Source organism: Litoreibacter meonggei, from assembly GCF_003663885.1.
Classification (GTDB): Bacteria; Pseudomonadota; Alphaproteobacteria; order Rhodobacterales; family Rhodobacteraceae; genus Litoreibacter; species Litoreibacter meonggei.
Window position 1 is genome coordinate 1 of sequence record NZ_RCCE01000004.1, and the last position, 225,902, is coordinate 225,902.

222 protein-coding genes, 6 tRNA genes and 1 pseudogene (1 of these 229 running past the window's edge) are annotated in these 225,902 nt (G+C 58.0%); 115 read left to right on the forward strand and 114 right to left on the reverse strand.

Features of this window, described 5'->3' with window-relative positions:
* Positions 1-207: 207 nt before the first annotated feature.
* Positions 208-1,023, reverse strand: a complete 816-nt coding sequence (locus BCF46_RS11915; protein ID WP_121024563.1) for a bifunctional allantoicase/(S)-ureidoglycine aminohydrolase — start codon at positions 1,021-1,023, stop codon at positions 208-210.
* The gene (gene puuE, locus BCF46_RS11920) at positions 1,020-2,429 is read right to left on the reverse strand and encodes an allantoinase PuuE (RefSeq protein WP_121024564.1); all 1,410 of its coding nucleotides are present in this window, start codon (positions 2,427-2,429) and stop codon (positions 1,020-1,022) included. Before puuE ends, BCF46_RS11915 begins: the two co-directional genes overlap by 4 nt.
* Positions 2,430-2,555: 126 nt before the next feature.
* Between puuE and BCF46_RS11925 the strand changes: the two genes are divergently transcribed.
* Positions 2,556-3,335: a DUF2189 domain-containing protein gene (locus BCF46_RS11925; RefSeq protein WP_121025355.1), complete on the forward strand. Its 780-nt coding sequence runs from the start codon at positions 2,556-2,558 to the stop codon at positions 3,333-3,335.
* Here BCF46_RS11925 and BCF46_RS11930 read toward each other — a convergent pair.
* Positions 3,320-3,934: a TetR/AcrR family transcriptional regulator gene (locus BCF46_RS11930; RefSeq protein ID WP_281272096.1), complete on the reverse strand. Its 615-nt coding sequence runs from the start codon at positions 3,932-3,934 to the stop codon at positions 3,320-3,322. The genes BCF46_RS11925 and BCF46_RS11930 overlap by 16 nt on opposite strands.
* Positions 3,935-3,998: 64 nt before the next feature.
* Between BCF46_RS11930 and BCF46_RS11935 the strand changes: the two genes are divergently transcribed.
* Positions 3,999-4,526 (forward strand): anthrone oxygenase family protein, encoded by a 528-nt coding sequence (locus BCF46_RS11935; RefSeq protein WP_245990090.1) that lies wholly within the window; start codon positions 3,999-4,001, stop codon positions 4,524-4,526.
* Here the strand turns inward: BCF46_RS11935 and BCF46_RS11940 are convergent.
* From BCF46_RS11940 to BCF46_RS11960, 5 genes are all read right to left on the reverse strand, one after another.
* A complete protein-coding gene (locus BCF46_RS11940) occupies positions 4,523-5,344 on the reverse strand; it encodes a metal ABC transporter permease (protein ID WP_121024568.1) in 822 nt (273 codons plus the stop codon). The two genes, BCF46_RS11935 and BCF46_RS11940, sit on opposite strands and share 4 nt — an antisense overlap.
* The gene (locus tag BCF46_RS11945) at positions 5,344-6,189 is read right to left on the reverse strand and encodes a metal ABC transporter permease (protein WP_147435999.1); all 846 of its coding nucleotides are present in this window, start codon (positions 6,187-6,189) and stop codon (positions 5,344-5,346) included. Before BCF46_RS11945 ends, BCF46_RS11940 begins: the two co-directional genes overlap by 1 nt.
* Positions 6,189-7,076, reverse strand: a complete 888-nt coding sequence (locus BCF46_RS11950; RefSeq protein WP_121024572.1) for a manganese/iron ABC transporter ATP-binding protein — start codon at positions 7,074-7,076, stop codon at positions 6,189-6,191. The genes BCF46_RS11945 and BCF46_RS11950 overlap by 1 nt, the downstream gene beginning before the upstream one ends.
* A complete protein-coding gene (locus BCF46_RS11955) occupies positions 7,073-7,954 on the reverse strand; it encodes a metal ABC transporter substrate-binding protein (RefSeq protein WP_121024574.1) in 882 nt (293 codons plus the stop codon). The genes BCF46_RS11950 and BCF46_RS11955 overlap by 4 nt, the downstream gene beginning before the upstream one ends.
* A gap of 98 nt (positions 7,955-8,052) precedes the next feature.
* Positions 8,053-8,601, reverse strand: coding sequence for a DUF4329 domain-containing protein (locus tag BCF46_RS11960; protein WP_121024576.1), 549 nt, complete (start codon positions 8,599-8,601; stop codon positions 8,053-8,055).
* 90 nt (positions 8,602-8,691) lie between these two features.
* Between BCF46_RS11960 and BCF46_RS11965 the strand changes: the two genes are divergently transcribed.
* Positions 8,692-9,381, forward strand: a complete 690-nt coding sequence (locus tag BCF46_RS11965; protein ID WP_121024578.1) for a fumarylacetoacetate hydrolase family protein — start codon at positions 8,692-8,694, stop codon at positions 9,379-9,381.
* A 5-nt stretch (positions 9,382-9,386) separates the two neighbouring features.
* Here the strand turns inward: BCF46_RS11965 and BCF46_RS11970 are convergent, their stop codons facing one another.
* The 4 genes from BCF46_RS11970 to BCF46_RS11985 form a co-directional block, all read right to left on the reverse strand.
* On the reverse strand, positions 9,387-11,027 hold the full coding sequence (locus tag BCF46_RS11970; protein ID WP_121024580.1) for a sulfatase-like hydrolase/transferase: 1,641 nt from the start codon (positions 11,025-11,027) through the stop codon (positions 9,387-9,389).
* Between the two features lie 81 nt (positions 11,028-11,108).
* Positions 11,109-11,813 carry an ATP-binding cassette domain-containing protein gene (locus BCF46_RS11975; RefSeq protein ID WP_121024582.1) on the reverse strand — a complete coding sequence of 235 codons (705 nt, stop codon included), beginning with the start codon at positions 11,811-11,813 and terminating at the stop codon, positions 11,109-11,111.
* Entirely contained in the window at positions 11,813-12,988 is a 1,176-nt protein-coding gene (gene devC, locus BCF46_RS11980; RefSeq protein WP_121024585.1) for an ABC transporter permease DevC, read from the reverse strand. The genes BCF46_RS11975 and devC overlap by 1 nt, the downstream gene beginning before the upstream one ends.
* Positions 12,985-14,220, reverse strand: coding sequence for an HlyD family efflux transporter periplasmic adaptor subunit (locus tag BCF46_RS11985; RefSeq protein WP_211332810.1), 1,236 nt, complete (start codon positions 14,218-14,220; stop codon positions 12,985-12,987). The genes devC and BCF46_RS11985 overlap by 4 nt, the downstream gene beginning before the upstream one ends.
* Positions 14,221-14,439: 219 nt before the next feature.
* On the opposite strand from BCF46_RS11985, the gene dusA reads away from it, so the two are divergent.
* Positions 14,440-15,453, forward strand: a complete 1,014-nt coding sequence (dusA, locus tag BCF46_RS11995; protein ID WP_121024590.1) for a tRNA dihydrouridine(20/20a) synthase DusA — start codon at positions 14,440-14,442, stop codon at positions 15,451-15,453.
* The gene (locus BCF46_RS12000) at positions 15,450-16,217 is read left to right on the forward strand and encodes a hypothetical protein (RefSeq protein ID WP_121024592.1); all 768 of its coding nucleotides are present in this window, start codon (positions 15,450-15,452) and stop codon (positions 16,215-16,217) included. Before dusA ends, BCF46_RS12000 begins: the two co-directional genes overlap by 4 nt.
* A 45-nt stretch (positions 16,218-16,262) precedes the next feature.
* On the opposite strand, the gene BCF46_RS12005 is transcribed toward BCF46_RS12000, so the two are convergent.
* The 3 genes from BCF46_RS12005 to ruvX are packed head-to-tail and all read right to left on the reverse strand — an operon-like array spanning position 16,263 to position 18,106.
* Positions 16,263-17,366 carry a THUMP domain-containing class I SAM-dependent RNA methyltransferase gene (locus BCF46_RS12005; protein WP_121025361.1) on the reverse strand — a complete coding sequence of 368 codons (1,104 nt, stop codon included), beginning with the start codon at positions 17,364-17,366 and terminating at the stop codon, positions 16,263-16,265.
* A gap of 33 nt (positions 17,367-17,399) precedes the next feature.
* The gene (locus tag BCF46_RS12010; protein WP_121024594.1) at positions 17,400-17,627 is read right to left on the reverse strand and encodes a DUF1289 domain-containing protein; all 228 of its coding nucleotides are present in this window, start codon (positions 17,625-17,627) and stop codon (positions 17,400-17,402) included.
* Entirely contained in the window at positions 17,624-18,106 is a 483-nt protein-coding gene (gene ruvX / locus BCF46_RS12015; RefSeq protein ID WP_170157927.1) for a Holliday junction resolvase RuvX, read from the reverse strand. The genes BCF46_RS12010 and ruvX overlap by 4 nt, the downstream gene beginning before the upstream one ends.
* 191 nt (positions 18,107-18,297) lie before the next feature.
* On the opposite strand from ruvX, the gene BCF46_RS12020 reads away from it, so the two are divergent.
* From BCF46_RS12020 to BCF46_RS12070, 11 genes are all read left to right on the forward strand, one after another.
* The gene (locus tag BCF46_RS12020) at positions 18,298-19,542 is read left to right on the forward strand and encodes a sarcosine oxidase subunit beta family protein (protein ID WP_121024596.1); all 1,245 of its coding nucleotides are present in this window, start codon (positions 18,298-18,300) and stop codon (positions 19,540-19,542) included.
* Between the two features lie 93 nt (positions 19,543-19,635).
* On the forward strand, positions 19,636-19,884 hold the full coding sequence (locus BCF46_RS12025) for a hypothetical protein (protein ID WP_121024598.1): 249 nt from the start codon (positions 19,636-19,638) through the stop codon (positions 19,882-19,884).
* 213 nt (positions 19,885-20,097) lie between these two features.
* Positions 20,098-20,301 carry a hypothetical protein gene (locus BCF46_RS12030; RefSeq protein ID WP_121024600.1) on the forward strand — a complete coding sequence of 68 codons (204 nt, stop codon included), beginning with the start codon at positions 20,098-20,100 and terminating at the stop codon, positions 20,299-20,301.
* Positions 20,302-20,385: 84 nt separating this feature from the next.
* A complete protein-coding gene (locus BCF46_RS12035) occupies positions 20,386-20,724 on the forward strand; it encodes a sarcosine oxidase subunit delta (protein WP_073140954.1) in 339 nt (112 codons plus the stop codon).
* 70 nt (positions 20,725-20,794) lie between these two features.
* Entirely contained in the window at positions 20,795-23,806 is a 3,012-nt protein-coding gene (locus BCF46_RS12040; protein ID WP_121024602.1) for a sarcosine oxidase subunit alpha family protein, read from the forward strand.
* A complete protein-coding gene (locus tag BCF46_RS12045) occupies positions 23,799-24,365 on the forward strand; it encodes a sarcosine oxidase subunit gamma (RefSeq protein WP_121024604.1) in 567 nt (188 codons plus the stop codon). The genes BCF46_RS12040 and BCF46_RS12045 overlap by 8 nt, the downstream gene beginning before the upstream one ends.
* A 207-nt stretch (positions 24,366-24,572) precedes the next feature.
* Positions 24,573-24,962, forward strand: a complete 390-nt coding sequence (locus BCF46_RS12050; protein WP_170157928.1) for a hypothetical protein — start codon at positions 24,573-24,575, stop codon at positions 24,960-24,962.
* Positions 24,963-25,108: 146 nt separating this feature from the next.
* Positions 25,109-25,708, forward strand: coding sequence for a superoxide dismutase (locus BCF46_RS12055; RefSeq protein ID WP_121024608.1), 600 nt, complete (start codon positions 25,109-25,111; stop codon positions 25,706-25,708).
* Positions 25,709-25,878: 170 nt separating this feature from the next.
* Entirely contained in the window at positions 25,879-26,340 is a 462-nt protein-coding gene (locus BCF46_RS12060) for a DUF302 domain-containing protein (protein ID WP_211332812.1), read from the forward strand.
* A gap of 32 nt (positions 26,341-26,372) precedes the next feature.
* Positions 26,373-27,986, forward strand: coding sequence for a thiamine pyrophosphate-binding protein (locus BCF46_RS12065; protein WP_121024611.1), 1,614 nt, complete (start codon positions 26,373-26,375; stop codon positions 27,984-27,986).
* Between the two features lie 95 nt (positions 27,987-28,081).
* Positions 28,082-29,281, forward strand: a complete 1,200-nt coding sequence (locus tag BCF46_RS12070) for a CaiB/BaiF CoA transferase family protein (RefSeq protein WP_121025367.1) — start codon at positions 28,082-28,084, stop codon at positions 29,279-29,281.
* A gap of 80 nt (positions 29,282-29,361) precedes the next feature.
* On the opposite strand, the gene BCF46_RS12075 is transcribed toward BCF46_RS12070, so the two are convergent.
* Positions 29,362-30,645 carry a tetratricopeptide repeat protein gene (locus tag BCF46_RS12075; protein ID WP_121024613.1) on the reverse strand — a complete coding sequence of 428 codons (1,284 nt, stop codon included), beginning with the start codon at positions 30,643-30,645 and terminating at the stop codon, positions 29,362-29,364.
* Positions 30,646-30,950: 305 nt separating this feature from the next.
* Between BCF46_RS12075 and BCF46_RS12080 the strand changes: the two genes are divergently transcribed.
* From BCF46_RS12080 to mdoH, 4 genes are read left to right on the forward strand one after another with little or no spacing between them, the layout of a single operon-like run.
* Positions 30,951-32,324, forward strand: coding sequence for a tetratricopeptide repeat protein (locus tag BCF46_RS12080; protein ID WP_121024615.1), 1,374 nt, complete (start codon positions 30,951-30,953; stop codon positions 32,322-32,324).
* 33 nt (positions 32,325-32,357) lie between these two features.
* Positions 32,358-33,668, forward strand: coding sequence for an OpgC family protein (locus BCF46_RS12085; RefSeq protein ID WP_121024616.1), 1,311 nt, complete (start codon positions 32,358-32,360; stop codon positions 33,666-33,668).
* Positions 33,665-35,224, forward strand: coding sequence for an OpgD/OpgG family glucan biosynthesis protein (locus tag BCF46_RS12090; RefSeq protein WP_121024618.1), 1,560 nt, complete (start codon positions 33,665-33,667; stop codon positions 35,222-35,224). Before BCF46_RS12085 ends, BCF46_RS12090 begins: the two co-directional genes overlap by 4 nt.
* Positions 35,221-37,110 (forward strand): glucans biosynthesis glucosyltransferase MdoH, encoded by a 1,890-nt coding sequence (mdoH, locus tag BCF46_RS12095; protein ID WP_170157929.1) that lies wholly within the window; start codon positions 35,221-35,223, stop codon positions 37,108-37,110. Before BCF46_RS12090 ends, mdoH begins: the two co-directional genes overlap by 4 nt.
* Here the strand turns inward: mdoH and BCF46_RS12100 are convergent, their stop codons facing one another.
* The 6 genes from BCF46_RS12100 to BCF46_RS12125 all read right to left on the reverse strand — a co-directional run bounded on the left by BCF46_RS12100 (position 37,111) and on the right by BCF46_RS12125 (position 40,660).
* Positions 37,111-37,917: a CE1 family esterase gene (locus tag BCF46_RS12100; protein ID WP_121024620.1), complete on the reverse strand. Its 807-nt coding sequence runs from the start codon at positions 37,915-37,917 to the stop codon at positions 37,111-37,113. It abuts the gene before it with no gap.
* Complete coding sequence (locus BCF46_RS12105) at positions 37,914-38,378, reverse strand: rhodanese-like domain-containing protein (RefSeq protein ID WP_121024622.1); 465 nt, start codon at positions 38,376-38,378, stop codon at positions 37,914-37,916. Before BCF46_RS12105 ends, BCF46_RS12100 begins: the two co-directional genes overlap by 4 nt.
* Positions 38,378-38,938, reverse strand: a complete 561-nt coding sequence (locus BCF46_RS12110) for an SCO family protein (RefSeq protein ID WP_121024624.1) — start codon at positions 38,936-38,938, stop codon at positions 38,378-38,380. The genes BCF46_RS12105 and BCF46_RS12110 overlap by 1 nt, the downstream gene beginning before the upstream one ends.
* Positions 38,935-39,504 (reverse strand): hypothetical protein, encoded by a 570-nt coding sequence (locus BCF46_RS12115; protein ID WP_121024626.1) that lies wholly within the window; start codon positions 39,502-39,504, stop codon positions 38,935-38,937. The genes BCF46_RS12110 and BCF46_RS12115 overlap by 4 nt, the downstream gene beginning before the upstream one ends.
* 11 nt (positions 39,505-39,515) lie before the next feature.
* Complete coding sequence (locus tag BCF46_RS12120; protein ID WP_121024628.1) at positions 39,516-39,974, reverse strand: hypothetical protein; 459 nt, start codon at positions 39,972-39,974, stop codon at positions 39,516-39,518.
* Between the two features lie 131 nt (positions 39,975-40,105).
* Complete coding sequence (locus BCF46_RS12125; protein ID WP_121024630.1) at positions 40,106-40,660, reverse strand: LOG family protein; 555 nt, start codon at positions 40,658-40,660, stop codon at positions 40,106-40,108.
* A 103-nt stretch (positions 40,661-40,763) separates the two neighbouring features.
* Between BCF46_RS12125 and BCF46_RS12130 the strand changes: the two genes are divergently transcribed.
* The 3 genes from BCF46_RS12130 (at position 40,764) to BCF46_RS12135 (ending at position 44,444) form a co-directional block, all read left to right on the forward strand.
* On the forward strand, positions 40,764-42,122 hold the full coding sequence (locus BCF46_RS12130; protein WP_121024632.1) for a LysM peptidoglycan-binding domain-containing protein: 1,359 nt from the start codon (positions 40,764-40,766) through the stop codon (positions 42,120-42,122).
* 89 nt (positions 42,123-42,211) lie between these two features.
* Positions 42,212-42,388, forward strand: coding sequence for a hypothetical protein (locus BCF46_RS19795; RefSeq protein WP_170157930.1), 177 nt, complete (start codon positions 42,212-42,214; stop codon positions 42,386-42,388).
* Between the two features lie 256 nt (positions 42,389-42,644).
* Entirely contained in the window at positions 42,645-44,444 is a 1,800-nt protein-coding gene (locus BCF46_RS12135) for an ABCB family ABC transporter ATP-binding protein/permease (RefSeq protein ID WP_425454424.1), read from the forward strand.
* Between the two features lie 342 nt (positions 44,445-44,786).
* On the opposite strand, the gene BCF46_RS12140 is transcribed toward BCF46_RS12135, so the two are convergent.
* The 5 genes from BCF46_RS12140 to BCF46_RS12165 all read right to left on the reverse strand — a co-directional run bounded on the left by BCF46_RS12140 (position 44,787) and on the right by BCF46_RS12165 (position 48,590).
* The gene (locus tag BCF46_RS12140; protein WP_121024636.1) at positions 44,787-45,215 is read right to left on the reverse strand and encodes a GNAT family N-acetyltransferase; all 429 of its coding nucleotides are present in this window, start codon (positions 45,213-45,215) and stop codon (positions 44,787-44,789) included.
* 309 nt (positions 45,216-45,524) lie between these two features.
* Positions 45,525-46,847, reverse strand: coding sequence for an NAD(P)/FAD-dependent oxidoreductase (locus BCF46_RS12150; protein ID WP_121024639.1), 1,323 nt, complete (start codon positions 46,845-46,847; stop codon positions 45,525-45,527).
* Positions 46,844-47,350, reverse strand: a complete 507-nt coding sequence (locus BCF46_RS12155; RefSeq protein WP_121024641.1) for a DUF6653 family protein — start codon at positions 47,348-47,350, stop codon at positions 46,844-46,846. Before BCF46_RS12155 ends, BCF46_RS12150 begins: the two co-directional genes overlap by 4 nt.
* Positions 47,332-47,955, reverse strand: coding sequence for a hypothetical protein (locus BCF46_RS12160; RefSeq protein WP_121024643.1), 624 nt, complete (start codon positions 47,953-47,955; stop codon positions 47,332-47,334). Before BCF46_RS12160 ends, BCF46_RS12155 begins: the two co-directional genes overlap by 19 nt.
* The gene (locus tag BCF46_RS12165; protein ID WP_121024645.1) at positions 47,952-48,590 is read right to left on the reverse strand and encodes a hypothetical protein; all 639 of its coding nucleotides are present in this window, start codon (positions 48,588-48,590) and stop codon (positions 47,952-47,954) included. Before BCF46_RS12165 ends, BCF46_RS12160 begins: the two co-directional genes overlap by 4 nt.
* Positions 48,591-48,685: 95 nt before the next feature.
* Here BCF46_RS12165 and BCF46_RS12170 point away from each other — a divergent pair, with 95 nt between their 5' ends.
* Positions 48,686-49,123, forward strand: a complete 438-nt coding sequence (locus BCF46_RS12170; protein ID WP_170157931.1) for a MarR family winged helix-turn-helix transcriptional regulator — start codon at positions 48,686-48,688, stop codon at positions 49,121-49,123.
* 59 nt (positions 49,124-49,182) lie between these two features.
* Here the strand turns inward: BCF46_RS12170 and BCF46_RS12175 are convergent, their stop codons facing one another.
* The 5 genes from BCF46_RS12175 to BCF46_RS12195 form a co-directional block, all read right to left on the reverse strand.
* Positions 49,183-49,473 carry a PAAR domain-containing protein gene (locus BCF46_RS12175; protein ID WP_121024649.1) on the reverse strand — a complete coding sequence of 97 codons (291 nt, stop codon included), beginning with the start codon at positions 49,471-49,473 and terminating at the stop codon, positions 49,183-49,185.
* 12 nt (positions 49,474-49,485) lie between these two features.
* Complete coding sequence (locus BCF46_RS12180) at positions 49,486-49,926, reverse strand: hypothetical protein (RefSeq protein WP_121024651.1); 441 nt, start codon at positions 49,924-49,926, stop codon at positions 49,486-49,488.
* Positions 49,927-50,039: 113 nt separating this feature from the next.
* A complete protein-coding gene (locus BCF46_RS12185) occupies positions 50,040-51,074 on the reverse strand; it encodes a trans-3-hydroxy-L-proline dehydratase (protein WP_121024653.1) in 1,035 nt (344 codons plus the stop codon).
* Positions 51,075-51,171: 97 nt separating this feature from the next.
* Positions 51,172-51,990, reverse strand: coding sequence for a trypsin-like serine peptidase (locus BCF46_RS12190; RefSeq protein WP_121024655.1), 819 nt, complete (start codon positions 51,988-51,990; stop codon positions 51,172-51,174).
* Positions 51,991-52,031: 41 nt separating this feature from the next.
* Positions 52,032-52,694, reverse strand: a complete 663-nt coding sequence (locus tag BCF46_RS12195; RefSeq protein WP_121024657.1) for an SDR family NAD(P)-dependent oxidoreductase — start codon at positions 52,692-52,694, stop codon at positions 52,032-52,034.
* A gap of 106 nt (positions 52,695-52,800) precedes the next feature.
* Here BCF46_RS12195 and BCF46_RS12200 point away from each other — a divergent pair, with 106 nt between their 5' ends.
* The gene (locus tag BCF46_RS12200) at positions 52,801-53,373 is read left to right on the forward strand and encodes a biotin transporter BioY (protein WP_121024659.1); all 573 of its coding nucleotides are present in this window, start codon (positions 52,801-52,803) and stop codon (positions 53,371-53,373) included.
* 336 nt (positions 53,374-53,709) lie between these two features.
* On the opposite strand, the gene BCF46_RS12205 is transcribed toward BCF46_RS12200, so the two are convergent.
* Together BCF46_RS12205 and purF are read right to left on the reverse strand one after the other, a co-directional pair.
* Positions 53,710-54,003, reverse strand: coding sequence for a hypothetical protein (locus tag BCF46_RS12205; protein WP_121024661.1), 294 nt, complete (start codon positions 54,001-54,003; stop codon positions 53,710-53,712).
* A 122-nt stretch (positions 54,004-54,125) separates the two neighbouring features.
* Entirely contained in the window at positions 54,126-55,616 is a 1,491-nt protein-coding gene (gene purF, locus BCF46_RS12210) for an amidophosphoribosyltransferase (protein ID WP_121024662.1), read from the reverse strand.
* Between the two features lie 118 nt (positions 55,617-55,734).
* On the opposite strand from purF, the gene BCF46_RS12215 reads away from it, so the two are divergent.
* Positions 55,735-56,271 carry an rRNA large subunit pseudouridine synthase E gene (locus BCF46_RS12215; RefSeq protein ID WP_121024664.1) on the forward strand — a complete coding sequence of 179 codons (537 nt, stop codon included), beginning with the start codon at positions 55,735-55,737 and terminating at the stop codon, positions 56,269-56,271.
* Positions 56,264-56,965, forward strand: coding sequence for an SGNH/GDSL hydrolase family protein (locus BCF46_RS12220; RefSeq protein ID WP_121024665.1), 702 nt, complete (start codon positions 56,264-56,266; stop codon positions 56,963-56,965). Before BCF46_RS12215 ends, BCF46_RS12220 begins: the two co-directional genes overlap by 8 nt.
* Before the next feature lies 1 nt (position 56,966).
* Here BCF46_RS12220 and BCF46_RS12225 read toward each other — a convergent pair whose 3' ends face one another.
* From BCF46_RS12225 to BCF46_RS12270, 10 genes are all read right to left on the reverse strand, one after another.
* Positions 56,967-58,019 (reverse strand): fatty acid desaturase, encoded by a 1,053-nt coding sequence (locus tag BCF46_RS12225; protein WP_121024666.1) that lies wholly within the window; start codon positions 58,017-58,019, stop codon positions 56,967-56,969.
* Positions 58,020-58,106: 87 nt separating this feature from the next.
* Entirely contained in the window at positions 58,107-58,679 is a 573-nt protein-coding gene (locus BCF46_RS12230) for a CvpA family protein (protein ID WP_121024667.1), read from the reverse strand.
* 13 nt (positions 58,680-58,692) lie between these two features.
* Positions 58,693-60,066 (reverse strand): DNA repair protein RadA, encoded by a 1,374-nt coding sequence (gene radA / locus BCF46_RS12235; protein ID WP_121024669.1) that lies wholly within the window; start codon positions 60,064-60,066, stop codon positions 58,693-58,695.
* Positions 60,067-60,114: 48 nt separating this feature from the next.
* Positions 60,115-60,543, reverse strand: a complete 429-nt coding sequence (locus BCF46_RS12240; RefSeq protein WP_073141022.1) for a paraquat-inducible protein A — start codon at positions 60,541-60,543, stop codon at positions 60,115-60,117.
* A gap of 48 nt (positions 60,544-60,591) precedes the next feature.
* Entirely contained in the window at positions 60,592-61,371 is a 780-nt protein-coding gene (locus tag BCF46_RS12245) for a DNA repair protein (protein WP_121024671.1), read from the reverse strand.
* 165 nt (positions 61,372-61,536) lie between these two features.
* Positions 61,537-62,283, reverse strand: coding sequence for an ABC transporter ATP-binding protein (locus tag BCF46_RS12250; RefSeq protein ID WP_121024673.1), 747 nt, complete (start codon positions 62,281-62,283; stop codon positions 61,537-61,539).
* The gene (locus BCF46_RS12255) at positions 62,280-63,065 is read right to left on the reverse strand and encodes an MlaE family ABC transporter permease (protein WP_121024675.1); all 786 of its coding nucleotides are present in this window, start codon (positions 63,063-63,065) and stop codon (positions 62,280-62,282) included. Before BCF46_RS12255 ends, BCF46_RS12250 begins: the two co-directional genes overlap by 4 nt.
* On the reverse strand, positions 63,062-64,081 hold the full coding sequence (gene alr / locus BCF46_RS12260; protein ID WP_121024677.1) for an alanine racemase: 1,020 nt from the start codon (positions 64,079-64,081) through the stop codon (positions 63,062-63,064). The genes BCF46_RS12255 and alr overlap by 4 nt, the downstream gene beginning before the upstream one ends.
* Positions 64,082-64,147: 66 nt before the next feature.
* Positions 64,148-67,819 (reverse strand): efflux RND transporter permease subunit, encoded by a 3,672-nt coding sequence (locus BCF46_RS12265; RefSeq protein ID WP_121024679.1) that lies wholly within the window; start codon positions 67,817-67,819, stop codon positions 64,148-64,150.
* The gene (locus BCF46_RS12270; RefSeq protein ID WP_121024681.1) at positions 67,816-69,060 is read right to left on the reverse strand and encodes an efflux RND transporter periplasmic adaptor subunit; all 1,245 of its coding nucleotides are present in this window, start codon (positions 69,058-69,060) and stop codon (positions 67,816-67,818) included. The genes BCF46_RS12265 and BCF46_RS12270 overlap by 4 nt, the downstream gene beginning before the upstream one ends.
* A gap of 262 nt (positions 69,061-69,322) precedes the next feature.
* On the opposite strand from BCF46_RS12270, the gene BCF46_RS12275 reads away from it, so the two are divergent.
* The 3 genes from BCF46_RS12275 to der all read left to right on the forward strand — a co-directional run bounded on the left by BCF46_RS12275 (position 69,323) and on the right by der (position 72,924).
* Complete coding sequence (locus tag BCF46_RS12275; RefSeq protein ID WP_121024683.1) at positions 69,323-69,973, forward strand: hypothetical protein; 651 nt, start codon at positions 69,323-69,325, stop codon at positions 69,971-69,973.
* 84 nt (positions 69,974-70,057) lie between these two features.
* On the forward strand, positions 70,058-71,401 hold the full coding sequence (locus tag BCF46_RS12280; RefSeq protein ID WP_121024685.1) for a PQQ-like beta-propeller repeat protein: 1,344 nt from the start codon (positions 70,058-70,060) through the stop codon (positions 71,399-71,401).
* Between the two features lie 50 nt (positions 71,402-71,451).
* On the forward strand, positions 71,452-72,924 hold the full coding sequence (gene der / locus BCF46_RS12285; protein ID WP_121024687.1) for a ribosome biogenesis GTPase Der: 1,473 nt from the start codon (positions 71,452-71,454) through the stop codon (positions 72,922-72,924).
* Positions 72,925-73,078: 154 nt separating this feature from the next.
* On the opposite strand, the gene BCF46_RS12290 is transcribed toward der, so the two are convergent.
* The 3 genes from BCF46_RS12290 to pyrC all read right to left on the reverse strand — a co-directional run bounded on the left by BCF46_RS12290 (position 73,079) and on the right by pyrC (position 76,613).
* A complete protein-coding gene (locus tag BCF46_RS12290; protein WP_121024689.1) occupies positions 73,079-74,593 on the reverse strand; it encodes a replicative DNA helicase in 1,515 nt (504 codons plus the stop codon).
* 247 nt (positions 74,594-74,840) lie between these two features.
* Entirely contained in the window at positions 74,841-75,515 is a 675-nt protein-coding gene (locus BCF46_RS12295; protein WP_121024691.1) for an orotate phosphoribosyltransferase, read from the reverse strand.
* Positions 75,516-75,578: 63 nt separating this feature from the next.
* Positions 75,579-76,613 carry a dihydroorotase gene (gene pyrC, locus BCF46_RS12300; protein ID WP_121024693.1) on the reverse strand — a complete coding sequence of 345 codons (1,035 nt, stop codon included), beginning with the start codon at positions 76,611-76,613 and terminating at the stop codon, positions 75,579-75,581.
* A 171-nt stretch (positions 76,614-76,784) separates the two neighbouring features.
* On the opposite strand from pyrC, the gene BCF46_RS12305 reads away from it, so the two are divergent.
* From BCF46_RS12305 to BCF46_RS12325, 5 genes are all read left to right on the forward strand, one after another.
* Positions 76,785-77,105 (forward strand): DUF4156 domain-containing protein, encoded by a 321-nt coding sequence (locus BCF46_RS12305; RefSeq protein ID WP_211332813.1) that lies wholly within the window; start codon positions 76,785-76,787, stop codon positions 77,103-77,105.
* A 131-nt stretch (positions 77,106-77,236) separates the two neighbouring features.
* Positions 77,237-77,464 (forward strand): hypothetical protein, encoded by a 228-nt coding sequence (locus tag BCF46_RS12310; RefSeq protein WP_121024696.1) that lies wholly within the window; start codon positions 77,237-77,239, stop codon positions 77,462-77,464.
* Between the two features lie 299 nt (positions 77,465-77,763).
* Positions 77,764-78,795 (forward strand): glycosyltransferase family 2 protein, encoded by a 1,032-nt coding sequence (locus tag BCF46_RS12315; protein ID WP_245990099.1) that lies wholly within the window; start codon positions 77,764-77,766, stop codon positions 78,793-78,795.
* Positions 78,796-79,963: 1,168 nt separating this feature from the next.
* The gene (locus BCF46_RS20195) at positions 79,964-81,055 is read left to right on the forward strand and encodes a glycosyltransferase family 2 protein (RefSeq protein ID WP_425454425.1); all 1,092 of its coding nucleotides are present in this window, start codon (positions 79,964-79,966) and stop codon (positions 81,053-81,055) included.
* A gap of 65 nt (positions 81,056-81,120) precedes the next feature.
* Positions 81,121-82,770, forward strand: a complete 1,650-nt coding sequence (locus BCF46_RS12325) for an ABC transporter permease (protein ID WP_121024700.1) — start codon at positions 81,121-81,123, stop codon at positions 82,768-82,770.
* A 51-nt stretch (positions 82,771-82,821) separates the two neighbouring features.
* On the opposite strand, the gene BCF46_RS12330 is transcribed toward BCF46_RS12325, so the two are convergent.
* Both BCF46_RS12330 and BCF46_RS12335 read right to left on the reverse strand, forming a co-directional pair.
* Entirely contained in the window at positions 82,822-83,844 is a 1,023-nt protein-coding gene (locus tag BCF46_RS12330) for an extracellular solute-binding protein (protein WP_121024702.1), read from the reverse strand.
* A gap of 171 nt (positions 83,845-84,015) precedes the next feature.
* A complete protein-coding gene (locus tag BCF46_RS12335) occupies positions 84,016-85,236 on the reverse strand; it encodes an acyl-CoA dehydrogenase (protein ID WP_121024704.1) in 1,221 nt (406 codons plus the stop codon).
* A gap of 110 nt (positions 85,237-85,346) precedes the next feature.
* Between BCF46_RS12335 and BCF46_RS12340 the strand changes: the two genes are divergently transcribed.
* From BCF46_RS12340 to BCF46_RS12365, 6 genes are all read left to right on the forward strand, one after another.
* Entirely contained in the window at positions 85,347-86,258 is a 912-nt protein-coding gene (locus BCF46_RS12340) for an AAA family ATPase (RefSeq protein ID WP_121024706.1), read from the forward strand.
* A 59-nt stretch (positions 86,259-86,317) separates the two neighbouring features.
* Positions 86,318-87,001 carry a hypothetical protein gene (locus tag BCF46_RS12345; RefSeq protein ID WP_121024708.1) on the forward strand — a complete coding sequence of 228 codons (684 nt, stop codon included), beginning with the start codon at positions 86,318-86,320 and terminating at the stop codon, positions 86,999-87,001.
* A gap of 8 nt (positions 87,002-87,009) precedes the next feature.
* Positions 87,010-88,260, forward strand: a complete 1,251-nt coding sequence (locus tag BCF46_RS12350; protein ID WP_121024710.1) for a vWA domain-containing protein — start codon at positions 87,010-87,012, stop codon at positions 88,258-88,260.
* 66 nt (positions 88,261-88,326) lie between these two features.
* Positions 88,327-88,791: a DUF1203 domain-containing protein gene (locus BCF46_RS12355; RefSeq protein WP_121024712.1), complete on the forward strand. Its 465-nt coding sequence runs from the start codon at positions 88,327-88,329 to the stop codon at positions 88,789-88,791.
* On the forward strand, positions 88,781-89,746 hold the full coding sequence (locus BCF46_RS12360; RefSeq protein WP_245990103.1) for an XdhC family protein: 966 nt from the start codon (positions 88,781-88,783) through the stop codon (positions 89,744-89,746). Before BCF46_RS12355 ends, BCF46_RS12360 begins: the two co-directional genes overlap by 11 nt.
* Positions 89,746-90,744: a molybdopterin-binding protein gene (locus BCF46_RS12365; protein WP_121024714.1), complete on the forward strand. Its 999-nt coding sequence runs from the start codon at positions 89,746-89,748 to the stop codon at positions 90,742-90,744. Before BCF46_RS12360 ends, BCF46_RS12365 begins: the two co-directional genes overlap by 1 nt.
* A gap of 64 nt (positions 90,745-90,808) precedes the next feature.
* On the opposite strand, the gene infC is transcribed toward BCF46_RS12365, so the two are convergent.
* Complete coding sequence (gene infC / locus BCF46_RS12370; protein ID WP_245990104.1) at positions 90,809-91,324, reverse strand: translation initiation factor IF-3; 516 nt, start codon at positions 91,322-91,324, stop codon at positions 90,809-90,811.
* A gap of 233 nt (positions 91,325-91,557) precedes the next feature.
* On the opposite strand from infC, the gene BCF46_RS12375 reads away from it, so the two are divergent.
* On the forward strand, positions 91,558-92,472 hold the full coding sequence (locus tag BCF46_RS12375) for a hypothetical protein (protein WP_121024724.1): 915 nt from the start codon (positions 91,558-91,560) through the stop codon (positions 92,470-92,472).
* Positions 92,473-92,579: 107 nt separating this feature from the next.
* On the opposite strand, the gene BCF46_RS12380 is transcribed toward BCF46_RS12375, so the two are convergent.
* The 6 genes from BCF46_RS12380 to cysG all read right to left on the reverse strand — a co-directional run bounded on the left by BCF46_RS12380 (position 92,580) and on the right by cysG (position 97,958).
* Positions 92,580-93,425 (reverse strand): ferredoxin--NADP reductase, encoded by an 846-nt coding sequence (locus BCF46_RS12380; protein WP_121024726.1) that lies wholly within the window; start codon positions 93,423-93,425, stop codon positions 92,580-92,582.
* Positions 93,426-93,496: 71 nt separating this feature from the next.
* Positions 93,497-93,910, reverse strand: a complete 414-nt coding sequence (locus BCF46_RS12385; protein WP_121024728.1) for a DUF934 domain-containing protein — start codon at positions 93,908-93,910, stop codon at positions 93,497-93,499.
* The gene (locus BCF46_RS12390; protein ID WP_121024730.1) at positions 93,907-94,626 is read right to left on the reverse strand and encodes a phosphoadenylyl-sulfate reductase; all 720 of its coding nucleotides are present in this window, start codon (positions 94,624-94,626) and stop codon (positions 93,907-93,909) included. The genes BCF46_RS12385 and BCF46_RS12390 overlap by 4 nt, the downstream gene beginning before the upstream one ends.
* Positions 94,616-96,280 carry a nitrite/sulfite reductase gene (locus BCF46_RS12395; protein ID WP_121024732.1) on the reverse strand — a complete coding sequence of 555 codons (1,665 nt, stop codon included), beginning with the start codon at positions 96,278-96,280 and terminating at the stop codon, positions 94,616-94,618. The genes BCF46_RS12390 and BCF46_RS12395 overlap by 11 nt, the downstream gene beginning before the upstream one ends.
* Entirely contained in the window at positions 96,280-96,582 is a 303-nt protein-coding gene (locus tag BCF46_RS12400) for a DUF2849 domain-containing protein (protein ID WP_121024734.1), read from the reverse strand. Before BCF46_RS12400 ends, BCF46_RS12395 begins: the two co-directional genes overlap by 1 nt.
* Entirely contained in the window at positions 96,579-97,958 is a 1,380-nt protein-coding gene (gene cysG, locus BCF46_RS12405) for a siroheme synthase CysG (RefSeq protein WP_121024735.1), read from the reverse strand. The genes BCF46_RS12400 and cysG overlap by 4 nt, the downstream gene beginning before the upstream one ends.
* A 137-nt stretch (positions 97,959-98,095) precedes the next feature.
* Between cysG and BCF46_RS12410 the strand changes: the two genes are divergently transcribed.
* Positions 98,096-98,557 carry an Lrp/AsnC family transcriptional regulator gene (locus BCF46_RS12410; RefSeq protein WP_121024737.1) on the forward strand — a complete coding sequence of 154 codons (462 nt, stop codon included), beginning with the start codon at positions 98,096-98,098 and terminating at the stop codon, positions 98,555-98,557.
* Here the strand turns inward: BCF46_RS12410 and BCF46_RS12415 are convergent.
* Positions 98,554-99,306 carry a DsbA family protein gene (locus BCF46_RS12415; protein ID WP_121024739.1) on the reverse strand — a complete coding sequence of 251 codons (753 nt, stop codon included), beginning with the start codon at positions 99,304-99,306 and terminating at the stop codon, positions 98,554-98,556. The genes BCF46_RS12410 and BCF46_RS12415 overlap by 4 nt on opposite strands.
* A complete protein-coding gene (locus tag BCF46_RS12420) occupies positions 99,307-100,680 on the reverse strand; it encodes a M20/M25/M40 family metallo-hydrolase (RefSeq protein WP_121024742.1) in 1,374 nt (457 codons plus the stop codon).
* A 177-nt stretch (positions 100,681-100,857) separates the two neighbouring features.
* Here BCF46_RS12420 and BCF46_RS12425 point away from each other — a divergent pair, with 177 nt between their 5' ends.
* The 5 genes from BCF46_RS12425 (at position 100,858) to BCF46_RS12445 (ending at position 105,797) form a co-directional block, all read left to right on the forward strand.
* A complete protein-coding gene (locus tag BCF46_RS12425; RefSeq protein ID WP_121024743.1) occupies positions 100,858-101,445 on the forward strand; it encodes a 5-aminolevulic acid synthase in 588 nt (195 codons plus the stop codon).
* A 128-nt stretch (positions 101,446-101,573) separates the two neighbouring features.
* Positions 101,574-102,797 (forward strand): 5-aminolevulinate synthase, encoded by a 1,224-nt coding sequence (hemA, locus tag BCF46_RS12430; RefSeq protein ID WP_121024745.1) that lies wholly within the window; start codon positions 101,574-101,576, stop codon positions 102,795-102,797.
* A 118-nt stretch (positions 102,798-102,915) separates the two neighbouring features.
* Complete coding sequence (locus tag BCF46_RS12435; RefSeq protein WP_121024747.1) at positions 102,916-104,127, forward strand: helix-turn-helix domain-containing protein; 1,212 nt, start codon at positions 102,916-102,918, stop codon at positions 104,125-104,127.
* Positions 104,128-104,219: 92 nt separating this feature from the next.
* Positions 104,220-105,347, forward strand: a complete 1,128-nt coding sequence (ispG, locus tag BCF46_RS12440; RefSeq protein ID WP_121024748.1) for a flavodoxin-dependent (E)-4-hydroxy-3-methylbut-2-enyl-diphosphate synthase — start codon at positions 104,220-104,222, stop codon at positions 105,345-105,347.
* Positions 105,348-105,797: a DUF1499 domain-containing protein gene (locus BCF46_RS12445; protein WP_121024750.1), complete on the forward strand. Its 450-nt coding sequence runs from the start codon at positions 105,348-105,350 to the stop codon at positions 105,795-105,797.
* Here BCF46_RS12445 and BCF46_RS12450 read toward each other — a convergent pair.
* The gene (locus BCF46_RS12450) at positions 105,794-106,027 is read right to left on the reverse strand and encodes a hypothetical protein (protein WP_121024752.1); all 234 of its coding nucleotides are present in this window, start codon (positions 106,025-106,027) and stop codon (positions 105,794-105,796) included. The two genes, BCF46_RS12445 and BCF46_RS12450, sit on opposite strands and share 4 nt — an antisense overlap.
* A 54-nt stretch (positions 106,028-106,081) precedes the next feature.
* On the opposite strand from BCF46_RS12450, the gene prfA reads away from it, so the two are divergent.
* The 3 genes from prfA (at position 106,082) to BCF46_RS12465 (ending at position 108,774) form a co-directional block, all read left to right on the forward strand.
* Positions 106,082-107,134: a peptide chain release factor 1 gene (gene prfA, locus BCF46_RS12455; protein WP_121024754.1), complete on the forward strand. Its 1,053-nt coding sequence runs from the start codon at positions 106,082-106,084 to the stop codon at positions 107,132-107,134.
* Positions 107,131-107,907, forward strand: a complete 777-nt coding sequence (gene prmC, locus BCF46_RS12460; RefSeq protein ID WP_121024756.1) for a peptide chain release factor N(5)-glutamine methyltransferase — start codon at positions 107,131-107,133, stop codon at positions 107,905-107,907. Before prfA ends, prmC begins: the two co-directional genes overlap by 4 nt.
* A gap of 222 nt (positions 107,908-108,129) precedes the next feature.
* Positions 108,130-108,774 carry a DUF4167 domain-containing protein gene (locus tag BCF46_RS12465; RefSeq protein ID WP_121024757.1) on the forward strand — a complete coding sequence of 215 codons (645 nt, stop codon included), beginning with the start codon at positions 108,130-108,132 and terminating at the stop codon, positions 108,772-108,774.
* On the opposite strand, the gene rsmA is transcribed toward BCF46_RS12465, so the two are convergent.
* From rsmA to lptF, 6 genes are read right to left on the reverse strand one after another with little or no spacing between them, the layout of a single operon-like run.
* Positions 108,775-109,617, reverse strand: coding sequence for a 16S rRNA (adenine(1518)-N(6)/adenine(1519)-N(6))-dimethyltransferase RsmA (gene rsmA / locus BCF46_RS12470; RefSeq protein WP_121024759.1), 843 nt, complete (start codon positions 109,615-109,617; stop codon positions 108,775-108,777).
* Between the two features lies 1 nt (position 109,618).
* Positions 109,619-110,581 carry a 4-hydroxythreonine-4-phosphate dehydrogenase PdxA gene (pdxA, locus tag BCF46_RS12475; protein ID WP_121024761.1) on the reverse strand — a complete coding sequence of 321 codons (963 nt, stop codon included), beginning with the start codon at positions 110,579-110,581 and terminating at the stop codon, positions 109,619-109,621.
* Positions 110,578-111,834, reverse strand: a complete 1,257-nt coding sequence (locus BCF46_RS12480) for a peptidylprolyl isomerase (protein ID WP_121024763.1) — start codon at positions 111,832-111,834, stop codon at positions 110,578-110,580. The genes pdxA and BCF46_RS12480 overlap by 4 nt, the downstream gene beginning before the upstream one ends.
* A 16-nt stretch (positions 111,835-111,850) precedes the next feature.
* A complete protein-coding gene (locus BCF46_RS12485) occupies positions 111,851-114,007 on the reverse strand; it encodes an LPS-assembly protein LptD (protein WP_121024765.1) in 2,157 nt (718 codons plus the stop codon).
* Position 114,008: 1 nt separating this feature from the next.
* Positions 114,009-115,106 (reverse strand): LPS export ABC transporter permease LptG, encoded by a 1,098-nt coding sequence (gene lptG / locus BCF46_RS12490; RefSeq protein WP_121024766.1) that lies wholly within the window; start codon positions 115,104-115,106, stop codon positions 114,009-114,011.
* The gene (lptF, locus tag BCF46_RS12495) at positions 115,103-116,230 is read right to left on the reverse strand and encodes an LPS export ABC transporter permease LptF (protein ID WP_121024768.1); all 1,128 of its coding nucleotides are present in this window, start codon (positions 116,228-116,230) and stop codon (positions 115,103-115,105) included. The genes lptG and lptF overlap by 4 nt, the downstream gene beginning before the upstream one ends.
* Before the next feature lie 124 nt (positions 116,231-116,354).
* Here lptF and BCF46_RS12500 point away from each other — a divergent pair, with 124 nt between their 5' ends.
* The gene (locus tag BCF46_RS12500) at positions 116,355-117,827 is read left to right on the forward strand and encodes a leucyl aminopeptidase (protein ID WP_121024770.1); all 1,473 of its coding nucleotides are present in this window, start codon (positions 116,355-116,357) and stop codon (positions 117,825-117,827) included.
* 2 nt (positions 117,828-117,829) lie between these two features.
* Entirely contained in the window at positions 117,830-118,291 is a 462-nt protein-coding gene (locus tag BCF46_RS12505) for a DNA polymerase III subunit chi (RefSeq protein ID WP_121024772.1), read from the forward strand.
* Between the two features lies 1 nt (position 118,292).
* On the opposite strand, the gene BCF46_RS12510 is transcribed toward BCF46_RS12505, so the two are convergent.
* Positions 118,293-118,871 carry a retropepsin-like aspartic protease family protein gene (locus tag BCF46_RS12510; RefSeq protein ID WP_121024774.1) on the reverse strand — a complete coding sequence of 193 codons (579 nt, stop codon included), beginning with the start codon at positions 118,869-118,871 and terminating at the stop codon, positions 118,293-118,295.
* Positions 118,872-118,892: 21 nt separating this feature from the next.
* Entirely contained in the window at positions 118,893-119,519 is a 627-nt protein-coding gene (locus BCF46_RS12515; protein ID WP_121024776.1) for a MarC family protein, read from the reverse strand.
* Positions 119,520-119,584: 65 nt separating this feature from the next.
* Here BCF46_RS12515 and BCF46_RS12520 point away from each other — a divergent pair, with 65 nt between their 5' ends.
* Positions 119,585-120,631 carry a zinc-binding dehydrogenase gene (locus BCF46_RS12520; RefSeq protein ID WP_245990107.1) on the forward strand — a complete coding sequence of 349 codons (1,047 nt, stop codon included), beginning with the start codon at positions 119,585-119,587 and terminating at the stop codon, positions 120,629-120,631.
* Here BCF46_RS12520 and BCF46_RS12525 read toward each other — a convergent pair.
* Complete coding sequence (locus BCF46_RS12525) at positions 120,628-122,469, reverse strand: ABC-F family ATP-binding cassette domain-containing protein (RefSeq protein WP_121025382.1); 1,842 nt, start codon at positions 122,467-122,469, stop codon at positions 120,628-120,630. The two genes, BCF46_RS12520 and BCF46_RS12525, sit on opposite strands and share 4 nt — an antisense overlap.
* 106 nt (positions 122,470-122,575) lie before the next feature.
* On the opposite strand from BCF46_RS12525, the gene ndk reads away from it, so the two are divergent.
* Complete coding sequence (gene ndk / locus BCF46_RS12530) at positions 122,576-122,998, forward strand: nucleoside-diphosphate kinase (protein WP_073141126.1); 423 nt, start codon at positions 122,576-122,578, stop codon at positions 122,996-122,998.
* Positions 122,999-123,064: 66 nt separating this feature from the next.
* Here ndk and BCF46_RS12535 read toward each other — a convergent pair whose 3' ends face one another.
* The 3 genes from BCF46_RS12535 to BCF46_RS12545 all read right to left on the reverse strand — a co-directional run bounded on the left by BCF46_RS12535 (position 123,065) and on the right by BCF46_RS12545 (position 124,736).
* Complete coding sequence (locus BCF46_RS12535; protein ID WP_121024777.1) at positions 123,065-123,394, reverse strand: TfoX/Sxy family DNA transformation protein; 330 nt, start codon at positions 123,392-123,394, stop codon at positions 123,065-123,067.
* 295 nt (positions 123,395-123,689) lie between these two features.
* Positions 123,690-123,764, reverse strand: a tRNA-Asn gene (locus BCF46_RS12540).
* A 60-nt stretch (positions 123,765-123,824) separates the two neighbouring features.
* Positions 123,825-124,736, reverse strand: coding sequence for an MBL fold metallo-hydrolase (locus tag BCF46_RS12545; RefSeq protein WP_121024779.1), 912 nt, complete (start codon positions 124,734-124,736; stop codon positions 123,825-123,827).
* 41 nt (positions 124,737-124,777) lie between these two features.
* Between BCF46_RS12545 and BCF46_RS12550 the strand changes: the two genes are divergently transcribed.
* A complete protein-coding gene (locus tag BCF46_RS12550; protein ID WP_121024781.1) occupies positions 124,778-126,097 on the forward strand; it encodes an ATP-binding protein in 1,320 nt (439 codons plus the stop codon).
* A 7-nt stretch (positions 126,098-126,104) separates the two neighbouring features.
* On the opposite strand, the gene BCF46_RS12555 is transcribed toward BCF46_RS12550, so the two are convergent.
* Positions 126,105-126,181 (reverse strand) — tRNA-Ile (locus tag BCF46_RS12555).
* A gap of 113 nt (positions 126,182-126,294) precedes the next feature.
* Here BCF46_RS12555 and BCF46_RS12560 point away from each other — a divergent pair.
* The 4 genes from BCF46_RS12560 (at position 126,295) to rnd (ending at position 129,727) form a co-directional block, all read left to right on the forward strand.
* Positions 126,295-126,753, forward strand: coding sequence for an ABZJ_00895 family protein (locus tag BCF46_RS12560; protein ID WP_121024783.1), 459 nt, complete (start codon positions 126,295-126,297; stop codon positions 126,751-126,753).
* A gap of 60 nt (positions 126,754-126,813) precedes the next feature.
* On the forward strand, positions 126,814-127,866 hold the full coding sequence (gene purM / locus BCF46_RS12565; protein ID WP_121024785.1) for a phosphoribosylformylglycinamidine cyclo-ligase: 1,053 nt from the start codon (positions 126,814-126,816) through the stop codon (positions 127,864-127,866).
* Entirely contained in the window at positions 127,863-128,453 is a 591-nt protein-coding gene (gene purN, locus BCF46_RS12570) for a phosphoribosylglycinamide formyltransferase (RefSeq protein WP_121024787.1), read from the forward strand. The genes purM and purN overlap by 4 nt, the downstream gene beginning before the upstream one ends.
* A 113-nt stretch (positions 128,454-128,566) precedes the next feature.
* A complete protein-coding gene (gene rnd, locus BCF46_RS12575) occupies positions 128,567-129,727 on the forward strand; it encodes a ribonuclease D (protein WP_121025385.1) in 1,161 nt (386 codons plus the stop codon).
* Between the two features lie 9 nt (positions 129,728-129,736).
* On the opposite strand, the gene BCF46_RS12580 is transcribed toward rnd, so the two are convergent.
* The gene (locus BCF46_RS12580) at positions 129,737-130,195 is read right to left on the reverse strand and encodes a hypothetical protein (protein WP_121024789.1); all 459 of its coding nucleotides are present in this window, start codon (positions 130,193-130,195) and stop codon (positions 129,737-129,739) included.
* A 137-nt stretch (positions 130,196-130,332) separates the two neighbouring features.
* Between BCF46_RS12580 and BCF46_RS12585 the strand changes: the two genes are divergently transcribed.
* Entirely contained in the window at positions 130,333-130,740 is a 408-nt protein-coding gene (locus BCF46_RS12585) for a SufE family protein (protein ID WP_121024791.1), read from the forward strand.
* Here the strand turns inward: BCF46_RS12585 and BCF46_RS12590 are convergent, their stop codons facing one another.
* The 3 genes from BCF46_RS12590 to BCF46_RS12600 form a co-directional block, all read right to left on the reverse strand.
* Positions 130,741-131,376, reverse strand: coding sequence for a DUF1638 domain-containing protein (locus BCF46_RS12590; RefSeq protein WP_425454426.1), 636 nt, complete (start codon positions 131,374-131,376; stop codon positions 130,741-130,743). It abuts the gene before it with no gap.
* Positions 131,360-131,551: a hypothetical protein gene (locus BCF46_RS12595; protein ID WP_121024793.1), complete on the reverse strand. Its 192-nt coding sequence runs from the start codon at positions 131,549-131,551 to the stop codon at positions 131,360-131,362. The genes BCF46_RS12590 and BCF46_RS12595 overlap by 17 nt, the downstream gene beginning before the upstream one ends.
* A gap of 118 nt (positions 131,552-131,669) precedes the next feature.
* Positions 131,670-132,374, reverse strand: a complete 705-nt coding sequence (locus BCF46_RS12600) for a corrinoid protein (protein WP_121024795.1) — start codon at positions 132,372-132,374, stop codon at positions 131,670-131,672.
* Positions 132,375-132,531: 157 nt separating this feature from the next.
* On the opposite strand from BCF46_RS12600, the gene BCF46_RS12605 reads away from it, so the two are divergent.
* A complete protein-coding gene (locus BCF46_RS12605) occupies positions 132,532-133,635 on the forward strand; it encodes a PA0069 family radical SAM protein (RefSeq protein WP_121025390.1) in 1,104 nt (367 codons plus the stop codon).
* A gap of 12 nt (positions 133,636-133,647) precedes the next feature.
* On the opposite strand, the gene bmt is transcribed toward BCF46_RS12605, so the two are convergent.
* The gene (gene bmt / locus BCF46_RS12610) at positions 133,648-134,655 is read right to left on the reverse strand and encodes a betaine--homocysteine S-methyltransferase (protein ID WP_121024796.1); all 1,008 of its coding nucleotides are present in this window, start codon (positions 134,653-134,655) and stop codon (positions 133,648-133,650) included.
* 400 nt (positions 134,656-135,055) lie between these two features.
* Positions 135,056-135,370, reverse strand: coding sequence for a DUF1476 domain-containing protein (locus BCF46_RS12620; protein ID WP_121024800.1), 315 nt, complete (start codon positions 135,368-135,370; stop codon positions 135,056-135,058).
* 194 nt (positions 135,371-135,564) lie between these two features.
* On the opposite strand from BCF46_RS12620, the gene purC reads away from it, so the two are divergent.
* The 8 genes from purC to BCF46_RS12660 all read left to right on the forward strand — a co-directional run bounded on the left by purC (position 135,565) and on the right by BCF46_RS12660 (position 145,222).
* Positions 135,565-136,326: a phosphoribosylaminoimidazolesuccinocarboxamide synthase gene (gene purC / locus BCF46_RS12625; protein ID WP_121024802.1), complete on the forward strand. Its 762-nt coding sequence runs from the start codon at positions 135,565-135,567 to the stop codon at positions 136,324-136,326.
* A gap of 12 nt (positions 136,327-136,338) precedes the next feature.
* The gene (locus tag BCF46_RS12630; protein WP_121024804.1) at positions 136,339-136,713 is read left to right on the forward strand and encodes a ribonuclease E inhibitor RraB; all 375 of its coding nucleotides are present in this window, start codon (positions 136,339-136,341) and stop codon (positions 136,711-136,713) included.
* A gap of 13 nt (positions 136,714-136,726) precedes the next feature.
* Positions 136,727-136,957, forward strand: a complete 231-nt coding sequence (gene purS, locus BCF46_RS12635) for a phosphoribosylformylglycinamidine synthase subunit PurS (RefSeq protein ID WP_121024806.1) — start codon at positions 136,727-136,729, stop codon at positions 136,955-136,957.
* Positions 136,957-137,994: a zinc-dependent alcohol dehydrogenase family protein gene (locus tag BCF46_RS12640; RefSeq protein ID WP_121024808.1), complete on the forward strand. Its 1,038-nt coding sequence runs from the start codon at positions 136,957-136,959 to the stop codon at positions 137,992-137,994. Before purS ends, BCF46_RS12640 begins: the two co-directional genes overlap by 1 nt.
* A gap of 14 nt (positions 137,995-138,008) precedes the next feature.
* The gene (gene purQ / locus BCF46_RS12645) at positions 138,009-138,677 is read left to right on the forward strand and encodes a phosphoribosylformylglycinamidine synthase subunit PurQ (protein ID WP_121024810.1); all 669 of its coding nucleotides are present in this window, start codon (positions 138,009-138,011) and stop codon (positions 138,675-138,677) included.
* 53 nt (positions 138,678-138,730) lie between these two features.
* Entirely contained in the window at positions 138,731-140,575 is a 1,845-nt protein-coding gene (locus BCF46_RS12650; RefSeq protein WP_121024812.1) for a sensor histidine kinase, read from the forward strand.
* 33 nt (positions 140,576-140,608) lie between these two features.
* Positions 140,609-141,937 (forward strand): sigma-54-dependent transcriptional regulator, encoded by a 1,329-nt coding sequence (locus BCF46_RS12655; RefSeq protein WP_121025393.1) that lies wholly within the window; start codon positions 140,609-140,611, stop codon positions 141,935-141,937.
* 516 nt (positions 141,938-142,453) lie between these two features.
* The gene (locus BCF46_RS12660; protein ID WP_121025398.1) at positions 142,454-145,222 is read left to right on the forward strand and encodes an Rne/Rng family ribonuclease; all 2,769 of its coding nucleotides are present in this window, start codon (positions 142,454-142,456) and stop codon (positions 145,220-145,222) included.
* 47 nt (positions 145,223-145,269) lie between these two features.
* Here BCF46_RS12660 and BCF46_RS12665 read toward each other — a convergent pair whose 3' ends face one another.
* The gene (locus tag BCF46_RS12665) at positions 145,270-146,613 is read right to left on the reverse strand and encodes a M48 family metalloprotease (RefSeq protein WP_121024814.1); all 1,344 of its coding nucleotides are present in this window, start codon (positions 146,611-146,613) and stop codon (positions 145,270-145,272) included.
* Positions 146,614-146,693: 80 nt separating this feature from the next.
* Here BCF46_RS12665 and BCF46_RS12670 point away from each other — a divergent pair, with 80 nt between their 5' ends.
* The 4 genes from BCF46_RS12670 to prfB all read left to right on the forward strand — a co-directional run bounded on the left by BCF46_RS12670 (position 146,694) and on the right by prfB (position 152,977).
* Positions 146,694-147,830: a pyridoxal phosphate-dependent aminotransferase gene (locus BCF46_RS12670; protein ID WP_121024816.1), complete on the forward strand. Its 1,137-nt coding sequence runs from the start codon at positions 146,694-146,696 to the stop codon at positions 147,828-147,830.
* 60 nt (positions 147,831-147,890) lie between these two features.
* Positions 147,891-149,096, forward strand: a complete 1,206-nt coding sequence (locus BCF46_RS12675) for an N-acetylmuramoyl-L-alanine amidase (RefSeq protein ID WP_121024818.1) — start codon at positions 147,891-147,893, stop codon at positions 149,094-149,096.
* 121 nt (positions 149,097-149,217) lie between these two features.
* A complete protein-coding gene (locus BCF46_RS12680) occupies positions 149,218-151,740 on the forward strand; it encodes a penicillin-binding protein 1A (protein ID WP_121024820.1) in 2,523 nt (840 codons plus the stop codon).
* Between the two features lie 109 nt (positions 151,741-151,849).
* A complete protein-coding gene (prfB, locus tag BCF46_RS12685; protein ID WP_121024822.1) occupies positions 151,850-152,977 on the forward strand; it encodes a peptide chain release factor 2 in 1,128 nt (375 codons plus the stop codon).
* A gap of 10 nt (positions 152,978-152,987) precedes the next feature.
* Here prfB and BCF46_RS12690 read toward each other — a convergent pair whose 3' ends face one another.
* From BCF46_RS12690 to bcp, 5 genes are all read right to left on the reverse strand, one after another.
* Positions 152,988-154,385: an MFS transporter gene (locus tag BCF46_RS12690; RefSeq protein ID WP_245990110.1), complete on the reverse strand. Its 1,398-nt coding sequence runs from the start codon at positions 154,383-154,385 to the stop codon at positions 152,988-152,990.
* 84 nt (positions 154,386-154,469) lie between these two features.
* Complete coding sequence (locus BCF46_RS12695) at positions 154,470-155,012, reverse strand: bactofilin family protein (RefSeq protein WP_121024826.1); 543 nt, start codon at positions 155,010-155,012, stop codon at positions 154,470-154,472.
* Positions 155,002-156,348, reverse strand: a complete 1,347-nt coding sequence (locus BCF46_RS12700; RefSeq protein WP_121024828.1) for a M23 family metallopeptidase — start codon at positions 156,346-156,348, stop codon at positions 155,002-155,004. Before BCF46_RS12700 ends, BCF46_RS12695 begins: the two co-directional genes overlap by 11 nt.
* Positions 156,349-156,522: 174 nt before the next feature.
* Positions 156,523-157,335, reverse strand: a complete 813-nt coding sequence (locus BCF46_RS12705; protein WP_211332814.1) for a ferritin-like domain-containing protein — start codon at positions 157,333-157,335, stop codon at positions 156,523-156,525.
* Between the two features lie 8 nt (positions 157,336-157,343).
* The gene (bcp, locus tag BCF46_RS12710; protein ID WP_121024832.1) at positions 157,344-157,805 is read right to left on the reverse strand and encodes a thioredoxin-dependent thiol peroxidase; all 462 of its coding nucleotides are present in this window, start codon (positions 157,803-157,805) and stop codon (positions 157,344-157,346) included.
* Positions 157,806-157,918: 113 nt separating this feature from the next.
* Here bcp and BCF46_RS12715 point away from each other — a divergent pair, with 113 nt between their 5' ends.
* From BCF46_RS12715 to BCF46_RS12750, 8 genes are all read left to right on the forward strand, one after another.
* Entirely contained in the window at positions 157,919-161,281 is a 3,363-nt protein-coding gene (locus BCF46_RS12715; RefSeq protein ID WP_170157933.1) for a YhdP family protein, read from the forward strand.
* A 10-nt stretch (positions 161,282-161,291) separates the two neighbouring features.
* Entirely contained in the window at positions 161,292-162,329 is a 1,038-nt protein-coding gene (gene queA / locus BCF46_RS12720) for a tRNA preQ1(34) S-adenosylmethionine ribosyltransferase-isomerase QueA (protein WP_121024835.1), read from the forward strand.
* A gap of 109 nt (positions 162,330-162,438) precedes the next feature.
* Positions 162,439-163,734: an MFS transporter gene (locus tag BCF46_RS12725; protein WP_121024837.1), complete on the forward strand. Its 1,296-nt coding sequence runs from the start codon at positions 162,439-162,441 to the stop codon at positions 163,732-163,734.
* 87 nt (positions 163,735-163,821) lie between these two features.
* Entirely contained in the window at positions 163,822-164,400 is a 579-nt protein-coding gene (locus tag BCF46_RS12730) for a DUF924 family protein (protein WP_121024839.1), read from the forward strand.
* A 250-nt stretch (positions 164,401-164,650) separates the two neighbouring features.
* Complete coding sequence (gene lpdA, locus BCF46_RS12735) at positions 164,651-166,048, forward strand: dihydrolipoyl dehydrogenase (RefSeq protein WP_121024841.1); 1,398 nt, start codon at positions 164,651-164,653, stop codon at positions 166,046-166,048.
* Positions 166,049-166,150: 102 nt separating this feature from the next.
* Positions 166,151-167,314 (forward strand): MFS transporter, encoded by a 1,164-nt coding sequence (locus BCF46_RS12740; protein WP_147435994.1) that lies wholly within the window; start codon positions 166,151-166,153, stop codon positions 167,312-167,314.
* Between the two features lie 89 nt (positions 167,315-167,403).
* Complete coding sequence (gene uvrA, locus BCF46_RS12745) at positions 167,404-170,289, forward strand: excinuclease ABC subunit UvrA (RefSeq protein ID WP_121024843.1); 2,886 nt, start codon at positions 167,404-167,406, stop codon at positions 170,287-170,289.
* Between the two features lie 235 nt (positions 170,290-170,524).
* Positions 170,525-171,163, forward strand: coding sequence for a hypothetical protein (locus tag BCF46_RS12750; RefSeq protein WP_121024845.1), 639 nt, complete (start codon positions 170,525-170,527; stop codon positions 171,161-171,163).
* Between the two features lie 219 nt (positions 171,164-171,382).
* On the opposite strand, the gene BCF46_RS12755 is transcribed toward BCF46_RS12750, so the two are convergent.
* Both BCF46_RS12755 and dddP read right to left on the reverse strand, forming a co-directional pair.
* Positions 171,383-172,591: a bifunctional alpha/beta hydrolase/OsmC family protein gene (locus BCF46_RS12755; protein WP_121024847.1), complete on the reverse strand. Its 1,209-nt coding sequence runs from the start codon at positions 172,589-172,591 to the stop codon at positions 171,383-171,385.
* 100 nt (positions 172,592-172,691) lie between these two features.
* The gene (dddP, locus tag BCF46_RS12760) at positions 172,692-174,032 is read right to left on the reverse strand and encodes a dimethylsulfonioproprionate lyase DddP (protein WP_121024849.1); all 1,341 of its coding nucleotides are present in this window, start codon (positions 174,030-174,032) and stop codon (positions 172,692-172,694) included.
* A gap of 111 nt (positions 174,033-174,143) precedes the next feature.
* On the opposite strand from dddP, the gene BCF46_RS12765 reads away from it, so the two are divergent.
* The 9 genes from BCF46_RS12765 to BCF46_RS12805 all read left to right on the forward strand — a co-directional run bounded on the left by BCF46_RS12765 (position 174,144) and on the right by BCF46_RS12805 (position 178,374).
* A complete protein-coding gene (locus BCF46_RS12765) occupies positions 174,144-174,923 on the forward strand; it encodes a heme-dependent oxidative N-demethylase family protein (protein WP_342768429.1) in 780 nt (259 codons plus the stop codon).
* A complete protein-coding gene (locus tag BCF46_RS12770) occupies positions 174,920-176,110 on the forward strand; it encodes a class I SAM-dependent methyltransferase (RefSeq protein WP_121024853.1) in 1,191 nt (396 codons plus the stop codon). The genes BCF46_RS12765 and BCF46_RS12770 overlap by 4 nt, the downstream gene beginning before the upstream one ends.
* 313 nt (positions 176,111-176,423) lie before the next feature.
* Positions 176,424-176,642, forward strand: a complete 219-nt coding sequence (locus BCF46_RS20200; protein WP_425454427.1) for a hypothetical protein — start codon at positions 176,424-176,426, stop codon at positions 176,640-176,642.
* Positions 176,643-176,661: 19 nt separating this feature from the next.
* Positions 176,662-176,736, forward strand: a tRNA-Val gene (locus BCF46_RS12780).
* Positions 176,737-176,795: 59 nt separating this feature from the next.
* On the forward strand, positions 176,796-177,377 hold the full coding sequence (locus BCF46_RS12785; protein ID WP_121024857.1) for a histidine phosphatase family protein: 582 nt from the start codon (positions 176,796-176,798) through the stop codon (positions 177,375-177,377).
* Between the two features lie 76 nt (positions 177,378-177,453).
* Positions 177,454-177,529, forward strand: a tRNA-Val gene (locus BCF46_RS12790).
* A gap of 45 nt (positions 177,530-177,574) precedes the next feature.
* Positions 177,575-178,150, forward strand: a complete 576-nt coding sequence (locus tag BCF46_RS12795; RefSeq protein ID WP_170157934.1) for a GNAT family N-acetyltransferase — start codon at positions 177,575-177,577, stop codon at positions 178,148-178,150.
* Positions 178,151-178,187: 37 nt separating this feature from the next.
* Positions 178,188-178,264: transfer RNA gene (locus tag BCF46_RS12800), tRNA-Asp, on the forward strand.
* Between the two features lie 33 nt (positions 178,265-178,297).
* A tRNA-Asp gene (locus tag BCF46_RS12805) sits at positions 178,298-178,374 on the forward strand.
* Between the two features lie 118 nt (positions 178,375-178,492).
* Here BCF46_RS12805 and mmsB read toward each other — a convergent pair.
* The 4 genes from mmsB to BCF46_RS12825 form a co-directional block, all read right to left on the reverse strand.
* Complete coding sequence (mmsB, locus tag BCF46_RS12810; protein WP_121024861.1) at positions 178,493-179,365, reverse strand: 3-hydroxyisobutyrate dehydrogenase; 873 nt, start codon at positions 179,363-179,365, stop codon at positions 178,493-178,495.
* Positions 179,362-180,393: a 3-hydroxyisobutyryl-CoA hydrolase gene (locus BCF46_RS12815; RefSeq protein ID WP_121024863.1), complete on the reverse strand. Its 1,032-nt coding sequence runs from the start codon at positions 180,391-180,393 to the stop codon at positions 179,362-179,364. The genes mmsB and BCF46_RS12815 overlap by 4 nt, the downstream gene beginning before the upstream one ends.
* Positions 180,390-181,529: an acyl-CoA dehydrogenase family protein gene (locus BCF46_RS12820; RefSeq protein WP_121024865.1), complete on the reverse strand. Its 1,140-nt coding sequence runs from the start codon at positions 181,527-181,529 to the stop codon at positions 180,390-180,392. The genes BCF46_RS12815 and BCF46_RS12820 overlap by 4 nt, the downstream gene beginning before the upstream one ends.
* A gap of 77 nt (positions 181,530-181,606) precedes the next feature.
* A complete protein-coding gene (locus BCF46_RS12825; protein ID WP_121024867.1) occupies positions 181,607-183,106 on the reverse strand; it encodes a CoA-acylating methylmalonate-semialdehyde dehydrogenase in 1,500 nt (499 codons plus the stop codon).
* A gap of 98 nt (positions 183,107-183,204) precedes the next feature.
* On the opposite strand from BCF46_RS12825, the gene BCF46_RS12830 reads away from it, so the two are divergent.
* The 7 genes and pseudogenes from BCF46_RS12830 (at position 183,205) to BCF46_RS12860 (ending at position 187,870) form a co-directional block, all read left to right on the forward strand.
* Entirely contained in the window at positions 183,205-184,104 is a 900-nt protein-coding gene (locus BCF46_RS12830; protein WP_245990117.1) for a LysR family transcriptional regulator, read from the forward strand.
* 69 nt (positions 184,105-184,173) lie between these two features.
* Positions 184,174-184,608 (forward strand): CBS domain-containing protein, encoded by a 435-nt coding sequence (locus BCF46_RS12835; protein WP_121024870.1) that lies wholly within the window; start codon positions 184,174-184,176, stop codon positions 184,606-184,608.
* 4 nt (positions 184,609-184,612) lie between these two features.
* Entirely contained in the window at positions 184,613-185,053 is a 441-nt protein-coding gene (locus BCF46_RS20090; protein ID WP_121024872.1) for a GFA family protein, read from the forward strand.
* A 73-nt stretch (positions 185,054-185,126) separates the two neighbouring features.
* Entirely contained in the window at positions 185,127-185,618 is a 492-nt protein-coding gene (coaD, locus tag BCF46_RS12845; protein ID WP_121024874.1) for a pantetheine-phosphate adenylyltransferase, read from the forward strand.
* A gap of 97 nt (positions 185,619-185,715) precedes the next feature.
* A pseudogene (locus BCF46_RS12850) lies at positions 185,716-186,216 on the forward strand (peptidylprolyl isomerase); the annotation flags it as partial.
* Between the two features lie 70 nt (positions 186,217-186,286).
* A complete protein-coding gene (locus tag BCF46_RS12855; protein WP_425454423.1) occupies positions 186,287-186,835 on the forward strand; it encodes a peptidylprolyl isomerase in 549 nt (182 codons plus the stop codon).
* Between the two features lie 75 nt (positions 186,836-186,910).
* The gene (locus BCF46_RS12860; protein ID WP_121024880.1) at positions 186,911-187,870 is read left to right on the forward strand and encodes a DUF3179 domain-containing protein; all 960 of its coding nucleotides are present in this window, start codon (positions 186,911-186,913) and stop codon (positions 187,868-187,870) included.
* Here BCF46_RS12860 and BCF46_RS12865 read toward each other — a convergent pair.
* Complete coding sequence (locus BCF46_RS12865) at positions 187,867-188,652, reverse strand: enoyl-CoA hydratase (protein WP_121024882.1); 786 nt, start codon at positions 188,650-188,652, stop codon at positions 187,867-187,869. The genes BCF46_RS12860 and BCF46_RS12865 overlap by 4 nt on opposite strands.
* Before the next feature lie 69 nt (positions 188,653-188,721).
* Here BCF46_RS12865 and BCF46_RS12870 point away from each other — a divergent pair, with 69 nt between their 5' ends.
* The 5 genes from BCF46_RS12870 (at position 188,722) to BCF46_RS12890 (ending at position 191,127) form a co-directional block, all read left to right on the forward strand.
* Positions 188,722-189,147 carry a PaaI family thioesterase gene (locus BCF46_RS12870; protein ID WP_121024884.1) on the forward strand — a complete coding sequence of 142 codons (426 nt, stop codon included), beginning with the start codon at positions 188,722-188,724 and terminating at the stop codon, positions 189,145-189,147.
* Positions 189,144-189,449 carry a hypothetical protein gene (locus BCF46_RS12875; protein WP_170157935.1) on the forward strand — a complete coding sequence of 102 codons (306 nt, stop codon included), beginning with the start codon at positions 189,144-189,146 and terminating at the stop codon, positions 189,447-189,449. Before BCF46_RS12870 ends, BCF46_RS12875 begins: the two co-directional genes overlap by 4 nt.
* Positions 189,450-189,602: 153 nt before the next feature.
* The gene (rplM, locus tag BCF46_RS12880) at positions 189,603-190,064 is read left to right on the forward strand and encodes a 50S ribosomal protein L13 (RefSeq protein WP_121024888.1); all 462 of its coding nucleotides are present in this window, start codon (positions 189,603-189,605) and stop codon (positions 190,062-190,064) included.
* Positions 190,065-190,066: 2 nt separating this feature from the next.
* Positions 190,067-190,561, forward strand: coding sequence for a 30S ribosomal protein S9 (gene rpsI / locus BCF46_RS12885; RefSeq protein ID WP_121024890.1), 495 nt, complete (start codon positions 190,067-190,069; stop codon positions 190,559-190,561).
* Positions 190,562-190,668: 107 nt separating this feature from the next.
* On the forward strand, positions 190,669-191,127 hold the full coding sequence (locus BCF46_RS12890; protein ID WP_121024891.1) for a DnaJ-like cysteine-rich domain-containing protein: 459 nt from the start codon (positions 190,669-190,671) through the stop codon (positions 191,125-191,127).
* Between the two features lie 13 nt (positions 191,128-191,140).
* Here BCF46_RS12890 and BCF46_RS12895 read toward each other — a convergent pair whose 3' ends face one another.
* From BCF46_RS12895 to BCF46_RS12945, 11 genes are all read right to left on the reverse strand, one after another.
* Entirely contained in the window at positions 191,141-191,758 is a 618-nt protein-coding gene (locus tag BCF46_RS12895) for a TetR/AcrR family transcriptional regulator (RefSeq protein WP_121024893.1), read from the reverse strand.
* The gene (gene ppk2, locus BCF46_RS12900) at positions 191,751-192,626 is read right to left on the reverse strand and encodes a polyphosphate kinase 2 (RefSeq protein ID WP_121024896.1); all 876 of its coding nucleotides are present in this window, start codon (positions 192,624-192,626) and stop codon (positions 191,751-191,753) included. Before ppk2 ends, BCF46_RS12895 begins: the two co-directional genes overlap by 8 nt.
* A 43-nt stretch (positions 192,627-192,669) precedes the next feature.
* Positions 192,670-193,635 (reverse strand): alpha/beta fold hydrolase, encoded by a 966-nt coding sequence (locus BCF46_RS12905; protein ID WP_121024898.1) that lies wholly within the window; start codon positions 193,633-193,635, stop codon positions 192,670-192,672.
* Positions 193,628-194,548: a homoserine O-acetyltransferase MetA gene (gene metA / locus BCF46_RS12910; protein ID WP_121024900.1), complete on the reverse strand. Its 921-nt coding sequence runs from the start codon at positions 194,546-194,548 to the stop codon at positions 193,628-193,630. Before metA ends, BCF46_RS12905 begins: the two co-directional genes overlap by 8 nt.
* 42 nt (positions 194,549-194,590) lie before the next feature.
* A complete protein-coding gene (locus tag BCF46_RS12915) occupies positions 194,591-195,454 on the reverse strand; it encodes an ATPase (RefSeq protein WP_121024902.1) in 864 nt (287 codons plus the stop codon).
* 54 nt (positions 195,455-195,508) lie between these two features.
* Positions 195,509-196,420: a DMT family transporter gene (locus BCF46_RS12920; RefSeq protein WP_121024904.1), complete on the reverse strand. Its 912-nt coding sequence runs from the start codon at positions 196,418-196,420 to the stop codon at positions 195,509-195,511.
* Positions 196,421-196,529: 109 nt separating this feature from the next.
* Complete coding sequence (locus tag BCF46_RS12925; RefSeq protein WP_170157936.1) at positions 196,530-197,576, reverse strand: OmpP1/FadL family transporter; 1,047 nt, start codon at positions 197,574-197,576, stop codon at positions 196,530-196,532.
* Between the two features lie 177 nt (positions 197,577-197,753).
* Entirely contained in the window at positions 197,754-198,641 is an 888-nt protein-coding gene (locus BCF46_RS12930; protein WP_211332815.1) for a DMT family transporter, read from the reverse strand.
* A gap of 86 nt (positions 198,642-198,727) precedes the next feature.
* Positions 198,728-199,771, reverse strand: coding sequence for a twin-arginine translocation signal domain-containing protein (locus BCF46_RS12935; RefSeq protein ID WP_121024908.1), 1,044 nt, complete (start codon positions 199,769-199,771; stop codon positions 198,728-198,730).
* Between the two features lie 69 nt (positions 199,772-199,840).
* Complete coding sequence (locus BCF46_RS12940; RefSeq protein WP_121024910.1) at positions 199,841-201,166, reverse strand: TRAP transporter large permease; 1,326 nt, start codon at positions 201,164-201,166, stop codon at positions 199,841-199,843.
* Positions 201,166-201,675, reverse strand: coding sequence for a TRAP transporter small permease subunit (locus BCF46_RS12945; RefSeq protein WP_121024912.1), 510 nt, complete (start codon positions 201,673-201,675; stop codon positions 201,166-201,168). Before BCF46_RS12945 ends, BCF46_RS12940 begins: the two co-directional genes overlap by 1 nt.
* Positions 201,676-202,010: 335 nt before the next feature.
* Between BCF46_RS12945 and BCF46_RS12950 the strand changes: the two genes are divergently transcribed.
* Complete coding sequence (locus tag BCF46_RS12950; protein ID WP_121024914.1) at positions 202,011-203,426, forward strand: FGGY family carbohydrate kinase; 1,416 nt, start codon at positions 202,011-202,013, stop codon at positions 203,424-203,426.
* Between the two features lies 1 nt (position 203,427).
* Here BCF46_RS12950 and guaA read toward each other — a convergent pair whose 3' ends face one another.
* On the reverse strand, positions 203,428-205,005 hold the full coding sequence (gene guaA, locus BCF46_RS12955) for a glutamine-hydrolyzing GMP synthase (protein WP_121024916.1): 1,578 nt from the start codon (positions 205,003-205,005) through the stop codon (positions 203,428-203,430).
* A 176-nt stretch (positions 205,006-205,181) separates the two neighbouring features.
* On the opposite strand from guaA, the gene BCF46_RS12960 reads away from it, so the two are divergent.
* A complete protein-coding gene (locus BCF46_RS12960) occupies positions 205,182-206,723 on the forward strand; it encodes a trimethylamine methyltransferase family protein (protein ID WP_121024917.1) in 1,542 nt (513 codons plus the stop codon).
* Between the two features lie 3 nt (positions 206,724-206,726).
* Here BCF46_RS12960 and BCF46_RS12965 read toward each other — a convergent pair whose 3' ends face one another.
* Positions 206,727-207,050, reverse strand: a complete 324-nt coding sequence (locus BCF46_RS12965; RefSeq protein ID WP_121024919.1) for a DUF6477 family protein — start codon at positions 207,048-207,050, stop codon at positions 206,727-206,729.
* Positions 207,051-207,544: 494 nt separating this feature from the next.
* On the opposite strand from BCF46_RS12965, the gene BCF46_RS12970 reads away from it, so the two are divergent.
* Positions 207,545-208,456: a DUF6456 domain-containing protein gene (locus BCF46_RS12970; protein ID WP_342768431.1), complete on the forward strand. Its 912-nt coding sequence runs from the start codon at positions 207,545-207,547 to the stop codon at positions 208,454-208,456.
* A 179-nt stretch (positions 208,457-208,635) separates the two neighbouring features.
* Entirely contained in the window at positions 208,636-209,595 is a 960-nt protein-coding gene (lipA, locus tag BCF46_RS12975; RefSeq protein WP_121024923.1) for a lipoyl synthase, read from the forward strand.
* 3 nt (positions 209,596-209,598) lie between these two features.
* Here lipA and BCF46_RS12980 read toward each other — a convergent pair whose 3' ends face one another.
* Positions 209,599-210,495 (reverse strand): cytochrome c, encoded by an 897-nt coding sequence (locus tag BCF46_RS12980; protein WP_121024925.1) that lies wholly within the window; start codon positions 210,493-210,495, stop codon positions 209,599-209,601.
* Positions 210,496-210,498: 3 nt separating this feature from the next.
* Positions 210,499-210,969, reverse strand: a complete 471-nt coding sequence (locus BCF46_RS12985) for a cytochrome c (protein ID WP_121024927.1) — start codon at positions 210,967-210,969, stop codon at positions 210,499-210,501.
* A gap of 94 nt (positions 210,970-211,063) precedes the next feature.
* Between BCF46_RS12985 and BCF46_RS12990 the strand changes: the two genes are divergently transcribed.
* Entirely contained in the window at positions 211,064-211,933 is an 870-nt protein-coding gene (locus tag BCF46_RS12990) for a LysR family transcriptional regulator (RefSeq protein WP_121024929.1), read from the forward strand.
* On the opposite strand, the gene BCF46_RS12995 is transcribed toward BCF46_RS12990, so the two are convergent.
* Together BCF46_RS12995 and hpt are read right to left on the reverse strand one after the other, a co-directional pair.
* Positions 211,930-212,109 carry a hypothetical protein gene (locus BCF46_RS12995; protein ID WP_121024931.1) on the reverse strand — a complete coding sequence of 60 codons (180 nt, stop codon included), beginning with the start codon at positions 212,107-212,109 and terminating at the stop codon, positions 211,930-211,932. The two genes, BCF46_RS12990 and BCF46_RS12995, sit on opposite strands and share 4 nt — an antisense overlap.
* Positions 212,106-212,642, reverse strand: coding sequence for a hypoxanthine phosphoribosyltransferase (gene hpt / locus BCF46_RS13000; RefSeq protein ID WP_121024933.1), 537 nt, complete (start codon positions 212,640-212,642; stop codon positions 212,106-212,108). The genes BCF46_RS12995 and hpt overlap by 4 nt, the downstream gene beginning before the upstream one ends.
* 77 nt (positions 212,643-212,719) lie before the next feature.
* Here hpt and BCF46_RS13005 point away from each other — a divergent pair, with 77 nt between their 5' ends.
* Positions 212,720-213,175, forward strand: coding sequence for a type II toxin-antitoxin system RatA family toxin (locus BCF46_RS13005; RefSeq protein ID WP_121024935.1), 456 nt, complete (start codon positions 212,720-212,722; stop codon positions 213,173-213,175).
* Between the two features lie 3 nt (positions 213,176-213,178).
* Here the strand turns inward: BCF46_RS13005 and mnmA are convergent, their stop codons facing one another.
* Complete coding sequence (gene mnmA, locus BCF46_RS13010; RefSeq protein ID WP_121024937.1) at positions 213,179-214,327, reverse strand: tRNA 2-thiouridine(34) synthase MnmA; 1,149 nt, start codon at positions 214,325-214,327, stop codon at positions 213,179-213,181.
* Between the two features lie 132 nt (positions 214,328-214,459).
* On the opposite strand from mnmA, the gene sciP reads away from it, so the two are divergent.
* The 5 genes from sciP (at position 214,460) to BCF46_RS20095 (ending at position 220,192) form a co-directional block, all read left to right on the forward strand.
* Entirely contained in the window at positions 214,460-214,753 is a 294-nt protein-coding gene (sciP, locus tag BCF46_RS13015; protein ID WP_121024939.1) for a CtrA inhibitor SciP, read from the forward strand.
* 82 nt (positions 214,754-214,835) lie between these two features.
* Entirely contained in the window at positions 214,836-215,558 is a 723-nt protein-coding gene (gene ctrA / locus BCF46_RS13020) for a response regulator transcription factor CtrA (RefSeq protein ID WP_121024941.1), read from the forward strand.
* A gap of 151 nt (positions 215,559-215,709) precedes the next feature.
* Positions 215,710-217,851 carry an NAD-dependent DNA ligase LigA gene (ligA, locus tag BCF46_RS13025; RefSeq protein ID WP_245990123.1) on the forward strand — a complete coding sequence of 714 codons (2,142 nt, stop codon included), beginning with the start codon at positions 215,710-215,712 and terminating at the stop codon, positions 217,849-217,851.
* A gap of 6 nt (positions 217,852-217,857) precedes the next feature.
* Positions 217,858-219,948, forward strand: coding sequence for an ATP-dependent DNA helicase RecG (gene recG / locus BCF46_RS13030; protein WP_121024943.1), 2,091 nt, complete (start codon positions 217,858-217,860; stop codon positions 219,946-219,948).
* A 121-nt stretch (positions 219,949-220,069) separates the two neighbouring features.
* Entirely contained in the window at positions 220,070-220,192 is a 123-nt protein-coding gene (locus BCF46_RS20095) for a hypothetical protein (protein ID WP_281272098.1), read from the forward strand.
* Positions 220,193-220,361: 169 nt separating this feature from the next.
* Here BCF46_RS20095 and BCF46_RS13035 read toward each other — a convergent pair whose 3' ends face one another.
* The gene (locus tag BCF46_RS13035; RefSeq protein ID WP_121024944.1) at positions 220,362-220,814 is read right to left on the reverse strand and encodes an iron-sulfur cluster assembly scaffold protein; all 453 of its coding nucleotides are present in this window, start codon (positions 220,812-220,814) and stop codon (positions 220,362-220,364) included.
* Between the two features lie 81 nt (positions 220,815-220,895).
* On the opposite strand from BCF46_RS13035, the gene hisI reads away from it, so the two are divergent.
* Positions 220,896-221,258 (forward strand): phosphoribosyl-AMP cyclohydrolase, encoded by a 363-nt coding sequence (hisI, locus tag BCF46_RS13040; RefSeq protein WP_211332816.1) that lies wholly within the window; start codon positions 220,896-220,898, stop codon positions 221,256-221,258.
* Positions 221,259-221,304: 46 nt separating this feature from the next.
* Here the strand turns inward: hisI and gluQRS are convergent, their stop codons facing one another.
* The 4 genes from gluQRS to gyrA all read right to left on the reverse strand — a co-directional run.
* Positions 221,305-222,198, reverse strand: a complete 894-nt coding sequence (gene gluQRS, locus BCF46_RS13045; protein ID WP_121024946.1) for a tRNA glutamyl-Q(34) synthetase GluQRS — start codon at positions 222,196-222,198, stop codon at positions 221,305-221,307.
* The gene (locus tag BCF46_RS13050; RefSeq protein ID WP_121024948.1) at positions 222,195-222,806 is read right to left on the reverse strand and encodes a class I SAM-dependent DNA methyltransferase; all 612 of its coding nucleotides are present in this window, start codon (positions 222,804-222,806) and stop codon (positions 222,195-222,197) included. The genes gluQRS and BCF46_RS13050 overlap by 4 nt, the downstream gene beginning before the upstream one ends.
* Positions 222,807-222,827: 21 nt before the next feature.
* The gene (trmFO, locus tag BCF46_RS13055) at positions 222,828-224,186 is read right to left on the reverse strand and encodes a methylenetetrahydrofolate--tRNA-(uracil(54)-C(5))-methyltransferase (FADH(2)-oxidizing) TrmFO (protein ID WP_121024950.1); all 1,359 of its coding nucleotides are present in this window, start codon (positions 224,184-224,186) and stop codon (positions 222,828-222,830) included.
* 75 nt (positions 224,187-224,261) lie between these two features.
* On the reverse strand, positions 224,262-225,902 hold the 3' portion of the coding sequence (gene gyrA / locus BCF46_RS13060; protein ID WP_211332820.1) for a DNA gyrase subunit A. 1,113 nt of this gene lie beyond the right edge of the window; 1,641 of the gene's 2,754 nt are visible here — the last part of the coding sequence; its start codon lies off the right edge, out of view; its stop codon occupies positions 224,262-224,264.

Sequence of the window (225,902 nt, forward strand, 5' to 3'; positions counted from 1 at the left end):
CAAGTGGAATCGCTTTCGCGAGAGCCGGTGTATAGTTCGGATCGCGCAGCTGCTCTGCGGTCCCCAATGATGTATCAGCCATGACGTTTCTCCCCGTTCGACTGTTGCGATGGCCACACTGCATAGTGTGGCCCTAGTTTGGCGCGTTACTCGCGCTCTATCATGACTGGAACGTCCAGCCTGAATTTCTCAAAAGCGGCACTTGGATCACCATGGCAGCTTTGCGTGACGGTTCACGTCCTTATACAGCAAGTAACGGAACGGCCCGTCGCCCGTGGCGCGGCAGGCTTGCGGGCAAAAGGCGCGCAGCCACATGAAGTCACCCGGGCCAACAGAGACCCAGTCACGGTTCAGCAGGTATTCTGCCGTTCCTTCAATGACATAGAGTCCGTGTTCCATCACATGCGTTTCCTCGAACGGGATCAGCCCGCCCGGTTGGAACGTGACGATGTTGAAATGCATGTCGTGGCGCAGGTCTGTTGGCTCCACAAAACGGGTGGTCGCCCATGCGCCGTTGGTGTCGGGCATGGCAATCGGGGTGTTTTCGGCGTCGGAGGTCACAAAAGCCTCTGGTGCGGGGATGCCTTTCGCCGCCTCGTAGCGCTTGCGCACCCAATGGAAAGTCGCCTTCTTGTCGCTGCGATTGTGGAGCGTCCAGCCTTCGCCCGCGGGAAGGTAGGCGTAGCCGCCCTCGTTCAGAACATGCGTGCCCATGCTGTTACGCAGCTCAAGCTGGCCTTCGACGACAAACAACACGGCTTCCGCGTCGGGATTGTCCTCGGGGCAGTCAGATCCACCGCCCGCGCCGACTTCCATGATGTATTGCGAAAAGGTTTCGGCAAAGCCCGACAGCGGGCGGGCAATGATCCATGCCCGGCTGTTGGTCCAGTTCGGGATAAAACTCGTCACGATGTCGCGCATCACACCAGCGGGCATGAACGCATAGGATTCGGTGAAGATCGACGTGCCTGTCAGCTCGTCCGACTGCGAGGGCAGGCCCGCGGGTGGAAGGGCGTAACTCACGGCAGTATTTCCTGTAGGCGAAGTTGCGCGATCCGTTCAACCTGTTTGCAGGCTTCGGCGAACTCGCTCTTGCTGTCATTGCGAATGCGATGATGGAAAGCAGCAAGGATGCTTGCTTTGGTGTTGTCACGAACTGCAATAATGAAAGGAAATCCGTGCTTTGCGACGTATTCCTCATTCAAGTCAGTGAACGCTTGGCGCTCTTCATCGGTCAACGAGTCCAAACCCGCGCTCGCCTGCTCTGTCGTGCTTTCCGCCGTTAACCGCTTCGCTGCGGCAAGCTTTCCAGCCAAGTCAGGGTGAGCATCCAGCACCTCGAGCCGTTCCGTTTCGCCCGCCGCACGGAAGACGCGGGCCATGGCGTTCCAAAGACCTTCGGCGCTGTCATGGGCGGGGCCAAGCTCCAGCCCCCACGCCCGTTCTGCCACCCAAGGAGAATGCTCGAAGATGCTGCCGTAAGTCGTTATAAACGTGTCTTTATTCATCGATGTGGGGCGTGTCATCGGGGCGACGGGGTGCTCTGCCATCCAGTGCTGTGCGATCTGCTCGCGTGTGGCAAACCAGACGTCGTCATGGCTTTTTGCATAGGCCAAAAAGCGCTTCAGCGCCTGAACTCGACCCGGGCGACCAATCAGACGGCAATGCAACCCGATCGACAGCATTTTCGGAGCGCCGTCGGCACCTTCTTCGTACAAAGCATCAAAGCTGTCACGCAGATACGCCTCGAATTGGTCGCCGGAGTTGAACCCCTGCGGCGTGGCAAAGCGCATGTCGTTACAATCCAAAGTGTACGGAACAACAAGCTGATCGCGATCACCAAAGCGGGCGTAATAGGGAAGGTCATCCGCGTAGCTGTCGGCCACGTAGTCAAAACCGCCATGTTCTGCCACCAGGCGGACAGTGTTTTCGGAGCAGCGACCTGTGTACCAGCCGCGAGGCGCCACGCCGACGACCTCGGTGTGTAGTTTTACCGCCGCTTCCATGTCGGCGCGCTCGTCTTCCGGTGTGGCGTCTTTGTATTCAATCCATTTCAACCCGTGGGAGGCAATCTCCCAGCCCGCGTCTTTCATCGCTGCGACCTGCTCGGGGGAGCGTGCTAGCGATGTTGCAACGCCGTAAACGGTGACGGGGATGTCTTTCAGCAGACGGTGCAACCGCCAAAATCCGGCGCGTGCACCGTATTCATAGATTGTTTCCATGTTCCAATGGCGTTGAGCGGGCCAAGCGGAAGCACCCACGATCTCGGAAAGGAAGGCCTCGGAGGCGGCGTCGCCATGCAGCACGCAATTCTCGCCACCTTCTTCATAATTAACGACAATTTGCACAGCAATCTTTGCGCCGCCGGGCCAGTTGGCGCTTGGCGGGTTGGCTCCGTGGCCGCGCATGTCGCGTGTGTACCTGTTCATCGCAACTCCCCCTTCATTCGTCGCTACATCATTTAAATCGTGATGTATTTCAAAATTTATTTGAAAGAGCTATCCGCAAGGCAGCAAGTGCTTGCCCGAACGAGGGCTCTTGTGCTGTCATATGTCATGGCTGAAACAACCACACCCGCCGCGTCACCGCGCCCTGAGATCGGGACCGTCACTTTTTGGGAGTTGATCCGCGCGTTGCGCGAAGGATGGCGCGATTTTACCCGTGCGCCAATGTACGGGCTGTTTTTCTCGGCTTTCTACGTGCTGTGTGGGGCAGGGCTCATTTTCTGGGGGGCAGGCACGTTCACGTGGACGTTGGTGCTGGCCTTAGGCTTCCCGATTTTCGCGCCCTTTGCTGCAGTGGGCCTCTATGAAGTCAGCCGCCGTATCGAGGCAGACGAACCACTGGGCTGGTCTTCTGTCCTGTCAGTGGTTTGGGCCGAACGGGGTCGCCAACTGCCATGGATTGGCGCTCTGTTGGTTATCATCTTCCTGTTCTGGAGCTTTTTTGCCCATATGTCCTTTGCGATGTTTCTGGGCAATATGCAGCTTATCAACATCACCACCTCGTGGAATATGTTCCTGACCCCGCACGGAATGCTTCTGATCGCGTTTCAACTGTTGGTCGGCGGTGTGGTTGCGTTGTTCACGTTTACCATCACCGTGGTTTCCATGCCGTTATTGCTAGACCGCGAAATCGACTTCATGACCGCAATGGGCTTTTCGATCCGCGCGGTGCTGCGCAACCGGGTCGTTATGCTTCTGTGGGCCGCGATCATTGCGGTGACGCTGCTGGTCGCCATGGTCCCGATGTTCTTGGGGCTGTTTCTTGCGTTGCCGGTACTAGGGCACGCAACTTGGCACATTTACCGGCGCGCGCTCTATACGCCGGTCTGATCGGGTCCGCACAGCCGGTAAAAGGCCGTCAGTGTGAGGTCGACATGATCAGCAATCTGGGTGCGCGTCGGTTGTGGTAGGGTGCCAATGATGCGGCGCAATTGCAGGTCGCCAATGAGCAATTGCAAAAACCACTGTGCGGCTTGTTCGTCACTGGGAGGGTTGATCTTTCCAGCCTCGCGCAACGCCCCCATAAGCTGAACTATCTTCGGAAACACGCGATCGCGCCCGCCTTTGGCGATGGCCCCGCCAAGTTGCCCACTTGCGTCGGACGCGGCCGCGCGGTTCAGCGCGACGGCACGTTCGCCCAAAAGCAGATGCAGCATCTGTTTGCACATGTGCTCCAGAATATCCTCGGGCGGTAACTCGGCCGCCAAAGCTTTGTCCAAGGCGGCTTCGGCCTCGGCGGCATTCGACTTCACAATCTCCAGAAAAAGCCGCTGCTTGTCACCATACCAGCGATATAGCGTCTCGTTTGATGCCTTGGCTGCTTTGGCGATGTTGAGCATCGACGCGCCTTCGTATCCACGCTGGCGCATTACTTCGAGCGCGGCGCTCTCGATCTCGGATCGCCGCTTATCTTTCCGGTCTGTTCGCACGGTAGCCTCTCAAAAGCCTTGTATATTACCGAACACATGTGTACGAAAATGTAAAGGCGTATAGATGTGTACGATTTTGAAAGGATATGAAATGCTCTCGCTTGCCAAGTCACTTGCCATCAGCTCCCTCGTTTTTGCGGGGGCAATATTCGGGTTTTTCTATGCATGGGTCTGTTCGACCATGTGGGGGTTGGACACGCTAGACCCGCGCACGGCAATTGCCGCAATGAACGCTATGAATGGGTCGGTTAGAAACGCAGTCTTCGCCCCGGCCTTCTTCGGAACCCCCGTGGTGTTGGCGATAGCTGCAATTGCGCTAAAACTGGCCAATGAGCGCGGGGCGTCTATTTGGTTCGCCACCGCCGCAGCGGTGTCATTGCTTTTCGGCACGCTGCTGACCATGGCGGTCAACGTCCCGATGAACGAGGCGCTGGCCTTGGTCGACATCCCCGATGATCGCGTTGCGGCGCAGGTTATCTGGGAGGGTTATTCCCCCAAGTGGCAATTCTGGAACCAAGCCCGCACGGTCGCCAGCGGGGTTGCGTTGCTGTTGGCCTGCATTGGCCTCACCAAAATCAGCAAAACCGCCTAAACCGTCGCGCGCCGCGATTGCACCGTGGCGCGGATGAAGGCGGCGATGAAGGCCGCCGTCATCAGCAACACAATCGTCGGGGCAGGGGCGCTATCAAGAAAGAAGCTCGCATAGACCCCGAGGAACGAGCAGACCGCCGCGATCCCCATAGAAAGCCACAGCATGACGCCAAAGCGCTTGGTCAACAGGAAGGCGATGGCTCCGGGGGCCACAAGGAACGCAATCGCAAGGATGATCCCCACCGCCTGTAGGGCTGCAACAACTGTCAGCGAGATTGCCGCGAGCATCCCGAAATGCAACGCACGGACCTGCAGCCCCTGCGCACGGGCCTGTTGTTCGTCAAATGCTTGCAGCAGCAGGTCGCGCCAGAAAAACCCGATAAGCCCTGTGACGACCACCGCGATCACGCCCGTGGTCCACATGTCTTCCGGTCCCACACCCAGCATGTTGCCGAACAGGATGTGGTCCAGATGCACCTCGCTCTCGATCTTGGTATACATGACGATGCCAAGCCCAAACATGCCCGAGAACACGACGCCCATCACCGTGTCGCGCTTCACGCGGGAGTTCTCGTCGATCCACCCCGTCAGCCCCGCGCAGACCATACCGGCGGTAAAGGCTCCCAAACCTAACGGCAGGCCCAAAACATAGGCCAAGACCACCCCCGGCAGAACCGCGTGAGAAATGGCGTCGCCCATCAGCGACCAGCCCTTGAGGACCAGAAAGCACGACAACAGCCCCGCAGGGATCGCCAGCATGACCGAGATGATCAGCGCGTTCACCATGAACGGGAACTGGAAGGGAAGGGACCACTCCATCAAACCGCCTCCCGCGCACGGGCGCGCGCGGCCAAGATGCCGTGTTTTGGGGCAAAGACGAAGGCGGTGAGGAACAGCAAGGTTTGCAGGCAAACGATGACACCACCCGTCGCCCCGTCCAAAAAATAGCTGGCATAGGCCCCGAAAAACGAAGTCAGCGTGCCTATTGCCACGGAGATCATCAACAGGCTCGGGAAGCGGTCGGTCAGCAGATAGGCCGTCGCGCCCGGCGTCACCACCATGGCGATCACCAGAAACGCACCCACGGTTTGCATTGCCGCCACGGTGCAGGCGGAAAGCAGTGTGAAGAACACCACCTTCAACAGCTCAGGCCGCAACCCGATGGAGCGCGCGTGGCTCTCGTCAAAGAACGTCACCATCAAGTCGCGCCATTTGGCCAGCAGCACAATCAGCGACACGCCCCCGATCAGGGCCAGTTGCAACGTATCCGCGGGGGAAATGGCCAATATATTGCCCATGATGATCGTCTGGATGTTTACCGAGGCGGGCGACAATGAGATCATGAACAACCCCAGCCCGAAGAACGATGTGAAGATCAGCCCGATAATGGCATCTTCCTTCAATCCGGTGCGCTGGTTCAGGAACAACATCGACGCCCCCGCCAAGCCGCCCGCGAAGAACGCGCCTAGTGCAAAGGGCAGGCCCAGCATATAGGCCGCCGCCACGCCCGGCACGATAGAGTGGCTCAGCGCATCACCGATCAGCGACCAGCCTTTCAGCATCAGGTAGGCCGACAGGAAGGCGCAGACCGCCCCCACCAAGGCCGACACCCACATGGCGTTGAGCATGTAGTTATAGGTGAACGGTTCCCACAAGGCGTCCATCATGGCGCATCCGCCTCTTCTTCTTCGTCCTCGTCATGGTGGTCGTAGATCACGAATGGGCGCTCGTCGTCCGAGATAACCGTCAGACGGCGTTTGTCTTCCTCGTCGTCATGCAGGTCAGCGCCTTGCATCACGAAGTGACGCAGCACCCCGCCAAAGGCCAGTTCCAGATTCTGACGGGTAAAGATATCCTCGGTCGGGCCATATGCCAGCACGGTTTCCTTGATCAGGATGGTGCGGTCGCAAAACTCCGGCACGGAGCCAAGGTTATGGGTCGAGACCAGCATAACCCGCCCCTCGTCGCGCATTTCGCGCAGCAGGGCTATGATCGCGTCCTCGGTTTGCACGTCCACGCCGGTGAACGGCTCGTCCAGCAACACCACGCGGCTGTCTTGCGCCAAGGCACGCGCCAAGAACACACGCTTTTTCTGACCGCCGGACAACTCACCGATCTGGCGGTGGCGGAACTCCAGCATGTTGACCCGCTCCAACGCATTCTCGACCATCTTGTGATCCTCGGCGCGCGGGATGCGGAAGAACCCCATATGGCCGTAACGGCCCATCATCACCACATCCTCGACCAGTACGGGGAAGGTCCAGTCAACCTCCTCGGCCTGCGGGACATAGGCCACGGTATTGGCCCGCAGCGCGTCGCGCACGGTGCCGCCAAGGATGGAGATTTTGCCCGCAGACGTGGGCACGAACCCCATGATCGCCTTGAACAGCGTGGACTTGCCGGAGCCGTTCACGCCCACCAAGGCCGCAATGGTGCCTTTGGGTAGGGAAAAGGACGCATCGCGTAAGGCTGTATGCCCGTTTCGGTAGGTGACGGTGATCCCTTCGGCGCAGATGCCGGCGGCGTCGTCAGGCAGACTGCCAAAACTCATTGCTCCAGACCTTCCACGATGGTTTCAACAGTAACTCTGAGCAGGTCCAGATAGGTCGGCACGGGGCCGTCCTCGGTGCTCAGGCTGTCCACATAGAGCACCCCGCCGTAGGCCGCACCGGTTTCGCGTGAAATCTGCTCGGCGGGCGCGGCGGAGACGGTGCTTTCCGAGAACACCACGCCGATATTGTTGTCGCGCACGGCATCAATCAACTGACGCACCTGCTTTGGTGTGCCTTGGGCGTCGGCGTTGATCGGCCACAAATACAACTCTTTGAGCCCCAGATCGCGGGCAAGGTAGGAGAACGCCCCCTCCGACGTCACCAACCAGCGCTTGTTTTTCGGCAAAGCGGCAATGCGGTCTTTCAAGGGCCCAAGGGCGGCGACAATCTCGGCTTTGTAAGCGTCAGCGTTGGTGCGGTAGATGTCAGCGTTTTCCGCGTCATACTCCGCGAAAGCGTCCGCGATGTTGTCGACATAGATCAGTGCCGCATCAACCGACATCCACGCATGGGGGTTGGGTTTGCCGGAATAGGGGCCTTTGGAGATCCCCATAGGCTCCACCCCGTCCGAAACTACCGCAGACGGCACGTCGCGCAGGTTGCGGAAGAACTGCTCGAACCACAGTTCCAGATTCAACCCGTTCCACAACACCAGATCGGCGTTTTGGGCGCGCACGATATCGCGCGGTGTCGGCTCGTAATTGTGAATTTCAGCTCCCGGCTTGGTAATGCTTTCCACAACAGCGGCATCCCCTGCCACACGGGACGCCATATCGGCGATCACAGTGAAGGTGGTGACGGCCTTGAACTTGTCGGCGGCAGCAACAGGCAGGGCGCTGAGACAAATCGCAAGTAGGGCGGGCAGGGCAATACGCATAGGTGGGGAACCACTCTGAATAGGGGGATGGTGTTCCCTTCCTATATGCGAGTCGTTTGCAATAAGTCAAGCCAGTTGCGAATTAATCGCAAGATTGATCAGTAGAGTTGTTGGCGCTGCTTGAGCTGGCGCAAGGTGTATTTGTCGCGGATCAATCCCCAGTCACCTGCATGGAAATGGCGGTCTTGAGGAAGACAACGCAAACCGCACAGCTGGAAGCTCATGCTCCGGTCGGGCAGGTTGACCCAGAACCTGCCACCGGGGGTCGCAATGAACCCGATAAGCCCTTCGCCAATATCAGCCGACAAATCCTCGAACGACGGCACTTCGCTATCGGCCTCGTGATCATAGGCCCCATGCGTGTGGTAGGAGGCGAGGGCGGTTATCCCGCGCGCCCGAAACTCGTTTGGCAGGCAATCGTCGGCATTCCCCTTGCGCGGGCGCGTAGAGACGATGGCACCATCCTCGTTGCGCCCCAGCAATCCGCAAAACTCGCGCCCCGTCTTGAAACTGCGGCTTTGGAGACCTGTCAAAATTTGACGCGCTGCGGCGCGAAGCTGTTCGCCCTCCGCGGAGCGACGCGTGTCTGCACCAGTAAGATTGGTGAAAAACAGCAGCGCGGACAGGCTCATGACTATATATTTCATGCCCGAAAGCTAACCTGACGCATCGGGCGCTGTCCAACTAATCCGCGTGAAGCTAGGTTGCGTCCAAAGATTCTCACTGGAAGGTCCATCATGAGCTACGTCATCCCGCCCGCACGTCAGGCCTCCGTCGCCGTCAAAGGCTCCTCTGACCGGTTTCCCGTACGCCGCATATTCTGTGTTGGCCGGAACTATGCGGAACATATCCGCGAGATGGGCAATGACGAGCGTGACCCGCCGTTCTACTTCACCAAACCCGCCGATGCGGTGGTCGAAAGCGGGGCCGAGATCGCCTATCCCCGCGCCACCGCCGACCTGCATCACGAGGTGGAGCTGGTTCTGGCCATTGGCACGGGTGGCTCCGATATCGCGCTCGCGGATGCGATGGATCACGTATGGGGCGCAGGGGTCGGTATCGACCTGACCCGCCGCGACTTGCAGGCCGTCGCCAAGAAGGCGGGCCGCCCGTGGGATATGGCCAAAGGCTTCGACCGCTCCGCTCCGATGGGCGCGCTGGTGCCTGTGGCGCAGGCAGGGGGGCTGACCTCTGGCCAAATCTGGCTGACCGTTAATGGAGAGACCCGTCAAACCGGCGATCTGGCCGAGATGATCTGGTCCGCCGCAGATTGCGTGGCGCATCTGTCGACACTGGTCGAGCTCGCACCGGGTGACCTGATCATGACCGGCACTCCCGCAGGGGTGTCCGCAGTGGAGCGCGGTGATGTGATGGAGGCCGGTATCGACGGGCTACCAAATGTCAGCGTGAAACTCGCGGCGTCATAGGCACGTCACTCGTCCAGATAGGATCTCGGCGCGGGTCCGGTATATTTTGACGTCAGCTCGTCCGGCACTTCCGAGCCGTCGACCAAGAACGGCAATATCCCCCGCCGCATAGACTTGCCGCGCGACGCTTTGATGTCGTCCTCCGACCGCGTCACGCGCTGGGCAAGGCGGCGGCCCCATTGTGCAAGGTAGTCGTAGAGCCTGTCGATCTCGCCTTGATGCGCGTCGCGCTTGGCCAAGTCGTGGAACTCCTCTGGGTCGGTGTCCAGATCGAACAGCATCGGGCGAAAGCCGCCCTCCGCATGGATCAGCTTGAACCGCCCGTCAAAGACCATGAACAGGCGGGCATCGCGCGGCTCCAGCCCCAGTTTCTCGCAATGGGCTGTGGCGGAGTAGTCGTATTCGCTGATCGCAAACTCCCGCCACTCCGGCTGCTCGCCGTTGAGCCACGGAACAAGCGAGCGCCCTTCGATGATGTGGTCCGGAACGTTGCCACCAGCGGCCTCCACAAAGGTCGCGGCCAGATCAATGCTTTCCACCAACGCGTCACAGGTCGTGCCACGCGTCGCATCCGCCGTTGAGCGCGGGTCGTAGATAATCATCGGCACCTTGACCGATGGCTCGTGAAACAAATCCTTCTCACCCAGCCAGTGGTCACCCAGATAGTCGCCATGGTCCGAGGTCAGAACGATCATCGTGTCCTCCATCGCGCCGCTCTCGTCCAGATAGTCCAGCAACACGCCCAACTGGTCGTCGCATTGCTTGATCAGCCCCATATAGGCGGGGATCACCTTCTGGCGGACCTCGTCCTGTTGGAATGCCTGCGCGATCTTGTTGCCCATATAAGCCCCGAACACGGGGTGCGGGTCCTCACGCTCGACGTCATCGCGCACGGGGGCGGGAACGTGCGCGCTGCCATACATGTCATGGTAGGGCACAGGCACGATATAGGGCCAGTGCGGCTTGATATAGCTGACATGGGCGCACCATGGTGCTCTGGCCTGCTTGATGAACGCAATCGCCTCGCGGGTCAGCCACGGGGTCTCGCTGTCCGTCTCGCGGATGTTGGCGGGCTTGTCGGCGTTGCGGAACATCCAGCCGCTGGCGATGTTGCCATCCTCGACACCCGCATTGGCGAAGTCTGCCCACGGGTTCTGGGACGGGTAGCCTTTGGACTTGAGGTATTCGTTATAGGGGGAGCGGCGCTCGTCATAGAACCCGTCCGGCCCTTCGCCCCACAGCCCGTCATCGCGGACCCAGGCGTCAAAGCCACATTCCGCCTGACGCGCGCCGATGGTGGTGTCAGGGCTTAACCCCAGTCGCGCCATGCCTTCGGCGTCGGCGCGCATATGGGTCTTGCCGATCAGCCAGCAGTCCATGCCTTCGCGGCGTAAATGGTCGCCCAGTGTCTGCTCGCCCACGCGCAACGGAAACCCGTTCCACTGCGCCCCATGCGACGAGGCATAGCGCCCCGTGTAATAGCACATGCGCGACGCCCCACAGATTGGCGACTGGACATAGGCGTTGGTGAACCGCACGCCCATCGCCGCCACGCGGTCAAAGTTCGGGGTATGCAGATGCGGGTGGCCCGCACAGCTGAGGTAGTCGAACCGCAACTGGTCATACATGATGAACAGGATATTCATGGGCAGCTGCGCTGGGATGGGTTGGACACGCGAAATCTCCTTGGTGTTGTGCAGGAGTATTAGGCAGTTACGCCCGAAATCCTAGAGCGTTGTCTTAGGCACCCTGTCCGATACGACCCGCCCGTCCTCCAAGGTGATGATCCTGTCGGCCATCTCCAGAATGCGGTTGTCATGGGTGACCATCACCGTCGTGGTTTGTCGCGTTTGCCCAAGCGTTTTCAGCATTTGCACCACCGTATGCCCCGACTCCTTGTCCAGCGCGGCGGTGGGTTCATCCGCGAACACGATGTCAGGGTTCGACACCAGCGCCCGCGCTACCGCGACCCGTTGTTTCTGTCCGCCCGACAGGTTGCCGGGCAGATAGGTTCGGCGATCTGCCAAACCCACGAGGTCAAGAACATGGTCGGCAGCGGCGCGTTGCTTGGCGGGATTGGCGTTGCCGTGGACCTGTAATCCCATCAGCACATTCTGCGCCGCGGTCAGGCTTTCATGCAGGTTATGCGCCTGAAAAATGAACCCCAGCCTGCGGCGCAAGCTGACAAGTTGCGCCTCGCTGGCACCGTTCAACTCTTGGCCAAGTAGCTTGACGCTGCCGTCTTGGACTTCGCGCAGGCATCCCATCAACGTAAGGACGGTGGTTTTACCAGAGCCGGACGGCCCCATCAGAATGGTCAGACTGCCGCGCTCGATGTTCAGGTTCAGGTCGAAAATGGCCTGCTTGCGCGCTTCGCCTTCGCCAAAGAAGTGGTTCAAACCGCTGGCTTCTATAGGGAAACTCTCAGCCATCAGAACAAATCCGCAGGGTCAGCCGCCGCCAGACGGCGGGTGGCGATGGCGCCCGATATGGTGCAGGCCGTCAATGTCCCCAAAAACACAAGGATCGCACGGCTCGCGTCCATCTCGACCGGCAATCCGGTCACGGCCCTCAGCCCCGCATATAGCCCGATCGACACGATCAGCCCCGGAATGAAGCCGAAGACCGCCAGCACGATAGCCTCCTCGAACACGATGCCCAGAAAGAACGGCTGCCCGTAGCCCATGGCCTTAAAGGTGGCATATTCGCCTAAGTGGTCGGCCACGTCGGTGGATAGCACCTGATAGACGATCACCAAGCCCACAAGGATGCCCATGAACACGCCAAAGCCGAAGATGATGCCCGTGGGCCGCTCCGAAGACATGAAGTCCAGATCGGCCTGCGCCGAGGCGTCCGCCGCCAGAACTTTGACATTGGCGCTGGGCAGGGCGCCGCGCAAGCGCTCGACCACGGTATCCACCGACACGCCGTCATCGACATTCAGCAGGATATGGTTGGGTGCACTGCTGGTGCGGGCAGGGAAAGACCGCAGAAACGTCTGGTCCGACATCGCCAGCATCCCGTCCGCCAGAAAGCCGCCGCCAATATTCATGGTACCAACGGCGACCAGCGTGTTGCCATTTGCCTCGAACTCATAGCGGCCACCGGCGGTCAGCGCGTCAATGACAGAGGCTGGCATTCCACGGGTGTCACGGTCCAAAATTACGGTGTTCTCAATCGTCAGACTGCCAAAACTGGCCGCAATGCTCGGGGACACAAACTCAGGCTGCGAGACGTCAAACCCGAAACTCAACAACGACACAGTGCTGCCATCGTCCAGCGTGAAGGGCAGGTTGCCGATATATAGCGGCGTGGCGTCGGCAACGCCTGGAACCCCAAGCGCCTGAAACATCCGCGCCCGCGCAATCTCGCCCGCGTCGGTCAGCGTGTTGCCTTCCTCCGACGAGATCACAATATCGGCGCTTAGCAACCCATAGGGGGCAACGGTCGACGAGTTCAACGCGCCCATGATGCCCAACTGCATGAACACCAGCAACGTGGCGAAGGACACACCGGACACAGCAGCCACCAGCCGCGCCTTGTTATGCGACAGCTGAAGCCAGCCAATCGGCAAACGCCCGAACAGGTTGGTCAGAAGGCGGCTCATTCAGGGCGACCTGCGTCGATCCGAACCAAGGCTTCCAGATTGGTGAAGTTGCGCGCCAATTCGGAAGAGGGCGCATCAAGTGTCACGATCACGTCCACAACCCGCGCATCGGTATTGGCCGCAGGATTGTCCGAGGTGATGGATTGCCGCCCGATTTCCAGCCCGATGGCCGTCACGGTCCCGCTAAGCTCTTGTGACAAGGCGCGGGCAGAAACCGTGACCGGATCACCAATGGTCACACGCCCGATCAGCGTTTGGTAAACCTCCACCTCCACCGTCATCTGCGAGGTGTCGCCCAGATCAACAACACCGCTCGATGGCGGACGCTCACCCGCGCGCGCATTGATGTCCAACACGGTGCCTTGCACCGGTGCCCGCACATAGGCGCGCTCCAGATCTTGCGTGGCGCGGGCAAGGTCGGCACGGGCGGCTTCCAGATTGGCCTCCGCCACGGCAATGTCGGCCTGCACGGTGTCGGAGTTGGTGGCATAGCGCGACAAGGTCGCGATGGCGCGCTCCACGTCGCGGCCAGCCTCGTTGGCACGGGCAACGGTTTCGTCGAACTCGGCCCGTGTGGTCACGCCCCGCTCCAGCAGAGAGGTCATCCGCGTCAGATCGGCACTGGCGGCGTTCGCAGTGGTCTCGGCCCGCTCAAGCGTCGCTTTGGCTTCGGCTTGGCTGGCAAGGATTGAGGTGCGGGTTTGTGCCAGATTGGCCTCGCGCACACCCAGATTTGCCTTCGCCGACGTGGCGATGCTTTGCAATTGCGGCAGGTTGTCCAGCACTGCCAGAACATCGCCTGCTGCGACCACGTCACCACGGCTCACACGAATTTCGGCAATGCGGGCATCGCCCGCACCGGACGGGGTTGCCACGCTGATCACATCGCCCAAGGGAATGATCCGGCCCAAGGCCACCACGTCACCTTCACTGACGACCGCCACCTGTTCTTGCTTTTCGACCTGTTGGATGGCCACCGCAATCGGCGTCTCGGTGCCGGCACCTGGCTGCAAACCTGTGGCGTTGAAAAACACACGCAAGCCCGGCGGTTGGAAATACATGCCGATCACAGCACCCGTGAACAGTGTCAGCATGAACAGCGGAACCAGAAACAGCCGTGACCGTCCGGCGGATTTTGGGGCTGGTGTGTCGATCGCTTTGGAAATTCCACTGTCTTCCAAAGGCAGGTTCGGGTCGGTCGTCATTGTCAGGCAGTCCTCTGTTCTCAACATCGTGCTGCCCGTCGTCGTCAAGCGCAGAAGGCATGTCTAGGGAGGTGGTATCAGCCGAGTTGGACGCAGGAGTTGCGATAGGTCAAGTCGGACCCGAAAAACGGGGCCGCGATACGGTCTGTAGCCCCGCGATTTGGGCAATGGAAATCGGTGTGGAAAAAGTGCTAGACCGAAGTCCTGCCGACGCAATCCTGACGCGAAACGAGAAGTACACGCCCGATGCCTGAGAAAAACAGCCCTGACGCTGACGTGACAGCCGCCGCCCGCCTGTCCGTAGCCCCGATGATGGATTGGACCGACCGACACTGCCGGTATTTCCATCGGCTGATCTCGGGCCGTGCCTTGCTCTACACGGAAATGGTGACAGCACCCGCGCTGGTGCGCGGTGGGGCCGTGCATTTGTTGGAATTCTCGCAGCCCGAGCATCCGGTCGCGGTTCAACTTGGCGGCTCCGACCCGGCCGAGCTGGCAGAGGCCGCACGTCTTTGCGCCGACCGCGGGTATGATGAAATCAATCTTAACGTCGGCTGCCCCTCCGACCGCGTGCAATCGGGCTGCTTCGGGGCCGTTCTGATGGAACGCCCTGCGCTGGTGGCCGACTGCGTCGCCGAGATGATCAAGGCGCAACCGGTTGAAGTCACAGTGAAATGCCGGATTGGCGTGGATGATCAGGACCCGGAGACCGTCTTGCCGGATTTCCTGAGCCGTATTCGGGATGCAGGCGTCACTCGCGTTGCGGTGCACGCGCGTAAAGCGTGGTTGCAGGGCCTTAGCCCCAAAGAAAACCGCGACGTGCCGCCGCTGGATTATGACTTGGTGCACCGGATGAAAGCCGCATTTCCCGATCTTCATATCTCGCTCAACGGCGGATTGGAGACGTTGGAGGCAGGGCTGCCGCATCTGCAAACGCTCGACGGGCTGATGTATGGCCGCGCGGCCTACCACCAGCCTTGGGACGTGCTTTCGGATGCCGACGAGAAGGTGTTCGGCGAGGTTCCGCAAACAAAGACCCGCGCCGATGTGGTTCACGCCATGCTGCCCTATATCGAGGCGCATGTGGACGCAGGCGGCAAGCTGGCCCAAGTCACCCGCCATATGCTCGGCCTGTTTGCAGGCCAGCCCGGCGCACGCGGTTGGCGGCGCACCCTGTCGGAAGGGGCGCATAAACCCGAGGCAGGGACAGCGCTGGTGCTGCAAGCGCTTGATGCGGTCCACATCGCCCAGGCCGCATGAGCTTCGCGGCCAAAGGTTGGGTGAAATTTGCCCATGACGCGGCCACTGCCAAATGGGCGGACCATGCGCGCCAGCGGGCCATACCTCTCGCTCAAGACCCGCAATACACCAAGGAGTGGCTGCGCTGTGGCGGGACGTGGTTCGTCGGGGTAAACCTGTTGCCCAATGACGGGCAGGGGCGTTTGCCGGATGGCCCTGCGTTGGCGGGACCAGCAATCGCGTTCTTGCAGCGCGAGGGGCTGTGGGCCCCCCTCGACCGTGCGCAGGTTTCGGTGATCTATGAAGGCTATCCAAAACCCTCGGACGCGGAAAGCCCTGCCGCGTTCCGCTTTCGCCGCGACCGCGACGCGGCGCATGTGGACGGGTTGAAGCTGGCGCTTCCCGACAAGCGACGCCATGTCGACGAGCCGCACGGCTTCGTGCTGGGCCTGCCACTGAACGAGGCCAGCGTCAGCCCGATGGTGGTTTGGGAAGGCAGTCACCACATCATGCGAGACGCCTTCGCAAAACGTCTGGAGGCGGTGTCGCCGGAACGATGGGCAACCGAGGATATCACCGACACTTACCAAGTCGCGCGAAAGAAGTGCTTCGAAACATGTAAGAGAATAGAAATCAACGCACTACCTGGCGAAGCTTACGTGATGAATCGCCTTGCCTTGCACGGGGTCGCCCCGTGGAAAGACGGTGTCGTTGCGCCGCCCGAAGGCCGGATGATCGCCTATTTCCGCCCCGAACTTGAGGACATCGCCACGTGGTTGGCCTGACCTAAAGGAGCGCCTAGCGGCGCACGCGATATTTTATTTGGCGCGCTATTTCAACGGCGGGGTCTGGAACAGCCAGACCTTCAAGCCGCCATGGGGCACGGCTGGCCCTTGCGTCAGCGGCAATCCGGTGGCCTTGGCCAATCCCGGCTCGGACGTGACCAACGCCACGCGCCAGCCGGAGAAGCGATCTTTGAGGGTTGTCCCCAAACTCGCATAAAGCGCGAAGAGCTGTTTTTTATCCCCGATACGCCCACCATAGGGCGGGTTCACGATCACCAGACCAGCAGGGCCGTCAGGCCGTTCCACGTCGGAGACGGGTTTGCACTGAAAGTCGCACAGCGCCGAAATCCCCGCACGGTCCGCATTGGCAATCGCGCCCTTGATGGCGCCCGCATCACGGTCGGAGCCAAAGCAGCGCGCAGGCCCGTTGATCACACTGACCGAGCGCCGCAGCGCCTTGAACGCGGCCTCGTCGAAACTCGCCAAAGCCTCAAACGCAAAGCTGCGGGAGCGACCGGCTTGCAGCCCTTCGGCAATCTCCGCGGCCTCGATGAGAAACGTGCCAGAGCCGCACATCGGGTCAAGAACCGGCTCGGTCCCGTCATAGCCCGCCTGGCGCAAGAACAGCGCTGCCATGTTTTCGCGCATGGGGGCCTTGCCGATGGCTTCCTTATGGCCGCGCTTGTGCAGGCTCTCGCCCGACGTATCGACGCTGAGGGTCACGATGTTCTGCTCGATGCGGATTTTCAACGTCACCTCGCCATCGGCGGAAGGTTTCATGCCAGCTTTGAGCAACGCACGCTCCACCCGCTCGATCGCCGCCCCCGCGTGGTAGATTTTGGAGCGCTTGCAGGTCGCCTCCACCCGCACGGCGGTGCCGGAATAGAACGTCTCGTCCCATGGAAACTCGTCGGCGCGATGGTCCAGCCCCGCAAGGCTCATGGCACGGAACGTCCCGATCCGCGCTAACACCTTGGTGGCCCCGCGTAGCTCCAGATTGAGCCGCCAGACGTCCGGCCAGCTGCCCATCATGGTCACGCCACCTGCGCCATAGCGCGCGTCTTTATAGCCCAAAGCGCGAAATTCCGGCAGCAAAGCGGCTTCCAGCCCGGGCGGGGTGACGGCAAAAATCTCAAGTGTATCAGTCATGGCACTGTCCATAGGGCCACATGGCCCCAGACGCTACCCCACGCGGGCCTTGCGTCCACCACGACGCACCTTCAGGCGCGCCGCGCGGGACGGCAGTTCCTCCAACAGCGCCGTGCGGGCCTCGTTGGACATACGCGACCACGCGCCAATTTCGTCTATGGTGCGCAAGCAGCCGGTGCAAATACGCTCTGCGGGATGCACGATGCACACCTTGATGCAGGGGCTCTCTACCTCGTCGCGTTGCCAAATGTCGTCGCTCATGTGTTCGCCTTAATATGCCGGATGCGGTCCAGCGCTCCTTGCAGGATAAACCCGGCGGCGACATGATCTATGACCTCCGCGCGACGTTTTCGCGACGTATCCGCCTCTAAAAGCGCACGTTCGGCGGCGACGGTGGACAGGCGCTCGTCCCAAAAGGTGATCGGCACATCCGTCAGGCGCGACAGGTTGCGGGCAAAGGCGCGGGTCGATTGCACCCTTGGCCCCTCACTGCCGTCCATGTTCAAAGGCAGCCCCAGCACGATCCCCGCGACCGAGCGCTTCTCCATGATCGCCATCAAGGCGGCGGCATCCAGTCCGAATTTCTTGCGTTTGATTGTCTCCAGCGGGGTGGCGACCGACAGGAAGCTGTCGGACACCGCTACACCCAAGGTCACCGTCCCCAAATCAAGCCCGACGACAGGCCGCATCGGGGGCAGGGCGGCGGCAAACGCCGTCATCTCGTCAAATATCTCGCCCATATGGTCTGCGCCTTTTTGCTCCGTTCCAGATAGGGGGAGCACCGCCCGAAAGTCCACACCTGCGTCACTTTTTGCCGCGCTTGGTGCTGGCGTGTCGCAAGCGGCGCGTGATATGCCGAAACCGATGGGACGCGCCCGCCTGTCCTGTCGCAAAACGGGCGCGACGCTGCCTCCCGAAGGGACCATTCGCAATGAAACGCTATTCAGCTTTTGCCATCGCCCGCGAGGCGGCCCGCTTCCACTCCGGTTGGGAGCGCGCATGGCGCTCGCCCACGCCAAAGAAGAAATACAAGGTCATCATCATCGGTGCAGGCGGCCACGGCCTTGCCACGGCTTACTACCTTGGCAAAAACCACGGCATCACAGATGTCGCCGTGATCGAAAAGGGCTGGCTTGGCGGCGGCAACACCGGGCGCAACACCACGATTATCCGGTCGAACTACCTGCAAGACCCGTCGGCCGCGATCTATGAGAAGGCGCGGTCCCTCTACGAGACCATGTCCCAGGATTTGAACTACAACGTCATGTTCTCGCCGCGCGGCGTGCTGATGCTGGCGCAAACCCACCACGAGGTGCGCGGCTACCAGCGCACGGCCTACGCCAACGCGCTTCAAGGCGTGAAAACCGAATTCATCGGCCCGCAAAAGGTCAAGGAAATCTGCCCGATCATGAATATCGACGGCCCGCGCTATCCGGTGCTGGGTGGTCTGTTTCAGGCCCGCGGCGGCACCGCACGTCACGACGCGGTGGCGTGGGGCTATGCACGCGCCTGCTCCGACATGGGCATGGACATCATCCAGCAATGCGAAGTCACCGACGTGCGGCGCGAGGGCGGCGAAGTCAAAGGCGTCTCCACAACCAAGGGCGAGATTGACTGCGACAAGCTGTGCATCGTCGTCGCGGGCAATTCCGGCCATGTGGCGGAGCTTGCAGGCTTCCGGCTGCCAATCGAATCCGTCGCCCTGCAAGCGCTGGTCTCCGAGCCGATAAAACCCTGCATGGATATCGTCGTCATGGCCAACACGGTGCACGGCTACATGTCGCAAAGCGACAAGGGCGAGATGGTCATCGGCGGCGGCACGGACGGCTACAACAACTACACCCAACGCGGCAGCTTCCAGCATATCGAGGAAACCGTGCGCGCGCTGATCGAGACCTTCCCGATGCTGTCGCGCCTGAAGATGCTGCGCCAGTGGGGCGGCATCGTGGACGTCACCGGCGACCGCTCCCCGATCCTGTCGAAAACCCCGCTGGGCAATTGTTTCATCAATTGCGGCTGGGGCACGGGCGGCTTCAAGGCTATTCCGGGGTCGGGCTGGGCGATGGCAGAGCTGGTGGCCAAAGGCCACTCGCCACTCACCGCCGAGTTCGGACTGGACCGCTTCAAAGAGGGCCGGTTCATTGACGAGTCCGTGGCGGCTGGGGTGGCACACTAAGATGTGTTGCGATCTTGGTCATAAGTTTAACGGGAACCAATTCTGGTTCCGACGGGTTGTGGTGGCGAAAGCAAACACCACAGGAGACCCGAGATGTCACACTCTGACAACACAGAGCGCACGCACACCACCACCACAACAACGACTGGCGGCGGGGCCGGCATGGGCATTGTCGTCGGCGCGCTGGTCGTGGTTGTGGCGTTCCTCGCCTATGTTATTTTCTCCGGATCAGCTCCGTCTGGCCAGGATGACGTCAACATTACCATCGAAGGCGCAGGATCTGCCGTTGAAGGCGCTGCCGAGGCCGTCGAGGGGGCAGTCTCTGGCGACGCCAGTAACTGATCCCCAACCAAGATCAACTCTCTTTGACGGGCCGGTCGCGCAGACGCGCGGACGGTCCCAAATCGCCCTGAGCCGTGCGCAACCGGCAAAGCCCTGCGCATGTGTAGCACCCATTCCGGCTGCCCCCCGCCGAAACCGGCACCAAACCCCACACACCGTTGAGCCATGCGCCCAACCCGCCATGATGGACACCTCACCACAGGAGGTATTTCCATGTCTGACTACACCACCCACAACGAAGGCGTCGGCACGACCGGCCTCGTCGTTGCCGCCGTTCTTATCGGCCTCTTCATCATCGTGCTCGCCATGCTGGGTTCCGGCTCGGTCACCGAAGGTGAAACCATGGTCGCGCCAGAATCGCTCGATGCTCCCGCTGTCACAGCGCCTGCAACTACGGTCCCTGCCGACGGCGGCTGATACTCAACACACTGTTTTCCTCCCCCATAAGGGCGGGTGCCACGCGGCACCCGCCTTTTTCGCGTTTGTCCAAAGGAGCGCCCCATGCTGATCCTTGAATGCCCCTATTGCGGTGTCAAAGCCGAGGAAACCGAGCTGCATGGCGGTGGTCAGGCCCATATCAAACGCGAAACCGTCGGCTCCGATGATGACGCGTTCGAGCACTACCTGTTCACCCGCGCCAACCCGCGCGGCGTGCATCTGGAGCGCTGGCGTCACGCCAATGGCTGCGGCAAGTGGTTCCACGCCGCCCGCGACACCACCACGCTGGAGGTCTTCGGCACATATCCCGCCCAAACCTTTGAGCCGCCCAAAGACATCATCGACGCCATTACCGCCAAACGCCCCGACTGGAGCTTCAAAAACTGGCAGGGCGCGACATGACCCCATCATTGCTTCACAAATACCTCCCCCGGAGGGTCCGACCCTTCCACACAGACGAAGGCCCGAACTCATGAGCACCAGACTGTCCACCGGCGGCCGACTGCTGAACAAAGCCAAGCAGGTTAGCTTCCAGTTCAACGGCAAAACCATGCGCGGTTTCGAAGGCGATACCCTCGCCTCGGCGCTGCTGGCCAATGACCAGATGCTCATGGGCCGCTCGTTCAAATACCACCGCCCGCGCGGCGTGGTGGCGTCCGGCGCGGAAGAACCCAACGGCCTCGTCAATCTCGGCAAAGGCGGGGAGTTCGAACCCAACGCCCGCGTCACCACGACGGAGCTGTTCGACGGGCTGACGGCGGAAAGCCAGAACCACTGGCCCTCGCTTGAATTCGACGTGGGTGTGGTCAACAACTACGCCTCGCGCTTCATGCCTGCGGGCTTCTACTACAAGACCTTCATGGCTCCGGCGCCCGCGTGGAAACACGTGTTCGAGCCGTTCATCCGCCGCGCGGCGGGTCTCGGCAAAGCCCCCAAAGACCGCGACGCGGACCGCTACGAACATTTCTACGCCTTCGTCGATGTCCTCATCGTCGGCGGCGGTATCGCGGGACTGCAAGCGGCCAAGGCTGCAGGTGAGGCAGGTGCCAAGGTGCTTCTTATCGAGCAGACCGCCCATTGGGGAGGCCGCGCGCCTGTCGATGGCGTTGAAATCGACGGTCAACCTGCTGACGCATGGATCAACGACGCCATCCAAACCCTTGAAAAGATGGACAACGTCTCCCTACGCATCCGCACCATGGGGGCGGGTGTCTATGACCACGGCTACGCGCTGGCCTATGAACGCCTGACCGACCACGCCCCTGCGCAAGATGCTCCGCGTCATCGTTTGTGGCGCATTCGTGCGGGCCAGATCATCACCGCGACAGGCGCGATCGAGCGCCCGCTGGCCTTCGCAGGAAACGATATCCCCGGCGTCATGCTGGCGTCTGCCGTGCGCGACTACGCGACAAACTGGGCCGTCAGCCCTGGCGACCGCACGGTGGTCGTGACCAACAATGACGACGCCTACCGCACGGCGATCAACCTGAAACAGGCAGGACTTGAAATCCCCGCGATCATCGACGCCCGCCCGCAGGGTGGCGGCGCGCTGGCGGACGAGGCCCGTGCCTTGGGCATCCGCGTCGAAAACGGGAAGGCCATTGCCAAGGTCAAAGGCTCCAAGCGGGTCACCGGCGTCGAGATTTGCGCCCATGCAGGGGAAGGCAACGCGCTGGAGCCGATTGACTGCGAAGCGGTCGCCATGTCCGGCGGCTGGTCTCCGGTGGTGCATCTGTGGTCCCATTGCGGTGGCAAGTTGGTCTGGGACGACGCGCAAGCCCATTTCCGCCCCAACCCCAACGCCGCCCCAAAAGACGCGCAGGGCGAGCCGTTCGTGATCACCGCCGGCATCGCCAATGGCGCGATGGACAGCACGTCCGCGCTGGCCGACGCCGATCAGGCGGGCAAAACCGCCGCCAAACGCACTGGTCACAAGCCCGCCAAGGCAGCGGCCCCGAAAGCCAACGCCCAAGACGAGGCTCCGATGCTGCCCGTCTGGAAAATGCCGCAAGGTGCTGGCTACAAACTGCGCTCCAAAATGTGGCTGGACTACCAGAACGACGTGAAGGTGTCCGATGTCCAGCTTGCCGCGCAAGAGGGCTACGAGAGCGTCGAGCACACCAAGCGTTATACCACCATCGGCATGGCAACCGATCAAGGCAAGCTCAGCAACATCAACGGCTTGGCGATCCTTGCGGACAGCCTGAACGCGCCAATCCCGTCCGTTGGCACCACGACCTTCCGCCCGCCTTATACCCCTATCTCCATGGGCTCTATCGGCGGCGAGGCGCGCGGTGACATCTTCCAGCCGCTCAACCGCACGCCGCTCCACGCTTGGGGCGAAGAGAACGGGGCGTACTGGGAACCGGTCGGCCACTGGCGTCGCGCCTATTGCTACCAACGCAGCGGCGAGACGGTAAAACAAGCGGTGCATCGCGAGGTCAAGGCCACCCGTGAAAGCCTTGGCCTGCTGGACGCCTCCACCCTTGGCAAGATCATCGTCAAAGGACCGGACGCGGGCAAATTCCTCGACATGATGTATACCAACATGATGTCCAACCTGAAGCCGGGCAAATGCCGCTACGGCCTCATGTGCACCGAAAACGGCTTCCTCACCGATGACGGCGTGGTCGCGCGGATCGACGACGATACATGGCTCTGCCACACCACCACCGGCGGGGCCTCGCGTATCCACGGGCACATGGAGGAATGGCTGCAAACCGAATGGTGGGACTGGAAGGTCTACACCGTCAACGCGACCGAGCAATACGGCCAGATCGCCGTTGTGGGCCCGAACGCGCGCAAGGTGCTGGAGAAGCTGGGCGGCATGGATCTGTCCAAAGAGGCATTGGGCTTCATGGAGTGGAAAGAGGGAAAAATCGGCGATTTCGACGCCCGCGTCTTCCGTATCTCCTTCTCCGGCGAACTGAGCTACGAGATTGCCGTCCCCGCCAGCCAGACACGCGCGTTCTGGGACGCGCTGCACGAGGCGGGCGCAGAGTTTAACGCCACTGCATACGGCACCGAAGCGTTGCACATCCTGCGCGCTGAGAAAGGCTTCATCATGATCGGGGACGAGACGGATGGCACCATCATCCCGCAAGACCTTGGCCTGAACTGGGCGCTGTCCAAAAAGAAGGAAGACTACCTCGGCAAGCGTGCGCAGGAGCGGGTGCACATGACCGATCCCGACCGCTGGCAGTTGGTCGGCTTGGAAACCGTCGATGGCTCGACCCTTCCCGACGGCGCTTATGCGGTTGCGGACGGCACCAATGCTAACGGTCAGCGCAACACTGAAGGTCGCGTGACCTCGACCTACCACTCGCCGACCTTGGGCAAAGGGATCGCCATGGGGTTGATCCATAACGGGCCGGACCGGATGGGAGAGGTGGTTGATTTCCCCAATCTCGACGGCTCTATCGTGCAGGCGAAAATCGTCAGTGCCGTGTTCTATGACCCCGAAGGGGAGAAGCAAAATGTCTAATGCTGTCAGCGCCTTGCAAGGCGCGACTTCCGAAGGCTTCGCGACCATCACCGAAGCCGGATTGCGCGGAATGATCACCCTGCGCGGCGATCTGTCGTCGGCGAAACTGAAAAAGGCGGTCAAATCCACCGCTGGCGTCGACGTCCCTGCGCAACGCGCATGCAACAGCGCGGGCGACAAGGCCGTCGCGTGGATGTCTCCCGACGAGTTACTGGTGATGGTGCCCTATGCGGACGTGGTCGATGCCACCACGCGGATCGCCAAGGCGCTGGAAGGCGAGCATGCACTGGCCGTCAACGTCTCCGACGCGCGCGCCGTGTTCACCATCGAGGGCGCGGGCGCGCGCGAGGTGCTGGCCAAGCTGTCGCCGGTCGATTTGTCCCGCGAGGCCTTCACCACAGGCATGTTCCGCCGCACAAGACTTGCGCAAGCTGCGGTGGCCTTCTGGATGCGCGACGAGACCACGTTCGAGCTGGTCTGCTTCCGCTCCGAGGCACAATATGTGTTCGACGTGCTGAGCATGTCGGCGAGGACGGGTTCTGAGGTTGGTTTTTTGTAAACAGTCGTTACAAGTTTCAAATTATGTTGAAGGCGCCCAATGAATTCGCAAGACTACACGAGGCACTGGTTCGCAGTCCGCGGGATATTGTCCTTTTGTAGTCCACACCTGCTGCGCCAAGTCGCTTACAGCTATGAAACTGGAGGGCAGGAACCAGACGCCATTGCTCAAGCAATCTCTTGCAATGAGAACGGCCAGCGCAACGGCATGAAGAAAGCTGATAGATTTAGAAGACCTCCGCTCAAGGGTTTGTTTAAGCTTCATTTTCAACCGACGGGTGGCAGATCGATTGGAGCGTTGGTAACCAACGTTTTGAACGAAACAGGACATCCCATGCGAGAGAAAAGGATGGCTGCGTTGCTAGAGAAATACGAAGAGCAAGTTGTTGATCATCGGATACTTCACGAGGTGATTTCTGAGATGCTGGACGGAGGGTTAGATGATCGGTCAAAGCGAGGTCGGCTGACCGGTGATTGGGTAATTTTTGAAAAGGCGGGGAAAACGCGCAGATACTTGACCATTGCCACTCATGAGGAGCGGAATGACGATCAGGTTTACCATAGGGTAATTGCTGCACGTCAAGAAATGGATGCTTAGTATTATCCTCGTTTGGCCACGCCGCTGATATCTCATGGAACTACTTTGATTATTCGCGTGTTATCCAAACGAGCCTTGACCGCGCGGCCTTGGGCGCTCAGTTATAGCTCGTAGAATTTCTCACGTCCAAAAAGGGGGCCCAGATAATGGCTTTTACACTTCCTGACCTTCCATACGCCCATGATGCGCTGGCGGATGCCGGCATGTCCAAGGAGACGCTGGAATATCACCACGACAAGCACCACAACGCTTACGTGGAGAACGGCAACAAGGCGATCAAGGGCACTGAATGGGAAGGCAAATCCCTCGAAGAGATCATCAAGGGCACCTATGATAAGGGCGCCGTTGCGCAAAGCGGGATTTTCAACAACATCTCGCAGCTGTGGAACCACAACCAGTTCTGGGAAATGATGAGCCCGGGAAAATCTGCAATGCCATCCGAGCTGGAAACGGCGTTGAAAGACAGCTTCGGCTCTGTCGACAAGTTCAAAGAAGAATTCTCAGCTGCGGGCGCGGGCCAGTTCGGCTCCGGCTGGTGCTGGCTGGTGAAAGACACCGATGGCGGGCTGAAAGTTACCAAGACCGAGAACGGCGTGAACCCGCTGTGTTTCGGGCAAACCGCGCTTTTGGGCTGTGACGTGTGGGAACATTCCTACTACATTGACTTCCGCAACGCGCGTCCGAAATACCTGTCCAACTTCATGGACAATCTGGTGAACTGGGAAAACGTCGCGTCCCGCATGTAATTTGATTGGGCGCAGGCGCTGCCTGCGCACGACTTTGTTTGAAAAGGCCCCCAAGCGGATGCTTGGGGGCCTTTTGCGTGTGAGGTGAGCGTTAGCGAAGATGTGATTGGCGATGTGCGCAGGTCTCGGGCATGAATTTCTGAGTATTTATGACCAGCTGGAGATCAAGCATGCGCATCTTGTTGAGTGTAGTTTTTTGTTTTTGGGGCAGCATTGGATTTGCCGATATGACGCCCCGTGACGGTTGGGTGGTTATCGAGACCACCAAACCCTACGGCCAGCTTGTGGATGACGTGAAAGTGGCGGTGAAGGCCAACAAGATGGGGGTTGTGACCCAAGCGGGGCCAACGGCGGCGGCAAAGGCGCGTGGCATTTCCATTCCGGGTAACCGTGTGATCGGCGTGTTCAACAACAAGTTTGCTGTGCGTATTCTGGCCTTGTCCACGGCTGCAATGATCGAAGCTCCTATCCGCATGTATGTAACTGAAACTGACGCTGGGGCGACGCTCAGCTACAAAACGCCGTCCTTGGTGTTTGCGCCTTATTTGGAGGAAGCGGGTCCCGATCTCGGGGCTGCGGCGTCAGAACTGGACGTGCTGTTCAAAGCCATTGCCGAAGCCGCTGCCAGTTGATACCAGCGAATAGGCCTTTGAAGGAGACGGACATGACTAGCCCCAAGCGCGCCGCTGACCTGCTTGCGGAGCGGCTTTTCGAGGCAGGCTGTCGCTACGCGTTCGGCATGCCCGGAGGCGAAGTTCTGACGCTGATCGACGCGTTGAAAAAGGCGGGGATCGAGTTTGTCTTGTGCAAGCATGAGAATGCCGCAGGGTTCATGGCCGAAGGGGTGCATCATGTGAACGGCGCTCCTGCGATTTTGGTGGCGACCGTCGGGCCGGGGGCAATGAATGGCGTAAATGCGGTGGCCAACGCGCATCAAGAGCGGGTCCCGATGATCGTTTTAACCGGCTGCGTTGATCCGGACGAGGCATTGACCTACACGCACCAAGTGCTTGATCACACGCGTGTGTTTGAGGAAATCACCAAGGCGACCTTTACCCTGACGGCCGACGGCGCAGATATCGTGGCAGACAAAGCTGTGAGCATCGCCACCGAGGGGCGCAACGGCCCCGTTCACATTGACGTCCCGATTTCCGTCGCCGATGCCCGCGCCGCGCCGAAGTTGCGCCGCCGTGCACCTGCCGGTCAAACCGCGCCTTCAGGTGGAGATCTGGCATTGGCGCAAACATGGCTCGATGCGGCAGAGCGTCCGGTGATAATTGCCGGCTTGGACGTTTTGTATGATGGTAGTCACGCGGAGCTGTTGCACTTTGCCGAGACCTACGGAGCGCCGGTTGTTACGACCTACAAAGCCAAGGGCGTGATACCGGAAACCCACGCTTTGGCACTGGGCGGAGCCGGGCTGTCGCCGTTGGCCGACACGCATCTGTTGCCGCTTGTCCGTGCGGCTGATCTGGTGCTTTGCGTGGGCTATGACCCGATAGAGATGCGCCCGGGATGGCGGGACGTCTGGAACCCCGACCAAGTGCGGGTGATCGACATCACATCCGAGCCAAACCACCATTACATGCATCAGGCGGGCCTTAGTTTTGTTTGTGACACAACTGCAGCTTTGCGGGCGTTGTCGGGCCAGGGGGGCGACCACGACACATGGCCTGATGGTGAAGTGGCGGCCACCAAGGCGGCGTTGGCCAACGCGTTTCCGGCGACCGACGCGTGGGGGCCAAGTGCCGTGATTGCGGAATGCCGCGACATGCTACCGGACGACACCATCGCCACGGTGGATAGCGGCGCGCACCGGATTTTGCTGTCACAGATGTGGACATGCCACACGCCGCGAACGCTGCTGCAATCATCCGCGCTGTGCACGATGGGCTGTGCTGTGCCGTTGGCCATGGGGGCCAAATACGCGGCTCCGGACCGCACTGTCGTTAGCTTTTCAGGTGATGCGGGGGCGCTGATGGTCGCGGGTGAATGGTCTACTGCAAAAGAGCATGGGCTGAACACTATCTTCGTTGTGTTTGTCGACCGTTCGCTGGCCTTGATCGAGTTGAAGCAACGCCAGCGGCAGATGACCAATGCGGGCGTGGATTTTGCCGATCACGACTTCGCCGCTATCGGGCAGGCGTTTGGCGGGCAGGGGCATACGGTTACCTCCCGTGCCGAGTTGCGAGACGCCTTGACGGCAGCGATGCAGGCTGAGACGTTCAGCGTTATCGCCGCCGTGATCGACCGTAAGGCGTATGACGGGCGTATCTAGATTTTGATGCCACGCCCCTCGGTCCCCAAGGGCAACTGACGGGCACCTGATGGACAACGGGCAGAGGTATTTGTGAAGCAATGATGGACGGGCAAATGGTAAGCACTTTGGACGGACTTAAAGTGCTGGATCTCAGCCGCATTCTGGCAGGCCCGACTTGCACGCAGCTCTTGGGTGATCTTGGGGCGGAGGTCTGGAAGATCGAAAACCCCGGATCGGACGGTGATGATACTCGCAAATGGGGCCCTCCATTCGTCGACGGCGCGGACGGAGCACGCACCGACCTTTCGGCTTACTTTATGTGTGCCAATCGCAACAAGCTGTCGGTTGGCGTCGACATCGCCACGCCGGAGGGCCAAGCGATTATTCACGAGCTGGCCGCACAGGCAGATGTGGTGATCGAAAACTTCAAACCAGATGGTCTGAAAAAATACGGGCTGGATCACGAGAGCCTTTTGAAGGCCCATCCGAAGCTCGTCTACTGCTCGATTTCCGGCTACGGACAAACGGGGCCGAACCGCGACAAACCGGGGTATGATCTGATGGCGCAAGGCTTCGGAGGCATCATGTCCCTGACGGGTGAACCCGAGGGACGCCCGATGAAGGTGGGCGTCGGCATAGCGGACGTGGTCTGCGGTCTGTACGCCACCATCGGTATTCTGGCGGCGTTGCGCCACCGGGATGCGACGGGTGAAGGCCAGCATATCGACTTGGCCCTTGTCGACAGCCAGATCGCGTGGTTGATCAACGAAGGCGTGGCGCATCTTACCACCGGCAAGGAGCGCAAACGCCAAGGTAACGAGCACGCAACGATCGTGCCGTACCAAACGTTTGAGGCCTCTGACGGGCATGTGCTGGTGGCCGTAGGAAATGACAGCCAATACGCGCGGTTCTGCGACTATCTTGGCCGCCCCGATCTGGCAGAAGATCCCGCCTTCGCGACCAATCCGGCGCGGATCGAGAATCGCACCAAGTTGTTGAAAATCATAGAAGGTCTGCTGGTCGAGCGGACCATGCAGAACATCATCGACGGGCTGGAGATGCGCAAGGTTCCGGTCGGGCCGGTGAATACGCTGGGGCAAGTGTTTGCGTCTGATCAGGTCGCCGCGCGCGGGATGAAAATCGAGATGGAACGGCCCGATGTCAAAGACGGGGCGGTGTCCTTGATCGGCAACCCGTTGAAGTTCTCCAAAACGCCCGTCACCTACCAGCGTCCGCCGCCGCATTTTGGGGAGGACACCGACGCGGTGCTGGATTGGCTGCGGCAAAGTGCAGGGATGACAGCTAAGGACTAGGGCTTGGCTAGGAAGACCTGAGAGGGGCAGCCATTCCTGCGAGGAGTTTTGTCAAAGATCATGCGAAGCCGGAAACTCACCTAAGATTGAAATGCCGCTATGGGTGGAGAGGCGGAAAGTACGGGCCTGCGCGTCGATAGACATCGGTGTGCTTCTGCCGTCTTTCCCAGCTTGAGAAGGACGTTAGCATAGGTCAGTTCCAAAAGGTCGCGCTGCGCGCGGCTGCCGCCTAAGCGCTCGGTGGTCCCCATGACCTGCACAAGCTCCACAAGGGCATCGCTCCAGTTTTCACGCGCAATCGCGCCCCATGCACGGGCCAGAGGTTGAACTAGGTCACCTGCTAACCCCTTGGCCGTATCCGCAATATGGGCCAGACGCTCGCCTTTTCCTGCCATTGCATGGCTCAACGCGGCATGCATGTCCGCGAAACTCTGGCCTGTTTCCGGGAAGAACCGCAGCGCGTAATCACTCAGCTCAGTCCAGCGATCCGGGTTTACCGACAGACCTGCAAGATCAGCGCGATACAAGATCGCGGCGGTGTCGGTTAGAATGTTGATCGGCAAGCCTTTCGCTGATCCGGGCCCGACGCCTGCATCGACCGCACCCCACATTGCGGCTTCATCGCCATCGTGCAACGCCCAAAGGGCAGAGTGCCAACTTAGATGCCCGTGCAGGACAGCGCGATCATCATAGTCCGACAACCACTTAGCCAGATACTTGCGGCCCGCCACCGTTTCACCGTTTTCATATTGGGCATGTGACTTGAAATGTGCGGCATTTGCGTTGCGGGGATTCAAAGCAAGGCTTCTGTCCATCAGCTTCGTCGACGCCTCGATCTGCCCTGTTTCACATAGTGACAAGGCATGCATCGACATCATCCACCAGTCGTCCCCATAATGTGGCAGCAGCGCAGAGGTGTAGGCCAGAAGCTCCGCCTCACGCCCGACCTCACCGGAAAATCCGATCAGCCCGAAGACATTTGAACACAGTTGTGCAACAAGCGCATCGCGGGGGTAGTCACGGACGTGGCTCCGGACCAATTCCCGCGCCTTTTGTGGCTGTCCTGAAAGCAAAGCCGCCACACATTCAATATGCTGACGCTGGCGCATGTCGAGTTTAGCTCCAAGTTCTTGTGCGCGGCTGATTGCGGACTTTGCTTGCAGCATTTGCCCCGACATCATCAAGGACCGAGCCAGACCCACGTGACCGAGCGCAAAGTTGTCATCAATATCAACAGCCGATTGAAATGCTTCGGTTGCGCCAAAGTTTGCACCCAGAAACAATCGGATACCACGATCATAGTGATCCAGAGCAGCTTGTGACGTTGCTGAAGCCTCATTTCCGTAGCTGTCTCGAAGCGCCATGATCTGCCCTTGTTCTGGTGGCCGTATTGCAACCTTACGCAAAGAAGCAAGAAATGTCTCCAATGCATGGTTTTGCGCACATGCACGCGATTTTGGTTTTCAACCTTCCCGTCGCTCAACCTCCCGCAAAATAGCGAAAAATTGCACGTTTTCCCCTTGAACGGCGGAATATTGATCACCGATCCCCCACGCGGCCTCACGTATGCGTTATACCAGCGCCGGAACCGTTTACCGATGACGACTAATCGCTATCACAGAAGATGCGGGCAAGTTCCCCGCGTCAGAATCGAAAGTGAGACCTCGGCATGTATCAAGACGTATTCGGGCAAGAAACCACCATCAATTCCCGCAACGCGCTTGAAGCGTGGAACAAGACCTTGTTGGCGTTTATGGCACATGGGGCGACCACGCCGACCCATCTGGGCGAAACCCTGACGCTCGATCCGAACTTTGCTCTGGGCCATGCGGTCAAGGGGATGTTCTACCTGCTGTTGGGGCGCCGCGAGTTGGGCGAGACCGCCCGCGAGGCCCTCGGGTTGGCGGAAGCCGCAGTGATGACCTCTCCGATCACCGCCCGTGAGCAGTCCTTTGTGAAGGCGCTGAAGGCGTTTTATGAAGGCGGACTGACATCCGCGATCCAACACCTTGAAGATGTGTTGGCCGTTCATCCTGCTGACACATTGGCAATGAAGCTAAGCCACGCGATCCGTTTTGTTCTGGGCGACGGCGTTGGCATGCGTAAGTCGGTCGAGGCCGTGATGGGTGCCTATGGGCCGGACCATGCTGGACGTGGCTACCTGATGGGCTGCCACGCCTTTACCTTGGAGGAGACCGGCGAATATGCGCGGGCGGCGACCGTGGGGCGTATGGGGCTGACGGTTAGTCCCGATGACGCATGGGGCCTTCACGCTATAGCGCACGTGTTCGATATGACCTGCGACGCGGAAGGCGGGCTGAAATGGCTTGAAGGGCGCGAAGCCGCTTGGTCCCATTGCAACAATTTCCGCTACCATGTGTGGTGGCACAAGGCGTTGATGCATCTCGACCTTGGACAGAATGACGTCGTGCTGGCGCTCTATGATGCGGAAATCCGCGCCGATAAGACCGATGATTACCGAGACATCTCCAACGCCACGTCACTGTTGTCGCGATTGGAACAGAACAGTGTTGATGTCGGCGACCGCTGGGAAGAGTTGGCTGATCTGTCGGCCAACCGTACCGAAGATGGCTGCTTGATCTTCGCGGACCTGCACTACCTGCTGGCTCTGATCGGCGGATCACGCAAACAGGCGATCACCAAGCTGATGGGCCGCATGCATCGCGACGCCAGATCGAACCGTTTGGAAATGGACCGCCTTATGGCACGTCCCGGCCTGAGTGCCGCTGCCGGTCTCGAGGCATTTGGCGAAGCTGATTTCAAAACTGCGTTCCTAAACCTGTCGCGCGCGCGCCAGACTATGCAAAACATCGGAGGATCCCACGCGCAGCGCGATGTGTTCGAGCGCTTGACCATCGACGCAGGCATCCGCGCAGGATTTCTGGACGAAGCTGAGACAATTCTGAAGGACCGGATGCGCAAACGGGCAGGGTCGGAGGATGGCTACGCCGCTGCGCGGTTTTCGCTCATTTCGCAGGGTCGCGACGCAAGCACTTGCACGGCCAGTGTCCCTGCTGAATAAGCGCGAAAAAGAACTGGCTCGAAGAAAATGACCATGGCGTCCACATCCCCTTTGTCGCAAGCCGCTGAAAGCTTTGCCGCAAGCCCTGCTGCCTCTGGCACGTCGGGCGTCACCACCCGTGACCCGCGCCTTGATTTCTATCGTGGCATTGCGATGTTCATCATCCTGTTTGCTCACACACCCGGGAACTTCTTCACCAGCTGGATTCCCGCGCGGTGGGGCTTTTCGGACGCGACCGAGATCTTCGTGTTCTGCTCCGGCATGGCATCCGCCATTGCCTTTGGCCGAACCTTTGATCGCGCAGGGTGGCTGCTTGGCACCGCCCGCGTAGCTTACCGCGTTTGGCAGGTCTACTGGGCGCATATCTGCATGTTTTTCACCATCGCCATGATGGTCGCTTGGTGGGACAGCTTCGGCATTTTCGAGAAAAACTATATTAACTCGCTGAACCTCGTGCCGATCTTTGAAGGCCGCACGGGCAGCACCACCGGGATCGTCACCACCACCGCCGACAATCTGATTGGCATATTCTCTTTGACCTATGTGCCGAACTATTTCGACATCCTGCCGATGTATATGGCGATCCTTGTTATGATGCCGGTCGTCATGGCGCTGTCCCGCGTGAATCTGTGGCTCACCGCTGCCGTCATCGCCACCGTTTGGCTGTTCGCGCAGCGAGGCTTGCTGTCTTGGCTTGGGGCCGAGCATTTGTGGTTGAGCCTGCCTGCGGAACCGTGGTCTGAACGCCACTGGTTTTTCAACCCGTTCGGCTGGCAACTGATCTTCTTCACCGGCTTCGCCTTCATGCGTGGCTGGATTCCGGCCCCGCCGGTCAAGACATGGCTGATCGCAGTCGCGGCAGTGATTGTCGTGGCAAACATCCCCCTGTCCAATATCGGCGTGCGCGCGGTCAACCAGGAATGGTTCGGCGCGTTCGACGGCAATCCCGTGATCGAATGGCGGGTCGCCAACAAGCCGTTCATCGACAAGTCCGGCTTTGGCCTGCTGCGCTATGTGCATTTTCTGGCATTGGCCTATCTGGCATGGGTCGCGGCTGGCGTGGGCGGGCATCGCCTGATGTCTTCCGGCGGCTCGGCGCTGTCGGACGCGTGGGGCAAACTGGTCAAGATCGTCATGAAAGTCGGCCAGCAAAGTCTTGCCGTGTTTGTTTTTTCCATGGTCTTCGCCCGTATCGCGGGTTTCACCATGGACCAGATTGGACGTGAAACCGGCACCGTGGTCATGGTTAACTTTGTAGGCGTGGCAGCGCTGGTTGCCGTGGCGTATTTCGTGGGTTGGATCAAAGGCACCCCATGGAAGCCCGCGAAAGGGGCCGCCGCATGAGCCTGTCTCGTCGCTCTTTCCTGACCATGTTGGGGGCCGCCGCGTTGGCGTCGCCATCCACGGCTTTGCCGATGTTCAAAGGCGAGGCGGTGCCGTTCTCGCCCGACTGGCTGAAGGCCGAAGCGCAGCGCCTTGCGGGCGAAGACTACGCCCCTATGCCAGAGGTGCCGGAGACGTGGAAAAACCTGACCTATGATCAATACAAGGCGTTGGTCTTCAACACCAAGAAGGCGCTTTGGTCCGACACCGACCGCGCCTTCCAGATGGATTTCTTCCATCCCGGCCTTTACTTTCCGCGCCCGATCGAAATCAACATCGTCGAGGGTGCCACCGCCCGTAAACTGGGCTTCGATCTGTCGCTGTTCAAACGCTACGACCCATTTCCGCAAGAGTTGGTGGATGCGGCGAAAGCCGAAGACCCGATGGACAGCACGCTGGGCTATTCCGGCCTGCGCCTGCGCCACGAGTTAACCAAACCGGGCCGCTTCGAAGAATTCATGGTGTTCCAAGGTGCCAGCTACTTCCGCGCCATCGGCACTGGCCAGACTTATGGCCTGTCCGCACGCGGTCTGGCGCTGAACACCGGCGAGGCGGAGGGCGAGGAGTTCCCTGAATTCACCCGTTTCTGGGTCGAGGCCCCGTCAAATGACGCCACCACAATCACCGTCCACGCCTTGCTCGACGGCCCGTCCACGACAGGCGCCTACAGCTTCCGTATCACCCCCGGCCACCCCGCGCATGTGACGGTGGAAGCCACGCTCTACCCGCGCACGGAACTGACCCATGTGGGGCTTGCCCCGCTTACTTCGATGTTCCTGTTCGACCAGACCAACCGCGCCCGCTTCGACGACTTCCGCGAGGCGGTCCATGACAGCGAGGGCCTGCTGGTCTGGAACGGCGCGGGCGAGATGTTGTGGCGGCCCTTGGCCAACCCGTCCAGCTTGCAGGTCTCCAGTTTCGTGGATACCAAACCGCGCGGCTTCGGGCTGATGCAACGCGCCCGCCACTCCGAGGACTACGCCGATCTGGAGGCGCTTTACCACAACCGACCCTCGCTCTGGATCACGCCGCGCGGCGATTGGGGGCAGGGGGCCGTGACCTTGGTAGAGATCCCGTCCGACAAGGAAATCTACGATAACATCGTCGCCTATTGGCGGCCCCGTGACCCGATGGCCGCAGGGCAAGGCTACAGCTTCGCCTACGACATGGCATGGGGCGGCGAGCCGACCGACACGCGGCCAGTGTCGCGCGTTTTGAACAGCCGTATCGGCAAGGGTTATGACAAGGAAAAGCCCTATATCATCATGGCCGTCGACTTCGCGGATCACGAGGCATTCGGCACCAAAGAGGCGGATCTTGAAGACATAACGCGGTTCATCAGCGCCAATCGCGGCACCGTCAGCGACGGCATTTTGCAGCGTAACGATGGAACCGGAGGCGTGCGTCTCGCGTTCAAGTTTGAGCCGGGCGACGTGGCGTCGGCGGAACTCAGGGTGCAGCTGGTGAAAGACGGAAAATCATTGACCGAAGTGTGGCTCTACAGGTGGACGGCATGACTGCGCACGGCCCGATAGCACGCGCGCCGATGATGCCGCCGGAACAGCCTTTGGCGTTTCCGGTGCAAGACCTGTCCTCGGATTATCGCGACGGGGCGGCACCCGACTTGCCCAACGATCCGTCCACGCGGCTCTGGCGGCTGGCGACGTTTCTGCCCGCGATCATCACCACAGGCGGGTTGATCGCCGCCTTCACCGACTGGTTCGCCATGGGCGGGTTGTCGGTGTTCGAAGGTCTGCTGATCGCCTTGATTGCATGCACGTTTTTCTGGATTTCCCTGTCGGTTTCGACGGTCACTGTCGGGCTGGTCAACATGATGCGCCCCCGTCGCGCGGCGCAGGACAAGCCCGCGCCCGCGCAGAATGTGGCGCTGTTGGTGCCGGTCTATAACGAGGTCCCGTGGGATGTGTTCGGCAACGCCTGCGCGATGCTTGAAGAACTGGACCGCACGCAGCATCCGCACAGCTACACGCTATTCATCCTGTCTGACACCCGCGACGAGGTCATTGCCGAGCAGGAGCTGCGCGCCTTCGCCATGTTGCGCGCCAACCTGCCGGACCACATCGCGCTGCACTACCGCCGCCGCGTCGACAATATCGACCGTAAGGTCGGCAATCTGGCCGATTGGGTGCAGCGGTGGGGCGGTGGCTATGACGCCATGCTGGTGCTGGACGCCGACAGTCTGATGTCCGGTCAGGCGATCATCACCCTGACCGACGAAATGGCCCACGACCCCTCCGCCGGCCTAATCCAGAGCTTCCCGCAGCTGTTCGGCGCGGAAACCCTGTTCGGGCGGGTTCAGCAGTTCTCCAGCACCATTTATGGTGCCGCTTTGGCCGAAGGTCTCGCCCGCTGGGCGGATCACGAGGGCAATTACTGGGGCCACAACGCTATCATCCGCACCGCCGCCTTTGCCTCCTGTGCGGGTCTGCCACGGCTGGACACGTTCCGCTCCAAGGGCGCGTTGATCCTCAGCCACGACTTTGTCGAGGCGGGGTTGCTCCGCCGTGCAGGCTGGGGCGTCCGCTTCATGCCGCAGGTCAAAGGCAGCTATGAAGAAGTGCCCGCGACGCTCATCGACTACGTGCTGCGCGACCGCCGCTGGTGTCAGGGCAACCTACAACACCTCAACATCCTCGGCTCCAAAGGTTTCCACCCCGTCACCCGCTTCCACCTGTTCCACGGCGCGATGGGCTATCTGCTATCCCCCGCATGGTTCGCGCTGCTGACCGTCTGGGCGCTGATCGGCAAGGGCGAGGAGGCGAATGTCATCCGCTACTTCACCGGCGAGAACCCGCAGGTGGCATGGCCCGAAATGAGCCATGTCAGCAACCTTGCCATTCTGGTGTTCATGTATGGCATGCTGCTTGCGCCGAAGTTCCTTGGGGCTGCCGCGCTGCTGCGCTCCGGCCCGTCGCTGCGCGATCTGGGTGGGGCAGGGCAGTTCGTGCTGTCCTTCGTGACCGAGATCATCGTCTCGGTGCTCTACGCGCCCATATTGATGGTGCAACAAACCATTGCCGTCGCCCGCACATGGATCGGTTACCGTGAAACATGGACCCCGCAAACCCGCCAAGGCGGGCGCTACGGCTTTACTACCGTCCTGAAATTCCACGCGCTGGAAATGATTGCGGGGGTTTTGCTGGTGGCAGGGATGGCCGAGGGGATCATCACGCTGTGGCTGCTGCCCATCGCGGTGTCTCTGGCCCTTGCGGTGCCCTTGTCGATGCTGAGCGGTGCGAAGCTGACGCGCTTCAAATGGACCTCCCGCCAGCTTGGCACCGCGGAGGTGTTCAACGCCCCTGCGATCATCCAAAGCGCCAAGCGGGAACGTTCCCGCATTCGGGTGGTTTTGGAGAATGCTGACCAGGTCGCAGCCGAATAGCTACTCCAGCGCCTCGAACCAGTCCAACGCCATGACGGCCCAGCCCTTGGGGATGCCATGCGCGCCTTGGTGCAACGCAAAGTCCAGCGCGCCTGCGTCGCAAGTATCCCAACTGCGCCGCCAGAAATCGCCCGAGGTGTCGAACGTATCGGCGCGCATGTTTTTGCAGCCGTTGGTTTCGCGCCAGATTTGCATCGCTTGGAACACATCGCCTTGATAGATGCGCCCGCCGCCCAAAGGACGGCCTTCCAGCGGCACGGTGGTGTCGCGCCAGCCATGGGTGTGGAGCAGCTTCACGGGCCCCTTGCACGCATCCATCGCCGGATGGGGCCGCCAGAAACTGCCCGCCACAGGGGCGTAGGCGCGGGCCAGATCAGGCGCGTCGCAGGCCAGATAGGAGGTCATGGACCCGCCAATGGAAAACCCCGCCAGCAAGATACGGTCTCGATCCACCCCATGATTGGCGACGGCGTCGTCAATGACGGCACGGATAAAAGCCAGCTCGTTGCGTTGTTGCACCCGGTCGGGATGAAAGGACCAGCCGGAGCCGAAACGCGAGTTCGGGCGTTTCAACCCGTTCGGGCCGATCACCGCATAACCACGCTTCAGGATCGGGCCACCCATGCGCAGGATGCCGGTGCCTTTGCCACCTGCGCCGTGCAGGAACACTACGGCAGGGACCGAACCATCCGCAGCATCAGGTGCCTCGATATGATAACTGCCAAGCGGCAGCTCGCAGGGCTGTTCCGCGTCGCCACAGGCAAGGGCGGGGGTGGCCAGAAGGGCCAATGCAGCGAGCCATTTCATCGGATCACCGGAAGCCCGCGCTTCAGCCAACCTGGACCGGCCCGCGATCCTTGCATGCCTTCCGGCACGTCGATGATGTTGCTGAACCCTGCCGCCGCCAACCGGTTGCTGAGACGCGCCGAGCGCACCCCGCGCGCGCAGATCAGGGCGACGGGCAGGGCAGTCTCTCCGCCCGTCAATGTTAACAATGCGTCCACGAAATCCTCACGCCGCATGTCGAGCCGGTTGGCACCTTCGCCGGAGCCAGTGCGCGCCCATTCATCGGGGCGGCGAATGTCGACCAACAGGATGTCGCCCGCCACGGCTTGCGCATGTGCGGTGGGCGGGTCGATATGCGCGGCCTCCGACGCCTCGGTGATTGCGGAATAAAACAGGTTGCGCCCGCCAGCGGCGTAAATAGCACCACCCGCCAGAACGATTGCTCCGCCGGTCAGCAGCGCACGCCTCGACAGATCGGCCATCAGCTTTGGCCTTGGGTGTATTTCGCAACGATCCCTGCCGCCGCCTCCGGTGTGATGACAGGGGGGACGAGGGTCAGTAACTTGCCCTGCGCGTCGAGCAGATAGAGGAAGCTGCCATGGGCATAGACGGGGCCATATTCGGGGTCGGTGAAGACCTCCTCGGTCTCGATCTGGTAGGCGTCATAGGCAACTTGCAATTGTGCCGCCGTGCCGGTCAGGCCGATGAAGTCTTCATGGTGCTGCGCCAGCGCGGGGCCGAGATTATCGACCGTGTCACGCGCCGGATCGACGGTGATCATGACAGGCGTCACCGTGATCCCCTGTTCGGCCACCGCATCCGCCACCTGCGCCATCATTGGCAGCGCGGCAGAGCAGATTTCGCGGCAATTGGCATAGCCGAAGAATAGCAATTGCGGATGTCCCTGCGGGTCAGCCTGCGTGCGTGCGGTCCCTGTCTGGTCAACCAGCTCGAACGCCCCGCCCAGATCGAAGGGCAGAGGGGATTGGTCCGCCAGCGCCGGAGAACACAGCGCCAGCAGGGCAAGGACAGGCTTGATCACTCGAAAAGCTCCTTGATCAATTCCGCGTCTTTCTCGAGGCCCAGCCCGAAATGTCCGGTCTCGGCCAGATGCGCATTGACGCGCGGGTCGCGGCGGAACCACGGGCCTTTGCCTTTGGCCTCGGGGTATTTGGCGGCCCAGGCCTTGCTCCAGGTGTTGGCCTTGACCCAGTCTTCCGAGCCGACCTCGCGGACTTTTTGCACGAGATAGATATTCGTGGCTCCTTGGATGTCTTCGTCTTCGATCAGCAACCCGTCAACGTCGACCTGCTTGCCGCAAAACGGCAGAAGATCGACGGTGGCCCCCTGAAAGCCGCTTTGCGCGTTCTTGTTGGGGAAAACCAGCACATCATCCGCGGCGCGCAGAAGACCCAGCTGGCGGTCGCCGTCGCCGCAATTGTCGGGGCAATCTCCGGTGACCTCACAGGTGATGTCGACGACCTTGGCCTCGAAGAGCGCAGGGGCTTCTGCATAGAGGTTCCAGCTTTTCGCGCTGGACCCTTCAGAGAAGTCGGCGGCATAGACGGGGCTGGCGGCGATCAGGGCCAAGGCGATGATACGTGTCATGGATGCGGCCCTCATTTCTTTGGCTCCGGAATGGCGAAGCCCGGCACGACGCCGTAATCCTCGTGGTTCAGGTTGGTGATGCCGTGATCGGTCACGACTTTTTCGACCACCAGATAATTCAGCCCGTCGCGCTTGTAGAGCATGCCGTCAGCGGTGATTTCGTGGCTGGCGAGGTTCAGGTTGGTGTCACCTGAGGCGTTCTGGTCGTCGCCCTCGATTTTCAGAACCATATAGACCTCGCCGTCTTCGCCCAACAGGCCAACGGGGATGCCCCCTGCGGAGCACCACAGCGCGCAGGTATGATGGGCCGAGCCGACAACCGCATCAGGCCCGCCCATGACACCGGAGAAATAGCACCATGTGTCGATGATCTCGCCGGTGATCTGGATGCGTTCGCCCTCGGACGCGCTGGCGGGCGCGGCAAGGCCCAAGGCGAGCATGGATGCCGCAAAGATGGGGGTGAGTTTCATTCGTGTCGTCCTCCGCTGATTCTTGGCATTAACGTAGCAAGAATGAGCGGTGATAGGGGATCACGTCTTGGTTAGGCCTCACGCGCGAAGCGGTGTCGGGTTATTTAGGTATTTTTGAAGCAGTGATGAGGTCAGCGTAGCGCGTCGCCGAGATGGCGTGTCAACTCGTTCACGGTTTTGGTCACGGTGACAAAATCCAGCAGCGATTGGTCGGCAAACCCCTGCGCCACCACATGAGTGTTCATGGCAAGCAGCGGGTTCCAATAGCCATTGGTGTTGAGCAGGTAGATCGGTTTGCTATGCAGGCCAAGCTGCCGCCATGTCAGAACCTCGAAAAACTCGTCGAGCGAGCCTGCGCCGCCAGGCAAGACCACAATTGCGTCGGAGTTCATATACATGACCTTTTTGCGCTCATGCATTGTTTCCGTGACGATGAATGTGTTGAGGTCGCGCTTGCCGACTTCACGGTCAAAAAGGTGGGTCGGGATGACACCGAAGGTCTCGCCGCCAGCGGCTTGACTGGCCTGAGCAACAGCGCCCATCAAGCCGACATCACCCGCGCCGTAGACCAGCCGCCACGCGTTGTCTGCCAAGGCTCGCCCCAAATCCTCTGCAGCTTGGCGATAGGCTGGATCGGTGCCGAAACGGGATCCGCAGTAGACGCAGACAGATTTGGGCTGTGACATGAGGAACATTCCTGACGGATAAGTGGCTTTGCCTTGTTCTATGGGGGCTGCTACGTTGCCACAACGCCTTTCTCGGAGGGGCTGGGGGAGAAGGAAGACACGCATGGCCATCTGGTCGAGAATGGGGCTAAGCGGCCCCGCTGCCGCTGGGGGCATCGCCGTTGTGATTGTCGTCGTTGGCGGGATTTATCTGGTGACCCAGAACCGGGGCGAAGTACTGCCCGAGGTTGAGCCGCAAGCCGAGCAAAAAGCGGTTGTCGATGCCCCTCCAACCCCTGTCGCGGTGGGGTCCGCACAACCGAAGGCTGAGACAACGGCTGAGCCTCGGGAAGATGCGGCGAAACCGGTTGAGGAGAGCGCGAAGACTGCAGTGGCAGAGCCTGAGCAGCCGGAACCCGAAAGCGTTGCTGAAGCAACCGAAGAGGGTGTTGTAGAACCTGACCCTGAGTCGGAACCGACCCCAACGCCCGTACCCGTTACACCAGCCTTTGATGTTGTACAGGTCGCCCCCGATGGCGGCGGTGTTATTGCGGGGACGGCGGCACCAGGTAGTGGCGTCGTGTTCCTGCTCGACGGCGTAGAAATTGCGCGCGGCAAGGCGAATGCGTCCGGCAAGTTCGGCGTGTTGCTGGATTTCCCAGCCTCAGACGCCCCTCGGGCCTTGTCCATCGTCACGGAACTTGCGGATGGCACTAAAGCGACCTCGGAGGGAACCGTACTGATCTCTCCTGTGCGCATCGCCAGTGCGGAGCCGAAGGAGGAGCCGATCGCGCAAGCAGAAGCTAAGGCTGAGGCGTCGACCACTCCAGAACCCGATGCCGTGTCGGAGCCAGAGCCGGAGCAAACTGCCGCGACGCAATCTGTGTTTGCCGAGGATAGCCCCGCCAAGCCGGAACAACCCACGGCGCCAGACGCGCCCGCCGTGGTTTTGGCAGACAACACCGGAGTGACGTTGTTGCAACCGGCCCCGCAGCCCGCGGCCCCCAATACCCAACCCGATGCGCCCGTGACGGCAAATGTGGTCATCGACACCATCACCTATGACGCAGAGGGCGAGGTGGCCTTGGCAGGGCGCGGTGTGTCGCAAGGGTTCGTACGGGTCTACCTGAATGACCAACCGGTCAAGACCACCCGCATTGCCGAGAACGGCCTGTGGGAGGCCCCATTGCCGGATGTGGATGCTGGTGTGTACCGGTTGCGGGTGGATGAGGTGGACGAAGACGGCACTGTTACCAGCCGTGTGGAAACTCCATTCCAGCGCGAGGCACCGGAAATTGCGATAGCCAATCCACAAACAGCGACCGCGGTGACGGTACAACCCGGCTTCACCCTGTGGGCCATCGCCCGGGACCGCTTCGGATCAGGTGAACAATATGTCCGCGTCTACGAGGCAAACCGCGACCTGATCCGCGACCCTGACCTGATTTACCCCGGTCAGGTATTCGCATTGCCGGAGGGTTGAAGACATCGCCAACAGGGGTCTCTTGGAGCCGTGAATTCTGTGTCTAGCTCGTGTTGCCTTGGACTGGCGTAGCGGTTAGACTTAACCTCATGAAACATGTTCCAAAAGAAACGACCGATGAAGCCTTGATTCAGGAATTTCTGAACAAGGGTGGGAAAGTCAGCGTTGGCAAAACCAAACCTCTGGCCGCTGAATTGGGCCTGAGCAATAATGTTTGGAACAACAAGCTGACCAAAGAAGAAAAGACCGCACGCGACAAGAAGTGAACTTGCGGGCGGTCGTCCTGTTTGCCGTTGGCGACGCGGTCATAAACGCATCGGCGTGACTGCGCAGGAACGCGGTTGTTCTGACATCTGGCCCCTTTGGCTCTGTCTTAGAGCCAGCGGCCGACCACATCCCAAGCTGTCAATCTACTTTTCTCGACCCTTGCCTATGGCTCTTCGGGCAGGCGAGCCCTAAGTTGAGCGATCTATAGTCAAGAAAGCCCAAGCGAACATGGTCACTGAAGTTTCCGAAGCCCGCATGCAGCAGGACTTGCGCAAAGACGGCTTCAATGTCGTGCGCAAAGTCGTCCCTTACCTGTGGCCCGATGATCAACCCTGGGTGAAGCGGCGGGTCGTGTTCGCGCTGACGTTCCTGATTATTTCCAAACTTGTCGCCGTGGGTACGCCGGTACTTTATAAAGGTGCCGTCGACGCGCTATCGGGTGACGCCAGTGACGCGGCGTGGATGCTGACTTTGGGCGCGGTCGGGCTGACCGTGGCATACGGCATGGCGCGGGTGATGAATATCGGCTTCCAGCAACTGCGCGACGTGGTATTTGCGCTGGTGGGTCAACGCGCATTGCGCATGCTGGCGCTGGAGACGTTTACCCATATTCACCGCCTGTCCATGCGCTACCACATCACCCGCAAGACCGGTGGCCTGAGCCGCATCGTGGAGCGCGGCGTGAAGGGGGTAGAGTTCCTGCTGCGCTTTTTGCTGTTCTCCATCGGGCCGCTGATTCTCGAACTGCTGATGATCGCGGTGATTTTGGCATTTGTGTTTAATATCTGGTACTTGGTAGTCGTTGTTGGCACGATCGCGCTCTACACATGGTTCACCTTTGCGGTCACCGAGTGGCGGGTGAAAATCCGCAAGGAGATGAACGATCAGGACACCGACGCCAACCAGAAGGCCATCGACAGCCTGCTAAATTTCGAGACGGTGAAGTATTTCGGCGCGGAGAAACGCGAAGCCGCGCGTTACGACGGGGCGATGGAAGGCTATGTGGCCGCCGCACTGAAAACATCCTACTCGCTCGCTTTTTTGAACTTCGGCCAAGCGATGCTGATCACCGCAGGCTTGGTCATCGTGATGGTACTGGCGGCGATGGGCGTGCAGGACGGGACGCTGACCGTCGGCGATTTCGTCATGGTCAACGCCTACATGATCCAGATCACCATGCCGCTGAACTTCCTTGGCACGGTTTACCGCGAAATCCGGCAGGCACTGGTCGACATGGCCGAGATGTTCAACCTGCTTGAGCAACCCGCCGAGGTGAATGACAAGCCGGACGCCAAGCCACTGAAAGTCACCGACGGGGCTGTTCGGCTGGATGACGTGCATTTCGGCTACGACGCAGCGCGACCGATCCTCAAAGGCGTATCGCTGGAGGTGCAGGCAGGACAGACGGTGGCCATCGTTGGCCCGTCAGGGTCGGGTAAATCCACCATCGGGCGGTTGTTGTTCCGGTTCTATGACGTGAACGGCGGCAGCCTGTCGATTGACGGGCAGGACGTGCGCGACATCACCCAGGAGAGCCTGCATGACGCCATCGGCGTGGTGCCGCAGGACACGGTGCTGTTCAACGATACGATCCTTTACAACATCGCTTATGGCAAGGCTGGGGCCACGCGGTCCGAGATCGAGGATGCGGCGAAAGCAGCAAAAATCCACGACTTCATCATGGAGTTGCCAGACGGCTACGAGACAACCGTGGGCGAGCGGGGTCTCAAGTTGTCGGGTGGCGAAAAGCAGCGCGTGGGCATCGCGCGTACCTTGCTGAAAAACCCGCCGATCCTGCTGCTGGACGAGGCGACCTCGGCACTGGATACCGAGACCGAGGCCGATATCCAGCACTCGTTGCAAGAGATGGCGCAAGGCCGCACCACGCTGACCATCGCGCACCGTCTGTCGACGATTGCGGATGCGGATATGATCGTGGTGCTGGAGAACGGCGTGGTGGTGGAGCAGGGCGCCCATGACGACCTGCTGTCACGCGATGGGCGCTATGCGTCTCTCTGGCATCGCCAGCAGGCGGAGGACGCGGAAGCCGCGTAACCGGGTTTCGCGAAAACGCGTATCAGGCGTTGGTGAATGCACGTGTTCGGGTCGGCTGCCACCCGATGTCTGCTTGGAGCCCAACTGTTCTGATTTTCCGCAACGCGGCGAATGTTCGCGAACCCAATTTGGGGCATGCGTTGTTGTCGATTAGCATCTGAAACGACCTGACGAATTTGAACACACACGCTCAGCTGAGGCAGTAGGATAGTTCCGATGACAAGCCCGATAAGGTGACGCAATCGAGAACAAGCGGTATTGTGAAGAGGATCGTTTAATGCGCCGTTTCCAACCTTGCACACGATAGGAAGAGACCAAGCTCAAATACCTATCTCGCGGCGGCTAAGATTTCGGCATCGCCATCTTGAAAGTTTCATCTCCACTAGCTTCGAACAAGCCTTCTCCGGTTACTACAAAGCCATATCGCTCATAGAAGGGCAGACCAACTTTATTGTCTTTGAAGACCTCAACGGTCAATGGGCCTTTGATGGCAGCAACATGATCGACCATCTGCCGCCCCATGCCTTTGCCTTGCTTAGAAGGATCAAGAAACAGGCCACCGATTTCTGTGCCGATCATGGCGATGAAGCCAACTGGAACCCCTCGCTCTTCAAGCACCCATGTTTCGGCATTCGGCAGATAGATTTTGCGCATGTCTTTGCGCACCTGATTTCTGACTTCTGTCGACAAAAAAGGATGCGCCAGTCTTTCTGCCGTGTCCCAGATAGAGATCAACGCGTCGGTGTCTTCGGTTTTGTATTTACGGATCATTGACTAGCTTTCTGTTTCAGAAGGTTATCTTGCTTGTCATGGGGGTCGGGCAGTTGAACAAAGTGCGGAGATTGCGCTTGATTATGAACACTGTGTTTGGCCTGCCGCCTTACGCGCCGTGTCCGGAACAACGGATAAGGCAGGCTTCCTATTTCGAGCACAAGGAACTCATCTTCGACGTCGAGTAGACGCCGGAGATTGCCATCAAGGTCGTACATTTCACAGTTTGACGCCTTCTCACCACTCTGCGGACCGTTCGCGTTGTCGAAGTCATAGTTCTCGCTGAAGAGCCGCTGTAGCTATATGTATTCATTGACCCTTCTTTTCGTTGCCATCTTCCCAAGTCTTGGCGGGTTTATCTGTCTGGCGGGTGATAATCCGTGCTGCATTTTGACCTGTGAGAAATGACCAAAGCCAACTCCAAGCCACAGCGACCCGGCTTCTGGTCCCGATCAAAAAGAAAATATGCGCAATGCCCCACGTCCACCAAGCGACCGCACCCGTAAGCTGAATACGATCAAAGTCGGCGATGGCCGCCCGTCGTCCCAGTGTCGCGAGGCTTCCGGCATGGCGGTAGACAAATGGCCGGGACGTGGGTGCATTGCGCAATCTTTTTCGAACAACCGTCCCCACATATGCCCCCATTTGCTTGGCCGCCGGTGCAATTCCCGGAACCGGGTTGTTCTTGCTGTCCGTGACAGAGGCGGTGTCACCGATCACGAAAATATCGTCATGCTGCGGCACCGTCAGGTGGGGGCCAACGATTACGCGACCGGCGCGATCGTGGTCAGCATCAAGCCATGTCGCCACGGGGGAGGCCTGCACCCCTGCCGCCCAAACAATCGTCCCGCAGGGGATATCCGTGTCACCAACCACGACGGAATTGGCATTGCATGCCGTGACAGGGCTGCCCAACAAAACCTCTACACCAAGCTGAGACAGCGCGCTTGCCGCGTAGTCAGAGAGTTTTTGAGGGAAAGATGGAAGAACCTTGGACCCCGCCTCAATCAAAAGGATGCGGGCTGTGTTGGTGTCGATCCGCCGGAATTCACGTGGCAAAATGCGATGCGAAAGTTCCGCAATGATCCCCGCCAACTCAACCCCGGTGGGTCCTGCACCAATAACCGCAAATGTGAGATAGGCACGCTGTAGTTCAGGATCATCCGACTTCTCTGCGATCTCAAATGCCGACAGGATTTGACGCCGGATTGTTGTGGCATCTTCCAGCGTCTTTAGGCCGGGCGCATTTTTCTCCCAGTCCGAGTGACCGAAATATGAGTGCCGCGCTCCAGTCGCCAAAACGAGGGTGTCGTAGTGAATACTAGTGTCGTGGCTCAGAAGGACGCATTTGGCCTGCTGATCGACCCCCACCACTGTCGCCAGGAGAGTCGTTACGTCTTTTCGGTCGCGAAAGACCTGCCGCAAGGGCCATGCAATTTCGGATGGCGCAAGAATTGTCGTGGCGACCTGATATAGCAGGGGCTGAAACAGGTGATGATTTTGCTGGTCGATCAGGGTGATCCGCACATTGGCACGCTTGAGGGATTTAATGCACTGAATGCCACCAAACCCACCGCCAACCACGACAACATGATGGCGCTCATCGGTCTTGTCGAGTTCTGCTTGGGTCATGACGCAATTCTTCCGATATTGTTCGAGCCATCGGTCATGTCCGCCAACAGCCAAACCATGCGATCCAGAAACCAAAGTTTAGCACCCATTGTAGTGACAAGCCCGGCGATTGCCCATGTTAGGTCAAGGTGCCAAAGGCCATACGCAAGGATGATGACCCCGGTCACCGCGGCGATATTGAGGATGCGAGCGACCGTTATGTGATGATGCGGGATTGGCTTTGATCCGCTGGCTAGCCAAACGCGTTCGCCCAAGACCGCTTTGGTCATCCAGGCATGATGATTTGACGGCGCACCAAACAGGCGCGGGTTGAGCCATGTCCAGATAAGCACGGGCAATACAAGCCAAAGCGCGCCCCATCCCAGCCAAACGCGACTCCAGACTGCGAGGCTGAGTAACGGCAGGATTGGCATACGTGTCCATCCACTCCATGGATTTGCATGTTTGGCCCATGTGGCATCATCCATGCCCATGAACCGCTCGGTTAGCTTTGCAAGGTCCATACCTGTTCACCTTTCATGGATGCCGCACGCTTGTCTTTGCGGGCTTCGGTGACAACAATCGCAATACCCCATAGCCCGGTGATCAAAGGTGCCAGTGCCGTCCACATTCCTGGAAAGTAGTCATATCCTCCACCGTGCAAAAGGGCCTCGCGCACCGGAAAGATCAGCAGATGTGTAGGTTCTCCGAGCAGCATGCCCGTAAAAATGAAACAGGACACGAAACCACCTAGCGGATTTCGTCGGGCGATCGCGTAAGCACCAAAAATCCAGACGACAGGGAACAGAAAGCCGATGGTCCACAGGAAATGTTCAGCCGTCCAGATACCCGTCGTAATACCGGCGATCATAGGCCCGAATTCAAACACTTGCTCCTCCACAATGTGCAGCATCAACAGTGCTGCGGTCACGAGATATGGCGGGAGGAGCAACGCGGGATCGGTCGGATGGTTAAAGCTGGTGAACAGCCAGAATATAATCCCACAGCCCAAGGCGCAAAAGCCAATGATCAATGTAGGGAGCAAATCAGCGGTGTGAAAAAGATGCGTTGTGAAACCAACTGAAATTGTCGCGGCGATGACGAAGTAGATGATGTTTTTTGAGGTCATGACAAGGGACTCCGACGTGTCTTATTAAGCGTGAATCGCAAAAATGAAAAAGCGAGGGCGATGACGACGATCCCGCTGGCCATACCGGGCACCCAAAAAGGTGCAGTCTCGGAAAGTAGCGGTATCGCCAGATGGCTGATCGGGAACATCAAGCTCCACACGGCCAGCAATAGAATGACGAAGCCACCTACACGGGCGTGGTAAAATGCCATGGCACCTCCAAGCAACCAAATCACGGTAGCACTTAGCGACAAGGACAGTGCGAGGCTTGCATCTGTGATGATGTTTGGTGGTTGTAGGAGATTGGGAAAAGACGTGACCACGACATCGGCATAGCCGCCTCGAAACAACTCTGCGCCATGAACAAGCAGCGCTATGATCAGAAGAATATGGCCGGGTAAGGCGCTGCGACTAATTGGGGTGGTGTAGCCAACCCTTAGCCACAAAACAAAAGCGATCGAGGCCGAGAGCGTTGCGATGACGGCCAGCCAGATGCCAAGATAGATGAAGACCGCCAGCAAAAGCGTGAGTGTCAAGGCTACAACCGCGACCATCGAGATCCATGGCGGTGGTTGAAATGCGATGGGCTCATCGTCAAGACAGGAGTCAAAAATGGATATAAACATGCCAAGCATTCCTATGTAATTGCATGATGCAACTACATTTCAGCCGGTATCTTGTCAAGCTAATTGCATAATGCAATTATATGCTGTCGAAAGAGGATCTTGCCATGAACTATGACGAAATATTGCTATTCTGGGTGAATCGACTGAGTTTCCTGTCCCGTAGAGAGCTGCAATCACGCTTTGCGGCTGCGGGAGAGGTTATCGCTGCTGAAGAATGGGCGGCATTACTCATGCTATGGCAGAAGGACGGTCTCGCACCAAGTGAGATCGCAGATGCAACGACCCGCGACAGGGCAACCACGACGAGGCTGCTCGAACGGATGGAAAAGAAGGGCCTCATAACGCGCAACGCGGGCAAGGTCGACGGCAGACGAGTTGTTGTATCGCTCACCGATCGTGGTCACGCGATCAAAAAGGTATTGGTTCCAATTGCGATGACTTTTGTCTCTGAGGTCACCGATTCAGTCAGTCAAGAGGAACTCGCTGTGACGATGAAGACGCTCCGCGCGATGTCTGCCCGAATTACGATGATTGACGGCTGAGAACTTCATCAAAATGGTTCAGCAAAACACATTCGACTATTTTCTGACTTTGCATGAGATCAGTCGAAAATAACCGTCGGAAATCCCATGACGATCTTGCCACCATGGGCCGTGGCATCGCCCAAACGCGCGGCTGGCTTGTTGTTGATCATCACCTTGCTGGAGCCTGCTGAAATCGTGTCGGGCGGGCCGACGCAAACGCACATGTCGCCGACCACGGCGGCAGGTGATCCGCCGATCAGGACGTTGGGCGCGCAGGGGCCAGAAATGGGGCCGCCCACATGGGGCTTAGGGCCGGGATCGACCATGGGGCAGACGTGGTTGTCGCCAAGGCGGGCTGCGGGGGGCATATCGACGCCTCCCTAGTTGATGCGGATCATCGCGCCACGCACGATGGTCTCGCCGTCAGAGATCAGGGTCGATTCCTCGCCGCTGGCTCCGGTAAAGGTCTTGGTGGCGTCCGCCTTGATGTCGGTCGCGTTCAGCGTCAGGGTCTCGCCCGCCGCCGTGGTCACGTTCTTGTCGGCCACCACAGTCACGTCGCCGCCGCTGTTGATGGTCACGCCGTCCTGGCCGGACAGGTTCAGGTGGCCCATCGAGTTCACCGACAAGGACTGGCGGGCGTTAATGCGCAGGCTGTCCTCGTCCGCGGTGATCACCAGATCGGGAGTTTTAGAGGGTGCTTTGGCCTCCCTCGGGTCCTCGATATGCACGACCAACCCGCCGGGTGTCGTAATGACAAGGCGTCCTTCGGTTTGGTCATAGCTGATGTCGAGCGGGGTTTTGGTACTCAAATCGGTCATAATGCGTCTCCTACAATGGAACCATCAGAGCAGAAAACAGGCGGAGTATAAAGAGAAATGGTAATGCGGCTATATATATAACCCTGAGGAAGTTTGGTTCGGTTGCTGTTGAACTAGCTCCCGTGCGCAGGCCAAGTATCCGTCAGCCTGTAGCCTTCCGGCCAAGGATCATCAGGATCAAGCATGTGCTGGTGGGTGCCGGTAATCCAAGCGCGCCCCGTGATCTCGGGGATGATTGCAGGCTTATCGCCCACAGTTGCGACGCCCGCGATCCTGCCATGAAACTCTGAATCGATAATCGAGCGCGCGGTAAAGGTCTCACCAACCTGCATTTGACCGGTCGCGTGCAACAGAGCCATTCGCGCAGAAGCCGCCGTTCCCGTGGGGGAGCGGTCGATTTTGCCGGGTTGGATAGACACCGCGGCCTTTGCAGACAGGTGGCTACCTTCACGTGATAATGGTCCCGCAAACAGGCAGAAGGAAAAATGCGCCCATTCAGGGTTTTCGGGATGGTGAAACGACAATTGTGCATTCGCCGCGTTGGTGATCCGCACGCCAAGCTCGGCAAGTATTCCTGCCTCATGCGCCTCCAGCGAGAAGCCAAGCGCCGCCGCGTCGACCACGACGAAACTGTCTCCGCCATATGCGGTGTCCACTGTCAGCGTTCCAAGATCGGGCACATCAAGCGCCACACCGATTTCTCCGACGAAAGAGGGCAGGTTTTGCACGGTGATCCGTTGCGCCTTGCCATCCGAGCATTCAGCCCGCACGCGGACCAAACCACCGGGGGCCTCCAGCACCATCTCTGTCACGGGTTCTTTCATCTCGATGATACCGCTGTCGAGCAACACCGTAGAGACGCAAATGGAGTTCGACCCAGACATTGGGGGGGTGTCCTCGGGTTCCATGATGATCCACCCCATCTGCGCGTCGGGGTGTTTTGGTGGGACCAACAGGTTTACGTGGCGAAACACACCGCCGCGCGGCTCGTTTAGCACAAAGTTGCGCAGGGTTTGGTCTTTGGCGATCCAGTTGCGCTGCTCCCACAGCGTATCACCGGGCGGTGGGGCGACGCCGCCGACGATCACATCGCCGACTTCGCCTTCTGCGTGGCATGAAACCACGTGGATTGTCTTGGTGCTGCGCATGGTTGTTCCGATGATTTGTATCGCCGCCAAGCATGATCAAGCTGCAATGTGATGGCAATACAGATCATGCGCGCTTGTGTGCAATTCAGCGAAAGATCTAGTTGGTGATTTGCGGCAACCGTGACGTTACCACCCCCGTGCGGCGTGTCGCGCCGCCTACCTTCACGAATTTCGACGTCGCGTTCGACGTTTGGAGCTGACGCACCATTTTGTCCACCGATGGTCCCATCGCAACGCCAAGTGCGACATCACGACTGCCACGCCTGCCAGTAGAGGACATGACGGATGCGATTTGCGGGCCCTGGTCGGTCATCACGAACACCGGCGCGCCCGACGATCCGAAGTCGATATCGCAGGTGTAGTGCAGCACATCTGCTGCGGCATGGGTCATTTTGCAGCCATCCTCCAAGGACGGGGCCTCGGACCGGCCGCGGGCGTAGGACACCACCATCACACGGTCGTTTGCCGACGGCTTCCGGTGCGTGCGGAAGGGCCGGATAGCGGCGTTGTTGATCGGGTGCTCCAACTCGATCACCGCTACATCAGTGGCAATCTCGGAATAGCTGTTGGTGCCGCCGCCATAGTCATACTCGGGGTGGACAACGAATCGCTTGCCTGCGCGATTGGCGGCAGCGCGGCCCTGACGATAGCCCGCGCGAAAGGTGATGTTTTTTGCATCGCGCGGCTTTCCGGTTTGTTTGTCATAGACGCAGTGCGCTGCTGTCAGCACCAGTTTCTGAGAGATCAACGTGCCCGTGCAATAGCCGGACCGGCCCATATCAAGACGCCCTACGGCTTGCCATGGCAGCACTTCGGACGGCGTGTCCAGTGTCTGATGCGGAGAGGCGTCTTTGGCCTGCAGGGGCGTTTGCGCCGATGCGCAGACCATCAATAGGGACAATAATACTCGTTTCATGGGCGCGAGATTTATGCGCTCAATCTGGCAGGATTAGGGCCTCAGAGCGGCAATTGATCAAGCAGACGCGCGGCCTCGGCATGGCAATCGGCCAGCTTTGCGCGATCCTCGCCCGGATAGAACCGCCCGCGTGTGGCAGTGGGCATCGGGGCAGGGGTCAGCATGTGGACGGTAATGCCAGTGTTGGCGGTCTCGTCGCGCCAGCTGGTGGCCATGCGCATCTGTGCGGCCTTGGTCAGACCATATGCGCCGTGAAACTTGTCGCCTTGCTCGGGGTCATCAAACAGCATCGCGTGGCCGGCCTTGGAGGCTTTCAGCAGCGGTGTGGTGTTCAGGATCAGCCGGGCGGTGGCACGGATGTTTGTGGCCATCGTTTTGTCGAGGTCTTTGGCGTCCACATGCTCCATGGGCGAAAGAGGCGGCGCGTGGATCGCGGCGTGAACCAACAGGTTCACATGGCCCCACCGCTGGTGAATGGAATGGCAAATCTGCGCCATTGCGACGTCATCGTTGATGTCGACGGGGACCAGCGTGGCGCTGCCGCCCTTGGCGGTGATGCGGTCGTCCAGCTCTTCCAGCCCACCGACGGTGCGGGCCAATGCGATCACGTGATAGCCTCGGTCGGCCAAGCTTTCGGCCATTGCGGCCCCAAGGCCGCGCGACGCGCCTGTCACGAGGGCGATTTTCTGAGATTGATCTGTCATAGCGGCGTCTTTCTCACTGGAGGGGGCCTAGATCAAGCCCATTTGCTTGACTTTCCATGCTGCACTGCCGAAAAAGCTACTAACGTATATAGCAAGAGGAACAGCCATGACTTTGACCCAAGCCGCTTTCGGGGCAGACACATTCACCAAGAAATCCTTGCTGGTGCTGGGTGGATCGCTTTTCATCGCGCTTGCCGCGCAAGTGAGCATTCCCTTCTTCCCTGTGCCGATGACCTTGCAGACGCTGGCGATCCTGATCGTTGGTCTGTCCTTTGGTGCGCGCCTTGGCGCTGTGACCGTGCTGGCTTATCTGGCCGAAGGGGCCGCTGGCCTGCCGGTCTTCGCCAATATGGGCGCAGGTCTGCCTTACATGATGGGCCCGACCGCAGGCTTCCTGCTGGGCTTTGTTGCCATGGCTTATGTGGCCGGTCTGGCTGCGGGCCGCGGTATGGTGGCGATGCTAGTGGCCTCGCTGGTCGCTGCCGCGCTGATCTACCTGCCGGGCCTCGCATGGCCGCTGGGCGTGGCACAAGCCACAGGTGTTGAGGCTGGCTGGGCTGGCTTGAGCTTCGACAAGGTTCTAGGCGCGTTCGCGACACCGTTCCTGCTGGGCGATGCGGTGAAAGCCGTGCTGGCCGCATTGGCTGTTGCGGGTGGGATGAAATTCTTCGCCAAGTAAATGGCGGGGTGAACCCACCCTAATATTTTGGCGCCGCTCCCGTGACATCGGGGGCGGCGTTTTTTGTTGTCTCGCAGGTGGTAAAAGAGGCGGCCGCCTTGAAACAAGGTTTGTGGCTGCGCGACGCCCCATGACAGAGACGCATCTTCACGGGGATGTAAGCCCGCTATAGTTCACCGGTGAGGCGCGATGGTATCGGTTGGAATGCCGATACCGCGGTCACGAATGTTTCAGGTGCGACGCGGGTTTTTAAGACCACGCGACGTATTGGATCCGAGGTGGGGTTTAAGCTGGGGGCGTTAAGGTGGCGTTAGACCTGCGTGCGCAGGGCACAACTTAAGCCGCGTCAGGCCGCTGGTCTTGCGCGTCGCGTTCGGGGATTTCGAGCCTTTCGGCAACCCCTTTGCGCGCGAAGATCACTGCACTTGTTTCAATAGCTACGATTTTACGCCCGCCGATCACATCGCCGATGCGCACGATTTCGACCCGATTATTCCCGTGCCGGAGTAGCGCGCGGGTTTCGCCGGGGGTCTCGACAGTCCCGAGAAGAGCCAGCTGTGCCATCGGCAGTGTGTTTTCTTCCGTCGCGGCTTTCAGGGCCTCGATGGGGGTTTCGGTCGTTTCGGTCACGGTTTTGGTCCTTGTCGCTGATCGCGTCTAGCGATCGGCAGATAAGGGGCGTGGCGTCTAATGGAAAGCGGACTGTGCCCGCGTCGGCGGGATTTCGCCGCAGCGCAGCATTTTACCGAACCTTACTCCGCCGCTGTCTTCAACTCGAAACCATTGGTGATCTGGTCGGATGGCGCAATCGGGTACTCGCCCGAGAAGCACGCATCGCAATATTGCGGTGCTTTCGGATCGCGCCCCTGAGCTTCACCCACGGCACGGTAGAGACCGTCCAGCGAGATGAACTTGAGACTGTCGACGCCCAGATGCTCGCACATTTCATCCTCTGACATGGTCGCCGCCAGCAGCTTTTCGCGCTGCGGGGTGTCCACGCCGTAGAAACAAGGCCACGCGGTCGGGGGCGAGGCAATGCGGAAATGGACCTCGGCGGCACCGGCATCGAGGATCATTTCCTTGATCTTGCGCGACGTCGTTCCGCGCACCACGGAATCGTCCACCAAAATCACCCGCTTGCCCTTGATCAGCGCGCGGTTGACGTTGAGCTTCAGGCGCACACCCATGTTGCGGATCTGCTCGGTCGGCTCGATAAACGTGCGGCCCATATACTGGTTGCGGATAATGCCCATGGCGTAGGGGATGCCGCTTTGGATGCTGTAACCGATGGCCGCTGGCGTGCCGGAATCGGGCACGGGGCAAACCATGTCGGCCTCGACCGGGCTTTCCTTGGCCAGCTCGCGCCCGATGTTTTCGCGGGTCTCGTAGACCGACCGCCCGCCAAGGATCGAATCCGGACGGGAGAAATAGACATGCTCGAAGATGCAAAAACGCGACTTGGCAGGGCGGAACGGGCGGTGGCTTTCGATGCCCTTGTTGGTGATGACCACCATTTCACCCGGTTCGATTTCGCGCACGAACTCCGCGCCGATAATGTCTAGCGCGCAGGTCTCGGAGGACAGCGCGTAACCGTCGCCGATTTTGCCCAAGACCAGCGGGCGAACGCCCAGCGGGTCGCGCACGCCGATCAGCTTGGTGCGGGTCATGGCCACCACGGAGAACGCGCCTTCGACCTTGCGCAATGCTTCTTCCATGCGGTCAGGGATGGTGCGGCCCATGGAGCGGGCCATGAGGTGGATGATGCATTCGGAATCTGACGAGCTTTGGAAGATAGAGCCGCGCTCAACCAACTCGCGGCGCAAGGCTTCGGCGTTGGTGATGTTACCGTTATGCGCAATTGCGGCACCGCCCAGCGAGAAATCCCCGAAGAAAGGCTGCACGTCGCGAATGGCGGTCTGGCCTTTGTTGCCAGCGGTGGAGTAGCGCACATGGCCGATGGCCAGCTCGCCCGGCAAGGTTTCCATCACCTTGTGGGATGTGAAGTTGTCGCGGACATAGCCGAAGCGGCGGGCCTGCTGGAAACCGGCGTCGGCGTCGTAGGAGACGATGCCGCCGGCCTCTTGGCCGCGATGTTGCAAGGCGTGTAGGCCGAGGGCGACGAAGTTGGCGGCTTCGGCTGTGCCGATGACACCAAACACGCCGCATTCTTCTTTGAGTTTGTCGTCGTCAAACGGGTTTTCGAGCCAAGGCTCGGGACTTTGGTCAAGGTCCGCATGCGTCATTAGGGGCAGCTCCGAATCCGCGTGACAAGAGTATGACACTGGATACGGGGTTTGCGTTGGGAAGTCACGGGCGCTTTGCCCTGTTGTGAGCAGAAGTCGCGCATGGCATGAAAAGGTTATGTCACGCACCATTTTGTTCAATAAACCACACGGGGTGTTGTCCCAGTTCACCGACGGTCAGGCCCGCGCCACGCTGTCGGATTACATCGACGTGCCAAAGGTTTACGCCGCCGGACGTCTGGACCGTGACAGCGAGGGCTTGTTGATCCTGACCGATGACGGGCAGCTGCAGGCGCGTATCGCGCATCCGAAATACAAGGCGGCCAAGACCTATCTGGTGCAGGTCGAGGGGAAGCCTGACGCTGCGGCATTTGCGCAATTGCGCGGCGGAGTTGATCTGAAAGACGGGCGCACGCGACCCGCGAAGGTTGCAGCGGTGGCAGAGCCGAACTGGCTGTGGCCGCGCGATCCTCCGGTGCGGGTGCGCAAGACGGTGCCGGACAGCTGGCTTGAGCTGTCCATCACTGAAGGCCGCAACCGTCAGGTGCGCCGGATGTGTGCCGCTGTGGGGCATCCCTGCCTGCGCCTGATCCGTGTCGCGGTGGGCGACTGGTCGCTGGACGGACTTGCGCCGGGGACTTGGCGCGATGCGTGACGCCGCCGTAAAGCTGGCGTTATTGCCGCTTTTGGCCGCGCAAGGCTGGCGCGCGCGAAAGACCGCCCGTCAATTGCCGGAGCCTGACGGCCCAAGAGAAGGTGTCGACGGGGAGGGGCCACCGTTGCGGCTGCTCGTCGTTGGGGACAGTTCCGCTGCGGGGGTCGGGGTCGCGCATCAGCGCGAGGCCATTACCGGGCGGTTGGTGCAGGCGCTATCGCAGACGCACCGAGTCGCGTGGCGGCTCAACGCGGTAAGCGGTGCGACCACGGCGGCGACGCTGGCGCGCCTGACCGCCGAGGAAACGGGGCCGTTCGACGTCGCGGTCGTGGCGCTTGGTGTGAACGACATCACTAAAGGCGCGACGCTGAGGCGCTGGTTGGGTCTGCAACGAGAGCTTTGCGAGCGCTTGCGTGACGATTTCGGGTGCGCACATGTGCTTGTTTCCGGTGTGCCGCCAATCGGGTCGTTTCCATTGTTGCCGGATCCGCTCAGATGGGTGTTGGCAGAGCAGGGGCGTCGTTGGGACCGCGCACTGATCTCGATGCTGGACGAGATGGAGGGCTGTCACCATGTGAAGGCCGCTGAAAGTTTGGACCCGCATCAGATGGCCGATGACGGGTTTCATCCCGGCGCTGAAGTCTACGAAATGTGGGTGGATGCTATTCTAGAGCAGATGCGCCCGCTGCTATAGCTTACTTCGCGGACATGAACATCTTGTGGACGTCACGGAATGACATAAGACGGCGGCTTTGCTCGTCCCACAGTTGCAGGCCCACAGTTTTGATACTTTCGCGGATCGAGAGGCGGTTGGCTTCGGCCAGCTGCTGGTGATCCCTGAGAACTTCCGGCAAGCGGTAGAACGGGATGCGCGAATACAGGTGGTGCACGTGATGGATGCCGATATTGGCGGAGAACCAGGCCAGAACGGGCGGCAAAACATAGTGCGAGGAGCCGTGAAGCGCAGCCTCGTGAACTTGCCAGTCGTCTTTATGATCCCAATGCGTTTCTTCAAACTGGTGTTGGACGTAGAACAGCCAGACACCCAGAACCGCAGCCATCATGGTGGATGGAATGAAGACCAGCAGCAGCGGCATGATGCCGCCAAACCAGACGATCAGGCCCAGGGCCACTGCGATGCCGACATTGGTGCCCATGGCGGACAACCAGTATTTCGCACCGGCCTTCATATAGCCGATAGGCAGGCGCTGCTCGAGGAAGAACACATAAGCGGGGCCCACCAAGAACAGGGTGATCGGGTTGCGATAGAGGCGGTATTTGAAACGGCCAAACGCCGAGCGGGCCTTATATTCCTCAACCGTCAACGTGTCGATATCGCCAAAGCCGCGCGCGTCAAGATTGCCGGCAGCCCCGTGGTGGATCGCATGGCTGCGACGCCAGACGTCGTAGGGCGTAATGGTCAGAACGCCCAAGGCGCGACCAACCCAATCGCCGACGGTGGAATTCGAGAAGAACGAGCCATGCCCGCAATCATGCTGGATGCAGAAGATGCGCACCAGAAATAGGCCGTTGACCAATGCAAGGGCGACGGCGAGCCAATAACTGACCGACAACATGGCCCAAGCAGCGGCCCAAATCCCGATAAACGGCAGCAACGTCACAGCCAACTCGAACCCAGAGCGTGCCGGATTAGGGTCACGATACTTCGCCAGATGGCGAATCCAAATCTTGGCAGGGGCGCCCGCGGGCAAGGTGAGCGCTTCTGGCGCGACTGGGTCTTGGAACATACTGCTACGTCCGTCTCTCTGTGGGCGGTTCCGAATAGCGATATAGCAATGGGGGGTTAACGCAAGTTTATTAAGCCAAAATGCGGTTTATGCGTCAGATTGACCAGTCGCTTCGGTGCAATGGCTGATCAGGTCTTCGTAGGTTCCGACAATCCAGCCCGGTGCATCGGTGGGGATCACCTCGTCCACAGAGCCTGACATTTGCGCCACGACTTTAGCTGTGCGCGAATCGTCGACCATGGGAATGGCTTGGTCGGCCACCACGCGGTCATAGATCACGAAGGCCACCACGATTAGCAATGCGCCACGCGCGACGCCGAACAGGAAGCCCAGCCCTTGGTCCAGACCACCCAGAACGGAGCGTTGAACCGCGCCCGACAGGATCGGGGTGAAGATCGACACCACCACCAGCGCCACGGCGAAGACCAGCGCGAAGGCGGTGATCGTGGCAGGCTCACAGCCCTCGATCAGGGTGTTGAGATATGGAATTTCTTTAGCAAGTGGAACGGCTTGCGGGGCGAAGATGTAGGCGACCACCGCAGCGGCAACCCAGCCGACAATAGACAGCGCCTCACGGACCAACCCGCGCGAATAGGCGAGGATTGCCGAGATAACGATGACCCCAGCGGCGACGCCGTCAATAATCGTGAAACCTTCCATCTCGTCTCTTCTCCTAGGGCGCCGGATCGGTGCCAAACAGTTCCTGCACGAATGTTGCCAAGTCCGGCATCGTGCGCAGTGTCATGCCGTCTACCCGAGGCAGCTTTTTCTGCTTGGGGCCAATGGCGGAGGTAAAGCCCAGTTTGGACGCCTCTTTCAACCGGTTTTCGGCTTGTGTGACCTGCCTTAGCGCACCTGAGAGACTTATTTCACCAAAAACCACTGATTCAGGGGGCAAAGAGATGTCCTCGCGGGCGGACAGTAGCGCGGCGGCAACAGCCAGATCGGCAGCGGGCTCGTTCACGCGCATGCCGCCCGCGACGTTCAGATAGACATCCAACCCGGCAAACGGCACGCCGCAGCGCGATTCCAACACCGCCAGAATGGTCGCCAGACGTTGGCTGTCGAGGCCCACAACCGTGCGGCGGGCCTGCGGGTTGGGTGAGGGCGACACCAGCGCTTGGATCTCGGTCAGCACGGGGCGCGAGCCTTCGATGCCGGAAAACACTACCGAGCCGGGGGCGGGCTTGTCGCGGTCGGACAGGAACAGGGCGGAGGGGTTGGTGACCTCGGCCAAGCCGCGGCCTGTCATTTCGAACACGCCGATCTCGTCGGCGGGGCCAAAGCGGTTCTTCACGGCGCGCAGCACGCGGAACTGGTGGCCGCGCTCGCCTTCGAAATAAAGCACGGTGTCGACCATGTGCTCGACCACGCGGGGGCCCGCGAGCGCCCCTTCCTTGGTGACGTGGCCCACAAGGATAATCGCGGTGCCGGTGCGTTTGGCGAAGGTCACCAGTTCATGGCAGGCCGCGCGGACTTGGGACACGGAGCCGGGGGCGCTGTCGACCTGATCAGACCACATGGTCTGGATGGAATCGATAATCACCAGCTTCGGGCGTTCCTTGTCCAAGGTGGTGAGGATGTCGCGCAGGTTGGTCTCAGCCGCCAAGCGCACGGGCGACTCTGACAATTTTAGGCGCGCGGCGCGCATGCGGATTTGCTCGGCGGATTCTTCGCCCGAAACATAGATGACATGCATCCCGTTGCGCGCGAAGCGTGCGGCGACTTGTAGTAATAGCGTGGATTTACCGATACCCGGATCGCCGCCCACCAGAATGGCGGAGGCTTCGACCAGCCCGCCGCCCAACACGCGGTCCATTTCGGCGACGCCGGAGGCGGTGCGCGAGGGCGGGTCGTCTTTGGCGTTCAGGTCGGACAGCGCCAAGGCCTTGCCACGCATCGCGCCTAAGGATTTCTTGCCGGGGCCGGTCGACAGCGGGGCTTCCTCCACGATGGAGTTCCAGGCGTTGCAAGCGTCACATTGGCCCGCCCATTTAAAAGAGGTCGCGCCGCATTCGGTGCATTTATGGGTCGGTTGCTTTGCCATAGCGGGTGTTGTGGCTCAGGCGCTAGGTGCAGGCAAGACGATAATACGTCACTTACGTGCGCTGGCGAAAGATATGGCGAGCGAGGCGATGACGCAGGCGGTGAACAGATACAGTCCCCAGCCGGTTTCCACCCGTCCGACGCCCACACCCTTGGCCAGCACGATATAAAGCGCGATGAGGAAGATGTCGGCCATCGCCAGTTTGCCCAACACCGTGATCGCTGGCAGCAGGCGCGGGGAGGCGAGGCGAAATTGGATCAGCGCCAACCCGACGGTTTTCAGGAAGGGTGCTACGAGCGCGAAGAACGTGACCACCAGCGCCAGAAACACGTCCTTGCCCCAGAGCGTCTGGATACCCGTCAGCACGGAGATTTCCGACAAGGAGAAGAAGGGCAGCAGCCCCGCTTTCAACAAGGGGGCTGCCCACGCGATGGGAAACAGCACCAGAAGCGACAGGTTTGCGATCTTCAAAAACATGGGCGCACTGAACCCCGCTTTGCCGGAAAGCTCAAGCGGTCAAATGGGTTAGCCAGCGCTCTTGTCCGAGGTTTTCGGCTTCGGCAAAGGCACGACGTTTTCCGGCTCCGGCGCGTCGGCCATCTCGTAACCGATGAGCGGCAGGATTTCGGCCAAATCGGCCTCCAGACGCTGCATTTGTGCGGTCACGACGCTGTCTTCGACATTAACCTGCTGGGACCAGCGCTTCAGATCGGCGCAGGTTTGCTGGGCCAGTGCGATCTGTTCGCGGTAATCTTCGATTTCGCGTTGGCGCTGGCGCAGGAAGGTGCGGGCGCGCTCGACCTTTTCTTCGGAATAGACGGATGCCAAATCGCGGGATTCGTGGCTCATCTGGGCTGCAACTTCCAGAACAGTAGGCTCCAGCGTGTGCAGGTCAGGGTGGTCGCGCAAGTGCATGATCCGTTCGCGAACCGAGTCAAACTCGGACGACAAAGAGAACAAATCGTTTTTGTCCGCGTTATGTGCTGTCAGATAGGCGCGGGTGACGTCTTCCATCGACAGGTGGAAGTTGCGGTGCGATTTTTCCAGCTCGAGGATACGGCGGTTGGAGGGCAGGTAGAAGCACAGCGACACGGCAAGGGCTGCAAGGAACAGCTGGGCGATCATGCCCGCGTAAGGCACGACGGTATCGCCATAACTGGCCGAAAATCTAAGCCAAGGTGCCAGACCAACAGCGGCGGCCAGCGTTGCGCCGACAACGACGCAGGAAAACAAAACAACGGCCACCAAGGCCACTCGTTGGAGAAACTGCTGGAGCTGCAGCCAGGTCTGGTTTGCACCAGTCATCTCAAACACTCCCAAAAAAGCACCGTTAACAAACTCTTAAGCCATTTTAGCGGAGATCCGCCGATTGGCCACGGGGAATTTTGTCGGAAATGTGGCGTAGTTTCAGGACGCTACCGTTAAATCGTGAGGGATCGGGGGAATTGTTTCTTGATTGGAAACAGCTCGCTACCGCACAGCTTCGATCGGCCCCTCGGCGCTGCCGGAGATGAACTGAGTCACATAGGGATCGCCGGAGTTGTCAAGATCGGCCACGGGGCCAGTCCATTGGATCACCCCGTCATGCAGCATCGCCACCTTGTCGGCGATGGCGCGGACGCTCGACATATCGTGAGTGATGGTCATGGCGGTCGCGCCCATTTCCACCACGATCTCGCGGATCAGGTCGTTGATGACGCCGGACATGATCGGGTCGAGGCCGGTCGTCGGTTCGTCGAAGAAGATGATCTCTGGCTCGGCCGCGATGGCCCGGGCAAGGCCCACACGTTTTTGCATGCCGCCGGAGAGCTCTGCCGGATAGCGGTCGGCGACCTCTTCTTTCAGACCCACGCGGCGCAACTTCTCGACGGCGATGGCGCGGGCTTCCTCGGCGGGCCGCTTGAGCGAACCGCGCATCAGGCGGAAGGCCACGTTTTGCCACACGGGCAGGCTGTCGAACAACGCACCACCTTGGAACAGCATCCCGAAGCGGGCGAGGAAGGCGTCGTGGTCGCCTTTGGTCGAATCTTTACCGTCCACCAGAATGGTGCCGCTATCGGGCTTCACTAGCCCCAGCACCGACTTCAGCGCCACGGATTTGCCGGTGCCGGAGCCGCCGATGATCACCATGCTCTCGCCCTTGGGGATATGCAGATTCACGCCGCGTAGGACGTGGTTGGAGCCGAAGGCTTTATGGACGTCTTCAAAACGGATCATGACGAGAAGAATATCCCCGTTAGGATGAAGTTGGCGGCAAGGATCAGCACGGCAGCCGCCTCGACCGAGCCTTTGGTGGCCTTGCCCACGCCCATCGCCCCACGACCGGAGTTCATGCCGTAGTAGCAGCCCATCAAGGTGGCGATGCCACCGTTCACCGCACCTTTGGCCAGCGATGTCACGATGTCGGAGGTTTCTAGAAAGTCCGAGGTGTTTTGCAGGTAGGTCGCCGAATTGAAGTCCAGAGTACCCACGGCCACGGCCCAGCCCCCCATGATGCCGATGATATTGCCCACGGCGACCAGTGCTGGCACGACGATGATGCCCGCCAGCACGCGCGGCACGGTGAGGTATTTCATCGGATGGGTGGAGAGGGTCACCAGCGCGTCCAGCTGCTCGGTCACCTTCATGGTGGCAATCTCGGCGGCGATGGAGGAGGTCACGCGGGCGGCTATCATCAGGCCGACCATCACGGGGCCAAGCTCGCGCACGATGCCGATGGCGACGATTTGCGGCACCACGGCCTCGGCGCTGAAGCGCGCGCCGCCTGCGTAGATTTGCAAGGCCAGTGCGCCGCCGGTGAACAGGGTGGTCAGGCCGATGACGGGCAGGGAGAAGTAGCCGACATTCATCAACGCCGCGCCGAATTCCTTGAGATAGAACGGCGGACGGATCATATGGGCGAAGGTCTGGCCGGTGAAGATTGCCAAGCGGCCTAAGGCGGCCAGCGCCGACAGGGTCAGTGCGCCAAGAATGGCCAAGGGCGAAAAGACATGGCTCATGAATAGGACCGCTTGTAGCGATGGCCGAGCGAGGTCAGAACTTCATACCCGATGGTGCCAGCGGCGTCGGCCAGCGTGTCCACGCTTTGCTGCGGGCCGAGGATGGTCAGGTGGTCCGGCACCGCGTCCAGATGGGTCACGTCCACAGTTATCAAGTCCATCGACACACGACCAACCAATGGGCAAGGCGTGTCGCCCGCATAAAGCGTGGCGTTGCCGGACAGCGCGCGGATCAATCCGTCAGCATAGCCACCCGCAACGGTGGCAATCGTGCGTGGCTTATCGGCGATGAAGGAGTGTGCGTAGCCCACGGCCTCGCCCGCTTTAATGGTGCGGGTCTGGATCACCGGCAGGTCCAGCCGCGCCACGGTTTTGGCCCCCTCGAAGGGCAGCCCGCCATAAAGGCCGATGCCGGGGCGGGTCATGTCGAAATGGTATTCGGGGCCAAGCAGGATGCCACCCGTCGCTGCCAGCGAGCGGGGGGCGAGCAGGCCCGCGGTCATTTCCAGAAAGGCCTTGAGTTGGTCCGTATTGCCCTGATGATCCGGTTCGTCGGCACAAGCCAGATGGGACATCACCAGCGAGGCGTCCTGGCTCATCTCGGGCGACCAGTCATAAGCCTCGATCCCGAGGCGGTTCATGCCGGTGTCAATTTGCAGCCCGAACGGATGGTCCGGCAGACGAGCTTGGTGGCGGGAAACCTGTTCAGGGGAATTCAGCAAGGGAACAGCGCCAAGGTCGGACAGCGTTTGTGTGTCACCGTCCATATGGCCGGAAAAGACATAGATCACAGGGTCTTGGCCCAGCGTCGCGCGCAAGGCGGTCGCTTCTTCGACGGCGGCCACAAAGAAAGTGCGCACACCGGCACCGGCCAGTGCCTTCGCCACGCGGCCTGCGCCCAGACCGTAGCCGTCGGCTTTGACCACAGCGCCCGTTTCGGTCGCGGATTGGCGATCCAGCACCTGCCAGTTGTCCACCAGCGCGTTCAGGTCGATATGTAGAGTTCCGGTTCCCATAGGGTCTGGGTGAGACATGGGGGCGGGGAGGTCAAGGGCTTTTGGCGGCCCTTGACCTGTGAGGCCCTATTCCGCCGCGCGCAAACGAGAGGGTTTTGACCCATCTTTTGGCCCGTTTTTGGAATCGTTGCTTTCGGCGTCGGTCGGCTTCAACGCGTCCAAGTCTTCTGCTGTTTTGGCCAGTTTTTCCTTGGCGGCTTTCAGAGTTTTCTGCGCCGCTTTCAGAACGTCGCCACTACTGCGTGCTTCCGGTTCCGAAGGATCGGACCACAAGATCAGTGGATCACGCACTTTGCGGGCGTTTTTGTTCAACGCCAGATCACGAGCAGTTTGCGAGCCGCGTCCACCCAAGGCGCGCAACTGACGGACCGAGGCATAGGCCCCGATGGAAATCCACACACGAAGGGCCAGCATGGCGGGGGTCAGGACCAGCGTCAGGACGGTGGCGACACCAAGGCCGAACACCACGGCTGTGGCCAGTTGCGTCCACCACAATGCCGTCGGGCTGCCGATGGAGTAGCCGCCCCCCAAGAAGTCGAGGCTGAGGCCGAACATCATCGGCGTCAGGCCTGCCATGGTGGTAATGGTGGTCAGCAACACGGGGCGGATACGGGCCTCGGCGGTGCGGGTGATCGCTTCCAGACGCGGCATGTAGCGCGAGTATTCCTGGTAGGTGTCGATCAGAACAATGTTATTGTTCACCACAATCCCAGCCAGCGCGACGACGCCTGTACCGGTCATGATAATGGAAAACGCCTGATCCATGACCAGCATCCCGATCAGCACTCCTGTGGTGGACAAGATTACCGCCAGCAGCACCAGCACCGAGTTGTAGAACGAGTTGAACTGCGCCAGCAGGATCACGAACATCAGCCCCAGGGCGGCGAGGAATGCGTTGCCGAGGAAGGCCTGACTTTCGGCCTCTTCCTCGGTGTCGCCGGCCCATTCAAAACTGACCGACGCGGGCAGGGGCGTTTCCGTCTCCAGCCAGTTGGTGATGTAGGCAATGCGCTCGTTGGCGTTGATGATTTCGCCATCTTCTGTCTTTAGGTCAGGTGCCACATCCGCCTTTACGTCGAAGAACCGCGTCTGGTCCACGCGGTCGATCTGGCCGAGTTTGGCAACGGGTTTGCGCGAGATAAAATTCGACAGCGGGATTAGACCGTCGGGTGTGCGGACCTTGAGGTTGTCCAAGGTAGACAGCACGCGGCTCTCTTCGGGTAGGCGGACGCGGATTTCGATTTCCTCGTCGGAACTGTCGACCCGCATCGTATCGAGCAGCAGCCCACGGGTGACCAGTTGCACCATCGCGCCCACGGTGGCGACGTCGGCCTTGTAGCGGCCTGCGGCCTCCACATCGACGTCGATCTGCCAGTCTATGCCGGGCAGGGGCAGGGTGTCCTCTATTGTTATGAGGCCGTCGATCGTCTCGAATTTCGCCCGCGCGATGCGGGTGGCCTCTTGCAGGTCTTCCCAGTTGTCACCCTTGAGGCGCAAGTTCACCGGCTTGCCGCCCGCGGGACCGCGATCCTGGCTTAGGATTTCAGTGTAAATGCCGGGGATGGCATCCATTTTGGCCTGCATTTCCGCGAGGATCACGAGATCATCACGCCGATGACCCCATTCGGCCAATTCAATCTGGATTTGCCCCACTGTGTCCAGCGGGCCGGTTGCGCCGCCGGTATTGGTGTCCAGCCCGCCTTGTCCGGCAAAGGCGAAGATGGAGTCAATTCCGTCGACAGTCGCGATTTGGGCCTCGACCTGACGAACAAGATTGTCCTTTTCCTTTAGGCTGAGGTTGCCGCGGGCGCGCACATAGACAATGGCCTGCTCGGTTTCAGAGTCGACGAAGAATTCCACCCCGTTATTGTTGGCCGAGAAGGTTATGAATGTGACGAAGACGAATGCACCGACCGCGCCGATAGCGACCAGTGGCATGATCGGGTTGCCCGAAATAAACTGTGTGAAATGCCCGAACGGGGTCCGGCGGTAACCGGCGTTGATGCGGCGCTCGCGGCGGGGGCGGGAGACTGCGCCCATCGCTGTTGAGGCAAACATCGCCATGGCGATGAAGAACCCGCCACTAAAGACCATTACCCCGACGCCACCTTGCCCACGCGGGATCGGCAGCAGGTAGCTCGGGTTCAACAGCTGCATCGCCGCGACGAACAGGCCAAACATCGCGACGGCAACAAGTGCCAACCGGATGACGATGTTGAACTTGCGCAGGAATCCTGACGCGCGGGTGATCATGCGCGAAACGCGGCCAGACACGCCGCCCATGACGGGCAGGTAGATCAACGCCACGATCAGCGAGGCTGACAAAACGAAGATTAACGTGACGGGCAACATACCCATGAACTCACCCGGAACGCCGGGCCAGAACAACATCGGCAGGAAGGCGCACAGGGTCGTGGCTGTTGACGACACAATGGGCCAGAACATGCGTTTGGCAGCGTCGGTGTAGGCTTCCATGGGCCCCGCACCTTCGTCGATGCGTTTGTCGGCGTATTCCACCACAACGATGGCCCCGTCGACCAGCATCCCCACGGCAAGAATCAGACCGAACATGACGATGTTCGAGATCGAGATGCCCATGATGCCAAGCAGGATAAAGCACAGCAGGAACGAGGTCGGAATAGCAAAGCCGACCAGCAACGCGGAACGTGTGCCAAGGGATGCCAAAACCACGATCATCACCAGCGCGATAGCCGTTAGCACGGAGCCTTCCAGCTGTTGGACCATGTTTTCGACTTGCTTGGACTGATCGAGGGTTACGTCCACGCGGATAGCTTCTTGCAGCTCTTGCGGCCATTTGGTCTGCGCTTCTGCGACCGTGTCGCGTACCAGTTGCGCGGTGTCGATGATGTTGTAGCCTTTACGCTTCACGACTTGCAGGGCCACCGTATCGTTGCCGTTGAAGCGGGCGGTGCCGGTGCGGTCTTCGAATGTCAGCCGGATGTCGGCCAACTCGCCCAGCGTGACGACGCGGTCGCCGTTGACCTTGATGGGAAGCTCATAGACGTCCAGCGGCTCGTCGAAGGAGGCGGGAATTTTGACCGAGAACGCGCCTTGGTCCGTCTCCACCTCGCCCGCAGCGATCAGCAGGTTGTTGTTATTGACCACATTGATCAACTCACCCGCCGAGACGTTGTAGGCCTCAAGTGCCAGTGGGTCGATGATGACCTCCAGCATCTCATCGCGGTGACCGGCGAGGCCAGCCTCCAAGATCGGAGGCATGGCCTCGATCGTATCTTGCAGGCCTTTGGCGACCTGCAAAAGCGTGCGCTCGGGTAGGTCGCCTGACAGCGACACGATGATAATCGGGAACTCGGAGAAGTTGATTTCGATCAGGTTATATTGCTCTGCGCCTTCAGGAAACTCGGCCTGAGCCTGCCCCATCTTGTCGCGCACATCGGCAAGGATTTTGGTCTTGTCCCAGCCAAATTCGAACTCCATCGCGACGCCCGCGTAGTTCTCGGACGCGGTGCCGGACAGGGTTTTCAGCCCGTCGAGGTCTTGCAGCTTGGCCTCCATGACCTTCACAAGCAGCTTCTCGCTATCCTCGGCAGAGATGCCCGGGAAAGGGACGGAAACAAATAGCGCCGGAATCTCGATGTCCGGCTCGCCCTCTTTTGGCAGTCCGGTATAGGCGAACGCGCCAATCACCACCGACATCACGATGAAGGCGATGATCATGCGGGCGCGTTCGCCCGCCCAATCGACCAAGCCGGTCATGATTTGGTCTCCGCGTAAGTTGCTTTGATCGCCACCCCGTCAGTCACATATTCCTGTCCGACTATGATCACTGAAACCTCTTCCGCGAGGCCCGCGACCCACATGCCCTCAGCGGTATCGCGAAGGATGGACACTGGCGTAAATGCCGCCTTGTTGTCTTCCGTCGCAATCTGCAAGCCAAGCGTGCCTTCATCGTTCAAGGTCAGTGCGGAGGCGGGGATCAGATGGGCTTTTTGTCCTTCGGCACCGATCAGGATTTCTGCAGTTTGGCCATCGCGCAGCTGCAGATCGTCATTGTCGACGGTGATCTCGACGCGGAAGGTGCGGGTTTCAGGATCGGACGAGCGGGACATGAAAGTCACGCGCCCTTCGACGATTTGATTGGCTGTGGTGCGGCCACCAGCGCGTGCACCAACAGCGACCTTGGCGACGTCCGTTTCCGGCACGAATGCCACCAGTTTGATCGGGTTCAACTGGATGATCGTTGCACACAGCCCACCGGGCTGCATCAATGCGCCAAGCTCAGCGGTGTCAGTTTCCAACAATCCGGCGAAGGGGGCTGTGATTTGCAAGCGGCTGATCTCGTTTTCGGCAGATGCGATTGCGGCTTCAGCACCCAGAATGCCAGCGCGTGCGCTCTCTACACCGGCGCGCGCGGTTTCGACCGCGGCCAGCGCAGACTGCACGGAAGCCTGTGTTCCTGCCACGCGGATATCAGAGGCGAAGCCATCGGCGGAAAGCTGCTTGGCAGCGTTGTCGTTGATCCGTGCTTCTTTCAACCGCGCTTCGGCTTCTAGCACACGGCCTTCAGCTTCCGGGAGGCGGGCTTTGGCTTCAGGAAGCCGAGCTTGCGCTTCGGCCAATGCCACTTGGCGGGTGCCGGGGGCAATCTCGCACAACAACTGGCCAGCTTCGACATAAGAGCCTTTTCGTAGCGGTTCGGAATTGACCAAGCCGGAGGTTTCGGCACGGACGTCAACCTGACGAGCCGCTTCGGTACGACCACGCAACAGCACGGCATTGTCGATGGCTTGCGCCGCGGACCGAATAGCAACAACGGAAACAACCCGCGCGCCTTCCGTGGCGGTAGGTGTTTCAGCGTCTGATGTTTCGGCCACTTCCTCGGCAACAGGAGCCTCCGTGCCACCGGATGCAAACGACAAAAGACGATCGCGTTCGAACACGATAAGGTAAAGGGCGAGGGTCACCACGATAGCAGTGATGATCGAAAAAAAGCGCATTACTATAATCCCTGTGCCGAAAACGGCTATATTTCGTTGGTCAGTGCATAATGATACGCTAAACCGACCGGTTCAGATTACATTTATGTCCTGCTGGCTGCAAGGGCCTGAAATCCGTATACCCGCGCAACACATGTGCGCGTATAAGGGTATTTATGTCTTAACTATGCAAAACAGAGCTTTTTGGTCTATGCGCCTTTGCCCTTGGCAAGGTTTAACCCTTCGGGGTATGCCTCGCGCAACACATAGACGGAGAACACCTGTGAGCCAAACTGACAGCTTCATCGAAGAGGTAACCGAAGAGGTTCGCCGCGACCGCCTGTTCGCGCTTATCAAGAAGTGGGGCTGGGTTGCAGTGCTGGTTGTGCTGCTGATCGTGGGCGGTGCGGCCTATAACGAATACCGCAAGGCGTCGATCAAGGCAGAAGCCGAGAGTTTTGGCGACGTGCTTCTCGCTGGGATCGAGGCGAACGATGCCGGGGCGACTCTGGCCACCGTGCCTACGGCAAATCCGGAGCAAACCGCGATAGCGGGACAACTGGCCGCCGCTGATGCCCTGTCGGGCGGCAACTCCGAATTTGGACTCGCGCAACTTGATAAGGTCATCGCGACCGAAGGCGCGCCTGCGGTCTATGTCGCGCTTGCCGAACTGAAACGCGCTTTGGCTTTGCCTCCGGAGACCCCGGTAGAAGAGCGCAGCGCAGCATTCGAGGCACTTGCCGCGCCCGGCGCGCCATTCCAGCCGCTGGCCGAGGAGCAACTGGCATTAATCGCAGTTGAAACCGGCAAACCGGAGGAGGCCATCACTATCCTTCGTGGGCTGCTGGATTCGGCGAATATCACAGCGGGCTTGCAACGACGCGCCTCAGAGTTGATTGTGGCACTGGGCGGCAACCTTGCGGAAGCGCAGTAACATACGGGCGTTGCCCGAGACAGACCAGATGACCGCGCGCGAAACAGCGCGGCAGAATAGTACGAGAGAGGGTCAGCAGGGGCTATGGGCTTGAGATTTTCCAAGACGTCACTGACGGGCGTGGCGATGTGCGCAGTACTGGCGCTAGGCGCATGCGGCGAAGACGAGTTGGTGCTGGATGGCGAGCGCTATGACATCCGCGCGCCGCTGCCGGGCACTGATGGAGCCGTTGGCGTCGGGGGACGCGAGGCGAACCTGACCAAAGAATTCCGCGGACCTGCACAAGTAAACCATTCCAGCTGGACCCATCGCGGCGGCAATACGGCCCACAAGGTAGCCCATCCCGCGCTGAACGCGACGCTTACACCGATCTGGACCGCCAATATTGGCAAGGGCAACAGCCGCAAAGCACGTATCACCGCTGATCCCATAGTCGCCGGCGGTCGGGTGTTTACCATGGACAGCGCGTCGACTGTTGTTGCCACGGGCTCAGACGGGGCCACATTGTGGAGCCGTGCATTGATCCCTGCCACGGACAAGGATGGTGATGCCACTGGCGGCGGATTGTCTTTTGCAGACGGCACTATTTACGCAACGACAGGCTTTGGCGAGTTGTTCGCGATCGAGGCCACCTCCGGCGCAGTGAGGTGGCGCCAGAAACTGGACGCGCCGCTGACATCTGCACCGACTGTCGATGGTGATTTGGTCTACGTGGTCAGCCGGGACAGTCAGGCTTGGGCGCTCGACACGAAACTGGGGCGCATCAAGTGGCAATTGCCCGGTACTCCGTCCAATTCTGTGATCAACGGCGGGGCTGGCCCCGCAATCGCGCCGCGTCTGGTGGTGTTCCCGTTCGGCTCCGGCGAGTTGGCCGGGGCGTTGAAGAAGTCGGGAATCCGCGTTTGGGGATCCTCGGTGGCCGGGCAGCGCAAGGGCGTTGCTTATGCCAGCCTCTCCGACGTAACAGGCGATCCGGTGATCGTTGACGGTGTGATCTACGCGGCCAACCAAGCTGGACGTGTCGTGGCGATGAAAGCCTCCTCAGGCGAGCGCATCTGGACGGCAAATGAAGGCGCGTACTCACCTGTCTGGCCTTCCGGTGACAGCGTATTCCTTGTCTCAGACCGCAACGAGTTGCTGCGCCTTGATCTGGCAACCGGCGAACGTATTTGGGGTGTGGAACTGCCATATTATACGCAACGCAAAATTCGCAAACGTGACGAAATCTATGCGCATTTCGGTCCTGTGCTGGCAGGTGGTCGGCTTGTGGTGGCCTCCAATGATGGCCAAATCCGCAGCTATGACCCTGCAACGGGCGCACTTGTCGGCACCACGGCGCTAAAGGGCGGCGCTGCGTCGGCACCAGCAATCGTCAACGGCACGCTCTACGTGATGACGGCTAAGGGACAACTCGCCGCTTTCCGTTGACGGCATTTGCCTGTATGACGCGCCTCTGACCGATCACCGGAGCTATTGTCATGTCTTTCACCCTCGCCATTGTGGGCCGTCCCAATGTGGGCAAATCCACGCTGTTCAACCGTCTGGTGGGCAAGCGTCTGGCGCTGGTCGATGACCAACCGGGCGTTACCCGCGACCTGCGGGAAGGGTCGGCGCGGCTGGGGGATCTGAAATTCACCATCATCGACACCGCCGGTCTGGAAATGGCCACTGATGAGTCGCTGCAAGGCCGGATGCGGATGCTGACCGAGCGCGCGGTGGAAATGGCTGATGCCTGCCTGTTCCTGATTGACGCCCGTGCGGGCGTGCTGCCTGCCGACGAGATTTTCGCGGACATCTTGCGCAAGAAAAACGCCCACGTTATCCTCGCCGCCAATAAGGCGGAAGGTAAAGCGGGCGAGGCGGGGTTGATGGAAGCCTATTCCTTGGGCCTGGGCGAGCCGTTGGGCCTGTCCGCCGAGCATGGCGAAGGCATGGCCGATCTGACATATGTGCTGCGTCCGCTGATTGATTTGGCCGAGGAAGAGAATGAGGACTACACCCCCGAAGTTGACGTTGATCTGACCGATGTTGACGAGGAACATGATGAAGACGAAGTGGTTGAATACATCCCTCCAACACCTTCTAAACCCTTGCAAATTGCTGTTGTTGGGCGGCCCAATGCGGGCAAGTCGACCCTGATCAACAAGATCATTGGCGAGGAGCGATTGCTGACGGGGCCGGAGGCGGGAATCACCCGTGACGCGATTTCCGTGATGACCGATTGGTCCGGCACACCGATGCGGATTTTCGACACGGCGGGGATGCGCAAGAAGGCCAAGATTCAGGACAAGCTGGAAAAGCTGTCGGTGTCCGACGGCTTGCGCGCGGTGAAATTCGCCGAGGTCGTGGTGGTACTTTTGGACGTGGATATACCGTTCGAGCAACAAGATTTGCGCATCGCCGATCTGGCCGAACGCGAGGGCCGAGCGGTGGTGCTGGCCGTCAACAAGTGGGATTTGGAAGGCGACAAGCAGGACAAGCTCAAACAGCTGAAAGAGCAGTTTGGACGCCTGTTGCCACAACTGCGCGGCGCGCCGCTGATCACCGTGTCCGCGCTGACGGGCAGGGGATTGGAGCGTCTGCACGACGCTATTTTGGAAGCACACCAAGTCTGGAACCGCCGTGTCAGCACCTCGGCGTTGAACCGCTGGCTGGTGGGAATGCTGGAGCAGCACCCGCCGCCCGCACCGCAAGGCAAGCGCATCAAGCTGCGCTACATGACGCAAGTGAAGGCCCGTCCGCCGGGATTCGTGGTGATGGCCTCGCATCCTGATCTGCTGCCTGCAAGTTACTCGCGGTATCTGGTGAACGGTCTGCGCGAGGATTTCGACATGCCGGGCACGCCGATCCGCCTGTTCATGCGTTCGCAAAACGAGGACAATCCGTTCAAAGGACGCAAGAAAGCGCCGCCGTCCAAGCTGCGCAAGCATATCGACGGCCGCAAGAAGTAGGTTTGAAAAGCCAGAACCGCCGCTGGGTTGCGGCGGTTCTTGGAAGCCTCTCACCTGCTATATGTTAAGAGGGTTTTCCTGGAATTAGAGCAGGACGGACTGGCTTCTATCAATATCCATACCACAATTTTAGCTGAGTCGCATCTGTTGAGTTCTAAAACTCGCCGCCACCTTCGCCCGCGCCGTCCTGCCATGGCTTGATCAGGTTGCCAAAGCGGGTAAACCGACCTTCGAATGACAGCTCGACCGACCCGATGGGGCCGTGGCGCTGCTTGCCGATGATAACCTCGGCTTTGCCGTGGCAATGCGACATCTCGTTTTGCCAGTTCGCCATTTTTTCCAGCTCGTGGTCGGCGGGCTTCTCACGCTCTTTGTAATACTCCTCGCGGTACACAAACATCACCACGTCGGCATCCTGCTCAATCGAGCCGGATTCGCGAAGGTCGGACAACTGCGGGCGCTTGTCTTCGCGGCTTTCCACGTTCCGTGACAACTGGGACAGGGCGATTACGGGGATTTCGAGTTCCTTGGCGATGGCTTTAAGGCCTTGGGTGATTTCCGATACCTCGTTCACACGGCTGTCTTTGGCGGTCGCAGGGCGCACCAGTTGCAAGTAGTCGATGATCAGCACGTCCAAACCATGGGTCCGCTTCAGGCGGCGCGCGCGAGCGGCGAGCTGCGAGATGGGCAGGGCGGGCGTGTCGTCGATGAATAACGGGCAGGATTCGAGCGCCTTGGCGGCTTCAACGAAGCGGCGGAACTCGGTTTCGTTCATGTCACCGCGGCGGATTTGCTCGGACGGGACTTCGGAGGCTTCCGACAACACACGTGCCGCAAGCTGCTCGGCGCTCATCTCGAGCGAGAAGAACCCGACGGAGCCGCCTTCAATCGCCCCCTCGGTGCCGTCATGTGTGATGCCTTTTTTGTAGGCCTTGGCCACGTTGAACGCGATGTTGGTCGCCAGCGAGGTTTTCCCCATAGAGGGGCGTCCGGCGAGGATCAAAAGGTCGGAGCGATGCAGTCCGCCAAGTTTCTTGTCCATGTCGATCAGGCCAGTGGAGACACCCGCAAGCCCGCCTTCGCGTTGGTAGGCGGCGTTCGCGACCTCGACTGCGTCAGTGACGGCTTTCAGGAAGCTTTGGAACCCGCTTTCGGTCTGGCCCGCCTCGGCCAAGGCATAGAGTCGCTGCTCTGCCTCAACGATCTGGCTGACCGGATCACTATCGGTTTCAACCTTGCCGGCTTTCAAGGCAATTTCTTGGCCTAGCTCGATCAGCTCGCGGCGGATTGCGAGATCATAGATCATTTGCGCATAGTCGCGGGCGGCAAAAGCAGAAATCGATGCACCTTGCAGGCGGACCAGATAGGCGGGACCGCCCAGTTCCTGCAGACCTTCATCATCCTCAAAATAGGGTTTCAGAGTGACAGGGGATACCAGAAGGTTTTTGTGAATCCGCGCGGCAGCGGTTTCGTAGATTCGACGATGAACGGGATCGAAGAAGTGCTCGGCCGTGATGACGGAAGCGACGCGGTCGAACACGTCATTATTTGTCAGGATTGCGCCTAAAAGCTGTTGTTCAGCTTCGATATTATGAGGCAAAGCCCCGCCCGCATCCACATGCACAGATGCGCCTGGCCCCGCGTTTAGCGCCGTACTCAGATCGTTCATTACAGTCCCCTTGTCCCTGGACAAGACCAATGACGGATCACGACAAGCGGATCAATCTGGATATCCTGTGGGTAACTTTTGTGTAGTAAGATTAGGGTTTATATTGCGGCTTGGAAGCCGCTTTCGTCAACATGTGGGAAATAATTCTCAACTTGACCGATTCTCTTAACGCGACGGCAACCTTACGCGAGTCTCAAAAATCGAAAGGTGCGCAGTGGCGGATTTTTGCACGGTCGACTGCGATTCGTCAGCTATGCGCCGCCTGCCATTCGGTTGGGTTGCGCAGGAACTTTTCGACTTCGGTTAAGGTTTCCTCGTCGAAGGTATTTTGCTCCTTGGCCACGTCCAGAACATCCCACCACGTGCACAGCGAATGCAGCGCAATGCCATGTCCGCCCAGAACGTCACGGGTATCGGGGAAGATGTCGTAAAAGAAGATAACTGCGGTATGGGCGCAGGTCGCACCGGTTTCGCGGATCGCTTCGACGAAACTGATTTTAGAGCCGCCATCGGTGGTCATGTCCTCGACCAGCAGCACGCGCTGGCCTTCGGTCATTACGCCCTCAATACGGGCATTGCGACCGTAGCCCTTGGGCTTCTTGCGCACATAAGTCATAGGCAGCTCAAGGCGCTCGGCAACTAGCGCGCCGAACGGGATGCCTGCGGTCTCACCGCCTGCGATGTTGTCGAACGCCTCGAAGCCTGCGTCGCGCATGACGGTGCAGGCGAGAAAATCCATCAATGTGGTGCGGATGCGCGGGAAGGAGATCAGCTTGCGGCAATCGACGTAAGTCGGCGCCTTCTTGCCGGATGCGTGGGTGAATGGCTCGCGCGCGTTGAAATGGACGGCGCCGACTTCCAGCAGCATGGAAGCGGACAGGCGGGCGATTTCTTCGCGGCTGGGGTAGGTGGTCGGGATCATGTGGGCGGTCCTTGTGGCGTAGGTCGGAGCCTCCGGCGGAGGTATTTATGAAGCAATGATAAGTTAGGTGACGCTCCAATGCAGCGGCATTTGTGGGTCGAACACGGTGACGTCCCCTTGGGGGGTGGCGATATGGTCGGGATAGGTGACCGGATCGCCCTTTGTAAGCGTAGTGGTGTCGGTGTTGGGAAGCATGCGGTAGAAGGCCGGACCGTTCAGCGACGTAAAGCTCTCTAGCTTGTCCAGCGCGCCTTCCTTCTCGAACACTTCCGCAAGGATCGACATCGTGTTGGTGGCGGTGAAGCAACCCGCGCACCCGCAGGGTAGCAGCTTGTTGGCGTCGGTATGCGGGGCTGAGTCCGTACCAAGGAAGTAGCTTTTGTCGCCGGATGTTGCGGCCTTGAGCAGAGCGAGGCGGTGCTCTTCACGCTTGGCGACAGGCAGGCAGTAGTAGTGCGGTTTGATGCCACCAGCGAGGATGTGGTTGCGGTTGATCACCAGATGGTGCGTCGTGATCGTCGCCGCCAGCGTGTCGCCGCCCTCGCGCGCATAGTCAGCGCCTTGCTTGGTGGTGATATGTTCCATCACCACACGCAGGCCGGGCACCGAGCGGCGGATCGGGTCGAGCACGGTGTCAATAAAGACGGCCTCGCGGTCGAAGATGTCCACGTCGGGATTGGTGACCTCGCCATGGACACAGAGCGGCAGGCCGATCTGGGCCATGTTCTCTAGGACGCGCTGCACCTTCGAGAAGTCCGCCACGCCAGAGGCGGAATTGGTGGTGGCCCCTGCAGGGTAAAGCTTAACCGCATGAATCAGCCCGATCTCGGCGGCGGCGCGTAGGTCTTTGACGTCAGTTTCCTCGGTCAAATACAACGTCATCAATGGCTGGAATTTTGAGTTGTCCGGTTTGGCCGCCATGATCCGGTCGCGGTACTCGGCGGCGTCTTTGGCGGTAACAACGGGGGGGATCAGGTTGGGCATGATAATCGCGCGGCCAAAATGCCGGGCGGTTTCGGGCAGGACTGCCTTCAACATATCGCCGTCGCGCAAGTGCAGGTGCCAGTCATCGGGTCTCGTGATGGTCATGCTGGTCATTGGGTCCCCCATATTCTTGGGCGGTGACTAACGCTTTGGCGCGACCAAGACCAGAGGGGGCGGGGCTGTTGGTGTAAATAGCCGCGGCTATTTGGGCGGGAAACAGCGAGTGCGCGGCATATCTGCAATTTTGGGATGCATGACGCAGTGCGTGTGTTAACGATGGCTCAAATGCTCGACCACAAGAGTTACGAGGTACAGATGAAGCGCGCAGTTCTATTCGCGGCTATGTTGGCCGCATGTACACCCACGATTTACGATGTCTCGGGCGTGACCGAGAGCAACGCCGCTGACGTAGCGGGTTGCCGGTTCATCGGCAACGTGCGCGGTATCCCTGCCGTATTTGGGCCGTTGAAGGATATTGGCCTGAAAGATGCCCGCCGTGCGGCGAAAGTGAAGGCCAAAGAAGTTGGCGGCAACACGGTTGTCTTCGAGGCTATCCCCGAGGTTGCGGAAGTCTATGACGTTCCCGCGAAGGTCTATTCATGCTGATCAAAGCCGCGGCTTAGGGTTGCGTGTGCCGCAATGCAGCAATGCGAGATTGTCGGTCGTCCGGTGCGGACGTAGTTCCTATATGAGTTGCAAGGCGAGTGTTTAGGCTTGCATGCAAATGGAGACGCGCCATGGCCAATATCAGCCACGCAATACACAACTCGTTCTATGATCGAGTCGGTGACTTCTTTATGTCGCTGCTGAAGGCGATGGATCTGGCAGGAAGCGCCAATGCTCGCTTCCGTGAGATGGAGCATTTGAACACCAGATCCGATGCTCAACTTGAAAAGATGGGACTGCGCCGCGAAGAAATTGCGCAGCATGTTTTCCGCGATATCTACTACGCTAAAGCGGCTTAGAGCCCGACCAGACTTTACATAATCGAATTAAACAGGGCACCAACGGTGCCCGTTTTTGTATTTGCGGACATGTTTTGCGATACAACGGGGTGTTTCTAGTCCGGCTTGGTGCGGGCGGGGATGCCTTTGAAGCGGTGTGGAGATTTCAGGTGTCAGCCCCTTGATCTGCCGCTCTTGCGCCGAGTTATTCTTTGCGACCTGTCTATGAATGTTTCGATTCTCGCGAGCGACAGTTTAAAACTCAGGGAAAAGCGATTCGTTGCACGTCGAGAACGGGTCAAAAGAGCAGCAGGCATCATATGAAAATCACACTCGTCACCACCATGCGCAACGAGGGGCCACATCTGCTGGAATGGATAGCCCATCACCGCGCGGCAGGCGTGAGCGATTTTCTGGTCTATACCAACGATTGCGAAGACGGCACCGAAGCGCTTTTGGATCTGCTTCCCGATGTGACCCATGTGCCATTGGACGATGGCAAGAAGCCACCGCAATGGCGCGCGCTAAGGGCTGCTTGGGATCATCCCGCCGTGGCCGAAGCCGATTGGGTCGCGTGCATGGATTGTGATGAATTTATTAATTTGGGTAGTGGGCTGAAGTCCATTCCCGACCTGATATCCAAAGTTGATGCGGATATGATCTTGTTACCTTGGAGGCTATTTGGTCACGCGGGGAAGGTCGACTTGTCACAGGATTTGACGATTGGACGCTTCACCCGCGCAGCGCCGGAAAACCTGCTCTATCCGGCGATCGGCAGCTATTTCAAATCCCTGTTCCGACGTGATGGCCCATTTCGCCAATTGGGTGTGCATCGCCCCAAACAAAAGAACCCGGATCGCCATGATCTGCCGCGGATCGTGGATGGCTCTGGCGTGCCGGTCGCAGAGGGACTTGCCGCTAATGACGGGCAGATCATGTTTTGGGGCGCGCCGATTGCCCGTGATTTAGTGCAGCTGAACCACTATTCCGTCCGGTCGATTTCGGAGTTCATCCTGAAACGGGCGCGAGGCCTGCCAAACCACCAGCAAAAGCAGGTGGATTTGACCTATTGGGTGGAACGTAACTTCAACACTGTCGAAGACGATACGATTGCGTCAATGGCACCTGCGACACGTTCGATGATGCAAGAATTGCTGGCATTGGACGGAGTGGCTGACACGCAAGCTGCCTGTCGCGCATGGCATCGACAGCGCTTTGATGAACTGATGCAGGACCCAGATACGTTAAAGCTATACGGTCGGTTGCTGCTCTCAGAGGGCTCTGCGCACTTGCCAGACGTGGTGGCGCTTGACCTGATCAGGCGGTATGGACAGGTTCATGGCTCAAACTGACATCTACCAAAAACGCGAACTGAATACTGTTGAAGATCGAGGTATTGTCGCGCTTGATTGCATTGGTTGGGAAAACCCTGTTGGTGGCATGTGGCTGCGCGTTTTCTTTAAATCCGGCACAGCTTGCGATCTGTTTGACCCCAAGCCGCGCGAGGGTTGCGCCACATTTAGTGAACTGCGAACGATCAATGGTGCTCCGCTGTTGGCGGGTATGTCGGAGGTGTCCTCCGATCATATTCAGATAGCCTTGAAAGAGGGGCAATTGACGCTTCCTGTTCAACGCCCTGAGACCGACCTTTTTGAAGATATGAACGTCTGTATGCTAGAGCGCAACGGCGAGCCAATTGAGGTGGTCGAAGAGTGGATGCGGTACCATGTGACCGGGCATGGGCTAAACGCGGTACTCATGCTGGATCGCGAAAAACCGAACAATGAAAAGGGTTTCGAGAAGAAACTTAAAGTTCTTGCGGCTAAGATCGGGCTGAAACGTCTAGTCCATGTGAAGTCGGCAGTTCCGCTGGGTGCGGAAGACCTGCCACCGGCTTCGCATCCGTTCAACGCCCCCGACGCGCCGGGCAAAGACCGGATGGATAATCTGCCCGTCGATCCTCAAACTTCCCCCTTGGCCGAGCTATCGCTTTATGAATGGGCGAAGTGGCGCTTTCTGTCGCGCGCGCGCGCTGTGATGAACATTGACCTGATGGATCTATTGGCGTTGGAGGCACAGCCGTTCAAGGCGGTGCATGACAGCTCGGTCGGGGTTATTCAGCTTGTTGGTCAGCGCGTTTACCCATGGCGTGTGCGGCCGAAGAAGCAGCCGAAATTTGGCGATCACATCTGTCGCCAGTTTGACAATCCGCGCGCCAATCGCCGCTGGTGTCTCGCGCCGTCTCGGGTGGGGCGCGACAAGGTTTGGCGCTTCGTGCGCGTTGTCGATGCGGAGCCGCAACCTGATGAAACCATGGGGTTTCTAAGGGCAATGGCGATCAGGCATCCGAAACACAACGCCGCCGAGTTGGTCCCAAAAACTTCGCTTATCGAGGACGAATATCTTTTAGCGATGGCCCAAGATATTTGGGACCACAAACCCGTCCGCCCACCTGAAAGCAAGATGGAAGAGCCCGCAGGTAAGGCCATTGATGGTGGCCGCACAGTTATCGTGACCTGTATGAAGAACGAGGGGCCGTTTATCCTTGAATGGATCGCTTTTCACCGTGCCATCGGAGTCGATGATTTCCTTGTCTACACCAACGATTGCGACGACGGCACGGACGAGTTGCTGGACCTGCTACAAGAGCGTGGCATCGTGCAGCGTCGAGATAACAAGTTCGCGGGCACTGACCTGAAACCACAACACTGGGCGCTGGACGCCGCGGACGGCGAAGACGTATTCAAGAACGCGGGCTGGGCTATTTCGATGGATGTGGACGAGTTCATCAACATCCATGTGGGCGATGGCAAGTTGGACGATTTGTATAAGGCCGTCGGCGACGCCAACATGATTTCGCTGACGTGGCGGCTGTTTGGCAATGCGGATATACATGAATACAAAGACGAATTCCTGATCAGCCAGTTCACCGAATGCGCGCCAGAGCTGTGCCGAAAACCGCATCAGGCATGGGGGTTCAAGACGCTGTTCCGCAACATTGGCATCTACAAGAAGATGGGCGTGCATCGTCCAAAAGGCCTGAAGCCTGACCTGTGGGACAAGATCAAATGGGTGAACGGGTCGGGCCAGCCGATGCCGAAGAAACTGATTCGCAACGGCTGGCGCTCGACCACGGACAGCTACGGGTACGATCTGGTGACGTTGAACCATTACGCCGTACGCTCTGCCGAGAGCTTCTTGGTCAAGCGTGACCGTGGGCGGGTGAACCATGTGGATCGGGATCAAGGGCTAAGTTATTGGTTTCGAATGAATAACAACTGGGAAGAGAATGCCTCGGCCCAAACCAAACTGCCGCTGCTGCAAGCCGAGTTTGACCGCCTGATGGCCGATCCCGAACTGCGCGCCGCGCATGAATATTCGGTCGCCAAGCACCGCGAAAAGATCGAGGAGTTGAAGGCGACGGAGAACTATTCCAACTTCTACAACGACCTGACCGGCCCACGGATGGAGCGCCTGTCGCGGATGCACAATTATTTCGGGGCAAATGTGTTTCTCGCCGGCCCCGATGTGATCCCTGACGAGGTCGCGCTTAAAGACGACATCCCCGAGGATTTCTTCTTCACCGTCGAGAAGGTCAAAACGACGCATTAGTGCCTGAGCGTTTTTGTAGGCCATCCCTTCCCATCACCAGCCTGCGATTGTAGAGACGGGGTGCAATGTTGAAGCTGAACCGCCCCCGTCAGACCATCACCGGTCCCAAAAGCCTGCGCCGCGCGGCGGTAGTACTCGCGACCGTGTGCCTGCTACCGATGATCGCCGTTGCCTTGGCTGCGTTGACCGGAGGGAGCGAGACGCTGGAGCATCTCGCGGATACGGTGCTGGAGCGTTATACGGCCACCACCGCCTTGCTGGTGCTGATGGTGTCCATCGGAACGCTGATGATCGGCACGGGTGCTGCGTGGCTGGTGACGATGACAGAGTTTCCCGGTCGCAAGCTGCTCGAGATCGCTTTGGTCATTCCACTGGCATTCCCAGCCTACGTGCTGGCCTATGCCTACACCCATTTGCTGGACCATCCCGGCATCGTGCAATCTACACTGCGAGATGTGACCGGCTGGGGCGCGCGGGATTACTGGTTCCCTGAAATACGCTCTTTGGGCGGGGCGGCGGTCATGCTGATCTTGGTCTTGTACCCCTATGTCTACCTGCTGGCGCGAGCCGCGTTCCTGCAACAAAGTGCGACGTCCTTTCTGGCCGCACGCGCCTTGGGGAAGAAGCCGTGGCAGGCCTTTCTGCGCGTCTCCATTCCAATGGCGCGGCCCGCGATTGCGTCGGGGGTCTTGCTGGCGGTGATGGAGACGATCGCCGATTTCGGCACCGTTGCCTATTTCGGTGTGCAAACCTTCGCGACAGGCATTTACACGAGCTGGTTCTCGCTGGGAGATCGGGCAGGGGCGGCGCAACTGGCGCTTGGCATCTTGATGGTGGCGCTGGTTTTAGCGGTGCTGGAGCGGTCCAGCCGTGGACGGGCTAAATACCACGACAGCTCCAAACGCCAAGAACCGATGGCGGCAATCGAACTGGAAGGCTGGGCGAAATGGGGCGCGATGGCGCTGTGCGCGATTCCAGTGATCTTTGGTTGGGTCGTGCCGGGTGCGGCCTTGCTGATTATGGGATTTGGCAGCGAGCAGAACCTGTTCTCGCCGCGCTATGTGTCGTTTGCTTTGAATTCGATCACGCTTGCGATGATCGCGGCCTTGGTGACGCTCGCCGCGGCGGTAACACTTGGATATTTGCAACGCCTTGATGACGGGCTGTTGTCGCGTTTGTCCACGTCGATTGCGCGTTTGGGCTACGCCGTGCCCGGCGGGGTGATCGCGGTGGGGCTGATGGTGCCGTTCGCCAATTTCGACAACGCGCTGGATGCGTGGATGCGGGCGACGTTCGATATCTCGACCGGATTGCTGATCACCGGCTCTATCTGGTTGCTGATCGCGGCCTATATGATCCGCTTCCTTGCCGCAGCTTTGGGCGCCTATGAGGGCGGACAGGTGGCGGTGAACGCGAATATGGATATGGCCTCGCGGGCTTTAGGGCAGACGGCATTTGGGACTTTGCGCCGCGTGCATTTCCCGATCCTGCGGCCCAGCCTTTTGACCGCGCTTTTGATCGTGTTCGTGGACGTGATGAAGGAACTTCCCGCGACCCTGATCCTGCGCCCGTTCAACTATGACACGCTGGCGGTGCAGGCGTATCGCCTGGCCTCGGACGAGCGGTTGGAGGGGGCGGCGGTGCCATCTTTGGTGATTGTCGCCATCGGGCTGCTGCCCGTCATCTTGATCTGCCGCCAAGTCCGCCGCAAATAAAAAGGCGCGGAGGTTTCCCACCGCGCCTTGGAGTGTTTGTGGGGGCGGGGTTTATTCCCAACCAACCTGATTGAATATCTCAAGTGCCACTGGCAGCTTGGTCGCCACGGCAGATAGATCCACCTCGTCAGCCTTGAATTCCCCCAGCTTCTGAACAGCCGCGTTGCCCTTGAAACCCGCAACGACAGGGTATTCGTCATTGCCGTCCGCGAAGTAGCTCTGCGCTTGCTCGGAGACGAGGTATTCCATGAACTTCACCGCGTTTTCGCGGTTTGGTGCATGCTTGGCAATACCAGCGCCGGACAGGTTCACATGCGCGCCGTTGCCGTTCTGGTCCGGGAAGACCCAACCGATACGTTCGATGTCAGCGGATACGCCGTCCACATCGGTGCGGATCGCACGGGCGAAGTAGTAGGTGTTGGACACTGCGATGGCACATTCGCCAGAGACGATGCCACGCAGCTGATCGGTGTCACCGCCCTGTGGCGCGCGCGCCATGTTGTCGACGACGCCTTGCGCCCAAGCTTTGGCGGCTTCCTCGCCTTCATGCTCGACGATTGAGGCCAGCAGAGTCTGGTTGTAGGTGTTCGACGAGGACCGGATGCACACCATGCCCTTGTAGGCAGGGTCAGCAAGGTCAGCGTAGGTGGCGGGCGGGTTCGCGACGGCGGCCTTGTCGTAGAAGATGATCCGTGCGCGTTGCGACACGCCAAACCATTGGTTGTCACTGTCTTGCAGGTTGGCGGGGACGGCGGCTTCCAGCACGTCGCTGTCCACGGATTGCAGCACGCCCGCATCCTTGGCGCGCTTCAGGCGGGAGGTATCGACGGTGATCAAGATATCAGCCGGAGAGTTTGCGCCTTCCGCCTTCATGCGGGTCAGCAGTTCGTCTGCCTTGCCCTCGATGCGGTTGATGGTGATGCCTGTGGCCTTGGTGAAGTCGGAATAAAGACGCTCGTCCGTGTCGTAATGGCGGGCCGAATAGAGATTCAATTCATCGGCGGCAAGCGCAGGCAGGGCAGCGCCAAGGGTGGCGGCCAAGATCAACGGGAAGGTTGCGGTTGTTTTGGTCATTTTTAGCGATCCAGTTTGGGTTGGTATTTCTTACTGTTTTGATTGGTTACTACATCTCACGAGGGATGCAAGTGTTTCCGACTAAAAAGATCAGAAATAACTTTTGACCGCCTAGAGAACGAAAAAGGGCGGCCAAGCGACCGCCCCGTTTCAAGCTCTAATGTTTAGCTTTTAGAAAAACGCCTGAAGCCCCGTGACCGCGCGGCCCAGAATCAGCGCGTGGACATCATGCGTGCCCTCGTAGGTGTTCACTGTCTCAAGGTTCAGCATGTGACGCATGATCTGGTAGTCTTCCTGAATGCCGTTGCCGCCATGCATGTCGCGCGACATGCGTGCCATATCCAGCGCCTTGCCACAGTTGTTGCGTTTGACCAGCGAGATCATCTCGGGCGCGGCGCGGCCCTCGTCCATCAGGCGACCAACGCGCAAGGAGGCTTGCAGCCCCAGCGAAATCTCGGTCAGCATATCTGCCAACTTCTTTTGATAAAGCTGTGTTTGCGCCAATGGTTTGTTAAACTGCTTGCGGTCCAGCCCGTATTGACGCGCAGCATACATACAGAACTCCGCCGCCCCCAAAACACCCCAGGAGATGCCGTAGCGTGCTCGGTTCAGGCAGCCGAACGGACCTTTCAAGCCTTCGACATTCGGCAGCAGGGCGTCTTCGCCCACGGCCACATCTTTCATCACGATCTCACCGGTGGTGGAGGCGCGCAAGGACAGCTTGCCGCCGATTTTCGGCGCGGACAGCCCGTCCATGCCTTTCTCCAGCACGAAGCCGCGTATTTTTCCACCATGGGCCTCGGATTTGGCCCAGACAACGAACACATCCGCGAAGGGGGAGTTGGAAATCCACATCTTCGCGCCGTTCAATACGTAGCCGGTGTCAGTTTTTCTAGCGACGGTCTTCATGCCCGCAGGGTCGGAGCCCGCATCGGGTTCGGTCAGCCCGAAGCAGCCAATCAGATCGCCCGATGCCAAGCCCGGCAGGTATTTCTGGCGCTGCTCCTCGGAGCCATAGGCATAGATCGGATACATCACCAAGGAGGATTGCACCGACATCATCGAGCGATACCCCGAATCCACCCGTTCGATCTCGCGGGCCACCAGCCCATAGGTCACATAGGACGCGCCCAAGCCGCCGTATTGCTCCGGCACCGTCAGGCCCAACAGTCCCGCAGACCCCATGGCTTTGAACATGCCGGGATCAACGGTCTCTTCGCGGTAGGCGTCGATCACCTTCGGGGCGAGTTCGGTGTCGGCAAAACTGCGGGCCGCGTCGCGCAACATGCGCTCGTCTTCGGTCAGTTGGTCCTCGAGGCGGAAGGGGTCTTCCCAGTCGAAACGCGCCATGTCGGGGGCGTCTTTTGCAGAAATTTGGCGGGTGACGTTCATGGTGCAACTCCAAATGCAGCGTTTAGCTTAGACTATAGTCGCGCTTGGTGGGGGGCAATGCTTGACGGCGGTGATCCGAGATGCAGCTATGTCGCAACGAGGAGATATCAATGACGCAATTGCCTAGGTCCATCGACGAAGCCATCGCATTGCTTGCGCAGGAGAACTACATCTGCGGCAGGGCGCTGGCGACGGTGGTTTTCTTGTCGCTGAAGCTGGGTCGCCCGATGTTTCTGGAAGGAGAAGCGGGAACCGGCAAGACGGAGATAGCAAAGGCTATTGCCGCGTCGCTGGGCCGTCGCTTGATCCGGTTGCAATGCTATGAGGGGTTGGACGCGTCCTCTGCCGTCTACGAATGGAACTTCCCCGCGCAAATGGTGGCCATACGCACGGCTGAGGCCACGGGGACTACCGACCGTGAGGCGTTGCAAGCGGAACTGTTCTCTGACGACTATTTGACCGCTCGCCCCTTGTTGGAAGCGATGCAACCGCAGGAAGGTGGCCCACCGGTACTGCTGATCGACGAACTGGACCGCACCGACGCCCCGTTCGAGGCGTTCTTGATGGAGGCGTTGTCAGACTTCCAAGTCACCATTCCAGAGCTTGGGACGATCAAAGCCGCAGAACCGCCCATCGTGATCCTGACGTCGAACCGCACCCGCGAGGTGCACGACGCGCTCAAGCGCCGCTGCCTGTATCATTGGGTCGACTACCCCGATTTCGATCGTGAAATGGCGATCCTTCACGCCCGCGCACCCGAAGCGCAGGAAGCCCTGAGCCGCGAGATCGTCGGCTTTGTGCAACGCCTGCGCAAGGAGGACCTGTTCAAATCCCCCGGCGTGGCGGAAACCATCGATTGGGCAAAATGTTTGCTGGCCCTCGACGTCATTGCCATGAGTCCCGAAGTCATTGCGGACACGCTTGGGGCGATTTTAAAATACCAAGACGACATCCAGAAAATCCAAGGCTCCGAGGCCAAGCGCATCCTCGAAGAGGTTCGTGAGGAATTGGCTGACGCGTAAAACTGGCGCGAAATCTGTTTAAAGGATAGTCTTGAGACAGATTACAAAAGGAGGGGCCCATGAATTTCGAAGCCCTAGATGGCACCAAGCTAATTATTTTTATGATTGCGGGCGCAGCCTTTGCGGGGGTCGGGCTTTATTTGCTTCTGCGCCCAAAGGCTGAGGGAGCGGCTAAGATCGAACTTTTTGGGCTTAAATTTGAAAGCTCGTCCGCGGGCCTGCTGGTGTTTTTGGTCGGTGCGGCGTTTATGTCGTTGCCCCTGTTCGTGAAGGAACAGAAAGAGACAATTCCACTGATTACGCAGCCAAAAGCGCCCACGAACCGAGCTAACCCAAGCGATAAGCCTGGCGAGGTTTCGCCCGCTGATCCAGTTCTTCTCTCAGGTGCGAAAGTAGTTGAGGAGGTTGAACCGAACAACGAACAAAGTGCTCCAAACAAGATTCTACATGGGCAGCGCGTGAAAGGAGAAGTGTTCAAAGACGAGCCCGACTGGTTTGTTATGCCAGTCCCCGAGGGGGGCGTCCGGGGGGATCAGATTATGTTGAAGCAGGTGTCGGGAAAGGAAGTACGCCTTGAGGCGTACAACGCGCGCGAAGAGCACAAAGGGTGGATAAGAACGACCGACGGCGCGAGGTATCTTGAGATCAAAACCGACTTTGGCGACCGAATTTATTTCAAGGTGCATACGATATACTCGGCTGGCCCCAGTCGTTACGAACTCGCAGTGGTCCCCTCAGATTGATTGCCTCTATGCCCGAATGTCCGACGCTCAACATCCCCGAAGACGGCAAGCTCGCCGATAACATCACGTGGTTCGCCCGCGCGTTGCGCGCGGCGGGTATTCCGGTTGGGCCGGGCCGCGTTATTGACGCCATCCGCGCGGTGGAGGCCGTGGGGTTCACGCGCAAGCACGATTTCTTTTATGTTCTTCAAGCCTGCTTCGTCTCGCGACCAGAACACCGCACGACTTTCGCTCAGATATTCCGACTTTTCTGGCGAGACCCGCGCTATCTGGAACACATGATTGCGGCGTTAAGCCCGATGATACGCGGCGTCCAGGAAGAGCAGAAGGCAAAGCCCGCTGAGAAGCGGGCGGCAGAGGCGTTGCTGGATGGGATAAACCGCGAGATTGAACGCGAGGAGGAAGAGGGTGAGGAGACGGAGATCGAGATCGACGCCTCGCGCACGATGTCTGGTGAAGAAAGGCTTCGCAGCCTCGATTTTGAGCTAATGAGCAACGCCGAGATGGCGGCGGCCAAGCGGATGCTCGCTAAGCTGACGCTACCTGTGAAGCCGCTGGTTTCGCGTCGTACACGTCTTAGTCCGAACGGTCCCTTGATAGACGGCCCCGCCACGTTGCGCACCGCGATGCGCCATGGGGGCGAGATGCAGAGCTTTGCGTTGAAGGCGCGGCGCGAACGCTGGCCCAATCTCGTTGCGCTGTGCGATATTTCAGGCTCCATGTCGCAATATTCGCGCGCCGTGCTGCACTTCTTGCATGCGGTCAGCAACGAGAAGGGCGCGGGTTGGGCGAAGGTTCACGCCTTCACCTTCGGCACGCAGCTGACCAATATCACCCGCCATTTGGCCACCCGTGACGTCGATGCGGCTTTGGCCGCAGCGGGGGCTCAAGCTCAGGATTGGGAGGGTGGCACCAAGATCGGCACCTGCCTGCACCAGTTCAATCGCGATTGGTCGCGTCGGGTCATGGGCAACGGGGCGGTTGTTTTGCTGATCACTGACGGGTTGGACCGTGATGATCCCACCGCACTCGAGAAAGAGATGCGCCGTTTGCAGCTCACAGCCAGAAGGGTGATCTGGCTGAACCCGTTGCTACGGTGGGAAGAGTTTGCGCCGAAAGCACACGGTATCAGAGCTATGTTGCCCCATGTCGACAGCTTCCGAGCTGGCCACAATATCGCGGCGCTGGAAGATTTGGCTGATGCGATTTCGCGGCCGGATGATGTGGGCGAGAAGGCGCGGTTGATGGCGCTGCTTTAGCGCAAGGAGCGGGTCGCGTTTTCGTTCATCTAGCAAGCATAAAAGGCGCAGACAAAGGAGAATATCATGCGCTACACACCTTATGAGCAAGCTTTCGTCGATGCCGTACGGGCAGGTGGGCCTGACGCCAATGGCCAACCCGCAGAACACGCAATCAGCGACGGGCATGGCAAACCGTGTCGGTGCTGTCTTGCGCAAGTTCCCGACGGCGCCGCGATGCTTGTTCTGGCGGCGCGACCCTTTCCTGAGCCGCAGCCATACGCGGAATTGGGGCCGATATTCCTGTGTGCAAAGGCTTGTGCGCCGTATGAGGACGCAGGGGCACCGCCCATTCTGAAGAGTTCGCCAGACTACCTGCTGAAGGCCTATTCCTCAGACAACCGGATCATCTATGGCACCGGACAGATTACCACTTGCACGCAGCTCGAATCTTACGCCGCCACGCTTTTCGACCGCGCCGATGTGGCCTACATTGACGTGCGATCAAGCCGTAATAACTGTTTTCTGACAAGGATATATCGTGACGACTGACTTGAATGATATTCCGGCACTTGCACTGGACTGGCACCGCAATGGCGTAGGTGTCGCCATCGCGACGGTGGTTGAAACCTGGGGATCCGCCCCGCGCCCCGTCGGCTCGCAATTGGCGATTTCGGGGCAGGGGGACATTATGGGGTCCGTCTCTGGCGGCTGCGTCGAGGGGGCCGTCGTCGTTGAGGCCATGGATGCCCTGGAGGACGGAAAGCCGCGCCTTCTGGAATACGGTGTGTCTGATGATGAGGCCTTTGCCGTGGGTTTGGCCTGTGGCGGTACCATCCGCGTGTTGGTTGAACCTGTCGGCGCTGCGATTCCCGAGGATATGTTGGCCAAGCTGGTGGAGGCCCGTGCGGAGTCCATCCCGATTGCTTACACGGTCGACACCCAAAGCTGGGAGCGTGCATTGGCGGGGGCGGAGGCTTTTCCGGAACGCTTCCGGTCTGACAAATCCGGGTTTGAAGGCAGTCTCTTTGTTGCCATCCATAATCCGCCGTTGCGTATGGCCGTCATCGGGGGCGTTCATATCGCACAATGCCTGCTGCCCATGGCGCGCGCAGCTGGCTTCGCGCCAGTGCTTATCGACCCACGAGAGGCCTTTGCCAGCGCTGCTCGTTTCCCTGACACGGCGCTGGTTCATGATTGGCCGGATGCAGCGCTAAGCGCGTTCGACATCGACACGCGCACTGCAATCGTGACCCTGACCCATGATCCGAAGTTGGACGACCCTGCCATCCAAGCTGCGTTGAATTCGGATTGCTTCTATCTTGGCTGCCTTGGTTCCACCCGCACCCATGCCAAACGCGCATCGCGGCTGACGGAGGCAGGTTTTGACGAGGCACAGATCGGACGTATCCACGCACCCGTGGGCCTCGACATAGGGGCGAAATCGCCTGCGGAGATTGCAGTCAGCATCATGGCGCAAATTATCCAGACGTTACGGCAAGGCTGATGGAGTTCGGACCAGTCCCACCGCAGAATGCTCTTGGGGCAATCCTTGCCCATTCAGTGCAAATCGAAGGGCAAAGATTGCGTAAAGGATTGGTGTTGGAGCCATCCCACATTGCCCTGCTCGAAGCAGCAGATCTGTCCGAAATAACAGTTGCACGGCTTGGGGCTGACGATGTGCACGAAGACGATGCGGCTCTGGCTCTGGCGCTGGCTTTGGTGCCTGATGAATTGGGTGCTCACTTGCGGATTGGACCCGTCGGAACGGGGCGTTGCAACATCTTTGCGGTCGCCCCTGGTGTTGTTCAAATAGATGTTGAGGCCATTAACTCGCTAAATGCGATCCATCCGGTGATTACCGTCTCCACGGTGCCTAACCTGCACAGAATGGAGCAGGGCGGCATGGTCGCGACTGTTAAGATCATTGCGTATGGGGTGCCAAAACACGCCTTGGAGCAGGCTCAAGCTGCAGGCGACAAAGCGCTAAGTCTGGCCGTGGCAAGCGTGCGCCGTGCGAGCTTCATCGAAACCACGCTTGCTGCACCGGTGTCACAAAAAGGCGCCAAAGTTATCCGCAATCGGGTCAAGTCGCTTGGGGCGGTCATGGATGAGCCGGTGCGATGCCCTCACGATACTGCGGCCCTATCAGCTGCATTGCGTCAGGCCGAAGGGGATATGATCTTGATCCTCACCGCATCCGCAACGTCTGATCTGCGCGACACCGCGCCCGAGGCGGTCCGGCTGGCGGGTGGCGCGGTTGCCCATTTCGGGATGCCAGTGGATCCGGGAAATTTGCTTTTCATTGGTGATCTTGGCGGCAAGCCTGTGATCGGATTACCCGGATGTGCCCGTTCACCTGCGCTGAACGGGGCAGATTGGGTGTTGGAACGGCTGATTTGTGGCGTCCCTGTGAGTGCGCAAGATATCATGGGGATGGGCGTAGGCGGACTGCTAAAGGAAATCCCAAGTCGCCCGCAGCCCCGCAACCCGAAGCGAAGCTAACAAAGAAAAAGCCCCGACGGCCAGCAGGCCATCGGGGCTTTCAATTAAAACAAGGTGCAGCGGGTTAGGTCTTCAGAGGCCCGATCAGCATAATCATCTGACGGCCCTCCATTTTCGGGAAGTTTTCAACCTTGCCGTGGCCTTCGATGTCTGCGGCGACGCGTTCCAGCAACTCACGCCCCAGATTGACGTGTGCCATCTCGCGGCCACGGAAACGCAGGGTGACTTTCACTTTGTCGCCATTGTCGAGAAACTTGAAAACATTGCGCATTTTCACGTCGTAGTCATTGGTATCCGTGTTCGGGCGGAACTTGACCTCTTTGATCTCGATGATCTTTTGCTTCTTGCGGGCCTCGGCCTCTTTTTTCTGGGTTTCGTACTTATACTTGCCGAAATCCATGATCTTGCAAACAGGCGGGCTGGCGTTTGGTGAGATTTCTACCAGGTCAAGCCCGGCTTCATCGGCCATGGCCATCGCTCGGGCGGGCGTTACTACGCCCACGTTTTCACCTTCTGCGCCAATAAGGCGAATTTCATCAGAGCGGATGCGGTCGTTGACGCGCGGTCCGGTTTCACGCACGGGTGGCGCATTGTGTGGTCTGCGAGCTATGGCCTGAAGTCCTTCTTTGGTTTCAATTGTTTCGAGACGTCAAAATAGAGGTCATAGGCCCGTCCTACAAGTCGGTTTTCCGCCCATTTGCTCCAGACGGGGAAAAACTCTAGCGAAACCCCGTTGTAACCGGCAATCCTATGCCATAGCTCGTCGCAGAAGGTGGGGGTCATCCCTGCACAATCAAAGGGACTAATTGAATTATGCAACGTGGAATTATTGTCATCGTCGTGCTCGCACTGATTGGTGTGGGCGGTTATGCTTGGATGAACAAAGATGGCGACGCCATGGATGCTGTGAAAGAAACAGCTGGCGACGCAACATCCGCAGTTGAGGGTGCAGTCGATACGACCACCGAAGCTGCGTCCGATGCTGCAGAAGCCACAACCGAAGCTGTGACCGAAACTGTTGAGGGCGCTACCGAGGCAGCGTCTGACGCAGTTGAGGCGACCACCGAAGCTGCCTCTGACGCTGTTGAGGCGACAACCGAAGCTGCTTCTGATGCTGCCGAAGCTGTTGAGGGCGCGGTAGAGAACGCAACCGAAGCCGCCTCGGATGCGGCCAATGTTGTTGCAGACACTGCAACTGAAGCGACTGAGACGGCAACTGACGCAGCATCCGATGCCGCAAATGCAGTAGCTGACACTGCTTCTGATGCAGTCGAGGCCGCAAGCGATGCGGCAGAAGCAACAACCGAAGCGGCGAGCGACGCTGTAGACACCGCAACAGAGACAACCACAGAAGCAGCCTCTGATGCGTCGAACGCAGTGTCGGACACCGTGTCTGATGCAACCGAAGCGACCACCGAAGCCGCAAACGAGGCTGCAGATGCAGCGTCAAACACTGTGGATACAGCCACCGAAGCAGCCACAGAGGCGACAGACGCCGCTACCGAAACTGCCGCAGAAGCCACTACCGAGGCCACCGCAGCCGGGGACACGGCTGAGGCGCTGACAGTTGACGGCTTTGACTACGACAAAGTGGTCGAGATGGTTGAAGGCTCGGAAATGAACGCGTTGATGAAGTCCACACTGAAAACTGGCTTGGAGAAAGCGCGGGACAATCCGGAAATGTTGTCTGGTATTCTGGACCAAGTCAAAGCGGCAATGGGTCAATAAACCTTGTCGCAGTGCTTGGCCCTTGTCGGGCCGAGTGCCGCGCCAAAAAAAACGCCGCGTCGGATCATCCGAGGCGGCGTTTTTTATGTGTACTTCTGTGGAAGGCCTCAGCCCACAAAGGCTTTTTCGACCACGTAATGCTTGGGATCGCTATTGGCACCTTCCTCTAGACCGAAGCCTTCGAAGATTTCCTTGAGGTCCATATTCAGGCCGATGGAGCCACAGACCATCGCGCGGTCGGTCTCGGGTGACATGGGGGGAACGCCCAGCTCCTCGAACAGCTCGCCCGAGCGCAGCTTGTCCGTAACGCGGCCCATCTTCGGGCTCTCTTCGCGCGTGGTCGTCGGGTAGTAGACCAACTTCTTGAGGTTTTCCTCACCGATCAACTCGCCCAGCAATTCGTCGGTGCGGATTTCTTCGATCAACTGGCGGCCATACTCCAACTCTGCAACTTCGCGGCAGGTATGGGTGATGATGACCTCGTCATAGTCCTCGTAAGTTTGCGGGTCGCGCAACAAGGACGCGAACGGCGCGAAGCCGGTGCCGGTGGCAAAGAACCACAACCGTTTGCCCGGAAGCAAAGCGTCATGGACCAGCGTGCCAACGGGTTTGGGGCGCAGGATGATTTCGTCACCCACTTTGATGTGTTGCAGCTTGGAGGTCAGCGGGCCGTCCTGCACCTTGATCGAGTAGAACTCCAACTCCTCATCCCAGCTGGGGGAGGCGATGGAATAGGCCCGTAGCAGCGGTTTTTGCTTGCCGGTGTCTGGGTTCGGGTCACCCATCAGGCCGATCATCACGAACTCGCCGGAGCGGAAGCGCAAAGACGCCGGGCGCGTCACGCGAAAAGAGAACAGGCGGTCGGTCCAGTGCTTCACCTCGGTGACGGTTTGGGCGTCGGGCAGGGTGGGGACGGCTTTTACAGGTGCGTTCATAGCGGTTACTTCATTCATGGCAATTGTCCGGCGAGGCATACCCTCACCGGCCTTTCTAGTGATCTTTGACCAAGTGTTAAATAGGACGTTCAGCCGCGCAGGCGGGCTTGATAATTGTGCGCCTTCCAATCGGCCCGCGCGAGCCATTGTTTCTCGGGCTGACGCGCGGCAAGGTCATCGTCGACCTCAATCTCATCAAATCCTGAACGACGCGCCATAGCGTACTGGTCCGCGATGACATGGCCCCGCGCACGTAGACGCCCGTTGAACCCCATCAGGCGCAAATTGCGCGCAATGGTGAAACCGCGTCCGTCGGCAGAACTGGGGAAATCGACGCGGATCATCTTGATCTTGCCCAAGCGGTTGGCCAAACCCAGCGGATTGGCGTCCGCAGGGATATCTATGCAACACGGTGTGTCATTGGCGGGCATATCCGCCAAAGCGGTAAAGCCGCGGTCCCAAGTGTCGGGGGCGAATCCGGTGTCTGTGATGATCGTGCTCATGCTGCGTTCTCCCGTCTGACGACTTTGCCATCCACAATGTGAATGCCGCATTCGGATTTCTCCATACCCCGCCAGCGGCCAGCGCGCGGGTCTTCCCCTGCGGCGACCTTGGTGGTGCACGGTGTGCACCCGATGGAGGTGAAGCCGCGTGCCACCAATGGGTGGCGGGGCAGGTCGTGCTTGTCCAAATAGCTGGCGATTTGAGCCGTGTCCCAGCTGGCCAAAGGGTTCACCTTGATCTTGCGGTCCTGTTTTTCATACAACGGCAGTTGCGCACGTGCACCGCCATGCGCCCGCTTGCGACCGGTGATCCAGCCGTCAAACTCTGCCAATGCCTCTTCCAGCGGCTGAGTTTTGCGCAAGGAACAGCAGGCGTCAGGGTCGATGGTGTGCAAAATGCTGTCGACGTCGCTCTCCAGCAGTTTTGCACGTGACGGGCGAATGACCCGCACATCGGTGAGCCTCAAAAGGTCCGCGACCTCGCGCTGATAGGTCAGTGTTTCGGGAAACAGCATCTCGGTGTCCAGAAACAGGATGGGCGTGTCCGGTGCTATCTGGCTGACCATATGCAACAGCACGACGCTTTCAGCGCCGAAGCTGGAGACCATGGCCACGCGCCCGATTTGTACGTCATCCAAGACATGTTTCAAGATTGTCTCAGCGCCGCTTTTACGGTGCAGGATGTTGCGGCGTTCGGCGAGTTCTTTAAGCGGCATCGGCTTTGACCTCCGGATACAGGGCGGCTTTGAACGGCGCGAGGCCGAGGCGGCGATAGGCGTCGATGAAGCGTTCGTTTTCATCCTCACGGTTTTCCAAATAGGCACCAATCAGCCGCTCGATGGCTGGCACAATCTCGTCATATGCGAAGCCCGGTCCGGCGCGTTCACCTACGGCCGCGGTCTCGGTGTGGTCGCCGCCAAGCGTGATCTGGTAGTTCTCCACACCCGCACGGTCCAAACCAAGGATGCCGATATGGCCCACATGGTGATGGCCACAGGCGTTGATGCAGCCCGAGATTTTGATCTTCAGATCACCGATTTCATGCTCCAGCTTCAGCTCGTCAAACCGCGTTGCGATTTGCTGCGCCACAGGGATCGAGCGGGCCGTTGCCAGCGCGCAGTAATCCATGCCGGGGCAGGCGATGATGTCGGAAATCTTACCGATATTGGCGGTCGCCAGATCAACAGCCTTCAATCTGGCATAGATCGCAGGAAGGTGCGATTTGTGCACGTGGGGCAGGATAACATTCTGCTCATGGCTGATACGAAGTTCGTTATGTGCAAGTTCGCGGGCAATCGCAGCCATCTCACGCATCTGCGCGGAGGTCGCATCGCCGGGTGTTTCGCCATGCTTTTTGATTGAGATCGACACGATGGAATAGTCGTCGTTTTTATGCGCCGTCAGATTGGTATCCGCCCAAGACCGGAACACCGGATCGGTGTGATAAGCGTCCTTGAAGGCCGCGACGGAGCCGGTCTTGAACTCGGGCAGGGCGAACTGTGCCTCGATGTCTTTGAGCATCTTTTGATCAACACCACCGAACTGAGGTTTCAGCAGCGCGAAACGCTCCTCCACCAAGTCGCGGATGGTCTCGATTCCGTTCTCGTGCACGGTGATCTTGATACGGGCTTTGTATTTGTTATCGCGACGGCCCAGCAGGTTGTAGACGCTGACGATGGCCTCGCAATAGGGCAGCAAATCCGCCTTTGGCAGAAACTCCCGCAGCACTTTGCCAATCATCGGCGTGCGACCCAAACCGCCGCCTACGATGATTTCATAGCCTTCTTGACCGTCTCGCGTCAGCAAGCGAATGCCGATGTCGTGTGCCTTGATCACGGCGCGATCATTTGCCGAGCCTGTGACAGCCAGCTTGAACTTACGGGGCAGGAATTGAAATTCGGGGTGGTCGGTGGACCACTGGCGCAGCAACTCAGCCGTCGGGCGCGGGTCGGCGACCTCGTCCTTGGCGGCACCGGCAAAATGGTCTGCGGTGACGTTGCGGATCGTGTTGCCGGAGGTTTGGATGGCGTGCATGCCAACCTCGCCCAAGGCGTCCAGCATATCCGGCACGTCCTTTAGTTTCGGCCAGTTATACTGGATATTTTGACGTGTGGTGAAGTGGCCATAGCCCTTGTCCCATTTGTCTGCGATGTCGGCCAATACGTCCATCTGGCCACCATTCAGCGTGCCATAAGGGATCGCCACACGCAGCATATAGGCGTGCAATTGCAGGTAGAGGCCGTTCATCAACCGCAGCGGCTTGAACTCGTCCTCGGTCAGGGAGCCGTCAATGCGGCGTTCCACCTGGGCGCGAAACTGGGCGTTGCGTTCCGCGAGAAAGTCGCGGTCGAAGTCATTGTACTGATACATTAAAATAACTCCGCCTGTTTGCCGTGGTTGTAATTGGATGGGCCGCGGGTGCGGAACTCTTCGCGAAAATGCGTGGGCTGCGGGATGCCGTCCTCCAGCGCCACGTCGATCAAGTAGACACCTACGACCACGTCAGGTTGCGAACTGCCGTCTAGCAGGCGCAGATCGCCATGGGCCAAGTCCTCGATCACTTCGGCGTCGGCAAGTTGGCGCGACCATTGATCGTCAGCGGTCAGGTATACCACATCGCCTTCCAGCAACGCATTGGCGGTGACGACTTTTGGGGTAAAGGGCTTGCTCATATCGCAGCCTCCAATTCGTGTTGCTGTGCGGCGTTGAGTGCCGCGCGGGGGGCGAGGCCAAGGAAGACCAGCGCGGGGCCGGTCAGATTGGCTTGGGTCAAGGTTGGCTCCAACTCGCCCAAGGTGGTGGCGAGGATGCGTTGATCGGGGCGGGACGCATTCTCGATCACCGTCACCTGCGTCAGCGCGTCGGCCCCGTGCATCAGCAGGCGGCCTTGGATGAAGCGAGCGGACTTTTTGCCCATATAGATCGCGGCGACTTCGCCTGCGCGGGCGAGGGTTTTCCAGTCGTGATCGGCAAAGCCCTTGGTGTCGTGGCCCGTGATGAAGCGCACACCAGAGTTGCGACCGCGTTTGGTGAAGCTTTGGCCGAGGGCCGCAACCGCCGCAGAGGCAGAGGTGATGCCGGGCACGATACTCCACGCGACTCCGGACGCTTCGCAGGCTTCGATTTCCTCGTCGAGACGGCCAAATACGGTCGGGTCACCTGACTTGAGGCGGACCACATGCGCACCGTTGCGGGCGTGGCTGACGATCATCTCGTTGATCGCGTCCTGTGTCACCGACGGGCCAAAGCCTTCCTTGCCAGCGGACAGCATGATGGCCTCGCGACGGGCCAGTTCCAAAATTTCAGGGGCGACGAGGCGGTCATAGATCACCACATCGGCCGCATCCAAAGCCTTGCGGGCCTTCAATGTCAGCAGCTCGGGGTCACCGGGGCCAGCACCAACTAGATCAACACGTCCTTCTTTCCCGTGTGCGGACAGGTGTTTGTCGAGCAACGCGTCCAACGTGGTTTTGGCGTCTTCGCTGGTTGCGATATCTTTGGAGTAATACTCGGCCCAGAACTCGCGACGCTTTACACCAAAGGGCAGGGCCTCGGCCTTCGCGCGGAAAGCTTTGCCGATCCGCGCCATCAGGCCCAACCGTGGGGACAGACGCTCTTCGATGTCTTTCTTGATTGCGCGCGCCAAAACGGGGGCAGCACCTTCGGTGCCGATTGCCACGACGACAGGATCACGATCCACCATGGCGGGCGTGATGAACTGACTGTCCTCCAAGTTGTCGACGATATTCACCAAGGCCCCTTCGCGATTTGCCAGATCGGCCACGCGGGCGTCTTCGGCATCATTTTCGTTCGCCGCGTAGAACAGGCGGGCGCACAAAGCGTCGCCTGCTTCCATCGGGCGTGCGATCAGGGTCAGGCGGCCTTTGGCGGCCCATGATGCGATCTCGGGTGCGGGGTTGCTGGCGATCACAGTCAGGTTGGCTTCAGTCTTGAGAAGCAGCCGTAGTTTCGCCAAAGCGGCCTCGCCTCCACCTGAGACGACCACGCGACGACCCTCAAGGGCCATAAAAATCGGAAAGTGCTTCATGTGAGGCGTCCTTCGTTGCTTGTCCCCATATTTAGAAAAATTTCCTAATAAAGCCTACCCATGCGGCGCAATAAGGAATAATGTTCGGTTTGTGGTGAATTTGGGAACACATGTTTCGCAATGGAAGGAAAACGGGAATGGCAGCACAGGTAGACGCAATGGACCGGAACATCCTCGCGCAACTGCAAGAGGACGCTTCACAGAGTCTTGATGAAATTGCGCGAAAAACGGGCTCTTCCAAGACACCAGTCTGGAACAGAATCAAGAAGTTGCGTGCTGCCGGGGTGATCCGTCAGGATACCGTGGTTCTGGACCCTGAGAAGCTGGGGCTGGAGGCGTGTTTCTTCGTGCTGATCCGCACGTCAGAGCATGAAAGCGATTGGCAGGAGAAATTCCTGCAAGCGCTTCAGGCGCGCCCCGAGGTGCTGGAAGCGCACCGGCTTGCAGGTGACATTGATTACATCTTGAAGGTGAGGGTGGCCAACGCGCGCGCCTATGATGTGTTCTATCAGGCGCTGATCTCGGAAGTCCGGATTTTCAATGTCACTGCCTTGCTGTCGATGGAGGAGATCAAATCAACGACCGCATTGCCTCTTTAGCACAGGCGTGAGCGCGTGCTTTCAATCTCGACCAGTCTGTTCAAGCTAGCGGGGCTGATCCTGCCGTAAACGGCGGTGCGCCCCACCACAAGAAAGGGCGTACCAATCACCCCAAACATGTCCGCGACTGCTTTGGAGCGCCGCAAGGTCTGCGTAATCTCGTCACGTTCCATATCGCGGAGAAGCTGGGAATGGTCGACGCCAAGCGTTTCTGCCAAAGTTTGTATCAGGCCATCCCCGATCCGCACCGCGCCGGTGTTCAGACGTTTATGAAACTCAACATAGGCACCCTGATACCCCGCAGCGAGCGCGGCGCGCGCACCAAGAAGTGACGTCGGGCCGAGCAGCGGCAATTCATGCCACACAATACGCGACGGGTGCGCGGTGTCGCGTTCCTGAGCGATAAGGTCTTTCGATAGAACTCGGCAATATGGGCAGTTGTAATCCGAGAAATAGGCCATCGGGACGACATCGGCCGGTACGTTGGCATATAGCTCCTCGCATAGCTGACGGCGAGATAGTTTCAACGGGCGGGCAGACACCTCGTCATCTAGTCCGACAAATGGATCAAATACCCCAGTTGTCTGGTTTCCGTTTGAGATAATCCGGCGAAAACCTGTTGGGGCCTCAAGCGCCACAAACTCCGGCTCTTTGGCGAACCAATCTGCGACGGTTTCTCGTTGGGTTCGGATGAGTGCGTAGGCAGTGGCAAAACCACCTAGCACCAACAACCCACGCCGAGAGGCCATCTACTTGCTCATTGCATCCAAGACACGGACCCAGGACCGGATGCCTTTGTGAAAGCTCGACAGGTCATATTTCTCGTTGGGCGAGTGGATTTGGTCATCATCCTTCGCAAAACCGATCAGCATGGCATCCATGCCTAAAATATCCTTGAAGTGGCCGGCAATCGGGATTGAGCCGCCACAGCCCACGAAGGCGGCGGGATTGGGCCATTCATCTGACAGGGCAGCGCGGGCTTGCTCGAATGCCGGGTGATCGGTGGACATCTCGGAGGCTGAGGATGCGCCATGACCTTTAAATTCAACAGTGCAATCTTCGGGTAGTTGCGCCTCAACGAAGGCACGGAACGCTTCACGCAGCTTCAACGGGTCTTGCCCCGGGACCAGCCGGAACGAGATTTTCGCACTAGCCTGCGACGGCAGCACTGTCTTGAAACCGTCTCCCTGATAGCCACCGGATATGCCGTTCACCTCGCAGGTGGGGCGGGACCAGATCATTTCCAAGCCGGTGCGTCCATGTTCACCTGCGGGCACCCCAAGCCCGACTTCGCCGAGGAATTCCGCGTTGTCAAAACCCAAATCGTTCCATTGCTGAGCGATATCAGTGGGCAACTCTTCCACCCCATCATAGAATCCCGGCACCATGATTTTGCCAGAAGCATCGTGCAGGCTGGCGATGATCTTGGACAACACGCGGATCGGATTGCGGGCGATGCCGCCATACATACCGGAGTGCAGGTCTTTGTTGGGGCCTGTGATCGTCAACTCTTCGCCCAACAACCCGCGCAAGCGGGTGACAATGGCCGGGGTGCTGTCGCCGAAAAGGCCCGTATCGCAAATCAAGGCGATGTCAGCTTTCAACTCATCGGCGTTTTCTTGCATGAACGGCACCAAGGACGGCGAGCCGCTTTCTTCCTCGCCTTCAAAGAACAAAGAGATTTTGGCGGGTAGCGAGCCATGCACAGCTTTCCACGCGCGGCAAGCTTCGACGAAGGTCATCAACTGGCCCTTGTCGTCCGACGACCCGCGGCCACGAATAACTGGACCTTTGTCTGTGTCTTCCAAGTGAGGTTCGAAGGGAGGATTGCTCCACAGGGCCAGGGGGTCAACCGGTTGCACGTCATAGTGTCCATAGAACATCACATGAGGGCCTTCGCCCTCGGCGTGCGCGACAACCATCGGGTGGCCGGGAGTGGGACGCTTGGAGACGTCAAATCCGATGCTTTGCAGGTCGTCCACGAGCCAGTCGGCGGCTGCGTCGCAGTCGTCTTTATACGCCGGATCGGTTGAGATCGACGGTATCCGTAGCAAGTCCAATAGTCTGGCAACGGCGGATTCCAAATCCCCGTCGACCTGATCCAATACGGTGTTCAGTGTCATAGTCATCAGCCCCCATGCCGAATTATTTGTCCATAACGTTATCAGTCATAGCGGTGCTGTCCAGCAACTACCGGCAGTTTTGACGGCTATCGAAACAATGCTAATTCACCCTTGAGACTGGGGGCATTTTGGCGCGTAATACCGGTTAACAATAACCTATATCTGGGGGTATCTTGCATGGTTCACACTCTGCGTAGCGGCGCAATGGCGTTAGTGCTGGTTGGATTGGCTAGCAGTGCAGCGGCTGAGTCGCTGAGTTTCAAAGAGGCCCGCAAGGCGTTGCCGAAGGGCAACCGTACTGTTGCAGAGTTGCCCGACGCCTCGTTTCTGGACGAAAAGCAGCAGGCAATTGTGTTGTCTCTGAAAGACTCTATTCCGTATTTCGGTGCGTTGGCGCTGTCGCCAGACGAGGGGTTGTTTGTCGAGTGGCTCAACGCCTCTGGGCAGCATCATTCGATCGAGGCGGCCCGTGCCGCGGCACTTAAGCATTGCGACAGCAACAAGAAGGCATCATCTGCCAAATGTGTGGTGGTTTTGGAGGTTTCGCCGAAAGGGGCAAAGTCAAATGCGCCCTTGAGCTTGTCTGCCGAAGCCGCAGCAGCTTTGCGGGGGAACTATCGCAAGCTCAAAGCCCCTAAAGCGTTCGCAATTTCTCCAAGTCAGGGGACTTACGGCATTGCGGGCGGGGACGGGGCAAGGGCGCTGGCAGCCTGCGCAAAGTCGGGCGCTGGCGCGAAAGATTGCGTGGTGGCCGTCGCGGATTAACCTCCTCGCCGCCCTGCGATCATCTAACTTTTTTGTGGGGCGGCAAAATGTAGCCTATTCTAGGGTGTGTAAATTCGCTAAATGCGGTAGAACTGTTCTAATGCCACAGCAAGAAGGCTGCCAAACCTGTGACTTATGACTCTGCGCTCGACACTGCTTTGCAACGCCTACACGACGAAGGCCGCTACCGGACCTTCATTGATGTGGAGCGGGCGCGCGGCAACTTCCCTCATGCGGTTTGGACCAAACCTGATGGGACGACGCAGGATGTGACGATCTGGTGCGGCAATGACTATTTAGGTATGGGGCAGCACCCCGTCGTATTAGCCGCGATGCACGAGGCGCTCGACGCCACTGGCGCAGGTTCTGGCGGGACGCGAAATATTTCCGGCACGACTGTATATCACAAGCGCCTCGAGTCCGAGTTGGCCGATTTGCACGGCAAAGAGGAGGCGTTGCTGTTCACCTCTGCCTACATTGCTAACGACGCGACCCTGTCCACTTTGCCTAAACTTTTCCCTGGATTGGTGATCCTCAGCGACGGTCTTAACCACGCTTCTATGATCGAGGGCATTCGCCGAAATGGCGGCGCAAAGCGCATCTTTAAACACAATGACTTGGACGATCTACGCGCCCAACTTGAGGCCGTGCCAGCCAATGTGCCAAAGCTTGTCGCGTTCGAGAGCATCTATTCAATGGACGGTGACTTTGCACCAATTAAAGCCATCCTTGATCTGGCTGACGAATATAACGCGCTGACTTATATCGATGAGGTTCACGCGGTTGGCATTTACGGCCCGCGCGGGGCCGGCGTGGCTGAACGCGATGGCCTGATGGATCGCATCGATATCATCAACGGGACACTTGCCAAGGCTTACGGCGTTATGGGCGGCTACATCGCTGCATCCGCTAAAATGTGTGATGCCATAAGATCTTACGCGCCGGGTTTCATCTTTACAACGTCGCTTCCGCCTGCTGTGGCGGCTGGCGCCGCTGCCTCGGTGGCGCATCTGAAAGCTGACACGGCTTTGCGCAAACAACACCAAGACGGGGCTGCCGCATTAAAGCTGCGTTTGAAGGGGCTTGGACTGCCATTGATCGACCACGGGTCGCATATTATTCCAGTCCATGTGGGTGATCCGGTGAAGTGCAAAATGATCTCGGATCGCCTGTTGGACGATCACGGGATTTACGTGCAGCCGATCAACTTCCCGACCGTGCCCCGCGGTACAGAGCGGTTACGTTTCACACCGTCTCCAGTGCATGGATCAAAGCAAGTTGATGCACTGGTGCACGCTCTGGACGAGCTGTGGTCCCATTGTGCGCTGAATCGCGCCGAGATGGCTGGTTAACCGATTTTCTGCACTGCAACACGCGAGCGTGATGTGTTAACGTCGCTTCAATGCGGTCGCGTGGGGACGAATCGATACCGCATTCTTTGGGATAACGGATAACAGCGGGCAGACGCGAATGTTGGGGCGAAACAAACAGCCCAAATCGGAAAAAACCGAGGAAACTCGGGGTTTCGACGCGTTTGAAATGCGCCTCGGCGACATGATGCGTGGCGAGCGCGCGACGTTAGGCAAATCCCTTCTGGATGTTCAGCGCGAACTGAAAATCAAAGCCACCTACATTGCCGCCGTAGAGAACTCCGACCCTTCGGTTTTCGAAAGCCCTGGATTTATTGCCGGGTATGTTCGTTCTTACGCACGCTATCTGGGAATGGATCCCGATCAAGCGTTTGAACGCTTCTGCCAAGAAAGCGGGTTCGCTGGCGTTGAAGGACTGTCCGGGGTGTCTGCATCGTCCCGCAAGAAGGGCAAGGCCCGTCCCAAAGCTGTGGGGGAAGAGGCGATCATTCGACCAGCCGCTCCCTATGCGCCATCGGGCGAGAGCATTTTTTCCAAAATCGAACCAGGCGCAATCGGGTCCATCGCAGTGCTGTTCGGCCTGATTGGTCTGATCGGGTATGGCGGCTACTCCGTGCTGCAAGAAATTCAACGCGTCGAATTCGCGCCTGTCGACCAATCGCCGAGCCTTTCGACCGATGTCGCTTCGCTGTCGTCGGCCCCTACGGCGTCTGGGCAAACTGAAGTTGCTGCGGGTTTTGTCACCCCCGCGCCGGATGCGTTGGACCGATTGTACCGGCCTCAAGCACTGGAAGCTCCCGTGTTGACGGCGCGCGACGGACCAATTGCAGCGCTTGACCCCAATTCGATCGGGACATTGATTAATGAGCCGGATCCACGACTTACCGCCGACTCTTTAAGTCGCACAGCAAACGACGCACCTACGTTGCAAACTCCGCAAGTGCTGGCAGAAAGCGTCCAAAATGTGGTGCTATTTGCCACGCGCCCGGCGTGGGTGCGAATTTCAAACGCTGACGGATCGGTGTTGTTCGAGAAGATACTAGACGCGGGGGAAACCTATGTTTTGCCACATACCGACGACGCCCCAATTTTACGCGCAGGCAATTCTGGCTCGCTGTTTTTCAATGTTAAGGGTGAGACTTACGGCCCTGCAGGTCCCGGTACATCTGTGGCAAAGAATGTGGCACTTGGCGTGGATGCGATCACCGAGAATTACGCGGTGGCCGACACAACGGATTCGTTGTTGTCCGATACCTTGACTGCCATGGCTTCGACCCCGTTGGTCGATCCGACGGCGCCGACAACCGAGTAAACACCGGATTATTCTGGCGCACACGTTGCGACCCTCACGTGCGGGGGCTATATCTCCTGATAACAGCAGTAATTCTAAAAGGCTTGCAGCCCATGTCTTCCCTTCATTCCATCCGCCCATGGCGTCAGATCGACCGCCGCAAATCCCGCCAGATCATGGTTGGAAATGTGCCAGTTGGGGGCGACGCGCCGATCACAGTGCAAACTATGACCAATACTGACAGCTCGGACGTGGCGGCGACCGTTGCTCAGGTGCAGGCTTGTGCTGAAGCGGGCGCGGATATTGTGCGCGTCTCCACGCCCGATGAAAGCTCTACCAAGGCGCTGCGTGAGATCGTAAAAGAGAGCCCGGTGCCAATCGTGGCCGACATTCACTTCCACTATAAACGCGCCATTGAAGCCGCCGAAGCGGGGGCTGCTTGCCTTCGCATTAACCCGGGCAACATTGGTGATGCATCCCGTGTCCGCGAAGTCATCAAGGCCGCGAAAGACCACGGATGTTCCATCCGGATCGGGGTGAATGCAGGCTCTCTGGAGAAACATCTCCTTGATAAATATGCCGAACCTTGCCCTGAGGCGATGATCGAAAGCGGGATGGATCATATCCGCATCCTGCAAGACAACGATTTTCACGAGTTTAAAATCAGCTGCAAAGCCTCGGACGTCTTTCTTGCCGCCGCCGCTTATCAAGGGTTGGCGGAGATCACGGATGCACCGATCCATCTGGGAATTACCGAGGCCGGTGGACTGACTTCCGGCACCATCAAATCTGCCATTGGCTTGGGCAATCTGCTGTGGAGCGGTATCGGCGACACTATTCGGGTGTCGTTGTCCGCTGACCCTGTTGAGGAAGTCAAAGTCGGCTACGAAATTCTCAAATCTCTGGGCCTGCGCCACCGCGGCGTGAACATCATTTCCTGCCCGTCCTGCGCACGACAAGGCTTCGACGTGATCAAAACAGTTGAGGCGTTGGAGAAACGTCTGGAGCACATCAGAACCCCCATGAGCCTTAGCATCATTGGTTGCGTGGTCAACGGGCCGGGCGAGGCGTTGATGACTGATGTAGGTTTCACCGGAGGCGGGGCGGGGTCCGGGATGGTGTATCTCGCGGGCAAGCAAAGCCACAAACTGAGCAATGACCAGATGGTTGAACATATCGTCGAACAGGTCGAGAAGCGCGCGGCCGAGATAGAGGCGACGCAATCCGAGGCGGCTGAATAGGTGCTCAAATATGCAGCTCTAGCGCTAATCTTGTTGGTGATCTCCGCGGCCGCCGTCGTCCGCCTGCGGCCGATCACGCCCGAGGCGTGGCATGTCGACCCGGAGGCAGTCGCCAGTAAGGGCGAGGCAGGGCATTTCGCGGTCACTAAGGACGGAGATATTGAGCCTTATGTGGTCCAAGGTACTATGTCGCAAATTGCTGATGCTTTGCAGGCCCGCATTGAGGCCACGCCCGGCACGACGTTGTTGGCCGGCGATCTGAAGGAAGGTTTCGCGACCTACATTACGCGCTCCAAGCTCTGGGGCTTTCCCGATGTCACCAATATCAAGCTAGAGCCAATGGGGGATCAGACTGTAGTCCACATGGCCGCGCGTCTGGTGTATGGGAAGGCGGATTTAGGGGTAAACGAGGCGCGCGTGCGCCATTGGTTGGGGGCGGTGAAGGGTTAGCCCGTCACACAACTACCACCAGTTTCTCGCCACATCGGCACGTTCAAAGCCATCTCGCAGCGCGCCATAAAGATGCGTCCGCCCACGCTGAGGCAGCGGTTTTCACCCAACTCTACGCGGGCACCGGATTTGTCGGTGCAATAGCATTCGACAGTCTTGCCCGAAGGCGATGTCACATCCGCGCTAATTGGAAGGGCCAGCACGGTGAAAGCCAATACATATTTCCACATGCTACATAGATTAGCATACTTGACCCCAATGCGCCAAATGTTCATCAACGACCCATGGTTCCATTGGACAGACTTCAGCAAATCACCGAACGGTTTGAATATCTTGAGGCGCGACTCGCCTCCGGGGACACTGAGGATTTCGCGGGGATCTCTCGGGAATATTCAGAGCTTAAGCCAGTCGCCGATGAGGTCGCGGCTTACCGCCAATTGCTCTCTGACATCGACGAAGCTCGCGTCATGATGGACGACCCCGAAATGCGCGAGCTTGCGCAAGAGGAGTTGCCAGCGCTGGAGGCGCTACTGCCGGGTGCGGAAGACTCGATCAAGCTGGCGCTTTTGCCCAAGGACGCCGCCGACGCACGTCCCGCCATGCTGGAAATTCGCCCCGGTACAGGGGGGGACGAAGCGGCGCTATTCGCGGGTGATCTGTTGAACATGTATCGCCGCTACTCGGAAGCGCGCGGCTGGACGTTTGATCTGATCGAGTATCAAGAGAGCGAGTTGGGTGGCGTAAAGGCGGTCACAGCCCACATCAAAGGGCAAAACGTGTTTGCCCGGTTGAAGTTTGAAAGCGGTGTACACCGCGTACAACGGGTCCCTGTTACCGAGAGTGGCGGGCGGGTTCACACCTCTGCTGCGACCGTTGCGGTTCTGCCGGAAGCGGAAGAGGTCGATGTCGATATTCCGGCCAGCGACCTGCGCTTAGATACAATGCGGGCATCAGGGGCAGGGGGACAGCACGTGAACACCACCGACTCTGCCGTGCGGATTACCCACATCCCGACAGGTATCATTGTCGTCAGCGCCGAGAAATCGCAGCACCGCAACCGCGAGATTGCGATGCAAGTGATGCGCACGCGTTTGTATGATCTTGAGCGCCAGAAGCTGGATGACGAACGCTCCGCCGCGCGCAAAAGCCAGATTGGCACTGGCGATCGCTCGGAGCGCATCCGCACCTACAACTTCCCGCAAGGGCGCATGTCGGATCACCGCATCAATCTGACGCTCTACAAGCTAGATCAAGTCATGCAGGGTGATCTGGACGAAATCATTGATGCACTGACTGCCGATGCCCAAGCACAGATGCTGGCCGAACAAGGCCTATGAGCGACGCGCTGTCTTCGGCAATTGTGCGGCTGCATGAAGCGGGGATACCTGATCCATCCAACGAAGCGCGTAAGTTGGAAGCCCTTGCAACGGAGCAGGGCGTGGATTTGGCAAAGCTGGTCGCCCGTCGCGCAACCTATGAGCCGTTTTCCCACATCGCAGGTCGGCGCGCGTTCTGGAAGCATGATTTTTTTGTTTCCAGCGATGTTCTAGACCCTCGCCCCGACACCGAAACTCTCGTCGAAGCCGCGCTAACTTTGCCCTTTGACACTATTCTGGATTTGGGGACCGGCTCTGGATGTATCCTGTGTTCGCTGTTGGCAGAGCGCGTATCGACCACTGGCCTAGGCACTGACATTTCCGCCGAGGCGCTTGACGTTGCGCGCCGCAATGCGGAACACACAGGCGTTTCTTCGCGAGCGACCTTCATAGAGAGCGACTGGTTCGCCATGGTGGGCGAACGCTTCGATCTCATCACCTCAAACCCGCCATACATTACCGAGATGGCCTATGCTGAGTTGCACCCGACAGTCCACCGGTTCGAGCCGCGCATAGCGCTGACACCGGGTGGGGACGGGTTGGCAGCATATCGCGTCATTGCATCAGACGGTGCGCAATACCTGACGCCGGACGGCTACGTTTTGGTCGAAATAGGGTTCGATCAGGGCACCAGCGTTCAATCTATCTTCAGAGCAAACGGATGGCGTGATGTCGCGTGTATCCCCGACCTGAACGGCAAGGATCGTGTAATCCGCGCAAAAGCGCCAAAATAGCTTTGAAATGCAGCGAATTCCCGCGTTTCGCCACAGAATCAGCTTGCAAATGACAGGCTTGGCTGCTTTTGTCTTCCGCAGTAGGACGCAGGCGTTTCAATTGCCCCCTACGCTTAAGCCCAAAATAAGGTCTCAATCCTAATGTCATGGGGACGCCGCGAGCTAAGAAGCGGTCAGGATTGATCACAAGACCAAAGCGCTAACGGCTGGAACCCAAAACTCATGAGATCAACGAAGTCCCGCTCGCGCGGAAAGAACCGTAATAACAACAACCGCTCTGGCGTTAATGTCGTCAATCGGGTGTTTGATAGCTCCGGCCCAGAGGGCAAGGTGCGCGGTACCCCGCAGCAGATTATCGAGAAATATCAGCAACTGCACCGTGATGCGCAGCTATCAAATGACCGCGTTGCTGCGGAGAATTTTTCGCAGCATGCAGAGCATTACGCACGCATGCTTGGCGAAGCGATGAAAGAGCAAGAAGCCCGTCGCGAAGCGCATGAGGCGCAGCAGCAAGCGCAGCGTGAGCAACAGCAAAAACGCGACCAGAACCAAAGCCAAAATCAGAACCAAAATCCAAACCCAAATCAGAACCGTGATCAACCACGCCAGCGCTCTGAAGAGCGGCAGCCGGATGTCAGGGTGGATGACATGTCGCCCGCAGCGCTTGCCGCGGCTGCCGAAGCCCGCGCGGGCGGGGGCAGTCAATCGGACGTGATTGATCTTTCTGAAAACTCCGGCGACAGCGGTCTCGTGGAAACGGTAGAGGCGGCGCCCAAGCCTGCCCGAAAACCGCGTACCCGCAAGCCCAAAGCCAAGCCTACGGATGAGGGCGAGGCCCCAAAGGACGAAACACCTGCAGCTGAGTAATTAGCTGCGGGCCATTTCGCGGGCTAGCGCACAAAAAGCTTCCAATGAAACCTGCTCTGCCCGCTCTGTGGGCGGAATACCTGCGGCGCGCAAACGGTCTTCGATGTCTGGGGACAGCGCCTTTAACGCAGATCGCAACATCTTGCGACGTTGATTGAATGCCGCTGCGACAACACCCGAGAGCACCGCTGCATCCGCCTCAAAACGAGGCTTCTCCAGTGCTGTCAAATGAACCACGGCAGAATGAACTTTCGGGGCAGGGACGAATGCCTCTGGCGGCAGCTCCATAACGATCCGTGCATCCGCCCGCCACTGCGCCAGTAGCGCTAACCGCCCGTATTTCTTGGTTCCCGGTGCAGCCACGATCCGTTCCGCGACTTCTTTCTGAAACATCAGCGTCAGGCTTTGCCAGAAGGGAGGCCAGTCTTTCGGGGTAAGCCAGCGTACCAACAGCTCGGTCCCGACGTTATAGGGCAGGTTCGCCGCCACGCGGATCGGGGGATTTAGGTGTTCCAAAGGGTTTATCTCTAGCGCGTCGCCTTCGATAACGAGCAACTGTCCCGGATAGGCGTCAGAAATCTCCGCCAACGCGGGTAAGCAGCGCGGGTCTTTCTCCAAGGCGAGCACCCGACGTGCACCTTCAGCCAGCAGACCACGGGTCAGGCCACCGGGGCCGGGGCCAACTTCAAGCACATCACAGTCAGACAAGTCGCCCGCCTGCCGTGCGATTTTGGCGGTCAGGTTTAGATCCAGCAGAAAGTTTTGCCCAAGGCTCTTCTTGGCCGACAACTCATGGGCACGGATCACCTCCGAGAGCGGGGGAAGGCCGTCTATTTGTGTCATGTCATCCTCGCTTGTCCGCCATATCCCACGCCATGCGCAAAGCCGCGATGGTGGAGGTCGGATCGGCGAGACCTTTGCCCGCGATGTCAAATGCTGTGCCATGGTCGGGCGAGGTGCGAATGAAGGGCAGTCCCAAAGTGACATTTACTCCACCCGCGAAGTCTATCGTTTTGATCGGGATGAGCGCTTGGTCGTGATACATGCAAACGGCTGCATCATAGCCCGCACGGGCCTGTGCATGGAACATCGTGTCGGCGCTCATCGGGCCGGAAAGGCGCATTCCATCTTGCGACAACCGGTCCAGAAGAGGAGTGATCAGCGTGATTTCCTCGGTGCCCATGGCACCGCCTTCGCCGGCATGAGGGTTCAGACCAGCCACTGCCAGGCGCGGCTCGGCAATCCCGAAGTCGCGCTTTAGCGCTGCTTCTGTGATGCGAAGCGTGTCTTCTAGCAGTTCAGCCGTGAGTGCCGTCGGAACGTCAGCCACCGCGATATGGATTGTGACTGGAACGACGCGCAAGTCGGGGCACGCCAGCATCATCACCACACGTTCGACCCCGGCTAACGCGGCTAGATACTCAGTGTGTCCCGGATAGGCAAAATCTGCGCCGTCCTTCAGCGCTTTCTTATGGATCGGCAGGGTGCACAGCGCCGAAGCGCCACCTGAGCTGACCAGATCAACCCCGCGAGCAATCACGTCAATCACCCCTTGGGCATTGCGTGGGTCCGGCGTGCCTGGAACAGCGTCACCGTCGAAGTCATGGTGTAGCAAGGGCAGCGCGGTTTCGAGGCCTGTTACGTCATCAAGAGAGGCTACTTCAGTGACTGTGCCGCTGACATGACGGCGGTCAGCGAGCAGCACCATAGGAACGTCGCCGTGGAGGGCATTGAAAGCTGAATGCGCGATCTCAAGGCCAACCCCCGCAGGCTCGCCGCAGCTCACCACTACGGGGCGTTTGCTCATTGCTCGACGATGATCGCGTCTGCGCGCAGCTCTTCAAGATAGCTATCTGCAAAGGACGTGATGCGTTGGTTGAACAGTTGCTCGCGAACACGCGCACGCAGATCAACTTCTTCGCCATTCTCGTCCAGTGGAATATCCAAGGTCCGGCCACAAAGCATCAGGTAGACCAAAAACTGACCGTTCTGACGTGTCAGAGCGGTGGACACCTCGTTGCTGTCGAGCTTGGCCAGTTCCAATGATATATCGCCCGGAACCTCTGCGGTTGGTAATACTGTGCGCTCGAAATACTCAGATGGTAGGTCTTTAGCGGGGGCATAAAGATCATCACAGGTGTCGTAACGGTCTTCAAAAGACTTCGCTTGGGCCAATGTTTCTGGGGTGCGACCGCCGGGGAACAGTACGGTGACATATTCCAGCGCCTGCGTTTCCGGCGATGCGGCTTCGGTTTCCTCTAACCCGCGCAGCTGGAACACGCCTACAGCATTGCCGAGGCTAAGCGGCTCGCTCACTTCACCAGGTCCAAGGGTCAGGACTGCCGCGCGAAGTTGTGGCGGCACGTTGCCCAAGGGCAGCCATTCAAGACGCCCGCCACGTCCGCGCGTAGGGGACGCAGAATAGCGTCGTGCCGCTGCGCTGAATGCGCTTTCGGATTTGATGGTTTCGGACAGGCGTTGCGCCAACGCTTGATTTCGCTCTGCAACTTGCGGGGTGAGAGGCAAGACAATTTCGGCCAACAGCACGCGGGCGCCGCCAGCGGAGCCTTGCAGAGCCATCGCGCGGTCGACTTCCGGCTCGGTCACTTGGCTGCGTGCACCAAAGCGCCCTTGAACCAACTCGCGCCACGCAAGACCAGCAGCTACAAAATCACGAAAGGTCTCTGCGCTAACGCCAGCTTGGCCTACCGCTTTGATGAATTCCTCGGCGGACAGGTTGGCCCGGCCCGCAAACTCCTCCATACCTTCGGTAATTTGTTCCTCGGTTGGTGAAATCCCCGCGCTTTTAGTCGCTGTTAGACGCAGCCGGTCATCGATGAGCCCCTTGCGGGCCTCGGTCGTAGGACTGCCGGGGGCACGTAGGACAGTGAGCAACAGTTCGCGCTGCTGCAGCTCATAATTGGTGATCACCAGATCGTTCACCGTAATGGCGGTCTGGAATAACCCTTGCTGCTGCGCATTTGCGGCGGGGGCAAGTAAAGCCAATGCCGTAAGCGTGAAGGCAAGAATTCGGGTCAGGAGCGCATGTATCGGGATCATCTTATCTGCTCTGTTGTTATCCGTTGCACTGTCTGGCGAAGCTGGCCCCGCCGATCCCTCGCGCGCCGAAGCCCGCAAGTTGAACCGACAGGCTAAGGTCCGTCGTTGGTGACACACTAGTTGAAGTCGTGAAGCGGCGCGAGACCGAAAGGTCCATTTTCGCGCATTCGTTTTGGTAGCTAATCCCAAGCCCTGCCTCGGTGGTGCGGTCATCGACAAAGTCGTAGCGCAGCTCACTGGATAAGGTCCAGTGTCGCGACACGCGATAAGCCCCCTCAAAGGCCAGTTCCGATGTGTCCTTGGGGCGGCCTTCGGTAGTATCTGCCTCTAGCCATGCAAAGGTCGACGCCAGCTGGAATGTGTCGGTCGTCCACCCCAAACGCATCTCGTTGCGCGCAAAGGAAAACTCGTTATCGAAGATCGCGCGGTTGATCAGGTCGAATCGCTCTCCCACTTGCAATTGAGCAGCAACGAGCCAGTCTGACTTTGAGCCAGTCAGGCCAGTGGATGCGGAAAACTGGTTGAGATTGTCTTGCCGCAAAATGCGTCCGACAGTCAGCCCCAACTTCCATCCAGAATGGCTTTCGCGGGTGTAGGTAAGACCGAGATTGAGCCGGTTACCAAGCTCACGATTGTCCACGCCCGGGGATCGAGAAAACTCGAAGATGTTAGCTTCATCAAACTCCACCAGCAAACTGTCCTCGTTGTCGATCTCGCCGCTGACGTTGTTCTTGGACAGAACCAATTGAACCACAGGCTCTAGCAGATGGGCCGCGCGCTCCCCCTGACGAAGCATCGGCCAGCGCCATTCAACGGCGGCGTAAGGCGTAACCTCGACCGTATCATCGAATGCAAGTGCGGGGTTGGGGCGCGGTTGCCGGATTTTGTAGCCGTCAACGAAAATTGCGCCTTCGGCTGCAATCATCATTCCGTTGTTCCAAATCCAATCCCGTCGCCACTCGGCAGAAGTCGAAATGCGAACCACGTCGCGCGACAATCCGGAATTGGTCGGGTCGGTATCCGCGCGCCTGTAGTGGCCATGCGACTGTGCCGTCAGCGTGGCGATTCCACCTAATGACGACGGCGCGAAGCGTTTCACATAGGTCGCGTCACCTACTAAGGTCGGTAAGGTGCGGTTGTCGGCACTATCGCGCAGTGATTTGTAGTGGATCAGCTCTGCGCCAATATACTCGTCGCGGCTCGCCCGCTCGACGGAGATGGCGCTGTCGAGGATGTCCTTTTCGGAATATCCGTAAAGCAGCAGGTAGCCTGCGTCCGATACCAGTTCCACATCAAACTTGCCGGTGAAACCGCGGCCCAACGCGAATGTTCCATCGGCGAACAGGTAGCTGCGTGCATCGAGGCCGGTCAGGTTGTCATCAGTTACTGCGCCATTCAGTTCTATTTCGCCATTCGCGAATTTCTGGCGGTAGCGTGCCTCAAGGGTTTTGGCCCCCTTGCTGGTCACCCAGGGTGTTAGCGTGATGTCGGCATGCTCGCCCAGTGTGAAGAAATACGGTGTCCGCAGCCCCACGCCCAAATCGCCGTTGGAGCGCAGCTCGGGGAAAAGGAACCCGTTTGCGCGCTTCACAGTCGGATCGGGTAGGCGCAGATAGGGAGTGTAGAAAACGGGCACCCCAAGAACGCGGAGGGTTGCTTCATCAAAGTATATCTGCCGCTCGGTCGCGTCGTGAACCACGCGTTTTGACCGGATTTCCCATAACGGCACAGGATCATTCTCGCAGATATGACAGCTTGAGGCGATGGTCTTGTAGAACTGAGTGTAACGCCCTTCGCTGCGCCGGATTTCGGCGGCGGCGAGCTGCAATTGACGGGCATAGACGACCCGTGCGCTTTTGAGCACGCCGTCTTGCAGGTCACCGGATAACTCTGCGAACTCAGCAGCGATGAGCGTGTCGGTCTGGTCAATGATGTAGATTGGGCCTGTGACCACCAGCGTATCGGTTTCACCGTTATACGAAATCGATTGAGCCCGAAGCCGAACCCCGTTTTGCAGGATTTCCACATTGCCGGCGGCGCGCAATTCCTGCGTGCCGCTGGCAAAGACCACGCTATCAGCCACAAGGCTCGCCGTGTCGGTGGCGTGCTGCTGCCCAAAACCGGGGCCCGCAGCAGTTGCGGCCATAAGTAAACCAAACAGGGCCGCACGCATGTCAGCCGTCCTCCGTATGCAACAACAGGCCCAAGGACAGGAAAATTCCAGCCAAAGGTGGGGCCCATGCTGCAACGAGTACAGGAATTTGACCGTTCTGGCCAAGTACCTGCGCGAAGTTTCGTAGGAAGAAGATGCCAAATCCCATCAATACGGCAAAGAGGACCATGAGACCCGTGCGCCCAAAGCGGGTATGGCGCATCGTGAAACCGGCACCGATCAGAACCATGGCGGCCAACAGCACAGGGTTGGCAAGTTCCATATTGAGCCATACGCGGTGTTGCAGGGCCGAAAATCCGGCGCGATCCAGCTGGCGAATGAATTTCGGCAATTCCCAGATCGGGATCGACGACGGATTGCCGAAGCTGTCGCGAATTTGATCACGGGTCAGGTCAGATTTCACGTTGAGTTTTGGGTGAATGACTGCCCCGGTTTCAGGGTTTTCCAGATCAGAGAAGGTCCAGCGTTTGGCCTTGGACAACACCCAGTTCCCCGGCTCCAGCAAAGCTTCGGCGGCCTCAATGCGGTAGCTTATCGACCCGTCCACGCTAAATCCGTAGAAAGTGACGTCGAAGAAACGCGTGCCATCTAGATTGGAGCGTGCCGCGCGGATAACCACCTGGCCTCCAGCACTCGCCTGTCGCAACCACAGCCCTTCTTCGGAGACCGAAGAAACGGACCCGCCAGTGTTGGCATAGCTATTCGAGACCACTTCAAACTTTTTGGAGGTCGCCGCCACGATAGGGTTCAAAACTGCTACGCCAAGTGCGCCGAAAACCAATGCGGTTAGAACCGGTGCTGCCAAGGAACGCAGGGCCGATCGGCCCGACGCACGGGTTACCACCATCTCTGAAGATCGTGCGAGGCCAAGGAAAAGCGTGATCGTCGCCAACACCACCAACAGCGGCAGCATCCTGTACATCGTGTCAGGCGCGTTGAGAAGCGCCAGCTGCCCGGCCTCCACGACGCCCACCTGCTCGCTGTCGAAGCGGCGCATCTGTTCCACCAAATCAATCAGCAGCACGATGCCGAAGAAGACCCCGAACACCAAAGTAAAAGACCACATGAAGCGACGAGCGAAATAGAGGTCCAGCCTCATGTTGGCACCCCTTTGGGAGTGCGCCCGCGCAATCGCTTCACCGAGGTTGAATAGAGCAAGGCCGCAGCGATCAGTGCACCCACGGCAGGGGCGGCGTAGGCAAGCCAGAAGAGTGCGGCGTCTTTGCGTGCGGTTTCTTCTGCCACGTTCGAAAACATTTGGACCAGAATGATTAGCACGACCGCGACAATCACTTGCCGCCACACCCCGAAGCGCGAGAAGCCACCAAGCATCAAAGTGGCAAAACCCATGAGAGGTACAACAATCGCCAGCAACGACTTGGCGAAACGGTCATGCGCCTCAAACAAGAAATCCGGCAACTCGCCATGTGCGGAAGCCAGATCAGCCTCGGATGGATTGAGCAACACAGGCGTCGGCAATTCTCGCAAGTCGCGGTTCCGCGCGCCATCGGGACCTATCAACGCACCAATGTCGTATGCAAAATCGACGAAGGCCACGGTGGATAACCGGCCTGTCTCGGGGCGGAATGTCTGTGCCAACCCATCGCGCATCACAAGACGAGGGCCAGTATCTGCGCGCACAAGAAAAGCACGCTCTGCGGTGTAGGTTACAACGGCGGCGGGATCGCGACTATCCTCCAAGAACAACTCCTCCAACTCGCCCAAATCGGTAATATTTCGAATATAAACGGAAATGTCGGAGGTTGGATGCAGGAACTGGCCTTCCTTAAGGAATTGGGCCGTGATGTCCTTGGAAATTTCCTGACTACGCCCAGCCAATTCGGTGCGCGCAGCGGGTACAAGCACATGGGCCAGAACCGCGACCAATAGAGCAACCAACACGCCGAAGTAGATCACGGGGCGACCGATGCGCAAGGACGATGCGCCCGCAGTTTGCAGCACCACCATCTCGGAATCCGAACTCAGCCGGTTGGTCACATAGACCGCTGCTACAAATGCCGAAATCGGCAACACAATCAAAATAACGTAAGGCAGTGTCAGCAGGGTGAATTCCAAAAACACCAGTGCAGTCTGGCCATCGCTGATCAGTTGATCGAACAGGCCGATCGCGCGGTTCACCCAATAGACTGACACCAAAATCAGGGAGAAAAAGCCGAACAGCACCAACAATTGCGACAGCATGTATCTGTCGAATCGCGCCAAGCCCTGTCCTCCTTAGTTGTTGGTCCGCTTTTTAGCGCAAAATCTGGGGGCGGAACAGGGGGGTTCTGGTCATTGTCTTTCACCCGCGATAGCTATGGGGAAACTCTCCAGCATAGGCAGACAAATGACCGCTTTGATCCCCGTAAACTTCGCCGCCACCGATATCGATGCCATCAAGGATATGGAGGGCCGCTTGGCGATATTCGTACCGCCTGCAGGTACGCTTGACGCTACAGCAAAGCGTGTGAACCGGCTGACCCGTGGGTCAATCGCCCGTGCGGTCGCCAGCGATGCGTTCGACAAGCTCGACGATGGTGCGGCCATGGTTCTGTCCTATCCCGTGAATATTCCTGCGGAGGCTGTGATCATTGTAAAACTCGCCCGTCGTCCCTCCGCCCTTGAGGCCCGCAAGGCCGGGGCGATCCTGGCCAAGCAGGCGGGTAAATCCAAAGTGACAGCTTTATGCGGCAACCTGCGTCGTGCCCATGAAGTGGCGTATGGCATGCTTCTGCGGGCCTACGAATATACCGATCAGAAAACCGCAGAGAAAACCCCGCATGACGGCGCGACGATAATGGTCAATGCGCCTGAGGAGGTGAAAGTGGACTTTGACGGAATGGATGCGTTGGCCGAGGGCGTATTCTTCACGCGCGACCTGGTGAACATGCCCGCCAATGTGCTGACCACCACGGAGTTTGCAAAGCAATTGTCTGACCTGACGAAGTTGGGCCTGAAGGTTGAAGTGCTGGAAGAGAAGGATCTCGAAAAACTTGGCATGGGCTCGCTGCTCTGTGTCGGACAGGGGTCCGACAGTCCCTCCAAAGTAGTTGTCATGGAATGGGAGGGCGGTGCCAAAGGCGACAAGCCGTTTGCCTTTGTGGGTAAGGGCGTTGTCTTCGATACCGGTGGCATTTCGCTGAAACCGGCTGCAGGCATGGAAGACATGACCATGGACATGGGCGGTGCGGGCGTCGTGGCGGGGGTAATGAAGGCACTGGCGATGCGCAACGCGAAGGCCAACGTGGTCGGTCTTGTTGGGTTGGTTGAAAACATGCCGTCGGGCAACGCTGTTCGTCCGGGCGATGTGGTGACCTCCATGAAAGGCGACACCATTGAAGTGATCAACACCGATGCCGAAGGCCGATTGGTGCTGGCGGATGTGCTTTGGTATGCGCAAGAGCGGTTCGAGCCCTTGGGCATGATCAACCTCGCCACCTTGACGGGGGCCATTATCATCGGCCTGGGTCACGAGAATGCAGGGGTGTTCTCCAACAATGATGCGCTCGCCAATGCTATGCTAAAGGCCGCGAATACTGAGGAGGAGGGTGCTTGGCGCATGCCAATGGGTAAGTCTTACGACGACCAGTTGAAGTCGCGCATTGCTGACATGAAGAATGTAGGCGGACGTCCGGCGGGGTCCATCACGGCAGCGCAGTTCCTGCAACGCTTTGTGAAGCCAGAAACACCATGGATCCACTTGGATATCGCCGGTGTCGCCTCGGTAAAAACGGACACCGATTTTGCCCCGAAAGGTGCGACCGGATGGGGGGTTCGGGCGCTTAACCGTTTGATTATGGATAACTTCGAGGGCGAATAACCATGGGTGCCGCCTTTTTCTACCACATGACCACGCAGCCTGTAGACGTGACCTTGCCCATGCTGTTGGGCAAGGCGCGCGGGGCAGGGTGGCGTGTGGCGGTCAGGGGCGGCGATGCTGTCAGACTGGATCATTTGGACGGGAAGCTGTGGGAGGCAGACGGATTTCTGGCGCATGGTCGTGCAGGTGGTCCACATGACGCGGATCAGCCGATTTTGCTGACCGAAGCGCAGGAGGCACCGAACGGTGCAAGCTGCCTTGTTAGTCTCGATGGTGCAGAGATCGCACCCGAAGAGGTCAACGTATCCGACCGCACGATGATCCTGTTCGATGGCAATGATGGCGATGCGGTCGCCCGTGCGCGCGCGCAATGGAAGGCGCTGACCGCTGCCGGATGCGCGGCGCAGTACTGGTCGCAAGAAAGCGGTCGTTGGGAGAAAAAAGCCGAAAGCGGCGAGGGTTAGGCTATCGCTCCAGCACCAAGGTATCGGGTGTGATTTCGACACGACCGAACCTGCGCAGGTAGGCCATGCCCAGCAGCGAGCTGTCCAGTTCACCTTCGTTAACGAACGCCCGAACTCTGCCCTCGTCCAATTCACCCAAGCGCACGTTCTCCAAGGTTACCCGCGCTGTGCGGACCTCGCCATTCGCGGTGCTGGCGCGACCTCCATAGATCAAGGTCTCTGTGTCGATCCCGACGCGCTCCGCATCTTTTTGGGTCAGCACAACGCTGCTCGCGCCCGTATCTACGATGAATTCAACCGGAACATCGCCCACATGCAACGTCAGGTGATAATGCCCGTCACTACGAACCGGCACCTCGATGCGTCCGTCCTCGAATGCGCTTTGGCGGGGGAGGACGGTTTTGGACACGTCATTCCAAAGCCCGTAGGCGACAATGACGCCGACAAAAATGAACCCCCACAACGCGGCTTGGCGCGCTATCTCGCCCATTCGGGCGCGATTGGAGATCAAAAAATACCCCGCAATCACGGAGCCAAGCAAAACGAGGTAGATGAGGCGGGCGGTGTCTTCGCTATCCATAGCTTTAATATAGGGGCTAGGTCAGGTGCCTGCCACCACTCCGAATTCGCGCAGGCCGTCCAGAACGAATTGGACCGATAGCGCAGCCAGCAACATCCCCATCAGCCGGGTAATCACCTTGATACCGGTGTCGCCAATAACGCGCTCCATCAGGCCTGCCATCAAGAACATGCCGAAGACAACGGCAAGCACGGACAGCATGACACCGTGAACGGCGGCAACATAGGTGAAATCCGCTCCCGGTGTGCCTGTCAAAAGGATCATCGTTGCCAGCGCGCCCGGACCTGCGATCAAAGGCGTAGCTAGCGGGAAAACAGAAGGGTCTTCGTCACCGGGGCCATCTGCCTGATCTTCGCGGCGTTGAGTGCGGCGTTCGAACAGCATGTCGAGCGCTGTCACGAACAACAAAACGCCCCCCGAGATGCGGAAGGCCGCCATTGATATCCCAATAAAGTCCAGAAGCGCTTCGCCCGCCAGCCCGAATAGCGTAAGCAGGAATATCCCGACCAGACACGACCGGATTGCGATCCGCAGACGGTTGCGGAAATCCATACCAGAAGTGAGCGCCACGAAAAGCGGTGCGAGCCCGATCGGGTCGATCACCACGAACAGGGTGACAAAGGCGGTGATTGCGACAGAGAGTTCCATTTCCTCGCCCTATATGTTTGTTTCACGAAGGAAAAGCCTTTGTCGGCATATCTGGGAGAATTGACATGACGAATGTGATGGCAGGCATGGTCCTGACAGGTCATGGCGGCCCTGATATGCTGGAATGGCGGGACGATATCGCTATTCCGACACCCAAACCCGACGAGGTTCTGATCGAAGTCGCGGCATCGTCGGTCAACAACACCGATATCAACACGCGGATAGGCTGGTATTCCCAGACCGTACGCGGCGCGACCGATGCTGTCAGCGAAACCTCGGACGCGGACGCGTCATGGTCTGGAACACCCCTTGGCTTGCCACGCGTTCAGGGCGCGGATGTGTGTGGCCGAATTTCGCAGGTCGGGCGCGACGTTGACCCAAACCGGGTTGGTGAGCGCGTTTTGCTGCGGACCATGCAAACCCATGGTGGAGCTGTTTGGACCATGGGATCAGAATGCGACGGGGGCTTTGCACAGTTTTGCGTGGCCCGCGCCCATGATGCTCTTGTGGTGGACAGCCGTTGGAGCGATCTGGAACTGGCCACGCTTCCCTGCGCCTACTCCACGGCAGAGGGCATGTTGCAACGCGCATCCCTCAAGACGGAGCGTGTGTTGATCACGGGAGCATCCGGTGGCGTTGGGGCCGCGGCAGTGCAATTGGCAAAAATGCGCGGGGCGCATGTGACAGCGGTTACAACACCTTGCAAAGCGGATGCCGTGCGAGAATTGGGTGCGGACGCAACCTTAACCCGCGATGAAATCCCACCGCGCGGTGCATTCGATGTGCTGGTGGATTTGGTGGCAGGCCCGAGCTTTCCTAACATGCTCGACGGGTTGGCTGATTTCGGGCGCTATGTGTGCTCTGGCGCGATAGCGGGTCCGATTGTCGAGCTGGATGTGCGAAAGCTCTATCTGCGCGACCTGAGTTTCTTTGGATCGACCTTTCAGCCGGACAACATCATGCCCGATTTGATCAGCTATGTGGAGGCAGGGCGATTGCGTCCGGCGGTGACCACAACATTTCCGCTGCGAGACCTGAAGGCTGCCCAAGCAGCGTTCGCTGCCAAAACACATGTCGGCAAGATCGCGATTGATGTGGCGGGCGGAATCTAGCGTTCCGCCTTTTCCAGTTTGGACTGCGCCTTGACCCACATGGCCTCTGCGCGATCCATGGCGTCCATAACCTCGGAATACTTCTTTTGCCAGACCGCACGCTTGTCGGCCATGTGATCTTCATAAACCTTCGGGTCACCAAGACGCTTTGCCAACTCGTTCTGCATCTCTGACAGCTTGGCGACACGGGCTTCGCATTTCCGCACGTCCGAACGCAGGGCCAAGATGTCATCGCGCGATGCGGTCTTGGCCTTTGTTTTGTCTTTCTGGGGCTTCTCTGGCGGTGCCAGAAGCAATTTACGGTAGCTTGGCAGGTCGTCGTCATACGGGTTTACGCGACCATCTTTGACCAGCCACAGACGGTCGGCGACGAGGGACAGCAAATGCATGTCGTGGGACACCAGAATGACCGCGCCGGAATAGGCAGTAAGCGCCTGGACCAAAGCCTCGCGGCTTTCGATATCAAGGTGGTTCGTCGGCTCATCGAGGATCAACAGATGCGGTGCGGGCAGGGTGGCCAATAGCAACGACAGACGTGCCTTTTGCCCACCGGACAACCGGCCCACTTCCGTGTCCGCCTGATCAGGGCCAAGGCCGAAGCTTGCAAGACGGGCGCGCAGTTTGGATTGCCCCTCATGGGCGCGTTCGCGGATCAGGTGTTCCAGCGGGGTTTCGTCAACAAAAAGCTCGTCGACTTGATGCTGAGCAAAGAAGCCGATGCGCAGCTTATTGGAGGTCGACATGCGGCCTCCCATCACTTCAAGACGGTTCGATAACATCTTGGCAAGAGTAGATTTTCCCTCACCGTTCCGACCCAGAAGTGCTATGCGGTCATCTTGGTCAATGCGCAGGTTCAGGTGGCTCAGAATGGCTTTGCCGTCATATCCCACCGACGCACTTTCTGTGCTGATGATCGGTGGTGACAGCTCTTCCGGCTCGGGGAAGGTAAACACCACGCGGGCCGCGTCTTCGGGGGCGGTGATGGTCTCCATCTTCTCCAGCATCTTGACGCGGGATTGGGCTTGCTTGGCTTTCGACGCCTTGGCTTTGAACCGGTCCACGAAGGATTGCAGGTGCGCGCGTTGCAAATCTTGTTTCTTGGCGGCCGCAGCCTGCACCGCACGGCGGGCGGCGCGTTGGCGGGCGAACTGGTCGTAGTTGCCGGAGTAAAACGTCAACTGCTTGTCTTCGAGATGCAGGATACCGTTGACCGAGCGGTTCAAGAGTTCGCGGTCGTGCGAAATGATGATGACCGTATGCGGGTAGCGGGTCAGGTAATGCTCTAGCCACAACGCGCCTTCGAGGTCGAGATAGTTGGTCGGCTCGTCAAGCAGCAGCAGATCGGGTTCGGAGAACAGAACCGCAGCCAAGGCCACACGCATCCGCCAGCCACCCGAGAAGTCGGAGCAGGGACGGTGTGTTTCCTCGGGCGTAAAGCCAAGGCCCACCAAGATCGAGGAGGCCCGCGCTTCGGCGGACCATGCGTCGATATCGACCAGACGGGTCTGGATGTCGGCGATGCGATTGGGGTCGGTGGCCGTTTCGGCCTCGGCCATAAGGCTTGCGCGCTCTTTATCCGCGTTCAGAACGGTGTTGAGCAGCGAGACCTCGTTCGACGGCACTTCTTGCGCGATCCCGCCAATGCGGGCGCGGTCCGGCATGGTGATTGCGCCGCTCTCCAAGACCAGCTCGCCGCGGATCAATTTGAACAGGGTGGTTTTGCCCGTCCCGTTGCGCCCCACGAGGCCAACTTTGTGACCCGTAGGGATATTGGCCGAGGCGCCCTCAAACAGGGAACGGCCTTCGACGGCGTAGCGGAGTTCTGACATGCTTAACATGCCCTGCGTTTCGCCTATGCGGGCAGGGGTGTCAATTGGGCGCTTTTCATGAGCAGGGTGCCATGCTAGGTGCGCGTCAAATTCACTCTTGGTAAGGACCCGCATCATGGCTATCCAACGCACATTCTCGATCATCAAACCAGACGCCACCAAACGCAACCTGACTGGCAAAATCGCTGCCAAGTTCGAAGAGGCCGGTCTGCGCATCGTTGCTTCCAAGCGCATTCAGCTGACACTGGCCCAAGCACAGCAGTTCTACGGTGTCCACTCCGAGCGCCCGTTCTTTGGCGAGCTGTGTGAGTTCATGATCTCCGAGCCGATCGTCGTTCAGGTGCTGGAAGGCGAAGACGCCATCGCGAAAAACCGCGAAGTTATGGGCGCAACCAACCCTGCCGACGCCGCCGACGGCACCATCCGTAAAGAGTTCGCGCTGTCGATCGGCGAAAATTCCGTGCACGGCTCCGACGCGCCAGAGACCGCAGCAGAAGAAATCGCGTTCTTCTTCTCCGGCCTAGAGCTGGTTGGCTAAGACTTCGGTCACAAAAATTTCGGGAAGGGCCGTGCGACTTAGGGTTGCGCGGCCTTTTTCTTTGCACTAGCGGCGCAGGCCGACGCCAATTTCATCAAGATCAGCTTCTAACGCGCTGATATTTTTATTGAAGTGCCTTAATTTTAGCTGATCAAACTTGACGCGAAGCGCATCTTTTTCCGCACCTTTGCAATCGTTCCATGGTCGGCCTTGCAGCGCCATTACCAAGGCGTAGTAACCTATGAAATGGGGGCGGTCGCCACTTTCCAGAAGCTTGGCGTAAGCCGCATCTGCTCCAAGTGTACGTAGCTGCTCGGCAGAAGTAACACCGGCGCGGAAGAGGCTGGCCTCATAAGCTGGACCAAGATTGCGGATAGAAGAAACAGGTTCGGTCATACAACCTGATTATGCTCTATTCGAGGTCGGAGGGAAGGCCCTTAAAGGCTGGCCCAATCCGAGAATCCGGCTGGCGGAGTCGGTCGCGGAGATTTGGTATCTTGCGGATGAGGGCGGGGTGTCGGAGCTGGTGCTTCATAGGTCATAACAGCGACCTCCAATTAACAAAAAACTGACTATGCTTTATGACACCATCGAAATCTGGCGAAAGAGTGTCAAAATTACGGCAAAATTGTGGCGGGGAGTTTGAGCAACACTCTAAAGGCACTCTAAAAGTGCAGGTTATTGGAGAATTTGGCTCCGACGGTAGGGATCGAACCTACGACCAATTGATTAACAGTCAACTGCTCTACCGCTGAGCTACGTCGGAACGGTGAGGCGCGTATAGCAAGCGCGATTCAGGTCGTAAAGAGTGTTTTACCCAAATTATTCAGATAACTGAAAACCGGCTTGTCGCGGTGAGTTTATGCTCCGCTTTCACTTGGTTGCGTTCGGAAAGATCAATCAGATGAGCGACTACATTTCGTTCGGCGGCGGGCAGAAGTGCAGGACTCACATCGGTATAAATCTGCGCGGTCAGCTCCTTCGGGGTTTGCGGCGAGGATTGCAGCGACGACAGAATTTGGGATTCGCGCATTCGTCGATGAATGAGCAATTCCTCAAGCCGTCGGGCGGGGTCCTCTACCGGCATCCCGTGGCCGCTATAGTAGGTTGCTACGGGATCACGGTTGGCCAGCATTTCCAATGATGCCATAAAATCCGTCACATGCCCGTCAGGAGGCGACACCATCGACGTGGCCCAGCCCATGACGAGATCACCGCTAAAAATGGCGTCACCTTCGTGCCACTGGAAACACAGGTGGTTTCCCATATGCCCGGGGGTGTGCAGGGCCGTCAGGCTCCAGTCAGAGCCCTCGACGCGGGTGTCATGCGCAAGGGTGACGTCGGGCAGGAAGGTGGCATCGATGCCTTCGCCGCCGCCCAAGTCGGCGAAGGACGCCATAACTGGCGCGCGTCCGGCGCTACTGCTTCCGAACCCGAACACCTTTGCGCCAGTAACTTGTGCCAGCACCATAGCCAATGGTGAATGGTCGATATGCGAATGGGTCACGAAGATGTGGCTGATACGCTGATGCGCTTCTAGTGCATCCAGAATTGCGGCCAAGTGATCCTCGTCCGGCGGTCCAGGGTCGATAACTGCAATGTCTCGCGTGCCAAGCAGGTAGGTGTTGGTGCCAGTGTAGGTCATGGGCGAGGCGTTTGGTGCCAAGATACATTTTAGGCCGGGTGCGACGGTGATTGGTTGGCCCGGCTTGCGGGTGTCGGGCTTGGGATTTGCCATCGCTCTTTTCCTTTGGGTCAAGGGGCTTTACGGTCCGGAACATGGCACGGTTCTCAATAAAGCGCTACCTTCCACGCAGCCTCTATGGGCGGGCGGCGCTTATCCTGTTGGTTCCGATTGTGACCATCCAATTGGTGGTTTCCTTCGCGTTCATTCAACGCCTGTATGAAGACGTCACCGTGCAGATGACGCAAAACATCTCGGTGGAGCTACAACTGCTGCTCGACACGGTGGAAGATGCGGAATCGGTTGATATTGCCGCACAACAGGTTGCGGCAATGGCAGCTGCGCTCGACATGAAAGTCGCATTTCCCGGAGTGGAAGTCGCGGAGCGCAGGAGCTTTACCGACTTGTCCGGTCGGGTTATTCGCGACACGTTGGCCCAGCGGTTCGACACCCTACGGACCGTCGATCTTGTGAGCCTCGACAAAACTGTCCAAGCCAGTCTAGGCACGTCCAAAGGTGTCATGGAGGTTGCTTTTTCTCGCCGCCGCGTCGCCGCATCCAACCCACACCAATTGCTGGTTTTGATGTTGTTGACTGCGGTTCTGATGACAGTAATTTCCTATCTGTTCCTGCGGAACCAACTGCGCCCGATCCGACGCCTTGCTCGTGCGGCCGAGGCCTTTGGTAAGGGCCGTAACGAGCCTTACTATCCGGGTGGGGCATCGGAAGTGCGTTCGGCCGGGGCGGCATTCTTGAATATGCGTGCCCGTATTGAGCGTCAGATCGAGCAGCGAACCTTGATGCTGTCGGGGGTGAGCCATGACCTACGCACGCCGCTGACGCGGTTGAAATTAGGTCTATCGATGCAGACCGACACCGAGGACACTAAAGACCTGATTGGCGACGTGGACGAGATGGAACGTCTGATTGAGGCCTTCCTCGATTTTGCAAAAGCGGATGCTCTGGAGGAGCTGGAGAAGGTTGACCCGGTCGAACTGGTTAGCGACCTCGTGGTGAATGCACAACGTGCCGGCAAGTCCGTCGAGCTTGTCGGCGTGATTCCAGCAGCGATTCTTTTGAAGCTCCGCCCGCTCTCGGTGCAGCGTGCGGTGGAGAACTTGATTAACAATGCGGTTCGCTATGGATCGCGTGCGCGCGTCGAAATCACGATATTGGAAACTGCGCTTCGGATCAGCGTCGAAGACGACGGCCCCGGCATTCCCGAGGCGCAACGCGAACAGGCGGTCAAGGCGTTCTCGCGACTGGATGCGTCACGCAACCAAAACGCAGGCTCGGGGGTCGGACTGGGATTGGCAATCGCGGCGGATGTGGCGCGGTCACATGGCGGCACGTTGCGCTTGGGCGATAGCGAGGAATTGGGCGGCTTGAAAGCGGAACTCGTGCTTCCGCGATAAAGTGTAGTGGTAGGCCCGGCAGGACTTGAACCCGCAACCAAAGCGTTATGAGCGCTCTGCTCTAACCAGTTGAGCTACAGGCCCACTAGGAACGGATGGCTACCAGACCGATCGCCCGCGTCAAGTCTCTTAGGCGCATCAATTGCGAAAGATACGCGGGTGTTTTAAACCGGACGCTAAATCAAAAGGAACATGCGATGGCTACCGGATACCTGCTGAAACGCTACGCTGTGGTTTCGGTGATCACTATGTTCGCGGTGCTTGTCATATCGTACCTGCTGGACGTGTTTGCTGGGTTCGACATCGGCTCCGGCGGCTCCATCGCCACCGCACTTGTTCCCGCAATGGATGCAGGTCAAACCTACGCGCGCCGTCTTATGAAGCAGCCCGAAAGCGGGTTCGCTTGGAAACTGTCGGCAGTGTTCGTGGTAATTAACGCGGCGTTGGGGCTCGCGTTCTCATTGGTGTTTGTCACGGCGTTCGGCGGTTTGGCAGATGTGTCCCAATCGTTGAGCGAAGTAGGTCCGACCGGGTGGGTCATCATTATTGCCATCGCATTTACGGTTTACTGGCTCGCCAGTCGATTTTTCTTCGGATTTGGTGCGAAAACCGAGCTGAAGATGCAAGAAAAGCTGGCAGCGAAGAAGCAGCCATAGACTCGTGCACGCTGGCTTGTTAGGTCGGCGCAACTCTAATCTGCTGCCGGATGTGACCCCATGACAAAGACCCCGAAGAACGGTTTGACCTACGCCGATGCTGGCGTGGATATTGATGCTGGCAATGCACTGATCGACCGGATCAAGCCTGCTGCCGCCGCCACCAAACGCTCTGGCGTGATGGAAGGTCTAGGTGGCTTCGGGGCGTTGTTTGACCTCAAGGACGCAGGGTTCAAGGATCCGATTTTGGTGTCTGCCACCGACGGCGTCGGCACCAAGCTGCGCATAGCCATTGATACCGGCCACTACGACACTATCGGTGTCGATCTGGTTGCCATGTGCGTCAATGATCTGGTGTGCCAAGGCGCAGAGCCTTTGCTGTTTCTGGATTACTTTGCCACCGGAAAGCTTGATCTTGATACGGCCACGACGATCATCAACGGCATCGCGGCGGGCTGCGAGGCCTCAGGTTGCGCGCTTATCGGCGGTGAAACCGCCGAAATGCCCGGCATGTATAGCGAGGGTGATTTCGATCTGGCGGGCTTCGCCGTGGGTGCAATGGAGCGTGGCACTGCTTTGCCCGCGGGCGTGGCTGAGGGTGATGTTCTGCTTGGCTTGGCCTCGAGCGGTGTCCATTCCAATGGCTATTCACTTGTTCGCAAGGTGGTCGAGGCGTCCGGTAAAGGATGGGGCGACGCGGCACCATTCTCCGAGGGGCAGTCGTTGGGCGAAGCCCTTCTGACACCCACGCGCCTATACGTTAAATCCGCGCTGGCCGCGGTGCGGGCAGGAGGTGTCCATGCGCTGGCCCACATCACGGGTGGCGGGTTGACCGAGAACCTGCCAAGGGTATTGCCGGAAGGTTTGGGGGCCGAAATAGACCTTGGCACGTGGGATCTACCGGGCGTGTTTTCTTGGATGGCCGGCGTCGCAGGTATCAATGAACCCGAGATGCTGAAAACCTTCAATTCCGGCATCGGCATGGTCTTGGCCGTGGACCCCCGTGCCGCAGAATCACTCACTGCGCTGTTGCAAGATGAAGGCGAAACAGTATTCCGCATTGGTGCCGTCACTTCCAATGAGGGGGTGCGCTACTCGGGCCGACTGCTTTGAAAAAGGTCGCCATTCTGGTTTCGGGTGGCGGCTCCAACATGCTGACGCTGTGCGACAGTATGGTGGGCGACCATCCGGCGCGACCCGTTCTGGTCTTGTCAAATGACCCCGCCGCCAAAGGGCTGGAGCGCGCTTCCGCTCGCGGAATAACGGCCGCAGCAGTTGATCACCGCCAGTTTGGCAACGATCGTGCGGCCTTTGAGGTAGAACTGATCAAACTGCTGGATGCAGCCGAGGCTGACATCATTTGCCTTGCAGGTTTCATGCGTGTCCTGACCGCGAGTTTTGTGGAACGCTATACGGGTCGTATGCTTAATATTCACCCCTCGCTTTTGCCGAAATACAAAGGCCTGAACACCCATGCCCGCGCGATTGAGGCTGGCGATGCAGAGGCGGGGTGTTCGGTCCACATCGTCACGCCAGAACTGGATGACGGCCCGATCCTCGGACAGGCGCGCGTGAAAGTGGAAGCGGGAGAAACTACCGAGAGCTTGGCCGCCAAAGTTCTGGTACAGGAACATCGCTTGTATCCGGCAGTTCTACGCCGTTTCGCTCAGGATCAGCGTGGGGTGTTGGAATTGACCTGACGCTTAGGCTTCCATTTTGTTCTTAAAGCGCCTAAGAAAGAACAGGCTTGGGGGCAGTCTACAAAGAACAACAACAACAAGCGATTACGCGAAGAACCTACATGCCATCAGACATAATAACGATCACCACAACCGAAGATTTGGCCGCTTTTTGCGAACGGGCTAAGGGCTTCCCTTACGTCACTGTTGATACAGAGTTTCTGCGCGAACGCACCTACTACGCGAAGCTGTGCCTGATCCAGTTGGCCATCCCCGGCGATGACCGCAACGACGCCGTTCTTGTTGACCCCATCGTTGGCGCGAACATGTCTTTGGAGCCGCTCTACGACTTGTTCCGAGACGAAAGCGTTGTGAAAGTATTCCACGCAGCGCGGCAAGATCTTGAGATCTTCTTTGTTGAGGGCGGCGTAATCCCGAAACCGTTATTTGACACTCAAGTGGCAGCCATGGTGTGCGACTTTGGGGAGCAAGTCGGTTACGAAACCCTGGTTCGCAAAATCACCAAGTCTACCGTCGACAAGTCGTCCCGGTTCACCGATTGGTCGCGCCGTCCCTTAAGTGACGCGCAGAAGTTATACGCGTTGGCTGACGTCACCCATTTGCGCGACATCTACGAATATCTGTCCAAACGGCTGGAACGCACGGGTCGAAAGCCCTGGGTTGAAGAAGAAATGGCTGTGTTGCTGGCACCGGAAACATATGTGGTTGTTCCTGCGGATGCATGGCGCCGTGTTAAGGTGCGCTCTAATGCACCAAAGTTTCTTGCCATCGTGCGCGAGCTGGCCAAGTTCCGTGAAGCCTATGCGCGGGAACGCAACGTTCCGCGCAGTCGTGTCTTCAAAGATGATGCGCTTTTGGAACTGGCGTCAACCAAGCCTAAAGACGAACGCGATATCGGGAAATCCCGACTTTTGCTGCGCGAGGCGCGCAAGGGCGCGATCGCCGATGGTATCATAGCTGCCGTTGCTGCTGGCGTATCTTGCCCACCTGACAAGATGCCAAAAGTGCCACCAGCGCGAGATCGCTCCAACATGAACTCGGCCCTTGCCGACCTGTTGCGGGTGATGCTTAAGGCGAAAGCTGAAGAGGTTGGGATCGCTCAGAAGCTGATCGCAACGGCGTCCGATCTGGATGATATCGCACTGGGCGAACGCGAGGTGCTGGCCCTCACAGGATGGCGGTCCGAGGTCTTCGGCAAGGATGCGCTTCGCTTGTGTGACGGGAAGTTGGCTCTGTCGTGCGCTGGAAATTCCGTCAAGATTATAGAGCTTTAGAAGCCATTCTTAACGTTTGACAGCACGGCGGTTGCTTTGGCCGATCACTGTTATTGTACGCACCTTGTTCAACCGGTTGGTGGAGACGGCCCTAGCTGCAAAAATCTCGCGAGAGCGTTGGGTGCTTTGGCGCGTTTGCGATGGAGGTGGCGTGACGCGGAACTCATAGGTCAGCGTGTTGAGATCGTCGCGATCAACTTCCAGCAGTTCAGCGTCCCAATATCCCTGCAACGACGGCAGGCCGACGACACGTATGATTGCGCCTTCCGGTGTTGGCTCCACTTTCAGCGAAAGAACTTGCGATACGAACGGGCGGGGGTCGCGCAGCAAGGCTTCATCGGCGACGACCACGGTTTCAGCACGGTCGCGCCCAAACCAGTTGAAGGGGTTGATGCGCGAGTCGCGAATGCGTCCGCACGCGCTCACGGTCAGGCTGATTGCCAGAATTGCCAAAATGGTGCGTGTCATTGCTCGTGTCCCTGCCAGCGCCTGTGTTTCCCAATGGAGTAGCGCAACCGAAGCGACTTGAAAAGTCCGGCCTGCACTGGACGGCACATCTGCGGCGGGTTAACTCGTGCATAACAGTCATTGGAAGGTGCACAGCAATGGCACAAGAAGCGTTTGAAGAGATAGTCGAGACCTTTGAATTCCTAGACGATTGGGAGGATCGCTATCGCCATGTGATCGACATGGGTAAAGCGATGGACCCGTTGGATGATGCGCTAAAAGTTCCCGCCACCAAAGTGGACGGTTGCGCCAGCCAGGTATGGCTGCATTCGAAAGTGGAGCAGGGCGTCCTCAGCTTCGACGGCGATAGCGACGCGATGATTGTTCGTGGCTTGATAGCCGTCCTGAAAGGTTTGTATTCAGGGCTTCCCGTCGACGAAGTCGCCAAAGTGGATGCTGTGGCCGAGCTCGGACGCTTGGGGTTGAACGAACATCTATCCGCGCAACGCTCGAATGGTGTGCGGGCGATGGTCGAGCGCATTCGTAGTGTGGCAGCAGCAGCGTAATTAAGCTTGCGACGTGAGCGCCGTCTCCAGATCGCCATAGCCGGTAAATCTATACTCGTATTCTAATCCCAAGAAGGCAGCGCAGGCCTTGGCCTTCTCCTCTAGCGCGGGATCGCGCTGTTGGGCTTGGTAAACCAACTTCTCGTAGTTGCCGAAATACAAATCCCGTAGCTCTGGATGGCGATCCAAACCCAAGGGTTTGGTCACGAACGCATCGAACTGGCGACATAGAAAGTCCGTCAGGAAAAACGATGTAACCTCTCCGCGGGCCTCGAACTCCGCATTCCCGTCATAGAAGCTGTAGCAGTGCGGGCCTTCGACCATCTCAACGCCCATCTCGTCACAGGCCACTTTTAACAACCCACCGGTTCCGCAATCAGCATAGACCACGAAAATTTTATCGAAATTTTCTTTGTGCTTGGAAACAGCTTCACGCACGGCAGGTACGATTTTGTCAGGTGTATTGTGCAGAATGGCCGGTAGGCAGGCGAGAGTCATGTGATCCCAGCCGTTGCTTTCCTTCACCGCCAGAATTTCGCGCGCGAGTGCTCCGCATGCCAGCAACAATACACGTCCTGCGCCTACTGGGGCCAATCCCTCGTCTCGCAACGTGGTGTCGTCAGGTGTCGTCACGATCAAGCCTTTTGTGAAGGGCACGGATCAACAGACCCGCCAGCATCGCAATCGGTAGCAAGGCCGGTATCGCCTGCGCGGCTTGCCCTTGCGGCTGCAGTTGCGAGAAGGCGAATACAGTTAATCCGGCGGCAACGAGCACGTAGCACAAGATCAATGCAAAGCGGGTAAATGGCATAGTTGGATCCTCAAACGAGGCTTATGATTGCGCCGCGGGCAGGGGAGGTCAAGCGCGGTACTTCATAAGAGAACGGGCCCCGAAAGGGCCCGTCACAATATACAAGTTTTCCGGCGAGTTATCCCGCAGCCAGTTGGTTGTGCTTGCGGGTCATGAACTCTTTGGCGGTCTCGACTGCAACAGCCGCGTCACGGCAGTACGCATCGGCACCGATGGCTTTGCCGAACTCTTCGTTCAGAGGCGCGCCGCCAACCAACACGGTGTAGTTGTCGCGGATGCCTTTTTCGACCATCTGATCGATCACAACCTTCATGTAAGGCATTGTCGTTGTCAGTAGCGCCGACATGCCAAGGATATCAGGCTCTTCGGTATCCAGCGCCTCGAAGTAAGTCTCGACCGAGTTGTTGATTCCCAAGTCGATAACTTCGAAGCCTGCGCCCTCCATCATCATGCCGACAAGGTTTTTGCCGATGTCGTGGATGTCGCCTTTAACGGTACCGATCACCATCTTGCCCACACGTGGGGCACCGGTTTCGATAAGCAGAGGCTTCAGAATGGCCATGCCGCCCTTCATCGCATTGGCGGCCAGTAGAACCTCTGGCACGAACAAGATGCCGTCGCGGAAGTCGTTGCCCACGATTGTCATGCCACCGACCAGAGCCTTGGTCAGAATGTCGTAAGGCTCCCACTTGCGTTCCAGCAGGATATTGACCCCTTCTTCGATCTCTTCTTTGAGGCCGTCGTAAAGGTCGTCGAACATCTGCGCGACAAGCTCTTCATCGTCGAGTTCCGACAGGATGATATCGTCTTCTTCGTCTGACATTGGCTTAGAACTCCTCAACACGCGCTGATGCGCCGTGGTCTTGCGTTAGTAAACTGATGCGCTGTGCTACCGTTTCGGGCGCGACGATTTGCGACATAGCGATGGCTGGCACCGACTTGCGCTTGCAAATGTTCTCTTTATGTTCCAAATTGTTGCAATGGAAAAAAATGCTGCGACTGCAACAGGATCGGAACGACTGACAGGCCGGATCAAGGGGCGAGGGACGCCGAAAAATGACGTTGGGCGCTTTGAACGTCTCGCGCGAGTGGCCGTTGATGACGGTTGGGATACGGCCGAAGAAGAAATGCCGTTGCGTCGTACACATGTCACCTGCGAGCGGGTGACCAAGGTCGTGACGCGCAACACGTCGCCGGATGTGCCATTTGACCGCTCCCTGAACCCGTATCGTGGTTGTGAGCATGGCTGCATCTACTGCTTCGCACGCCCGAGCCACGCCTATTTGGGACTGTCGCCGGGACTGGACTTCGAGACGCGCCTGATTGCACGGCCCAATGCGGCTCAGGCATTGGAGCGGGAGTTCATGCGTCCCGGTTATGCGCCTGACGTTCTCGCCATTGGCACCAATACCGACGCCTATCAGCCGATCGAAAAAGATCGGCGTATTATGCGCGGAGTTTTGGGTGCCCTGCAGCGATTCAGGCATCCGGTGTCTATTGTGACCAAAGGCAGTTTGATCGAGCGCGATATAGATATTCTGGGCGCGATGGCCGCCGACAGGCTGGCCTCGGCGTCGATTTCTATCACCACCTTGGATGCCAAACTTGCTCGCCAGATGGAGCCGCGCGTGCCGACCCCTGCACGCCGTCTGCAGACCATTGAGCGATTGGCGACGGCGGGTATCCCTGTTCGGGTTAGCGTGTCGCCATTGATCCCGGGTCTCACGGATCACGAGTTGGAAGCAATTATGCAGAGCGCCTGCGATGCGGGTGCGGTCGCCGCCAGCACGATCAGCATCCGACTGCCCGGCGAAGTGTCGGGGCTGTTTCAAGATTGGCTTGCGCGCGCGGTCCCCGGAAGTGCTGCAAAAGTCATGGCGCGGGTGCGCCAGATGCATGGCGGGCGTGACTACGACGCTACTTTCGGGACGCGGATGAAAGGGCAGGGCACTCATGCCGAATTGATGCGGCGGCGCTTTCAGACTGCTTGCAAACGGATTGGCCTGAGAGAGCATCTTCCTAGACTCCGAAGCGATTTGTTTGTCCGACCTGCGCGGGCAGGAGATCAGCTCAGCCTGTTTTGAGCCGGACATCTGTCAAGAGCGGGCGCGGCGACGTGTGACGCGAGGGGCGGGGCCTGCGCCGTCTGTGCCATCGCTCTCCGACGAGAACCCACCGAGTTTGGCGGTTATTTGCTGCAATGTTGGGCGCTCACCACGAGGGCGGGATTCGAGGGCCGCGCGCATCCTGCGCAGATGATCCGGCGTGGTCCCGCAGCAACCACCGATGATCGTCGCGCCGGAGTCGCGGGCGAGGCATGCATAGTCTGCCATCAAATCGGGTGTGCCATCGTAGTGGATGTGGCCGTCATGGTATTTCGGAATGCCGGCGTTGCCTTTGGCGATGATCGGGATGTCAGAGCCGTCAAATCCAAGCACCGTGCGCAGTAGATCAGAGGAACCGACCCCACAGTTAGCCCCAAATGCCAAGGGCTGTTGCGGCAAACGTTTGGTCAGTGCAGTCAGGGCTGCGGATGTCAGACCCATCATCGTGCGGCCCGCGGTGTCAAAGCTCATGGTGCAACACCACGGCATATCGGCAAGTTTCGCGGCTTCGGACGCAGCCTTCAGTTCCTCGGGCGCGGAAATCGTCTCGGACCAAAGAACATCTGCACCACCCGCCTTCAAGCCTTCTGCCTGCTCATGGAACATTTCGACAGCGCTTTCGTGGGTGAGTGTCCCCATCGGGACCATAATGTCGCCAGTTGGTCCCATGGAACCGGCAACAATCACTGGACGCCCTGCGGAATCAGCAACTTCGCGGCCAATTTCGGCCGCCAAGCGGTTTAGCTCAAACACGCGATCTTGGGCATCGTGTAGCTTCAGGCGAGACGCATTGCCGCCAAAAGTGTTGGTCAAGAACAGATCGGATCCTGCGTTGACGGCATCGCTATACAGCCGATGAATGCGGTCTGGATGATCCGCGTTCCACAATTCCGGCGCATCACCAGAGCTTAGCCCCATGTTGAACAATTGTGTACCAGTCGCCCCGTCTGCGAGAAGCCAATCGCGGTCGGCAAGCAGGCGGCTGAGAGCATTGGTCATGGAATGGTCCTGTCATAAATCGGAGTCCGTCAACGGCCTCATCACATGCGAGCCTAGATGAATCAAATTGATAATTATCATAATGATCATGAATTTGACGTGCTGGCTGAGACGGGTTCCCAGTCGTTTGGTCGCGGATAGAGAGACTGCAAAGTGCAAGCCTCGAAAAGAGGTAGGGTGGAATGCTATCCGTAGCAGTGAATTGGCGCGCGCATTCTGGTTCAATACCTGCGGGAAAATGAACCAGCTCACCTGAGCACTTGATATAATCATAGAGGAAATGGCTATACTTCAATGCGCAAAGCGATAGCGGGCTGAGGTCAATGGAGGAACGACTAGGCGAAAAAAAGGCCACCAGAGATGCTCTGACGGCCTTTCCAAGATACTGGGTCTCAGTGTTTTACAGCTCGGTCAGCAACTGGGCTTTGGCTTCGGCCATCAGCTCTGCCATCTTCGCGCGAATGGTAGCTTCAGCGGCCTTATCGCCAAGATCACCAGCGACCTTGCGATATACATCTTCGTCACCGGCTTCTTCGAAATCGGCGCGAACCACTTCTTTAGCGTAATCTGCTGCGTCATCGCCGGATTTTCCCATCAGCTCTGCGGCCCACAAGCCCAGCAGCTTGTTGCGGCGGGCTTCGGCCTTGAATTGCATTTCTGCGTCATGGGCGAATTTGGATTCAAACGCGTTTTCGCGGTCATCAAAGGTGGTCATGCACGGCTCCTGTGGATGTCTGTTCCTCTTGATATGCCCATGCTTTCGCGCTGACGCAAGGGGTTGGTGTCTTCGCGGGGTGAAGTGACGCGGCTTGCATTGCTTGTCTGACCCGCGCGGGTGACGTATAGGCTCGGCTAACGAGGGGACATGAGTCCCGCCCCGCGCGGGACGCCGCGCCACAGGAGATGCCCATGGCACGCCGCAAGAAGATCTACGAAGGCAAAGCTAAAACGCTGTATGAAGGCCCCGAGCCGGGAACGCTGGTCCAGTATTTCAAAGACGACGCGACCGCCAACAACGCCGAAAAGCACGGTATAATCGAGGGCAAGGGCGTGTTGAACAACCGCCTGAGCGAGTTCTTTATGACCGGTCTTGGCCATATCGGTGTGCCTACACACTTCATCAAACGTCTGAACATGCGTGAGCAGTTGATCCGCGCGGTGGAGATCATTCCGCTGGAGGTGATTGTGCGCAACTACGCGGCCGGCTCCATGGCGAAACGTCTGGGGATGGAAGAAGGCACCATGCTGCCGCGACCCATCGTCGAGTTTTCTTATAAAGACGACGCCTTGGGTGATCCGCTGGTGCCTGAAGAATACATCATCGCTTTGGGCTGGGCGAGCCAGCAAGATCTGGACGACATCATAGCGCTAGCGTTGCGGGTCAATGATTTCATGTCGGGTGTCATGTACGGCGTTGGCATCAAGCTCATTGATTTCAAAATCGAGATTGGCCGCCAGTTTGATGGTGATTTTCAACGCTTGATCGTTGCAGACGAAATTAGCCCAGACAGCTGCCGGCTGTGGGACATGGAAACCGGCGAAAAACTCGACAAGGATGTATTCCGCCGCGATCTTGGTAACCTGGCCGATGCTTATACCGAAGTTGCCCGTCGTTTGGGCGTTTTACCCAATAACAACGCGCCGTTAGGCAAGCCTACATTGATTAACTAACGGACATCGCCCGTGATTTTACGTTTGCTCAATTCCATCGCCGCGCGGTTTCGCAAGCCGTTGGAATTGGGCAGTCCGAAGGCCAACAAGCTGGTCCTTGCGCAAATCGCGGAGCAGGGGGACGATGGTACGCAAGAACGCCATGTGCGCCACTTTGCCTATCCGCTGCGCGGTCCAAATGCGGCCGGCATGGATCATGCTGTTGAATTGTTCGCCGAGGCTGGGCTGGACGTTTCCGAGACACAGTTCCGAAGCGGCGTTATGGGCGAGCACTACGCGGCCGTAGCCGATGAAGAATTTGACCAACTGACAGACAGCCTGCGTGATGAATTTGCGCGCATGGGCTGGGAATATGACGGCTGGGAATGCGCCGTCTTAAAAAGCTGAGGGAGCTACGATCATGAAAGCACGCGTCCATATCATGTTGAAAAACGGGGTGCTGGATCCACAAGGCGAGGCCGTGCGCCATGCGCTAGGGACTTTGGGCTTTTCGGGCGTGAACGGCGTACGTCAAGGCAAGGTAATCGAGCTGGATCTGGCCGATGGCACCACTGAGGCGACTGTCAAAGACATGTGTGAGAAGCTTCTCGCGAACACCGTGATCGAAAGCTACACGATCGAGATGTCGTAATGCGCGCAGCCGTACTTCGCGAGTATAACGCGCCATTGTCCATCGAGGACGTGGCCGAGCCGGATTGCCCGAAGGACGGAGTTGTTCTGAAGGTGATGGCGTGTGGCGTGTGCCGTTCGGATTGGCATGGCTGGACGGGAGAACACCCGCGCGTGAAGCCGGGCCAGATCGGCGGGCATGAATATTGCGGTGAAGTTGTTGAAGCGGGGCCGCTGGCAACGCACAAATTGGGCGACAGGCTGATCGCTCCGTTCATTCTGGCCTGCGGCGCATGTCCGTCATGCCAAGAGGGAAACCAGAACACCTGCCCAAATCAGCGCCTTCCGGGCTTTGTCGAGCCCGGTGCGTTTGCCGAGTATGTGGCGGTGCCGTTTGACCACAACCTCGCCTACTTGCCAGAGACTCTATCACCCACCGTCGCCGCCGGCCTTGGATGCCGCGTCACGACGGCGTGGCATGCACTGACAGGGCGCGCGGCGTTGCAGCCGGGTGAGTGGCTGGCCGTGCATGGCACCGGCGGCATTGGGCTCTCTGCGCTTCTGCTCGGCGTCGCTATGGGGGCACGTGTGGTTGTTGTCGATATCGTCGAGGAAAAACTCACCCACGCCAAAGGCTTGGGGGCCGAAGCTGCGGTGAATGCCATTGACGGCCATGTCGCCGCTCAAATCAAAGAGATTACCGGTGGTGGGGCCCATGTGTCAGTTGAGGCGCTTGGCCTGCCTATCACCACCAACGCCTCCATTGAATGCCTGCGCCCGCTGGGGCGCCATGTGCAGGTTGGTATGCCCGTCGGCCACACCGCCACGATGGAAATCAACATGAGCGCGGTTTATCTGGGCAATCTGGCGCTCTATGGAACACGTGGCATGCCGCCGTGGAAGTATCCGAGCCTGTTGGCGCTGATCACCAGCGGTCGTATTGATATGTCGCCACTCATTGCCCGCGAAATCGGATTGTCTGGCGTTTCGGACGAGCTTGCCGCCTTCAACGGGCCGACCCCTCCGGGCGTGGCCGTCATCACTGATTTTCTAAGTTAAAGGATCGTTTTGCCATGAAAGCTGCCGTCATTGTCTTCCCCGGTTCGAACTGCGACCGCGATCTTGCCGAAGGGTTCCGCCAAGCGGGCTTCGAGGTGTCTATGGTGTGGCACAAGGATACCGACCTGCCAAAGGGTATGGATGTCATCGGAATTCCGGGTGGTTTCTCCTTCGGTGACTACCTGCGCTGCGGCGCAATCGCCGCGCAATCGCCGATTTGTCGCGCGGTGGTGGATTATGCCCATAAAGGCGGCCATGTGCTTGGCTTCTGTAATGGATTTCAGGTGCTCTGTGAGACCGGCCTGCTACCCGGAGTGCTGATGCGAAACGCCGGTTTGAAATTCGTGTGCCGCCAGCAAGCGCTGCGGGTCGAGACGGCGGATAGCCCGTTCACCAATGCGTACAGCAAAGGCAGCGAGATCATGGTGCCGATCGCCCACCACGATGGGAACTTTTCCGCCGACGCTGATTTGGTCAAACGACTGCGTGGCGAAGACCGTGTCGCGTTCAGCTATGTGGACAACCCGAATGGCTCGACCGGTGACATTGCGGGTATTCTCAGTGAAAACCGCCGTGTTCTGGGAATGATGCCGCATCCGGAACGTGCATGTGAGCCTACCCATGGCGGGACCGACGGGCAGGGCGTGTTCAAATCCCTGACCGAGGTTTTGGCTCTGGCGTGATTTCGCCTATGGGTGAGCTTGAGAGTGCTCGGGCAGTAACCTAATCTAGGCGCATGAAGACAACGCCTCCATCTGGCGGCTCCGATGTAAAAACGGTGCCGTCTTATCAAGTTCGGCCATCGCCCAAGGCGACGTGGCTGGTTCGAGGTATTGTTATCGCACTCATTGCGGTGGCCGTCGGGATCATCTGGATATCCAATCTTTGGCTAACCGACCGTTTCACCGAAACCACACGCAACCGTGGCGAGATACGATTAGCTCTCTATTCAAATGCCATCACGTCAGAGTTGCAGCGCAACCGAGTGGTGCCATTGTTGCTATCACGCGACCCTGTGATGATCTCGGCGTTGAACTCTAACGATTTCTCGGCCACGTCCCGCCGCCTGATTTCGTTCTCGGAAGAGATTGGCGCTGCTGCGCTGCGTCTTTTGGATCAGGACGGAGTGACTGTGGCGTCGTCTGATCGTAATGAATTGGGTGCGGTGTTCCGCAACTCGCCCTACTTCGTCGATGCGCTGCGCGCTAACGACACCGTTTTTAACGCAACACAGCTGGAAAGCGGGGCTTATAAATTCACCTATGCCCGCCGGATCGAATCCGAGAAGCAGGGCATCGGTGTAATCGTCGTCGATGTGGACCTACGCCAGTTCGAAACCCGTTGGCGCTCGCCGTCTGAGGCCGTTCTGGTTGCCAATTCCGAAGGCCAGATTGTTATAGCAACAGATCCGCGCTGGCGCGGGCTCGACATCGCCGAAGCGTTGGAGACTCGGACGCCAGACAGTGCCCTGCGTCGCGCCTTTGAGGCAACCGGTGGGCTGTTCGATATAGAACAACCAGATGCTTATTTTCGCGGCGAGGCGGTGATGGAAATGGTCGGACGCATCCCGTTCAGGGGCTGGCGGATCACATCGTTCTCGACCTATGCGAGTGTGCGGGAACGGGTGAACGGGGTCCTTGCCATCGAGATTATGGCTTTTGCCATTCTGCTTGCATTGGCATTCTATGTTCTGTCTCGCCGCGCTCAATCGCAAGCAGGGTTCTTTCGCCGCGAGAGCGAGGAACTACGCGCACTGAATCTGCGTCTTAGCCGCGAGATTGCGGAGCGCCAAAAAGTACAAAAGAACCTTGAAGTGGCGGAGCAATCTTTGGCTCAGTCGCAAAAACTTGCGGCTTTGGGAGAGATGTCCGCCGCTGTGAGCCACGAGTTGAACCAACCTCTGGCAGCGATGAAGACCTATCTTGCAGGTGCCAAGCTGCTGCTGCAACGCCGCCGCCCTGACGAAGCTCAGGCATCCTTCCAGCGGATTGATGATTTGATAGACCGGATGGGTTCGATAACGCGCCAGTTGAAATCTTACGCCCGCAAAGGCGGAGACGCGCTTGAGCCCGTGGATTTGCGAGACGCCGTGCGCGGCTCGCTATCGATGATGGAGCCGCAACTAAAGCGCGGCGATGTGCGCGTGGTTTCCACCTTGCCCGAGGAACCGGTTCTGGTTCTTGGCGACCGTGTACGGCTGGAGCAGGTAATTATTAATCTGTTTCGTAACGCGCTGGATGCCACCAAGGGCGTGGCTAAACCGCAAGTCGAGATATTGCTTAATTCGGGCGAAACCGCCGTGCTTAGTGTCCGCGACAACGGCGAGGGACTCGAAAGTCTCGAAGAGCTATTTGAGCCGTTTTATACCACCAAACAACCGGGTGAGGGGGTTGGACTTGGTCTTGCCATCTCATCCGGGATTGTCGCTGATTTGGGCGGTCGACTCACCGCCCGCAATGGTCAGGCTGGCGGCGCCGTTTTCGAAGTTCAGCTACCGATCTTGGGCCACGACGCCATCAAGACCCAACCACCAACACCATTACCCGCCTCAGACAGTAAAAAAATTGAGGCCGCCGAATAGGCGAACTACAGCAAAAGGAGCCAGATCATGGCCATGAACGCATTGAAGATTGCAATTGTCGATGACGAGCAGGACATGCGTCAGTCGATTTCCCAGTGGCTTGCTTTGTCAGGCTACGACACCGAGACGTTTTCTAGCGCAGAAGACGCGCTAAAGGGTATTGGCAACGACTACCCGGGCATTGTCGTGAGTGACATCAAGATGCCTGGCATGGACGGCATGCAGTTCCTCAAACGATTGATGAGCCAAGACAGCGCCTTGCCGGTTATCATGATCACAGGCCACGGCGATGTGCCCATGGCGGTGGAGGCGATGCGCGTGGGCGCCTTCGATTTCCTTGAAAAGCCGTTCAACCCCGACCGGATGACCCAACTTGCCAAGCGCGCGACCATTTCGCGCCGTCTGACGCTGGACAACCGCGCCCTGCGTCGCGAACTGTCAGACGGTGCGGCTTTGATGAAAAAGTTGATCGGCTCGTCGCCGGTGATGGAGCGCCTGCGCGAGGACGTTCTTGATCTTGGGCAAGCGGACGGCCACGTGCTGATTGATGGCGAAACGGGAACAGGCAAGACCTTGATCGCCCACGCGCTTCACGCCGTCGGGCCACGCGCTGGCAAGAAATTCGTGACCCTGAGTTGCGCCGCCTTTGACGAGGCGTCCTTGTCGAAGAAGTTGTTCGATCCGGTTGTCGAGGGCGAGGAGCTGCCGTTGGTGGAGCAGGCCCGCGGGGGCACGCTGGTTCTGGAAGACATCGAAGCCCTTCCGGGTACGCTGCAAGCGCGGTTGCTGCAACTTATCAATGAGCAGGGCAGCCCTGCCGAGACGCGGATCATTGCCATTTGTAACACGCAAGAGCAGGACAAAACTTGCGAGGATTTGATCCGCGCTGATCTTTATTACCGCCTCGCTGCGATGAAAATTACCATCCCACCGTTGCGCCAACGCGGTGAAGATATTCTGACTCTGTTCAATCGTTTCGGGGAACAATTCGGCGAGGAGTACGGGTCAGATGCGCCGGAGGTCTCTGCTCAGGAGGCCGCACAGCTTTTGCAGGCTCCGTGGCCCGGCAACGTGCGCCAATTGATTAACGTGGCCGAGCGTGCAGTTTTGCAAAACCGCCGTGGCTCTGGCTCGATTGCCTCGCTGTTGATGGCGGATAATTCCGAGATGGGACCAGTGATCACCACCGAAGGCAAGCCGCTGAAGGAATATGTCGAGGCGTTCGAGCGGATGTTGATCGACAATACCATGCGTCGCCACAAAGGCTCCATCGCGTCTGTGATGGACGAGTTGTGCCTGCCGCGCCGGACGTTGAACGAAAAGATGGCCAAATACGGCTTGCAGCGGGCCGACTACGTGTAAGCCGCTGTTATCGACCTCAAGTGGCCGGATGCTGTGTGGCATCCGCGCCATTGTGGGGCTGATCAATGCGCTGACCGTGACCAGAAAGCGCGAGTTATCCCCTCACATTCCGATTGTTCATTGTAATCGGCATGCAAACAATACTATGTGTTGTAGACGGCTTGGTGCCCCTTGTAGGCGCATTGGACCGGTTAGAGTTTCACTGCAGCCACGCCCGAAGGACAAAACGGGCTCACGCACCGCAGGATTGACGGCCTTTTTTGGCCATCGCCGCTGGCTCGCAAGACGCGCCGTGGCACCATTCGTAAGGCTTGCGCCACAAGTTGTGGCCCGGGTCGGAGACAAGAACGCGATGAGACGCGACAGGCACAGCAACGTATACCATGACGGGGGACTCCCCGCGTCACAGGCCGTATTGCAGCCATCTGCGTCCACTCTCGCCCAAACAAGACATCCCGTTAACGCCGCCGCACCCCCTGGGGTGTATTCGACGTTAGCCAGATGCAACTGGAAAACATGGCTAAGAAAATGCTTATCGACGCCACCCACGCGGAAGAGACCCGTGTCGTGGTGGCAGACGGAAACAAAGTTGACGAGTTTGACTTTGAATCAGAGAATAGACGCCAGTTAGCTGGCAATATCTACCTAGCAAAAGTTACGCGCGTAGAACCGTCGCTGCAGGCGGCGTTCGTGGACTATGGTGGAAACCGTCACGGCTTCCTTGCCTATTCGGAAATTCACCCGGACTATTACCAGATCCCGATGGCGGACCGTCAGGCGCTGATTGACGAAGAACTGGAATACGCCCGCCAGCAGGCAGAAGAAGACGAGAAGCCGAAGAAATCTTCACGCTCCCGTTCGCGGTCTCGGTCGCGCTCACAAAAGGCCAAGACTGATGACGCGGTTGTAACCGAAGAGGTCAAAGAGCCTACTGAGGGTGACACCGTTTCGACAGAGGCAGCGGGTGTAGCACCCGACGATGCCGTTGACGCTGATGCATCTGTAGAGTCCATTGAAGCCGAGGTGGTTCCGGCCATTCCGGGTATGGATGTTGTCGATCTGGACAGTGACGCTGATGGCAACGACGATGTCGACGAAGAAACCTCCGCGTCCGAGAAGGACGAAAACATCGAGAGCGTTGCTCAGGAAGATGTGACCGAGGAAATTCGCCAGCCACGCAAACCACGTGCAAAGCGCTACAAAATCCAAGAAGTCATCAAAGTTCGCCAAATTCTGCTGGTGCAGGTTGTGAAAGAAGAGCGCGGCAACAAAGGCGCTGCACTGACCACATACCTGTCGCTGGCCGGTCGTTATTGCGTCCTGATGCCGAACACTGCGCGCGGCGGCGGTATCTCCCGCAAGATCACTAACCCCGCAGACCGCAAGAAACTCAAAGAAATTGCCAACGAGATCGATGTGCCTTTGGGCGCAGGCCTGATTGTGCGTACGGCTGGTTCGCAACGGACCAAATCAGAGATCAAGCGCGATTATGAATACCTGCAACGCCAATGGGAGCAAGTGCGCGAACTGACGCTGAAATCTATCGCTCCGGCGCAGATTTACGAAGAAGGTGATCTGATCAAGCGGTCTATCCGCGATCTCTATAACAAAGACATCGACGAAGTCTTTGTTGAAGGCGAGGCGGGCTATCGCGTCGCCAAGGACTTCATGCGCATGATCATGCCGTCCCACGCAAAAAACGTGAAACGCTACACTGACCCGATGCCGTTGTTCGCGCGCCATCAGGTCGAATCCTATCTTAGCGGTATGTTCAACCCGACCGTGCAGCTGCCGTCTGGCGGCTACATTGTTATCGACACGACCGAGGCGCTGGTCGCCGTGGACGTGAACTCTGGCCGGGCCACCAAAGAAGGCTCGATCGAGCAAACTGCGCTGAAGACAAACCTGGAGGCCGCCGCGGAAGTGGCCCGCCAGATGCGTCTGCGTGACCTTGCCGGCCTGATCGTCATCGACTTCATCGACATGGACGAACGCCGCAACAACACTGCCGTCGAGAAACTGCTGAAAGACAAACTGAAGACTGATCGTGCGCGCATCCAAGTTGGACGTATCTCGGGCTTTGGCCTGTTAGAAATGTCGCGTCAGCGTTTGCGCCCGGGTATGTTGGAAGCCTCTACTCAGCCTTGCCCTGCGTGCCATGGAACTGGCTTGATCCGCTCTGACGACAGCCTTGCGCTGACCATTTTGCGCCAATTGGAAGAAGAGGGTACGCGCAAGCGGTCCAAGGAAGTTCTGCTCAAAGCGCCGATTGCGGTCATTAACTATCTGATGAACGAAAAGCGCGAACACGTGGCCCAAATAGAAAGCCGCTACAATATGGCGGTGCGTCTGGAAGCTGACGCCCATTTGGTCAGCCCGGACTATACCATCGAGAAATTCAAAACCGCGACGCGCGTAATCAACCCGGTTGCGTCGAACGTGGTCTCGATGGACAGCATCGACATGTCTGACATTGATGAGATGGAAGACGAAGTCGAAGTGGAAGACGCCAAAGAGGTTGTTGAAGCTAAAGCTCGAACGGACGCGCCCGAAGTGGAGTTGGACGAAGACGGCAATCCGAAGAAGAAGCGCCGTCGGCGTCGTGGTGGTCGCGGTCGTTCCAAGTCTGCTGCGAACCGCTCCGAAGACGGTGCGACCGAAAATAGCGATGACAATGGAGACGCGAAATCTGATGGGGCCAAGCCGGAAGAACAGTCCGCGAAAACTGATGTAACCGAGGACGCCAAACCAGAAGACGAAGGTGAGAAGCCGAAGAGAAAGTCACGCTCTCGTAGCCGTTCCAGATCCAAGGCGACAACCGAGGAGTCTACTTCGGGCGACACTGTTGCTGAAGTTGCTCAAGATAAACCGGACGCTGCTCCTGACGGGGCCGCAGAAGCCGAGGCCAAGCCTAAGAAGGCCCCCCGTTCGCGGTCGCGCGCTAAGAAGGTTGACGCTGCTGAGGCCCCAACGGCTGTTGAGGCAGAGGTGACGGAAGATGTCCCGTCAGAGAAACCTAAGAAGGCAAGCACGCGTAAGCCACGCGCTAAATCTACAAAGGCCAAGGCTGAGGAGGCTCCGGCGGACGTGGCTACACAGCCTGCAGCTGTTGAAGTACCTGCCGAGGTCGTGACCGAAGACGCTCCGGTGGAGGCGAAACCGAAGAGGACACGCACGCGGGTGTCCAAGCCGAAGCCGGTTGAGGCGGAGGCCGAAGTTGCTGCAGAGGCCGAGATCGAAGCGGCCAAGCCAAAGCGCAAAGGTTGGTGGTCTCTCGGACGCTAAGTCGCGTAGCTGAGTATTAGGAAAGGCCGGGCGATTGTCCGGCCTTTTTATTTGCGCCTCTTCTTACGCTTCGGCGCGGTCTCCGCTGCGATCAAAACGTCCTGCGCGCGCAGCCACCCAGAGGAACCTCGGGGTAGGGCGCCCATAGCCCGTTTTGCGTGAATAGCTGCATCGTCGAGCCGGCCTAGCACCGCATACCGCTCTGCCGTTGCCACTGATGCCATGGCGTTCTGACCGTTCTTGGCATGGGCAAGCGCGAGATTACGCAGCATTTGCGGGTCGCCCGGATCGCGCGACCGCGCGCGGATCAAAATCGCCAACGCTTGCTTTGCCGCGCCGCTTGAGCCTTGAGCCAGTAGCGCGCGTCCCAGACCAGCCTCGATCAGCGGTTCCCTTGGTGCCAGTGCTAAGGCCTGCTTGTAAGACGCGACAGCGGCATTGAACTGACGCCCCTCTAACAAAATCTGACCTTTAAGTTCGTGATAATAGGGATCGCGCGGTCGCATTTTTAATAGCGCGTTCATCTCGACGGATGCTTTTTTAAGGTTAGGTGTCTTGTGATAGGCGATGGCGCGACGCAAAGTTGCGATCTCGCCTTTCCCCTTACTCTCGGAGCGGCGCAGCACGTAACGTGGATTGCGCAAAAAACCGTTGAGCTTGGCTGACATGCGCGCATACCAGTATTTGGCCTCCGGCGTGGTCGCTTTAGTGCGGCCCTTGAAGCCCGCCGCATAGCCCTTCACCGCACGCAGCCTGTCTTGGGTCAGTGGGTGCGTACGCGCATACGGGTCTTGGCGTCCTGGGCGCAAAGCATCTTGCCCGCGGAAAATCTCAAGAATGTCGATCATGGCCGAAGGATCGATGCCGGAACTGGCCATATAACGCATGGCCGATTGGTCGGCAGAAGACTCCTCGGCGCGCGTGTGGGCAAAGAACCGTCGCGCGGCGGAGCTGCTGATGCCTGTCGCTAATCCGAGAGCCGCGTCGCCATTTCCACCAATCGCCGCAGCCGCCGCGAGAGCCATGCCAATGGCGGTAACCCGACCCGCGACGCGTGCGTTGGTAGCGCGACGCGTTAAGTGACCATTTGCGATATGGGCCAACTCATGCGCAATGACGGCCTGTAAGGCCTCGGGGCGATTAAGCTTCATCACGAGGCCCGAATGGATGAAGACATGGTTCGCATCGACGACGAAGGCATTCAGTTTCGGGTCATTGATCAACAGGATGCGAATACGACCCGATCCAAACCCCGCAGCCCGTAGCACCGGTTTGGCGAGTTGCTGAAGTGCCTGCTCTACCTCCGCATCACGAATAAGGCTGGCCGCCTGCGCAGGCAACGTCGCGAGAGTTGCAGCCAGAACCAAGAGTAAAGATTGCAAGAGTTTCAAGGCAGGACCCTTTCAAGCGATTGACCCCACGCGCAGGGACTGGTTTGAAGCACGAAACACCGCAACCCTGCGAGGATATCATGCGAAGTTCAAGCCGTGGCGACGTCGATCCCTTCATTGTTATGGACGTGATGGAGCAGGCCCGCCGTTTGGAGCAGTCGGGCCGCTCGATTATCCACATGGAAGTCGGACAGCCCGGCACTCCCGCCCCTAAGGCCGCCCGCAAGGCGCTTGCCGACGCGATGGAGCGTGACGCTCTTGGATATACCGTGGCGCTTGGGTTGCCGGAACTGCGCGAGGGCATCGCCAAACTTTATGCGGATTGGTACGGCGTGGACTTGGACCCCGCACGGGTTGTGATCACCGCTGGCTCTTCCGCAGCCTTCGTTTTGGCCTTCACAGCGCTGTTCGAGGCGGGCGAGATTGTTGGCGTGACCGAGCCGGGTTATCCGTCATACCGTCAAATCCTCAAATCACTAAGCTTGAAGCCGTATCCAATCCCGACTTATTCAGCCGACCGGCATGTGCCGAAATTGCCCGACACTGCTCTTGCGGGTCTGATCGTTGCGTCGCCTGCAAACCCAACAGGAACGATGCTGTCAAAAGACGACCTTGGCGCATTGATTGCAGCTTGTCAGGCCAACGACACGGCCTTTATTTCGGACGAGATTTACCACGGTGCGCAATACGAAGGTCGTGCGGTGTCGGCGTTAGAGCTGTCCGACGACGTTTATGTCATCAATTCCTTTTCAAAGTATTTTTCCATGACCGGTTGGCGCTTGGGCTGGATGGTGGTCCCAGAAAACCATGTGCGACGGATCGAACGATTGGCGCAGAACATGTTCATCTGTGCACCGCACGCAGCCCAGATTGCAGCGCTCGGTGCTTTGAGCGCGCGTGACGAGACCGAAGCCATGCTTGCGGTGTATAGCGAGAACCGTCGTCTCATGCTGGAGGGGCTGCCTGCGGCCGGTTTCAACAAGATCGCACCACCGGATGGAGCATTCTACATCTATGCGGATGTGTCAGATCTGACGCAGGATAGCCCTGGCTTTGCAGCCGAAATTCTAGAGCAGGCGGGTGTAGCCGTTACGCCGGGTTTGGATTTTGATCCGGTGCGGGGGCACACCACATTGCGGTTTTCTTATGCGCGCAGCACGGAAGACATCGCCGAAGGGCTGCGGCGTTTGGCCAAGTTCATGACAGAGCGAAGGTAATTCGCCCCTTCGCCCGCTTGGGGAAACCTGTTACGGTTCGAGAAAAGAACAAGGGCGGTCATGAGCAGGCTGATCTCACTCACAACAATGGCGTTCCTGTGTTGCATGGGAATGGCCTTTAGCGCCGCGTCCCAAGACCTGCGGGCGCTTGCGCGCGTCGACATGGATGCGTCGGGCGTGGAAGACAGTTACAGCGTAACGGTCTTGTCCTTGGCGTTAACACAGGCCGTACCCTACCGGGTGCAGGTTTTTGAGGCACCCAATCGCATCGCCATAGATTTCCGCGAAGTCGCCTTTGAGCCGGACCTAACTGGCCTTGACCGTGCGGACCGTGTGACAGACCTGCGTGCGGGGGTAATCCGCGACGGCTGGTCGCGTCTTGTTCTGGACTTGGCAGAACCGATGCTCGTGTCAGAAGCCGGTATGGTCACCGACCCGCAAGATGGTGACGCGATCATAACCGTGAGCCTTGAACCCACGTCTCAAATCGAGTTTTCCAAGCATGCGGCATCCAGCTTGACGGGTTTGGTCACGTGGCAGCACAACAACGCAGTGCAGGCGCAGGATGTTCGTCGAATGGTGGTTATTGACCCCGGCCATGGTGGCGTTGATCCCGGTGCGCAGCGCTTTGGCGTGGATGAGGCTGATCTTATGCTTCAATTTGGCCGTGAGCTTCGTGAGCAATTGCTACGCTCCGGACGCTATGACGTGATTATGACGCGTGAGGACAATAGTTTCGTGTCGCTGCCACAGCGGGTCTCTTTGGCGCGTGCGGCAGGGGCGGATGTATTTATTTCGCTGCACGCGGATGCTCTGGCAGAGGGGCGGGCCACCGGCACCACTGTTTATACGCTGTCAGACGAAGCCTCGGACGAGGCGTCTGCGAAGTTGGCGGAACGGCAGGACAGAACTGATATTCTCGCGGGTGTGGACCTGACAGCGCAAGATGACCAGATCGCAACGGTGTTGATGGATCTGGCGCGCCGCGAAACCATGCCCCGCACCGATCGGCTGGCTGATGCACTGGTAGATGGGTTGCGCAATACGTTGGGCGAGCTGCACAAGCGGCCCAGGTTGGAGGCGGGGTTCTCGGTGCTGAAAGCCCCGGACATCCCGTCAGTACTGATCGAGTTGGGTTTCATGTCGTCCGAAAAGGATTTGAAACGGCTTCAGGATCAGGTTTGGCGTAGTCAGGCAGCGGTCGGGATTGTCGACGCACTGGACCATTGGGCGCTCGAAGACGCTGCAATCACGGCGGGTCGATGACGATCATGCGAAAACGTGATCAAAACTGGCCGCTTTTGGCCGGTTTTCCCCACAGGGTCGTTTTGACCTTGGGCGGTGCTACACATATATATTGTTCAACACGCTTTTGGGGGCATGGCTAATGCTGCGCGCGATTCTATCCTTTTTCGGGTCGATCTTCAGTCTGATCTGTATCGGTGCCTTCGCGGTGGCGTTGCTTATCGGTGCGATCTTCTTCATGTATTCGCGCGATCTGCCCGATACGGACACGCTGGCACAATACTCGCCGCCAACCATTAGCCGCATCTATTCCGGCCAAGGCGCATTGATCGATGAGTTCGCGCAAGAACGCCGCCTGTTTGCACCTGCGGACGAAATCCCCGACGTGGTGAAACAGGCCTTCATCTCTGCCGAGGACAAGTATTTCTACACGCATAAGGGCTATGATCCGCTTGGGATGGCAAAGGCTGCCATTGATGCGGCCCAAGGCGCACGGCTCCGCGGGGCATCGACGATCACGCAGCAGGTGATGAAGAACTTCCTGTTGTCGGGCGATCGCTCCGCAGAGCGCAAGATCAAGGAATTGATCCTCGCATCGCGGATCGAAGGCACGTTGAGCAAAGACAAAATTCTAGAACTATACCTGAACGAAATTTTCCTCGGGCAGAACAGCTTTGGGGTAGCCGCTGCGGCGCAGACCTATTTCAACAAAACCCTGTCGGAACTTGAGATCGAGGAAGCCGCTTACCTCGCCGTGCTGCCCAAGGCTCCATCAAACTATCATCCCGTCCGCGAAGCCGAGCGCGCCATCGGGCGTCGCAACTTCGTGCTGCGCGAAATGTTCGAGAACGGCTACATCACCAAGGATCAGTACGAGGTCTCGCGTGAAAAGCCTCTGGACACAGTTCAGAGCGGTAGCTTTGCGAATTTCAAATCGGATTTGCCGGATCGTGATTACTTCACCGATGAAATTCGCCGCCAGTTGTCCAAAAACTTTGGCGAGGAGGAGTTTTTCGGGGGCGGTTTGACGATCCGCGCGACGGTTGATCGTGAGTTGCAGGAGGCGGCAGCAAAGTCGCTTCGTCGCGCACTTGAGGGCTATGATCGCGGACGTGGCGTGTTCCACCGCGTAAAAGCCAAAATCGAACCTGAAAAACTAGCCGGTGACGCGTGGCGCGAGGCGTTGTCGGACACCGTCTTCCCAAGGGATATTGAAGGCTGGAAAGCGGCGGTCGTTCTGGGACTGGACGGGGCGAACGCGACCGTTGGTGTTGAGGGAGTTGGCGATACGGGCCAAATTCTTGGCGCGGACGTCAAATGGGCGCGTCCACGGCTTGAGAATGGAAAGCTGGGCAAGGCTTCGGCCAAAGCGGATAATCTGTTGGATGTGGGCGACGTGATACATGTTCGTCCACGCGATGATGGATCGTGGTCGTTGCGCCAAGTGCCGGAAGTGCAGGGCGGCTTTATGGCGATGGACGTCAACACCGGTCGTGTCCTGGCGATGCAGGGCGGGTTCTCCTATCAGCACTCGGTGTTCAACCGAGCGACACAAGCGACGCGTCAGCCGGGTTCCAGTTTCAAGCCGTTCGTCTATGCCGCAGCGTTGGACAGCGGGTTTTCTCCCAATACGATCATCGTTGATGCTCCGATTGAAATTAACACGCCTCAAGGACTGTGGCGTCCGAAAAACGCGTCCAATAGATTTTATGGCCCTGCGCCGGTGCGTACAGGAATTGAGCAGTCGCGGAACCTGATGACCATTCGACTGGCGCAGGAAATTGGTATGGATACCGTTGCAAGCTACGCCGAACGGTTCGGCGTTTATGATGATATGAATCCGTTTCTGTCGAACGCCCTTGGGGCGCAGGAAACCACACTGATGAAGATGGTCACGGCTTACGCGATGTTCGCCAATGGTGGTGAGCGCGTGGAGCCCACATTGGTGGACCGCGTGCAAGATCGCTGGGGCCGCACGGTGTACCGGCACGACAAACGCTCTTGCGAAGATTGCCAGTTGGCGTCGCTTGCCCCGGATTTTGCACCGACCATCAATTCCAGCCGTGAACGGGTGATGGACGCCATCACTGCCTATCAACTGACATCAATGATGCAGGGCGTTGTGCAGCGCGGGACAGCGCGCAAGACCGTCAATTTGAGTGTGCCTACGGCGGGCAAAACGGGGACAACCAACGAAGCCAAAGATGTCTGGTTCGTCGGCTTTACCTCGAACATCGTCGCTGGGTGTTATATCGGGCATGACCGCCCGCGTGGCCTCGGCCGTGGGGCTGGTGGCGGTGGCATGTGTGGTCCGGTGTTCAACAGGTTCATGAAGAAGGCGACGGCCAAATATGGTGGCGGAAAGTTTGACGTCCCGCCCGGCGGATATTTTGTCAAAATCGACCGCTTTACGGGGGCCGTCTTGCCCGCGAACGCAAGCGGTGACCATGTCGTGGTTGAGTATTTCCGCGACGGAGAAGAGCCCGCCTACGGGCTTGGCGCGATCATCGATGGTGGTTTTGCCATGGGGTCAAACCTGAACTTGTTCACGCGCGGAACTGACGACGTGACGGCAGTGACCGAGGTGACCACCTCAACTGGCAAAAAGGCCGTTATTCCAAAGCGGGCAAACTTTGGCACTTTGAGCGCAGGCGGTTTGTACTGATTTTGCCTGCGCCTCCGGCGGGAATATTTTTGCCAAGATGAAGCCTGCTTGCGTGGCGGCGGGCTGTGGCCTATCACCTTGATCTAACCAGAATTGCAGGACTTTCCCCATGCGCGCGGACGCCCAAAACAACGTGGATGCTATCGAGAAATCTCTGGCCTTGTTGCGTCAGCGGATGGATTGGGAGACGGCTGCGTATCGGCTGGAAGAGTTTAACGCGCGGGTCGAGGACCCCAATCTTTGGGACGATGCGGAGGCCGCGCAAAAGCTGATGCGGGACCGTCAGTCTTTGGTGGATTCTATCGACAGCTACACCGTGATGAAGCAAGAGTTGGACGATAATATCGAGTTAATCGAGCTGGGCGAGATGGAAGATGACGACGAAGTCGTCTCGGAGGCCGAAGCCGCGCTGGTGACCCTGAAGGAACGCTCTGCGGCTGCCGAGTTGGAGGCTCTTCTGAATGGGGAAGCCGATGCCAATGACACGTTCCTTGAGATCAATGCGGGCGCTGGCGGCACGGAAAGTTGCGACTGGGCATCGATGCTAGCGCGCATGTATACGCGATGGGCTGAAAAGCGCGGCTATAAGGTGGAGCTGCAGTCAATGTCTGCGGGTGACGAGGCCGGGATTAAGTCGGTCGCCTACAAAATCAGCGGCCACAACGCGTATGGGTGGTTGAAATCTGAAAGTGGTGTTCACCGGCTTGTACGTATTTCACCATTCGACAGCGCCGCCAAACGGCACACGTCCTTTACGTCGGTGTGGGTGTATCCTGTGGTTGACGACAACATCGAAATTGACGTGAACCCATCCGACATTCGCATAGATACCTACCGCTCGTCGGGTGCGGGTGGTCAGCACGTGAACACCACGGACTCGGCGGTTCGGATCACTCATGAGCCGACGGGCATTGTCGTAACCTCGTCAGAGAAATCGCAACACCAGAACCGTGACATTGCTATGAAGGCGCTGAAATCACGTCTGTACCAAATGGAGCTGGACCGCAGAAACGCGGCGATCAACGAGGCACATGAGAATAAAGGTGACGCGGGCTGGGGAAACCAGATCCGGTCATATGTATTGCAGCCTTATCAGATGGTCAAAGATCTGCGCACGAACTACGAGACTTCGGACACCAAGGGCGTACTGGACGGCGATCTTGACGGCTTTATGGGGGCCACACTAGCGATGAACGTATCCGGCAAGTCCCGCGCCGAAGCGCAGGGCGAAGACTAAGTCATCGGGCTTAGCCTCGGGCCGCGCTGCGCCCGCCGATTGCCGCAATAAGTGCAGACACCAGGCAGACTGCCGATGCCCCCCACGCCACCTTGATAAACGCAGCATTGGTGGCAGCCGTGTGGCCGGGATCTTTCAAAATTTCGCCGAAAGTTGCGGGTCCGTCAGCTGCGCCATAGCTGATGGCCACAACGCTTCCCATGACCGCGACTGCTATCAGGCTAGACATACGGATTACCGCATTGTTAATGCCCGAAGCCGTGCCCGTAGCGTGTGTCGCGACAGAGTTCATAACAGCAGTCGACAGGGGCGCGACGACCAATCCCATGCCGATACCTTGAAGGCACATGGCGGGCAGAACCGCACCCCAGAAGTTTTGGGTAGGAATAACGAGTGCAAGCGCCGCGTAGCCTGTTGCCAGAACCAAAGCCCCCCCGACAAGCAGGGGCGTAGGCCCAATGCGGCTGGCTAACTTGCCCGCGTTACCAGACAAAAGGGCGATGAAAACAGACAGCGGGGCATAGGCGGCGGAGGTCGTAATTTCTGACTCGCCCCAGCCGCCGATAAGGACCATTGGCAAATACATCAATATGGCGGAGAAGGCGAAATAGATACCAAAGGAGGCGGTATTGGCGATAGAAAATCCGATGTTCTTGAACAGCGATAGTGGCATCATCGGATGTGGGCTCCGCGCCTCGATACGTAAAAACAAAAGTATCATGGCCACACCGCTCAGCCCTATAATAAGGGCGGTTTTTGATGCCGGCTCTCCGTGTTCAGCCCCGCTGAGCGACCATGCGATCAATCCTAGCCCAATAACGGCCGACAGACCGCCCGGAATGTCTACACCGCGCTCAGGCTGGCTTGGGTCTTGCTCGACCTTTACATATAGAAAGTAGAGCGCCAACAGACCCAACGGTAGGTTAACAGCAAATATCCAGCGCCAGACATCCGGCCCGCCAAAGGTCAGGGCCAAGCCCCCTATGATTGGCCCAAGCGCTGCGGTCACCGCCGCCGCCGCCGCCCAGGTTCCGATCGCCTTGCCACGTTCTTCTTTCGGGTAAGCGCGGCTGATAAGCGCCAGTGAGCCAGGAACCATAAACGCCGCTCCGAGGCCTTGAATGGCCCGTGCCCCTATAAGGACATTCGCGGTCGGCGCGAATGCGCAGGCCATGGAGGCGATCACAAACAATGCGATGCCGCCGCCGAACACCCGTGCCAAGCCGAACCGGTCGCCTGCAGCACCACCAACGAGGATCAGGGCGCTCAGCGTAAGCATATAGGCGTTGGAAATCCACTGCGCCTCGACAAGAGACGCGCCCAACGACATTCGCATGGCAGGAAGGGCGATCGCAACAATCGAGCCGTCGATGAAGCCAAGAGACGAAGCAAGAATCGCCGCGACCAATAAGTACGGGCGGCTTTCTGGAGCGCAGAGAGGTAACGTCCTTGGATCGCTGTGGTCCAAGGGCGCTATTTCAACCATGAACTCTTAGACTTTTGGGTTTTCAGCCGAAGCGGCAGCCGGAGCCGCATGTGTGGTCTTCGAGCCACCGCCAGCGTTCTTTGCGGCGCCCGTATTTAGCGGATCTTCCTGTCGCTGAACTGAGCCCTCGAAATGGGCGCCGCTCTCAATGGCGATCGTTTTGTGGATGATGTCGCCTTCTACGCGAGCTGTAGAGGTCAAACGAACCTTTAAGCCGCGTACACGGCCAATAACGCGACCGTTGACGACAACGTCATCAGCAACGATTTCGCCCTTGATGACTGCCGTCTCGCCAACGGTCAGAAGGTGGGCGTGGATGTCGCCTTCTACATTGCCCTCGACTTGAATGTCGCCCGTGGACTTCATGTTGCCTGTGACCGTCAGATCGGTGGATAGGATTGATGGCGGTGCTTTGGGGCGCGGCGCTGATGCAGCGAAGTCCGGCTTTGGCGCGGCGCTGGACGAAGAAGATGGCGCAGGTTTTGCCTGATCTGAGGTGCCCTCAGTGGGTTTTGCGCTTGGGTCGTTGATTTTGCTTTTAGAAAACATCGCGTCCTGCCTTGATATAGGTCATCGGGTTGACCGGAGTTCCGTTGAGACGGACCTCGTAATGAAGATGGGTGCCGGTGACACGGCCAGTGGCTCCCATATCACTGATACGATCGCCACGCGATACCCTTTGACCAACTTTTACACGAATATTCGAGTTATGGGCATAGCGGGTTTCAATACCAAAGGCGTGTTTGATCTTAACGAGTCGGCCATACCCAGACTGCCAACCGGCGTGAGTCACAACGCCGTCTGCCGTCGCATAGATTGCCGTGCCGCGGGCTCCGGCGAAATCAACACCTGCATGCATGCGTCGGCCAGCCCCTTTCGGGTCCTTGCGGTACCCAAAAGGCGAGGTGAAGCGGAATGCGGATTTAACGGGCATCGCGACCGGAGATTTGTCTGCGGCGATGCGGAACAGATTGATTCTATCCAGCTCCTTTAGCAGGCGGTTGGCTCGTGTCGAGGTTTTGTCGGTGATGGTACCGCCGCCGGATGTGGACATGGTAGCTGGCAGTAGCGGACCGCCTTGGCCAGAATACCCGCGGCGGACTTCACGCAAAATGCTCTCGGTCGGCATGCCAGCTGCGCGGAACATTTTATCAAGTGGCTCAAGAGAAACGGTGACGGCTTCCTCAAGACGGGTGAAAATTTGCTCGTTGCGATCTTCATTCATTTTCAGCGTAAAGCGAAGCTCTTCGGCGATATCTATTGCATCCTGCGCATCGCGGGAGATCTGATCACGCTCCGCTGCGGTTTGCTCAAGAGCATCTGTCAAAAACGAAACGGACCCGTCAGTGCTTTTGGCGCGGGCCAACAGGGGGGCGTCCGGATTTCCTTCGGCGTTAATTTGCGCCAAAAGGACTTCAGTCTCGTCACGCGCAGCATCACGATCTTTCATCGTTTTGCGCAACGTGGTCTGGATGACTTCAATCCCTGTTTCCAGCTCGTTGCGGCGATCTTCGGACGCGAGCAGCGATGATTGCATCTCTGAGATTTGCTCAAGGGCAACATAGAAACGGTCGTGAGCCGCCGACGCCTCGACTGCGCGGTCATCGCGCTCATTTGAAAGCGCGTTCAATCGAGCCTCGTAAATGGCGCGTTCGCGTTGAGCCTGCTCACGGGCATTGCCGGCACTGATCGTGTCCATTAGGAAAATCGCCGTCACAACGAAAGTCCAACACGCAATAGCTGCGCCACCAAGGACGATGCCAGCCTGCATGGTTGGGCGGAGGCGAATGAACCGTGTGCCGTCTTCCGACTTCAGAAAGAGGCGTTGCTCTGGCAGCTTGCGTTCAAGTGCGTGGTCTAGTGCGCTGAAAAGGCGTGTTTTCACAGTTCTATTTCCCGTTTTCCCCGAACATCTAAGCTGGCAAGGGGTCCCCACCGCTATCCCAGCTTGGAGTTGCTTAGACTTTGAGGAGAAATCGCGCAACAATTAAGCAGTTTGATGTGACAACCTGAGCCAATTTCGAGCGTTTTTGGCGGTATCTTGCCGATCCAAACGCTCTTATGGTTTCTGTTGTTCGACCAAGGGCCAATAAAAGTCTGGTGCGATGCCGGCCTCCGCGCGCTTTTCTTCGTTGAAGGGCGGCTTTAATTGGCCATAGAAATAACGGCGAACGAGTGCGTGGAACGTCGGCGTAGGGTCAAGGTTTTCTCGGCCACACAGAAAGTGAAACCATCGTGATCCGTAGGCCACATGGGCGACCTCTTCCGCATAGATGACGTCCAATGCATCAACAGCAGGTTGATCTTTCGCCTGTTTGAACAAGGCAATCATGCCCGGCGTCACATCCAATCCGCGTGCCTCCAGGACCATTGGAACCACGGCGAGCCGCCCCATGATATCATGGGCCGTTTCGATGGCGGATTTCCACATTCCGGCATGCGCTGGCAACGCTCCATAGTGGCTACCACGCGCTTCAAGACAGTCGGCCATCAGATTGAAATGTTTGGATTCGTCGTCTGCGGCCTGCACCCAGTCGTCATAAAACCCAATTGGAAACTCGACTTGGGCAAATCGTGCAATGATGTCCCAATGTAGATCGACTGCATTCAATTCGATATGCGCGATCGCGTGTAACATCGCGATGCGACCTTCGGGGGTGCCGGGTTTGCGTTGAGGTACATCACGGGGGGGTAGAAGTTCTGGCTGTGCCGGACGTGCGGGCATGTCAGGCGGCTGCGCGGTGCCCAATTCTATTTCGCGACCTTCAAGGCGGGCCGTTCGCCAGTCTTGCGCGAACTTTCGTGACAGGGCGGTTTTTTCTCGCGGGTCGGCTGTCGTCAATACTACGAGCGACATGTCACGTAAGCTCATGCTCATGCTCATGCGGATTGCACAGCCTCAAGCACCGCCTCGACATGGCCCGGAACACGCACCTTGCGCCAGTCTTGCAGGATTTTGCCATCCTCGCCGATCAGGAACGTAGATCGCTCGATGCCCATATATGTCTTCCCGTACATATTCTTTTCTTTCCACACGCCGTATCGCTCGCAGACGTCATCATCTGCGTCGGAGGCAAGGATCACTCCCAGAGTATGCTTGTCGCGAAATTTATCATGCTTGGCGACGGTGTCCTTCGAGATGCCGATGATTTCGCATCCAGCGTCCTTGAAGGCTTGCAAATGCTCGGTAAACGTAATCGCCTGCTTGGTGCAGCCCGGGGTGTCATCTTTCGGGTAGAAGTACAAAACGACCTTTGACGGACGCAGCTCAGATAGCGTCACACTGTCGCCGCCATCGCGTGGAAGGGTGAAATCGGGTGCCATTGCGCCAATCTGTGTCATGTGGGCCGGGTCCTTTGATGTAGAATTGATGTGTCACCAAGGTTAGGGCGCTGTATGTAAAGGTAAAGGCCCTAACGCAACCGCTTATGCGCGCAGTTGAAAGAAGAGGTGGCATGGCAGAAGAAGCCTCGCAAAACGAGGAGGAAACACTTCCCCCGGAGGCGGATGCCAAAGGGGCAGAAGATGCGCAACCAAAGCGTGCGAAGCGTCGGCACCGCAAGCCCGGATTGCTGCTGTTGGTGCTCTCTGTTTTTGGCTCGCTTCTGACCTTTGCGCTATTCCTCATCGTTATTGCGTTTTTGTCGGTCATGGGGCGTAGCATTGAGCTGCCACAATGGGCCGTTGATCGAGTTGAAGAACGTGTGAATGCGGGATTTGATGGAGAGCGGGTTGAATTGGCCACGATTGCTGTCGGACTGCGCGACGCGGCTTATCGGCCAACCATCGATGTGACCGGTGTAGAGGTATACAATGCTGACGGCGCTCCGATATTGGCGCTGCCCAAGTTGCGCAGCAAGCTCGACACGTCCGAATTGCTGTTGGGGCGGATCAAGTTGGAAACGGTTGAACTGCAGGGGGCTATCCTTGAGTTGAACCGCAACAAGGACGGTCAAATAGAGTTGGCGTTCGGGGCGCAAATGGGCGGTACGCAGGTTCAGGCGGGCTCCATGGCAGATGTTATGAAGCAGATCGACGACTGGTTGGATGCGCCATGGATGGCCGAGCTTGAAGAGGCCAGTGCCGAAGCCTTGACGATCCGGCTGTCGGACGAACGCACGGGCGACGTCACCATCGTCGAGCAAGGTCAGCTTAAGCTAACCAACGCCGAAAGGGTGATTGGCCTCAACATCGCGTTCGATCTTGATCAGCCAAGCGGCACGCCAGCGCGATTGTTTTTTTCCGCTGACAAGGCCAAGGGGTCTGAAGGCGCGCGGCTTGTAGGCAAATTCAATGACCTTCGTGCCCGCGATCTTGCGGCCCAAATTGGGGCTCTAAACTTCCTCAACGTCTTGGATGCGCCCGCATCCGGCGCGCTTACTGCCGAGATTGACGCTGACGGTCAGGTGGTCGGCCTTGCCGGGACACTCAACCTTGCAAAAGGCGCCTTGCGTCCGACCGAGCAAGCCAAGCCGGTGCTGTTTAACTCGTCAAAAAGCTACATTCGATACGAAGCGGCAACCGGACGATTGATCTTTGATCAAATCGCGCTGGACTCGCCTCAGCTGAGGCTAAGTGCGACGGGCCATGCCGATTTGCTTGATTTTAGGGCGGGTGTTCCACAGACCTTGTTGGGCCAATTCCGTTTCACCAACGTCCGGCTTGCGCCGGAAGGGATGTTCGAGGCACCGGTGACGTTTGCCGAAGGGGCGCTTGACTTGCGCTACCACCCGACCCAGCTCGCCCTTGATATCGGCCAGCTGGTTTTGCGCAACGAGGGGGCGGAGCTTGTTGCAAAAGGGTCGGTGGATGTGTTGCCCGCTGGATGGGCGGTGTCGCTTGACGCAGGGATCGAGAAGATCGACCACGTTCGACTGATGGCACTATGGCCGGAAAACGCGGTGGAGAAAACGCGCGAGTGGTTGGTCGATAACATTCAAGGCGGGCAGGTTGAACACGCCCATGCAGCTCTGCGCATCTTGCCAGAGGAACCCGTAAAGGCGGCGGTGAGCTTTGATTTCTCTGATGCAACTGTGCGGTATCTAAAGACGCTTCCTCCGGTCGAAAAGGCGCATGGATACGCCTCCATTTCCGGAAAATCATTCAATTTGAGCCTGAATGAAGGTGTAATAGCCGCCGCGGCTGGCGGCGCACTAAAGGCTGGCGGTTCGGTGATGCAAATACCCGACATGACTGGCAAGCCCGCAATGGGGGTCTTTGATCTGAAGTTGAATGGCCCCTTGTCTGCGGCGCTAACCTTGTTGGACGAAGAGCCGTTTGAGTTCCTTTCAAAATCTGGCGTGAGCCCTGACGTGGCAACCGGAACGGCCAAAATATCGACGCGTCTGACAGTGCCTTTGGAACCGAAGGTCGAAATCGAAGACATTGGGTATGCGGTCACCGCAGAAGTGCGAGAGGTGGCGACAGACACGTTGATAAAAGGACGCGCCCTGCGATCCGATTTGATGAAGGTCTCGGCGGGCGATGGGGCACTTTCTATCAGTGGGGACGGCGCAATTGATGGCATTCCAATTGACGTCGTCTGGTCGCGCAAGATCGGAAAAGACACCGGAAAAACAAGTAAGGTGGATGGAACCATCGAGCTTTCGCCACGGATGCTGGAGGCCTTCAATGTCGGTCTTCCCAAGGGCAGTGTCTCTGGGGTGGGATCTGCGAAGATGGAAATCCTTCTCGCAAGAGGTGAGGCGCCGGCGGCAACACTGACGTCCAATCTCAGCGGTGTGGGGCTTGCCATTCCTGCCTTGGGGTGGACCAAGTCGCGTGGTTCCAAGGGCTCACTGACCCTCGACTTGACGATGGGTGACACGCCGAAAGTCAATGACGTGCGGATAAGTGCCAGCGGGCTTGACGCCCGTGGCAGCGTAACTTTGAAGCCCAACGGCGGCGGGTTAGAAAGGGCCGTCTTCGCGCCGCTTAAAGTTGCGGGGCGGTTGAACTCAAGGGTGGAAATTATTGGCCGGGGTGCAAACCGCCAGCCGCAGGTGGTGATCAAAGGCGGCACGATTGATATTCGAAAATTTGGTGTGACAACAGGCGGCAGCAGCGCCGGTGGTCCACCTCTAGAGTTCGCGCTTGACCGGTTGGTCGTTACGGACACAATCGCAATGGATCAGTTCCGTGGCAGTTTTCGCAATGAAAAGGGAATTGATGGTACATTCAGGGCAAATTTGAACGGTAAGGCACCAATCTCCGGCACAGTCATCCCTACGGGAAAGGGGCCCGCCGTTCGAATTCAGTCAGACAACGGTGGCAGGGTAATCTCTGCTTCAGGCATTTTTCAAAACGTGAATGGTGGCGACATGTCACTGACGTTGCAGCCTAATGGAAAGCCCGGGCAATTTGATGGCTCGCTCAAGATTACAAATACCCGCGTTAAGAAAGCGCCAGCCTTGGCCGACCTGCTATCGGCAATCAGCGTGATCGGTCTTTTGGAACAGCTAACCGGCGATGGTATCCTGTTCACCAATACGGAAGCGCGATTCTTGTTGACCCCGGGCGGTGTGACGCTCAGAAGCTCATCGGCTGTGGGGCCTTCGATGGGGATCACCATGGATGGGATTTACAACACAGGAACGCGGCGGATGGATATGCGCGGGGTAGTTTCCCCGATCTATGCAGTGAATGGCCTGTTCGGCGCGCTCTTTTCTCCTCGCAAAGGCGAGGGGTTATTCGGCTTTAACTACACGTTGAAGGGATCTGCGGATGGACCACGCGTAGGGGTGAATCCGCTATCTGTGTTGACCCCCGGCATCTTTCGCGAAATCTTCCGCCAACCGCCGCCGAAGCTACAAAACTGAGACAGCACCAATGAAATTGAGCGACTTTGACTTTGCCCTGCCAGAGCACCTAATTGCCACGCGCCCGGCTGTGCCACGCAGCGCGTCAAAGTTACTGGTCGCAACGCCAGACCGGATCGAGGATCGGGTTGTCACTGATCTTGTGGACTATTTACGTGCAGGGGACGTGTTGGTGCTGAATGACACAAAGGTCATCCCGGCGCGCCTGTTCGGGCATCGCGACCGGGACGGGAATGTCTCCAAGATGGAAGTAACACTTCTGTCGCCCACGTCGAACGGAACCTGGCGCGCGTTGGTGAAACCCCTGCGCAAGGTGCGCGACGGCGAGGTGATTACATTCGCTGCCGGGCTTGAAGCGGAACTGCTGTCCCGCGACGACGGGCAAGCTGTTTTGGGGTTTAATCTGGAAGGTCAGGCCTTTGATGATGCGTTGGCGGTGGCTGGGCAGATGCCGCTTCCGCCTTACATTGCCGCCAAGCGGGTAGCCGACACGCAAGACAAGACCGACTACCAAACCGTCTTCGCAAGAACCACGGGCGCGGTCGCCGCGCCGACGGCGTCGTTGCATTTTGATACGGAACTCTTGCTGAGATTGACGGAGAGCGGCATCGAGTTGGCGCATGTCACGCTGCATGTCGGGGCAGGGACGTTCCTTCCGGTTAAAGTTGACGACGTAAAAACCCACAAAATGCACGCGGAATGGGGGCAGGTGTCCGAGGATGCAGTCGCTCGAATTAACGCTGCGAAGGCTGAGGGGCGGCGGGTGATCCCCGTAGGCACAACAGCCCTACGCCTTATTGAAAGCGCAGCAACTAAGGCAGGGCAGATCGTCCCTTGGCAGGGGGAGACGGATATCTTCATTTACCCAGGATTTAAGTTTCAGATCGCTGATGCCTTGATGACCAATTTTCACCTGCCAAAGTCCACTTTGATGATGTTGGTTTCTGCGCTTATGGGCCAAGAGCGGGTACGCCAAATCTACGACCACGCCATCGAACACGAGTACCGGTTTTTCTCTTATGGGGATTCGTCGCTGCTGTTGCCATAAGCTTTGACGCGCGTGGGCCTTGCAGCGTCGGTGATAGGGGGCTATGCGCCAGCTCAATCGGTTACGCCTGCAAGAAACAAGTAGCCTGTTTTAGGATTTGGGTCGCACAATGTTTGAAGTCTTCAAGTCCTCATGGGCGCTTCTTCTGGGTATGATGTTGCTGATGGTTGGCAACGGCCTTCAAGGGTCGCTCATCGGTGTGCGGGGCGGAATCGAAGGCTTCAGCACCTTTGAGCTGTCTCTAATCACATCCGGTTATTTTCTTGGGTTTCTTGGTGGCTCACGATTGGCCCCGAACTTCATCCAACGAGTCGGGCATGTACGCGTCTTTGCGGCTCTTGGGTCGTTCATTTCGGCCGCCCTGATCCTTTATCCTACCGTGGCGGACCCAATCGCGTGGATCGTATTGCGCGTGGTAATCGGTTTCTGTTTTTCCGGCGTGTATGTCACTGCTGAAAGCTGGCTCAATCATGCATCGACCAACGAAACGCGTGGGCAGACTCTGTCGCTATATATGATCGTTCAGATGGTCGGGATTGTAGCGGCGCAAGGGTTGTTGAACGTGGCGGATCCGGGCGGGTTTATTCTGTTTGTTATTCCGTCCGTGCTCGTGTCAATTTCATTTGCTCCGATTTTGCTGTCGGTGGCACCGACACCAACTTTCGGTACGACGCGACAGCTCAGCTTTTCCGATCTGTTCAAGATATCACCCCTCGGCGTCGTAGGCATGTTGTTACTTGGCGGCGTTTTCTCGGCGCAGTTTGGGATGTCTGCTGTGTATGGCACTCAAGCCGGTTTCAGTGTCGCGCAAATCTCGATTTTCGTTTCGTCGATCTTCGTCGGCGCGATGGTTCTGCAATATCCAATTGGATGGCTTTCGGACCGCATGGACCGACGCATCTTGATTTTTAGCGTATCAGTGGTCGCGACACTAGCGGCGGCCGTGGCGTGGGTGTTCGGAGAGGTTTTCCCTGTTCTATTGGCTTGCACATTCATCATCGGCGGGATGACCAACCCGCTTTATGCGTTGTTGATTGCGTATACGAATGACTATCTGGAGCCTGAAGACATGGCAGGCGCCTCGGGTGGCTTGCTGTTTGTGAACGGGCTGGGTGCAATTGCCGGGCCAGTGCTGACAGGTTGGCTGATGACCCAGTTTGGGCCTCAGGGATTTTGGCTCATCATCATGGCGACGATGGCCGCCACGTCGGCCTATGCTGCTTATCGTATGACGCGACGTCAATCGGCCTATGCGGAAGAGGACGAATACGAAGCCGTTCCATACGCACCAGTGGGCCCGGGCTCGACCCCGTATATCGCCGAAATGGCACAGGAGGTCTATGTCGAGGCTGCTGAGGAAATTGCCGAAGCGTCTGAAGGTGTTGCCGATGAGACTTCAAGTTAATCATCGCATGTAAAAAGACTTGCGGTCTGATTTATAGATTGTAACGTTTTATTAACACTTGGGGGCGGCGGCACAGGAGGAATTGCCATGTCTACACCTGAGGACGTTCTTGGCTTTTGGCTGGACGAGCAAGGGGAAAAGGGTTGGTACGCAGGAGGAGAAGCGCTCGACGCTGAAATCCGCGACCGGTTCGAGCCACTTTGGCAGAGCGCCATGGATGGTGGTTTGTCCATGTGGTTGACCTACCCAAGCGGCGTGTTGGCTTATATTATTCTGACAGATCAGTTTTCACGAAACATGTTCAGGGGCACTGAGAAAGCATTCGCTTCTGACAGGTTGGCGCTTGCAGTCGCAAAGACGGTGATCAGCAAAAATTGGGATATGAAGATTGATGAGCCCGCGCGGCAGTTCTTCTACATGCCGTTGATGCATTCGGAATGTGTGTCGGATCAAGAGCGTTGCGTGCGTCTCTTTTTGACCCGCATGCCAGAGACGGGGGCAAGCAATTTGCTCCATGCCAGAGCGCACCGCGAGGTCATTAGGAAGTTTGGGCGCTTTCCTTACCGCAATGATGCCCTTGATCGTCGTACCACCCAAACCGAGAATGCCTATATTGAAGACGGCGGCTATGGAACGACCGTAGAATCCGTCAGGGCCGCAAGCTAACGACCCGATCTGAACTTGCCACGGCTACGCGTTGACTAAGCAGTCAGAGCCGGAGGTTGTGAACCCTGTGGTATCAAGTGTGGGGTTTTCCCTGCTTCTGGGCTGTTTGACATCCCAGCTAGAAGCGCAACCCTACGAACAGCCATGCACTTATGGCATGCAGTTGCGGCAGAATCTCACGTTGCCTTATGTGGCAGCAAAAACTAGTTTAACGCTAAACTAGTTTAATTCGCCTCGGGAGTGAGAACACATGGCCGCAAAATCTTTCGATCTTATTGTCATCGGTGCAGGCCCTGGTGGGTACGTCGCCGCCATTCGTGGTGCGCAGCTGGGGATGAACGTGGCTATCGTCGAGCGAGAACACATGGGGGGCATCTGCCTGAACTGGGGCTGTATCCCGACCAAGGCGATGTTGCGATCCTCCGAGGTCTTTCATTTGATGGAGCGCGCCAAGGACTATGGTTTGAAGGCCGACAACATAGGCTACGACCTTGATGCAGTGGTGAAGCGTTCACGCAGTGTCGCCGGCCAACTTTCGGGTGGCATTGGCCATTTGATGAAAAAGAACAAAATCACCACTGTCATGGGTGAGGCCACTATTCCTGCAAAGGGTAAGGTCTCGGTGAAAACTGACAAAGGCACCGAAGAACTGACAGCAAAAAACATTGTCCTGGCAACTGGCGCACGCGCACGCGAGCTTCCCGGCTTGGAGGCCGACGGCGATTTGGTTTGGACCTACAAACACGCGCTGACGCCGAAACGGATGCCAAAAAAGCTGCTGGTTATCGGGTCGGGCGCGATCGGCATCGAGTTCGCCAGCTTCTACAACACGCTGGGTTGCGATACGACCGTGGTCGAGGTCATGGACCGCATTCTTCCCGTGGAAGACGCTGAAATCTCTTCATTTGCCAAGAAGCAATTCGTCAAGCAAGGCATGAAGATCATGGAGAAAACCATGGTCAAGCAACTGGATCGTGGCAAAGGAAAAGTAACCGCGCATATCGAGGCGAACGGTAAGGTTGAGAAGGTCGAGTTCGAAACGGTGATCTCTGCCGTGGGCATCGTCGGTAACGTCGAGGGCCTTGGGCTTGAGGAATTGGGCGTTAAAGTTGACCGCACGCATGTGGTCGTCGATGAATACTGTCGCACCGGTGTTGAGGGTCTTTTCGCCATCGGCGACATCGCAGGCGCGCCGTGGTTGGCCCACAAGGCATCCCATGAGGGCGTGATGGTGGCAGAACTGATCTCGGGCAAAAATAATGTGCATCCGGTGCGCCCTGAAAGTATCGCGGGCTGTACCTATTGCCACCCGCAGGTGGCGTCCGTTGGATACACCGAAGACAAGGCGAAAGAGGCTGGTTATAAAATCAAGGTCGGGCGCTTCCCGTTTATCGGCAATGGTAAGGCCATCGCGTTGGGCGAGCCTGAAGGCATGGTTAAGACCATCTTCGACGAGAAGACCGGCGAGCTGCTGGGCGCGCATATGATTGGTGCGGAAGTGACCGAGTTGATCCAAGGCTATGTTGTTGGTCGCGCGCTGGAGACGACCGAAGAAGATTTGATGAACACAGTCTTCCCGCACCCGACATTGTCGGAAATGATGCACGAATCTGTACTAGACGCCTATGGCCGCGCGATCCACTTCTAAGCCGGTCTGACCTGACGGAGCCGCTTGCGCGGCGCATGATTATTTATTTGGCGCGTGGGGAAACCCGCGCGCCTTGTCTTTGCGCTACAGCAGATTGACGTCGTGGCAGATGCAGCGCAGGAAGGCGACATGATGCCACAAAAAACAAATTGGATATTGGTTTTTGCCTTGCTGACCGCAGGGCTATTTTCTGCGGCCCAGTTCGGAAAACTCACGTTGGCCTTGCCGGTTTTGCGCGAAACCTACCCCGAGGGTGGGGCGCTTGTCCCATTGTTAATTTCTGTCGTCGGTATGGTTGGAATTTTGCTGGGGGCGGTCGCTGGATCTGTGGTCGCGCGCGTCGGATTAGCGCGCGCCCTGATCAGCGCCTTAATTGCAGGCGGAGTATTGTCCTTGTTAGAGGCAACCTTGCCGAATTTGACCTCATTCGCGTTGCTCAGGGTGCTAGAGGGTATATCGCACTTGGCGATTGTCATCGCGGCGCCAACTCTGATCGCGAGCAGCGCGTCTGATAAAGACCGCTCGGTCGTCATGGGAATTTGGGCTTCTTTCTTTGGGGTTTCCATGGCAATTACCGCGCTGGTGTTGCCCTCGCTCTTGGCTTTGGGCGGGCTGCCGGCAGTTTTCTACGCCCATGGATTGGGCATGTTGGTGATGGCGTTGGCCTTGTTCCCATTGCTGCCAAAGGAACGTATCGCGACGCCAGTTCCCGTGTCGTACTTGGCAGAGCACCGCATCATCTACTCGACCCCTCATCTGTTGATCGCTGGTGCCGGGTTTGTCTGGTACACGATTATCTACATTGCGTTGCTCGCCGTACTTCCCGTGGCATTGAAGCTACCGCTTTGGGTCGTCACCGCATTACCTCTTGTTAGCATTGTGGGGACGTTGTGGGGCGGACTGCTTGGCAAACGCATCTCTCCGGATCGGTTGGTTGTTGCCGGATTCGTTCTGACGAGTGCCGCCAGTGTAATAGTCTATTTGGCGAGCCCGGCCATTTGGCCGCTTTTTGTTCTATTCTTCGTTATGGCGTTGATCCCTGCTGCATCATTCGCTGCAATTCCGTATTTCAACGCAGCCCCGACGGACCGCGCGCGGGCCACAGGCGGGATCGCACAGCTGGGGAATGTAGGCACAACTACGGGCACGCCGATATTTGTTTTGGTGTTCGATCAGGTCGGGTTGGGGGGCGTGTGCCTCACTATGGTGTTGTTTTGCGGCCTTGGGATCGTTTGTACGACCTTGTTACGGGCAAAGACTAAATAAATCTATAGATGTTCGCTTAATGTTCTGATAACCGATTGGAACCTTCCGCCAGACGGCTTATGTGTGGCGCAACGCATCTGGGGTGGACTATGGCCGAGTTGAAGAACATCGAAGTGCGCGGCGCGCGCGAGCACAATCTGAAGAACATCGACGTGGACATTCCGCGCGACCAGTTGGTGGTAATTACCGGCCTGTCGGGGTCGGGAAAATCGTCGTTGGCGTTTGATACGATCTATGCCGAAGGGCAACGCCGCTATGTGGAATCGCTCTCGGCCTATGCCCGTCAGTTCCTAGATATGATGCAAAAACCTGATGTGGATCACATCTCTGGCCTGTCGCCAGCGATCTCGATCGAGCAGAAAACAACATCTAAGAACCCGCGCTCCACTGTCGGCACGGTTACCGAGATTTACGACTACATGCGCTTGCTGTTCGCGCGCATCGGCGCCCCCTACAGCCCCGCCACGGGCAAACCCATCGAAGCACAGCAAGTGCAAGATATGGTCGACCGAGTCATGGCGATGGAGGAGGGGACGCGCGGCTATCTGCTGGCCCCGATCATCCGTGATCGGAAGGGTGAGTACCGCAAAGAATTTTTGGAGCTTGCCAAGTCGGGGTTTCAACGGGTGAAGGTGGATGGCGAGTTCTACGAGCTGGACAATGCGCCCACGCTGGACAAAAAGTTCCGCCATGACATCGATGTGGTGGTGGACCGCATCGTTGTCCGCGAGGGGTTAGAGACACGTTTGGCTGACAGCTTCCGCACGGCACTTGATCTGGCGGACGGGATCACCATCCTTGAGACGGCCCCCAAAGAGGGCGAGCCGGAACGCATCACTTTCTCCGAGAAATTCGCCTGTCCGGTGTCCGGGTTCACCATCCCCGAGATTGAGCCGCGCCTATTCTCTTTCAACGCGCCGTTCGGTGCTTGCCCTGAATGCGACGGCCTTGGGGTGGAGTTGTTCTTTGACGAGCGTCTTGTGGTTCCAGATCAAACACTGAAGTTATACGACGGCGCGTTGGCCCCTTGGCGGAAGGGTAAAAGTCCGTATTTCTTACAAACGATTGAAGCTATCGCAGCCCATTACGAGTTCGACAAGAACACACCTTGGAAGAACCTTGACGCGCATGTGAAGCAGGTTTTTCTCTACGGCTCTGGTGACGAAGAAATCCCGTTCCGCTACGACGAAGGCGGGCGGGTGTACCAAGTGACGCGCAGCTTTGAAGGGGTCATTCCAAATATGGAGCGCCGCTACCGCGAGACCGATAGCAACTGGATTCGCGAAGAGTTCGAGCGCTATCAGAACAACCGTAAATGCGGTGTCTGCGATGGGTATCGCTTGCGGCCCGAGGCGCTGGCGGTGAAGATTGACGGGCTACATGCTGGCCAAGTGGTGCAAATGTCGATCAAGGAGGCGTTTGATTGGTGTGAGAACGTGCCAGCTACGTTGACCAAGCAGAAGAATGAGATCGCCAAGGCCATCCTCAAGGAGATTCGGGAACGCCTTGGGTTCCTGAACAATGTCGGTCTCGAATACCTGACGCTTTCACGGAATGCGGGCACGTTGTCGGGCGGAGAAAGCCAGCGAATTCGATTGGCGTCGCAGATCGGCTCCGGCCTGACGGGGGTGCTCTATGTGCTTGATGAACCGTCTATTGGTCTACACCAACGTGACAACGACCGTTTGCTGACGACGCTGAAAAATCTACGCGATCAGGGAAACACCGTGATTGTGGTGGAGCATGATGAAGAAGCCATTCGCGAGGCGGATTACGTCTTCGACATTGGTCCTGGGGCAGGGGTGCACGGCGGCGAGGTTGTAGCGCATGGTACACCCGCTGAGGTGGCGGCCAGCGGGTCTATCACCGGCGATTACCTGACCGGCGTGCGTGAAATTCCGTTCAATTCGACCCGCCGTAAAGGCAATAAAAAGAAGCTGACAGTCGTGAAGGCGTCGGGCAACAACCTGCAAGACGTCACGGTGGACTTTCCTCTGGGCAAGTTTGTCTGCGTCACCGGCGTGTCCGGTGGCGGCAAATCCACGCTGACGATTGAGACCCTGTTTAAGACGGCCTCCATGACCCTCAACGGGGCACGACAGACGCCTGCACCTTGTGAGACGATCAAGGGGCTAGAGCATCTTGATAAGGTCATCGACATCGACCAGCGCGCCATCGGGCGCACGCCACGCTCGAACCCTGCGACGTATACGGGGGCGTTCACGCCGATCCGTGATTGGTTCGCAGGGATGCCAGAATCCAAGACGCGAGGCTACAAGCCGGGCCGGTTCAGCTTCAACGTCAAGGGTGGGCGCTGCGAGGCGTGTCAGGGCGACGGGGTGATCAAGATCGAGATGCACTTCCTGCCGGATGTCTACGTGGAATGCGAAACCTGCAAGGGCGCGCGCTATAATCGCGAGACGTTGGAAGTGAAGTTCAAGGGCAAGTCCATCGCAGACGTGTTGAATATGACCGTGGAGGACGCGCAAGAGTTCTTCAAGGCCGTGCCATCGATCCGCGAGAAGATGGACGCGCTGATGCGTGTAGGCTTGGGCTACATTAAGGTAGGTCAGCAAGCGACGACGCTTTCGGGCGGCGAGGCGCAGCGAGTGAAGCTGTCCAAGGAGTTGGCCAAACGCTCCACCGGCCGCACGCTTTATATTCTGGATGAGCCGACCACCGGTCTGCATTTCGAAGATGTCAAAAAGCTACTCGAAGTGCTTCACGAATTGGTGGACCAAGGCAACACGGTCATTGTGATCGAGCATAACTTGGACGTGATCAAAACCGCTGACCATATTATCGACATCGGCCCCGAGGGCGGGGATGGCGGCGGTGAGGTGGTGGCGACGGGGACGCCTGAGCAGGTGGCCGAGGTAGAGGGCTCGTACACCGGCCATTATCTCAAGCCGATGCTGCAGCCGAAGAAGAAATTGGATAAGCCGAGGAAGAACAAAAACGTTGCGGCTGAGTGAGCTGAAGTCGGTGATTGACGCGTGACTGGAGGTCGAGGCTTGGCTTAAGTGCTACGATGGCCTGCATAGAATTGTTTCCAATTACATGTCATTATCCCGATCGTTCTTGGGATAGTTTCTTGAATCTTCCCTGTTAGTAAAAACTTTCTGTGAATTTTAAGATTGGTCAAAAAAGGGTCACAATTCGGAGTGACAGGTTGCTTCAAATTGTGAATTCTATTTGAAAGGCTATCCTGTGGAAATTAAGATTAGCGCACAATCCTTGGCGGTTGCATTGTTTGCAACGACGGCGCTTCCGAGTGCTGCATTGGCCACCACAATCGGCTTTGACGCTTTGGGTTCGTCGGGGACTGGGTTCAATATGACCGGTCCGACATTCTCGGAGTCGGGCTACACACTGACGGGATATGACGCAGGCAGCAACCTGTCGACTGATCCCGGATTTTTCTACACGCCGCAGAACGACAATATCTACCGCCCTTATGGTCAGGCTACCTTAGGGGTTAACTACTCCGGGACGACTGTTGTCTTAACTAACGACGCGTCGAGCTTGTTTTCGATTTCGAGCATCGACGTTGGTGAGAATACGAGTTTCTCAGGATCGTTGACAGCAACTTTCATCGGCGTATTCGCGGACACATCCACGATATCTCAGTCGATTGATCTGGATGGTGTGTTTGGCTTGGAAACACTGAGTTTTGCCGGCTTCGATGACCTTACCGGATTTGGATGGACTATGGCTTCGCCGTATTTCATGGTCGACAACCTTGAGGTCAGCACTGGTTCTATTCCGGCTGTTCCGTTGCCTGCAGGACTTCCGCTTTTGGCAGGTGCTTTGTGCCTGTTGGGCCTTCGCGCTCGCCGCAAAGCCTGAGGGAAATCTAACATTGTTACCAAAATGCCCGGCTCAAAGCCGGGCATTTTTCGTTCGATCAATCGTTAAACTCTATAGTGGTGTTAGTTACGTAACGGGCGCCCTGCTAAGTTGTCTGACCCTGATCTGGAGAGCGGATTCGATAGGCCGTTGCCAAACGCGGGGCTTAGACGTGGGCTCAACTCGTCAGAATACATCCTGACCAAACAGGCAACTGCCTTAGTCTGCCAGCACCGTCTTGATCTCGGCGCCGCTCTCAAGTGTCTTATGAACGGGGCACTTGTCGGCGATCTCCAGTAGGCGCTGCCGCTGGGCTTCATCCAGCTCGCCTTCCAGATGTATTTCTCGATTGAACTGGTCGATTTTTGACGGCCCGCCCGCATCTTGCGCGTGCATAGCGTTGTGGGTCACGTCTACCCAAACTCGGGTTAGGGGCCATTTCTTGCGCCGCGCATACATGCGGATTGTCATCGACGTGCAGGCACCCAGACCTGAGGATAGCAGTCCGTATGGCGACATACCGCGATTGGTTCCGCCGTAGGCCAACGGTTCATCCGCCTGAACGTGATGGTGAGGGCCTGAGTTAATGTCTTGCAGGAATCCGTCTGGATCGGCCTCTGTTACACGAACAACGCCCTCTGGCGCGCCAATGGGCGGCGCTGGTGGGCGCAGGTCTAAGTCTTTCGATGCCCAGCCTGCAATCACAGTGGCGACATATTCAGCGTCTTCAGGGCGAGTGACCAGATGGTCAGCATGGCAGAGCGTCACGAAACTCTTGGGATGCTTCGCGTGTTGGAAAATCTGTGCCGCGTTGTCGATGCTGACGGTGTCGTCGAGCGGAGCGTGCAGAACCAATAGTGACTTGTTCAGATTGCGAATGGAGTCCACAAGATTTTCGGCGGCCACGTCATCAACGAAGTCTCGCCCAATACGAACCGGACGGCCTCCCAACATCACTTCTCCAACCCCCTTTGCCTGTATCTCGGTTAAGGCATCATTGAAATTGTGGGTCACATGGCCGGGATCAAAGGGCGCGCCGATAGTCACGACTGCCTTGGCGGAATCGATCCGTGGCGCGGCTTTGAGGATAGCGGCGCCACCCAGCGAATGGCCGATGAGTAGCGTGGGGGCCATGTCGATGCTGTCCAAATGCTTGGCGGCAAGCAAAAGGTCATCGACGTTGGACGTGAAGGTCGTGTTTTCGAATTCGCCATCGGAATGTCCAAGGCCGGTGAAGTCAAAGCGCATTACTGCGATGCCCATACCTGCCAGACGGGCCGAGATACGTTTGGCAGCAGGGATGTCTTTTGAGCAGGTGAAGCAATGCGCAAATAAGGCCGTCGCCAGATGCGGCCCGTCTGGCATATCTAGGCGTGCAGCCAGTGTTGCACCGTCATGTCCGGTGAAGGTTATGCGTTCAATGCCCATATTCAGGCTCCTGCTCGGGTTTCTGCCTTAAGAAATGTAACCCTCAAGCGTGCCAAGCAAGGCTTAGGTGGTCATTGTCACAGCAAGGTGAGCAGTTGTGTCAGCTTTCGCCCATCAGGGCGGCATCAAATGGATATTTTGTGAGATTTTCGTACCCGTCGTCAGTAATCAGCACCTGATCCTCTAACTTGATAGAGAAGTCGCCGCCAACCTCGGCCACCAATGCCTCGACGCATATCGTCATGCCGGGCTTTAACTCATAGTCGAATGCGCCCTCCACGTGCCGATCGGGGTAGGCCACCAAGGGCCACTCGTCGCACAGGCCAACGCCGTGCATGAGGCAGCCGTATTTTCGCTCCTGATACTTGTCGTGCAGGACGTGAGTGCCCGCGGTCAATTCCCCGATGGTGACGCCAGGTTTGAGCATCTCCATGTTGGTTTGGATATGCTCAACGCCATGCTTCATCGCCTCGATCATGTCGGCACGGGGTTTTTGGTCGCCGATCCACCATGTCCGCGAGATGTCGCAACAGATGCCGTACGGGCCAACAAGATCAGTGTCGAACGCCAAAATTTCATTGTTTTGCAGCAAACGTGGCCCGCATTCCTGAAACCATGGGTTGGTGCGGGGGCCGGAGGCCAGCAGCCGCGTTTCGATCCATTCACCACCGCGTTTGATGTTCTCGGCGTGGAGTTGTGCCCAGACGTCGTCCTCGGACACCGTACCTGTGGGACCGAACTCGCGCGCGTAGTCCTCCATGACATACATGGCTTCTTCGCACGAATGGCAGGCGGCGCGCATGGCGAGGATTTCATCAGGGTTCTTGACCGAACGGGCGTGCTCAGTGACTTCCTCGCCCTCGTGGACGTCGAACCCGCGCGCCTCCAGCGCCCGCAATCCAGCCACCATGATCTTGTCCACGGCAATGCGTTTGTTGCCGCCGTGCTCGTGCATCAGGTCTTCAATTTCAGCCGTGAAGGTTGATGCGGCTTGCTGGACCTTGTCGCCGTTAGAGAAATAAAACATCGACGCACCGGACCGCCGTTCGCGCACCAGCGGGTTGAACTCCGACAGAAATGGCGAAACTTTGTAATCCCAAATCACCATGTAGCCATCGGCGCAGAGCAACACGGCGCGGAACGGGTTGTGAGTGTTCCACAACTGCATGTTGGTGCTGTCGGTGGCGTAACGAATGTTGAGCGGGTCGAACATGAGCAATCCGCCTAGGTCTCGATCGACAACATGTTGCGTCAGCCGTTTCCAGCGATCCTCGCGCATCCGCTCCAGATTGGGCAGGGTAAGGCCCGCATTCTCCCATTCGCCGTAGGCCAGCAGGGTCGGTCCTATTTCGACACGGTCATTATCGTTGAGGTTGCCGTCGTCCAAGCGCGCGCCTTTGGTCGGGTCAATTTTTCGCGTATCGCTGTAGTGCTTGTTCATCCTGCATCTCCCTATTGGGTTCAGTTTGGGGGGGCATTTCGACGTCGGCTGTTTCGAAAACGTCATGGATTATGTCGAATTTGGATGGTTAAAGGCTGTATGGAGCCAATTTTGCAATCCCGACTGCCCTTCGCCCCCTGGTTGGACCCGCGCACGCGCCGCCTGCCGGGCGTGGTGCCGTTGGCGTACAAGGATTGGTTACAAGTCGACGACGCCTATACAGATCAGTTGGCATATAAGGCAAAATTACTGGCGGAGCGGCGCGATCGTGTCCTGATGGTTGATCCGACCTGCAAGGATGCGGCTCGCGAGCTGTTGCAAGTTGCGCTTGGCAACTTACCAAATGAGTTTACAGCGGGCGAGAGCATCACGTGCCCTGATGGGCGCATAGTTTCTGTCGACACGGATGCTCCCTTCGTGACGCTGTCAAAACTGCTCCAAGAGGACTTCGTGATCTTGCAAAAGCGGGGTGATGCACACATCCTTACCGGCGCAATTTTGTGCTTTCCGGCAAGCTGGTCCCTGGCTGAGAAATTTAACAGGCCACTAACCGATATACACGATCCAGTGGCTGAATATGACGACGGTATCGCGCGCAGTGTCGAACGGATGTTCTCTGCAATCCGAGTGGATCAGCCATTGATGCGAAGCAACGCGTTGGTCTACGCCGATCCCGACTTGCACCATCCGCATCGTGGTTCCGACGCGCTGCGCGATTCAGGGCAGGCGGGCTACATTCGCTCGGAGCGTCAATGCATGGTACGCCTGCCACAGACGCAGGCTGTGGTGTTTTCGATCCACACCTATCTCGTGCGCGAAACTGACCTAACGGAAGAGCAGGCGAAGGGGTTGCTTGCCTATCCCATCACCCATGAGGAGGCCCTGTCATGAGCAACGTCAAAGCACAGTACGAGGCTTACCCATATCCCGAGCGTGATCCAAAGGATGAGAAAAAGCGGCTCATCACCGGCTCGCCCTCGCATCCGTTGGAAATAGATCACCACCTATTCGGCGGCCAAAGGGATTGGGCGAGAGGCACGAAAATACTGGTCGCAGGCGGTGGCACCGGAGATGCGCTGATTCAACTTGCACAAGTGCTTACAAGCGCAAGAAAAGACTATGATATAACCTATATTGATCTCTCCACGGCATCCCGAAAAATTGCCGAGGCTCGCGCCAAAGCACGCGGACTTAACGGCATCACATTTGTTACTGGAAGCCTGCTGGACGCGGCGCGATATGGGCCGTTCGATTACATCGATTGTTGCGGGGTGCTGCATCATTTGCCAGACCCGCAAAAGGGCTTTGACGCGCTCGCAGCAGCTCTCAGCTCCCATGGCGGCATCGGCCTCATGGTCTACGCACCTTACGGGCGATCCGGCGTCTATCCCTTACAGGAGGCATTTGGGGATTTGACAAAGGGTCTACCACCGAAGGAGCAGCTTGCCCGCGCCAAGTCCATGTTCAAGGCGCTGCCGGACAGCCATCCTTTCAAGCGCAATCCGCACTTAGTAGACCACAAGCAAGGTGATGCAGGCTTCTATGATTTGCTCCTTCACTCACAGGATCGGCCCTATGCGTTCGATCAACTCGCTATGTCGTTGAGCGTGTCAGGGCTGGCATTGGCAGGCGTTCCACAGCCGTATTTATACGACCTTAACCGTTTTGCGACACGGCCCGAGGATATGGATGATATAACGGCCATGGCGCTAGCTGAAAAATTGGACGGCACCATTAAAACGCATGTGGTTTATGCTCGACCTGTTGATGCAACCCCGACGATGTCAGGGAAAACAGATCAGGCTGTTCCGCATTTGAAGGGCGTATCTGGTAAGGCTATGGCGCAGGCGGTCGCGGCCAACGGGCAAATTCCGGTGACCTTGAATGGAGTGCAGCATAGCGTTGTTCTTCCGAAAGCGGCCGCGCCCATTTTGGCGGGTATCGACGGGCGTCGAAACATAGCCGCGTTGAAGGCAGGGTCCGGGTTGGACCCGTTGGCATGGGCGGGGATCTGGCCGAAGACTTCGCGCAGTTTGGAGCAGTTTGGATTGCTGCTTTACTCTAGGCTGTTGGCTTAAACCTCACAGTTTTTCTATATTGGAAACAATCATGTGGCGCAGTTTGCCTTGACGCAGTAACATCTTGGGAAACTGTCCAATAGCGGGATCGAGCATTCTTATGGCCACCAAACCCAAGCCCACAAGCACGATAAAAACCAAGCGCTCAACAACACGCGCGGCAAGTACAACGCCTAAAGCGGCGGCCAAAACAACGCCGAAATCAAGTGTTTCACCAACAAAAGCAGCGGCGATTTCCGGGGCGGGCGGGCATTCTGACGCTCCTGAGTTGACCAAAAAAGAGATGGTTGATCGCATGGTGGCCCAAAGTGGTATGAAAAAGGGCGACGCCCGAAGAGCGCTAGAAGCGACGATGGCGGCGATGTCTGATGCGCTGCGGGAAGGGAACAACCTCTCGCTGGCGCCATTGGGAAAGATGAAAATTTCGCGAACCAAAGATACGCCAAACGGCAAATTGGTGGTCTTGCGCATTAAGTTAAAGGACCCTGTATCTGCGATGCCCAAAGACCCTCTTGCGGGGCTCACCGAGTAACGCTAAACCGCCCGCCATCGGGTGATTAGCTCAGTGGTAGAGCGCTTCGTTCACATCGAAGATGTCAGGAGTTCAAATCTCTTATCACCCACCAGATTTGGCGCGCCCCGCGGTTTTCGCGTTGGGCGCGTCCTTGGTTTATGAGGTCTCACCATGTCGCTAAGTCAGGTTCCTGAACTCTATGTTCTGCGCCATGGTCAGACTGAGTGGAATGTATCGGGCCGCATGCAGGGGCGGGCGAACTCTCCCCTCACGCCAAAAGGTATCGAACAGGCCGGCATTCAGCGCAAAATACTGGAAGCAGCAGATGTGAGTGGGTTCGAGATCGTTTCCAGCCCACAACTTCGTGCCCTGCACACCGCGGTCGAGATATTTAAGGGCATGGCAACGGAGATTGCTACCGATGCGCATTTGTGTGAAATCGACGTGGGCAACTGGCAAGGACGGTACCGTGCTGAATTACAAGTTGAAGGTGATCCCAAATTGACTGTCGACGGCCCTTTGGCTCTTTATGAGCAAGCAGATGGCGGTGAAGGCTTTGCAGCTTTGCGTGTGCGTTGCGAGGCGTTCCTGTGCGGTTTGACCAAGCCTTCGGTCCTTATCACTCACGGGATCACGTCACGTATGTTGCGCTTGGTTGCTTTGGATTTGCCTACGGAGGCGATGAGCGATTTGCCGGGCGGGCAAGGTGTTGTGTTCCATCTAAAAGACGGCACACAGACAGTTCTGACATAAATTTGCAAAAAGGGCATAAACCTTCCCCATTTGGGGTTGCGGTTGTGACCCGCTTTCCGGTAATTGATCGCCAGCCGGGTCGTTAGCTCAGTTGGTAGAGCGCTTCGTTTACACCGAAGATGTCGGGAGTTCGAGCCTCTCACGACCCACCATCCCCCCGACTTGTTCTTTACTTACTGCGACGGGCTCAGATTGATATGGCTAGAACTCAACGATTGCTAATCGAGACGTCGTTTCGCCAGTTGAATGAGCGTGACTTAGCCGCAGTTGCTAACGTGCAATTGCAAAGCTGGCGCGGTACCTATGCTGGCGTACTCCCCGCTGAATATCTCGGCGAGCCGATGGCGCGCGATATTGCAAGGCGGTGGTCAACAGGGCTGACAGGCGATGACCTCCTTTGGGGGGCTTTCGACGCTGTAGGCACTTTGCTTGGATTCGGGGCTGTGCGTTTGGGGGAGGCGCCGTATCTCGACAACTTTCATGTGCTGGAGACCGCACGAGGGAGCGGTCTGTCACAGCTTCTTTTCGCGAATACAGCGGATGCGCTATGCAGCTTGGGTGCGCAAAGCCTGTGGTTGACGGTGGTTGACACTAATCTACGCGCGCGCGCCTTTTATCGCCGGCTTGGCGGCATAGAAGGTAAGGTCGGGCCAGATGAAATGTTCGGGAAAGCGGTCACAAGCCTTCCTGTTTACTGGGACGATTTAGCAGAATTGTCGAAAATTGCACGGCAGGTCGTATCGCCGCTTGACGGGGCGGAGACAGGGACATAATACCACCCCCACGCCTGAGGGTTCAGGCGTGCAGCGGGCGGTTGTAGCTCAGTTGGTTAGAGTGCCGGCCTGTCACGCCGGAGGTCGCGGGTTCGAGCCCCGTCAACCGCGCCACCGCTGCACATATGAACCCACACAGGCTGATGCGCGGTTGTAGCTCAGCTGGTTAGAGTGCCGGCCTGTCACGCCGGAGGTCGCGGGTTCGAGCCCCGTCAACCGCGCCACTCCTTCCCATTCCTGATGATTGTGGTGCCTTCGGGCATGTAGCTTTGCGGCGCGCGCCGCGGTGGGCGAGGGGCCAGCCCCTCGCGCTCCCCGAGGTATTTTTGAAGCAATGATGCGCTAGCTACGGCGACGAGAAACAAAGCGGGGCAGCATGGCCGAGAAGTCGCGGCCAGCGCCGTCCTCGTGTTCGACGAACTCGGCATAAAGTTCGGTGGCGCGTGCGCCCATTGGCGTGTCCGCGTCAGAGGCTTCGGCCGCTTGCTGGCTCAGGCGCAGGTCCTTGAGCATGAGATCAGCGGCAAAGCCGGGCTTGTAGTCGCTGTCGGCAGGGCTCTGTGGTCCGACGCCGGGGGCAGGGCAGTAGGCGTTCATCACCCAAGAGTAGCCGGATGAGGTGGAAACAACATCGAACATCTTCTGGCGATCAAGGCCTAGCTTATCGGCCAAGGCGAACGCCTCGCAGGTGCCTATCATCGTGACACCGAGAATCATGTTGTTGCAGATCTTAGCCGCTTGCCCGTTGCCTGACGGACCACAATGCACCGCCTTTTGTCCCATGACGTCAAACAGCGGGGAGACAGCCGCGAAGCCTTCGTTAGGGCCACCAGCCATGAATGTCAGCGTTCCGCCAGCCGCACCGCCGATACCGCCCGACACAGGCGCATCGACGGCCATCAGACCTGCGGCCTGCGCCTTATCGGCGACCGCGCGCGCGCTTTCAACATCCACGGTTGAGCAATCCAGTAAGGTAGCTCCCTGCTTCATGGTGGGGATGATGTCATCGGCGACGCTTCGAAGAATTGCACCATTTGGCAACATTGTGATGACCACATCCATGCCCTTTGCGGCGTCGGTGACCGAGCTTGCGGCTTGCACACCTTCAGGTGGCGCGTTGGCGATGTCGAAGCCGGTCACCTCATGGCCCGCTGCCGTTAAGTTGGACGCCATCGGCGCCCCCATGTTTCCTAGTCCGATAAATCCGATTTTCATGGCATTTCCTCCCAATTCAGCGCATCGGCCCCGAGAGGCATCAGCATGTGGCTTACATCCATCTCCGTCACGGCTTCAGGGCTGTCATGCGTCCATTTTGGGCTGCGGTCGCGATCAATGATCGCCGCGCGGATGCCCTCGATGAAATCCCCCTGCGCAACTGCACGGTGAGTATAGCGAAATTCTTGGTCAAGCGCCTGACGGATGGAGGTGGCAGACCGCAACCTGCGCACGATAGCTATCGTGCAGGCCATCGCGAGCGGCGCGTTGTTGCGCAGTGCCTTCATGGCTGAATGCGCGAAATCGCTATCCTCCGCTGACAAAGACCGCACGATGTCGCCAAGGGTTTCGCCTGCAAAGTGGCGGTTAATATGGGGAAGCATGTTTTCTAGGGCACCGTTGGGAGCAGGGAGGCTCAACTCAGTCAATTTGCCAGTCTCTACCATCTGCGCCTTCAATGCGGACCAATCGGCTTCTGGTGCATAAGCATCAGCGAAACCTGCAAGGATCGCATCCGCAGCGCCCATACGTGTCGCAGTTAATCCGAGATATTCGCCCAATCGTCCTGGTGCCAACGCGAGCATCAAAGAACCGCCGACGTCAGGGACCAGCCCGATACTACATTCCGGCATGGCGATCTGGCTGCTGTCGCCCACAATGCGCAGCGAGCCGTGGCATCCAACGCCAACCCCGCCGCCCATCGTGAAGCCTTGCAGGAAGCTGACCACAGGTTTGGGGTATTCGAAAATTTTGGCATTCAGGCGGTATTCGTCGCGCCAGAATTGCCGACCGTAGTCCAGATTTCCCTCTTGGCCGGACTTGTACATATCGGCGATGTCACCACCGGAACAGAAGGCGCGATCTCCTTCGGCGTCGAGCAGTATCAGGTCGATGTCAGCCGCGCGCCATTCGTCCAGCGCGGCCTCGATTGCCAAGACCATATCGTAGGTGAGGGCGTTCAACGCCTTCGGGCGCTGCAAGGTGATCCGGCCCGCGCGGCCTTCGATGCGGATAGAGATATCGGTCATGCTGCGATCATCTGGCGGGCGACGATCATACGCATGATCTCGTTCGTGCCTTCAAGGATTTGGTGAACCCGCAAATCTCGTGCCAGCTTTTCGATGCCGTAATCAGCCAGATATCCGTATCCGCCATGCAGCTGCAGGCAGCCGTCGACCACGCGCGATCCGGCTTCTGTGACGAACTTTTTCGCCATCGCGCAGTGTTGCACCGCGTCTGGCGCGCCTGTGTCGAGCTTCCATGCCGCCTGGCGCAAGAAGGCGCGGGAGGCTTGCAGCTCGACTTCCATATCGGCGAGGCGGAATTGCAGGGCTTGGAACTGGTTGATCGGTTTGCCGAATGCTTGACGCTCGGCCATATAGGCCAGTGTTTTGTCCAGTGCAGACTGCGCGGCACCCAAAGAGCAGGCGGAGATATTCAAGCGGCCGCCGTTCAGGCCCTGCATCGCATAAGTGAAACCTTTTCCTTCGTCACCCAGCAAATTATCCGCAGGAATGTTGCAATTGTCCAATTGCACTTGGCGCGTTGGCTGCGCGCGCCAGCCCATTTTGTCCTCAAGCCCACCGAATGAAAGACCATCGGCGCCATCATCAACGACAACTGCCGAGACCCCTTTGGGGCCAGCTTCGCCCGAGCGCGCCATGACAATATAGGCGTCGGAGTAGCCTCCGCCCGAGATGAATGCTTTGGTGCCTGTCAGGGCGTAGCCCTCGTTGGTGCGCTCTGCGCGGGTCTTGAGTGCCGCCGCATCGGAGCCGGAGCCGGGTTCTGTCAGGCAATAAGAGAAGAACGTCTCCATGCTCATCGCTTTTTCAAGATACTTCGCCTTGAGCGCGTCGGAGCCGTTCTTGTCGATCATCGCCGCGCACATATTGTGGATGGACAGGAAAGCCGCCACGGACGGGCATGCCATCGACAGGGCCTCGAACACCAAAGTGGCATCAAGGCGGGATAGGCCGGAGCCGCCGCTTTCCTCTGACACATAGAGGCCGCCGAACCCTAGCTCGGCCAATCGAGGCCACAAGTCTTTCGGGATGTTTTCGTCTTTTTCCCATTGGAGGGCGTTGGGGGCGATGAACTCGTCGCCAAAGGCTTTGGCCATATCGAAAATGGCGGTTTGCTCATCGGATAGCGCGAAATCCATGTCTTCCTCCCGTGGAACTGAACGTCTGTTTAGTTTTGCGCCCCAGCCAATAAAAGGCAAGGGCGCAAATTGTCCTTTTATTCCATAACCGGGATCGAGAACTCGCCACCTTCTTTGATGCCAGAGGGCCAGCGCGAGGTGACAGTTTTAGTGCGAGTGTAGAACTTGAACGCATCCGGCCCGTGCTGGTTCAAGTCACCGAACATGGATTTTTTCCAACCGCCAAAGGTGTGGTAGGCCAAAGGAACGGGGATCGGGACGTTGATGCCGACCATGCCGATGTTGATCCGGTTCGCGAAATCACGCGCGGTGTCGCCATCGCGGGTATAGATCGCGGTGCCGTTGCCGTATTCGTGGTCCATTGCCATTTTCAGCGCGTCTTCATAGGTTTCTGCACGCACCGTGGACAGGACGGGTCCGAAAATCTCGTGCTTGTAGATGTCCATGTCCGTGGTCACGCCATCAAAAAGGTGCGGGCCGACAAAGAAGCCGTCCTCGTAGCCTTGCAGTTTGAAGTCGCGACCGTCGACAACCAGCTTGGCGCCTTGGTCGATGCCGGTTTGCACCAGACGCTCGATATTGGCCTTTGCAGCGGCTGTCACCACAGGGCCGTAATCGACATCTTTGCCGGACGTGTAGGGGCCAACTTTCAGGGCTTCCACTTTCGGCACCAGCTTTTCGAGCAACCGGTCTGCCGTGTCATCACCGACCGCAACTGCAACCGAGATCGCCATGCAGCGTTCGCCCGCCGCGCCGAAACCGGCACCGACCAACGCGTCAGCGGCTTGGTTCATGTCAGCGTCGGGCATGATGATCATGTGGTTCTTGGCACCGCCAAAGCACTGAACGCGTTTGCCGTTGGCGCAGCCTGTGCTGTAGATATATTCGGCAATCGGGGTGGAGCCGACGAAGCCCACGGATTGGATCACGTCGTGGTGCAGGATCGCATCGACGGCTTCCTTGTCGCCGTTCACAACCTGCAAGATGCCCTTGGGCAAGCCTGCTTCTTCCATCAACTCGGCCAACATCAACGGGACGGATGGATCACGCTCGGATGGTTTCAAAATGAAGGCGTTGCCGCAAACGATTGCGGGGGCGAACATCCACATCGGGATCATCGCAGGGAAGTTGAACGGGGTGATGCCAGCCGTCACGCCCAAGGCTTGTTTCATCGAATACATATCGATGCCGGGGCCTGCACTGTCGGTGTAATCGCCTTTCAGCAGCTCTGGCGCGCCGATGCAGTATTCGACCACTTCAAGGCCGCGTTGTACGTCTCCAGCGGCGTCTGGCAAGGTTTTGCCGTGCTCGCGGGACAGGGCTTCTGAAAGCTTGTCCATGTCGCGGTTCAGGAGGTCCACGAACTTCATCATCACGCGCGCGCGACGCTGCGGATTGGTCGCGGCCCATGCGGGTTGGGCGGCGGCTGCAATCTGAACCGCTTGATCCATTTCCTCTGGCGATGCCAACGGCACCTTGGCTTGAACTTCGCCGGTTGCAGGGTTGAATACATCGGCGAAGCGGCCCGAAGTGCCTTTGACATGGGCGCCGTTGATGTAGTGGGTAAGCTCTTGCATGGAATCCTCCTTGAATTTCCATGCCAGCTTATGCTTGCATTTATGCAATAAAAAGGGCCAGTTTCCCAAAACCGTTTTGCAAAAATGTCAGGATGATTGTGCCAGAGCCAAAATGGGATGATTTGCGGGTCTTTCTAGCAGTGGCGCGAACAGAAAGCCTGTCGCGCGGCGGCAAAGCGCTGCGGCTTGATCCAGCCACGGTTGGGCGACGGATAGCGCGGTTGGAAGAGGCGTTGGAGGTGACGCTCTTTATGAAGTCGCCACAGGGATACGCTTTAACTCAAGCGGGCGAGCGTTTGGCAACACGCGCCGAGGTTGTTGAGACGGCAATCATGAATGCACATGATGATGCGACGGGCGGGGCCGAAGCAATGACTGGTCAAATACGCGTCGGTGCCCCTGACGGTTGCGCCAACTACTTGTTGCCGCAAGTTTGCGCGTCCATCTGCGCAGATCATCCCGGATTAGAGGTGCAGATCGTTGCACTGCCCCGTGTGTTCAATCTGTCCAAGCGCGAGGCTGACATGGCAATCACGGTCTCCCCGCCGACCACGGGCAGGCTAACCAGCCAAAAACTGGCTGACTATCATCTACATTTGATGGCCAGCCGCGACTACCTTAGCGAGGCAGCGCCGTTGAACGGTGTTGAGGATCTGAAAAATCACAAAATCATCGGCTACATCGCTGATCTGATATTCGATACCGAACTTGACTATCTGTCGGAGATTGGCGGGCCGCGAACAAATTTTGCATCAAACTCGGCATCGGTTCAGCTGAATTGGGCGCGGGTCGGGGCAGGACTGGTAATCGGCCATGACTTTGCACTTCCCTTTGCGCCAGAGCTAACAAAGGTGCTTACCGGTCAATTTTCGTTGAGGCGTAGCTTTTATCTGGTGCGCCATGCCGACGACCGAAACATCTCCCGCCTTCGGTTTTTTGCACAGGAATTGGGGCTTAGAGTTCGGCAAGAAGTGGCGAGGTTGGAAGGTCAGACTTGACGCAAACCCAACCTTGGGACGACAGTGTGTATATTGATCACTTTTGTTTGACGAAAAGAGGAGAAGCGCATGCTGGTGAGCCACATTTTGAAGCTAAAGGCGGATGACGGAGTTGTCACGATTAAGCCAGAGGCCTCGGTCGCGGACGCAACCAATATGCTGTCCAAACGCCGGATCGGCTCGGTAGTCGTGTCCTCCGACAACAAAAAAGCGCTCGGCATTCTGTCGGAGCGCGACATCGTGCGGGAGATCGGAAAACGCGGTGCCGGATGCCTTTCCGAGACTGTCGAGAGCATGATGACCAAAAAGCTGGTCACCTGTACAAAAAGTGATCGCGCTGACTCCATCCTGAGTAAAATGACCGAAGGGCGCTTCCGCCACATGCCGGTTGTCGAAGACGGTGAAATGGTTGGTCTGGTCACCTTGGGCGACGTGGTGAAAGCGCGTCTTAGCGAATTGGCCATGGAGAAAGATGCGCTCCAAGGGATGATCATGGGGCATTAGGGCAATGGCGTTGGACGTAAGTGGCAAATGTATGTGCGGCGCAGTGAGCTACAGCGCCTCGGTCGCGGAGCCCGAACTTGGGGCCTGTCATTGTTCCATGTGTCGACGATGGAGCGGTGGCGTTTATTTAGGGGTGGCTATTAAGCCCGACGCGATCCGTTTTGAAGGCAACGATAATATCCAAGTATTTAAATCCTCACCTTGGGCAGAACGCGCCTTTTGCAAAACATGCGGGTCTAACCTGTATTACCGCGTTACCGCACCGGGGGAGCATCATGGCATCTACCACATTGGCGCAGGAACTATGGATGACCAAAAAGGGCTCACTCTGTCGCAACAGCTATTTATCGACCAAAAGCCAAGTGGATATTCCTTCGCAGAGACGACAACCGACCTGACCCAAGCGCAAGTCGAAGCATTGTTCGGTGGAGCCGCAGAGACGTAAAATCGCAATCGCCTTGCAATCCCACGCGCAATATTGTTGCGTGACCGTGCTTTAGACGAAAGAAGGCCAGCTTATGCGCATTGGACTATATCCCGGCACTTTTGATCCCATCACGCTTGGGCATTCAGATATTATCCGTCGGGCGTGTTCCTTGGTAGACAAGCTGGTGATCGGCGTTGCGATAAACCGTGACAAGGGCCCGCTTTTCTCGTTGGAGGAACGCACGGCAATGATCGAGGCCGAGTGCAAAAGCGTCAGTCGCGAAACGGGCTGCGAGATCGTTGTGCATCCTTTCGAGAACCTGCTGATACATTGTGCTCGAGACGTTGGTGCAACCGTCATCGTTCGTGGCCTTCGCGCTGTTGCGGACTTCGAATACGAGTATCAGATGGTGGGCATGAACCGCGCCATGGATAACAGCATCGAGACTGTCTTCTTGATGGCAGAGGCGCAGCACCAGGCAATTGCGTCGAAACTCGTCAAGGAGATCGCGCGTTTAGGCGGCGATGTATCGAAATTCGTCACCCCCTCCGTTAAAGCAGCATTGCTCGAGCGATTGGGCTAGATTTGAGCCAGGTGTTCAGGTTTGCAAGCGGGGGTTTACACCGCCCGCCACTGGTCTAGTTTGTCGCCAAATCAAAACGCTTAGGAGCGCCCCAAAAATGGCCAATATCAAAGACCCTGAAAACACAATCCTGATGGAACTTTCTGGTGGCACAGTGACCATTGAATTGCTTCCAGACGTGGCCCCTCAGCATACCGCGCGAATGAAGGAATTGGCCCGTTCCGGTGCGTATAATAACGTAGCGTTTCACCGCGTGATTGACGGCTTCATGGCACAAACTGGCGATGTGGCGAACGGCAACATGGAAAAAGATTTCAACATCCGGATGGCCGGCACCGGCGGTTCCGACCTTCCTGATGTGCCTGCAGAATTCTCCAAGCTGCCCCACGATCGTGGCACCATTGGCGCGGCGCGGTCTGCCAACCCTAATTCAGCCAACAGCCAGTTCTTCATCAACTTTTCAGACAACAGCTTCCTGAACGGCCAATACACCATGTATGGCCGCGTCATTGAAGGTATGGAGCATGTCGACGCCATCCAGCGCGGCGAGCCGCCAATGAATCCCGATCGCATGATCTCGGTGACCGTTGCTGCAGATGTTGGCGGTGCCGCGGCTCCGTCAGATGATGACACAGCCGAGCCGGAAGCAGACGCCGATGGTGGTGACGGTGAATAAACTTCTCGCAGCTTGCGCCTGTCTGATCGCGTGTCCGGCGCTGGCGACCGGTCTGGAAGTTGACATCGCAGGCGATGCCAACGGTACAGTCGTTATCGACTTGTTCGAGGACGTCGCCCCGAAGCACGTCGAGCAAATCACCGCCCTGGCCTCAGAAGGTGCCTATGATGGTGTTGTGTTCCACCGTGTGATCGACGGCTTCATGGCGCAAACCGGCGATGTCGAATTCGGTAAGGCCGGTGGTGATACCAGTGGTGCAGGGCGCGGGGGCTCGAACCGCCCCGACCTGCCCGCCGAGTTTTCCGACCTTAACTTTGATCGTGGCGTCGTCGGCATGGCACGTAGCCAAAGCCCCAACTCCGCCAACAGCCAGTTCTTCATCATGTTTGACGAGGGGTATTTTCTGAACGGTCAATACACCGTTGTGGGAAAAGTGACGTCCGGCATGGATGTCGTTGATCAGATCAAGCTTGGCAAAGGGGCCAACGGCTCTGTGCTTGGCACACCTGATCAGATGAAAGCCGTTCGCGTCACCGACTAACGCGCCGTCAATCCTGCGTGAGCAGGGCTGTTCAGGCAGCGAGGAACGGGTCATGCTTCTTTGGGAGGAGTAAGCATGGCCCGTTTTTTTATTTTCCTGACTGCGTTCTGGATGGCTCTGGCGTTCGTCGCGACTGCGCAAACCTCCTATCTTTCGGCCCAGTGGCCGAACACTGATTTTTCTAACACCACTGTCGACCTGTCCGAGATCCGCTCTGGCGGCCCCGGCAAGGATGGTATTCCCGCTGTCGATGATCCGACTTTCTTGAAGGTCTCGGATGAACGTCGCATCGGCCCGCGAGAACCTGTGATGACCGTCGAGATCAAAGGCCAACGACCGCGCGCCTATCCGATCCGCTACTTCATGGTGCATGAGATCGTGAATGACGTTGTAGGCGGCACGCCAATCGCCGTGACCTTCTGCCCGTTGTGCAATTCTGGTGTGGTGTTTGATCGCCGCATAGCGGGGCGCACGTTGTCGTTCGGCGTGTCAGGTAACCTGCGCAACTCGGATATGGTCATGTACGACCGCCAAACCGAAAGCTGGTGGCAGCAAGCGGTCGGCGAAGGGATTGTGGGGCAGCTTGCTGGACGCTCGCTCAAGCAAATCCCCAGTTGGATGGAAAGCTGGGAGACCTACAAAGACAGAAACCCTGATGGACTGGTACTGAACGCTCCACGCAAGAATTTTAACTATGGCTCAAACCCCTACGTTAAATACGACACCGCCGCTCGTCCGTTCCTCTATGACGGTGCCTTGCCACCGAACGGTGTCGATCCAATGGCGCGTGTGATCCGCGTGGGCAACCGCGCGTGGTCAATGGAACGTCTGCGACGTGAGAAAACCATACGCGAACACGGGGTTGAACTGTCTTGGCAGGGCGAGCAAGCCTCGGCGCTTGATAGCCGCAAGATCGGCAAAGGCCGTAGTGTCGGAGCCGTTCGGGTTCGAAACGGGCAGGGGAGCGACATCGTTCATGACGTGATGTTCGCCTTCGCATTCCACGCCTTTCATCCGCGCGGGACGTGGCACTAGCTCCAGCTGGGTTTGCGCTTCTCTAAAAATGCACTGATGCCTTCATCGGTGTCATCCAGCGCCATGTTCGCCGCCATGACGTCGCCTGTGTAGGCATAGGCATCTGCTACCGTCATTTGGGATTGCTCATAGAAGGCTTGCTTGCCGATGCGCACCGCCGAGCCCAGCTTGGCAGCGATTGTCTGGGCAAATACCATGGTCTCGGTCTCCAAATCAGTTTCCGCGACGCGGTTGATTAACCCTACTTCGCGCGCCCGATGCGCGTCGATAAATTCCCCTGTCGTCAACATCTCAAACGCTTGCTTGCGGTGGATGTTGCGGCTGAGCGCAACCATTGGCGTAGAGCAGAACAGCCCGATATTCACACCATTCACCCCGAATTTTGTATCGCGCGCCGCGATTGCCAGATCACAGGTCGCGACCAATTGGCACCCCGCCGCGGTGGCGATCCCATGGGCTTGCGCGATCACAGGCTGCGGCAGGCTCTGGATACGCGCCATCACGGCGGAGCATCGCGCGAACAGATCAAGCCAGTCCGCGCGGCCACCGTCACCTGCCTCGCGCGCCGCTTGCATTTCCTTCAGATCATGGCCCGCACAAAATACTTTTCCCGCACCATTCAGGATCACAACGCGTATGGCCTCATCCTCGGCCACCTTATCCAAAGCGACATGCAGCGCAGCCAGCATCGCATCGGACAAGGCGTTCAGCTTGGCGGGGTTGTTCAAGGTCAGTCGGGCAACGGGGCCGTCGCCGGCACGTAAAACTAACGCATCGTTCATCTTGTCATTCCACCCTTGATCTGGTCCGGTATCTCTGAAGCCTAGGGCGAAGAGGGGCAGGGGGGAAGTATGGAAGTGAAGATGGACAAGGCCGCATTGGAGGCGTTCCTGTTGCGTGATTTTACGCAAGTGGCGGACGACTTTGAGTTTGTCGAGATCGCGCCACCTTTCGTGACCATGGCATTGTCCGCGTCCGAGAAGCACCTTCGTCCGGGCGGCACAGTTTCCGGCCCTTCCATGTTTGCACTGGCCGATGTTTGTGCCTATTTCTGTATCCTGTCAGTGCTAGGGCCGGTTGCCTTGGCCGTAACAACCAATTGCTCCATTGATTTTATGCGCAAGCCCGCACCGGGGAGGCTGTTGTGTAAAATGGAACTGCTCAAGCTTGGCCGCGTGTTGGCGGTGACCGAAGGCCGTCTTTATTCTGAATCGGAGCCAGATAAGCCTGTGGCCCGCGCGTCCTTAACCTATTCGATTCCGCCTGTTCCAAGTTGAGCCGCTTGGCAGCCCTTGCGATTTCGCCCGCAGTTTGGGGGCTGGCCTTCGCAGTGTTTGTTCTGGTGACGCGAAACACATTGGCAACTGACGTAGGCATGGTGGGATTTGTTGTAGGTGTTGAGCTGTTCTTGACCCTTGGTGGATTCCTTCTGGCCATAGCCCAGCTGCCGCTGATGATTGTTGCAGTATCAAAGGGCCGAAAACGGCTTGCGGGCTTGTCCGCATTGGGGGGCGTTTTGTGGGTCGCATTCTGGCTTTGGGGCATAGCGCTAACACCAAGCATGATCTATGTGACGTGATGAGTGTGGGGTAAATAAATACCTTATTTATAAGTCACTGATTTTGTTATATAAAATCAACAAATATGCCGTTGACTGCACGTCCAGTTCCGTTAGAAACACGCCATCCCAAGGGGCTCCAAGCCCCGTGGCCGTAATTCTTGAGGAAAACCCATGAAAACCTTTACCGCTACACCTAGCGATATCGACAAGAAATGGATCCTGATCGACGCCGAAGGCGTTGTTCTGGGCCGTCTCGCGTCCATCATCGCGATGCGCTTGCGTGGCAAGCACAAGCCGTCCTTCACTCCGCACATGGATATGGGCGACAACGTCATCGTCATCAACGCTGACAAAATCCAGCTGACCGGCAACAAGCGCGAGAAGCCAAACTATTGGCACACTGGCCACCCGGGCGGTATCAAGTCCCGCACAAACGCAGAAATTCTTGAGGGCAAGCACCCTGAGCGCGTTTTGACCCAAGCCGTGAAGCGTATGCTTCCCGGTGGTGTCCTGTCGCGTCAGCAAATGACCAACCTGCGTGTCTACGCATCGGCTGATCACCCGCATGAAGCTCAATCCCCCGAAGTTCTGGACGTAAAGTCCATGAACAAGAAAAACACGCGGAGCGCATAAGAATGGCTGACGAAATCCAATCCCTCGATGAGTTGAACACCATCGCAGAAGGCGTCACCCCAGCTGAAGCTGTGGCAGAAGCCATTTCCCGCGAGCCTGTCCGTGACGATCTGGGCCGCGCCTATGCAACCGGTAAACGTAAAGACGCGGTCGCTCGCGTTTGGATCAAACCGGGTTCCGGCAAGGTCATCGTGAATGGCAAAGAGCAGAACACATATTTTGCACGCCCCGTGCTGCAAATGATTCTGCGTCAGCCTTTCACCGTATCCGGCACCGAAGATCAGTTCGACGTTATGGCGACTGTCAAAGGCGGCGGTCTGTCTGGTCAAGCTGGTGCGGTTAAGCACGGCATCTCCAAGGCGCTGCAGCTTTATGATCCGTCCTTGCGTGGCGCTCTAAAAGCCGCTGGCTTCCTGACCCGCGACAGCCGCGTGGTTGAGCGTAAGAAATACGGTAAAGCGAAAGCCCGTAAGAGCTTCCAGTTCTCCAAGCGTTAAGCTTGCCAAATTGTTGCGAAAGGCCGTCCTTTGGGGCGGCCTTTTTCGTTTCTAGCGAAAATATGCTATAATCTTGGAATTTCAGGGGTGATTTTTGGAGAGTATCAATGGCTGCCACGAAATCCCCTTTATGGGCCGAACTTTTGAAAGCTGCGGCGCGTGGTTACGTCAATGCTAAGCAGAAGCAAATGGAAGAAGAACGGGCGGCTGCGCAGCGCGATCAGAAGTCGCAAGCGCGCGACAAGACCGTTTTCAGAAATCCCATTGAGAACATGGAGCGAATACCGGGTGAATCCGAGGTAAACTTCATCCAGCGCCAGAATGAGGTTCTAAGTCATCATATCGAAGGGCAAAGGCGCATTCATGAGGACGAACGGGCTTGGAAAACCAAACTGGCGAAAATGCGAATGGGAGACTTTGACGACAGGCCGTCTGGCAAAAGCGGTGAGCGCACGCGCGAGTGTGGCGCATGTAACGGGCGTGGCCGATACATGGGTGTTCATGGTGACACCTATTGCGACAATTGCTCGGGAACCGGTCGGGTTCGACGTCACGTGATCAGGTGATAGCCCTAGCTAACTACCTGTCCGGTTCTATCAATCCCAGGCCGCGCAGATAAATGCCGATCCCTGCCTCCAGCAGATCCTCGGGCGGAAAGGGAGCCTTTGCGCCCGGTGCACCACGCGCGAACAGCTCCACGACGCCGTGCGACATTGCCCAGATATGGCTGGAGAACATTGTGGCGGGAGGACGCTTGTCGGCGGGGATATGCTCTGACAACTTTTGTGCTGCCTGTTCCAGCACTCCGCGCGACCGGTCGGCGGCGGTAGCTAGCACTGGATTGGCTTGCAGGTTCACGCCGCTTTCAAACATCGCCATGTAGTGGCCGGGAAATTTGCGGGCGAAGGCAAGATAGGCGCGGCCTGTTGCCTCAAACGCCTTGAGTGCGGTCGGGTGACCGTCCGCATAGGCATGCTCCATAAGATCGCCAAAGATACGGTGCCCCTGCAGCGCACATTCTGCGATCAGCGCTTCACGACCGTCGAAATGGCGGTAAACAGCTGCAGGCGTTACTCCTGCCAATTTCGCCGCTTCGGCAACCGTAAAACCAGTTGGGCCCTTGTCCTCGATCAGCTTTAACGTAGCCTCGACTAAGGCCTGCTTAAGATTGCCGTGGTGGTATCCGCGCTTAGGCATTCGGCGACCACATATCCACACCGCCGCAAATCTTGGCGTCTGGACGGATAGCTATGCTGTCATCCTTGTTGGCGTATTGGATCGAATTCAGCACCTTGCGCAGCGCCGAAATCCGCGCGCGGCGCTTATCATCAGAGCGAATAACCGTCCATCGGGCATGGGCTGTGTCTGTGGCGTCAAACGTCTCGGAAATGGCACGTGAATAGGCATCCCACTTGTGCAGCCCCTCTACGTCAATCGAGGACAGTTTCCACTGTTTCAGCTTGTCTTTCTCGCGTGCAAGCATCCGCCGCAACTGTTCGGCCCGCCCGACATTCAGCCACAGCTTGATGAGGATGATCCCGTCATCCACCAGCATTTTCTCGAAATCCGGCACTTGGGCGAAGAAGTGCTGCCGCTCCCCGACGGAGCAAAAGCCGAACACATCTTCCACCACCCCGCGGTTGTACCAGCTGCGGTCGAACAGGGTGATCTGCCCCGCCGTCGGCATGTGTTTGACGTAGCGTTGGAAATACCATTGGCCGCGCTCTTCCTCGGTGGGTTTGGACAGCGCGACGATCTTGCAATTGCGTGGGTTCATATTCTCTCGGAACCGCTTGATAGTGCCGCCTTTTCCCGACGCGTCGCGTCCCTCAAACACGATGGCGACGCGCTTGCCTTCCTTTCTGACCCACGCTTGCAACTTCATCAGTTCCACCTGAAGACGTTTCATGGTGTCGTCATAGTCGTCACGATCCATGCGTTCGTCATACGGATAGCTTTGCGCCAGAATGTCGTTTTTGCCCGCATTGCGGATTGCCTCACGGACACCGTCAGGAATCTCTTCCTTATAGAACTTGGAGATGGCACCGTCGAAGGGCAGGGTCATGGTGGCCTCACATTGTATTTCCGCGTTACTATGAAGCCTTAACCTATTGCAGGCCAGCGCGTTTTGCCAAACGGCGTAGAGCGTTGATCGTGCTGGGTGCGTCGGCGTGGTGGGGCATATGGCCGATCCCGTCGAGCTTCGTCACCCGCGCGTCCGGCAGCTTTTGCGACAGTGGCACGGCATGCACGTCGTAGGGCACAATCGTGTCCGCTGTCCCGTGCACGATCTCGACAGGCATATCCAGCCCGCTATAGAGCTTTGCCTGCGCCTCGATCTGCGGCAGCAGCGAGTTGACCATGGCGGCGTTGGTTTTTAGTTGGGCAGGCCGGATGGCAAGCCCGTAGCCCATATGCTCCAGATACCCTTCCGGCACGGGATCGGGGGCGAAAATGGCCTCCAGCGTCTCGCCAGCCTTCTGGTCGTTGGCAAAGGCCGAGGTCATAGGGATCAGCACATGCCGCCCGAACCACGTGTCGGTGAGGCGATACCAGATGTCTAGATCACCCTCCCACGGATTCGACACGCCGGAGACGATCACCAACCCCGAGGTATCCGCTCCGTGGCGCAAGCCGTAGGCCAGCGCGACCGCGCCGCCATAGCTTTGGCCGAGAACAATCGGCTTGTCCGCTCCGACCATCTCAGCCGCCGCATGAAGCAGGTCAGCCTGTTCATTCACGCTTTCCACATCGCCCGCGCGTCCCGCGATCCGCCCCGTATGCCCATGCGCAGGGCGGTCGATGGCGATGAATCGAAATTGGTGTTTCAGCTTGGGGATCAGTGAAAAGGTGAAGTCCTGCCAGTTGCCACCCGCGCCGTGGATCAGCACCACATCGGGGCCGGTGCCTTCCACATGGACATGCACGCGCGTCCCGTTCACGTCCAGAATTTGCCCTGTCGGTGGATGTTCTGCCAGCGCTTTCGCTGTGCGTGCCTTGATCCGCTTGTCCAACGCGGTGCCGCATCCGGCCAAGGCCAGTAACGCAGCGATGAGAAGCGCGACTTTAAGCACCGATCATGTCCAGGTCAAAATGAGTTGTCTGGTATATCTCGTTGATCCAGTTGCCATAAAGCAGATGCGCGTGGCTGCGCCACCTGTTCATCGGCTTCTTGGTCGGATCGTTGTCGGGATAGTAATTCACCGGCACGTTGATCGCGGTGCCGGCAGCGACATCGCGGTCATATTCTTCCTTCAGCGTGCAGCTATCATACTCGAAATGGTTGAAGATGTAGATCGCCCGATGCTTCCGGTCCTCGACCAAACAGGGACCGGCAACCTCGCTGCCCAGCAGCGTTGTCAGCCCGTCCGCCGCGTCGATCTCGTCTTGACGCATCTCCGTCCATCGCGACACGGGGATCACGCAATCATCCGAAAAGCCGCGCAGATAGGGCGAGGCGGGGTCTAGGTTGGTGTGCCGGTAACAGCCGAATAGTTTGTGATCCAGCAGGTGTTTTTTCACCCCATGGAAATAGTTGATCATCGCCATGCCACCCCAGCAAACGCCGAAGGTGGAATGCACATTGGTTTGCGTCCAGTCCATCACCTCGCGCAGCTCGTCCCAATAGGTCACCTCGTCGAACGGCAGATGCTCGATTGGTGCGCCGGTAATCACGAGCCCGTCGAACTTCTGGTCCTTTACCTCTTGGAAGGGTCGATAGAACTCCTCCATATGCTCGGCGGCGGTGGTCTTGGTTTCGTGCTCCGACATGCGGATCAAGGAAAGTTCGATCTGCAACGGCGTCGCGCCGATCAGCCGGGCAAACTGGTTCTCGGTCTGGATCTTCTTCGGCATCAGGTTCAACAGCGCAATGCGCAAGGGCCGGATGTCCTGCCGCGCCGCCTGATCTTCGCTCATCACGCTCACGCCCTCGCGCGACAGCACGTCATAGGCGGGCAGGGAGGAGGAGGGCAGCTTGATGGGCATAACAAGGAGTTCCGTTCTCTAAGGCTTTGTTAACTAGGCAGGTTAGCCCCTGTTGCCAAGGGTAGCCGCGATCAACTCATTGAGACCTTCGGAAGATGTCACTTTACCCAGATCGGTATGTGTTACCTTGATCCCGAAATTATCAGCCATCGCACGGTAACGTGGTTCCCGCTGGGAGATGGCACGCGCATAGGTGAAGGTCATAAAATCGTTGGGATTTACCTCTTCTTCGGCACATTTGTTTGTATCCAGATATTCGCCCCAAAGCTCACTCAGGAAGTCCGGCCGGTAGCACATCGGCTTGGGCGCGCGCTTGAAGCGCCGCACCAGTTCGGTCTCGTGATCCGGTGAACCTTCGATCCACACCATCAAATGGTTCTTCGCCAACTCGGCCAGCAACGGGTCTTCGGGGTTGAACGGATCCACGACCTCGCAGGTGGAGCCACCGCTGTCGCAGACGAAATTGTCGTATCCGTACAGATCCTTGGCGCGTTCGATGAAATGCGCCGTGTCATACAGTGCAGCGACCTCCGCACGGTGGTGCTGTGCCTGCCGCTTCTGGTATTCAGCGAAACTCAGGCCACCCAGCTCGGGATTGCCCGGCTTGCCCAGATAGGTGGACAGCGGCGACAGGTCGTCGAAGGTCAGGTTCGACGCGATATAGATACTGTCAGAGCGCAACAGCTCCGCCAGAAACGGGTCCTGCATCGCGCGGCGCTTGAAATTGTCGGTGATGTACTCGCCCATGTAGCGCGTGCCAATGCGGTAGTCCGCACTGTAGTGAAACCATTCACCTGTGCCGCGCAACATGTTGGAAACGTGGGTTTTCCCAAGGCCGGACATGCCGAAGAACAGCACTTTTTTCGCCTCGGCTTGCAGCCAGTCCTGTCCTGAGTTGTAGATCATGCACGTGGCTCCTATTCACACGCGCAAATAGGTAGCGGGGTGTGGCCGCGCTTGCTAGGGGGCTTTGCGGAATTTAGCGAAGATGCGGCCATCCAACACCAGCAGGCCAAGTGCGAGTAACCCGAAACCCGCATAGGCACGTGGTGCCAATTCCTCGCCCAAGACAAGTGCGCCCAGAATGATGGCGACAGGGGCCACCAGCAACGTACAGATCATCAAGTTACCACTGCCTGCCATTGCAAGGATGCGGTAATAGAGCAGGTAGGCGCAAGCGGTGGCAACGACCGCGTAATAGGCGATAGCTCCCCACGCGGTGACGCTCAACTGGAACGACGGTGGCCCGTCTATCGCGAATGCCAAAGGCACCATGACGGCGGTCGATCCGGTCAACATGCCCGCCGCAGCCACCTGTGGTGAAAGGCCGACGAGCATTTTTCGAGCCCATGCACCTGCAAAAGCATATGATAAAGTTCCTGCTAATACAGCAAGTTGAGCGGTGGAGCGAATGTTGAACTGCATCAGGTTCTCTAACCCGATGGCTGTAGCCACCCCCAAGAAACCAAGTACAACACCGATAGCTCTGCTCTTTGTTAGCCGCTCGTCACTAAACACGATGGAGGCGACAACAACCCCGAAAATTGCGGTGGTCGCGTTGAGGATGGAAGTCAGTCCTGTCTCGATATGTAGCTGCCCCCAAGCCATTAGAGAAAAGGGAATGACGTTGTTGAGCAGACCCATGACTAGAAAGGCTACCCAGATTTTTGGGCTGGTTGGCAGGGGAAATTTGCGGACAAGGATATAGCCCCACAGCACCAACATTGCCCAAAAGACCCGATGCGCTACGGCGGTCATAACCGGTACTTCGTTCAGCGCGAGGCGGATCGACAGGAAGGAGCCGCCCCAGATCACGGCCAGCAGACCCATTTCGAGCCATGCTTGGGTGGACATTGTTTTTTGCGCATTCATACAATGGCTTCTGCAGTAAATCACGACCGCAGGCGACCCGAAACATGCGCCAAAACGAAAACGCTCCGCAAATAGATGCGGAGCGCTCTTAGCCGTAAGTTAAGTTTGATCAGAAGTTGAAACCAACCCGAAGACCGGCGCCAATGGCCGAATTGTCATTAAAGTTAAGGCCGGTCGCCGTGAAGTTCTGACTGCCAAGCTCGGCATAGGTCACGCCACCAGTGACCTTTGTGTTCCCATTGGTGTATGTCACACCCAAGCCGATGCTCTTTTGGCCCGTCTTGGGGTTCAGCAAAGTGTTGCCAGGGCGTGTGCCGGGTTCTTCAAAACCAAGAGTGACCGCGCCAGACCAGTTTTCGTTAAACCGGCGACCGATACCCAAAGAGTAAGTGATAGAGTCATCGCGGAAGTTCACGTACTGACCTTGGCCAGGTGTGGTCAGGTTGAACCCTTCCCACTCGACGTAGCGGATCGAGCCGAACAGCAATGTGTCTTTCGCAATGCCTGTTTGAAATTCAAGGTTCAAGCTGGCAGGAATCGTTGCGGTAAAGGCAGTCGGCGAAGCTGTCGCCGTCGCGAGAGCGACTTCGGTGCCCTCAAGATCAACGTCGATCTCGCTGCTATATGTTAAAGCAAAACGCATTGCTATGTCTGGGCGCTCATATGCTGCGCCGACAACGAATCCAACGCCGAAGTCACTGCTTGCTGTCAGGTTGGCAGGGGAAACGCCGCCCACGAATGTTTGAATTTGGCCGCCCAGATCCTGAAACCGGATGCCGCCGTGAACACTGAAGTTGTCGTTAAACTTGTAGCGGGCCAGTGCCGTGACGGCTGTACTCTCAACGAGAGCAAAGCCGGAAATGCCGAAGGCAAATGGGAACGGCCGATAGTCGACCGCAGCGCCAATCGGCTGATCGATGATGATGCCAAAGCTCAGCTTTTCATTGATGTCTTGTTTAAAGGCGAACCCATATTGGGAGTAGCTCTTGAGCGGATCAACAGGCAACCCGGCGCTGCTTGCGCCCGCGCTTACCGCACCGAAGCTAAATTCCGCATAAGCACCGGTTTCGCCGCCTTCTTCAAAGAGAGCGCGAACAAATTGGCCGGAGCGATCGATGCCGCCCGCCGAGGCTAGTGATGTGCTTGCGGCCAGCATTGCTGCGGCGCTAATGAAATTCTTCATGGTTTCCTCCCCGAAACACTTGAATGTGGCTTTGTCCCACCCTAGAGGCGAGCTTTCGCTCACGTCAATTTGTGACCCAGCGTCAAAGCAGTTTTGATCGAAATTTTTGGAAAGTAGCCCCAAAGTCGTGTCTAAAAATGCACATTTCCCTTAGGTCAATGCCTTGTTCCGGCGCGCCTCAGCGGCGATGTTCAGGTAGTTGGCCCCGAATATAATAGCGGCCCCGATAAACACCCACAGGTCGATGGACTCCCCGAACAAAACGATTCCCAACATAGCCACTAGTGGCAATCGAGCGAAGTCCATCGGCATGACGATGACAGCAGGCGCGTGCGCCAGCGCTGTGGTCAGGCAAAAATGCGCTCCGAGACCCGCGAAGGACACGAGGACAACCCAAGGCATTACCTGCACCGACGGCCATGTGATCAAACCATCCCAGCCCGCCATAACTAATCCGAAACACGCCTGCATCAGTGCCAGCCAGAATAAGATGCACGTGATGGATTGGTGGCGCGTGAGGATTTTCGTTGCAATCGCGGATCCTGCGAAACCGATTGCCGACCCAGCAGCCAGCACGGACCCGATCTCGATATTACTTAAATCAGGTCGGGCAACGATCAGGATGCCGCAGAAACCCAACAGCGCTACAAGGATTCGCAGGGGCGTCAGGCGCTCTGCCAGAAAGAACGGCGCCAGTAGCGCGACCCAGATGGGTGAGGTGAATTCGAGGGCGACGACCTGTGCCAATGGAATCATCGTAATCGCGGCGAACCACAGGTTTTGGCCCGTGAAGTGGGATAGGTTGCGAATAACGTGGAGGCCAAAGTTTCGCGTGCTGATCTCACCAAGCGTTCCCGCAAAACCTCCGATAACCAAAACCAGAACAAGTGAAATGATTGAGCGGTAGGTCATCAACTCGAACGTGTCCAACTCCACACTGACGTTGCGCCCAGCGACAGCCATCGCAGAAAAGGACACGATAGCGCCTGCCATCCAAAGGGCGGCCAGCGGCATATTTGAGGCGGGGGTGGAAGTCATACCGACTGCAAAGCGGCTTCCATGGGGATGGTCAAGCGGATTTGCTGTTCAGACGGGCCACAAATGCAGCCCGTCTGTGTTTTGCCTCAGGAATAGCGGTAAGGAACGCCAGCTTTTTCCATCGTATCGCGATATTTCTTGAATATCTCGATTACGCGGGCCGAGCGTTCGTTGCGCGATGCTAACTCGTCCCAAAAGCCTGCGGCGTCGCCGACAACTGTATCCCATTCCTCGGCAGGGATGGTTGAAAGCTCCAACTTATCGCCATTGACGCGCAGATCGGCTTCGCCGCCCCAGTACCAGACCTGGCGATAGTAGTGCGACTGGTCCATCGACATCTTGAACAACTCTTGCAGATGCGGCGGCACCTTGGCCCAGCTGTCGCTGTTGGCAAAGTAGGAGCCACACCAAGCGCCGGTCACGTTGTTTAGCAGAGCGTATTTGCAGATATCAGCCCAGCCAACCTCATAGGCCTCGGTAAAGCCGCACCAAGCAACGCCGTCCAGCTCTCCGGTTTGCAGCGCAACTTCCACATCCTCCCATGGGACGGTGACCGGGATCATGCCATAGCGCGACAGGAATCGGCCCGCCGTCGGCACACCGAACACACGCAGGCCGCGCATATCTTCCAGCTTCTCGATCTTTTTCTCGGTGGTGAAGATATGCAATGGATCCCACGCACCGGCCCCCAACCACTCGACGCCTTCAATGTCGTCATAGGCTTCTTGCCAGATTTCGTTCAGCCCGTAGCGGTTGAACAAAACGGGAAGATCAAGGCTGTAGCGGGACGAGAACGGGAAGTAGCCACCAAAGTCAGAGATATCCGCAGGCGAGGCCATGGTCGCGTCATCCGACTGCACGGCATCAAGGGTGCCGTTCTGGAGCGCTCGGAAAAGCTCGCCCGTAGGCACCAGTTGGTCAGCGTAGAACAGCTCGATTTCCATCTCGCCATTGGCCGCTTTGTTGAACGCTTCAATCTGCGGCTTGATCACATGGGCACCCAGAGGGGCACCAGAGTAGGTTTGCAATCGCCACTTGATAGGGGTCTGCGCCTTGATCGTACTGGGCGCGGCCAAAGCAGCGGCGCCACCCACGGTTGCTGTCGTCAGAAACTTACGTCTGGTCGTCATAGTCTTCTCCTTGTTTGACCTTGCTCGGGGGTCGTTTGCTACAATGGTTCGCCTCTCGAATTCCTTTTGTTATTTTCCGTAAACGTAGTTGGGGAGCCACATGGCGATTTGTGGGAAAACCATGATCAGGATCAGCGCAAACAGCATCACCAACACAAAGGGGATGATGGACGCGTAGATGTCTTTGATTCCGATCTCTTTCGGGGCCATCGCGCGCATCAAGAACAGGTTGTAGCCGAAGGGCGGGGTCATATAGGCGATCTGTGTGGTGATCGTATAAAGTACGCCGTACCAGATCAGATCGAACCCCAGCACCTTGACTAGCGGCACGTAGAGCGGTGCTACGATGACCAGCATAGCCGTGTCATCAAGAAAGGTGCCCATCAGCAGGAATGACAGCTGCATCAGGATCAGGATTACCCAAGGGTCGAGGCCAAGCTGCTCGGTAAACAAGCTATCAATCGCCTTCACTGCGCCCAAACCATCAAACACCGCGCCAAAGCCGAGGGCGGCCAGAACAATCCACATAAACATGCACGAAATCGCCAGCGTCATGCGGGTCGACGTCTCGAATACCTTGCGCGTCATGCGACCCTTTAGAACTGCGGCAATAAACGCTGCCAACGCGCCAATGGCGGAGCTTTCCACAAGGCTGGTCCAACCGTTCAAAAACGGGACCATCATCGATGCGAATATCGCTAGGGGAAGCAAGCCAGCCCCCAACAGACGTATCTTTTCTGCCCTTGGTACATTGCCCATCTCTTCTTTGCTCAATGCAGGGCCAAGCTCTGGCTGGATGCGGCAGCGAATATAGATGTAGATGATAAACAACGCGGCCATCATAAGCCCGGGGATGATTCCAGCTAACCAAAGCTGGCCCACAGGCTGGCGCGCGATCATTGCATAAAGAACCAGCACCACCGAGGGGGGCACCAAAATACCAAGTGACGATCCGGCTTGCACTACGCCGGTCACCATTCGTTTGTCATACCCCCGTTTGAGGAGTTCGGGCAGGGCAATCGTCGCCCCGATGGCCATGCCAGCCACCGACAAGCCGTTCATGGCCGAGATCAGCACCATCAGCCCGATGGTGCCAATGGCCAGCCCGCCATTGATCGGCCCCATCCAGACGTGGAACATTTTATAAAGGTCATCGGCGAGGCGGCTTTCCGACAGCACGTAGCCCATGAAGATGAACATCGGTAGGGTCAGCATCGGGTACCATTTCATCACCTTCATGGCGGCGGAAAACGGAATGTCGGACCCGCCAGTCCCCCACAAAGTCAGCGCCGCGATTGATGCAATGCCGCCAATCGCGCCAAACACCCGCTGCCCCGTCATCAGCATCAGCATCATCGACGAGAACATCAAAATGGCGATCAGTTCATAGGACATTAAAGCTCGACCTCGCGGAGTTTTGCGATGTCTTTGATCAGCTCGGAAACCGCTTGAAGTAACATCATGAAAATGCCGAAGCACATAACAGTTTTGACCGGCCAAAGCAGGGGCCGCCACAGGGTCGGCGCACGTTCGTTATATTCAAGGGAATAACGCGTGGAATCGATCCCGCCGTAAAGCAGCACGCCTAGATAGAAGATAAGCAGCAGGACGGTGAAGCTATCGACCCAAGCTTTCTTGCGGTCGGACCATTCGCCATAAAACAGGTCCATCCGCACGTTTGACCCCATCTGAATAGAGTAGGGACCGCCGACCAGATAATAGGCCACAAGTGCGAACTGTGCCATTTCCAACGTCCAGTAGGACGGAACCACGAACATCTGTTTGGAAATCGTCGACCACAGCAAAATCGCGATCATCGCGAACAGGCTATACATCATGATCCGACCGAGGACGTAATTCACCCGATCGACGACGCGCACATAGGTCGTGGCAACTTTCAGCATCGAGCATCCAACGGCGTGGACGGTGTGTTGTTAGCTGCCCTCATCAAGCACCTAACCCGTTTGTCTCGATGTGATTATTAGGCCTCGACACCCAGCATCCCCCACAAGCTACTTGTGCCAACTGTATCAAGGTGTTGAAACTTGTAAACAAATCGGTGACCAAATGGTCAAAAATAATCAAAACAATATCAAAAACAGAGCGATAAACGACGTTCCTTGTGCGGATTTTGTGCTTGAATGGAAGATATCAAGCTAGTTCTAAGTGGATGTGGTGCTTTACAGTAGGTGAACTCGTGGCGGGCGAGGACAGGGTTGGCGACAGCAGAAAGACCAATATGAGACTTGCGGGAATAGATCAGGGCACGACCAGCACGCGAGTCCTCACGCTAACGTCCGATGGCGTGCCGCAGGTGGTCCATTCGGTGCAACATCGGCAATTCTACCCGCGCGAAGGGTGGGTGGAACATGATCCCGAAGAGCTTATCGCGAATATTCGGGCCTGTATTGATGCGGTGGGTGCAGTCGATGCCATCGGTATCGACAACCAAGGCGAAAGCTGTCTGGCATGGGACGCGGTCACCAAGGAGGCCTACACTCCGGTATTGGTCTGGCAGGACAGCCGGACGCTGGCTCAGATTGAGGCGCTCAGGTCAGACGGCTTTGAAGCGGAAACACTGGCGCGGGCAAAACTGCCGCTAGATCCGTATTTTTCTGCGAGCAAGCTAGGGTGGATTGTCGAAAACAACAACGCGGCGCAAGATGCGCGGCGCCGTGGCACGTTACGCTTGGGAACCACGGATGCGTTCTTTCTGGACCGTCTGACGGGGCGTTTTGTTACGGACGTCACCACCGCCAGCCGTACGTCCCTGATGAACTTGGAAAGATTGGAGTGGGATGAGACTCTATGCGACCTCTTCGGCGTGCCGATGGAGTGCTTGCCACGAATTGTTCCGACCACGGGCGATTTCGGTACTCTTGAAACGGCGCATGGGAAAGCCCCAATCACCGCAAGTGTCGTAGACCAGCAAGCGGCACTCTATGGGTTCGGCTGTCGCGAGAAGGGCGACGCGAAGATCACGTTCGGGACAGGGGCCTTCGCCTTGATGGTGACCGGATCGAAAATGGTTAACAGACCGGAAATGGGCCTGCTGCCAACGCTCGCTTGGCAACTGGAGGGGCAAGATCCCGTGTTTGCCTTGGACGGGGGCGTCTACACCGCCAGCGCCGCGCTCAATTGGGCCAAGTCATTGGGGTTGTTTACGGATTTTGAGCAGGCCAATAGGTTTGAGGGCCCTTCGGCCCTGGAGCGTGGCCTGATCTTCGTGCCAGCATTGGCGGGTCTTGGCTGTCCTCATTGGGTGCCGGAGGCGCGGGGGGTCTGGGTAGGGCTCTCCATAGATCACGGACCACAGCAACTGGTGCAATCCATCCTAGAAGGCGTGGCCCTTCGGGCGGCGGAAGTGATTGGTGCTATGGACAGCTGCATCCCGCTCAACGGTCCATTACAAATCGACGGCGGGATGAGCAAGAACCCGTATTTCACGCAATTTCTCGCAAACGTCACCGGCTGCGAAGTCCGGCCGGCTATCATGCCAGAGCTGACGGGCTTGGGCACCATCGCCCTTGCCGCCACAGCCATCGGGTCCGAGTTGAACATCAAATCGCAGTTCAGCTCAATTCAGCCCGAGGACGGAGTGTCGCTGCCAACAGAACGGTTCCACCGTGCGGTGGCCGTCTCGAAAGCGCCTTAACCTATTCCCACTCGATGGTGCCCGGAGGCTTCGAGGTGATGTCATAAGTGACGCGATTGATGCCCGGCACCTCGTTGATGATGCGTGTCGCGGTTTCGCCCAAAAATTCATGGCTGAACGGGTAGTAATCCGCCGTCATGCCATCGACCGAGGTCACCGCCCGCAGCGCACAGGCAAAATCATACGTGCGCCCGTCGCCCATTACACCCACCGTACGCACCGGCAGAATCGCAACGAACGCTTGCCAAATTTCGTCGTACAACCCGTGCTTGCGAATTTGATCGATATACACCGCATCAGCCTCGCGCAGGATGTCGAGCTTGGCGCGGGTGATCTCGCCGGGGCAGCGAATAGCCAGACCCGGTCCGGGGAAGGGGTGGCGGCCGATGAAGGATGGGGGCAGGCCGAGTTCCGCGCCGAGTGCGCGCACCTCGTCTTTGAACAGCTCGCGCAGCGGTTCGACCAGCTTCAGGCCCATCTTTTCCGGCAAACCACCGACATTGTGGTGGGACTTGATCGTCACCGACGGCCCGCCGGAGAAGCTGACGCTTTCGATCACGTCGGGGTAGAGCGTGCCTTGCGCCAAAAACTTGGCGTCGTCGATTTCGTTGGCGTATTTTTGGAACACATCAATAAACAGCTTACCGATGATCTTGCGCTTGGTTTCGGGGTCGCTTTGGCCGTCCAACTCGCCCAAGAACAAGTCCTGCTCATCCGCATGGATCAGCTTCATATTGTAGTTGTCGCGGAACATGGTGACGACCTCTTCGGCCTCGCCTTTGCGCAGCAAGCCGTGGTCAACAAAGACGCAGGTCAACTGATCGCCGATAGCTTCGTGCAGCAATACTGCCGCAACGGACGAATCCACGCCACCGGACAGGCCGCAGATCACATGGCTGGTGCCAACCTGTTCGCGGATAGCCGCGATGGCCTGTTCGCGATACGTGCCCATTGTCCAGTCGCCGGAAAAGCCCGCCATGCGAACGAAATTCTCGTATAGCTTCGCGCCGTTGGGGGTGTGGTGCACCTCGGGGTGGAACTGCACCGCGTAGAAATTGCGGCTCACATCGGCGGTGATCGCGTAAGGGGCATTGGGCGATGTGCCGTAAACCTCGAAGCCCGGCGCGATTTCCGAGACGTGGTCGCCATGCGACATCCAGACCTGCTCTTTGTCGGTCAAAAACCAGCCTTGAAGCAACTCGAGTTCCCCATGGGGAACGACGTAAGCGCGGCCAAATTCCGCGGTGCCATGACCTCGTTCAACCAGCCCGCCAAGGCCTTGCATCATGACTTGTTGACCGTAACAAATACCCAAGATGGGAACACCTAGATCGTAGACGCGTTCCGGTGGGCGCGGCGAGCCCTCGTCAATGACCGAACACGGGCCACCGGAGAAGATAACCGCCTTTGGGGCAAACTCCGCCAGAAACGCATCATCCACGTTTTGATAGGGGTGTATTTCGCAATAGACATTCAACTCGCGCAAGCGGCGCGCGATCAGTTGGGTGACCTGCGACCCGAAGTCGATGATCAGAAGTTTTTCATGGGTGGCGGCGGGGTCGATGAGATGATCTGTCATGCATGCTGATTATTGGGCCTCTGCGACCGTTGCAAGGGGGTGCGCACCGCGCGCAGGCTCCGCGCGGTGGATAATAATCCCCCCATGTCGCTTTTTCGCCGTAAGGGACGGATTTGGGCGTCGCCTGTACGTGGGGTGAGGTAATCACGATGACAAGTAATATCGGGGAGTAGACGATGACCGACACAGCAGCACCACGCAGACGCGCACGCGGGGGCGGCGGGGCCGCCCGCCGTGCGGAACGCACCGCCGTCTCGGTAGAGACCGCGAAATACATTGAGCGCAACATCCCCAACTTTGAAGTGCTGACGGAAGAGGCGCTCCAAATCATTGAGACCAACGCGGAAACCGTTCTGGCTGAAATTGGCGTGAACTTTGTCGACAACCCTTATGCGCTGGACTTGTGGCGCGAAGCTGGGGCCGAGGTCATCGGGGAGCGCGTGCGCATTCCCCGCGGGCTGGCGCGTAAGTTGTGCAAGACCGCACCATCCACGATCACCCAACACGCCCGCAACCCGGAGCGGTCAGTGGAGATCGGTGGCAAGAACCTCGTGATTGCCCCCGTCTATGGCCCGCCCTTTGTGCGTGACGCGGAAGGTGGCCGCCGCTACGCGACGATGGAAGACTTCAACAAATTCGTGAAGCTGGGCTATATGTCCAAATGGTTGCACCACTCCGGCGGCACAGTCTGTGAACCGACGGATGTGCCGGTTAACAAGCGCCACCTGGATATGCTCTACGCCCACATGTCGCTCAGCGATAAACCGTTCATGGGGTCCGTGACCGAACCATCTCGCGCTCAAGATTCTGTCGACATGTGCGAGATACTGTTTGACGGTTTGGACGGGCGCACAGTGATGACCTCGCTCATCAACATCAACTCCCCCATGACGTTTGATTCGATCATGATGGGAGCGTTGGAGATTTACGCGCGCGCCAATCAGGCCTGTATTATCTCTCCGTTCATTGTTGGTGGTGCGATGGCTCCGGTCTCCGTGGCGGGAACGTTGACGCAGGTTTTGGCCGAGGTTCTGGCAGGCGTGGCGTATAGCCAGCTGGTCAAACCCGGTGCACCAGTGATCTTCGGGGCGTTCGTGACGTCGATCGACATGAACTCAGGCGCGCCGACCTTCGGGACGCCGGAAGCTTCGCACATTACTTACGGGGCAGGGCAGTTGGCGCGGCGTCTCGGATTGCCATACCGCTCCGCCGGATCGTTTTGCGGGTCCAAACTTCCCGATGCGCAGGCGGCCTATGAGACGGCGAACTCGCTGAACATGGGGCTTTTGTCAGGCGTGAACTTCATGCTGCACGGCTGCGGTTGGTTGGAAGGCGGCCTGGTCGCCTCGTTCGAGAAATTCGTGATGGATGCCGATCAGCTTGGCGCGCTGCATCATTTCGCCAAAGGCGTAAGCGTCGATGAGAACGCACAAGCGATGGGGGCCATTGAAGAGGTTGGTCCCGGCGGTCACTACTTAGGGTGCGAGCACACGCAAAATAACTTCAAGACAGCGTTCTGGCGGTCTGACCTGTTTGACTACAAACCCTTCGAGACATGGGCCGATGACGGTAAGCGGGACACCGTCGCCCTCGCGTCGGTCCGCGTAGAAAAACAGATCAACGATTACCAGCAGCCCCATTTGGATCCCGCCATAGACGAGGCCCTGCGGGCCTATGTGCGTGAGAAGAAAGACAGCATGCCAGATTCCTTTATGTAGGATCTAAACAACTGTGGGTCGCCAACCCGGGCGGCCCGCGCCGCGTGCCGGTGTTGGCAGCGCGCGGCTTTCGGCCATCAGGGCGATTAGCAGCTCAATGTGCTTGTTCACATTGTAGGTCCCATCGTGGGCCAGTCGCGTTTGCTCCAACTGTTCCTCTTGATGCAATAATGTTTCCACAACAATCCGCGGTGAATCCGAGCGGGACTGTCCCGTGATGCGGCGCAAATCGCGGTTGCGTTGATAGTGGCTTATGCCGTGACGTGCTGCGCGCACCAACAGGCGGGGTCGGCGAAGGTCGGTGAGTTGGCGAGTCAGGTCGATCATGTAGTGCTCCGAAATTGAATTGATGTCCGTAGCCTAAGGGAGCGCGCGCCGCTGTTGCGCGACGATTGTGCCTGCGGACGCTTCGGAAACAACTGTTTACGTTTCGGAAACAAATTCACGCAATTGGAGCGCTTGTTAACCAACTTGTAAGTAATACAACCTCAAGTTGTGTGCGTTGCTTAGGGGTTTCTGCCGCCTTTGCCCTACCGATTTAGGGGACGCCACATATGTTTTCTGCCGCCATTTCGCCACCAGATTCTCTGTTTCCAAATTGGATTCCAGAAGCCGCGCGCCGGTATCTGATCCATACCGAAAAAGGATTGTCTCTCAGAGATTTAGCACGGCGTGAAGGATGCCATGCATCTACCATATTACGGCAAGTGCGCCGCTTTGAGAACCGACGTGATGACCCGCTGGTTGATGAGGCGCTCCTCCGTCTGAGCAACGATTTGAACACTCGCGAAACGACAGCTTCCCTACAAGGACCGCAAAATATGACAGCGCACGCACGTAACCATTCCGAAACCTATTCCAAGCCCATTACTGCCCACATCACTACTGGTCCATCACTGCTAGATGATGACGAAAAACTTGCACGAGAAGCGCGCCGTGTGTTGCGCCGATTATGTGAAACCGGCGCGGTACTGGCGCTCGCCGCTGACATGGACAAGGCGGTTGTGCTGCGATCCTTCAAGGATGGCCCGCCCACCCGTACGGCTGTCGTCCCGCGCGACGTGGCGCAAGCCTTTGCGTTGAAAGACTGGATTAGCTGTTCGCGCCTGGGACGTGTCGCGAGCTACACCATCACGTCTGCCGGTCGTGCGGCGCTGAAGGGCTATCTTACCGAAGACATGGAGCGGAAGCGCCGCGCCCGAGGCGATCAAGATGGGGTGAGCCCGTTTCGTGACCCACAAGCTGATTGGGAAGCAAAAATGGGTCACGTCACGTCTGACGGGATGGCCCGACCAACCATGGCCGAGAGCCCTTTGGCGATGTTGGCGCGGCGGCGTGATAAGGAGGGCCGCTCGTTTCTAGCAGCGGACCTTGTACAAGCCGGAGAGCGGTTCCGTGAAGACTACGAACTGGCGCAAATGGGCCAAGGCGCCGCGCAACACTGGGATAAATTCATGGCGTCAGGTGACAGGTCGGTGTTGACTGGTGACAACGCGATTGCCGAAGGAGCGAAAGCCGCACGCGAACGCATGTTATCAGCTCTTGACGAGCTTGGTCCCGGTCTGAGTGATATCATCATGCGGTGTTGTTGTTTTCTGGAAGGTCTCGAGACAGCGGAAAAGCGTATGGGGTGGTCGGCCCGCTCGGGTAAAGTTGTGCTCCGGATTGCCCTACAGCGTTTGCACCGCCACTACATGGATGCGAATGGACATGTGAGCGCGATGATTGGCTGACCAACGCCGTCGTCTTTAAAGCCGTGAAGGGCGTCCGAGAGTTCGGACGCTCTTTTTTTGCTTAGTCTAAGCCCGTGGGCATGCCCGCCCCTTGTATCGTGGACCTGCGACAATACTTCGTTTAGCGTTAAACTAAGTTATGGCGTATACGCTGAGCGATCCCAATTGGAGCCGACAACATGGCCACCCGCGACCTGAAAATTCCAAGCCAACGCCACCCCGAAAAGGCAAAACGACCTGATAATGCGCAACCTCGGAAGCCTGCCTGGATTCGAGTGAAAGCGCCTGTTGGTGAAGGCTACAAAGAGACGCATAAGATCATGCGCGAGCACAAGCTCACCACGGTGTGCGAAGAGGCCGGTTGCCCCAATGTTGGCGAATGCTGGAACCAAGGCCACGCCACCATGATGATTATGGGTGAGGTTTGCACGCGGGCTTGCACCTTCTGCAACATCGCGACTGGCAAACCGCCGGAAGACTTAGACGTATTCGAGCCGGGCCGCGTCGCGGACGCAGTGAAGAAATTGGGGCTGAACCACGTGGTTATCACCTCCGTTGATCGCGATGACATTGAGGACGGAGGGGCGGAGCATTTTGCGCAGACCATCCGCGCAATTCGTCGCCAATCGCCAGCAACCACGATTGAAATTCTGACACCGGATTTTATTCGCTGTGATCCCAAAGTCTTGGAGGTTGTTGTTGAAGCGCGCCCCGATGTATTTAATCACAATCTAGAAACCGTACCGGGCCTTTACCCGGAGGTGCGCCCCGGTGCGCGATATTTCCACTCCTTGCGTCTGTTGCAACGGGTGAAAGAGATGGATCCGACGATGTTCACCAAATCGGGCATCATGGTGGGTCTTGGCGAAGATCGCCAATCGGTGATGCAAGTCATGGAAGACATGCGCGCGGCCGACATTGATTTCCTGACCATCGGGCAATATTTGCAACCGACGCCGAAACATCATCGCGTCGACCGCTTTGTGACGCCAGAAGAGTTTGCAGCGTACGAGAAAGCAGCGTTTGGTAAGGGGTTCCTAATGGTCTCGGCCACGCCTTTGACGCGGTCAAGCTATCACGCAGGCGACGACTTCGCGAAACTGCGCGAGGCCCGTCTGGCGAAGATGAGCAAGGCCTAGCACTTACTGTTTGGCGATCGGCGGCACAGCCTTGAGATAGTCGACGATGGCCATTCGATCTGACTCAGGCAACCTCGCCAAGTTCTGCACCACCGACGCCATATGCCCTCCGGCGCTGTCGTAATCGGGGGTGAGGCCGGTTGTGAAATAAGCCATCAAATCAATCTCTGACCAATCCAACGCTGCGGGGGTGATGTTCGGTATACGACCTTTGCCATTTGGATTGGGCGCACCGCCAAGCCAACGCGCGGTGTTTAGCCCGCCCAAGGCGTTACGTTCGGTATGACATTCGGTGCAATGGGACAACGCCTCGACAAGATACGTGCCGCGGTCGATGGATGGCGATTGTTCCAACAATGCAGGGGCCTTCGGCGTGCCGAAAAGAAACTTCCACCCCCCCAAACTACGCCGGATATTGAACGGAAACCCCACGTCATGCGCGCGGGACGGCGTGGCATCCGCAGGTAGGGTTTGCATGAACGCATAGAGCGCCGCCACGTCTTCAGGCCGAGCTTTGGCATATGCGGTGTAGGGAAATGCGGGATAATAATGCGCGCCCTCGGGGCTGACGCCAGCCTGCACCGCATTGGCAAATTGCAAAAGAGTCCAGGCGCCGATGCCTTCGGGCGACGGCGATATATTGGGCGCGTAGAAGGTGCCAAAATCGCTGGGGAAGGCCTGACCGCCAGCAAGGGCCGGTGTGTCGGCTTCTTCAGTGCCGGGGGCGACGTGGCAAGATGCGCAACCCGCTGCCCAGAATACCTGCTCCCCAAGGGCAATGTCAGCGTCTGCTGTGACTAATGCGGTTTCCGTCGAATGCGACAAGTAGGCTGGGGCGGTGATCCACCATGCGACGCCGGCGCCCAGAAGAGCGGCGGCCGCTATTGAGCGCTTGAGCATGATTTATTTTGGTTCGCGGTAGGCCTTGTGGCAGGCTCCGCACGCTCCGCCGACACCACCCATTGCGCCTTGTAGGCCCGCCAGATCGGTTCCGGCAACTGCTGCGAGCGCAACTGCTGCTTTGGCGAGATCATCGGCTTTGGAGTCAAAATCCGCCTTGGCGTCCCAGATCTTTGGCAAGGCGCGGGTTCCATCAATGGACATCGTATCGGTGCCGGTGGGCCACAAAAGCGATTGATCCGTTCCCGCGAGGGCTGCCAAATTGGCAGCTGCTACGGCGGCCACGTCAGCATTGTAGTCGGACTTGCCTTTGGCCATATCACCTAAGATACCCAAATTAAGCGAATAGTTCGCCATCAAACCGTTGCGCGCTTTGACTTCTGCCGGAGGTCCTGCGTGACCGTCTGCGAGTGCCATTCCGGAAATCAAGCTAGCGGTCATAGCCGTTGTTGCCAGTGCTCGTATCAGCGTCATGTGGTCGTCCTCCAAAAAACGTTATGATTACGGAAATGCTACCTGTTATGAAATGTAACGCTAGTATGTATTTTTTGAGGAGGTCTGTGAATAAATGCACAGGTTCAACTGGGACGATCTAAAATACATACTCGCGGTTGCAGACAGCGGCTCGGTGTCAAAGGCAGGGCGGTTGCTTCAAGTCAACCACGCCACGGTATTGCGGCGGGTCACACTCTTCGAGGAACGCTTTGGGTTAAGTGTTTTTGACCGCACGCCTCAAGGCTATCGCCTGCCAAAAGAAAACGAGCATCTGATAGAAACGATCCGAGAGGTCGATCATTCGGTGCGTTCTGTTGAACGGCTGATCGAAGGCGGCAAGGCACCTTTGAGCGGGAGGGTCAGGATCACCTCGACGGATACGTTATGCCATTCAGTTCTGCCTTCCATAGTGTCTGACATGCAGGCGGACTCTGACGGATTGACGCTAGAATTGATTTCGACGAATGCCCATTTGGACATGACCCGACTGGATGCGGACATAACGGTACGCCCGACGGCACAATTGCCTGATCACTTGATCGGTGAGCGGGCTGGAGAATTGGTGTTCGGGGTTTACGGGCCGGCGCGACCTTCGGAAATGGGAGACACAGATTGGTTAGGGCTCTCTGGCCCATTGTCGCGCAGCGCACCAGCACGCTGGATGGAAGAGAACCTCAATGCCACCCAAGTTAAAGGGTCGGCAGACAGTTTTTTGACGTTGCGAGAAATGGTTGCTGCCAGCGCCGGACTGGCGTTTTTGCCAACATTGATAGGGACGGGAGACCCTCGATTGCGCGAGCGTTTGGGCATAGCTCCGCGATTTTCTGTGCCGATCTGGGTTGCAAGCCATGCCGACCTGCATAGCATCCCACGCATTGTGCAAGTATCTCGCTTGCTGGTCACCAAACTTATGCAGAAGGCTGAAACTTTATCAGGTCGTTAGTATCGCGGAAGACGCGGTGTGCGCTCCATTTTGGCCCAATCGGGCCAGCCAATATAATACTCTATCAATGCGATCGCGATACAGACGACGATCAGGCCGACCACCAGCTTGACCCGGCGCTCGGATGGCGGACGGCGCGCCCATATGGACGCCCGCCACAGCCAGCGCCAGTTCATGTAAAGCGGACCTTTCCGATATAGGGCAGGTTGCGGTTACGTTGTGCATAGTCGATGCCGTAGCCGACGACGAATTCGTCGGGGATGTCGAAACCGGTCCATGTGGCCTTGATGTCGACTTCGCGGCGGGTGGGTTTGTCAAGCAGAGCGATTGTCTCGATACGGGCGGGGGAGCGGCTTTCCAGCAGGTGCAACACATGCGACAGGGTAAAGCCGGTATCCACGATGTCTTCCACCACCAGCACATCACGCCCGCCGATTTCGCCACGCAAGTCTTTCAAGATGCGCACCTCGCGAGAGCTTTCCATGCCGTCGCCGTAGCTGGAGGCTTCCAGAAAATCGACCTCCACCGGCAGGTCCAACTCGCGCACAAGATCCGCGATGAACACAAACGATCCGCGCAGAAGACCAACCACGACAAGTTTGTCAGTGTCCGCAAAACGATCGTGAATTTCACGCGCAAGTGTCTCGATGCGGGCGGCGATGGACTTCGCCGAGATCAACTCGTCGATGACATAGGGTGGATGAGACATGTTATCCCCTTGAAATTTGCGTCAGGCTGGGGGACACCCCCCGGCAACCCGTCGAGCAAGCAGAGCCCCTAACGCCTATGCCAAGTCACCGCGAAAAACGCAAGCTGCCCTATAGTGCAGATCAGATGTACGCTCTGGTCGCTGATGTGGCGAAGTATCCCGAGTTCCTGCCGTGGTGTTCCGCAGCGCGCATTCGATCCCGTGCTGAAGAAGGTGCTGCCGAGGTCATGTTGGCCGACTTGGTGATCAGCTTCAAAGTCTTCCGCGAGCGGTTCGGCAGCAAGGTTACGCTTTGGGCGGACGACATGAAGATCGACACGGAATACCTTGATGGACCGTTTAAATTCCTCAAGAGCACTTGGGATTTCCGGGCTTTGGGGGACTGCGAATGCGAGGTCGAATTTTTCGTCGAGTTCGAGTTCAAGAATCGCATCTTGCAGGGCGCCGCAGGGCTGTTTTTCAATGAAGCCATGCAGCGCGTCGTACGCGCGTTCGAGGCGCGCGCGCAGGAATTGCACGGGCAAAAGGCATAGCGCCTAGTAGCCGCGCCAAATCCATCCCCCGCCAAAGATGCGGGACGATCCGTCGTCGTAGAACACGCAAGCCTGTCCCGGTGACACGCCTTCTTCGGGCGTGAGCAGTTCGACTTCGGCCTCGGTTGCGGAGATCGGGCGAATGATTGCGCCGGCAGGCGCGCGCGTGGAGCGCACTTTCACGCCCACATGCCATTCGTCCTGACTGTCGAACGGGGCATCCCCAAGCCAGTTGATCTCGCGCACTGGTATTTTGCGGGTTGCCAGCGCTTCCTTCGGGCCGACGATGACATGTTTTTTGTCCACGTCCAGCTTCACCACATAAAGCGGTGCCGACAGCCCACCGACACCAAGTCCGCGGCGTTGGCCGATAGTGTAGTGGATCACGCCGTCATGCTTGCCCAGCACGTTGCCGTCCATGTCCACGATGTCGCCGGGCTCGCCCGCGCCGGGGCGCAGCTTCTCGATCACCGAGGCGTAGTCGCCATTCGGCACGAAACAGATGTCCTGACTGTCCGGCTTGTCAGCGACCGACAGTCCGTATTTCGCAGCCAGCGCCCGTGTTTCCGCCTTGGAGGCCAGATGGCCCAACGGGAAGCGAAGATATTCCAACTGCGCCGGAGTCGTAGAAAACAGGAAATAGCTTTGGTCACGATTCGCGTCGGCGGCAGAGTGCAGCTCCGCCCCGTGCTCGCCCACCTTGCGTTGGATGTAGTGGCCGGTGGCCATGCAATCCGCGTCAAGGTCTTTGGCAGTTTCCAGCAGGTCCTTGAACTTCACCCGCTCGTTGCAACGGATGCAGGGAACGGGCGTTGCGCCGCCAAGGTAGCTGTCGGCAAACTCGTCGATCACCGCGTCCTTGAAGACGTTTTCATAATCCAGAACGTAATGCGGAAAGCCCATGTCTTCGGCCACACGACGGGCGTCATGGATGTCACGGCCCGCGCAGCACGCGCCTTTCTTGGCCAAGGCGGCGCCGTGGTCGTACAATTGCAAGGTCACGCCGACGACATCATAGCCTTCTTCGGCCAGTTGAGCGGCGACTACGGAGCTGTCCACGCCTCCGGACATCGCGACGACGACGCGAGTCTCGGATGGGGGCTTGGCAAAACCAAGCGAGTTTAGACGTCCGTGTGTCCAGTCAAGTGCCATGATGGCCTCCGTTACGGGGGATAGTCGCGAATATAGGAAAATCTTAGCTAGTCACAAGACCATGCTTCACCTCCCCTTAAGGCATGGTTGGAGAAATGGCAGGTGCAATTTTGGTAGTCGGGGCGATTTGTGATGTATCTGAAACGAGAAACAGGCCCGCGCATGGTCACTTTGCCGGATGGCTCCACCATGAGCAGGGCAGACCTGCCGGACCGCACGATTCGGCGTTGGGTCGCAAGCCGGAAGGCGCTGATTGTGCGGGCGGTGGAGGCTGATTTAATTACCGCAGAGGAGGCGTGCCAGTGGTACCGCTTGTCGGACGAAGAATTGACATCATGGCGCGCCGCCGTCGCTGATTATGGCGTTCAAGCACTTCGCGTAACTTCTGTTCAGAAATATAGACAAAATAGTGAAGAAAAGGGATAGTAGCGTCCCGCGGTAACCTCACATTAACCTTTTCCATTTTAGAGTTAACAGACTTGAGGGGACGTATACTGGAGACAAAATAATGCGAGTGCTACTCGTCGAAGACGATCCAACCACCGCCAAGTCCATCTCTATGATGCTGACCCATGCAAATTTGAATGTTTACTCGACTGATTTGGGCGAGGAAGGCATAGATCTGGCAAAGCTCTATGATTACGACTTGATCCTTCTTGATCTGAATTTGCCGGATATGACTGGTCACGAAGTCCTGCGTCAATTGCGTCAGGCCCGTATCGAGACGCCGATCTTGATCCTGTCTGGTGCCGATGACACGGAAAGCAAGCTGAAGGGCTTTGGCTTTGGTGCGGATGACTACCTGACTAAGCCATTTCATCGCGAAGAGCTTGTCGCGCGTATTCACGCGATCATCCGCCGGTCAAAGGGGCATTCGCAGTCAATTATCCAAACGGGCACCATCGCAGTGAATCTCGACGCTAAAACTGTCGACGTTGAAGGCACTCCGGTGCATTTGACTGGCAAGGAATACCAGATGTTGGAATTGCTGAGCCTTCGGAAAGGCACAACGCTGACGAAAGAGATGTTCTTGAACCACCTTTATGGCGGCATGGATGAGCCGGAGTTGAAGATCATCGACGTTTTCATCTGCAAGCTACGCAAGAAATTGGCGACTGCCACTGGTGGGGATAGTAATATCGAAACCGTGTGGGGCCGTGGTTATGTTCTGCGCGAACCACAGCCGGTTGCTAACACAGAGCGCGGCAAACGCCTTGTTGCCAACGCTTAGGCCTGCTGTTTCTTGAACAACAATGGCGCGCCCAATGTGGCGCGCCTTTTCTGTTATGCTGTCCGTCAAAAGAGCTTTGTATGCTGCGGACGACTGGACGCCTCGTCATTCTCGCCATATCTACAAGCAGTGTTAGCATTGGGGGCGATCGTTGGAACAGGCGCGCAAGGGTGAGTTGATCGAACCAGCAGATATTTCCGAAGAGCAGGCAATCGCAGAGCTTGCCCGTTTGTCTGCGATACTTGCTCAAGCCAATCTTGACTATCATGGCAAAGATACGCCGACCATCAGTGACGCTGACTATGATGAACTGAAGCGCCGCAACACGGCTATTGAAGAGCAATTCCCACATCTCAAACGCCCCGACAGCCCGACCGAGCAGGTGGGTGGACCTTTGGCTGATGGCTTCTCCAAGATCCGCCATGAGGTGCGGATGCTGTCTTTGGGCAACGCCTTCGACGACGACGACGTGGTGGAGTTTGACGCACGTATTCGGAAATACCTTGGTCTAAGTGAAACCGATCGTCTGGCCTACACGGCGGAGCCGAAGATCGACGGGCTGTCACTGTCCCTACGATACGAGCAAGGTCAGCTGGTTCATGCAGCGACCCGTGGGGATGGCGAAGTTGGGGAAAATGTGACGGCAAACGCCAAAATGATTGGCAACATCCCGCAAACACTTGCTGACGCACCGGAGGTGCTGGAAGTCCGCGGCGAAGTCTACATGAGCCATGCAGATTTTGCGGCATTGAACTCGGCACAAGAGGTCGCTGGCGCAAAAAGCTTCGCCAATCCCAGAAACGCAGCAGCAGGCTCGTTGAGGCAGCTTGATCCGAACATCACCAAGTCTCGCCCGCTGGCGTTCTTCGCTTATGCCTGGGGCGCGTTGTCCTACCCGTTGGCCGAAACTCAGATGGCCGCAATCGCGCGGTTGGGTGCGCTTGGCTTTCAAATCAACCCTCTCACGAAAATCTGCAACGGACCGTCAGAGCTTGTGGCGCATTACAAAGAAATCGAGATCGCGCGCCCTGATTTGGGCTATGATATCGACGGTGTGGTCTACAAAGTAGACGACCTTACGCTGCAACGTCGGCTTGGCTTTAGGTCGACCACACCGCGATGGGCAATCGCGCATAAGTTTGCGGCTGAGCTGGCGTGGACGCGGCTGGAAGCTATCGAAATTCAAGTCGGGCGCACCGGCGCTTTGTCTCCCGTCGCGCGACTTGCACCAGTGACTGTTGGGGGCGTCGTCGTCTCCAACGCGACTTTGCACAACGAAGACTACATCAAGGGTCTCGACAGCAAGGGCGGCGAAATTCGCGGTGGTAAGGACATCCGCGAAGGTGATTTGGTTCAAGTGTACCGGGCCGGCGATGTGATCCCGAAAGTCGCGGATGTCGATCTGTCTCAACGCCCCGAAGGCGCGGTGCCGTATGTATTTCCACAAACCTGTCCCGAATGCGACTCTGCCGCCATTCGCGAGGAAGGCGACGCCGTGCGGCGCTGCACGGGCGGTTTGATTTGTCCGGCTCAGGCGGTGGAAAAGCTCAAGCATTTTGTGAGCCGCGGCGCATTCGATATCGACGGGCTGGGGGCGAAGCAAGTTGAGGTGTTCTACCATGACGATCAACTGAAAATCCGCGAACCCGCCGATATTTTCACGCTGCGCGCGCGGGATGCTCAGGCGCTCACCAAGCTGAAAAATCGTGACGGATGGGGCGAGACATCTGCGCGAAATCTGTTTGACGCGATTGACGAACGCCGGAAAATTCCGCTGAACCGTGTGATCTTCGCGCTTGGCATTCGCCACGTCGGAGAAAGTGCGTCGAACCTGCTGGCGCGGCACTATAACAATTGGGCCGATTTCGATTTGGCCATGCGCGAGGCTGCCTCTCAGGAGGGCGCGGCGTGGGACGATTTGTTGTCCATTGACGGCGTCGGCGCGGTTATGGCCGCATCGCTCACGCAAGCATTTGCGCAGGAAGCGGAGTATGCCTCGATTTTGCGACTGGTTCAGGAACTGGACATTGAGGCTGTTGAACGGCCTGCTCAGGATGGCAGTCCCGTGGCCGGGCAGACGGTTGTGTTCACGGGAACGCTTGAGAAAATGACACGCGCAGAAGCCAAAGCGCGGGCAGAAGCGCTTGGGGCTAAGGTATCGGGCAGTGTCTCGGCCAAAACCAATTTATTGGTTGCAGGACCGGGGGCAGGATCGAAGGCAACCAAAGCGGCGGATCTTGGTGTCAAAGTGATCGACGAGGACGAGTGGCTCGCCCTTATCGGCGACGCGTGACGCGTTATGGCGGGACGTCCTGAAATCCTGTTCCCGATATTCTCCGCACTGACGGAGCTGGACGGTGTTGGCCCGAAAACGGCCAAGAATTTCGAGCAGATGGGGATCGAGAAGCCGCGCGATTTGCTGTTTACCTTGCCTCAATCTGGCATGGATCGTGCGGTGAAAGCCTCGGTTCAGGACGCTGTATTGCCTGATGTGGTGACCGTAGAAGTCGAGATCGGGATGCATGTACCGCCGCGATCACGCGGGCGTCCGTATCATATTCACGTACGCGATGAGAAACTGGAATTCCGGTTGGTGTTTTTTCATGCCCATGGCGACTACTTGCAAAAGCAACTCCCCACAGGCCAGCGCCGCGTGGTGTCCGGCAAGGTTGAGATGTTCGACGGTCAGGCACAAATGGTGCATCCAGATTATATGCTGCCCTTGTCTCGCGCGGCAGAAATTCCGGCGTTTGAGCCGATCTACCCGCTAACCCATGGCGTGACCCAGCGTGTGATCCATAAGGCGGCTCTGTCAGCATTGAATCGCATTCCTGAGTTGGATGAGTGGATCGACCCCGGGCAAAAGAACAAGGCAGGCTGGCCAAGTTGGCACGAGGCGATCCGCGCAGCACATAGTCCGATACAGTTATCCGACATAACCGCCACACATCCGGTTCGCGAACGGCTTGCCTATGACGAATTGTTCGCGCATCAACTGACACTTGGGCTGGCGCGGGCCACCGTGCGTGCGAAGCCGGGTGTTTCAAGCAAGGCCACGGGCGTTCATCAGTCGCGTGTATTGGCCGCGCTGCCCTACAGTCTGACCGGCGCGCAAACCCGTGCCATTGCGGAAATTGCGGCCGACATGGAAGCGCCGTTGCGCATGAACCGATTGCTGCAAGGCGACGTTGGTGCGGGCAAGACATTGGTGGCATTTATGGCGTTACTTGCCGCGGTTGAGGCTGGCGGGCAGGGGGTAATGATGGCCCCGACTGAAATTCTCGCGCGCCAGCACCACGAGAGTTTGGTCCCCTTTGCAAAGGATGCGGGCGTTGTGCTGGAGTTGCTTACCGGACGCGACAAAGGGGCGGACAGAGCTGCCAAAATGAAGGCATTGGCCGATGGCGATATCCACGTATTGGTCGGCACACATGCCGTGTTCCAAAAAGATGTAGATTTCCATGATTTGCGCCTCGCGGTGGTAGATGAGCAGCATCGTTTCGGGGTCAATCAACGCTCCGAACTGGGAGCCAAAGGCAAAGCGGTGGATGTATTGGTGATGACAGCCACACCAATTCCGCGCTCTTTGACGCTGGCGCAGTATGGCGACATGGACGTCTCGGTGTTGGATGAAAAGCCGCCGGGACGTAAGCCGATTGCCACTGCCACTGTTTCGACTGGCCGCATCGACGAGGTGGTTACCAAATTGCGTGGCGTCATCGCAGACGGACGGCAGGCCTATTGGGTTTGTCCGTTGGTCGAAGAGAGCGAGTTGAGCGATAAGACTGCCGCCGAGGACCGCTTTAAGCGCCTGCGGGCGGTTCTTGGCGAAGATGTTGTCGGGTTGGTCCACGGCCAGATGCCACCGGCCGAAAAAGACGCGGCCATGGCAAAATTCGTGGCTGGGGAGACGTCGGTATTGGTGGCGACGACAGTGATCGAGGTCGGGGTGAACGTGCCCAACGCCACAATCATGGTGATTGAGCGGGCCGAGTCGTTCGGGCTGGCACAGCTCCACCAGTTGCGCGGACGGGTTGGTCGCGGGGACGCGGCATCGACCTGCCTGCTGTTGTTCCAAGACCCGTTGTCGGAAACAGCCAAACGCCGTCTCAGCATTATGCGCGAAACCGAGGATGGTTTTAGGATTTCCGAAGAAGATCTTGCCATTCGAGGGGCAGGGGATTTGATCGGTACCGCACAAAGTGGTTTGCCACGGTTCCGAATTGCGGACCTAGAGAGGCAATCTGCGTTGATGGGGGTTGCCCAAAGCGACGCGCGAAAGCTTCTGTCGGACGATCCGGTGTTGGAAACACCGCGCGGTCAGGCCACACGCGTTCTGCTTTGGTTAATGGAGCAGGATAAGGCAATTCGTTTGATTTCAGTCGGTTAGCCGCCATAGCGCCTAATATTTCCCGCTTTGTTCACAAATGTTCTTAAAAAGTTCTTTACAGGTTGCGGATTAAATGAGAACAAAGGCGCAACAAGATAAACGACTTGAGGGAGTATTCATCATGATTCAAGATCTTCGCGACATTCTGGCCCGATCCCCCAAGGCTCTTGCGCAAGACGCCGCAGGCATTGCCGCCATCGGTGTGATGATGACCGTCGCCCTCTATATGCCAACGCTTTTCTAAGAGTTAACTGCCTGCTGTCTTTTTCCTAGGCCCGACTGGTTTCTTGTCCCGTTACCCGTCGGAGATGCGCAATGTCCCCAACTTTGCCGGCTGCCTTACCGGTGCGCATCAGACCTGACTAGACAAGCTGACTTGCCGCCGCGTCCCGCCCGGACGTGGCGGTATTTTTTTAGGCGCAGTTGGCGTTGCGGACGTGCTCCATCGCCTCAACGGTAGCATCAAGCGCGAGCATGATCGACGCGTGACGATTTTTAAACTCTTTAGCGGGCAGCAAAACCTTCAATTCGTCAAACGGAGCATCAGGGGGAGGGCCGTCGGATTTGAGCATCGCCTTAAGCTGGCTTTGGGCCGCGCGAACTTCACTCTCGGTGCGGCCGATGACAGACCCGCCGACGACTGACGCTGCTGCTTGCCCCAGTGCACAGGCCTTAACGTCCTGTCCGAACGCGGAGATGCGATCGCCGTTCATGCTCAGATCAACGGTTACAGTCGAGCCGCAGAGCGGCGAGCGTCGTTTGACTGACGCTTGCGGCGAGTCCAGGCGATCCGTGTGCGGGATATCCGCTGCTAGCGCTAAAATCCGCCCCGAGTAGAGCTTGATCAGATCGGTGTTCTCAGACATTTCCGCGCTCCTATCGGGCCTTTTCAACGAGGTCAGAACCATAGATAAGCCCTAGTGCTGCGTTTGCAAAAGGTAAATCCCATGACCCGCTTTGATCCCGAAACCTTGACCTTTAACGACCAAGGGCTGTTACCCGTGATAGCCCAAGACGACGACAGCGGCGAGGTGCTGATGCTGGCATGGATGAATGCTGATGCCGTAGCACAGACGCTTGCAACCAAGAAAGTGACCTATTGGTCGCGCTCGCGGCAGGCGTTTTGGGTGAAGGGCGAGACATCCGGCCATGTGCAGGAACTTGTCGATTTGCGCGTCGACTGCGACCGCGATTGCCTGTTGGCGATGGTCCGGCAGACGGGGCCAGCCTGCCACACCAACCGGCGAGTGTGCTTTTATACGTCTGTAAAGGACGGGGTTGAAATCGAGATGATGGCACCCGAGGTGTAACGGCCTTTTTGAGTATTTTTGACCAAATGGAGATAGGGCGGGATGCCTAGACTGGCAGGCCGACTATGCGGCGAATATCGTCGGACGTGTAGCCTTCAGCGCGGTATTTAAAGAGTGCGCGCGCATCATCGCGTTTGGCGAGACGTTTGCCTGCACCGTCACGGATGAGTTTGTGGTGATGGTAGACGGGCGTAGGAAGGCCGAGCAGGCGTTGCAGCAAAACATGGATTTTGGTGGCCTCGAACAGGTCCTGACCGCGGACCACATGGCTGATGCCTTGCGCTGCGTCGTCGAGGACCACAGACAGGTGATAGGAGGTTCCCATGTCCTTGCGGCGCAGAACGATGTCGCCGGCTTCACGGATGATCTGTTCCAGAGCGAAGGTGATGTCGCCGGTTTCTCCCTTCGGACTTCGGCCGGTCTCTTTGAAGGACATCAACTGCGCTTCGGGTCCGTTGCGGTGAGGGGCGATCTCGATGGCCGCGATGTTTAATCGCAACGTATCGTGTTGATCCCAATTCCATTTTGTCGAGAACTCGTGTGATGGACGACAGATGCCGGGATAGATTTGCCCATCCGGCCCGAACTGCGGAACACCCTCTTGTGGTGCCGAGATAGCCGACTTTATGTCGGCGCGAGAACAGGTGCAGGGATAAAGGTAGTCGGCCAATTTAGATGTTTCGAGTGCCCGGGCGTAGTCACCCAGTCGATGTGACTGCCGTATCACTGGTTCGGGCCACCAAAGGCCAAGCCATTCCAGATCATCATAGATCTGTTGTTCCCATTCAGGCCGGGCGCGGGATCGGTCTATGTCCTCGATCCGCAGCAGAAATTCGCCGCCCTGTGCCAGTGCCATGTCATAGGCCAGCAACGCCGAATAGGCATGCCCAAGATGCAAAGGCCCCGTGGGCGAAGGCGCAAAACGGGTCCGGAAGGTCACTTTTTCTCGAACACGTAAATCATGGATTTTAGACCCATGCCGGGCAGGTGCTCACCATATTCCTTGACCCTTGCAAGATGTCCCGCATCTTGCAACCGCCCGACGCCCGCAAGGTAGTCAGCATCCTCGAGCGCATGGTCATTGAGCGAAAAGCCGAAAAGACCACCCGAAGGCAGCAGGTCCATCAACGTGTCCATCAGTGAGGCGGGGCCTGCGCCGGTCGAAATTACGCCGATCGCGGTGATCGCATGGTAGTCGCCCGTTTGTATTGGCAGCGGTTGGGACAAATCAAGCTGGATTAACTTCCGGAAATGGCCAGTTTTGTGGGCTTGCGACAGCATGCCTTTTGAAGGATCCGCTCCGTCTAGCGTAGAAAAGCCAGCGGCGCGTAGCTCGCCCCCGGAAAGGCCAGTGCCGCAGCCGTAATCCAGGAGCGGCAGGGATGGGTCACGGGAACATTGCGCCATGGCACGGGCCAGACGTGCAGGCGTGCGGTAGCCGTTCTCTGCGATCTCGGCATCGTAACTCTTCGACCACGCGTCATAGAGTTTCCGCGTCGCATCCGCACCTGTGGTCTCATAGACCTTGTCGAGAAACTTGTCCGTCATGCTCCCAGCGTGGCAAATTCCTCAAGCAACGTCCAGTCGCGCGTTATCAAGCCACCGTGTCCACGCCTCTTTGGCGCGATCTGTGTACATCTTGTAGCGGGTGGCGCGGTTCTTGCGACCTGTTTTGGCGTCGACCACGGGCGGGAACAGGCCGAAGTTGATGTTCATCGGCTGGAAGGTCTTGGCTTCGGCGCCGCCGGTGATGTGGGTCACCAAGGCACCCATGGCGGTATCAGGTGATGGAGTGCCCAACTCACGACCCAGCATTTCCGCCGCCGCATAGCGCCCTGCGAGCAGACCCATAGCTGCGGATTCGACGTAGCCTTCTACACCGGTGATCTGGCCTGCAAAACGCAGGTGAGGCTTCGATTTCATCCGCATCTGATCGTCAAGCAGCGTGGGCGAGTTGATGAACGTGTTGCGATGAATACCACCCAGCCGCGCGAACTCCGCTTCTTCCAGCCCTGGGATCATCCGCAGCACTTCTTTCTGCGCGCCGTATTTCATCTTGGTCTGGAAGCCGACGATGTTGAACAAGGTGCCAAGCGCGTTGTCGCGGCGCAGTTGCACAATGGCATGCGCTTTGATGGTCGGTTGGTGCGGGTTGGTCAGCCCAACCGGTTTCATTGGGCCATAGCGCAAGGTCTCACGGCCCCGTTCGGCCATAACTTCGATAGGCAGGCAGCCGTCGAAGTAGCCCGCCGTTTCGCCTTCCTTGAACTCGGTCTTATCAGAGGTGAGCAAGGCGTCGATGAACGCCTCATATGTCTCTTTGTCCATAGGGCAGTTGAGGTAGGCGGTGCGATCTTCTTCTGTCTCGCCTTTGTCATAGCGCGACTGGAACCACGCTTTGTCCATGTTGATGGTGTCGAAATAGATGATCGGCGCGATGGCATCGAAGAAGGCCAAGGCGTCTTGTCCGGTCTCGGCTGCGATAGCGCTGGCCAAGCCGGGGGAGGTCAGGGGGCCAGTGGCGATGATCCAGTTGCCGTCGGTCGGCAGTACTTCAATCGGCTCGTAAGACACCGATATGTTCGGATGCGCCATGATTTTTGCGGTGACGGATTGTGCGAACGGGTCACGGTCCACAGCCAAGGCGCTGCCAGCGGGCAGGGCATGTTTGTCGGCCATTTCCATGATGATGCCACCTGCTTGGCGCATCTCCCAGTGCAGCAGCCCCACGGCGTTTTGCTCGCTGTCGTCGGAGCGGAAGGAGTTGGAACAGACCATCTCCGCCAGATCGCCGGTGCGGTGGGCGAAGGTCTCTACCTTGGGGCGCATTTCGTGGATCACCACTTTGACGCCCATATTTGCGGCCTGCCATGCGGCTTCGGAACCGGCCATGCCGCCACCGATGATATTGAGGATGCTATCTGTCATGGCGATGATCTAGCGCAGCCCGCGCGGGAGCACAAAGCAAAATGGCCACCCGTGGGGGCGACCATTTATTAATGTTTAGTTTTCGTCAGCTGGGGCTTCGCCACCCTCATCTGCGACGTCTTCCTCGCTCTGATCGGCGATCCAGGCCACCGAAACGACTTCCTCGCCTTTGCCGGTATCAAACACCTTCACACCGCCAGCAGAGCGGGAGCGGAACGAGATTCCATCAACAGGACAGCGGATCGACTGGCCTTTCGAGGTAGCCAACATGATCTGGTCGCCCATCTCAACAGGGAAGGAGGCGATGATTTCCCCGCCGCGCATGGCTTTGTCCATTGCGGTAACGCCCATGCCGCCGCGACCACGCACAGGGTAGTCGTGGCTGGAACTGAGCTTACCTGCGCCGCCCTTGGTGATGGTCAGGATCAGATCCTCATAGGCGGACATTTCGGCGTAGCGTTCTTGTGTGATGTCGCCTGCCGGCGCTTCTTCATCCTCCACTTCAGCATCATCGGACAAGCCCATGATTGCACGGCGCATTTTCAGATATGCAGTGCGCTCTGATGGGTCAGCTTCGAAGTGACGAATGACCGACATGGAGACGACGCGTTGATCGTCTTTCAAGCGGATGCCGCGCACACCAGTCGAGTTGCGCGACGAGAAGACCCGCACGTCGGTCGATGGGAATCGGATAGCGCGGCCCGCGTTGGTGATTAGCATGACGTCGTCGTTCTCGTCACATATGCGGGCATTCACCAATTCGACACCCTCGGGCAGTTTCATCGCAATTTTGCCATTGCGCATGACGTTCGTGAAGTCCGACAGTGCGTTGCGGCGCACATCACCTGCGGTGGTGGCGAAAACGATCTGCAAGTCGCCCCAGTCTTCTTCGTTACGGTCCACCGGCATGATTGCCGCGATAGACACACCGGTCGGGATGGGCAGGATGTTGACGATTGCTTTACCCTTGGCGGTGCGGCCTCCTTGCGGCAGGCGCCATGTTTTGAGCTTGTAGGCCATGCCGTCGGTGGTGAAGAACAACAGCTGCGTGTGGGTGTTCGCCACGAACAATTGTGTGACCACGTCATCGTCCTTGGTGGACATGCCCGACAGACCCTTGCCGCCACGGCGTTGCGCACGGAATTCGGCCAGTGGGGTCCGTTTGATCCAACCTGTTTGGGTGATCGTCACAACCACGTCTTCTTTTTCTATCAGGTCTTCGTCTTCCATATCGCCGGACCAGTCCACGATCTCCGTGCGGCGGGGGACGGCGAATTGCTCTTTGACCTCTTTCAGCTCGTTGCTGATGATCTCCATAATCCGCTCGCGCGAGCGCAGGATGGCGAGGTATTCGGTGATCTTCTTGGCAAGGTCTTCCAGCTCGTCGGTGACTTCCTTGACGCCGATCTGGGTGAGCCTTTGCAAGCGCAGTTCCAGAATGGCGCGGGCCTGAGTTTCGGATAGGTGGTAGGTGCCGTCCTCGTTGACCGTATGGGTCGGGTCGTCGATCAGCTTGATATACTGCGCGATGTCAGCGGCAGGCCAAGCACGGGTCATCAGGCGGCTACGGGCCTCGGCCGCGTCGCTGGAAGACCGGATGGTCGCAACAATCTCGTCGATATTGGTCACCGCGACTGCCAGACCACACAGGATATGACTGCGTTCGCGGGCTTTGCGCAGCTCGAACGCGGTGCGGCGGGCAACGACTTCTTCACG

What these genes read in the sequence shown, in the direction of transcription:
- puuE (WP_121024564.1), bottom strand. Translation starts at nt 2,429, where the DNA reads ATGAACAGGTACACACGCGACATGCGCGGCCACGGAGCCAACCCGCCA.
- BCF46_RS11925 (WP_121025355.1), top strand. Translation starts at nt 2,556, where the DNA reads ATGGCTGAAACAACCACACCCGCCGCGTCACCGCGCCCTGAGATCGGG.
- BCF46_RS11935 (WP_245990090.1), top strand. Translation starts at nt 3,999, where the DNA reads ATGTGTACGATTTTGAAAGGATATGAAATGCTCTCGCTTGCCAAGTCA.
- BCF46_RS11940 (WP_121024568.1), bottom strand. Translation starts at nt 5,344, where the DNA reads ATGGAGTGGTCCCTTCCCTTCCAGTTCCCGTTCATGGTGAACGCGCTG.
- BCF46_RS11945 (WP_147435999.1), bottom strand. Translation starts at nt 6,189, where the DNA reads ATGGACGCCTTGTGGGAACCGTTCACCTATAACTACATGCTCAACGCC.
- BCF46_RS11950 (WP_121024572.1), bottom strand. Translation starts at nt 7,076, where the DNA reads ATGAGTTTTGGCAGTCTGCCTGACGACGCCGCCGGCATCTGCGCCGAA.
- BCF46_RS11955 (WP_121024574.1), bottom strand. Translation starts at nt 7,954, where the DNA reads ATGCGTATTGCCCTGCCCGCCCTACTTGCGATTTGTCTCAGCGCCCTG.
- BCF46_RS11960 (WP_121024576.1), bottom strand. Translation starts at nt 8,601, where the DNA reads ATGAAATATATAGTCATGAGCCTGTCCGCGCTGCTGTTTTTCACCAAT.
- BCF46_RS11965 (WP_121024578.1), top strand. Translation starts at nt 8,692, where the DNA reads ATGAGCTACGTCATCCCGCCCGCACGTCAGGCCTCCGTCGCCGTCAAA.
- BCF46_RS11970 (WP_121024580.1), bottom strand. Translation starts at nt 11,027, where the DNA reads ATGAATATCCTGTTCATCATGTATGACCAGTTGCGGTTCGACTACCTC.
- BCF46_RS11975 (WP_121024582.1), bottom strand. Translation starts at nt 11,813, where the DNA reads ATGGCTGAGAGTTTCCCTATAGAAGCCAGCGGTTTGAACCACTTCTTT.
- devC (WP_121024585.1), bottom strand. Translation starts at nt 12,988, where the DNA reads ATGAGCCGCCTTCTGACCAACCTGTTCGGGCGTTTGCCGATTGGCTGG.
- BCF46_RS11985 (WP_211332810.1), bottom strand. Translation starts at nt 14,220, where the DNA reads ATGTTGAGAACAGAGGACTGCCTGACAATGACGACCGACCCGAACCTG.
- dusA (WP_121024590.1), top strand. Translation starts at nt 14,440, where the DNA reads ATGCCTGAGAAAAACAGCCCTGACGCTGACGTGACAGCCGCCGCCCGC.
- BCF46_RS12000 (WP_121024592.1), top strand. Translation starts at nt 15,450, where the DNA reads ATGAGCTTCGCGGCCAAAGGTTGGGTGAAATTTGCCCATGACGCGGCC.
- BCF46_RS12005 (WP_121025361.1), bottom strand. Translation starts at nt 17,366, where the DNA reads ATGACTGATACACTTGAGATTTTTGCCGTCACCCCGCCCGGGCTGGAA.
- BCF46_RS12010 (WP_121024594.1), bottom strand. Translation starts at nt 17,627, where the DNA reads ATGAGCGACGACATTTGGCAACGCGACGAGGTAGAGAGCCCCTGCATC.
- ruvX (WP_170157927.1), bottom strand. Translation starts at nt 18,106, where the DNA reads ATGGGCGAGATATTTGACGAGATGACGGCGTTTGCCGCCGCCCTGCCC.
- BCF46_RS12020 (WP_121024596.1), top strand. Translation starts at nt 18,298, where the DNA reads ATGAAACGCTATTCAGCTTTTGCCATCGCCCGCGAGGCGGCCCGCTTC.
- BCF46_RS12025 (WP_121024598.1), top strand. Translation starts at nt 19,636, where the DNA reads ATGTCACACTCTGACAACACAGAGCGCACGCACACCACCACCACAACA.
- BCF46_RS12030 (WP_121024600.1), top strand. Translation starts at nt 20,098, where the DNA reads ATGTCTGACTACACCACCCACAACGAAGGCGTCGGCACGACCGGCCTC.
- BCF46_RS12035 (WP_073140954.1), top strand. Translation starts at nt 20,386, where the DNA reads ATGCTGATCCTTGAATGCCCCTATTGCGGTGTCAAAGCCGAGGAAACC.
- BCF46_RS12040 (WP_121024602.1), top strand. Translation starts at nt 20,795, where the DNA reads ATGAGCACCAGACTGTCCACCGGCGGCCGACTGCTGAACAAAGCCAAG.
- BCF46_RS12045 (WP_121024604.1), top strand. Translation starts at nt 23,799, where the DNA reads ATGTCTAATGCTGTCAGCGCCTTGCAAGGCGCGACTTCCGAAGGCTTC.
- BCF46_RS12050 (WP_170157928.1), top strand. Translation starts at nt 24,573, where the DNA reads ATGAAGAAAGCTGATAGATTTAGAAGACCTCCGCTCAAGGGTTTGTTT.
- BCF46_RS12055 (WP_121024608.1), top strand. Translation starts at nt 25,109, where the DNA reads ATGGCTTTTACACTTCCTGACCTTCCATACGCCCATGATGCGCTGGCG.
- BCF46_RS12060 (WP_211332812.1), top strand. Translation starts at nt 25,879, where the DNA reads ATGCGCATCTTGTTGAGTGTAGTTTTTTGTTTTTGGGGCAGCATTGGA.
- BCF46_RS12065 (WP_121024611.1), top strand. Translation starts at nt 26,373, where the DNA reads ATGACTAGCCCCAAGCGCGCCGCTGACCTGCTTGCGGAGCGGCTTTTC.
- BCF46_RS12070 (WP_121025367.1), top strand. Translation starts at nt 28,082, where the DNA reads ATGGTAAGCACTTTGGACGGACTTAAAGTGCTGGATCTCAGCCGCATT.
- BCF46_RS12075 (WP_121024613.1), bottom strand. Translation starts at nt 30,645, where the DNA reads ATGGCGCTTCGAGACAGCTACGGAAATGAGGCTTCAGCAACGTCACAA.
- BCF46_RS12080 (WP_121024615.1), top strand. Translation starts at nt 30,951, where the DNA reads ATGTATCAAGACGTATTCGGGCAAGAAACCACCATCAATTCCCGCAAC.
- BCF46_RS12085 (WP_121024616.1), top strand. Translation starts at nt 32,358, where the DNA reads ATGGCGTCCACATCCCCTTTGTCGCAAGCCGCTGAAAGCTTTGCCGCA.
- BCF46_RS12090 (WP_121024618.1), top strand. Translation starts at nt 33,665, where the DNA reads ATGAGCCTGTCTCGTCGCTCTTTCCTGACCATGTTGGGGGCCGCCGCG.
- mdoH (WP_170157929.1), top strand. Translation starts at nt 35,221, where the DNA reads ATGACTGCGCACGGCCCGATAGCACGCGCGCCGATGATGCCGCCGGAA.
- BCF46_RS12100 (WP_121024620.1), bottom strand. Translation starts at nt 37,917, where the DNA reads ATGAAATGGCTCGCTGCATTGGCCCTTCTGGCCACCCCCGCCCTTGCC.
- BCF46_RS12105 (WP_121024622.1), bottom strand. Translation starts at nt 38,378, where the DNA reads ATGGCCGATCTGTCGAGGCGTGCGCTGCTGACCGGCGGAGCAATCGTT.
- BCF46_RS12115 (WP_121024626.1), bottom strand. Translation starts at nt 39,504, where the DNA reads ATGACACGTATCATCGCCTTGGCCCTGATCGCCGCCAGCCCCGTCTAT.
- BCF46_RS12120 (WP_121024628.1), bottom strand. Translation starts at nt 39,974, where the DNA reads ATGAAACTCACCCCCATCTTTGCGGCATCCATGCTCGCCTTGGGCCTT.
- BCF46_RS12125 (WP_121024630.1), bottom strand. Translation starts at nt 40,660, where the DNA reads ATGTCACAGCCCAAATCTGTCTGCGTCTACTGCGGATCCCGTTTCGGC.
- BCF46_RS12130 (WP_121024632.1), top strand. Translation starts at nt 40,764, where the DNA reads ATGGCCATCTGGTCGAGAATGGGGCTAAGCGGCCCCGCTGCCGCTGGG.
- BCF46_RS19795 (WP_170157930.1), top strand. Translation starts at nt 42,212, where the DNA reads ATGAAACATGTTCCAAAAGAAACGACCGATGAAGCCTTGATTCAGGAA.
- BCF46_RS12135 (WP_425454424.1), top strand. Translation starts at nt 42,645, where the DNA reads ATGCAGCAGGACTTGCGCAAAGACGGCTTCAATGTCGTGCGCAAAGTC.
- BCF46_RS12140 (WP_121024636.1), bottom strand. Translation starts at nt 45,215, where the DNA reads ATGATCCGTAAATACAAAACCGAAGACACCGACGCGTTGATCTCTATC.
- BCF46_RS12150 (WP_121024639.1), bottom strand. Translation starts at nt 46,847, where the DNA reads ATGACCCAAGCAGAACTCGACAAGACCGATGAGCGCCATCATGTTGTC.
- BCF46_RS12155 (WP_121024641.1), bottom strand. Translation starts at nt 47,350, where the DNA reads ATGGACCTTGCAAAGCTAACCGAGCGGTTCATGGGCATGGATGATGCC.
- BCF46_RS12160 (WP_121024643.1), bottom strand. Translation starts at nt 47,955, where the DNA reads ATGACCTCAAAAAACATCATCTACTTCGTCATCGCCGCGACAATTTCA.
- BCF46_RS12165 (WP_121024645.1), bottom strand. Translation starts at nt 48,590, where the DNA reads ATGCTTGGCATGTTTATATCCATTTTTGACTCCTGTCTTGACGATGAG.
- BCF46_RS12170 (WP_170157931.1), top strand. Translation starts at nt 48,686, where the DNA reads ATGAACTATGACGAAATATTGCTATTCTGGGTGAATCGACTGAGTTTC.
- BCF46_RS12175 (WP_121024649.1), bottom strand. Translation starts at nt 49,473, where the DNA reads ATGCCCCCCGCAGCCCGCCTTGGCGACAACCACGTCTGCCCCATGGTC.
- BCF46_RS12180 (WP_121024651.1), bottom strand. Translation starts at nt 49,926, where the DNA reads ATGACCGATTTGAGTACCAAAACCCCGCTCGACATCAGCTATGACCAA.
- BCF46_RS12185 (WP_121024653.1), bottom strand. Translation starts at nt 51,074, where the DNA reads ATGCGCAGCACCAAGACAATCCACGTGGTTTCATGCCACGCAGAAGGC.
- BCF46_RS12190 (WP_121024655.1), bottom strand. Translation starts at nt 51,990, where the DNA reads ATGAAACGAGTATTATTGTCCCTATTGATGGTCTGCGCATCGGCGCAA.
- BCF46_RS12195 (WP_121024657.1), bottom strand. Translation starts at nt 52,694, where the DNA reads ATGACAGATCAATCTCAGAAAATCGCCCTCGTGACAGGCGCGTCGCGC.
- BCF46_RS12200 (WP_121024659.1), top strand. Translation starts at nt 52,801, where the DNA reads ATGACTTTGACCCAAGCCGCTTTCGGGGCAGACACATTCACCAAGAAA.
- purF (WP_121024662.1), bottom strand. Translation starts at nt 55,616, where the DNA reads ATGACGCATGCGGACCTTGACCAAAGTCCCGAGCCTTGGCTCGAAAAC.
- BCF46_RS12215 (WP_121024664.1), top strand. Translation starts at nt 55,735, where the DNA reads ATGTCACGCACCATTTTGTTCAATAAACCACACGGGGTGTTGTCCCAG.
- BCF46_RS12220 (WP_121024665.1), top strand. Translation starts at nt 56,264, where the DNA reads ATGCGTGACGCCGCCGTAAAGCTGGCGTTATTGCCGCTTTTGGCCGCG.
- BCF46_RS12225 (WP_121024666.1), bottom strand. Translation starts at nt 58,019, where the DNA reads ATGTTCCAAGACCCAGTCGCGCCAGAAGCGCTCACCTTGCCCGCGGGC.
- BCF46_RS12230 (WP_121024667.1), bottom strand. Translation starts at nt 58,679, where the DNA reads ATGGAAGGTTTCACGATTATTGACGGCGTCGCCGCTGGGGTCATCGTT.
- radA (WP_121024669.1), bottom strand. Translation starts at nt 60,066, where the DNA reads ATGGCAAAGCAACCGACCCATAAATGCACCGAATGCGGCGCGACCTCT.
- BCF46_RS12240 (WP_073141022.1), bottom strand. Translation starts at nt 60,543, where the DNA reads ATGTTTTTGAAGATCGCAAACCTGTCGCTTCTGGTGCTGTTTCCCATC.
- BCF46_RS12245 (WP_121024671.1), bottom strand. Translation starts at nt 61,371, where the DNA reads ATGACTGGTGCAAACCAGACCTGGCTGCAGCTCCAGCAGTTTCTCCAA.
- BCF46_RS12250 (WP_121024673.1), bottom strand. Translation starts at nt 62,283, where the DNA reads ATGATCCGTTTTGAAGACGTCCATAAAGCCTTCGGCTCCAACCACGTC.
- BCF46_RS12255 (WP_121024675.1), bottom strand. Translation starts at nt 63,065, where the DNA reads ATGAGCCATGTCTTTTCGCCCTTGGCCATTCTTGGCGCACTGACCCTG.
- alr (WP_121024677.1), bottom strand. Translation starts at nt 64,081, where the DNA reads ATGGGAACCGGAACTCTACATATCGACCTGAACGCGCTGGTGGACAAC.
- BCF46_RS12265 (WP_121024679.1), bottom strand. Translation starts at nt 67,819, where the DNA reads ATGACCGGCTTGGTCGATTGGGCGGGCGAACGCGCCCGCATGATCATC.
- BCF46_RS12270 (WP_121024681.1), bottom strand. Translation starts at nt 69,060, where the DNA reads ATGCGCTTTTTTTCGATCATCACTGCTATCGTGGTGACCCTCGCCCTT.
- BCF46_RS12280 (WP_121024685.1), top strand. Translation starts at nt 70,058, where the DNA reads ATGGGCTTGAGATTTTCCAAGACGTCACTGACGGGCGTGGCGATGTGC.
- der (WP_121024687.1), top strand. Translation starts at nt 71,452, where the DNA reads ATGTCTTTCACCCTCGCCATTGTGGGCCGTCCCAATGTGGGCAAATCC.
- BCF46_RS12290 (WP_121024689.1), bottom strand. Translation starts at nt 74,593, where the DNA reads ATGAACGATCTGAGTACGGCGCTAAACGCGGGGCCAGGCGCATCTGTG.
- BCF46_RS12295 (WP_121024691.1), bottom strand. Translation starts at nt 75,515, where the DNA reads ATGATCCCGACCACCTACCCCAGCCGCGAAGAAATCGCCCGCCTGTCC.
- pyrC (WP_121024693.1), bottom strand. Translation starts at nt 76,613, where the DNA reads ATGACCAGCATGACCATCACGAGACCCGATGACTGGCACCTGCACTTG.
- BCF46_RS12305 (WP_211332813.1), top strand. Translation starts at nt 76,785, where the DNA reads ATGCTCGACCACAAGAGTTACGAGGTACAGATGAAGCGCGCAGTTCTA.
- BCF46_RS12310 (WP_121024696.1), top strand. Translation starts at nt 77,237, where the DNA reads ATGGCCAATATCAGCCACGCAATACACAACTCGTTCTATGATCGAGTC.
- BCF46_RS12315 (WP_245990099.1), top strand. Translation starts at nt 77,764, where the DNA reads ATGAAAATCACACTCGTCACCACCATGCGCAACGAGGGGCCACATCTG.
- BCF46_RS20195 (WP_425454425.1), top strand. Translation starts at nt 79,964, where the DNA reads ATGAAGAACGAGGGGCCGTTTATCCTTGAATGGATCGCTTTTCACCGT.
- BCF46_RS12325 (WP_121024700.1), top strand. Translation starts at nt 81,121, where the DNA reads ATGTTGAAGCTGAACCGCCCCCGTCAGACCATCACCGGTCCCAAAAGC.
- BCF46_RS12330 (WP_121024702.1), bottom strand. Translation starts at nt 83,844, where the DNA reads ATGACCAAAACAACCGCAACCTTCCCGTTGATCTTGGCCGCCACCCTT.
- BCF46_RS12335 (WP_121024704.1), bottom strand. Translation starts at nt 85,236, where the DNA reads ATGAACGTCACCCGCCAAATTTCTGCAAAAGACGCCCCCGACATGGCG.
- BCF46_RS12340 (WP_121024706.1), top strand. Translation starts at nt 85,347, where the DNA reads ATGACGCAATTGCCTAGGTCCATCGACGAAGCCATCGCATTGCTTGCG.
- BCF46_RS12345 (WP_121024708.1), top strand. Translation starts at nt 86,318, where the DNA reads ATGAATTTCGAAGCCCTAGATGGCACCAAGCTAATTATTTTTATGATT.
- BCF46_RS12350 (WP_121024710.1), top strand. Translation starts at nt 87,010, where the DNA reads ATGCCCGAATGTCCGACGCTCAACATCCCCGAAGACGGCAAGCTCGCC.
- BCF46_RS12355 (WP_121024712.1), top strand. Translation starts at nt 88,327, where the DNA reads ATGCGCTACACACCTTATGAGCAAGCTTTCGTCGATGCCGTACGGGCA.
- BCF46_RS12365 (WP_121024714.1), top strand. Translation starts at nt 89,746, where the DNA reads ATGGAGTTCGGACCAGTCCCACCGCAGAATGCTCTTGGGGCAATCCTT.
- BCF46_RS12375 (WP_121024724.1), top strand. Translation starts at nt 91,558, where the DNA reads ATGCAACGTGGAATTATTGTCATCGTCGTGCTCGCACTGATTGGTGTG.
- BCF46_RS12380 (WP_121024726.1), bottom strand. Translation starts at nt 93,425, where the DNA reads ATGAATGAAGTAACCGCTATGAACGCACCTGTAAAAGCCGTCCCCACC.
- BCF46_RS12385 (WP_121024728.1), bottom strand. Translation starts at nt 93,910, where the DNA reads ATGAGCACGATCATCACAGACACCGGATTCGCCCCCGACACTTGGGAC.
- BCF46_RS12390 (WP_121024730.1), bottom strand. Translation starts at nt 94,626, where the DNA reads ATGCCGCTTAAAGAACTCGCCGAACGCCGCAACATCCTGCACCGTAAA.
- BCF46_RS12395 (WP_121024732.1), bottom strand. Translation starts at nt 96,280, where the DNA reads ATGTATCAGTACAATGACTTCGACCGCGACTTTCTCGCGGAACGCAAC.
- BCF46_RS12400 (WP_121024734.1), bottom strand. Translation starts at nt 96,582, where the DNA reads ATGAGCAAGCCCTTTACCCCAAAAGTCGTCACCGCCAATGCGTTGCTG.
- cysG (WP_121024735.1), bottom strand. Translation starts at nt 97,958, where the DNA reads ATGAAGCACTTTCCGATTTTTATGGCCCTTGAGGGTCGTCGCGTGGTC.
- BCF46_RS12410 (WP_121024737.1), top strand. Translation starts at nt 98,096, where the DNA reads ATGGCAGCACAGGTAGACGCAATGGACCGGAACATCCTCGCGCAACTG.
- BCF46_RS12415 (WP_121024739.1), bottom strand. Translation starts at nt 99,306, where the DNA reads ATGGCCTCTCGGCGTGGGTTGTTGGTGCTAGGTGGTTTTGCCACTGCC.
- BCF46_RS12420 (WP_121024742.1), bottom strand. Translation starts at nt 100,680, where the DNA reads ATGACACTGAACACCGTATTGGATCAGGTCGACGGGGATTTGGAATCC.
- BCF46_RS12425 (WP_121024743.1), top strand. Translation starts at nt 100,858, where the DNA reads ATGGTTCACACTCTGCGTAGCGGCGCAATGGCGTTAGTGCTGGTTGGA.
- BCF46_RS12435 (WP_121024747.1), top strand. Translation starts at nt 102,916, where the DNA reads ATGTTGGGGCGAAACAAACAGCCCAAATCGGAAAAAACCGAGGAAACT.
- ispG (WP_121024748.1), top strand. Translation starts at nt 104,220, where the DNA reads ATGTCTTCCCTTCATTCCATCCGCCCATGGCGTCAGATCGACCGCCGC.
- BCF46_RS12450 (WP_121024752.1), bottom strand. Translation starts at nt 106,027, where the DNA reads ATGTGGAAATATGTATTGGCTTTCACCGTGCTGGCCCTTCCAATTAGC.
- prfA (WP_121024754.1), top strand. Translation starts at nt 106,082, where the DNA reads ATGGTTCCATTGGACAGACTTCAGCAAATCACCGAACGGTTTGAATAT.
- prmC (WP_121024756.1), top strand. Translation starts at nt 107,131, where the DNA reads ATGAGCGACGCGCTGTCTTCGGCAATTGTGCGGCTGCATGAAGCGGGG.
- BCF46_RS12465 (WP_121024757.1), top strand. Translation starts at nt 108,130, where the DNA reads ATGAGATCAACGAAGTCCCGCTCGCGCGGAAAGAACCGTAATAACAAC.
- rsmA (WP_121024759.1), bottom strand. Translation starts at nt 109,617, where the DNA reads ATGACACAAATAGACGGCCTTCCCCCGCTCTCGGAGGTGATCCGTGCC.
- pdxA (WP_121024761.1), bottom strand. Translation starts at nt 110,581, where the DNA reads ATGAGCAAACGCCCCGTAGTGGTGAGCTGCGGCGAGCCTGCGGGGGTT.
- BCF46_RS12480 (WP_121024763.1), bottom strand. Translation starts at nt 111,834, where the DNA reads ATGATCCCGATACATGCGCTCCTGACCCGAATTCTTGCCTTCACGCTT.
- BCF46_RS12485 (WP_121024765.1), bottom strand. Translation starts at nt 114,007, where the DNA reads ATGCGTGCGGCCCTGTTTGGTTTACTTATGGCCGCAACTGCTGCGGGC.
- lptG (WP_121024766.1), bottom strand. Translation starts at nt 115,106, where the DNA reads ATGAGGCTGGACCTCTATTTCGCTCGTCGCTTCATGTGGTCTTTTACT.
- BCF46_RS12500 (WP_121024770.1), top strand. Translation starts at nt 116,355, where the DNA reads ATGACCGCTTTGATCCCCGTAAACTTCGCCGCCACCGATATCGATGCC.
- BCF46_RS12505 (WP_121024772.1), top strand. Translation starts at nt 117,830, where the DNA reads ATGGGTGCCGCCTTTTTCTACCACATGACCACGCAGCCTGTAGACGTG.
- BCF46_RS12510 (WP_121024774.1), bottom strand. Translation starts at nt 118,871, where the DNA reads ATGGATAGCGAAGACACCGCCCGCCTCATCTACCTCGTTTTGCTTGGC.
- BCF46_RS12515 (WP_121024776.1), bottom strand. Translation starts at nt 119,519, where the DNA reads ATGGAACTCTCTGTCGCAATCACCGCCTTTGTCACCCTGTTCGTGGTG.
- BCF46_RS12520 (WP_245990107.1), top strand. Translation starts at nt 119,585, where the DNA reads ATGACGAATGTGATGGCAGGCATGGTCCTGACAGGTCATGGCGGCCCT.
- BCF46_RS12525 (WP_121025382.1), bottom strand. Translation starts at nt 122,469, where the DNA reads ATGTTAAGCATGTCAGAACTCCGCTACGCCGTCGAAGGCCGTTCCCTG.
- ndk (WP_073141126.1), top strand. Translation starts at nt 122,576, where the DNA reads ATGGCTATCCAACGCACATTCTCGATCATCAAACCAGACGCCACCAAA.
- BCF46_RS12535 (WP_121024777.1), bottom strand. Translation starts at nt 123,394, where the DNA reads ATGACCGAACCTGTTTCTTCTATCCGCAATCTTGGTCCAGCTTATGAG.
- BCF46_RS12545 (WP_121024779.1), bottom strand. Translation starts at nt 124,736, where the DNA reads ATGGCAAATCCCAAGCCCGACACCCGCAAGCCGGGCCAACCAATCACC.
- BCF46_RS12550 (WP_121024781.1), top strand. Translation starts at nt 124,778, where the DNA reads ATGGCACGGTTCTCAATAAAGCGCTACCTTCCACGCAGCCTCTATGGG.
- BCF46_RS12560 (WP_121024783.1), top strand. Translation starts at nt 126,295, where the DNA reads ATGGCTACCGGATACCTGCTGAAACGCTACGCTGTGGTTTCGGTGATC.
- purM (WP_121024785.1), top strand. Translation starts at nt 126,814, where the DNA reads ATGACAAAGACCCCGAAGAACGGTTTGACCTACGCCGATGCTGGCGTG.
- BCF46_RS12580 (WP_121024789.1), bottom strand. Translation starts at nt 130,195, where the DNA reads ATGACACGCACCATTTTGGCAATTCTGGCAATCAGCCTGACCGTGAGC.
- BCF46_RS12585 (WP_121024791.1), top strand. Translation starts at nt 130,333, where the DNA reads ATGGCACAAGAAGCGTTTGAAGAGATAGTCGAGACCTTTGAATTCCTA.
- BCF46_RS12595 (WP_121024793.1), bottom strand. Translation starts at nt 131,551, where the DNA reads ATGCCATTTACCCGCTTTGCATTGATCTTGTGCTACGTGCTCGTTGCC.
- BCF46_RS12600 (WP_121024795.1), bottom strand. Translation starts at nt 132,374, where the DNA reads ATGTCAGACGAAGAAGACGATATCATCCTGTCGGAACTCGACGATGAA.
- BCF46_RS12605 (WP_121025390.1), top strand. Translation starts at nt 132,532, where the DNA reads ATGGAAAAAAATGCTGCGACTGCAACAGGATCGGAACGACTGACAGGC.
- bmt (WP_121024796.1), bottom strand. Translation starts at nt 134,655, where the DNA reads ATGACCAATGCTCTCAGCCGCCTGCTTGCCGACCGCGATTGGCTTCTC.
- BCF46_RS12620 (WP_121024800.1), bottom strand. Translation starts at nt 135,370, where the DNA reads ATGACCACCTTTGATGACCGCGAAAACGCGTTTGAATCCAAATTCGCC.
- purC (WP_121024802.1), top strand. Translation starts at nt 135,565, where the DNA reads ATGGCACGCCGCAAGAAGATCTACGAAGGCAAAGCTAAAACGCTGTAT.
- purS (WP_121024806.1), top strand. Translation starts at nt 136,727, where the DNA reads ATGAAAGCACGCGTCCATATCATGTTGAAAAACGGGGTGCTGGATCCA.
- BCF46_RS12640 (WP_121024808.1), top strand. Translation starts at nt 136,957, where the DNA reads ATGCGCGCAGCCGTACTTCGCGAGTATAACGCGCCATTGTCCATCGAG.
- purQ (WP_121024810.1), top strand. Translation starts at nt 138,009, where the DNA reads ATGAAAGCTGCCGTCATTGTCTTCCCCGGTTCGAACTGCGACCGCGAT.
- BCF46_RS12650 (WP_121024812.1), top strand. Translation starts at nt 138,731, where the DNA reads ATGAAGACAACGCCTCCATCTGGCGGCTCCGATGTAAAAACGGTGCCG.
- BCF46_RS12655 (WP_121025393.1), top strand. Translation starts at nt 140,609, where the DNA reads ATGAACGCATTGAAGATTGCAATTGTCGATGACGAGCAGGACATGCGT.
- BCF46_RS12660 (WP_121025398.1), top strand. Translation starts at nt 142,454, where the DNA reads ATGGCTAAGAAAATGCTTATCGACGCCACCCACGCGGAAGAGACCCGT.
- BCF46_RS12670 (WP_121024816.1), top strand. Translation starts at nt 146,694, where the DNA reads ATGCGAAGTTCAAGCCGTGGCGACGTCGATCCCTTCATTGTTATGGAC.
- BCF46_RS12675 (WP_121024818.1), top strand. Translation starts at nt 147,891, where the DNA reads ATGAGCAGGCTGATCTCACTCACAACAATGGCGTTCCTGTGTTGCATG.
- BCF46_RS12680 (WP_121024820.1), top strand. Translation starts at nt 149,218, where the DNA reads ATGCTGCGCGCGATTCTATCCTTTTTCGGGTCGATCTTCAGTCTGATC.
- prfB (WP_121024822.1), top strand. Translation starts at nt 151,850, where the DNA reads ATGCGCGCGGACGCCCAAAACAACGTGGATGCTATCGAGAAATCTCTG.
- BCF46_RS12695 (WP_121024826.1), bottom strand. Translation starts at nt 155,012, where the DNA reads ATGTTTTCTAAAAGCAAAATCAACGACCCAAGCGCAAAACCCACTGAG.
- BCF46_RS12705 (WP_211332814.1), bottom strand. Translation starts at nt 157,335, where the DNA reads ATGAGCTTACGTGACATGTCGCTCGTAGTATTGACGACAGCCGACCCG.
- bcp (WP_121024832.1), bottom strand. Translation starts at nt 157,805, where the DNA reads ATGACACAGATTGGCGCAATGGCACCCGATTTCACCCTTCCACGCGAT.
- BCF46_RS12715 (WP_170157933.1), top strand. Translation starts at nt 157,919, where the DNA reads ATGGCAGAAGAAGCCTCGCAAAACGAGGAGGAAACACTTCCCCCGGAG.
- queA (WP_121024835.1), top strand. Translation starts at nt 161,292, where the DNA reads ATGAAATTGAGCGACTTTGACTTTGCCCTGCCAGAGCACCTAATTGCC.
- BCF46_RS12725 (WP_121024837.1), top strand. Translation starts at nt 162,439, where the DNA reads ATGTTTGAAGTCTTCAAGTCCTCATGGGCGCTTCTTCTGGGTATGATG.
- BCF46_RS12730 (WP_121024839.1), top strand. Translation starts at nt 163,822, where the DNA reads ATGTCTACACCTGAGGACGTTCTTGGCTTTTGGCTGGACGAGCAAGGG.
- lpdA (WP_121024841.1), top strand. Translation starts at nt 164,651, where the DNA reads ATGGCCGCAAAATCTTTCGATCTTATTGTCATCGGTGCAGGCCCTGGT.
- uvrA (WP_121024843.1), top strand. Translation starts at nt 167,404, where the DNA reads ATGGCCGAGTTGAAGAACATCGAAGTGCGCGGCGCGCGCGAGCACAAT.
- BCF46_RS12755 (WP_121024847.1), bottom strand. Translation starts at nt 172,591, where the DNA reads ATGGGCATTGAACGCATAACCTTCACCGGACATGACGGTGCAACACTG.
- dddP (WP_121024849.1), bottom strand. Translation starts at nt 174,032, where the DNA reads ATGAACAAGCACTACAGCGATACGCGAAAAATTGACCCGACCAAAGGC.
- BCF46_RS12770 (WP_121024853.1), top strand. Translation starts at nt 174,920, where the DNA reads ATGAGCAACGTCAAAGCACAGTACGAGGCTTACCCATATCCCGAGCGT.
- BCF46_RS20200 (WP_425454427.1), top strand. Translation starts at nt 176,424, where the DNA reads ATGAAAAAGGGCGACGCCCGAAGAGCGCTAGAAGCGACGATGGCGGCG.
- BCF46_RS12785 (WP_121024857.1), top strand. Translation starts at nt 176,796, where the DNA reads ATGTCGCTAAGTCAGGTTCCTGAACTCTATGTTCTGCGCCATGGTCAG.
- BCF46_RS12795 (WP_170157934.1), top strand. Translation starts at nt 177,575, where the DNA reads ATGGCTAGAACTCAACGATTGCTAATCGAGACGTCGTTTCGCCAGTTG.
- mmsB (WP_121024861.1), bottom strand. Translation starts at nt 179,365, where the DNA reads ATGAAAATCGGATTTATCGGACTAGGAAACATGGGGGCGCCGATGGCG.
- BCF46_RS12815 (WP_121024863.1), bottom strand. Translation starts at nt 180,393, where the DNA reads ATGACCGATATCTCTATCCGCATCGAAGGCCGCGCGGGCCGGATCACC.
- BCF46_RS12820 (WP_121024865.1), bottom strand. Translation starts at nt 181,529, where the DNA reads ATGGATTTCGCGCTATCCGATGAGCAAACCGCCATTTTCGATATGGCC.
- BCF46_RS12825 (WP_121024867.1), bottom strand. Translation starts at nt 183,106, where the DNA reads ATGCAAGAGCTTACCCACTACATCAACGGCGCCCATGTCAAAGGCACT.
- BCF46_RS12835 (WP_121024870.1), top strand. Translation starts at nt 184,174, where the DNA reads ATGCTGGTGAGCCACATTTTGAAGCTAAAGGCGGATGACGGAGTTGTC.
- BCF46_RS20090 (WP_121024872.1), top strand. Translation starts at nt 184,613, where the DNA reads ATGGCGTTGGACGTAAGTGGCAAATGTATGTGCGGCGCAGTGAGCTAC.
- coaD (WP_121024874.1), top strand. Translation starts at nt 185,127, where the DNA reads ATGCGCATTGGACTATATCCCGGCACTTTTGATCCCATCACGCTTGGG.
- BCF46_RS12860 (WP_121024880.1), top strand. Translation starts at nt 186,911, where the DNA reads ATGGCCCGTTTTTTTATTTTCCTGACTGCGTTCTGGATGGCTCTGGCG.
- BCF46_RS12865 (WP_121024882.1), bottom strand. Translation starts at nt 188,652, where the DNA reads ATGAACGATGCGTTAGTTTTACGTGCCGGCGACGGCCCCGTTGCCCGA.
- BCF46_RS12870 (WP_121024884.1), top strand. Translation starts at nt 188,722, where the DNA reads ATGGAAGTGAAGATGGACAAGGCCGCATTGGAGGCGTTCCTGTTGCGT.
- rplM (WP_121024888.1), top strand. Translation starts at nt 189,603, where the DNA reads ATGAAAACCTTTACCGCTACACCTAGCGATATCGACAAGAAATGGATC.
- rpsI (WP_121024890.1), top strand. Translation starts at nt 190,067, where the DNA reads ATGGCTGACGAAATCCAATCCCTCGATGAGTTGAACACCATCGCAGAA.
- BCF46_RS12890 (WP_121024891.1), top strand. Translation starts at nt 190,669, where the DNA reads ATGGCTGCCACGAAATCCCCTTTATGGGCCGAACTTTTGAAAGCTGCG.
- BCF46_RS12895 (WP_121024893.1), bottom strand. Translation starts at nt 191,758, where the DNA reads ATGCCTAAGCGCGGATACCACCACGGCAATCTTAAGCAGGCCTTAGTC.
- ppk2 (WP_121024896.1), bottom strand. Translation starts at nt 192,626, where the DNA reads ATGACCCTGCCCTTCGACGGTGCCATCTCCAAGTTCTATAAGGAAGAG.
- metA (WP_121024900.1), bottom strand. Translation starts at nt 194,548, where the DNA reads ATGCCCATCAAGCTGCCCTCCTCCTCCCTGCCCGCCTATGACGTGCTG.
- BCF46_RS12915 (WP_121024902.1), bottom strand. Translation starts at nt 195,454, where the DNA reads ATGATCTACAACTCAGGACAGGACTGGCTGCAAGCCGAGGCGAAAAAA.
- BCF46_RS12920 (WP_121024904.1), bottom strand. Translation starts at nt 196,420, where the DNA reads ATGAATGCGCAAAAAACAATGTCCACCCAAGCATGGCTCGAAATGGGT.
- BCF46_RS12925 (WP_170157936.1), bottom strand. Translation starts at nt 197,576, where the DNA reads ATGCTGGCCGCAAGCACATCACTAGCCTCGGCGGGCGGCATCGATCGC.
- BCF46_RS12930 (WP_211332815.1), bottom strand. Translation starts at nt 198,641, where the DNA reads ATGACTTCCACCCCCGCCTCAAATATGCCGCTGGCCGCCCTTTGGATG.
- BCF46_RS12935 (WP_121024908.1), bottom strand. Translation starts at nt 199,771, where the DNA reads ATGACGACCAGACGTAAGTTTCTGACGACAGCAACCGTGGGTGGCGCC.
- BCF46_RS12940 (WP_121024910.1), bottom strand. Translation starts at nt 201,166, where the DNA reads ATGTCCTATGAACTGATCGCCATTTTGATGTTCTCGTCGATGATGCTG.
- BCF46_RS12945 (WP_121024912.1), bottom strand. Translation starts at nt 201,675, where the DNA reads ATGCTGAAAGTTGCCACGACCTATGTGCGCGTCGTCGATCGGGTGAAT.
- BCF46_RS12950 (WP_121024914.1), top strand. Translation starts at nt 202,011, where the DNA reads ATGAGACTTGCGGGAATAGATCAGGGCACGACCAGCACGCGAGTCCTC.
- guaA (WP_121024916.1), bottom strand. Translation starts at nt 205,005, where the DNA reads ATGACAGATCATCTCATCGACCCCGCCGCCACCCATGAAAAACTTCTG.
- BCF46_RS12960 (WP_121024917.1), top strand. Translation starts at nt 205,182, where the DNA reads ATGACCGACACAGCAGCACCACGCAGACGCGCACGCGGGGGCGGCGGG.
- BCF46_RS12965 (WP_121024919.1), bottom strand. Translation starts at nt 207,050, where the DNA reads ATGATCGACCTGACTCGCCAACTCACCGACCTTCGCCGACCCCGCCTG.
- BCF46_RS12970 (WP_342768431.1), top strand. Translation starts at nt 207,545, where the DNA reads ATGACAGCGCACGCACGTAACCATTCCGAAACCTATTCCAAGCCCATT.
- lipA (WP_121024923.1), top strand. Translation starts at nt 208,636, where the DNA reads ATGGCCACCCGCGACCTGAAAATTCCAAGCCAACGCCACCCCGAAAAG.
- BCF46_RS12980 (WP_121024925.1), bottom strand. Translation starts at nt 210,495, where the DNA reads ATGCTCAAGCGCTCAATAGCGGCCGCCGCTCTTCTGGGCGCCGGCGTC.
- BCF46_RS12985 (WP_121024927.1), bottom strand. Translation starts at nt 210,969, where the DNA reads ATGACGCTGATACGAGCACTGGCAACAACGGCTATGACCGCTAGCTTG.
- BCF46_RS12990 (WP_121024929.1), top strand. Translation starts at nt 211,064, where the DNA reads ATGCACAGGTTCAACTGGGACGATCTAAAATACATACTCGCGGTTGCA.
- BCF46_RS12995 (WP_121024931.1), bottom strand. Translation starts at nt 212,109, where the DNA reads ATGAACTGGCGCTGGCTGTGGCGGGCGTCCATATGGGCGCGCCGTCCG.
- hpt (WP_121024933.1), bottom strand. Translation starts at nt 212,642, where the DNA reads ATGTCTCATCCACCCTATGTCATCGACGAGTTGATCTCGGCGAAGTCC.
- BCF46_RS13005 (WP_121024935.1), top strand. Translation starts at nt 212,720, where the DNA reads ATGCCAAGTCACCGCGAAAAACGCAAGCTGCCCTATAGTGCAGATCAG.
- mnmA (WP_121024937.1), bottom strand. Translation starts at nt 214,327, where the DNA reads ATGGCACTTGACTGGACACACGGACGTCTAAACTCGCTTGGTTTTGCC.
- sciP (WP_121024939.1), top strand. Translation starts at nt 214,460, where the DNA reads ATGTATCTGAAACGAGAAACAGGCCCGCGCATGGTCACTTTGCCGGAT.
- ctrA (WP_121024941.1), top strand. Translation starts at nt 214,836, where the DNA reads ATGCGAGTGCTACTCGTCGAAGACGATCCAACCACCGCCAAGTCCATC.
- recG (WP_121024943.1), top strand. Translation starts at nt 217,858, where the DNA reads ATGGCGGGACGTCCTGAAATCCTGTTCCCGATATTCTCCGCACTGACG.
- BCF46_RS20095 (WP_281272098.1), top strand. Translation starts at nt 220,070, where the DNA reads ATGATTCAAGATCTTCGCGACATTCTGGCCCGATCCCCCAAGGCTCTT.
- BCF46_RS13035 (WP_121024944.1), bottom strand. Translation starts at nt 220,814, where the DNA reads ATGTCTGAGAACACCGATCTGATCAAGCTCTACTCGGGGCGGATTTTA.
- hisI (WP_211332816.1), top strand. Translation starts at nt 220,896, where the DNA reads ATGACCCGCTTTGATCCCGAAACCTTGACCTTTAACGACCAAGGGCTG.
- BCF46_RS13050 (WP_121024948.1), bottom strand. Translation starts at nt 222,806, where the DNA reads ATGACGGACAAGTTTCTCGACAAGGTCTATGAGACCACAGGTGCGGAT.
- trmFO (WP_121024950.1), bottom strand. Translation starts at nt 224,186, where the DNA reads ATGACAGATAGCATCCTCAATATCATCGGTGGCGGCATGGCCGGTTCC.